A 230,686-nucleotide genomic window follows, 5' to 3' on the forward strand; every position below is an offset into this window, starting at 1 on the left:
CTCAAAGCTAAAGCCGAAGATACCCATCACCCGCACTTGGCCTTCCCTTTGCAACCCCGGCCAGCGCCGGGCAGGCCAAGCGCTGATCGTCTACAGGGGGGTGAATATTGGACGCCGATAAGGGGTCAACATTGCGAGCCGATTGACACCAGGGTCTCAACTGCACGTCCTCGCTGCCAAATCATGGGGCATGTTGGATATGCGGCGCTGTCAGCCAACACACGGGAGATTGTCGTCTTGCCGGAACCGTTAGTCCCGAAGATAAAATTGATCTGCTTGAGACCATGCAATCGCTGACCCGCTTCCGGATAAGTCGCGACTTTTGCTACAGCAAGCTCTTCGAGCATTCATACTCCCCCTGCCTAACTCATTTGCCTGCGACCCTATTTTCGCAAGTAGCTCTTTTTCCCGCTATCCGAAATGCAGTAGCGCCCTCCCCGCGGACCGGTGCAATAAGCACCATATCGACAGGAACATTCACCGCCGACCGTCGGCTCCATCTCGCGGTCGGCTGTCCCGAGGAGACCTACTGCTCCTCCCATATATGCCGAGCACGATTTCTTGCTGGCCGAGACGGACCCGTCATTACAGATGAAGGTCTCTCCTTGGCAGCCAGAGATCCCGCCCTTGGCTCCGCTGCACGGAGTATTCGCGGCCTCTAACGCTGTCGCTTGGACCAGCATCACCATTAGCGCCACAGCCAGGACGCCACTCGTCCGCCGCGACCTACGAACATTGCAGGACAATTCTCGAGACCACATTACTGCACCGACGCCGCCCCATTCCCGGATACGAGCATGCCCTCTCGCACCGACAGCTCCCCATCGGACTTCAACACTTCAATCCGGGCGACAATAACATCACGCAGCTGGCTGCTGGTCGCCTTGAAGCCCAACCCGCGAGCGACAGCGTTAACCGCCTCACCTTCGGTCGCACCCAAGCTGGTCGCGATGAGGGATGTCAGTCCCTGATCGATTTCCATTGGCGGGATCATCTCGATCCGGCGGAGACCTGGCGATACGACAGCGCTGCGGTCGCGAAGCCGGACTTCGGCACCGGGCCAAAGGAGAAAATCACCGGAACGGTAGACATCTGCGCCACTGACGGCGACATCGACCGCGTGGCCAACGTGGCTTCTGATACGGCTTCCCGTTTGCTGCAGTCCCCACGCTGCCCGGATACGGTTGATCACCTCGTCGCGATGGACCGGACCCTCAAGCTCAACGGTACGCTTTACCAGTTCGGTCAATATACTGATCGGCGCCTCGTGCAGCTCGGTAGCCGTCCGCGGGGTCAGTGATGCCTCCTCGTAAAAAGGCGTGGTACTTTCGAACGAAACAGGCTGAAGCCCTATTTCAGTCACATCCGCGCGCTCGATCGTGACGACTTCGACCGGAACAGCTCTCGCGGCAGCTTGACCGACCTGATCGCCGGACAGCGCGTTGGCCTTGGCCTGCTCGATTGCAGTCACCAGGCGGTCGAGCTCAGCCTTTGGTCGCTGGAACCAGTCAGTGCTCCAAACGCGATGAATGTTCCAACCATGATCCTCGAGGACGGCTTGGCGCAAACGGTCGCGGTCACGGGCTGAACGGGAGTCGTGATATGAAGCGCCATCACATTCGATGCCGAGGAGATAGCGCCCCGGAACCGTCTCGTCTGCAACGGCTAGGTCGATGAAGAAACCTGCAATGCCGACCTGCGGATGGAGTTGGTACCCTCTCTCTTGCAGAGCCGCCATGATCTGTTCTTCGAAGACACTGTCCATTTGGCGATCGGTCCGTTGGCTCATGGAGAGCCGTCCGGTCCGCGCGTAATGCAGGAACAGCTTGAACGCAAAGACGCCCTTCCCTTTGCCTCGTTCCAGGTCGATGTCGTCGTCGGTGATTGACGCGAAGACTTCGCAGAGGCGTTTGGCGCGGCTGATGAGCACGTTCAGGCGACGTTCCCCGCCCTCGGCGCCCAGAGGTCCAAAACGCATGCTCATTGGAGCGCCGCTCGGTCCCTTGGCGTAAGCGACAGAGATCAGGATAACGTCGCGCTCATCACCCTGAACGTTTTCGAGGTTCTTGATGAAGAACGGCTCGTGCGGGTGCGAATGGAAGAACTCTTCGGTCTGAGGGTTCAACCTTCGTAACAGCTCGAGTTGGTCTTGAATCTCACGTCTTTGCTTGACCGAAAATGCCGCCACCCCGAGAGACAGGCCGGGCGAATTGAGTGCATGCCGGATGATCGCCTCGGCGACAGCTTTTGCCTCGACTTTGTTTACGCCATCATCAAACGTGCCACCAGGGATGTGATGGAACCGCAGACCCATGCCTGCTTCCTGCGTGTACGGGCTTGGAACGATGTACAGCTTGCTCTCGTAGAATTGGGTGTTTGAGACCGCAATCAGGGACTGGTGTCTGCTGCGGTAGTGCCACCGAAGCATCTTCTCCGGGAGACCGCGAGCGGAGAAGAGGCCGAGAATGCTCTCGATATCGGACACCTGCGCGCCGCCGTCATCGTCGTCGTCCGACGTTCCTGATGTCATCTTCGAGAAGAATTTCGTGGGTGGCAGCTGTCTCTCGTCCCCCACGACCACAACCTGCTTTGCGCGGGCGACGGCGCCCAACGCATCAACGGGCTGAATCTGACTGGCTTCGTCCATCACAAGTAGGTCGAACTCAAGCACGCCCGGAGGGAGGAACTGGGCAATGGACAGCGGAGACATCATAAACACTGGCTTCAAAGCCTGAATAGCGAGCGAAGCCTTTTGCATGAGCTGTCGAATAGGCATGTGGTTGCGGCGACGCGCCATCTCGCCGCGAAGGATCCCTACCGGACCGAGGCCACTGACCGCGGGAATGTTCCGGTGATGGGCTTCTACCACCTCCAAACGGGATATGCGCATGCGGTTGCGATCCAGCGAAGCGAATTCGCCGACCAGCCTGCTATGCACCTCGCCGTCGAACCTGGCGAGATCTGGATCCCGTGAGTGCTGATGACGGAGAATTGCCTCGTAGAAGGCCATCTCGAAATATGGGATGACATCGGCTGTGGCGACACGTCCGTCCTGAAGCCTTTCGACGACTAGGCCGACCCCGAGGTTTCCGGCGTCGGCAGCACGACCATTGTATGCGGCGTACTTCGATAGCTGCTCGTCGTTCTCGATCCACCGCGCAAGCCTTTCACCGACAGACGTAAGTGGTGCATGGGTGACATCGACTGCGCCGAAGAGCAACGAAGTGTCGGCATCAAGGAAACTCAGGATGTCGTCGAATTCGGCGCCAAACCGATGGGCGTGCGATGCCACAGTTTGTGCATTGGTTGCTGTGTTCGACCTGTCGCTGACCCTCGACGCCAACATCCGGATATCGCCGTTCCGCGACAGCCAGTCGAAAACAGCCGCGAGCTTCATCCAGTCGGAGGCAGCACCTTGCCAAAGGCTTCCGAATGCAGCACGACCGAGTTCGCTCGAATTATCGACGGCGCGCTTGCGAGTCTGGGCCGTTGCAAGCAAGTCGAGCGCGGCTATCCGAGCCGCATTGGTCTCGGGATCTGATTTCGACAACGCCGAGATAGCCGCGTCGGCGGAGGCTATCTCTTTGAAAACCGCTGACGCCTGGGTCAAGACAGCCTCGTCCGGTCCGGCAGCGGCCTGGAAGACCTGTGGTGTGCCTTCACCGAGATCGCTCCAAAGAGAGAACATCAGCTTCCGAGTATCCTCAAGGAGCGTTCTCACCTGCTCGCAACGCGTTGCGACAGATGCCTTGTCGGTCAGCCTGCTGGCAATCTGTCTCGCTTCTGCGCCGACTCCGCGGAGGCTTCGCATCCAGAGGACAAGATTCTCGAGCGGCTGCGGATCCGACTTTTCTCCCCGCCAGTCAGCACCAAATGCGCCGCGGCCCAAGCTGTCACCATCCTTGATCGTGCCCCTTGCGGCCTTGCCCTTTTGCAGCAAGTCAAGCAGCCTGACCATCTCGCTCGGATTGGTCTCCGACATCACGGTGCGGAGGAGTGCCTTCGACTTACGCCAATCGCCACTCAGGAACTTGAAGGCACGATGGCCATGCATGGCGACGGCTGTCCGCGCAGCCATCAGGTCCATGTCCCAGGCTTGATCAGCCATCTTCCCAGATAGCTCAGACTTCACTTGACGATAGGTAGATACGGCTTCGGCCAGGTCACTGGCTTGATCGAGGCCGCGTTCCCAGATCGCCGCGACAAAAGCATCCGGGCTAGCGTCAGGAGCGTCGGCAACTCTCTCGCCGATGGTTACCAGTCTGCCGATCGATCCGAGGGTCGCGGACGCGTTTACGCCAAGCATCTGCTTGAGCGAGGCAGCTGCATTCAAGAACCTTGGCAGTATGGCATCGAGTTGCTGGATGGTTTGATGGCCAGCTTGTGTGAACGAAGCTGGCAGACGCCGAAGCGTGGTCACCAACGGAGAGGTGTCAGCACCCCACGCAGCATCATTGAACTGGGCGCGTACTTGCTCTGACAGGCGAAGGAAATCGGCTCCATCACGAATGATGGTTGCGATCTGTTGCGGCGACGCTTCCCAAGCCGCATTTGCCAACGCCTCGGAGGATATCTCGGGCGGGCATGTCGCTAGACGCTCAGCGAGCGCCCGGGCCTCCTCGAAAGATATGATGGAATCCGCAGGCTCGCGTTGGAGCGCATCTGTCACAGCTTTCATCGAACCCAGAAGATTGGCCAGGTCGCGCGATGCTTCGGTCAAGCGTGTTGTCAGTCGCTCAAGGTCGAGAGGGGTGATACCAGTCAGGCCGACACCGTACCACGCATGTTTCGAGGGCAAGCCGATGTCGTCGATCCGCTGCCCAAGTTCAGACAGGGTAGTGACAATTCGATCCTTTGCATCCGGGCTCCAACCTGCCGCCGCTGGCAGCTCGATATCTGACGGCTGCAGACCCATCCTACGCAGACGCGTCAGGTGGCCGATAACCTGGTAAGGCGTCAGATTGTAGGGACTGTAGATCTGATGCATCCGGGTTGGGTGCGCGTTCAGGCTATCCCTCGCCTCTAGCAAGCGACGGTCGTGCGCCTCGGCTGCCTCGCCTTTTGGGGCGCCCAGCTCCCATACGTGCTGCAGTTCTGCGAGAAGCGCACGCTTGTTCGCCTTGCTTGAGTGGAGTTCAAGACAAGCGTCCCCAACATTGGCCTGATCAAGGCGCCGCTTTACAACCTCGAGCGCGGCCATCTTCTCGGCCATGAACAGCACAGTTTTTCCGTCGGCCACCGCCGCGGCAATGATATTTGCGATGGTTTGCGACTTCCCGGTTCCGGGCGGCCCTTGGATGACAAGGTCACGCCCTTGGCGAACCTCGTGAATGGCAACTGCTTGCGAGCTGTCAGCGTCTACGATGTGCGTCATTTCCGATGGGGAGATGTGTGCATCGATTTTCGCATCGTCATCGAGAAGCTCGTCACTGCGTTCGAAGCCATTCGACACAAGCCCCGTGATTAGCGGCCGCTCGGTGAATTTCCCGTCAGCTGGCCACAATGTCGGATCAAGATCGCGGTACATTAGGAATTTAGCGAAGCTGAAGAATCCTAAGACGACGTCGTCCGGCTGGACCGACCAGTCAGGCTTCACGGAGACCGCGGCTGCCACTTGGTTCGCATACGTCTCGAAGGAGAACTCGTCGGTGGCTTCGAAGTCGGGCATCCGAATTTTATGGACGCGGTCAAGGAACGCTTCGAGAGAAAGATTTGACGCGAAGTCTTCGGGTCGGGCCTTGAGCTTGAAGCGTTCGGCGGCGCTACCGCGGACCAGCGAAACAGGGATCAAAACCAATGGAGCATAGCGGATGTTCTCCGCATTCTGCGGGTCAATCCACTTCAATGTGCCAAGCCCGAGAAACAGGATATTGACGCCCTGCTCTTCTTCCAGGGTTCGGGCGTCGAAATAGAGATCCAGCAAGCGCTTCTGTAGCGCGTTCGGAGTCATCTTGGTCTGCAGCTTGGTATCCGAGTGCCGCGTGAGACGGCCGCTTTCATCACGATCATCGTCATCAGGGAGTGCGAGCTCGATGAGGTCTTCGGCTTCCTCGCCATCTTTTGGATCTCTTCCCTTGGCCCCAGCCAGGAAGGTCATCGATTTGCCTTCGGAGACCAGCAGCCGGAAAATCTCTGCGGACTTTTCGTCTACGATGTCGATAGTCTTGGCGCTCTTTGAGAACCTAGGAACGTTTAGCAATCGGTTCCGGGCCGAAAGATCAAGCAGCTCGGTTCGTGCTCGCTCAATTTTCGCCTCTATTGAGAGGTTGCTATCAAAGATCGATTGCTCGGAATCTTCCGCTGCACTTGCATTTTCGGATTGCATGAACTCACCCCATTCCAATAGGGTAACTGATGCATAAAGTTGCCATTGGGGTCTAGTAGCAAGGAAGCAACTTGCGCGATTATTTTAGGACATACTACGAGGTCTATTCAACTTGCAACCGCGAGCTCACTCGTTGGTAATTATGCCGCTGCTCCCTGGATGCGGCGGAATATCTCATTCTGAACCAATGCTGCGCTACGCCGATCCCCGAGGTCGATGAGTGCGTCGAGTATCCGGAGGAGCCCCCCGCGCTCGGCTAGCCCCGAGCGGATAGTTCGCCTCGGCAAGACGCTGGAGAACCGATGCAAGACGGGAGGGCAATGTTGTGCCAACCCAACTGCCTTTATCTTACCCAGCGCCGCGTTGACTTGTGCGTCGAAATCGTCCACCGGATACGACTTCCCTGCCCGCTCGCATAGGTTCAAGAACTTTTCCATCACGAAGCTATGCCATCCCGTTTCAGAGATGAGCTGGGTGATCAATGGCATGACGTTTGCGATTTCGCTCCAGTTTCCATTTGCACCTCGCTGAGCCGGGACGATGGGCATGAACGTTGACAAACAATAGTGCCTCAATGAGCTACGGCATGTTGCTGCCATAAATCTCGCCCGTCCGGTAGCCGTCAGTCACGAACGCTTCATCATTGATGACGCGCTCCACACAATCGCCAAGAATGAGCATCGCATTCTCCGGTATCTCTGCGGCATCAAAAACGTGGCGCGTGACGACACTCCCGGCGAACTCAGCGAGCACTCGCAGAGCATTTTCGTGTGCCGAGGAAAAGGGCGTGAAACAGGTGTCTCGTACCCACTGGAAATCGAAGAATGGCAGTGCGCGAGCAAAGATCGCTCCCAGTGTGCGGATCCATTCGAAGAGGCGGGTCTCCGCGTCTCGCCTTGTCTCGTCGCCCCAAGGCGGCATCAGCCGTTCGGCGGTCCAGCGAGACATATCGGCGATCAAAGCCTGGATTTTCTACCTAGGTGTATTCGACTTGCACCATTCTTCTATCGGAAAAAAGGAAGATTTTCGCAGCATACTGTGCGTCGAACGCGAGCGGTTGGCCGTCCTCATGATCTGCTACGATCTCATCTAGGCGATTGACGACTTCAGCATGGAGCGCCCCCCCATCGTCGAGTCCGGGCATTTGGAACGCGAAGAAATTCCGTAAGAAGCGTACCTCTTGTTCCAACGTCACGGGCCCGAGCAGAGTTAGCACGGCGTCGCGAACCTTTCTGTCGCTAGCTCCCGCAGTACCCTTGGGCCCGAAATAATCCACATAGTCCTTGAGTTCTTCGCTGGACCTGGCCTTTTTCACAAGGCGCTGGAGACTGCGGAATGGGCCGTCCGTTACGTGTTCAACGACAAGCCCAGTTGCATCGGCGCCATGTTGGAATTTGTCCGACGCCTCTGTCTCAACCGCTGCGGCGACAACGGCGTCTGGACCGATGCAAATGGGTACGCCTTCTCGACGCGGTTAAGGAGGAACGATCATGGCAACCGCCATGTTGACGCCCGAGCGCGGTTTGCGTAACACGCCCGCCGACGCGCTTCTACCGTAAGGCGGCACTTGGGAAGGCCCGATCTGAAGAAGAGGTCGGGCCTTTGCTATACGGCTGAGGTCGAGCTCGGATCCAAAACCGTACAATCTTATCCATTTCTTATCGCTGTATTTAAGAGCTCGGCGCTATGTCCAGGGCGGGTAACATGAGAGATACTGAAGTGATGACATTAGAGCAGATCACAGCTGCGGAGGCTGACGAGCTTAGTAGGACCCGGGAGCGCATTGAAGAGTATCTCGCTCCACTTGCAGGGGTGACGATCATGGATAAGCACCATCGCGCGCTAATCGCCCACATTCGGACGGCAAGTCACACAATGAAACGGAGCCGTGATCTGCGAAGCGCTAAAAAGTGCGCGGAAGACCTTCACATCGCGTACACTCGCCCGCGAGGTCATAAGTTCGCGGTGCGGGCACTGGAAGCTCTCGCCGAACGTGCGGATGAGCCGTTCAAACCCACCGTTGATCTTGGCGGAGGTTTTGGCTCCATCTTTAGGCCGTAACGCCTTGCTTAACCGCGCCATCCGTTGCCCTGATCGTGCGACGGCGCGAAGGCGATGAATGATCGTCTAGTGACGCCCCCCTGCGGTAGCCATAGGCGACTTCTGCCGCGAAGTCGGCTGCCGTAACAGTTAGAGCCAAGCAGAGCCATCGCGTGGACAGCACATTGACGTTGACAGTAACGCCTATGCGTCCCTTCTGATGTCGACCGGGCTACTTTATAGTTAGCCCGCTTTGCAAATCCCACGAAACCGTCACACGTTCGATTGCGGTTGGCCCTGGTCGCGTCTTGGAAAAAACCGAGTGCCTCCTGTTGCCGAAGCCAGATATTACAATCCTGACCAGCCCACCGGCCACACAGTTGCCTTGTCAGCACAGTGCGAGGCACAACATGGATTCCTTCGACTATGATCGGCCAGATGGACAAGCTTCACTCGGCCTCGTCCTAATTGCCGACCCGTTCATCGAGCAAACAGCGCCGCTTACCTCGATGTTCCGCAAACTCGGCTACGATGTGGTCAGATCGTCCACTCTTGCCGACGCCATGTCAGCGTGCTCGCTAACACCGCCCAATTTCGTGTTGACGGAAATGCGGTTTCCCGATGGTTCCGGAATGAAGCTCGTGCACTGGATTGCGGAGCACCTTCCATCGACGAGGATCATTGCACACACGTGGTTCGCAGACATACCGACCGCGGTGGCCGTGACAAAAGCCGGAGCGGACGATCTCGTACCCAAGCCCACCGACCAAGAATTGCTGGTCAGCATCCTGCTACTCGGGCCTGACAAGGTACCGCGCGAATGCAGAATCGAAACACCGGACCGTCTACGGCGTGAACACGTCGAAGAAATCATGAGATCCAGTGCCTCGAACGTCTCGGAGGCTGCGCGCAAGCTGCACCTCCATCGCCGATCGCTTCAGCGAATGCTCAAGCGTTATGAGGATGAAGCGTCGCCCCGCACCTAGGCAGCTCTCATGGGCAGAGTGAATTCGAAACGGCATCCCGGCCCTCCGGGCTGCACCAGACGCATCTGTCCTCCGTGGCTCTCGACGATCGTCCGGCAGATCGACAGCCCCATCCCCATACCGTTGATCTTGGACGTCTCGAATGGCCGGAAAATGCTCTCGGCTTGATCCAACGACACACCTGGCCCGTTGTCGTTCAAACCGACAGTCATGAAGTCTCCGTCCGATCCCACGTCGATGGCCAACGCCCTATCTGTGTCCGCCGTTTCTCTCATTGCCTCAATGGCGTTGAGGATCAGATTCACGAACACCTGCTGCAACTGGACGCGGTCGACGGGAACCCGGGGCATGTCTTCGGGTATATCCAGCTTGAGGGCGATCTTGTTTTTCTGGAGTTCGCCCCGCGTCAAGGAAATTACATCGCCTATCAGCTCCGCCATCCCGATGGGTTCAACCGACGCCATCTCTTTCCTGAACATCTTACGAATTCTAGTGACAATCTCGCTGGCGCGTCTTCCGTCATCGATAACGTTCTTGAGACTATCTCTTGCTCGGACGACGTCTGGAGTCGCCTTGGAGAGCCAGCGCAGCGCGGCTCCGCCGCTTGCGACGATCCCGGTAAGCGGCTGGTTCACCTCGTGCGCGATCGAGGCAGCGAGTTCCCCCATCGTCGTCGCCCGGGCTACGTGTTCAAGCTCGGCCTGGACTTCCCTCAAATGCGCCGCGCTTCTCATCAGTTCAGATTCGACCCTCTTCCGATCAGTTATGTCCATTGTCGTTCCGACATAACCCGTCACCTCGCCGGATTGCCCGAACGAGGCTCTCCCGGTGCAGAGTAACTGGATGGTGTTGCCGCCGGGTAGTGTCGCTTGATACTCGAACTGAATATCGGTCTTCTCCAAGACCGCCTTCCGCATCTCATCCCTCACCAGGGTGGCCTCCTCGGGAAGCATTCTATCAAGCATGCTGCCGAGGGTTCCTCCTACGTCGGAGACGTTGTAGCCGAAGATATTGCCGTGCTCTTCAGACCATTCCAGCTTGTCGGTTGCGGCGTTCCACGCCCAGCTTCCGGTATGCGAGATCCGTTGCCCTTCCGCCAGCATCGCCTCGCTCTTCTTAAGCGCGTCCTCAGCGATCTTACGTTCAAGCACAAAGCTCGCGAGCTGGGTGAAACGGTCGATAGCCTGCCGCTCGCGCTCGCCCGCCGAGCGAGGCCTGTTGGAGTAGACGGCTATCGTTCCGAACACCGAACCACGACCGGACATGATCGGAGTGGACCAGCAGGACTTAAAGCCAAAGCGATCGACTACGCCACGCGCGCAGTCCCATCGGGGATCCGTGTCGACATCATCGATCCATACAGGTTCCTGCCTGAAGGCGGCTGTTCCACAAGAGCCGAACTCTGGACCCACTGGAATTCCGCATACCGCGTCGCTGAAGCCTTCAGGTAGTTTGTACCCTCCACCGGGTCGTAGGGTTCGGCCCTCTTCGTCTTGAAGCATGATAGTGACGAAGGCCGCGTCGGTAAGTACGTGGAGCGTCTGGCAGAGCGAATCCAGTATAGTCGTCAGCGGCTGATCGGTCGTCATCATCTCGAATGACCGCTTTTCTCCAGCCAAGAGGATTTCCGCCCGCTTGAGATCGTCGATATCGCTTTCCGCCCCGTAGCACCTCACAATACGTCCTGTGGCGTCACAGTGAGGCTTGGCTCTGACTATGAACCAGCGATACTCCCCGTCGTGGCGTCGCTTTCTTGCCTCCAATCCGCTCATCTCGCGCTTGGTGACGATGCGATGCCATGTCGCCGCGGATTCCGCCCTGTCATCCGGGTGAAAGACGTACTTCCAACCACCATTGCACGCCTGTTCGGGTGTAAGCCCGGTGTATTCGTACCATTCCTTGTTGAACCACTCGTTCGCGCCGTTTGCGTCGGCGCTCCAAGTCATGGACGGCATCGTGTCGTTCGCCATCCGGAACTCGTGCTCGCGCTCGGCGAGATCGGCCTTCTGGGCTTCTAGCTCGGCGAACAGTTTCGCGTTGTCCAGCGCTATGGCGGCATGAGGCGCGACGGCGAGCAGTGTCCGCAGACCATCACGACCCGGCTGCTGGTCGTCGGCAATGTTCGAAAGATACAAGGTGGCGATGAGCCGAGACTTCTTCACCAGCGGAATGAAGTACCCTTCGCACGGTTCTACGCCCTCGTCCGTGAGCCGCGCGTCTCCGCCCTTTTCCTCCAAGAAGGGCTCAAGGGTACGTGCTACCTGAAGGACGGCAGCTCGGGAAACTTCCCCTTCTCCGGCAGTCGTGCGCTCCGCGCTATAGGTCGTCGCTTCGCTCCCACGAGTTCCGGAGGCGGTGATCCATACCTGCGAGTTGTCCAGCTCGATCAGCATCGCCCTGTCCGCTCCAGACATGTCCAACGCTGTCCTGAGGATCGTTTCGGCGAGCGGTCCATAGCCGATGACAGAGGCGATGGTCTGCGAAACGTCGAGCACTGTTCCCAGCAAAGCGCTTTCGCCGATAGTGGGCAACTGTCGCAATTGCTGTTCAACCGCTTCCGCAAAAATGCTGGGACAGATGCTCTCGAGTTGCGCTACCTTCCCTGCCGCGCCCCAACGGCGAAAGCAGTCCCCTGCTCTGTAAAGATGGGACTTCGCCGATTGCTCCCTGTCGGATGCAGCGTAGAAACGCCCGGCAACTTCACAGGCGAGCGCCTCGTCGGCGAGAAGACCGAACCTCGCGGCCGCGTCGATCGACTGCTCGTACAGGCGCTCGGCCCGCTTCGAATCTCCGTCGATCCGTGCCAGTTCGGCAAGAGCGAGCAGCCGCTTGCTCTGGAATGTCTCTGGGCATGTGTCGGCCCATCGGGCAAGCCAGTCCACATGACCAACAATAGCGGCCCTTTCGGCGTCGGTGCCATCATTGAATTCCGCGGCAAGTGCCAGTGCGGCGATGAAGTGATACCCGGCGAGCTGGAGATGTCCGGTGCATGCCCAGATCAGGCCTGAGATGCGCCTGACGGCATCCGCAGCGGTGCCGAAATCGCCGTATACGAACGACGCGTGAGCCTTGAGAATCCAGTAGAAGCAGATGTAGGTCGGCGTCTGTTCTGGGATAAATCTGGCCTCGAAGGCGCGGGCGTCAAAGTCATCGCGATCGAAGATATCGCCGACGCCACGTCCCTCCACCATCGTGTGGACGAACGCTCTCTGCGAGTGCAGGGCCATCAGAGGAGCTGCGAAGCTCGCTTTTTCGACGAAGCCGACGGCATCGTCGAGTTCTGACGAAACATCGACTAGGCTGTCGCCTCGTGCGAGCAGATACGCCACGATGCGCACCCGGGCGTAACAGGAATAGGGAATGTCATTGCTGCCCTCCGCCGCCGCAATGCACGATCTGGTGAGCTCGATAACCGAATGCAGGGGACGTGCCCACACGGCGACCAGTTCGATGTAGCTGATCGCCTTGACTTCGTGCTCCCAGAACCCGTGCAGCTCGACAAGGTCACGTGCGGTTTCGCAGAATTTCAAACCATCCTGGTAGCGACCGAAGTGGTTGCTGAGAAAGAAACCGAAAAGGCCAAACGCGAGAACGGCTGCCTTGGTGATCCCGTGGTCCAGAGTCAGGACCACCATATGGCTGAGCGCAACACCCAGCAACCTCTCGTCCGTGAGTTGCGCGGAATTTGTCATGGCTGAAAGGACGCTGACAATCGCCTCCACCTCGGGATTGTCCATGATCGGGAGATTGACGAGCTCTTCGACCGGACGTCCGTAAAGTCGCTCCCACACGCCGATGGTGGCGGTCTCAAGATCAACCTGGTCGGGGCGCAGCGGTATGACCAGGCCGAATTCCTTCAGACATTTGAGGCCTGCGGCGACACTCTCAGGAACCTCCGACCGACGGAGATGCCAGTCTATCTTGAGGCAGCAGACTTCGGCTTTCTCGAGCTTTGTCGTCGCAAGTGCCGACGCGATTCCGATGTTCAGATCGGACGCGGCGAGATCGGCGGCGGCCAAGCTGGATTTCGCGGCTTCCAACGCCTCCTGGAAACCTCCGTGACGACCGAGTTCGACATTCACCGCTTTGAGGTCGTCCGATTGACTGGAAGTTTCGACTTGGGATGACATCCGTGCGCTCTGTGACCGATCTTTTCAAGCCGAAGCTGATATCTGTTTTGGCACCGATGATTGCCATTGGGAACCGCGCTTTTTCGCATTCGGAATGAAAATACTCCAAGCAAGTCGCTTTTTGGCGTTTCGCCTTGCGAAAGGGCGGATCACGGGGTCATTCCTGCGAGCGACATAAACCACCTGAAGGCGAGCGCGACGACACCGAGAGCACTGACGCTCGCGGACCAGATCGCCACTAGCCAGCCAAGGCGGCTCAAAAACGACAGCGGTCCGCAAACCCTTTTCGTCAATGGTATCCCTCCCCGGTCTTCACCTTCCCGCGGAAAACGTAATAGGACCATGTGGTGTAGGCGAAAATGAACGGGATGATGAACAGCGCTCCGACCAGGGCGAACCCGAGGCTCTGCGGCGGCGATGCGGCATCCCAGATCGAGATGCCCGGCGGCACGATGTTCGGCCACATGCTGATCGCCAATCCCGTGTAGCCGAGGAAAAGCAGCGTCAGGGTCAGCACGAACGGAAGGGCATGGCTCCCGCTTGCAAGGGTTCTGGAAAGCGCGATTGTCGAAAGCAGGACCAGGATGGGAACAGGGGCAAAGCAGACCAGGTTGGGCAGCGCGAACCAGCGCTCCGCGATCGCGTCGTGGGCCAGGGGCGTCCATAGGCTTACCACGACGATGACGAAAAAGAGGGCGAAAACGATCGGCTTGCCAATCCTCCTCATGTCGGCCTGCAGGTTCCCTTCCGTTTTCATGACCAGCCACGTCGCGCCAAGAAGTGCGTAGGCGGCGAGAAGACCCAGTCCGGTGAACACGCTGAACGGGGTAAGCCAGTCGAACAGGCCGCCGGAGTAAGCCCCGTTTTCAACTTCGAAGCCGTTGATGAACGCTCCGAGTGCGGTCCCCTGACAGAAGGTCGCGATATACGATCCCCAGGCAAAGGCCTTGTCCCAGAACGCCTTGTGGCCTTCGTCCGCCTTGAAGCGGAATTCGAATGCGACGCCGCGCCAAATCAAGCCGACAAGCATAAAGATCAGCGGCAGGTAGAGAGCGCTCAGGATGACCGAGTAGGCGACCGGAAACGCTGCCAGCATAGCCGCGCCACCCAGGACGAGCCAGGTCTCGTTGCCATCCCACACGGGGGCGACGCTGTTGACCATCGTATCGCGTTCCTCGCGGTCACGCACGAACGGGAAAAGTATGCCGATGCCGAGGTCGAAGCCGTCCATGACGACATACATCATGAGGCCGACGCCGATGATGACCGCCCAGATAAGCGGAAGATCGATACCCATGTTGATTTTCCTTTCAGCGAGGGATGGGGTCGACGTCGTCGGGCGCGGCGGAGAGCGGTCTAGCCGGGCGCATCGTTTTGCCTACGCGGGTCCCGTCGTGATGTTGCCCCTCCGCCGGGCCCTTGCCCACCAGCTTGAGCATGTAGCTGATCCCGAGGCCGAACACCGTGAAGTAGACGACCACAAACACGACAAGGGTCGCCGAAAGCGCCAGCGCCGAGTGGTTCGAGACAGCGTGCTCGGTACGCATCACCCCGTAGACGACCCATGGCTGCCGACCGATCTCGGTCGTGTACCAGCCCGCCAATAGCGCGATAAGCCCCGACGGGCCCATGAAGGTGGCAAAACAGAGGAACAGTCGCTGGGAGAACAAGCGTCGCTTCGACCTCAGAGCCAGGCCGACGACGCCCAAAAGAAGCATCAACATGCCGAGGCCGACCATAATGCGAAACGACCAGAAAAGTACCAGCGAGTTCGGTCTGTCTCTCGCGTCGAATTCAGACAGGCCCTTGAATTGGCCATCCAGACTGTGGGTGAGGACCAAGCTGCCGAGACGGGGAATTTCGACAGCATATTTCGTCTCCTCCTTCTCCATGTCCGGTATTCCGAAAAGGATGAGCGGCACCCCCGCCCCCGGTTCGTTGCGCCAGTGTCCTTCCATCGCGGCGATCTTCGCAGGCTGGTGTTCCAGGGTGTTCAGACCATGAGCGTCACCGACGACGATCTGGATCGGCGCGGCGATCAGCACCATCCACATCGCCATCGAGTACATCTTCCTTACGCGCGGATTGTCGTTCCCCCGTAGAAGATGCCACGCTCCGGCGGCTCCCACGAACAGGGCCGTGCTGAGAAAAGCGGCGATGGTCATGTGGGCAAGGCGATAGGGAAAAGACGGATTGAAGATAACTTTGAGCCAATCGACCGGAACCACTCGCCCATCGACGATCTCAAAGCCTTGCGTCTGCATCCAGCTGTTGGATGCCAAAATCCAGGTTGCGGAGATCAACGTGCCGAGAGCAACCATTGTCGTGGCAAAGTAGTGCAGACCAGGGCCGACCTTGTTCCATCCGAAAAGAGCAACCCCGAGGAAACCCGCCTCTAGGAAAAAGGCAGTAAGCACCTCATACGCAAGAAGCGGCCCGGTAATCGGTCCGGCGAAAGCCGAGAAAAAGCTCCAGTTCGTACCGAATTCATATGCCATCACCAGGCCGGACACGACGCCCATCGCGAAGTTGACAGCAAAGATCGTGGACCAGAAGCGATAGAGATCGCGGTAGACCTCTTCCTTCTTCAGCAGCCATAATCCCTCAAGCACAACAAGATAGCTGGCGAGACCGATGGTGATGGCCGGGAATACGATGTGGAAGGATACCGTGAACCCGAACTGTATTCTCGCCAGCTCGAGCGCCGTCAAACCGAACATATCCATTTCTCCAAATGCGGCCGGGATCGCAGCCACAGGCAGCGGCGGAATGCCTGCCGGGTGTCCAGGCAAGCCATGAGCCATCGCAATCGGATGGTCTTGTATGAAACAGTTCCGGACAGATGAAGTGGATGGCGACGTGGTGCCCATGATCGACGCCACAATCGTAAAAGACCGCTTTGCCGTCCTCATCTAACGATCTGGGATGTGATCTTCGTCAAAGCCCGGCATCGCTATTCCGTTTCGTTGTCGCGATGGCTTTGCGCGAGCGGACAAGCCAACGCCCCGAGGACAGCCATGACCGTCGTAGCCTCCTATCTTTACCGTGACGGCACTCGTGCGGAAGAAATGCCGCTCACCACTAAGCCCTTCGAGGCCGGGCAGAACGAATTCGCCTGGATCGGATTGTCATCACCGACAGAACGAGAACTGGAAACCCTCAAGGTTATGTTCGGCCTTCATCCCCTGGCCGTCGAGGACGCACTGGCCGGAAAGCAGGTCCCGAAGATCGATGTCTATGGCGACCAGCTGTTCGTCGTGGTCAAGACGGCCCACCTCGAGGGTGACCGGATCGCCTACGGCGAGATATTCGTTTTCGTCGGGAAGAGCCATCTTGTCTCGGTTCGCCACGGGACGTCGCGATCACATCGGTCGCTGAGAGAGCAACTTGAACGGTCTCCGCAGCTTCTCGCCCATGGCCCCGATTACGTTCTGCATGGGATCGTGGATTTCGTCGTCGACGGCTACCTCCCGATGGTCGAGACGATCGAGGATCGCGTCCTCGAACTCGAGAAGCACATACTTTCGTCATTTCTCGACCCCGAACAGATCAGGCGGATTTTCCGTATGAGACGGCAGGTGTTGAAATTCCAGCGAGTTCTTGGTCCGATGGGCGAGGTGGTCGGAAAGCTGACCCACCTGGACCTGCCATGCGTCAACGTCAACGCACGACCGTTCTTCGGCGATGTCCATGATCACGTTCGAAGGGTGGAGAGCCTAGTGGGCGGGCTACGACAGATTATGACCTCCGTTTTCGAGGCGTCGAGTCTCCTCGAACAGCAGCGGCAGCGCGCGATTACCCGCCAGTTGGCTGCCTGGGCGGCCATCCTAGCTGTGCCGACGGCAATCGCGGGTATCTACGGCATGAACTTCAGCAACATGCCGGAGCTGAAGACCGAATACGGCTACTACGTGGTGCTTGGCGTTATCGCGGCGATGTGCACCGTACTCTATGGACGCTTCAGGAAGAGCGGCTGGCTTTGAATCGGCCGTTCACGACTCGCGAAGTGACGAGATGTACAAGAACGCCCCGTTTTTCATCCTCCTAAACCATCCTTTAGCGCCGGATGCTCAGCCGATAGCTACGGTCATCCGGATCCTACAGCCCATTTTCGCAAGTCCTTGGAGAGAACCATGACAGAAAAAAGCCTGACGACCGCCGCCGGCGCTCCCGTAGTCGACAACTTCAACATCGAGACGGCAGGTCGTCGCGGCCCGGCCCTGATGCAGGACGTCTGGCTGATCGAGAAGCTCGCCCATTTCGACCGCGAGGTCATCCCGGAACGCCGGATGCATGCTAAGGGTGCCGGGGCCTACGGAACTTTCACCGTCACGCATGACATAAGCCGATATAGCAAGGCGGCAATTTTCGCCGAGATCGGCAAGCAGACGCCGATGTTCGTGAGGTTCTCGACGGTCGCTGGCGAACGCGGTGCGGCCGATGCAGAACGCGATATCCGCGGGTTCGCGATGAAGTTTTACACGGAACAGGGCAACTGGGACCTTGTCGGCAACAATACGCCCGTCTTCTTTTTCCGCGACCCTCTCCGTTTCCCCGACCTCAACCACGCGGTGAAGCGTGATCCTCGCACGGGGATGCGTAGCGCCGAGAACAACTGGGATTTCTGGACGCTCCTTCCGGAGGCGCTCCACCAGGTTACGATCGTCATGTCCGAGCGCGGCATCCCCAAGAGCTTCCGGCACATGCACGGCTTCGGCTCGCACACCTACAGCTTCATCAACGCGATGAACGAGCGCACATGGGTGAAGTTCACCTTCAAGACCCAGCAATCCATCGAGAATCTGTCGGACGAGCAAGCGACATCCTTGATCGGTGCCGATCGGGAAAGCCATCAGCGCGATCTTTTCGAGAGCATCGAGCGCGGTGAATTCCCGCGTTGGAAGATGTACATACAGGTTATGACGGAGGAAGCGGCCGCGACGCATCGGCACAACCCGTTTGACCTTACCAAAGTCTGGCCGCACGCGGACTACCCGCTGCACGAGGTTGGATATTTCGCGCTCAACCGCAATCCCGAAAACTTCTTTGCCGAGGTCGAGCAGGCTTCTTTCACCCCTGCCAACATCGTGCCGGGAATCGGGTTCTCGCCGGACAAGATGCTGCAGGCCCGCCTGTTCTCCTACGGTGATGCCGCCCGTTACCGTCTCGGCGTGAACCATCACCAGATTCCCGTCAATGCTCCTAAATGTCCGTTCCATTCTTATCATCGCGATGGCGCGATGCGGATCGACGGCAATCACGGCGCGACGACCTCCTACGTTCCCAACTCGGCGGGCCAATGGGCTGAACAGCCTGACTTCCGCGAGCCGCCGCTTGCCCTCGAAGGTGCCGCCACGCACTGGGATCACCGGATCGACGAAGACCATTACGAGCAGCCGGGCAACCTTTTCCGTTCAATGTCCGACGACCAGAAGCGTGTTCTGTTCGACAACACGGCGCGGGCGATGGCGGGCACTTCCGTGAAGGTTCGGGAACGCCATGTGGTCAACTGCACCAAAGCCGACCCGCAATATGGCGCAGGCATCGCGCGGGCTCTCGGATTCGCCGTAGATAGGGCCACGGAATAGGCGCCAGGGCTGGTAGGCTCTGAGGGTAAAAATCAATTCGTCATCGCAGTGGAAACGCCGTGATGACGAGTTTAAACGAGGTCGGCTCCGATTCCAGACGGTAACCGAATTTTCAAGCTAACAATAGTCACTAGCCCGGGCTTGCAGCGCGAGCCTTCAGCCCTTTCCGTCCATCTGCTTCCAGCGCGATAACGGAATTCCACGTATGAGGCGGTCCTTGACCTTGTCGGCGGTTATTCCGTGCCTGGCCGCGAGATCGACGCACGCCCGGTTCCTGCTTGGCCAGGTTTCGCCCTCAAACGTGAAAGCCTTCTTTGAAGTTGGCCCGATCGGTTTGGACAAGGCGTCCTCTACCGACATCCCAGCCTTGAGACGCAGATGATAGGCGCTGGAGCCAATGTTGAATTCCGCCAAGGCATCTTCCAGGGTAGGCCAGACCCTCTCAAACGCCTTAATCGGCTTCCCGCTACTCCGTCTCACTATCGCCTTTTGCTCCATCCAGGTCCAGTTGGTCGGCCCCCATGGCTGCCGCTCGTCGAGCCGCGTGAGCCGTCCGGCTCCAGGTTTGCCACTGACATCAGCCTTGAAGCGATCGTAGTCCTGCCATTCGACATCGACTGTGTCGCCGCGATCTCGTGCCCTTTTGAGAATTCCGAGGTACTGACGGAAAAGGGCCGACCCGGCGTCGGGGTGTTTGCTGTGCTTTCTGGCCTTAACGGGCAGCGGCTTGTCCTGCCTAAAACGGCTCTCGACGACGTGCTCCGGAAGCCCTGTCTCCCGAGCTATGACACGGCGCATCGACGCGATCGATCTGAACTTCCTCCCACCCCAATCGACCATTCTTCCGTCGTAGGAGCCGATCTGCCCCCCGGCCCTAGTGTTCAATCCCTTGGGGTACAGAGTGTCGAGATCATTCATCCATTCGATTTCTCGCTCAGCGAGCTTGCCTTCACCGCCCTCGACAACCTCGAGGGTGCCTATCGTGAAATTCTGGGAACCGTTGGTGCGAATGGCTTGGTGAAGTAAACTTCCTCCGCCCCTGGCGGCCATCATGAGATGCTGGCCCCAACGGATCTCGGGCTTGTTGACGGTCAAACCGACATAGATCTTACCCGTCGTGTTGTCCGTGATTTTGTAGATGTAGCCAGGTGCGCCGTCTGACATAGGCGGTTCGGACAGCATGTCGTCGATCGCCCATTGTGCCTTCCACCTTGCATGCATGATTTCTCGCTCACCGTAGCGCCCGATCGCTTTGAGGAAGGATGTCAGTGCCGAGTATTCGCCGCGCTGATCCGGGTAGAGGTCACCGTCATAAACGAATTTCCGTCGGCGGCCGCCGCCGTGATCGGTAATCCAGTCGGCCTGGCTGGCGGACACCGCTTTGGCGATCAGTACTCGCGTGATAGGAGTGGATCGCTTTTCGAGCGACCTCAGCCGCGTGCGGAAGACTGGGTAAGGAGAAACGTCGTCGCCAGAGGCATATTCGGCGTAGAGTTCCTCCGCCGACATCGTTCCCTCGTCGGTTTCTATCCAGGTGACGCGCTTGCCATACTTGTTCTGGAACTGCTTGGCGTTGAGGTACAGAAGCTCATTCAGCACGAGATCCGTAACGATGCCGCCGCCGTCGAAGAAGCGGCGCAGGCGACCTGCGAGGGTGACCGCTTTCACAGGTGTCGGAGGATCAATAGACCCCATGAGTTGGCGAAAACTCAGATATGTCACACCCCGGAAGGTCAAGGGGAAGGGAAGCTTGGAGTTATGCGAAGGACCACGCAATTGAAGCTCTTATCAAGTCGAAGGCGCTATCACTCACATAGGCGCACTCGGGAAATCGTTCAACCCTGACGTTTGTCTGTAAATCTTGCTGCGCTCGCCTCTATCGAATTTCACCTTTTTGAAGTCAGGTATGCCAAAGGTCGAAGCCTGAATGGGGAGCGCGGAAAAGCTGCGCGCGCAGATGAGGAGATTAAGAAGCACTACCTGTCAGACAGCGCGACTATCCCGGACAGACCGTCGACTCCACCAGACAAGGGCTAGCGTCGTAGCTGGCATGAAACAGCCGCCCGCCCGCGGGCTGATCCCGGCGACAAAAACTAAAGCGGCGGCAAGTGAACACCTGCCGCCGTCTGCTATCTCACCGCCTGGGAATGACCTCAGCTGGCAAGCGATACCGAGCGAGACGCCGCGGCCTGTACAAGCCTATCGGCGGCTTCCTCGGTGGTCCACAGCGCGTTGGCGAACCAGCGGAAGTTCACGAGAGCAGCGAGATAGGCGTCGCCTTCGGGCAGCTTGCTTCCGGCCGTCGCATCGCGAACCACGGCGACTTCGAAGCCCTTCTCCACAAAGTCACGGAGGTGAGATTCAACGCAGAAGTTCGCGGCCATTCCTGCCAGGATCACCTTGTCGATACGCTTCTTGCGCAGCTGAAAGACCACGTCGTTGGTCTGAGGACCTGCGATCTTGTGGGGCGAGCACACGATTGTCTTGCCGTCTTCGATGTACTGCTTGTACTCGGGCATCCAGTCCGCGCCCGAATTCTCGAAGCCTTCGAGCGACAGCGGGTCACGGCGGTCGAACATCCGGAGCTTGTGCATCAGGGTCTCGCCCGTGGCCGCGAAGTCCCAGCGATGATCGAACGGGTAGTAGTAGTGGGGCGAAATCACCACCTCGATGCCTGCCTTCTTCGACGCCTCGAAGAGCTTGCCGATGTTCTCGACCGTATTGTGTTCGGTGATGCTTTCGCCGAAAGCCCCCCAACCCGCGCCCTTGGGGCTGAGGAAGTCGATCTGCGGGTCGGTGATCACCAGCGCGGTTCGCGGGATATCGATCTCGACGTCGGTTTTGGGGAGTGCCGGGTTCTGCGGGTCGCGATATGCGAGCGGAATGACTTTGTCCGTCATGGAAATTTCCTTTAGGGCGGTTTGCCCGGCGGCGATCACTTTTCGATCGCGTGGGCGTGTTGACCAATTTCTGGAACCAGTACCCACCGATCGGCCAGCGATCCGATGCGACGTCGAGGGCTTACCGAGGATACAGGAACCAGAATGGTGTCGCAGGTCGCTCCGGGATTGTAACATCCTGTCACCCTGACATCCGACGAGCCCTTGATGAACAAGCAGTCAAGCATATTAACGAGCCTGCTCTTCGCCCCGACCTACTGTCACAGTCTAAGTTCAAGTTATGTATGCGAACTGTCTGCGGGGATCACTGGGAATTGGGATGCATCGAAGCTTTCAAGACATTTCCCACTGACGGTCCCAGCCGACGGCCGTCAGGCCCTCCGCCATGCTGCTCTTCGCCGCCGAGTTCCGCTCCGCTTCGAGCATGTAGTCACGGGCGAGCGGAAGGGCCGAGACGTTCTTTGTCAACTGGAGCTGCCAGTTCATATGCCCCATCCGGCGGAATGCCAGCTCGGACCCGATGAGGTAGAATTCGAACATCCGGCAGAAGCGCTCGTCGTAAAGCTTGGCGAGTTTACCCCTGTTGTCGGCAAAGCGATGATGCCACTGCTCAAGCGTCCTGGCGTAGTGAAGGCGGAGTACCTCGATGTCCGTGGCCCAGAGGCCTGATTTCTCAACGACGGACATGACCTCTGAGATGGCAGGAGAATATCCGCCCGGAAAAATGTACTTGGCGATCCACGGATTGGTGCTACCCGGTCCATCCGCGCGGCCGATGGCATGGATTAGCGCCACACCGTCGTCCCTCAGGATTGACTTGATCTTGTCGAAATAGGTCTGGAAGTGGTTGACACCCACATGCTCGAACATGCCAACGGACACAACGCGATCGACCTGCCGGGTCCAGTGACGGTAGTCTATGAGCTCGAAATTGACCATGTGTTCAAGCTGTGCCTCCTTGGCCCGGACCCGCGCCTCTTTGAGCTGCTCTTCGGATAGGGTCAGGCCAGTTACCCGCGCACCGAACTCGCTGGCGAGGTAAAGAGCCATCCCTCCCCAGCCGCATCCGATATCCAGAACCTCGAGTCCGGGGCGGTCGAGCCTAAGCTTGGAAGCGATATGCATCTTCTTCTTCAGCTGTGCCTCCTCGAGCGTTTCGTCGCCATCCGGAAAATAGGCGCAGGAATACTGGCGGTCATCGTCCAGCATGAGGGAATACAGCCGCCCATCGAGATCGTAGTGGTGAGCAACGTTTCTCTTCGAGCGCGCTGCGTAATTCAATTGGTCAAGTTTCCGCCGAAACCGCCGGATCTTTTCCATCAGCTTGTCCATGGGATGGCTGCCGCCCTCCATGGAATTCATAGCGAGGAAATCCAGAGTCTGGAAAAGCCCGCGCGGTCCGGGTTCAATCTCCCCATCCATGTAGAGCTCTCCGAGCGCGAGCGCAGGATTGAGAAGCAGCCGGCGCTTGGCGCGTTCGGTGCGGATTACCATTGCGGCATGAGGCTCCCGCCCGGTTCCGAAACTGCGAGAACCGCCGTCGGGGAACTTGACGGTGAGAGTACCAATCTTGATGAATTTCTGGAGGGTGGCTTCTAGCAACATCTGTACTACCCTTTCGGCCCTGCGGAACGATTTTGGCTTCCAGGCGAAGATAGACGGTAGGCTGCTGCGATAATTGCAAAATTCGGTTCGTATGAGACGGGGAGTGCGGCTGGAGGATACGACATCGATCGGCACACGCGCGGGGGGGCACCCGTGAAATTCACCGACGCGCCGATGATCAATCTATTTCGTCGAGGGGCTAGCTGCCGTCGCGGGTTCGAGTGTGGGCGTCGGCGACGCACCTCACCAGTTCGTCGGCATCGATAGGCTTGTTGAGGAAATGCACTGCACCGTTCTCAAGCGCCTTCATCCTTGTCACATCGTCGTCGTGCGAGGTGACAAAGACGATTGGGAGCGTGCTGCGTTTTCTGTGCAAAAGAGCCTGGAGCTCCAGGCCGCTCAATCCCGGTAGCCGCTGATCCAAAATCAGACACTGGACCTCGTCGTGACAATCCGAAGAAATGAAATCTTCGGCAGAGCCAAATGCCTTTACCTCGTACCCGTACGACGACATGAGGTCCGCGTATGCGAGCCTCACTCCATCATCGTCCTCAACTATTGCGATCGTCAGCAATTCACTTGGCTCCGATGGCCTCGTTGGAACGGTCGTAACGACTTGCGGTATTGAAAACGTTGCAAGGCATAACGGACTTCGTATTTCAACGCGGCTAACGACTTTACAGACGAACGCACTGGCTTGGACTTCGAGCTTCAAAGCCGTGGGCATCCAGTTCGCGAGACCGCGAACATGCGCGCAACCATATCAGACGGCAACCTCCAGTCCACCTAGCTCTAGGGATAGAGCCTGCGAGAAAAGTCGACCGTGCACGATGATACAATAACGACGAGCGGCATCATCGTAATTTCCTCCCACACGATGAGCGACGGGCGGCTGCAAGCCAACATAGGTCGCGACCTCGTTAAAAAAATCCGCCGAAAGGGAGCGCAAAATGGACAGCACCGAGACAACAGCAAGCTTTTCCGGGACCTTCAAGATCGGCAATTTCGTCGTAAACAGGCTCGGCTTCGGATCGATGCGTCTCACGGGACGCGGTATCTGGGGTCCTCCGACTGACCGCGCCGAAGCACTGGCGACGGTACGCCGCGCCGCGGAACTAGGAGTGAATTTCATTGACACCGCAGACTCCTACGGCCCGGACGTTGCCGAGGAGCTGATCGGCGAAGCCCTAGCGGGCCGCAGCGACATCCTCATTGCCACGAAGGCCGGACTGCGCCGACCCGGTCCGGACCAGTGGATGCCTCATGGTCGACCCGAGTACCTGATCGAGCGTGCAAAGGGCAGCCTCAAAAAGCTCGGCGTCTCCCAGATCGGACTCTGGCAGTTGCACCGGATCGACCCGCGCGTCCCCATGCAGGACCAGTTCGCCGCAGTTCGCCAGCTGCTTGACGAGGGTGTGATCGCCAATGCCGGACTGAGCGAGGTTTCCATCGATGAAATCGAGGTCGCGTCCCGATACTTCAAAGTCGCCACCGTCCAGAACCGCTACAACCTCGCTGACCGCGGGAGCGAGGACGTTCTCGAATATTGCGAACGCAACGGCATAGGCTTCATTCCCTGGTTCCCGTTGGCTGCTGGCGACCTCGCCCGTCCAGGTGGAGTTCTTGACTCTCTGGCCAAGCGCCACGCCGCAACAGCTGGCCAGATCGCGCTGGCATGGATGCTCAAGCGAAGCCCGGTCATGCTGCCGATCCCCGGCACTTCGAAGGTCAGCCATCTCGAGCAGAACGTCGCTGCCGCACTTATCCAGCTTTCCGATGACGAATTCCAGGAACTCGAGCGAAGCGTTCGCTGATGCTGCCGCGATCTATCGGCCACGAGGGCTGAGGCGGCGGTGGCTATCTTCCAAGTACTCAAGAGGTGTGAAATGGCAATCGATTCGACGGGTTTTCAACCCAGTCAAGAAGGGCTGAAGACGAGCTGGATAGCCAGTGTGGCCGCCAGAACGCCTGCCGCTTATTTCGGCATGGTTTTGGGGCTTGCGGGTCTTGGGAACGCTTGGCGCGCAGCTGAACAAAACTGGCATGTTGGCAACGGGATCTCGGAATGGATCCTGGCGCTCGCCGCCGCTGTCTGGGCGGTCCTGGTTATCCTGTTCGTAGCCAAGGCGCTATTTGCCATGGATAAGCTGGTCGTGGAGATCAATCACCCGGTCCAATGCTGCTTTGTCGGCTTGATCGGCGTCGCGACGATGCTGATCGCCGGGGCTGTGGAGCCGTATTCCTACACGGCCGGTGCCACACTCTTCCTCATCGGATTCGCCTTTACCGTCATTTTCGCAGTCTGGCGTACAGGCGGCCTTTGGCATGGCGAGCGGGATCCCGCGACCACGACGGCGGTGCTTTACCTGCCGACGGTCGCCGGAAGCTTCGTGACCGCGACTCTCGCCTCTGCGCTCGGGTATCAGGACTGGGGTCAACTTGCCTTCGGTGCTGGAATTTTCTCCTGGCTGGCAATCGAGTCAGTCCTTCTCCACCGCCTGCTAACCGGGCCCATGATGCCTCCCGCGCTTCGTCCAACGCTCGGCGTTCAGCTCGCTCCAGCCCCGGTCGGAGCCGTCGCATATATCTCGGTCACCGGAGGAGCTCCCGACATGTTCGTGCACGCCTTGATCGGTTACGGAATTCTCCAGCTCCTCGTGCTCTTGCGCCTTTCCTCTTGGCTGCGCGAAGCCGGAGCGGTCATGGGGTTCTGGGCCTTCAGCTTCGGAGCGACTTCCATTGCAACGGCCCCCGTCCGCCTTCTCGCCGTAGGCGATAACGCCGCGATCTCGCTCATCGCACCCGTCACTTTCGTTTTGGCGAATGTGTTCGTGCTCGGACTGGCGGTCATGACGGTTTTTCTTCTGCTGTCGGGCAAGTTGTACGGAAAACCCACGCCCGCCAAATAATCTGCTTCTTGCGAACAAGACGCTCTCTACTCCCCGCTGAAATAGCACCCAACGCTCCGGATCCTGCTGTCTTGGCAGGGTTCGAGGCTTCGATCTCGAAACTCCCAAAACAAAAGGATTTGTCATGAGCACCAACCTGGAAACCGCAACAACTGAATATGTGGATGTACTAGGAACAAAGCTTGCCTATCGCCGGATCGGACATCGCTTCGAACGGAAGCTGGTCCTTCTGCAGCACTTCACCGGGACCATGGACGCTTGGGATCCGGCAGTCGTGAACGCGCTGGCCGAAGTCGCCGAGGTCTTTGTGTTCGACAACGCTGGCGTCGGCGCCTCCGATGGCACTACGCCGGACAGCGTGGAGGAGATGGCGGACTACGCCGAAGGTTTCGTAACGGCACTGGGTCTCGGCGAGGTCGATCTTCTGGGCTTTTCTCTCGGAGGTTTCCTCGCTCAGGTGATGGCTGCTCGCAAGCGTGTGGCGATCGGACGGATGATCGTCGCAGGGAGTGCGCCAGCGGGTGGCGAGGAACACCTTCTCGAGGTGGTCGGCAAGGCATTCGAGCAGAATGCTGCTGACGTTCGCCTTCCTTTGTTCTTCACTCCGTCCCCAAAGAGCCAAGCAGCGGGGAAGGCGTTCGTCGACAGGACACTCGCCCGCTCCCATGATCGGGCTCCAGACAAGGGTGACTCCGTGAGCGATCCTCAGGCCAAGGCGATCATCGAATGGTGCGCCCGGACGGACACCGACCACGTTTCGCTCAAGTCCATACCGACCACCACGCTCATCGTACATGGCAGCGACGACACGATGTTCCCCTCCGACAACGCGTACACGATGTTCAAGAACATGCCGGACGCCACCCTGATTCTCTATCCGGACGCGGGACACGGCGCTCTCTTCCAGGAGCCCGAGACGTTCGTGGCGCACGTGAAGACCTTTCTCAAACTCTAATCCCCCCAACTCGAAGGATCATGAAATGAACGCTCTCGTCAGCAAGATCATAGACGCCCATGGCGGCCTCGAAAAATGGAAGAAGTTCTCTTTGCTCAAGGCGCGACTCAGCCAGGGTGGAGCTTTGTGGACCCTCAAGGGACAGCCCGCGACCCTATCAGAAACCAGCGTGACCGTTGATCTCGTTAGGGAATGGGCCTCGCACTCGCCGTTCGGCCCGGAGGCCAAGGTATCGAGCTTCGAACCCGGCAAGGTCACGCTGAGCAATGCCCAGGGCAAGGTCGTCGAGGAACTCAAGGACCCGCGGTCATCATTCGCAGGACATACGCTTGAGACGCCGTGGAACGAACTGCAGCTCGCCTACTTCGCTGGCTGCGCCATGTGGACCTACTTGAACATGCCGTTCCTGCTCGCCCGCGAAGGCGTCTTGACGGAGGAACTGCCGGACTGGTCCGAGAGCGGCGAAACATGGCACCGACTCAAGATCACCTTCCCTGCCGAGATCGTGAGCCACAGCGCGGAGCAGACCATCTACTTCGACGACGCGGGTCTGCTCAAGCGGCATGACTACGACGTCGAGATCGCCGGCGGCACTCCGGGAGCACACTACATCAGCGGATACACGGATGTTCAAGGGATCAAGATTCCGACGCACCGCCGTATCTACCCGAGGCAGCCGGACGGTCAGGCAATGGCGGAACCTCTCGTCGTCTCCATCGATCTCTCCGACATCACGCTGACATGAAGGATACGGCCGTTTCAGCGAGCTAGGGCGCCTGCTGGGACGGCCGCCAGGCGTCCGCGACACGATCTTACAAGAACCGGGGCGAGCAGCCTGCGACAAGTCGGGAAGCATTTCGCAACAAGGCAACGGAGAGCGCCATGACCGACACAACACAGACCTACCTTGCCGTACAGGCCGTCTCGCCTGGCAAGCTCGAACTTACCAGGAAGCCGATGCAGGCACCCGGCCCCGGTCACGTTCGGATCAAGATCGAAGCGTGTGGGGTCTGCCACTCCGATGCCGCGACCGTTGAAGGCGTCTTTCCGATCAGCTGGCCGCGCGTCCCGGGCCACGAGGTCGTCGGGAAAATCGAAAGTCTCGGTGAAGGCGTCGAGGGCTGGAGCGTCGGCCAGAGGGTCGGAGTAGGCTTCTTGGCGGGCAGCTGCGGACATTGCTCCGAATGCCGCTCCGGGCATCTCGTGAACTGCAAGAACCAGGAGTTCACGGGCGTCCACCACGACGGTGGTTATGCCGAATGGATGGTAGCGAAGGCATCGGGCTTGATGTCTGTACCTGACGATCTCACAGATGTTGAAGCGGCGCCGCTTCTGTGCGCGGGCCTGACGACGTTCAGCGCTCTGAGAAACTCTGGCGCTAAGGCTGGCGACATTGTCGCGGTTATCGGCATTGGTGGCCTTGGCCACCTTGCTATTCAATACGCACGTGGCATGGGATTCGAGGTCGTGGCCATCGGGCGCGGCCCGGCCATCGGTGAGCTGGCTACCAAGCTGGGCGCCCACCATTACATCGACAGCAGCGCTGAGTCAGTCGCGGAAGCGCTCCAGAGACTCGGTGGCGCGGACCTGGTGCTGGCGACCGCCTCCGGCGGGAAGGGTGTGGCGGATTCAGTGAAGGGCCTCAAAGCCCGTGGCAAGACAATCGTCATCGGAGCGACAGCAGAGCCCATCGAGCTCGCGTCTGGCGACCTCTTTCTCCAAGAGCGCTCGGTCGAGGGCGCGCTCACCGGGGATCCGGCGACGGGTGACACAACGCTTCGCTTCAGTTCGCTTTTTGGCATCTCTGCGATGATCGAAGAGTTCCCGTTGGAGCGGGCAGTCGAAGCTTACAACAAGATGATGCACGGCAAGCCTCGCTTCCGCGTTGTCCTGACAATGGGCTCCTGACCAAATCAGGAACCTAGTTGGGACCTGCCCATCCCGGTTCTCTCCCCGGGGTGGGCATCTTTTGGCAAGCCTCGAGCGTCGAAACGGTCGACAAGAAATGGAAGTCTGTGCGCTGATCGCATCGCAGCGTCGATAAGAAACCGGAGCCACTCATGAGTATGGACCTGACAATCCGCGAAGCGATCGCAGACGGTTTGATAGCGCTGGTCAATGCCGCAGACAATATGGATCAAAAATCCTTTGCGGACTTGCTGGAAACTGTTGCCTTTAGACTGGCGGCTACGGATGATGAGCATCGTGCTGACGCCTACGCCGCAATAGCGGTTCCGGCAACTTAGATGTGAGCCTTTCGTTTTGCGCGGCGACGAACTCGGTCGTGTAGCGGCCAAAGCGTGTGACCGAGGTGCCTCCACTCCGGTATGCCGATTGCTGCACCCGCCAGAGAAGCGTCGACAGATATCGGGTCGGAAGGCCTTCAGTGCCTTAGGCGTTCCCCTTTTCTTACTCTGTACCTCATCGTGACCTGTCTCTAGGGATAGGTGAGGCCACCACAGAGTCCAATTGTTCCCATCCACTGCTCGTATATCCATTGCATGGGGCAAGCTTACAGCAATTGCTCCGGGTTTATATCCTGGATCGATCCGACTGTTTTGCTTGGACCGACCGCAAAATAGAGCGCAGGTGGACTATGACGATACTGCGGTTTGGCGACTTCGAAATGGATATCCAAAGCCGGAGCCTCAAAAGGTCTGGCGAGGACGTCCGCCTCGGCTCACGCGCCTTTGATCTATTGGGCGCCCTGACATCGAGACCGGGAGACATCCTTTCCAAGGCGGAACTGATGGAGGCCGCCTGGCCTGCGACCCACGTGGAGGAAAGCTCCCTCCGAGTCAACATCGTGTCGCTCCGCAAGGCGCTCGATGGTGGGAATCCTTACAGCATGATCGAGAATGTCGCTGGTCGAGGCTACACCTTTACCGCCCCGGTCGCCAAAGTAGACACCTACCGACCATCACTTTCCATTGATCGCACCCTTCACGCAGAAACTCTGCCTAGCACGTGCGCGCGCCTTATAGGGCGGGCCGCACTTTCCACGAAATGGGCAGACGAAATCGGCGCTGGGATCACCACCATCGTAGGGCAGGGAGGGATCGGCAAAACATCTGTCGCGATACAAATCGCTGGTAGCTTAAAGCATGCCTATGACTCGGTGATTTTCGTCGACACATCCGATCAAGCTGGGAGTTCAACTCCGATCGCCCAAGCGTTTAAGGCAGTCAACCTGACATCGGACATCCTTCGGCAAGCCGTGGACAGTCTCGTTGGAGGGTCAGTTCTCCTCGTTCTCGACGGATGCGACTCTTCAATTGACCGGGCGGCAATTGTCGCAGAAACGGTCGCCGACATGCGGCCGGATCTAGTCATACTTGCAACAAGTCGCGAGCCTCTAGGGATTATCGGCGAAAATGTCCTTCATTTGCCTGGACTGGACGTGCCGCCGTCAACGCAACAAATCGACGATGTGACAATGTTCAGTGGCATCGAACTGTTTGCGGAGCGTGTATCCATGGTGGCGGAAGAATATTCGATCGAAAGTCCGCGGAGCATTGAGCTAGCCGCCGAAGTCGTCCGCAAGACAGATGGAAATCCTCTCGCAATAGAACTGGCTGCATCACGTGTCGCGGATCTGGGGCTCGAAAATCTGGTGATATCCTTGGATCGGCCTATTCGGACACTGCGCCGGGGAAATCGCACCTCCCATCCTCGCCAGCAAACTCTGCGAGCGAATTTTGACTGGAGCTACGACCTTCTGGACAGGAAAATGAAGTCCCTTCTTGGTCTGCTATCCGCTTTCGATACGGACTTTACGCGAGAGATTGCACGAGAGCGCTATAGGCTCGAGTTCACACCGCGAGACTTCGAAGAAGCGTTCGACGGCCTCGTCGTGAAGTCGCTGGTAGCTGGCCAGCAGCGCAATGGGAAATACTTCATGCCCAGGTTGATACGTGAGTACGCATTGGAGAAGCGCGCTTCGATCGGGTCGCACGATCCTGCAACCGCGTTCGTCACAACAGTCGCAGACCATCACAGTTCGCAATTAGCGGCTTCTTTATCCCTACGGACCGGTCTGCAGTCTCATGCCGCCGAAAACGTGGCTGCCTAGCCCTCCTCCTGAGAGAGCGATTGCGCCTGTGCGAGAACTTCTGCCTTCTTCACGAGGTCGGCAACGGATCGAGAGCGCATTTTCTTCATTACGTTCGATCGGTGAAGCTTTACCGTGACAGTGCTTATCCCTAACTGACCAGCGATCTGCTTGTTCATGTATCCGTTGACAATGGCTTGCATCACCTCGACTTCTCTCGGTGTGAGGCTCTCTCGAAGCTTCTCCACGTCAGAACGAGATTGAGATTGCGACCTGATAGCTTTGTCGCGCTTGATAGCACCCGTGACTGCGTCGATCAGATCCTGTTCTCTGAAGGGCTTTGTTAGGAAGTCCACTGCCCCCGCTTTCATCGCCCTCACAGTCATCGGAATGTCTCCGTGGCCCGTGACCACAATGATAGGCATTCGGTTGCCCGCCTTCTGCAGGTCGGATTGAAAATCGAGCCCGCTAGCGCCTGAGAAGCGCACGTCGAGCACTATGCATCCTGGCGTATCAAGGTTGTCAGCGTCCAGGAGAGCTCTGGGGGATTCGTACGCGATTGCGTTTAGATCGATCGACTGGAAAAGATCCAATAAAGCTGTGCGAACCGAATTGTCGTCATCGACGATACGAACTAGAGGTTGTGATGACGATTTTTCTTGCACTGAGCGATCCTTGGTCCGATGCGGCTCCCGCCGGATAGCCTCTGCCGATAACGGTGCCGCCTTTGATGGTTTTAGCTCGGGACAATAGACGTTGCAATTCAGCAATGCCCATAGATGTGTGGGAAAAAGACCGAAACCGTCCGTCAGCCGATCATTCGCTGACGGGGCTTTGGCGGATCGCCGAATGTACCAAGTCCAGAAAGCGCTCTGGAGAAAACGGCTTCTCAATAAAAGCGAACGCCCCTGAATCCGTCATCTCGGTCGAGGTTGTTCCCGCAGCCCTTGCCGACATCACAATAACCGGAGCGTCTATCCTGTTCGAGCGGAGAAATCGCAGCAGTTCGACACCGCTTATGCCCGGCATCTCGATATCACTGACAACGCAATCGCTTTCCCATAACGCCGACGAGCTCATAAATCCGTCAACTGTGCGAAAAACTCGCGTAGAGTAACCGCTGCTTTTGAGAAGGTCGTCGATCGCAACCCTTACACTAGGATGATCGTCGATTACCGATACCAGGGAGTATGTCGTCAAGCTTTATGCCTTTTCGCGAATTTCCTCGGCCCGCGGCATGGGCGCCGCAGATCATTCTTAAGCAACGTCGGTTGCTGGGAAGAAGTTCCCGCGCCATACGCTCGCAGAGAGCGATCCGGATCACGTTGATTGCCCAGAAAGGCCAAACTTAACAACATTTCACATGCGTTAACTCACTTTTTCGGTGAAGGTCGGACACGGCCTACCGTGCGAGTTCGAAAGCCTTTGCGTCCTAGGGCTCCCATTTTGAGAGAGGGAACGTTATGCACCCGCTTAGGTCGTCATTTTAGGAAGGCGTTTGGCTGTTGAGCCACGTCCATCGTACGAGGCGACGGGGAGACATGACGAGAACGAACCTGGCAGCCATTTTCCCGGACACTGGAATTGTGGGCTCGGTTATACAGAGCCGGGCCAGCTCGCCAATGGCCGACTTGCAAGAGCGAAGTGTGCCGATCGGGCAGCACGCCCCCGCGTTCGTCCTGCCCCGCAACGATAGGGGAATGTTTGGATCCGCCGATTTGATCGGCACGCCTTTCGTCCTCCACTTCTACTCCGGATCAGACGACAGCTGGATCGAACAGAGCGCGTGCCTCGACGCGATAGCACCTGCTCTCGGCATGTGCGGCGTTGCGATCGTGGGAATAGTTTGTGGTGAACCCGAACGCGTGCAGATCCATTTTGAAGCAGGACACGGAGCCTACCTTGTCTTGCTGGATTGGGAGCCGAAAGCCCTCGTCTCTCGCCTCTACGGTTTTAATCACAACGATGCCTCGCCCGAGCTATCTGCAACTTATCTCGTTGATCGCCGCGGTATCATCATTTGGGCCGCATTCGATGAGGCAAAAGGGCTCGCGGATTCGTTGATCATCGCGAACGCGGTGAGGCTACATCTCTCCCGCCCTTCAACTGTCGACCCGAGCGACTGATCCACGAGGTCATCTGGCATGTCGCTCCTTCAATTCGATGACTACGAAATGGATATCGAACAACGACGCCTCACTGAAAACGGCCTACCGTTGCGCCTAGGAGGCAGGGCGTTCGATATTCTTTCTGCCCTTGTAAGCAGAGCGGGAGTTGTTTTGACCAAGGACGAGCTGATCGCGCTCGTATGGCCTACGACCATCGTGGACGAGGGTGCGCTTCGAGTACATCTTGTAACTCTCAGGAAGGCACTCGGGGACCATGCGCGACACTTGATTGAGACGATACCCGGCCGAGGCTATTTATTTGCTGGAAGCGTTCGGCAGATATCGCGTGACGAAACGCCCCCGAACCAGAGGTCAACCTCAGCCTACCATCTCGTTGGCAGCCTGCCGCGTATGCCGAGAAGGCTGATAGGCAGAAGCGAGTATATCCAATCCACGCTCCATTTGCTCGAGGCTACAAGGCTCCTGACGTTGACCGGTCCCGGAGGCATCGGCAAAACGGCAATCGCCGTGTCGTGCGCGAACGCCGTCGCAGAAAGAAAGCGGGTCGTGTTCATCGACCTCACGACCCTTGCCGACGGCAAGGTTCTTTTGCCGACCCTCGCCACACAGCTTGGACTGAGTGCCTTCGGCGACGATGTCCTCCCTGGTATCATCGCCGAACTTTCGAAAAGGCACACTCTGCTGCTTCTCGATGGATGCGAACGCGTCGTAGACGCCGCTGCGAACGCCGCTGAACTCATCCTTCGGGAATCTCCGACAACCCAAATCCTTGCGACAACCCGGGAACCGTTGAGAACCTCGATGGAGAAGGTCAGGCAAGTTGCGCCGCTCGATGTTCCGGTCGACGCGAAGGAAAGCGTAGATTTCCGAAAATTTCCGTCGGTCGAGCTATTCGTCTCGCAGGCAGCTCTCGCCGGAGACAACGTAGATCTTTCCGGGAGCGACAATGTGCGACTCATTGCGGACATAGTTCGCAGCCTTGACGGCATACCGCTGGCGATCGAACTCGCTGCGGCCCGCCTCTTTGACATGGACTTGCAATCGCTTCACGCATCGGTCGCCGAGCCAGTCGCCTTTCTAAGGCGTGGCCGAAGGACCGCGCCGCCTCGCCAGCAGACGATGAGGGCGACCCTGGACTGGAGCTATTCCACCCTGTCCTACGAGGAGAAGGAACTACTGCTGCGACTCTCGGTCTTCGCAGGAACGTTTTCCACCGACGCAGCTTTTTCCGTTTCGGAGAAGACGGGGGATCCAGATGCCTTCCACGAAGCGTTTGACGGCCTTTTCCTCAAGTCACTTCTAGTTGTCACCCACCGCGGTGGAAGCTTCAGGCTGCTGTTGACGACGCGGGACTACGCGCGCGAAAAGCTTGCCGAAGCGGAGTTTTCCAGGTCGTGCAGGCTCGCGCACGCGCGACATTGCCTTGAGCGCCTTGCCGCGGCCACCGATGAATGGGATCGGCTCGATCCTGTGACGTGGCGCGCCAGCAATGGCGAGCTCGTCAATGAATTGCGATCCGCTCTTCTTTGGACATTCGGCGAGGGCGGGGACGAGGACCTTGGCCTTGCCCTCACGGCGAATTCAGACACGCTATGGGTCCAGTTCGGTCTGGTTGGAGAACAATACGCGGTATCCGAACGGGCCTTGAACTTATTCAAAGCGAGAGGTTTCGCTGATGCGGGCCTCGAAATGAAGCTTCGGATGCTTTACGGCGTAGGGCTTTACCATTCCAAGACCTTCGAACGAAATCGGGAGGTTATCGATCAGTATGACAGGGTGCTAGAGCTCGCCACCGGAGCTGGCGACATCGCCATTTTGATGCGAGCCATAGCGGGGGCAGCGGCTATACACACAGCCAACGGTCACTACCAGAAGGCGCTCGACCTCGTTCATCGCTTCGATAAAGAGTTCGATGAAATGCCGCCACAGGCAAGAAGCCATTTCCTGAACCACAACTATCACTACATCGGCGACTTCAACAATGCCATGGAGCACGCCCGCATTGCACTTGTGCCGCCGAAGGAAGCCCCGAAATCCCTGCCAAATGGCGCAAGCTATTTCGATACCCGCATCAGCGCCTTTTGTGTGATCGTCAAAACACTCTGGATACAGGGGCAATACTCCGCCGCACAAACCACCCTCCATGAGGCTCTGAACGAAGTACTGGAGAAAGATCACGCTATTTCGACATGCCTCTATCTGGCCGCCTCCGCCTGCCCGACCGCGCTTGGCATGCGCGACGCAGCTCTTGGGGCGAGACTGATGGGGATGCTTCGCGAAGCATCGACGAGGCATTCGCTTCTGAGATGGAAAGCCTGGGGACAGGCTTACGAAGAGGTCGTCGCTGCGACAGCGGAAAACGATCCCGCGGCATTCGAGCAGACGGTATCAAGATTGGGGGGAACGCCTTTCGAAAACTGTCTGGTCATCGGAGGCCGTCTTGCCAGCGCCGAACTCCTGGAGCGAATCGTACCGCAAGGCACCTGGTGCGGTGCCGAAATCTTGCGGCTGCGTGGAGAGTTGGTGATGCCGACTTCCCCGGCCGACGGGCGCGCACTCCTTCAAACCGCTCATGATCTAGCCGTGAAGCAGGCCGCGGGCACGTTTACCCTAAGATGCGCAGCCAGCCTTCTCCGTCATTCCCGACCAGACCGCAGAGGTGCCTTGAGAAGCATGCTTCTCAAGGCCTTGGACACGGTAGAGTACCGGGAAGACATCGCCGATGTGGCCGATGCCACATCGCTCCTTTAGCCATGACCCCAGAACGATTAGCTTTTGCGATTCGATTCGAACAGGAACCACACGCGGCCTTCGGCTTCATCCACCCAGCCTTCGAGAAGGCTCGTGGTTGCGACGTCGCCGTGCTCGGAGGTCAGTTCGTGGACCTGCCTCATTAGCCGGATCAGCTGCTCGTTGTCGCTCTTGAGTTCCGCGAGCATGTCCTCGGCGGTAACGAAGTCCGCGTCGTTGTCCAGCAGTCGCTGTACGCGCGCGATATGGCCGACAGACCGCAGTGTCGTGCCACCGACCTTCCGGACGCGCTCGGCGATCGCGTCTGTGATGCCGATCAACTGATCCGCATGATCGTCCAACATAAGGTGGAAGTCGCGGAAATGGGGCCCCGAGAGATGCCAGTGAAAATTCTTGGTCTTGATGTAGAGCGTGAAAACATCGGCGAGCAAGGCGGTAAGGGCGCCGGATATGTCGTTGCGTGCGTTCTGACCGAGATCGGTCGAAGTGTTCAGGGGCGCCTTTCGACGCATCGAGGCGGAAGTCTGGTCCACGGAAATCTCCTTCTGGTGCTGCCGGATGACGGTAGCGGTAGCGCCACCCATCCGGGATCACTGGAACCTGAAGGGCGTTGGAGGTGATTTATTGGATAATCGCGCCGTATTCTCCGAACCATGGCCTGTCCCGCTAGTTCTGTCGGCATCTCCGGAATGGGTACCGACCGAAACCGGTATCATGACAATGGACAGTCCCGGTGGGTGTCACACAATCGTTCTCAAGGCATGCACTTGGGTCAGCTGGCGCTAGACCAGGCCCTAGACGACTGGTCGCCAGTCGGCGTGGGCGAGACTTAATGCCTAGCGACAATGAAGGGATAAGGGGATATTCATGTTAATGGGGACGGTCAGTGGGACGGCCGACCGTACGAGGGCCTGGGCGGCATGAGTGAAGTAATACAACGACCTGTCTTCCTGACATTGGCAGCCACTTTGGCGGCATTGGTTTTTTGGATCGACAGCATCGCGGAATACGAATCCTCGGTCGCTATTCTATACCTTGCGGTACTGGTGCTCGTTTCTGCGGTCGGCAACGGCAGGGAGGTCAATCGCGCTGCCCAGGGCTGCGGAGCCCTGACTGTTTTGGCGTGGATTGTCGTCCATTTCCATACTCCAACGACGGCGAGCGTGTTGCGCTGCCTGTTCGCTTGCATTGCGATCGCTGTCACCGCAGCGTTGCTGGTCAGCCGGAAGCGGCTCGAGGAAACTCAGCAGGATCTCGAAAGAAGTCGGGCCGAAGTCGACCTTTTCGCGAATTCCGTCCCTTATGTGCTCTGGCGGTCGAATCCTCGCGGCGAGATCGAATATCTGAATGCGAGCTGGACGGCAGTCACGGGGTTGGATCGGCTGACGGTCCTGGAGGGGCAGCGCTATAACGACGTCGTCCATCCTGACGACATACCGATCCTCAACGAGACGGTCTCCGCCGCGGTTGCCAACAGGACCGTTACGAATCTCAAGGTGAGAATTCGTCAGGCGAATGGGTCATACCGATGGATGCAGATCTACGACAATCCGGCCTATTCCCCGCTGACCGATCAGGTGGAACGCTTCGGCGGACTATCCGATGTCCACGACGAGGTCGTCGCGAAGCAAGAGCTTCAGGTTGTCCGGGACGAACTCGAGACCAGCCGCGCGGAATTGGTGAACTTCACTGACTCTGTTCCGCAGATTTTGTGGCGTGCCGATGCCTCGGGCAAGATCGACTTCTTCAATCGTCGCTACACCGAAATCACCGGCAGGGATGTCCAAACGTCGATAGAACGCCAAGACTATGCGGACGACATTCATCAGGATGACCAAAAACGGTTCTCGGATGTTTGGAGTGAAGCCATCTCCGGCCGCACAGAGGTACGCGCGACCTACAGGCTGCGTCATGCAAGTGGAGAATATCGCTGGATGTCTTTGGTGGGGAGACCTGTTCGACTGGGAGAGGGTTCTGAGGATGTGAGGTATTACGGGGGTATTTCGGATATCCACGACGAGGTGACCTCGCACCAGAAGGTGCAGGAACTCAACGAGACACTGGAACAGCGCGTAGCGGAGCGGACATCTGAGCTCGTGCTTACTGAGCAAAGGTACGCCGGACTGTTTGACGTCAGCAACATGACGTTCGCGGAGATGGACTTCAGCGCCGCCGAGAAAATGCTCGACGCGCTCAAGGAGCGCGGCGTGACCGATTTGCCCGCGTATATGACGGCCAACCCGGACGAGCTGAAACGCACACTGGGGGCGATCCGGACGACGAGAGTAAACGAGGCACTCGCTCGCCTGATGGGATACGAGAGCGTCGCAGACCTTGTCGCCAACCCGCCAGCTCAGAATGCGGAGGACGGAACCGAAGTCCTTCTTCGCCAATTGGACATGTATTTCAAGGGCGTCCATCACATCGATGGCCGCACCGTGCTCGTTGGGAAGGGAGGCCGGAGAATCCCTGTCTACTTTACCGTGACAAGGCTCACGGACGGGCTGCATCTATCCAGCCATGTAGACCTGTCCGAACAGCAGCGCATTGAGGAGATGCGTCAGGCCGCGCAGGCCGAAATGGCCCGAGCGAACCGCATTGCGACCGTTGGGGCATTCTCGGCCTCGATTGCGCACGAGCTTAACCAGCCTATCACCTCCATGGTCTTCGACGCGCGAACCGGGATTCGAATGGTGAGCCGCGAAAACCCCGATATCGAAGGAGTGGACCGCATCCTGCAGCGCATGGAAAAGAATGCGCAGCGGGTGGCGGGCATCGTCCAGAGGACCCGGGAGAACCTTGTGGGAAGACGTCGTGCCGTGGGAGCTATCAACCTCCAGCGGCTCGCTTTGGAAACACGCGATCTTATCGATCATGACCTCAAGAGGGCAAATGTCGAATTGGAAATCGTCTGCGCAAAGCCCCTGCCGGAGATTATGGGTGATCCCGTCGAGCTTCAGCAAGTGTTCGTGAATCTGGTCAACAACGCTGTCGACGCCATGCGCGGCCAGAGTGCAGCAAGGCGTGTCGCGATCGAGCTAATCGCGAAAGACAGTTCCGTCGAAGTGCGTGTGAGCGATACGGGGCCAGGCATACCCGGCGAGTACATTCAGAAACTATTCGAGCCGTTTTTCACCACCAAGGCGACAGGTATTGGCATGGGGCTTGAGATCTGCCGCGCCGCCGTTGCGGCGATGGGTGGGCAACTGACCGTCGCCAATCTTCCTCAAGGAGGAGCGCGTTTCTCATTCGACCTTCCTTTTGCCGTCGAGCGGCACGCTTAGGGCGTCCGTGCCGTCAGTTGAACAGCGAGCGCGATCGGGGATGTTTTTTACAATACCCTGGCCCGGACACTGGCATTCTTTGACCGAGCAGCAAAGTATGCCGGACCAGTGGCAGTCGTATACATGCAGAGTGATAGAGAGGATCAGTCATGAAGGACGAACGCCCGCAAGGAATTGAGCCGTACGATGATCCGGCGGGCGGTTGGGGTGCGCTAAAGGCGGTCGCAAAGACCCTTGCCCATCAGCAGATTGTCGCCCAGGGAGCCGCGACGCTTCTCAAGGCGAACCAGCCGGACGGCTTCGATTGCCCCGGTTGCGCCTGGCCCGATCCCAAGCATACCTCGTCGTTCGAGTTCTGCGAAAACGGCGCGAAGGCCATCACCTGGGAATCCACCGCTCGCCGCGTCGGCCCGGACTTCTTCGAGAACAATACCGTCGATGAACTCTGGACTTGGACCGATCACAAGCTGGAAGACTCCGGACGACTGACGACGCCGCTTCTCTACAATCGGAACCGCGACCGCTATGAGGCCATCGATTGGGAAAGAGCGCTCGAAATCGTCGCGTCCGAACTCAATAAGCTTCCCGACCCGAACATGGCTGAGTTCTATACTTCCGGCCGCGCCTCGAACGAAGCGGCCTTCATGTATCAACTCTTCGTACGCGCCTTCGGGACCAACAACTTCCCTGACTGTTCGAGCATGTGCCACGAGGCTACGAGCGTTGGGCTACCCAAGTCGATCGGCGTCGGCAAGGGAACCGTAACACTCGAGGATTTCGATCACTGTGACGCGATCTTTTCATTTGGCCACAATCCAGGCACCAACCATCCGAGAATGATGACGACGCTACATGAGGCTTCCCGCCACGGTGTGCCGATCGTTGCTTTCAACCCTCTCAAGGAGCGCGCACTCGAGCGGTTCGCCGCTCCGCAGAACCCCGTCGAGATGCTGACTTTGTCGTCGACACCCATAGCCTCTTCCTACAACCAGCTTCGGGTCGGCGGCGACATTGCCACGCTCAAGGGACTGATGAAGATGGTCTTCGAGCGCGACGATGCGGACTCTCGCAGTGGGGGTCCGGGTGTGTTGGACCGCGAGTTCATTTCCGAGCATACGGTTGGGTTCGAAGAACTTAGAAAAGAAGTTGTGGCAACGACTTGGGAGAGCATCCTGGATGTGTCCGGGCTTTCTATGACGGCTTTCGGGAATGCGGCTGACGTCTATATCCGCGCCAACAGGGTCATCGTTTGCTATGGAATGGGGCTGACCCAGCACGAGAACGGTACCGCCAACGTTCAGCAGCTTGCGAATTTCATGATGCTGCGTGGAAACTTGGGTCGCAAGGGGGCAGGTATCTGCCCGGTTCGCGGTCACTCGAACGTCCAAGGTGACCGCACCGTCGGTATCACGGAAATTCCCAACGATGCTCTTCTGGATGGAATGGAGAAAGCATTCGGCTTCCGGCCGTCTGGTGAAAAGGGGCACAATGCGATCGAAACGATCGAGGCGATTGCCGATGGTCGCTCCAAGGCGCTGGTCTGCCTCGGCGGCAACCTCGCCGTCGCCATGGCCGATCCGGATGCAACGTTCGCGGCGATGCGCAAGCTCGATCTTGCCGTTCACATCGCCACGAAGCTGAACCGGTCGCATCTCCTCGTCGCCAAGACGTCGCTTGTCCTTCCGTGCCTCGGCAGGACCGATCTCGATACCCAGGCCTCGGGACCTCAGTCGGTAACCGTCGAGGACTCCATGTCCATGGTCCATGCGTCCCGGGGGTTTCTCAATCCTCCGAGCCCCCTGCTCCGCTCGGAACCCGCCATCATCGCCGGGATCGCCAAGGCGACGCTTGGCGACCGTCACGGCATTGACTGGGCCGGACTGGTGAGCAACTACGACCGCATTCGCGAGAAAATTGAAATCGTTTTTCCCGACTTTCACGACTTCAACAAGCGTGTGCGCGTCAAGGGTGGTTTCAGGCTGGACATTCCGGCTTCGTATCGCGTCTGGAAGACAGACACAGGGAAAGCGAATTTTCTGCTTTCTCCGAGCCTCGATGATGATCGCCTAGTCGAGAACCGACAGGCGCTGATGCTCACAACAATACGCAGCCACGACCAGTACAACACGACAGTCTATGGCCTCGATGACAGATACCGGGGCGTTTTCGGCCGAAGGGATGTCATCTTCATGAACAAGACCGACCTCGCCGATCGCGGGCTTCGGGACGGTGACCTTATAGACCTGACCGCAACGCTCTCAAGCGAGCCTCGGAAGGCCAGAAAGTTCACAGTGGTCGAGTATAACATCCCGAAGGGATCGGTGGCCGGGTATTATCCGGAGCTCAACGTCGTTGTCACACTCGAGCACTACGACCGCCTGTCCGGCACGCCATCCTACAAAAGCGTCCCCGTCATCGTTTCCGCAGCCGCCTGAGCGCTCTCGCCTATCCGCTGCATCCGGATTGCTACAGAGGACAATGCCATGCGAGTTATCGCAAACCTCGAATTCAGCGATCGTCTCGCGCTTGACGCGTACGTGCCGGACGCTCCCTCAGGCGCCATACTTGTCCTACACGGCGGATGGATCGAAGGCGACAAAAGCGGGGTGGCAGTACTCGCCGAGCGCCTCTGCAGATCAGGATTCGTAGTGTTCGCGGCGGATTTTAACCTCGATCGAAGTGGTCCCAGCGGCCAGGCCCTAGACGACGCGGTCGCTGCGCTCCGCTGGCTCGAGGCTTCTGATTTCGAGTTCGACCGGGGATGCGTGGGGGTGATGGGCATCGGTGTGGGCGGCACGGTCGCGATCGAGGTCGGCTTGAAGGAGAGCATCTCCGTCGCGGCATGGTCCGCTTTAATCGACTTCCGAGGCTTCATGGACAACACGGCCACTCTCGGTGACAGCGATCATCTGCGGGATCATTACGGTGTCAGCTGGGAAACGATAGTTGCTGCAGGCGAACAAATTCCGTTTCTGAGAGGGGTGGTATTGGCATTCGTCGCCAACAATCTCAGCCTTCTTACATCGACCAGCCCTCTGGCCCGCGTCACCCCACAGGCGGCGAAAATGATGCTTTTCAACTCGACAAATGAGATCATTCCCGCTCTTGGTATGGCCTTGATGCAAGAAAGAATGGCGCAGTTCGGGATACCTTGCCGTGCGAGTCTCCTGGAAGGATCGGAACACGGCGCCGAGTACCTTCTATCTGCGCTGCCTTGTACGATCCAGTTTTTTCGCGACGCGTTTTCTCCAGACGAGTCCGCAGCGTTCGCCAAGCTTCCCGGGACACTTGATCATCAGCTGAACGGCGTCGCATCGAACCTGTCGAGTGAGACGTATCACCTGGTGCCCGACGTGCGCGTCTAACGACAACCCGCGATGAGCGGTCACTTTCGGCCGATAAAGGTGATTTAAGACAATCCCGCTTTCGACATGCGGTGCACTCTTCTTGGGCAACTCAACTTAGCCGATGAAGAACGACATGATCGAACAGCTCATTTGGAACCCGGTCCTCCAATTTTCCGTGTTGGTCTTAGCGACGATCGCAGTCCGCATCGCCCTCGGCCGGAATCCCACGATAAGGTTCATCGTCAGCGTCTGCTTCTTCGCGCTGTTGACCGCCACCCTGTTGTCCCACGACATAGCTCCCTATTCTCCCGATCTTGGTGACGAAGTTCTGTCAAGGCGGATAACCACTGGGCTTCTCAAGGCTGTTTGGTGGATCGGTGGAGCTGTGGTCCTCGTCAGCGCTGTCAGGCTATTCCTCATTTTTGAGAACAAGCCGAGGGAGGGTCGACTCGCGCAGGATCTCGTTATTGGAATCATCTATCTTGGAGCTGGTCTGGCGTTGATAGCCAATGTCTTCAGTCTGCCTGTCGGCACTTTGATCGCGACATCCGGTGCGTTCGCGATCGTGTTGGGTCTGGCGCTGCAGAGCACTCTCAACGACGTCTTCTCTGGGATAGCGCTCAATCTTGGCCGCCCATACGCAGTGGGCGACTGGATTGTTCTGGAGGGAGGCTTCCAAGGGCGCGTCGTGGAAACTAATTGGCGCTCGACGCACCTCGTGAACGGCACTGACGACCTGGTCGTCTTACCGAACAGCACCTTGGCAAAGGCACGCCTCGTCAATTTGACACGCCCGGATGAGACGCACGGGGTCTCGATAACCGCTAGGTTCCTTCCCACCCGCACCCCCGCCGCAATCGAGGAGACGATGCGGACAGTCCTGCTGAGCAGCTTTGCCATCCTCAAGTCGCCGCCACCTACAGCGCTGGTTGTCGGGATCGACAGTCAGGCCATCGAAATCGAGCTCGCCTTCCGCATATCTGGGTTCGCCGCTGCCAGCGCGGTAAAAAGCGAAGTCTACGACCTCATATATCGTCACGCGAAGGCAAGCGGGCTGAAACTAGCCGGGCCAAGGGATGTCGCCGTTTTGCATTCCGAGGCGTCCGCCGAAGTGCAGTCGACCAAGCATCCGGGCACCCCATGGAGACTGCTTGAGTCGATCCGGCTTTTCGCCACCCTGACTGACGACGAGAAAGACGCCCTCGCGTCGGCCATGACGCGCCGCACCTACCAGAAAGGATCGATCATCGCCTCTAAGGGGAGCAAGCTGACGTCCCTGATGATCATGCGAACAGGCGTCGCGGCATTGCAGCGTGTGGAAGGAGGCCATTCGGTCGAGCTGGCGCGTCTGTCCCCGGGGGACCTATTCGGCGAGCGAGGGGTGCTGGTCGATGCCGCGGAGTCGGGAGATACGACGGCGCTGACCTTCGTGGTCATCTACGAGATAACCAAGGACGATCTAGCCGCCGTCATGCGCGATCGTCCGGCTCTAGCGGAGGAACTCGGGATTCTTCTGTCGCGTCGGATGGAAGAGGAGGAGCATCTTTCGAACGCGAGCACGCTCTCGCATGGCACGCACCCCGAGACCCTTGCCACGCGTATAAGGCGACTGCTCGAGATACCTGCTGGAACCTGAAGTGTTGCGGCGGCTGCCGGCTCTCCGGCCGCCGCCGATCACGCGACTACTTCACGTTCGCAAACAGCATGTTCAGGCCTTCCGAGATCGTCGGATGGGCGAAGATTCCGTCTCTGAGAGCGGTGAATGGCAGATCGCCAAGCATCGCCATCTGCACAACGCTCATAACCTCGCCCGCGTTGACACCCAGCATTCCGAAGCCGAGGATACGGTCGCTATCCTTTGCTACCAGCGCCTTCATGAAGCCCTTTCTCTGCGAAAGGGTGCGCGCCCGCGGAATGACGTCCATCGGCAGTCGGGCCACCCGATATCCGACGTTCCTTGAACACGCTTCGCTTTCGTTAAGGCCTACCCGCGCGAATTCGGGATCGATGAACACGCAGTAGGGAATCATCCGCCCGTCCGTGGTTCTGTCGCCGCCCTTGAGCTGCCCGGATACCACTCGGTAGTCGTCGAGGGAGGCATGGGTGAACATCGGCGTTCCCGCCACCTCGCCCATCGCCCAGACGTCTTGCGCCGAGGTCCTGAGAAGATTGTCCACCTTCACGAATCCGCGCCCATCTAGCTGCACTCCCGCCAGATCGAGGCCTATACCGTCTGTGCGCGGACGGCGGCCCGCAGCAACGAGGAGGTGGGAGCCGTCGAAAGAGCGGCCGTCCGCAGTTGCGATGCTTACCGCCTGTCCGGACTTTCCGGCCACTGTTGTTCCCACGCAGTTAAGAGCCACTTTGACGCCCTCGTCCTGCAGGACACCCAGCAAGGCGGCGCTTACGTCTTCGTCCTCTCTCGGGGCGAGGCGAGCGCCGTTCTCGATGATGGTCACCTCCGCACCGAGCCGACGGAACGCCTGGCCGAGTTCCATGCCGATGTACCCGCCTCCGAGAACGAGCAAGTGCGTGGGCATGTTGCCGAGCTGGAGGGCTTCGACGTGTGTGATCGGGTCGGCGTCCGCCAGCCCAGGGACGTCCGGTACCGCGGCCGTGGTGCCGAGGTTTATGAAAACCTTGTCGCCTGTAAGTGTTCTGACGCCATTTTCGGTGTCCACGGCGATTGTCTTGGGCGAGACGAACCGTCCCCAGCCAATTACAAGTTCGAAGCCGCTGGCGTCGAACCCGGTCTGATTGAGGGCAACCATTTCAGCCACCACGCTGGCGGTTCGGTTTCGGACGAGATCGAGGCTGGTCCGGATATTGTCGGCATGCGTGCCGAGCTCGGAAGCTCTACGGGTAGCGTGCGCGACTTCCGCGCTCCGTATCAAGGTCTTGCTGGGGATGCAGGCAATATTGATGCAGGATCCGCCGATGAGGCCAGCCTCGATCACGGCTACACGCTTGCCTGTTTTTGCCTGTTCTATTGCCAGAGTCTTGCCCGCTTTGCCGCCTCCGAAAACGAGGATGTCGAAGGTTTCCACCTGAGCCATTGTTGTTTCTCCTTGGGGATTGGTATCCACGTGAAGAGAAGCAGCAGAGCGTGGCGGGCGATTGTAAAATCGAGCTTCCAGCCTACGGGCACACCGGAAACAGCAGGGAGAAACGCAGCCCTGACCGCGTCAACCTATGCTCCATCTTCCCGCGGAGCTGGCTCTCTACGATCTTACGCAGCAGCATAGAACCCTGGTTTGGGGATGCCCTGCAGTCGACTTGAGGTCCGCTGGTCTCTCTCCACCAGAGGCCGATCTCACCGTCACAGCAGGTCCACTGAATAAGTATCTGGCCGGATTCGACGGAAAGCGAGCCGTGCTTGAGCGCGTTCGTAGCAAGCTCGTTCGCAAGAAGGCCCAACGCCACTGCAACAGTGGAGCTGACCTCCAAGTCGGGACCTTCCGCGAGTATCCGCGGCTTGTCGGGGTCATGATAGGGAGAAAGGACACACGCAAGGAGTTCCCGCAGGAGAAGACCGGGGCTTTCACTGCATTCGTTGTCTAGGAAATGATGCACGTCGGCGAGTGTCCGAAGGCGCTGCGCGAATTCCTTCGAATGCTCCTTAGGAAGGGAGAGGTTCGCAAGCCCGATCGCCGAGGCGTAGACGTTCTTGAGCCGATGCTGCGCCTCGTCGCGTTCCAGCCTCACATGTGCGCTCGCGTCCATCAACTCGCTTAGATCGACGCATCGGGAGATCGCCGCCGACGCCGCCCGCGCCAGTGTCTGGGCCGCAGCGATCTCGCCGATTGCATCCGGCACCGCTTCCTTGGAAACGAACGCGGAAATGTCTTCGATCGGTGGCCGAAGCACTTTCGATGGCACTTGGACACGACCGACAGGGCCGGAAAGGGCGCAGCCCTCCGTAAGTTGCCTATCCCCCGTCGCGCTCACGGCAATCACCGGAGAGCCCGGATCGCTCAGCAACGAGAAAGCTGGCATCGGGGTCGGYGACGCTTGCACGTCCACATTCATCCCTGCTCTTGCCTGGATCAATTCGATAGCCTCGGCCGACAGGATCCGTCGTGCGGCGTCGCGGGCGATCCCCGCAATCTGATCGCTGTCGTTGGAAGCGGCGATCTCCGCAAGCGCTTCTACGAGTATGGGATATGGCTGAGGCATGTTCGACACCAGTTTCGCGGGTCGCCGCAAGGGCTATTGATACCACCATGGCTATGCCCTCGTTCCCACGCGGAATAGGACGATTCAGCCTTCGGGGTCGTGCGACTACCTGCGCGAGGCCTATCCGCACGGCCTCGATGCCATCACAACAAGACATCCCTCATTTCGCGCGACCGGATCCTTCAATATGGCGGGGGGCCTTTACGCGTATCCGGGTGCATGCACAGCCAGTAAAGAGGACACGATATGACCATCGCCACATCCCGAACCCTAAGAACACTCGGCGCGCTCGAGCACCTCTTCGCCGCCTATGGCGAAGACGGCACCATGAACTTTACGATCGGAGTTCGCGTTTCCGGCACGTTGTCGGAAGCGGCCGTCGTTGCCGCGCTCGCAAAGGTGCAGGAACGGCATGTCCTGCTCGGTGCTTCGCTGGGGTGGAGCGAGGACGGCACGCATTGCTTCATGATTTCGGAGCGCCCGATCTCCCTTACGTCAATTTCGGCGTCTACAAGCAGTTGGGAGCGGATCGCCGAAAGCGAGATGAACAGGCCACTTGTTTCGGCCGACGCACCACTTGTCCGCGCCGCGATGGTTGCCGGATCCGGTTCCACGACACTCTTCCTCACGTTCAATCATGCAATCGCTGACGGCATGGCCGCCGTTTTCGTGATGCGCCAACTGCTAACCGTACTGAGCGGAGCGGAGCTTTCGGCTGCGGCTACTTGTGCAAGGCTCGAGGACCGGATCGGATTGGAGGTGCCGCACTTCTTCAGGAAAAGCTCGCCCACTTCAGGTTCGAGCGCCGACACCAATGCTGGCTCACTCCATCCTTCTACGCTTGGAACAACCGTCAATGCCGTGGAAATCGACGCGGATCGACTGGCAATGCTTCACCAGACCGCGAAATCCCATGGCACGACGATTAACTCCATGATCACGGCTGCACTCGGGCGGTCAGTCGTGTCTCTGAATGAAGGCTGGTCGGAAAAGCCCCTGCGTGTCATGTCCCCGATCGACCTCCGATCGGGATTCGATATTCCCGAGCATGTCGGCCTGGCGCTGTCGATCGCGATTACCTCGTTCGAGAGGGGCCATACAGCGTTCTGGGACGAGGTTGGCAGAGTGCACCAGCAGATCGCCAAATTCCGAGAGAGGAAGATGGCCCTTTGGATGGTCGGGGATATCGCGAAGCGATGCATCGACGATCCGAGCTACGAAGCGACAAGGCGGCGCGTGCTCGAACACGGTCCATTTGACAGCGTAATGACGAATTTCGGGGTCTTGCGGATGCCGACCAGCTTTGGCAACCTTGTAGTCGAGAAGATTTGGGCCCCGGCGCTTCGGTCGATTCCGGGCCAGGACGTAGTGGCGGCGGCGACGTTTGACGGTGGCCTCAGCCTCGTACACACCTGTGTAGGAGGAACCGACGGACTGCTCGCGAGAATGGTAGAAATCCTAGAAACCGCTTAAAACGCTGGTCTCACCGCCCGGCGTAATTCTGGACGGCTTCGCTATGTAGGGGATTTGCCCGAGCTCGGCGGTGCAAAGAATGGTGATCAGCCCCCTGTCACGCTCATATGACGGCGTACGGTGGGCTTTTCTCCCCTGCCAATGACAAAGTCATGCCCCCGCGGCTTACGTGCGATTCCGCCGTCGATCGCCCGCCCAAGCTCGACGTCGCTGGCACCCGATCTCAGCACCGCACGGAGATCGACCGCATCTTCCTGGCCGAGACACATGTAGAGCGTCCCGGTGCAGGTTAGGCGGACTCGATTGCAGCTCTCGCAAAAGTTATGGCTCATGGGCGTGATGAAGCCGAGCCTACCACCTGTTTCCGCAACCTCTACATATCTTGCCGGACCTGAAGTCCGATAGTCCAGAGGCCTCATCGTGAAATGGTCGGCGAGCGTCGGGCGCACTTCCGAAAGCGGCAGGTAGACATCAGTTCTGTCCTCGCCGACATCTCCCATTGGCATCGTTTCGATAACCGTGACGTCCATGCCATAGAAATGAGCGAAGCGGATGATGTCCGGGATTTCGTGGTCGTTCAGTCCGCGCATTGCCACGACGTTGAGCTTGATTTTCAGCCCGGCGGCAAGCGCTGCCTGGATCCCGTCCAATACTCTCGAGAGCTCCCCCCGCCTGGTTATCTTGCGGAACTGGTGGGCTTGTAGCGAGTCGAGCGACACGTTCAGCCTTCGAACACCAGCGTCTGCCAGCTGCACCGCGTGCTGCGCGAGTTGAGAGCCGTTCGTCGTCAAAGTCAACTCGTCGAGGCCCGATCCGATCCTACGGCCGAGCGACCGAACGAGGTCGATCATTCCCTTGCGCACCAGAGGTTCGCCACCAGTCAGCCGCAGCTTTCGCACGCCTTTGGCTATAAAGATCGAGCAAAGCCTCTCAAGTTCCCCAAGGGTGAGTAGGTCTTCCCTCGGTAGGAACGACATACTCTCCGACATGCAGTATGTGCATCGGAAATCGCAGCGGTCGGTCACCGACACACGTAAATAGCTAACGCAGCGGCCGAAGCCGTCCATCATCCGGTCCATCGTCGGTTTTTCCATGCGTTGTTCCAGCCCCCACCCAGCGCCTGTCTACACAGGCGGTCCCAATCCAAGGAGCCGATTTCATACCGCTGCCTGCGAAAGGGGAAGCGATCTGATGCGCTTTCCTGTCGCCGAAAATATCGCGTTTGCTAGAGCGCCAGCTGCCGCCGCGGTACCCGCTTCCCCAACGCCGCCAGGCTTTTCGAGACTCTTGACCTGGTAAACCTCGACTTTTGGAGCTTCATTGATGCGAAGGATCCGGTAGTTGTCGAAATTGCTCTGGTCCACCGCTCCGTTGGTGAAAGTCACCTCGTTGAACATCGCGGTACCAAGCCCGAAAAGCACGCCGCCTTCCATCTGCGCCCTGACTGTGTCCGGGTTGATGACGATCCCGCAGTCCACCGCCAATACGGAGCGCAGAAGCTTTACCTGCTTACCGGGCACAACTTCGATCTCGAGGATGTGCGCGAGGTAGGTATTGAAGGCGAATTGCAGATTGACTCCGCGGCCGTGGCCTTCGGGGAGCTTGTCCTTCCATCCAGCCTTTTCGGCAGCCAATTCGAGTACGGCCAATGCCCGCGGATTCCTTGTCAGCATCTTTCTTCTGAAATCTACCGGATCCTGCCCGGTAGCGTGCGCCATCTCGTCGACAAAGCTCTCCAAAACGAAGAGATTGTGGGTAGCGCCGACACCCCGCCACCAAGCTGTGGTAAGTCCCTCCGGCTCGTGACGGACATAGTCCGCGAAGACGGACGTCTCGTCATAGGGTGTCTCAGCCGCGCAATCGAGCGAGTCAGGATCGATGCCATTCTTGAAGGCCGGGGGTGCCCATCGCGCCATGACAGACGATCCCGTCACCCGGTGCGTGCGCCCTACAAGGCGGCCTGCCTCATCCAATCCCGCCGACACGCGGTCGTAGTAGTACGGTCGGAAGAAATCGTGAGTAAGATCCTGTTCGCGTGTCCACACCAGTTTGACAGGATACCGTATGTTCCGCAGGAGCTTTGCCGCCTGCTCAATCGTATCGATATCGAGACGCCGACCGAAAGCGCCGCCCATGAGCTGGTTGTGCACGGTCACCTTCTCGGGAGCCAATCCGGTCGCTTCGGCGACCGCCTTCTGCGCCCGGACAGGAACCTGAGTTCCTACCCACAACTCCGCACGATCATCCTCGATATGCAGTGTGCAGTTCATCGGTTCGAGCGGAGAATGCGACAGGAATGGCGAACGGTAGATCGCATCGAGCTTCGTCTTTGCATTCCGTATCGCTTCGGCCGCCCTGTTGTCGTCGCGCACCACAACGCCCGGCTTGAGGGAGGCCTCATGCATGTCGTTTATGATCGCTTGGGTCGAGACAGTCGCATTCGGCCCGCTTTCCCAACTCAGGTCGAGCGCCTCGACGCCAGTCTTGGCGGCCCACATGTGGTCGCCGATGACCGCCACGGAGTCTTCTGTTCGGACGACGTCGCGGACGCCCTTGACCGCACGCGCGGCTGCTTCGTTCATGCTGGCGATCCTGCCGCCTTTGACGGGGGCGATCGCGAGGGTCGCATATGCCATCCCAGGCAGCCTAGTGTCGATCCCGTAGACCATCGAGCCGTTGACTTTGGCCGGGGTGTCCAGCCGCTTTGCCCTGGTGCCAATCAACTTGAACTGCGACGGGTCCTTGAGCGGGACCTGTTTAGGTAACTCTCGGGTAGCGGCGTCCGGAGCGACTTCGAGATAGCTCAGCGAACGGCCGGATAGGGCATGATGGATGACGCCTTTTTCGACCTTGCAGTCGTCCGGAGAAACTCCCCACCGTGCTGCGGCGGCTCCGACGAGCATGATCCGTGCGGACGCGCCCGCTTCCCGCAGGCGCACCCAGTCCGACTGCGTGGACGTTGAGCCACCCGTCGCCTGGTCGAAGAGAATGGGGTCCATGTACTTCTTGAGATCCGGAGGCGCCGCCTCCACCCTCACCTGCACGAGATCGACCTCGAGTTCCTCGGCCATGAGCATGGCGCTCGAGGTATAGATACCCTGGCCAACTTCCGTATGCGGCATGATAAGCGTAATGCCTTCTTCGTCTATTTTGACAAAGGCATTGGGTATGAATTGCGACTGCTCACCGACCGCAGCTGAGGCGCGGCGTGTATTTCCTGGAAGCTGGACGGCCAGTACAAGCCCAGCGGTCGCTAGTGCGGTTCCCCGGAGGAAGTTTCTGCGCGATACGAGGTTCTCGATCATTGCGTGGCCCTCACACGTTGACCGAATGGATTGCTTCGCGGATTCGGACATATGTGCCGCAACGACAGATATTTCCGGCCATCGCGTCGTCGATGTCGGCATCCGTGGGCTTGGGGTTATCGGTAAGGAGAGCGGCAGCCGACATGATCTGTCCGGACTGGCAGTAGCCGCATTGTACGACTTCCTTCTCCAGCCATGCGGCCTGGACCTTGGCTCCGATCGGCGTGTCGCCGACACCTTCGATGGTGGTGATCGGCATATCCTCGATCATGTCCATCGTCGTTTGGCAGGAACGAACCGCCACGCCTCCGAGATGCACTGTGCATGCCCCGCATTGGGCGATGCCGCAACCGTATTTCGTCCCCGTCAGGCCGAGCACGTCGCGCAACACCCAAAGGAGCGGCATGTCGTCCGGCACATCGACATCGTGAACTTGGCCGTTGATGGTCAGCTTTATCATTGTCGCCTCTTCTCTATGACATCCGGTTGGTACGCCGCGTTTCGGCTGGCCGGGTTGTCAAACCGTCATCGCGCACGGTGACGGAATTTGAGGCTGGATAATTGGACGATCCTGCACCGACGAACCCGGACGCTACCGATCGTGGCGGCGCGCCAGCGAGGCGCACGCCGCGTGATCCTAGTATCCGACTGAAACCTGAGGGCCGATATCGGACTCCGCCCGGCTACCCGCAGTGAGATAATCCCATTGCCTGGTCTTAGACACCGAGGCGTTCTTGCGCCACTTGAGAGGAGTTGTTCCGACAAGGCGCTTGAAGACCTTGGAAAGATGCGCCTGATCGCTGAGACCGCAGGCGTGGGCGATCTGGCTAAGCGGCTCCTGGGTCGACGCGATCAGGTATTTCGCCGCTTCAATGCGCCGGGACAGGACGTAATCATATGGCGGGCGACCGAAGGTCACGTTGAAGCCCTTCGAAAACCTGCTTACGCTGAGGCGAACCTGCTCGCTGAGATCGCTGACCCGGAGCCGAGTGTCTACGTTTTCGTCGACGTAGCGAACGATTTTTTTTCGCTGCCATTCGCTGAGTCCAGAGGTAACCTTCTCCTTGAAGGCCACTGCCACGGGAGGCTGTCGATCTGAAAGGTTCTTTCGGTCGAACCATCCTTCGAACGCCTGAAAGTCTATCTCGGCCTGCCAGACCTGGGGCGCACTGCCGCCGTCCAGGACGGTACTGAAGGAAAGGGAGGTGTCCATCGCGATGTCCTCGCTGCTTCGATGCATTGAGGTTGCCGTGTTGGGACGTGTGAAACGAGTTATAGGATGTAAAAAGAAGTTATGCCGTTAAGGCGGGAACCATAACAACGCCGGAACCGGATTTTACAATACCCGCCACCACGAGGACGATAGCAGCAAGACAAGGACCTTGCCGCTAGTCCGGCTCGGATTCTCCCAGATCAATGCAGCTCTATGAGGCATTCCGTGGGCATGGTGGAACTTAACTCGGACAGGGGCGCCAGTCCCCGGGTGGCCCTCGTAACGCAGGCGAGCAGCGACATTGGGGTAGCGACCGTTCAAGCGCTCGCTCGAACTGGAACGGACTTGGCGCTTGCCCTTGAGGCAGAGCCGACTCCACACTTCATGGAGTCATTGCGATCTTACGGTAGCCGTGTTGTATGGTTTCCGATCTCGGGATCACCGAACGGTATGCAGGCTGCGCAGCTTGTGCGCGCGGTGCTCGCGTCGTTCGGACGGATCGACGTGCTCGTCACCAACACCCTCCGGCGCGTGGAAGGCCAGATCGATGACGAGGACGTAGACGAGGACGCGCTCGACGAACAGATGGCCACGGACGTCAGAAGCGTCATTTCCCTGATCAAGGCCGCATCCAAGTCCATGACAGACGGCGGCCGGGTGGTTGCCCTTGGCTCCTGTCTTGCCGACCGCGTTGGAACACCGGGACTTGCCGATTTTTCAGCGACGCGGGCAGCGATCGCCGCTTTCTGTCGGGGCGCCGCTCATGACCTCGGGCCGCGTGGGATAACGGTGAACGTTGTTCAGATCGGCGCGATTGAATCCCATGCTGGCCAAGGGCTGTCCAGAGAGATGCTTGCGGCCGAGAGAGATGCCAATGCTTTACGAAGACTGGGAAAGCCGTCTGAAGTGGCCGATGCTATTATGTTTCTCGCTGGTCCCGGAGCGGCATTCATCACGGGAAGCGTCCTGAACGTGGATGGTGGATACAGCGCGTAGTGCAAACGTCGTTACTTCCGCAGTTTCGGCTTCGAACGTGCTGCCACTAGCTTCTCGTAGCCAACGGGCGTCAAGTCGCCCAGGTACTTGTATGTGGCAAAAAGGCTTTTGGGGTTTAGGTGCCGTCTGATGGGATTGAGCGCCGATGACCTGGATGGCGGCGGCCTTGTCCTCTACTGTTTTATATATCAGGTGATAGACCGTCCCAGAGGCGATTTTTCCGCCGATTTTAGTTTTTCAGTTCGTGCTCATCACCGACCAGTCGCTTGTAACAGCCGCAGCAACGGCGCCTAGGAGAACAGAGCGTACGGAAGCGGGCTTCTTTCCGTCAGCGTCACCTACGCCGTGCCCCGATTTGTGAGAGTCGACAAATTCGTTCCAATCCACTTTTGCCATAGCCTCACTCCTTAATCCAAATATCAAAACCGTGGACATCTAACGACTGAAATCAACCGGGCGTCAGAGGCTGATTATGCCGCGCTTGAGTCCAATCGCGACGGCATGTGCCCGGTCGTTCGCAGTCAGCTTGCTCAGTATGCTCTTGATGTGGCCTTTCACTGTTTCCTCGGCGATCGCCAGTACCAGACCAATCTCCCGGTTCGAGTTGCCCTCCGCGACCAGCGCGAGGACTGATATCTCACGAGCGGTGAGAGACTCGCCGTCCGCATATGTCGCCAGGGTGTTCGCTACCTCTGCGTCGACGTGGCGTCGCCCAATCGCCACCGATCTGATCGTGTTTATCAGGTCCTTCCTGACGGATGACTTGAGAAGATAGGCTTGAGCCCCCGCGGCTATCGCTTTGCTTGCCAGTTGTTCAAGGTCGTAGGTCGTCAAGATGATAACGCGGGCGTTGGGATATGCCTTGCGAATTTCGGTCAGGACATCGATGCCATGGACCTTAGGAAGCTGCAGGTCGAGAAGCATCACATCGGGCTTGAGTTCGCCGTAACGTCGGATAGCCTGTTCACCATCGGCCGCCTCTCCCACAAGCTCTATATCGGAGTGCGCGGCAATGAGCGCCGCCAATCCTTCTCGGATTAGCAGATGATCGTCGGCGGTCATGACACGTATGGGGCGCGATGCCATGTCTGTCAGCTAACCTCGTAATCGATCTGTGACTTAAACTGTAAGGTTTCTGATTGGCTCATCCAGTGAGCGACAAGCCCAGTTTCAGTCCGTAACACCATTATTGCCACTCCCGTGATCCACTGCTTCGCTTTCGACCTGATCCGCCTCCGTCGGAGCTGATCAGTTTGGCCTCCTAGAAACCAGGCGATCGTAGATCGCAAGCCGAAGTTGTCCACCCTCGAAAGAGGGGCAACCTTTTCTGAAGCCTCCTGAGCAGGATGGATGTTGAATATCTTCAACACGTTTACCTACCACAATGGATAGGTATCGGATCGGGAAACATCGGTGTTAGCTCAAGTTTGCAACGGAGGATTGGGTGGGGAGCCCTGGTTTTCGGCGGAGAAGGAAGCGCTGCCCGGAAGGTCGATCTCGCAGATTACTGGGTCACCTGAGCCCTGGCTGTTATGAAGCTGATCCCGGAATCCATGCGGTCGGCTCAGGCTCTCGACTTCCCAAAGCAAATCATCCGAAGAACGCGAGCCGTCTACCTTGAGGCGGGTCCACACGGTAGAGTTTGAGAGGAAGCGATGTCGAGCATCCGCAGTACGTTCGCCGCTAGCCGTCGCTTTGGCCTGCCAAACCGGATCGTTTCCTCAATGGATCATGTGACCGAGCAGTTGCACTTGATAGGTGCCACGCGGCAGTTTGCTTTCGTGGCCATAATCGCTGTTTCCTTGTTCTTGATCGCACGGCTAGACTCGTTTTCTCCCGCTCGCATTTACGCTTGGTTCCAAGCATCGTATCTCGTAGAAATCGCGGGAATAACGGCAATCGCGATGACCGCATCCATCCTCTTTTTGATGCGTAAACGTCGTCGCGGTCCGCTTGGTCCCCCAGTCCCTCCCGTTGACAATCGACAGGAACTTGCCGACGCGTTACCACATATCTTGTGGGGAACCGGCGCTGATGGGCGGTGCGAGTTTCTCAACGAAAGATACACGGAGACATTCGGCATCCCGCGTATTGAGGCGATAAGGGATCAAAGCTGGGCTGACCCGATACATCCGGTGGATCGGCCCAAGATGTATCAGGCTTGGCGTGGGGCTGTCGAAAACGGTAGCTCGAACTATTCGGCCTATGCACGTGTACGCATGAACGACGGCTCATACCGATGGATGGAATCGCTCGGCCGATCGGTGCGATCGCCCGAATCCGGCGAGGTCGTCAAATGGTTCGGGAGTCTAGTTGACGTCCAAAGCCAGGTGGAAGACCGCGAGATGATTTCGAGGCTGCAGTTCGACCTTCAGACTGTCGCCGACGAGTGCGAGAAAGCGGTCGCCCGCTGCGACGAGCGCCTGAGCACGCTCTTCAACACAAGGGAGATTGCCTGGCTCGAATATGACATAGCGTCCGCGAAACCAATCTCCGACATGCTGAGAGAGAATGGTGCGCTCGATATATCCGGGAAGGTCATCTTAAATCCCGTGCTGACTGACAAGATCAGGGAGACGATCCGAATCCGTCGGGCCAGCGAGGGTGGCTCAAGAGCGCTTGGCCACAAGGGTACTCTCGATACGGTTACGGAGTGGGCAAGAACCGACAACTTTCGCAAACTCGATGTTGAAATCGCTATCCTTGCCGCCATGATCAATGGTCTATCGTCGACATGTGGAATTGCGGAGTTGATAGATGCCGACGGCGAGGCAAGTTCTTATCCCTTTTCGCTCTGGATTACTGACGACGGCGCTGCCAGGGTTTCGCTATTCGATACCCGAGGCTCAGATGAGCGAATTGGGGAAGCCGGAGCAGCCCGGAAGGAACTATCCAAGGCAAACAGAATCGCCTGTGCGTCTGCGCTGTCTACATCGCTAGTTCACGAGATGAGCCAACCCATCACAGCAATATCACTCGATTTGGCTACGGCGGACAGGCTTGTCGCCATGGGACCGCGCGGCGCGGAAGCTGTCGCGAAAGTGATGGATAGGCTTCGATGGAACGCCCAGCGCCTGACCGACATCGGAACGCGGACCAGGGACAGTCTCAAGCCGAACCGTCTGAACAGGCAGCCCGTAGACATTTTTGAGTTGGCTGTGCGATCGCGCAATTTCGTTCTCGGCCCATTCGATCCGAAGCACGCCACCGTAACGGTAACCGCCGATGACGATCTTCCCCTGATCGAGGCCGACCCGGTCGCTTTACAGCAGGTACTGTGCGCTCTCTTGTTGAACGCGCTGGAGGCGGGAGACGCCATAGGAAAGCCCGCAAGTGTCACGGTAGCGATATCGCGACCACCTCAAGCGACGGAACTGAGGATCTCAGTGTCTGACCGCGGGTCTGGCGTGCAGGAGGAACACCTGTCGCTCGTCTTCGATCCGTTCTTTTCCACCAGACCTAACCGGTTGGGGTTCGGCTTGACGGTGTGTCAGAGCGTTGTCGAGGGCTTCGGCGGAACGCTGACCCTCCACAACAGAAAGGGCGGAGGGGCAGTCGCGGCGTTTTCGATTCCTTTGAACGACGCGGCCGCTGCCTGGTCAGCGTCAATTTGAACGTGACAACCGATAAAAGAGGCCACCGGAAAACGTCACGTTCTCAGTCGATGTGGTAACCTGCTAGATGCAGGACGCTGGCGATAATGTCGTCAACGTCGCTTCCCTTGCTAAAGAACGCTGCGGCCCCAGCCTCCATAGCCTTGGTTCTCGTGGTGTCGTCATCCTGCGACGTTATGAAAACAGTCTTGAAGGCTACATCTCGTTCTTGCAGCAAGCTTTGAAGCTCGAGGCCACTCATCCCCGGCAGCCGTTGGTCCAAGATAAGGCAAGCCACAGTCTCGTCCACGATGTGTTCGAGAAACTCCTCCGCCGTCGGGAAGGCGACGGTTTCACAGTCATAAGAACAGAATAGATCGGCGTATGCCCGCCTTACGGCAAGGTCATCTTCAACTATAGCGATCGGCGACCGAGACAGTTTGTGCATTCCTCAGACTTGAACGATGGGCCCTTGTACAGGCCGGAGGCGCTAGCGTACATGGTGAGCGACAAGGTTGCGAGAAATCGATCGAAGTTTTGACTCGGTCGTGTTCATTTTCAGGGTCACCTTCGTTCCTCTTCCTTGCTGGCTCGAGATCGACAGCTGCGCCTCGATATTTGCCGCACGCTCCAAGATCCCGGATATGCCGTAGTGTCCCGAATTTTGCATCTCTCCGGGTTCGGAGGGCATTCCTTTTCCGTTGTCACTAACGGTGATTTCCATTCGCGCGCCCTCAAACCTGAGCAGGCACTCGATGCCTTTGCCTCCCGAATGGAAATACGCGTTTCTAAGCGCCTCGCGGCAAATCTGGCGAAGTTCATCTCGTACTTCGACGGGGAGGCGCGGCAGCTTGCCTTCTACCTTCAGCGAGAAGCTTGCGCGCGCTCCGTCGGGTTGAAGGGACGACAGCTCGGCAGCATCTTCCTCGATCAATTTGATTATGTCGGCCGTGGCCTTGGCGGGATCGCGAAGAGACTGAATGGTTTCCCTGCCCTCTACTATCGCGTCGTCACTCTTGAGAAGAATTACGTTAAGCATTTCGGACGCCTTCCCCGGCTCTTCCGGAAGCAGGTTCCTCACCCCCTCGAGGCGATAGATCAAGCCTTGGAAGCTCTGCAGGAGCGTGTCGTGAAGGTCGCGCGCGACGCGTGTCCTCTCGCCAAGCCGCTCCTCAAGTCGGGCGTTGTAAAGCGTTTCCACTTGCATCATGCGAGCCTTGTAGGCAGCGAAGATCGCCGCCATCGCCAGGATGCAGAACAGCGTTATGAACCACCAAGTATACCACCATGGCGGAGAAACTTGGATCGCCAACGAGCCGGATCCTCCCCATTCTCCCCTCTCGGTGGCAGCCTCCACCACGAGTGTGAAGGTCCCGGTCGGCAAAGTCGCAAAGTTGATTGTCCTCAGCGCCGCTGGCAGGAGGTGCCACTCGGTCTCGAGCGGGGCGATCCGGTACCTGTATCTCACGGCTGCCGGATTCGAGAAATCGAATGCCGAAAAGCTCACTGCAAAATTCTGGTCGTAGCGAATTCGATACCCGGTATCCGGATCACCGAGCGGATAGAGAACCGATTTGTCCGCTACCCTAACGTCGGTGAACAATACCTTGGCCGACGGCGCAGGGGATCGGATTTTTGAAGGATCAACGACCGCAGCACCCGGGAAACCCGCAAAATACATACGCCCAGCCTGTCCGCTGCTGCAGGCATGCCATCCCCCCATGTCGTTACCCGGCAAGCCGTCCGCGCTGGTGAAATTCTCGAAGCTGGCAGTCTCCGGGTCCATCTTGGAAACACCCCGGTTGGTACTGATCCAGAGATTTCCGTCGGAATCCTGCCGTGTGCAGCTAACCGCATTTCCGGCGAGGCCGTCTTTCTCGAAATACGCAGTGAATTTTCGAGTCTGTGGATCGAACATATTCAGGCCGTTATGAGTGGCAATCCACAGTCGCCCGTCGCGGGCGCGGAATACGTTGTTGGTGGTATTATTGCTGATCGTCGTCGGGTCGGACGGATCGTGCCGAAATTCCTCGAACTCCTCCGTTTTCTTGGAAAACTTTACGAGCCCGACACGTGAGCCGATCCAGAGGTTATCCCGGTCGTCCTCGTCGATCGAAAAGAGTTCTTTGTTCAAGGACGTGTCAGCTCTGTACGTCTTGAATGTCAGCGTCTTTGTATCCAAACGGTTTAGACCATTCCAGGTCGCGAGCCATAATACCCTTTGTCGATCAAGGAAAACCCGCGTCACCACATCGCTACTGATCCAGTCGCGCCGTCCCGGTTGATATCTGAACGCCTGTGTACGGCCTGTCTCCGGATCGAAGGAAATGAGGCCTGTTCCGATAGTCCCGATCCAGAGGGTCCCGTCATCGCCCTCCACCATTGAGAGGATCTCTACCGAAGCACCGTTTCCGGCAATGTCGAATATTCGTAATTGGCCTGCCGAATCGACGCGCGTCAGCGCGCCACCTGTGCCCATCCAGACATTGCCCTTCCGATCTTCTAGGATCGCGTTGACAAACGTCTCCCCAAGCTTGTTCACGTGGCCGGAATACGGCCAAATTTTCCGGAACGGCAAGGGTTCCGGAGTGAAAACATTGGGCGGGCTCGCGTGCAGTCCTGTCCAGATGTTGCCCTGGCGATCTTCGAAGATTTCGATCACCCTGTTCTCGGACAGGCTTTGAGGATCCGTGGGATCGTTAACGTACTGATCGAAAGTAAAATCAGCCCGATTGAACCGCAACAGGCCAGCGCCCATGCTCACCAGCCACAGATCGCCGTTGCGGGTTTCTATCATCTTGTAGATGCCTGACATCAGGCCGTCGGCGGTGTTACTGAACGAGATTTTCTTCACCGTATCCGACGCGCGATCGTAGAGCGCGAGCCCGCTGCCCGAGCCCCAGAGAATCCAGAAAAGACCCTTCGAGTCCTCGAAAAACTGAAACTCTCTGGCTTCAATTCGCAGCGGAATACGGTGGCTGACCTTGCCGCTTTCCGGATCAAATGCCTCGAGGCCGTTCCCTGTCGCCACCCAGAACACGCCTTCGCGGTCAGTCCCGGTCGACTTGATATCGTCAGTACTTAGCCCATTTTCCTGACTGGGCTCCTGCCCAAAACGCTTGACCTTGCCCGTTGAGGTATCGAGCCTGTACAGGCCCTGCGACGTGGCCAACCAAAGAAAGCCGCTCGGGTCTTGGCTGATCTGAAGCACCGTCGGCGTTGACGCATCAAGTGCAAAGTGTCTGAACTTCCCCGTCTTTCGGTCGAAGGCATCGAGAAGTTGGTCCGTTCCGATCCATATCGTGCCGTCGCGGTCCTTGAAAGTCGAATAGATGTAAACACCGCTCAAGCTATCGGGATCGTCTCGATCGTGCTTGAAGACCTGGAAGGTATATCCGTCGAACCTGTTTATCCCGTGCTGAGCACCAAGCCACATGAAACCGTCGTCATCCTGGATGATCTGTCCGACTCGGGTCTGGGAGAGGCCTTGGGACAACGACAGCTTTGTGAACTGGATATCGCTCTTCGGGATCAGTCGGCTGCTAAGGATTTCTTGAAGGACAGTTGCCGTGGGAACGGATTCGCTTGCTCTGGCGGGAATGCTCACGAGCGTCGAGATGAAAAGTTGTACCGCCATGACCCAAAACAAGGTCCGCGGCAGAACTCTCCATGACATAACAGTACGCAAGACCCGCCCCCGCAATGCGCAAAATCGACTGTCGGATTATGCCGAAAGGCACAGCTGACACAAGCGGCAGGCACACAAATCCAGGCTTTCGCCAAGGCCGCTGTGGCCGTTGAATGTATTGTTACAGACTGGCGCAAGTGGTTTTTACACAGAGCTTGATGCGCCATTTGCTCGGAACTGTCAGGAGATCATCGAAATCCACCCCCTCTTTCGAGGGTGGGCTATCGGTAATCGTTGCGACATTGTCGTGGTTCGAGAGAAGCAAAAGGCAATGATCGAGATCGGGAAACGTATCTTTCCGGATACCGCGGAGATGGCGAAGTTGAACGCGATGTCAGACGATCACTCTGGTTCCGGCAGGAAAATGAGTCCAGATGACTGCATTGCAGAGGTTGGTCCGACCGACAAGGCGGCTCGCTCGACTGAGCTCGCCGAGCTACTCTACCTTCTGAAGCTGGGCGTTAAGACGAACCTTCGCTGGCTTGGTCGAGAAATTCCCGACATCGACGCTGCCCAGAAAACTTCGGCGCGACTGTGTGAATACGTGGAACGTCTCGAAGCCCTGATTGGACCTGCCAACCAGAAGTGTTCGGAACGCTCATAGCGCTTGAGTTGCAAGACTGTCGACCGCTGCTATCCCGGATGCGAGTTGGAGTCCGCCCCGTTTCCGCATGATTGCCAGAATCCTTGTAGCCGTTGCTTGAAATCCATGCAGATGTGATATCCGTCATTGAACTGAGTTCTGGCAGGATCTGCGTTTCTACGATGACTGTTATTAAGTTCGGCACTTTTGAACTCGACCTGGTCAACAAGAAGCTGACGGAATCCGGTCGGCCCTACCAGCTTGGCAAGAAAGCGCTGGACCTACTCGTCGCTCTCGCTGGCAAGGCAGGCGAAATCGTCTCCAAGGAAGAGCTGCTCCGAGCCGCCTGGCCCACGACAACCGTCGATGAGGGCGCGTTGCGGGTCCACATGATGACGCTGCGAAAGGCGCTCGGGGAATACAGCGAGCAACGGTATATCGAGAACATCGCGGGTCGGGGCTATGTCTTTGTCGCTCCGATAGAACTCTCAAAATTTGCCGCTCAAGGCGCCTTGGCGGAAGGACCCGAAACCAGTCTACCCCGTTCCGCAGGTCGCCTAATTGGGCGAGAGGAATTCATAGCGACTAGCGTGAAAGCCCTTTTGTCGACCAGATTGCTGACGATCTCGGGATCGGGTGGAATAGGCAAAACTGCTGTCGCACTGGAGATAGCAACTCGTGTTCAGTCATCGAGGCGGGTGGTCTTTGTCGATCTTGCGGTATTGCAGGACGGCCGCTTGCTCATGCCAACGCTGGCCTCCTTGCTTGGTTTGGTTCTCTATACGGATAACTACAGGCAAGCGGTCCTCAATTCCCTTCACAAGAGCGACATCCTTTTTCTGTTCGACAACTGCGAGCACTTGATCGAGACCGTCGCAGTCGAGGTGGATCAAATTCTCAAAGCAACCACGCGGGTGTCGATACTAGCAACCAGCCGAGAGCCGCTAAGGGTGGCAGGCGAGCGTGTCAGGCAGCTACCTTCCCTGCCCGTCCCAGACTTTGACACGTTGACGCAGGAGCTTCTGTCTATTCCCTCCATCGAATTGTTCGTGGAGTCCGTCAGGGTTGCCTCAGACCTCGATAATTTTCGAGACGAAGCGAGCCTGCAGGCGGCTGCAGCGATCGTCCGAAGCCTAGACGGCATCCCGCTTGCGATCGAACTGGCGGCGTCTCGCGTAAGTAGCCTTGGCCTCAAGAGTGTTCTCGGCTCCCTGGACAATCCGCTGTCGATCCTGCGAAGGGGACGGCGCACCGCTCCCCCGCGTCAGCAAACTCTCAGGGCGACATTGGACTGGAGCTACGACAGCCTCAATACCGACGAAAAAGAGCTTTTCGCGGCCATCGCGGTCTTTCCCGGCACCTTCTCAGAGCAAGCCGCGGAGTTCTTGGTGCAGGAAAGACTGTCCGGCGAGAAATTTGACAATGCCCTCGACGGCCTGCTTCTCAAATCCCTTATAACGGTTTCGAGCGGCGATGGTCGATATCGCCTTCTGGATACTACCAAGGGCTATGCGTTGGAGAAGCTCGCCGCGGGTGCTTTCGAGGCGACCAGTCGCCTTTCCCACGCCGAATACTGCCGCGAGGAGTTGTCGAGGGCGGAGCACCATTGGAGCAAGCTTCCCACAGGCGACTGGCTGAGGCGCTACGCAACACTGATCAACGATCTACGATCAGCTATCGAATGGGCGAGCGCGCCTCATGGTGACCTCAATCTCGCGGTGGAGCTTGTTGCGATCTCCAACACCCTCTGGGTACAACTCGGCGCCATGAACGAGCAACTCATCGCGACCGAAGGCGCTATCGGTCATCTCTCTTCAACCCTGCATCCGAGAACCGACGTGGAGCTCCAGTTGAGGCTCTCGAGGGCCAGCGCCCTGTATCATATCGGTGGCTTCCGGAGCGACGAGGAATCGAGCGCCGAGTTCGAACGCGCTGCCGCAATCGCTGAAGAGCTTGGCAACCCGGGGCTCATTATGCGCGCGTACGGCGGAATGGCCTCCGTCGCAAGCTCGAAAGGCAGATATCTCCAATCGATCGCCGTCGCTACCGATCTGCAGAAACGGTTTCCCGGGGCTCTGAGCTATAGCAGGCTGCTTGAACACAATTATCTGTTTCACGGAGATCTCAAGTCCTCCCGCGATCAGGCCACGCTATCGCTGTTTGAAGCCAGCCGCGCGGTTCGCACGACGCAGAACTACGGCACGGGATATGATCAGGGAACGATAGCGAGGTCGGTCATCACGATGATTGATTTCCTCGAGGGGAGAGTCGATCGAAGCCTCTCCGGTATCGATGAACTCATTGCCGACTGCGAGCAGCTCGGCCATTCGATATCCACCTGCCTGATGCTGTGCTTGAGCGCTATACCAATCGCCTATCTCGCAGGCCAAACTGACAAGGCGAGATCGAGGTTGGATGCGGTGAAGCGCATCGCCGGAAAGGACATGCTGGTAAGATGGCAGGAGTGGGTCGATGGCTACAATCTCGTCGTGCCCGAGGACACTCAGACTGAAGAGACACAGACGGCCCTGCAGCAGGCGCTGCTGGACGGCGTCGGCATGCGGCTCGAATACATGACGGTGCTTGCCGGATGCAGGGCTTCTCAAGGCGCGATAGACCACGCGTTATCGGGGGATGCCGGATGGTGCAGACCGGAACTACTCCGACTTAAGGCGGTGTCCTTGATAAAGCGGGACCGCGCACAAGCTCGAACGATCCTTGCGGAGGCGATCGGCTTGGCCCGCTCGATGGGGGCGGTGATATGGGAACTTCGCTGCGCGATCTGCCTAGTCCACTTGGCAGTTCCAGCCGAAGCCGCCTCTGCAATGCAGGAACTTGCCTCTGCTTTGGAGAAATTCGACTCCAGCACCGCAATCCCTGACATGGAGGTCGCGCGTGCGCTTTTGGCAGAGCGACGCGCGTAGCACCTCAACCTGCCCCAGCTCACAGGTGTCCAATCTTACAATGAAGTCGGGCCTGATCCTCGTAGAGAAAAGGAGCGTTGAAGCTTTCAAACTCTAGCCAAGGAGCAGTTGCATGAAGGACCTGTTAGACATCGCCGTCGAGGCGCACGGGGGAATGGAGCAGTTTCAGAAATTTTCTTACCTGACGGCCAAGCTGCACCAGGGCGGCGTCCTCTGGGGCCTCAAGGGCAAGGCCGAAGTCTTGGTGGACTGCCACGTCAAGGTGGACCTCAAGAAGGAATGGGTATCACATTGGCCCTTTGCCCCGACCGATAACAAATCGGCGTTCACTCCCGGTCGCGTGACGATCGAGACACCTGAGGGCGCTGTCGTCGAGGAACTTCTGGATCCCCGCAAGTCCTTCGAGGGCTATGAGATGGAGACCCCGTGGAGCAATCCGCAGGTCGCGTACTTCTCGGGTTACACGATGTGGACCTACCTGACGTCACCTTTCATTCTGAAGCGGCCGGGCGTGGTTTGCAACGAGATCGAGCCGTGGCAGGAAAACGGGAAGACCCTGCGTCGCCTTCACGTTCGCTTCCCCGACGAGATCGCCACGCACAGCACCGAGCAGACCTTCTACTTCGACGAGGAAGGCATCCTTTATCGCCACGACTACGAAGTGGACATTCAGGGCAAGAACGCGGCAGCGCGCTACCTCACCGATCCGGTCAAGGTCGATGGCATCGTGCTCCCCTCGAAGATGCGTATCTATCCGCGCAAGCCGGACAACACACCGCTTCCCGAGCCGCTCATCGTCTCGGTGGATCTGTCGGAATTCCGCTTCGATTGAGGCTGGCCGCCCGAGGATTGTCGGGCGTCAATAATGAGGGCCTCAGCTTTAGCGCTGAGGCCTTTTTTTTGCGCCAACGATTCCAGTACGTTCGCCTACGACGGTTGATCAGACCGGGATCGGTTCAGCCACAAGCGCCTCGTTGAACTTGTTGACGAAGTCATGCTCCTTCGAACCGGGGTTGTCGCGGAGCATCTGGATCGCGTCGACGTAGATATCTTCGTTGTCGGTCGCGAGCTTCTCCATCGTCTCCTTCACGAAGGCGTCGAGTGGCATCGCGCGCGGATCGCCACTCTTCTTGATGAGGTCCGTGTCGACCCACGGCGGAGCGATTTCCTGGACCTTAACCGAGGTGTCGCGCAATGTGAACCGCTGCGACATCGTGAAGGAATGGAGCGCCGCCTTGGTTGCAGAATAGACGGCATTATAAGCTAACGGGACGAAGGCAAGCACGGAGGTGTTATTGATGATCACCGCAGAAGGCTGCTTCTTGAGATGTTCAATCAACGCGGACGTCATCCGGATGGGTCCGAAGAAGTTCGTGGTAACGATATTCTGCATCGTCTTTTCATCGATTGGCTTGGCCGCGTCGTCGAACGGCATGATACCAGCGTTATTGAACAGCACGTTCAGCGCCGGATAATCGGCAATAACCTTGGCCGCGACCTCCTCGATGCTCGAAGGGTCGGTGATGTCCATTTCGTAGGCGGCCATGCCGGGGTTCGCCTTAACAGTCTCATCAAGGTTTGCCTTGCGGCGTCCCGAGATAATTACCTGGTTGCCGAGCTTGTGGAAGGCCTCGGCCAGACCGCGGCCGATACCAGATCCGCCGCCAGTGATGAAGATAGTGTTGCCAGTCAGTTTCATGGTCATTCTCCTTGAGTTAAAAGGGTTTGGGTTGCTTTCAGGTGGATAGGCCGTCCGCGAGTCATCGCGACTAGCGGGCAGGCAGCGACCTCGGTGAAGCGGCTCTTGCCGCAAATCCGAAGAGCAGTATGAGGCCGACCACTTCCGCCATTGCGGCGGCGAGGCCAAGGTCGGCCACTTGGCCTTGGGAGACGACAACCGAGCCGATCGCGCTGCCGAGGGCAAAACCGCCGTACATGGATGATGTGTTGAGAGACAGCACGATGGGAGCTGAGCCTTGCCCGCCGACATGGATCAGGTGGGACATCTGAGCAGGGAAGAAACCGAACACAGTAACGCCCCAGACGGCGACTGAAATCACGATCGGGATGACCGCCTGGGTCGGGGAAAGCCAAAAGGCCGTAAAGGAAAGCAGCAGAAACGCACCGGTCAGAAGAAGGAGGCTCCCTCCCATCACGACTTTCGCGCCGAGCTTGTCGCTAAGTGCTCCGCCGCTAAAAATTCCGACGGCCGCGCTTACTCCCCAAAGGCACACGATGAAGCTGATGCCGTCAGGCCCGAAGTTCGCAACGGACTGGAGGTAAGGCGCGATGTAGGTCCATACAGTATAGGCACCTATCGCCCAGAACAGTGTGATGGCCAGGCCGACCAAGATCGGTGGGCGTTTGGCGACCGCGATCCTGGCCGAGAGGCTCGGAACCGCGATGCCCGATCCCGCCGACCTGTCGAGACCAGCGACCAGCCCCACCACCGCAATCAGGGACAGAATACCGACACCGAGGAACGTCACGCGCCATCCAAGCGCGTTACCCACCAGCGATCCAATCGGCAATCCCAAGGCGATAGCGATGGTCATGCCGCCGTTGACGATGGCAAGCGCCCTGCCTCGCTTCTCAGGCGCGACCAGCGCGCTGATCAACGCGTTGGCGTTGGGCGTATATAGACCAGCCGCGAGAGCGAGTAGCACGCGGGCGGTGAAAATGCCCCAGTATCCGCTCGACTGCCACGCGACGAGATTGGCCAAGGCGAAAAATCCCATCGTCGCGATCAACAGGCGACGCCGATCGACCCTTCCGAACATGGTCGTCAATATCGGTGAACTGAATGCAAGTGTAAGGGTAAAGACGGTGACAAGCGTACCAAGCGCTGCGATCGATAGCTGCAGGTCCTCGGCCATTTTGGGCAGAAGGGGAACGATCATGAACCCTTCCGTGCCGATCGCAAAAGTGCCGAGCGCCATCACCCAGGCTGGCGTTAGATCTTGACTTCCTATTTCCGCCGACATGGCGCGTCTCCAATTGAGTGTTGCGCAATAATACGACTGGTCGTATTATGAATCAACACAGTTTATTTTCCGCCTTTGTGCCGCAGCGGCCTTGAAACCAGCACGGCTCGTTCATAAGCAGGGGCTACGGGAGATCACCATGGTCACGACCATCAGACAGAAAATCGTAGATGCCGCCCAGGACCGCTTCAACGCCCTCGGCTACAGCGGTTGCGGCATACAGGAAATTGCCGACAGCGCTGGAGTGCCAAAGAGTAATTTCTACAATTACTTCAAGAGTAAGGAGCGTCTTGCTCTTGAAGTTCTGGACGAATACATCGCATCGTCCAAGCGAGAGATATTGTCCGATCCTGCTCTTTCTCCGTTGACCCGGATTAAGGAGCACTTTGGTTTTTTCATCTCAAGATATGAAAAGAAAGGGTTCGACAGAGGCTGCCTAATTGGGAACCTGTCGGCTGAGAGTTCAGACAGCGTTCCGCTACTTCGGACAGCGCTCAAAGACGCGTTGTCGTCCTGGACGGACTTGCTCGCGAAGGCAATCGAAGAAGGACAAGCGCGTGGTGAGATCAAACGCGGCCTTGAACCCGTGGAAATGGCTCGGTTCCTGATCAACAGCTGGGAAGGGACGGTTCTTCGCATGAAGCTCACGCGCGACCGAAGACCACTCGATGATTTCTTGTCCATTGCCATGGGACTCCTGGACAGCAGGGGCGCATCGTAGCGTTCGACGTGTTGTCTCTCGTCGAAGCTCGCGATCCTTGAAGCTGGGCAGGCGGCTATAAGTTCGCGAAGACTGCGGCGGAAGGCGGCCTCTCGACGGCTCGGCCAACGCTCATTTTAAAAGGACTTCACTAGGTGCCGTCCGCTGCGAGAGCAGCGATGTCTGCCACCACCGACAAGGCGAGCGATTGCGCATCTCTTGCCTTGTCGAAAATGCCGATGGGCGCTTTGATCCGGGCTATGTCCGAGTGGCCGTAACCCAACTCGAGGAGGCGGCTCCGTCGCCTGTCGTGCGTACGACGGCTTCCCAGCGCGCCAATGTAAAACGCTGGCGATCTCAAAGCAGCTTCGAGCGCAGGAAGTTCGGTATCCAAGTCGTGATTCAAAAGAACCATTGCTGTGAACCTGTCAAAAGAGATGTCAGCAACATTCCGTCCAGTGGATTTTTCCGAAATACAAACTTCATATCCGGCGGCTCGCGCCACGCGCGCTACGGCACCAGCTTCAAGTTCGTTGCCCGACACCACGACCCTGGTGCGTGGGCGGTACGCGCTTATGAATTCGTTCGAACGCCAACCAGTTCTCGTTTCGGATTGACAGGCCAGAGTCTCTGCCTCTGGCCTGTATACAAGACCCGCTTCCCGCCGCATCCCCACGGCATCCAGGACACGGTCGATCGGCGCGGCGTTCCTGAGTACATGGATGGAAAGCCGGATGCCGCCGCCGCAGGGCAGAACGATGTCGACGAATGGGGAGCCTTCTCCAAGCAGAAGGAATCGATCGTGCCCTGCGTTGAGCGCGTCGATTGCCTCTGCCGCGACGGCGGCCTCGGTGCACCCGCCGGATACGAAACCGCAGTAAAAGCCGTCGATGCGAACACTCATTTGCGCGCCAAGCGGCCGGGCGGCTCCTCCCCTTATGTCTACGAGAGTCACAAGTGCAACTTGGATACCGTCCTCGAACGCATCACGCGCATGACGCAAAATCTCGATCGGATCGTCCGTGACGAACTGGCTGCGTGGCGTGATATGGCCAACAATCTTAGTAAGATGGTCCATCGCGGTTGTCCGGTTAGAAGGCAGGATTGGGAGAGCGGCCCACACGCTCCCTGGATGGGCCATCCCCGATCTCTTTTAGGTCAGCGTGCCGCTGAGACCTGTTTGGCTGTGACCGTTCCCGTCCGCCCGCTGAAATGCTCGACGACAAAGTTCGCCAATGCTGCCACGTCTTCATCCGAGTATATTTTCGCGAAAGACGGCATCGTCTTTCCCGGAGCCGCCTCGTGGTCGGAGGAACCCTGCAGGACGACCCTCACGACGTTGCTGGCAGTCGGATCGCTGAGAGCGTGCCCGCCGAGGACAGCTGCCCGCGGATTGAACTGTCCTTCGCCGTTCCATCCGTGACAGCTCGCGCAGGCTCCGGCGTAGATCTGCTTGCCGGGTTGTACGGCGGAGGAGATCTGCGTCGACACCGCGGTCAGTTCCTGACTGTCACTCCGCACCGCCTTGAGATCGGGATCTCCCGCTACCGCTGGGACCGTCCGGAGGTACGCCACGATAGCATCGATGTCGGATTTAGGCAGCTTGCTGAGACTGAGGTCGATGGCCTCCCGCATCGGACCCGCGGCCACGCCGTGGCCTTCGGTATGTCCGGTAGCCAGCATTTCCGCGATCTGGCCATCGCTCCAGGTTCCAAGGCCGTACTCTTTGTCGGACGTGATGTTCCAGGCCTTCCAGCCATCTACGTCTCCGCCGGACAGGGCGACACCCTGCTTTCTCTGGAACATAATGCCACGCGGGGTGTGGCATTCGCCGCAGTGGGCCAGGGCCTCAACGAGATAAGCGCCGTCATTCCATTCCTTTCCCTTGCTTGGATCGGGCTTGAACGGGCCCGACGGCACAAAGAGAAGTTTCCACGCCCGCATCAGCGGTCGCTGGTTGAACGGGAACGCCAATGCGTTCTCCGGTGCGGGATCTGAGACCGGGGCGAGCGTCGTCAGGTAAGCCTTGATGGCCAGAATGTCATCCGTTGAGAGAAGCGCGTATGACGTATACGGGAAAGCCGGGTAGAGATCCTCGCCATGCTTGCCGACGCCGGACCGCATTGCGCGAACGAACTCGGCATCGCTCCAATCGCCAATACCAACCGTATTGTCGGGCGTGATATTGGGCGAGTATATCGTTCCGAAAGGGAGCTTGAATGCTAGGCCGCCAGCAAAGGGCTTCCCGCCTTTGGTGGTGTGACAGGCGGCACAGTCCGCTGCAACAGTCAAATACTCGCCGCGCGCGATGAGTTCGGCTCCCGTCGGCTGAGCCTTGCTCGCTTGGATATTCGGAAGACCATGGGGCCAGAAGAAGAAACAGGCCGCGGCGAAAATGCCGAAGACCAAGATGATACAGATCCCGATAATATACTTCCGCCAGCGTGCCATTGCCTTGCCCTTTCCATTTTAAACCCGGCATTGCACTCGCACTCTGGATGCGCACGCCGCTCTGTTGCGTCAGGGCCGGGCGAAGCCATGGTTGCTTCGACCACACGTTCACCCAGCGCGTAGTAATCAAAAGGACGCGATTTCCGGGCCGCTGGATTGCACAATCCTGCACTTTTGCCGCCGGAACCCCTATTTCTTTACAGGCTTGAATAGCGTTCGCCTTGAGCTAGAAAGAGGCGATCCCCGCTCCTTTTGGGAGGGGCGGCAAAGAGCAGGGATCGCAAAGTCGCAGCCATGGCGGATGGACTACGACTGGAAGGCGTCAACAGCACCTTCGCAGAGAGGCAGGTCGATGGGAGGGGAAGTCGACCGTGTTGCCTCACCTGGATGTATAAAGCCTGAAATCGGGCATATATTCTTGCAAGATTCGATTTCCTGAGGAGTCGTTTTTGTACCATCTCGTCCTGTATTGGCCGTTGCGAAGAAAAACGCCGACCCAGAGGATCGGCGTTCTTTTGCGAGGAGGCAGCCTGAACTAGGCGGCTATCTTCACTTCGGCTTCGATCGCCGGACTTGGCTTGTAGCGAGAACGCAGCAGGACATAGAACACGGGCGTTAGAAACAGGCCGAAGAACGTCACGCCCAGCATACCGGAAAACACGGCGGTCCCCAGCGATTGCCTCAGCTCGGCACCGGGACCCTCGGCGATCATCAGAGGCACAACACCCAAGATAAACGCAAAGGCCGTCATCAGGATAGGTCGCAGCCGCAGCCTGCTCGCGGTTATCGCTGCCTCGACAGCCGTCGCCCCCTCGTCCTGTGCCTGCCTCGCAAACTCGACGATCAGGATTGCGTTCTTGGCGGCGAGGCCGATCAGCACGATCAGCCCGATCTGAACCAGGATGTTATTGTCCAGTCCGCGCAAATACACGCCGATAAGCGCAGCGAGGATCGCCAACGGCACGATGAGGATAATTGCCAACGGCAAAGTCCAGCTTTCATATTGTGCGGCCAAAGCCAGGAAGACAAAGACCACCGACAGGATAAAGATGTATGTCGCCGTGTTCCCGGTGTTCCGTTCCTGATAGGATAGTTCGGTCCAATCGAAGCTCGTTCCCGGCGGCAGTATTTTGGCCGCTACCTGCTCCATCGCGTCGAGCGCGCTTCCCGTGGAGACGCCTGGCGCTGCCCGTCCTTGGATCGGAACTGACACGTACATGTTGTACCTCTGTACGAGTGAAGGGCCAGTCGTGTCCTTGATTTCCACCAGGGTGCCCATGGGGACGAGCGCTCCGGTCGCCGATCGCACCTTGAGAGCCAGTATATCGTCTCTCTCCATACGGTGGCTTTGCTCGGCCTGCGCCCGAACCTGATACACGCGGCCGTAGGCGTTGAAATCATTGACGTATGAGGTTCCGAGATTGATGGACAGTGCTTCGAAGATATTGGGGATGGGAACGTTAAGCGCGCGTGCCTTGTCCCGGTCGATGTCCAGGAAATACTGAGGGCTCGACGCGCTGAATGTCGTGAAGACGCCAGCCAGTCCTTTCGTCTTGTTGGCCGCTCCCATGATTTCGTAGGCGAGCGGCAGTACGCGCTTCATGTCCGAGTTGTCGAGGTCCTTGATCTGCATCTTGAAGCCGCCCGAGTTTCCGACCCCACGTACGGGAGCCGGGGGAATGGCGATGATGAATGCCTCTTCGATCGACTGGAGGTTGGCATAGAGTTGGCCGATCAGCTTTTCGGCGGTCTGTCCCTTCTCCAGCCGCTCCTCGAACGGGTCGAATGTGGCAAAGATCAACCCTTGGTTCGACGCGTTGGTGAAAGTCGCCCCGCTGAAGCCCGCAAACGCCGCAGTATGGGCGATGCCCGGCATCTTGTTGATCAATGCCGAAGCGCGCTTGACGACGTCGTCAGTGCGGCTAAGGGAGGCGCCGTCCGGAAGCTGGACGACCACAAGTGCGTATTCCTGGTCGATTGTTGGGATGAACCCGCGCGGCACGACCTGCGTCATGTAATAAGTGCCGCCGAGAAGCGCGACGAATGCCGCTATGGAGATGGTCAGCGCGCGCCAGCTCTGTACCATTCTACGGACGATCCAGGAATACCCTGCGCTGAGCCGATCGAAGCCGCCGTTGAATCTATCAGCCGCCCACTGACCGGAACGGGCGACAATGCCCGCGGATTTTCCATGCTCGTGGGGGCGCAGTACGATAGCCGCCAAGGCTGGGGAAAGCGTGAGCGAGTTCAGGGCAGAGATCGCCGTCGCGACGGAAATAGTCACGGCAAACTGTCTGTAGAACTGTCCGGTGATGCCGGGGATGAAAGCGGTCGGGGCAAAGACTGCGATGAGGACCAACGAAATGGCGACGACGGCGGTACCGACCTCGTCCATCGTCACATGGGCAGCTTCGCTTGGAGAGAGACCGTTCCTAAGGTTTCGCTCGACATTCTCGACGACCACGATGGCATCGTCCACGACGATGCCGATGGCCAGGACAAGCCCGAAAAGCGACAGCATGTTCAGCGAAATGCCGAACGCCAGCAGGAACGCGAGCGTGCCGATCAGCGATACGGGGATCGCGACGATCGGGATCAGCGCGGTGCGCCAGGATTGCAGAAACACCAAGACAACGATGGCGACGAGCACCGCGGCTTCGAAGATCGTCTTGTAGACTTCGTCGATCGACTCCGAAATGAACTTGGTGGGATCGTAGACGATCTTGTACTCGAGGCCAGGAGGGAAGTTTTTGGCTTCGCTTTCCATGATCTTCCTGACCGCCGCCGCCGCCTCAAGGGCGTTTGTACCCGGACGGGCGAAGATACCCAGACCGACGGCTGGGATGCCGTCGAGATAGCTGTTCGTGACGTAGTTCTTCGCACCGAGTTCGACGCGGGCAACGTCCTGGAGTTGGACCAGTCGACCGCTATCAGTCGACTTCACGATGACATACCGAAATTGGCGCGCATCGCTGAAGCGGCCTTCGGTTCTTACCGTGTATTCGAACGCGTTCGTTCCTGCAGCCGGGGGGCTACCAATCAAGCCACCGGACACTTGGACGTTTTGGTCACGCAAAGCCTGCACCACGTCGCCTGACGTCATCCCGTACGCGGAGAGCTTTTCGGGGTCGAGCCAGATACGGAGCGAGTATTCGCGTTCGCCAAACAGCGTCACGTCCCCTACCCCTTCAAGCCTGACAAGCTGGTCGCGGATGCGGTTGCGGCCATAGTTCGAGATATAGAGCTGGTCATAGCGGCTATCCGGCGAAAGCAGATGGACCACCATCATGATGTCCGGCGAGCTCTTCACGGTTGTCACGCCAAGGCGGCGGACATCCTCGGGAAGTCGTGGTTCCGCGATTGCGACGCGGTTCTGGACGAGCACCTGCGCCTTGTCGAGGTCCGTGCCGAGCTTGAAGGTCACGGTGATCGACATGGCGCCGTCCGCGCTCGAATAGGACGACATGTATAGCATGTCCTCGACGCCGTTGATCTCCTGCTCGATCGGGGTCGCAACGGTATCCGCGATGGTTTGGGAATCCGCGCCGGGGTAGGATGTGCGCACCACGATCGTCGGTGGTGCGATCTCGGGATACTGGGCGGTCGGCAGATTGAAATAGGCGATCCCACCGACGATCAGCAGGACGATGGATAGAACGGACGCGAAAATCGGCCGCCTGATGAAGAAGTGTGAAAACCTCATTGGATCGCTCCCAGTGCCACGGCTTCCCGCGGAAGCTCCGTCATCTTGGGTGTGACCTTCTGGCCAGGGCGTGCCCGCATGAGGCCATTGACGACGATCGTTTCGTTCCCTTTGAGGCCCTCGCGGATCACGCGGTACCCATAGAGCTTGGGCCCTGTCCGGACCGCCTTGCTGGTGACGGTTCCGTCTTCGCCGACGATATAGACGACCCGCTGGTTCTGGTCGGCCGAAAGCGCTTCGTCCGGCACGAGAACTGCAGTGTAGGCCTTCGACGCTCCCACCTCGATCCTGCCGAAAAGGCCAGGCTGAAGCACCAGGTCGGGGTTCGGGAACCGAGCGCGGACGCGCATAGTGCCAGACTGGCCGTCGACCTTGTTCTCGGAAAAATTCAGCTTTCCGCGGAAGGGCTTCGACACCCCATCCGCGATTGTCACCGTCACGTCGAGACCGCCGCCGCCCTCCTGCAGGGATTTCCCGTTTTCACGGGCGAGTGCGGCATAGGAGAGAAGCCTGCGCTCGTCGACATCGAAGTAGAAGTCGATCGGATCCAGGGATACTATCGTCGTAAGCTCTGTCTGATCGGCCTGGACGAGATTTCCGGGGGAGATCATGTGCCTGTCGATACGACCGCTTAGGGGCGCGGTGATCTGAGTGTAGCCGAGGTCCAGTTGGGCGCGGTCGACGGTCGCCTTAGCGCCTCGAACGTTGGCCTGTGCCGAAATCCACTCGCGCCGTCGGTCGTCCAGTATCGAAATCGACTGGCTTCCGCTGGTGGAAAGCGCTTCGGCGCGATGGAACTGCGCCTCCGAATAGGTCAAAGTCGATTTCGCGACTTCGAGTGCCGAGGTCGCTTCTTCGAGAGCCGTCTCAAAAGGCCTCTGGTCGATAACGAAGAGCGGGTCTCCGCTCTTGACGAGAGCACCATCGGTGAACTGCACCTTGTCAAGGTACCCCCCGACCCGCGCCCGGATAACGACTTCTTCTACAGGCTGGAACCTGCCAATGAAATCGTCTTGATCCGTGACCATTCGGACCACAGGCTTCGCTACGGTGACCGGAGGCGGTGCGGACATTTCCTGTCCGAACGTCTCGGACGCCGAATAGAGTGTGGCCAACGTCGCGAAGATGGCTGACTGCACATGCTTCCGCGATAGGCCTGGTTGGTTGGGTTTCATGGTGGGAACCTTGTCTCTCGAGCTATTACTGGAGAGACAGTCTGTCCGCGGGCACGGTTGAGCGATTGTATCTTACGGCTTTCGTCCCGCCGCGCTCCAACGGTTTTGGACAATCCTGCACTTGCGATCAGGCATCGGCTCCGCGCCGTGATTTCTTACAATAGCAGTCCAGTGGTACGGCCTAGCGTCCGCTCGTCAAAGCCTCCAGAAAGGAGACAGTCGATGAGAGACAGTTACGAGCGCGCCAAGGACAGCTATGGCGCGGGTCCGATTATCCTTTTCATCCTCTGCCTGATGGTCGGCATGCTCGGATATCTCGTCGCCTTCGGCGAGACGCTCCGGGCGAGTCCGACAGCTAGGGTCTATATAGCAGACATGCCCGAACTCTACGGGAAGCCCGTCGCCAAGCGCTGACGCCACGCGTTGCGGTCAATCAAAGCGAAGGAGAGGTCGGGAGACAGCGCCCCGCAACGTAATCTGTTTCAAGATAGACGTGCGATTACTTCTCTCACCACGGTGACCCGATGCTCAAGTGATCCCGTCAAACTGCGCTCGAGATCGACATATCCAGCCACACTTTTGGATCGGTGCGTACCCCAATCTACAAAACCTTGAAGGGCCGTCGCCCGAGCATCTCGCTGCCGCTCAGAAACCGTAGCATAATTTTCGAGCCATTTGACATCGATATCAGGAGCGGTGGCAAAGGACTCGGCGAGGAGTTTCGCTTGCTCCAAACCGTCAGCTGCCACTATCTCGTCCATGAGTTCTTTAAGCTCCCCGGTCGCGATCAACGCAGCTGCCGCGTGGTCCAGATCGGTAACGGCACCAAGAAGACGCTGTTTCTCGTCAGCTGGAAACTCATCTGCCAAGTCCATGACGTTCATGATGAATTGAATCGTCCCGTAAAATCCTCCGGGTAACTCCACTTCAAGCTCAGGATGCGCGTCGATTATCGCTTTCACAGCGAAGGACAAATCTTTGGCGTAGCGCCCCGTAATAGCAGTCTGTCGGGATGAAATCGTTGGCGATCTATCGCCATCCAAGGCTGACATCGTCTCTATATTTCGTGGTGCAAGCCGGGGCCTGAACAACTCGTCAGTAACATCCGATAACCCTTCAAGGCTATCGATCGTCGCTGGTGTTGTCTTTGCGACTGATAAATTTTCGAATTCAACCGCGCATGCGAGCTGATAGACTTGGGCGACGAGAGCGGAGCAAAAAATACCATTGTCGGCAACTGAGGCAAGAGTGGCTTTTGGAAAGATCGCCGACACCGCTTTCCTCTTCGAGTAGCTTTGACCAACATCAAGCTGTGCCAAGCTGGCGGCTTTAGCAGCGATTTCAGGTCTTGGGTGTCGAAGTACCCGAATATTTCCGCGCGAGTGCGCAAAACAACGTGCGAGAGACAAAGTACTTACGCCCGCATCAACAGCTTCGATGAGCGTCGGTGGCGATGAGCAGATAAGCACGTGACTGAAACGACCCGACGTAAACTTCGTGATCGCGTTCGATATCGCCGACCCCTTCATGCTCGTGCCCGCGGCATTGAAGGTCAACAAAATATCCCCCTCCCGGAACTTCGAAAGCTCCGGAAGCAACACCTCCACACCGTCGTACTTGGAAATCATCCTATCGGTCCGGATTCTGAAAGCAACAACTCCGAATTTGGGCATTGATCAGAAGCCTCGCAACGAGGTCAACACGAAATTTTCACCAATTCAACTGGCGCGCTGGTCGCTTCCTACGGATGCCTTGAAATGCGCTTCGTGACCAAAGCCCGGTTCCTGCGCCCAGTAGCCGACACCGAGCATGACGAAGCCACCGACTATATTGCCTATCGTCACGTAGAACAGGTTGTGTGCCGCTCCCGTCAACGTCACCTCGGCCGGATGGTCACCCATGAGTGCCATCGAGAACGCGAACATGTTCGCCACCGAGTGCTCGAACCCGGACGCAATGAAAATGACGATCGGCCAGAATATCAGGAAAATCTTGGCGGCGTCGTCTTCGGTCCTTCCGCACATCCAGATCGCAAGGCATACGAGCCAATTGCAAAGAAGCCCTTTTGCAATCAGTGCAATAGGAGCGGCGTTCATTTTAGCTTCGACAATCGAATAGAACGTGGCGCTCCCATCCCCCAGAAGAACCCCTCCGCCCGCGGCGTGCATGATCGCTGCCAGGAGCGCAGCGCCCGCAAGGTTGCCGAGCCAGCAAACTACCCACACCTTTAGCACGTCCCTCGCCGAGGCTGTCCGCTTGAATAGAGCGAACGCCATGTACATCGCCGTTCCCGTGAAGAGCTCCGATCCAGCAAAGATGACGATCGTCAACGCCGAGGCAAAGACGATGCCCATCACAAGGTGGCTCCATGAAGGATCGGCGTGTGCGCCGACCGTGAACATGATAATGTCGCCAAAGCCAATATAGGCCCCGGCCATCATCGCGCCGATGAAGAAAGCTGGCAGATGGTTCGTGATCATGTGAACCTTGTGCTGGCCCACGGCGGCGAATTTTTCGACCGTTTCGATGTACATGGCGTCGTCACTCTCCAAGCTCGATAAACAGATGCTTTGTCGCCCGATTCATACGGACGTGTTGGACGTCGACGTTCGGTGAGCTTGGCGAGGATGTATTGGACAATCCGACAGCGCAGCGGTCGCTAAAGTGAGGGTCCACCGGGCAGCGCGCATATACGATGCTCATGTTTACAAGCCTAGCCGCGCCAAGAGATGGCGCTTTTCCTGGAGAACCATCAATGAAGATTACCTATCACGTCGGACAACACGACGGCGGCTACGCATATCGTCTCGACAACGTCTGGTCCGAGCCATTCGCGACCCATCAACAGGCGCTCAAGGCGGCCGAAGCTGCGGCACAGCGGCAGCATATCGAGGGTAGAGACGCCGAGATCACCTACCAGATCGCGGACGGCACCTGGCGGAGCGAACACGCACTTGGGGGCGATAGGCCCGAAACCGCGGTGGTGGATGATGGCTGAGAAAAGCTATCCTAAACAAACAGCCCGTCACGTTATTCTCGACGGGCTGTTTGGTATTCGGCGGCGCTATGCACCCACCGCTGCCGCACGAATACCGGTTATTTCCTCTTCAGCCGCCAAAGGAAGTATAATCTCGAAAATCGCGCCACCTTCCGCGTGGTTACGGGCGGTTAGCGATCCGCCATGCGCTTCCACGATCGTCTTGCAAATCGCGAGACCTATGCCCATGCCTTCATTCTTCGTCGTGAAGAACGGACTAAAGAGCTTTGCGAGATTCTCCGGAGCGATGCCCGTACCATGATCTCGGACTTCCAGCTGGACCATATTCATCTCCACTTTGGTCAGAGAGATGTTCAGGTCACGCTCCTCCGAGGGGACATTGACCATTGCGTGTAGGCCATTCGTGACCAAGTTTGCGATCACCTGTTGCATCTCGACCCGATCTGCCAAGACCAACGCATCGTCAATCGAAAAATCGGTCGTCACCCTCGTCGATGCAGATATCAGTTCACGATCAAGCAGCCCGAGGACGTCCGTAACGATCTTCTTAAGGTCAACGCTCTCTAGTTTTCTTTTAGTGCCTCGAACCTGCTCTCGCGTGCGCTGGATGATCTCGCTCGCCCGGATGCTGTGCTTGATCGCGCGCTCCGCCGCCGTCGAGGCCGCCTTGATGTCGGGCGGGTTCGCCTGGAGCCAGCGCATGCAAGCTTGGGCGCTCATGACAACAGCACCGATCGGCTGGTTAACTTCATGGGCGATCGACGCAGAAATCGCGCCCACGGTCGCGACGCGGCCAACCCTCGCGAGTTCACTTTGCGCCGCCATTAGAGCTTCTTTGGCTTGCTCGCGTTGAGTGACGTCTATCATCGCGCAGGCCACTCGGTCGAACGCGTCCTTGTCTTCCGGAAACGCGATGACAAAAATTACGATCACTTCGGTGCCCGCGCTTCTAAGAAGTCGCGCTTCCATTTCGACCCTATCGTCGCCCGAGCACATGCCGAGGATAATCGCCTCCACCAGCTCACTTCGAGGCGGCAGAAAACGGTCTATCGAGCCGAGCACCTCCCGCTCGTTCGTGCGGCCTAGCAGCAGCACTGTGGCATCATTGACGTCCACGAACCTCACGAGCTTGGAACATTGATCGACGAACTCCGGCGTCGAGTCGAGGTATGCCCGCAGCTTGGCCGGAGGATAAGCGCGGACGGCCTCCAGCCGCTTCCACAGGAGAGATAGGTCGACTTCGCACAGCGAGACATGGTTCTGAGCGAAAATGGAACGGTATCTCGTCTCACTCTGTGCGAGCGCCCCCAACGCCTTGCGTCTAGCGCTAGCGTCGAACGCGATGAGGCTCAGGCCACCCGTGATCGCAAGATAGAAACCGACCGCTACCAGCCCGCTATACTGAGCAAGAGCTTGGGACACCACAGGCGTCAACGCTCCCCCGATTATGCCACCGACATTGAAGGCGACCGAAGTTCCGGAATAGCGGACCCGGGTCGGGAAGAGGCCCGGCAACCATGCGCCAAGAGGCCCATTTACGAAGCCCATTACCCAGAGCGAGAAAGCAAGATAGATGAAAATAACGAGCAGCGATCCACTTCCCAGCATAGGCGCGAGCACGACGCCCGAGATGATGGTACCGACGCATCCAAAGATCAGTATGCGCTCTGGATCGATCCTGTCGGAAAGCCAGCTGGCCACTACGATGCCAGCTGCCATAAAGAGGATCGCGCCAAGCTCCACCATCAGGAACGATGATCGGGTGTAGCCAAGTTCCGACGTGCCGTATCCCAGTGCAAACGCCGTAACGACGTAGTAGAGCGAGAAGCAGGCGACTACGCCAAACGCGCCGGATATCACTTGGTCCATATGCAGCCGGAATATGTCGAACAGCGGCACGCGGGACGGCTTGGACTTGCTGATCGCTGCGTGAAAATCCCGGGTTTCAACGAGGTTGAACCGGATCCAGATGCCCATCCACACCAGGGGCGCACTTAGAAGGAACGGAACACGCCATCCCCAGTCGGCAAATTGCTCCGGCGAAAGCGTCAGTGTCAGTGCCAGGAACAGGCTGTTGGCCAAAACGAACCCAATAGGCGCGCCGAGAGGCGCAAACATCGCGTAACGCGCCCGCCATCCTTTCGGAGCGTTTTCGAGAGCGAGAAGCGCTGCCCCAGTCCATTCCCCGCCGAGAGCCAATCCTTGACCAAACCTAAGGAGACATAAGAGGGCCGGAGCGAGCCAGCCCGCGACCGCATAGGTCGGGAGCAGTCCGATTGCCGCTGTCGATGCTCCCATCAATACCAGCGAAGCGACCAAGGTCGCCTTGCGACCGACCCTGTCGCCGAAGTGACCGAAAACCGCTCCGCCGAGAGGCCGGGCTATGAACGCTATACCGAAGCTGGCGTACGCTCCGATCAACTCCATCGACGAGATGCTCGCCGGAAAGAAAAGCGGCCCGAACACAAGACTAGCGGCGGTGGCATAGATATAGAAATCGTAGAATTCGACGGAGGTTCCGACCAGGCTCGACATCAGGATTCGAAAAGTCATTCCGCTCGGCATCGGTTCGTCGCCGACGTAAGCGATATCAGACTGGGCTCTGGAATTCATAAGTGTCTATCCCGGGAGTGATTGGTGCTTTCGGCCCTCCCAAGCCGGACGGACCTTACAACAATGACCCGCCGCCTGAACCTATCCTCATGGCTAGGTCGAGATTTACCTAAAGGCGTTGTAGTTATTCGGAGATAAGAGCGCGCAGTGTCAGTTAGAAGATCAATGGACACGCAGCGAGTTTGAACGGCTACTTTGAGGTATTCACCGATGTCAGCTGCACTGGGTAATCGGGCTCCTGGCGCCTCGGCCGCCCAATCCGATGCGCCGCTCGTCGTTGTCGTTGACGATGACGATGGAATGCGCGACGGCGTGAGGGACGTACTGCGCTCGGTCGGTATCGATTCACTCGGGTTTGCTTCGACAACGGAACTTCTCGCGGAGCCACTGCCCGATCGTCCAGGTTGCCTGATCCTCGACGTCCGTTTGCCGGGTTTGAGCGGACTTGACCTCCAAGCCAAATTGAACGGCATGGGCAACAAACTCCCCATTGTTTTCATGACTGGATATGCCGACGTCCCAATGAGCGTCCGCGCGATGAAGGCCGGAGCGACGGACTTTTTGACAAAACCGTTCCGGGATCAGGAGATGCTCGACGCGGTCTCCGTAGCGATTGAACGTGACAGGTCTCGACGCCTGGAACTCAGCGCCGCCAACGAGGTGGTAAAATCTGCTTCATCTCTCACTCCACGTGAACAAGAGGTGATGGACGCAGTTGTAAAAGGTCTGCTCAACAAGCAAGTGGCCCATCTTCTCGATATTTCGGAAGTCACTGTGAAAATCCATCGAGGCAATGTCATGCGAAAGATGAACGTGACATCACTTGCGGATCTGGTTCGCAAGGTTGAGATCCTCAAATCGCTGGCCTGAGATGGTCGCGCTTGCGTTTTTGGCGAGTGTGAAACGACCGATCGGGCACCAAAACCCAGCCAACCATACAATCGTATTATTACAAATTCCCGCCAACCGATCTAACTAGATGTCACGACCCGTAAGTCGGGAAAAAGGAACGTCTAGTGTCTGCTGCTAAAAAATCCGTAGCCATTGTCGATGACGACGAGGCGCTTCTCGAAGCCACTTCTGGTTTTCTGGAGTCGATGGGCTACGATGCGCTCCCCTTCAGCTCCGGCCCTTCGTTTCTCGCCTATGACAACATAGACCTCGTCACGCTCCTGTTGACCGACATCAATATGCCTGAGATGAACGGGCTTCAGCTTTTGGAGATCGTCAAGCAACGGTGGCCGGAAATGCCGATTATCATGATGACGGCACTCAAGGACGAGGTCATCAAAAGACGAGCGATCGCGGGCGGAGCAAGGGAGCTTCTTCAGAAACCGGTATTAGCCGACGATCTGATCAGATGCATCGAAGAAGCCTGAACGCGCATTCAACACAGCTCGAAGCCGTCTTCCAACCCTATGACGACTGTCATCTCAGGAAAGTGATCCTGGAACCTCGCAACCACTGGCTTGGGTGACTGAAGCAGGATCCGGCGAGAGCATCCCGCCTCCCCCGACAAGACCACGGAACGGTACGCCGCTTCGTCCGGTTAGCGACTCGCGTCGCCATCCGTTACTGGATTTCCCCGACAGCCTCCATCGGACAAACGGGCAGTCTCTCGGAGACGCACATGGATCATCGGGCATTGGTGCCGAAACCTGCAGCTCGTAAACTCAAGCCGTAGGGGCAAGCCAACTTCCCGCGACCGATGGTCGAAGAGTAGGCAGGAATGATGGGATCCGACACGCTGTTTCCGCAGCAGGCTGATGCAGGAGCAACGTCGAAGCCTAAGTAAGCCAATGACGAGAGCACACGGCACAACGCGGATTGCCTGAACTCGTTAGCGATGCCTTCGTCTTGGAAAAGTCGAGCAGGCACGCCAAAAAGAACTGCAAACTCTGCGACGCGCGCTACCGCCCCAAGGATCGACCCGCTGGCCTTATCCGTGAACCTGCCAAAAAAAGGCCAACAGGTTCTTCCTGTTGGCCTCGCGAAGCTTCGAAAATGGATCGCGCTTACATTGCCGCTTTCAGATGAAGCTGCGTAACGGCCACCGAGATGTCGAGGCCCTCTTGCCCATTGACTGCGACGGGCTGGAGGGAAAGCGTCCCGTTGCTACCACCTGTCAAGACGACAGCGCCACCACCGACGCCGACAGCCGCCGCTGCTTCGATACCACGGTATGTTCCCTCAAGATCGTAGGACGGCAGCCTGCTAACGGCATCTACCGCCCAGATAAGCTTCGCTTTCTCGACCTCGCCGACGTCCAATCCGAAGTTATCGATCGATCCCAAGTACCGGACGGGAGTGCCCTGATTGGAAGGAAGAAAGATGCAGTCAACATTCTGCTTCGAACCGAGGATTGCTCCTTCGGAGCGCGAAACGTCGCACTCCAGACGCCCTGCTACAAAATGCTCGGAAGCCGAATATGCAGGCTGAACAAGAAGCGTTGAAAGTGAGACTATAATTGTTGCAAAGCGCACGGGTTGTCCTTTCGAGTTAAAGAAGTTGCGTTCAGCTTGGTGATCTGCGGTCACATTTGCGGTTGAGGACCGAAGAGGAATGGCTTCAAGGTGCACAACGGTCGTCACCGACAGTGGAACACTGTCATTCCTGCAGGCAGTCAGCTTGTCGAATTCGGTCCCGTCAGCTTGTCGGTCAATTGAAACGCGCCGCGTTCGACTCCCGGTTCGCGGTAGCGTTACGTCGTGTTTCAGACGAACGGCTGACTGCCTGGGAAGAACGACGCCAGTAGTTCGGCGTCGTACCAAAGACCTTGCGGAAGGTCTTGCAGAGGTGTGCCTGGTCGGCCATTCCGCAATCCAGAGCGATTTCGCTGAGCGCCGCATTGGTTTCGGTAATCAGCTCCTTTGCGAGCTCCATGCGGCGGCGCAGGACATAGTTGTAAGGGCTTTCGTTGTAGGCCGATTTGAATACCCTTGAGAAATAGGTCTTGCTCAGTTTCGTGAGGGCAGCGAGGTCCTCGACCTTGATCGTTTCCGTCAGATGTTCCTCAATGAATTGCATGATCTTGCGGCGCTGCCACGGCAGGAGAAGATCACGCTGGACAACATCTGAGGAGAGATCCGGAAGAGAGATCGGAGCCTGTGCCGCGGCATTAACGGCGGCCGACAGGTTGATGTCAGAGACGATCGCGAGCGATGCTGCTTCAATGATCTTGCGATCCTTGGTGGGGGCGTAGGCGTTCATCGGTGCTCTCCGTGATTTGAATTTCGATGAGCAGATGTTGCCTTTCCGATGATGCGAAATCTGTTCGGACCACCGTGTGTTGAGACCATACCTTCTGGTTATATGCAGCAGGCCAAAGCGTGATCCTTCCCTCCGATCCGCTGAGAAGGCTCTTCAAAAAGCGGGAACAGCGGCCACCGCATCTAATGGCGAATGAACGTGACACCACACCAGCTCTGTGATTGAGCCCAAGACCAAAATGTCCAATCGGGCGGATGCCTGAGATGATATGTCGGAGCGATACCATTACTCAGAAGATGGAGTTCGAGACGAATGCGAGAGCGGCCATTTACTTTAATTACCGCGAGGCGTTCGACGGCAAATGGTTCCGTCATTGTGCGAGAGAACTCTGGTCGGCATTGAAATGGATATGCTGCGGCATGCGACCCAAATGCCGTTGAAAGGCTAGCGATAAGCGACTGTCAGCTATGGTAGTTTGGGGACGAGATCGCCAATTTCCGCAATTGCACAGCTGCTATGCAGAACTGATGCAGAAGACACCGTTGCCGTTGAGAAGGTCACTCCCCACGTCGACCTTAGAGCAACAGGAGAATCAAGGAGAACCAAAATGAACATCAAAGGCGAGCTTCTGATCGGCAACGAGTCTTATCGAGGGCGGGGTCAGCCCATTTTCGCGATAGAGCAGGCGACCGGGCAAAGGCTCGGCGACGCATTTCACGGCGCCACCCCGGACGATACCGAAAAGGCTCTGGCCCTCGCGTGGGAAGCGTTTCTAACCTACCGTGAAACCTCCTTTGAACAGCGGGCCACGTTCCTCGAACGCATCGCTGACAACATTTCTGAAATCGGAGACGTGCTGGTGACTACCGCCAGCGCCGAAACCGGGCTTTTGAGAGGCCGCATTGAAGGCGAACGCGCTCGGACCGTGGGTCAGCTTCGGTTGTTCGCGACCGAGGTCCGCGGAGGTCGTTTCCAGGAGTTGCGCTTTGATCCGGCAGACGCTGATCGCAAACCAGTCGCGAAGCCTGACCTGAAGCTTAGGAACGTCCCGCTGGGTCCGGTCGCAGTGTTCGGGTCTTCCAATTTCCCTCTGGCGTTCTCGGTGGCAGGCGGCGATACCGCCTCCGCGCTCGCAGCAGGGTGCCCCGTCGTGGTAAAAGCTCATTCAGCCCACCCCGGCACTTCGGAGCTGGTCGGAAGGGCTGTGCAAAAAGCTGTTGCAGATTCTGGTCTTGCGCCGGGTGTTTTCAGCCTCCTGTTCGACGCCGGGTTCGAGGTGGGCCAAGCGTTGGTTGCCGACGATCGCATCCGAGCCGTTGGATTTACGGGCTCGCGCCGCGGAGGCTTGGCACTGGTCGACATCGCCGCGCGTCGAAAGCGACCGATACCTGTTTACGCGGAGATGAGCAGCATAAATCCGGTGATTATTTTTCCTGCGGCTCTGGAGCATCGCGGGACAGAGATAGCCAAGAGCTTCATTAGCTCCCTCACTCTCGGCGCTGGACAGTTTTGTACCAATCCGGGCCTTGTTCTCGTGATTGAAGGGAGCGGGTTGGACGAGTTTCTCAGCGCGGCTGCATCCCATATAGCTGATGCGGCAGCGCAAACCATGTTGACCGCCGGAATTTGTGATGCGTTCCGACACGGTACCGTCAAGCTTGAAACTAACCCGAGCGTTCAGGTGGTCGGCAGAGGGAAGCCCGGAACGTCACTTGAGGGTCAGGCCGTCCTGTTCGCGACCACAGGTTCTGCGCTTATTGAAGACCTCCAGCTTCAGGAAGAGGTTTTCGGAGCGGCTAGCCTTGTTGTCCGCTGCGCTGATCGCAGCGAACTCGAGCGAGTTCTCGCGTCCTTGGAGGGTCAGCTGACTGTTGCCCTGCACCTTGACGCACCGGACATTGACCTCGCCAAACCACTTATCCCGACTTTGGAAATGCTGGCGGGGCGCTTGCTCGTCAACGGCTTCGGTACTGGCGTCGAAGTGTCGCCAGCAATGGTGCACGGCGGGCCTTATCCGGCGACATCCGACGGCAGGTCCAGCTCAGTTGGCACAATGGCCATTTATCGCTTTCTGCGACCCGTTTCTTATCAGGACTTTCCTGCTGCGCTGGCGCCATCTGCATTCGACAACCGAAAATGAGCGCGCAGGAAAACAGGGCAGACAGACTATCAACGCTTAACCAACCAATGAAAGGGATAAAATGACACTCAAACTCAACGTCATTATTGGTAGCACTCGCCCCGGCCGCGGAGGTCCCTCGGTGGCAAACTGGGTTTTCGAGACAGCCAAATCGGACGGGAACTTCGATGTGGAGCTTGTCGATCTTGCGGATTTCGGGCTTCCGATCCTGGACGAACCCGCTCACCCCGCAATGCAGAAATACGAGCACGAGCACACGAAGCGCTGGAGTGCGAGCGTCGCATCGGCGGACGCGTTTCTGTTCGTTACGCCGGAATACGACTATTTCGTCCCCGCATCGCTAGTGAACGCAATCCAATACCTTTTCCACGAATGGAAATACAAGCCTGCCGCGATTGTCAGCTACGGAGGCGTCTCGGGCGGACTGAGGAGTTCGCAGGAGCTACGGCAGTTGCTTGGCAACAAAAACGTGATGGCAATCAATCAACCAGTGCCAGTGCCGTTCTACAACAAGCAGATCGGTGATGACGGTTTGTTCGTTCCGAACGAGGCCATCGAAACTGGTACGACTACGCTTCTGAGCGAACTGCATAAATGGGCGGTTGCACTGAAAACAATGCGCGAGTCGAATTGAACAAGCGATCAGATGCGCATCGCTGACATGCGCATCTGATCGGTGGCTTTCAGCCCGATGTTTCAAATGCCTTCGGTTTTCGTAAAAGGACCAAGGGTTGTCTGCCTGCGAGTAAGCAAATTCAGCCTTCCAACCGCCGAAGGCTGTAACGTACAAGACCTTTTCCCCAACCGCACCGTATTCATCGGTCCGATCTATGATGCTCGGAGAAAGCGCCATCGGCGCTCTGTATTGAGGGGAAAAATGTTACATCAGCGGTTTTCGGTCGAAGTTGGGCGGTCGAGAGGCGATGCGCGCCTGCTGGAGTTTTCGCTGCAAATTGAGGGAGTGCTTAGGAGACATGGCCTGTCTTTCTATATGGTTTGCGACTTCCCGACTGTGAACCGCCCAAACTTCAACGAAAATATTACAGCGACAAACTGGCCGCATTCGCTTCTCAAGCAGAACGAGACCGGGGGGTTGCTACTCGATGAAGGCCTCATCGCAAACTTGAGAGCAAGCATCATGCCAGTACTCTCCAATCACCCTCCATTCCCGTCCGCGCAAACGAGGTGCGAGCTCGTGGGATTGTACGTTTGCGAGCGCTTCAAAGACACCATCGCGATATCGCTTCACGACGCCAATCGTCAGCATCATGCAATCATTCTCTCCGGTCCTGAACCTGTAAATCAAAGCAATGTCGCGTCGCTCGTTCTACAACTAATGGAAGCGCTGGACCAATATGCACAAAAGGCGGAACGTCAAAAACTGCTGACCATGCGAGAGGTGGAATGCCTCGCGTGGTCGGCCGCGGGCAAGAGCAGCGATGAAACAGCTATCATTCTCGACCTGTCCAGTCACACCGTAACCGGTTACCTGAAGACAGCGATGCAAAAATTGGAAGCCGTCACCAGAACGCAAGCGGTCGCCGCAGCTGTAAAAATGGGTCTCATCTAGGCGTTGAAGCTATCTGGATTTCAATTAGCGGCTTCTCTGCTCTCTGTCTTCCTGTCCCGAGGCGCAAATCTGCCGTTGCCGCGAACGTGTTCGCGTGAAGTGATTGACTAAAGTTTGGCGGCCAGCGCTTAGTTAGGAAAATCTTCGTTGATCTTCGAACTCGCTTTCAACCATTCGTGACGAATACCCCAGCTACTGATCTCGGCCCAACGAATTGGTTCTCGGCACATGGATGGTGGCTTCACTCGAAGCGTTCCATCCCCGCGATACAATATCGTCGTACTCCGCTCGATATCCCATCATGGCATTCTCGATAACCTTCCCGATATCGTTGAAGCCTGCAATGAATTCCGGGTTGTTGATCGCGGGTGTGTCGTCGTTAACGACCGACGCCATGCGGTTAAGGCCTGCCAGGTCCTGTTCGACAAAAACCGCTTTCCGCTTCTCAACCTCATATGGATGCATCCCAAGAGACTGCAGGGCCATGCCCGCTGCCTGCACCGAGCCTTCGAAAAGCTCGCGCACGATATGGTCCGCACCTGCGTCAAGCAGCTTATAGTGATGGAGGCGGTCATATGCCCGGACAATGATCTGGATGCCGGGATTAGCAAGGCGCGCGTGAGTGACAATTTCCGTAGCGCGATCCGGATCGTCGATCGCCACCACAAGCACAGCTGCCTTGGCTAGCCCTGCTGATTCCAAGAGATCTGGACGTCCGGCGTCGCCGAAGAACGACTTCACGCCGAACTTGCGCACGTTGTCGACCACGTCCGCCCGATAGTCGAGCACGACAGGCTTGTATCCATTGGCAAGTAGCATGCGGTTTATGATCTGCCCAAAGCGCCCTACCCCGGCCAGGATTATCGTTCCCTGCTCCGGTTGATCGGCGTCTCGTCCGTCTTTCCCGTTGTTCGCGAGCATGATCGCGACGCGATCGCTGAGCATGAAAAGGAGTGGAGTGAGGACCATTCCGAAGGTGATGACCAATACGGATACCGAGGCCGTTTCCGTCGATAGAAGACCTCGATCTCCGCCAATGGATAGCAGGACGAAGCCGAACTCTCCGGCCTGGGCAAGCCCAAGCGCGAACAGCCATTTGGCCGCGCCCCGCAACCGGAAGAACCAGGCCAGCGGAATAAGGACGAGAATCTTGATAACGATCAGCCCAAGCGTGGCGACGACGACCGTAGCCCAGTTTGCCAGCAACACCCCCGGATCGATCTTCGCGCCAATAGTCATGAAAAAGAGGCCTAGCAGCAGCCCCTTGAAGGGTTCGATATCGTTCTGGAGCTCGTGCTTGAATTCGCTGTTTGCTAGGACGACGCCACCTAGAAACGCCCCGAGAGCTGGAGAAAGTCCAACAGCGGACATGAGGACGGTAATACCGACAACTACCAGAAGTGCGGCGGCGGTGAAAACCTCTCGATGGCCGAGGAGTGCGATCGTCCTGAAGATGGGCCTCGAGAGGAAATGGGCAGCGGCAACCACTGATCCGACAGCTGCCAAGGTGACGATCGCCGATGCCCAACCAGGCAGGTTCTCCATTAGCGCGGCGCCGCCGTGTCCGGACGACACACCATGACCGCTTCCCGCGATCAACGGAAGACAGGCGAGCATTGGGATAACCGCAAGGTCCTGAAAAAGGAGCACAGCGAAACTCGCCTGACCTCCGTCGGATTTGAGCAAGCCCTTTTCCTCAAGTGTCTGCAGTACGATTGCCGTGGAGGAGAGAGACGCGACAAAACCGAAAAGCAGGCCCTGCTGCCAGCTAAAACCGAGGATAATCCCGACTGCTGTCGCTGCAGCGACTGTCGCGAGAACCTGCAGACCGCCGAGGCCCAATAGTTTCCCCCTGAGACGCCATACCATCTGGGGGTCGATCTCGAGGCCGATGAGAAACAACATCATGACGATGCCGAATTCGGAAAACTGTTCGAGATAGTTCGACCCCGCCATAGAAACCTGGAAAACAGGGCCAACAAGAACGCCTGCGGCGATGTAACCCACAACCGACCCGAGGCCAACGCGTTGCGAGACAATGACCGCAACGACGGCGGCGGCGAGATAGCACAGTGCATAGAAAGCCAAGCCGTCCACTTTTCAGCTCCTTACCAGGTCAGAGAGATCGAAGCTGTTGAAGGTCTTCAGCTGACGTACACCTGCAAGATCGAAACGGTCATCGCGCAGCGCGACAAGAAGCTGGGGGTATGCCCCGATGTGATGCTGCGCACTGATGTTATCGATATGATTGGCTGAATGGAGGACAAACGGCGGAAGGTGGTCCATGCCGCAAAGCGTAGCCGTCTGTTCCAATGGATACAGAAAGTGCCAGATTTCTCGACGATTGCCTCCATCTTCGGAGTAGTCAGCACGGCTGCCGCCTGTAGTGACACAAGGCAGTGTGAGCTTTCCAGCCAGTCTTTTTCCCTGCGGCCCATATGCGAAGTTGTACTCGAGGACGAGGTCCTGCCACTGTTTGAGCAGAGCGGGTGTCGAATACCAGAACACGGGAAACTGAAAAACAATGACGTCATGTTCGATGAGGCGGCGTTGCTCCCGATCGACGTCGATCGAGAAACGTGGATACTCCGCGTACAGATCGACGAAGGTCACCCCTTCCAAGTGCCTTGCGCCATCTGCCATGGCCACGTTGATGCTGGATTTCCGCTGCGCCGGATGCGCGAACAGAACTAAGACTCTCATTGCGTTTGTTTCCCCTCGAAACGGTCGATTGAGCCGCTTGGCGCGGCAGCCTAGCGTGTTTAAGGCGTCGTTTTCTCATAGAGAGACGATGGGTTATTGCAGGATCGCGTTTCCATCGATCAGCATCGCCAGTTCCGTGCAAAGCGCCTGTCGCCCGTCTGCCGCGATAGATGCAGAATTTAGCTCTGGCTAAGATCCTTGTATGCACCCTCGATCCAGTTCCGGACTTCCAAACCATACGCTGTTGCCGCGTCCTCCCATATCAAATGACCTCCATCCAGAAGCACTTCGCGGCAGCGCGGAATGTTGTCTACGAGAAGCCGGCCGTTGGCAGGCGGTACAAGCGGGTCGCGGAGACCCGCGAGGACGAGAACCGGTGCTTCTATTGTCGGCAGCAATCCTCCGAGAAGTGGCAGTTCCCCCGGATAGGCGCGAACGAAGTTTGTCGCTTGTTCAAAGCGCCCGGCAGCCGACGAATGCCAGTAGTCTTCCATCACGGACGGCGGAACGGGCTTTCTCGCCGATTGCGATACAAAGCCAATGGCAAGTTCGCCGCCCTCGAAATCCGAGAACGCTCCAGCAGGGGACGCGATCAGGTCGACAAGTGAGCCCGAAGCCAGATCGACCCTCGTTGCTCCACTGCCTACGATCAGGCTCTCGAATAGATCCGGGCGCTCCGCACTCGCGAAAAGCATCGCAGGGGTTCCTACGTCAGGGCCCACACCATGCATTCTCTCGATTCCGAGCTGCTCGGCGGCGCTCACGATGAAACGCGCCATCCCGCTCGGCGACATCAAGTCCGAACGCCCTTGTGACATTCCAAAACCGGGCAGGTCGATAGCTACGTAAGGTGCAACATCTCCGATGAGAGGGAGCACATCTCTGAAAGAGTAGATGCTCTCGGGCCAAGGGCTAGACAGCAAAACGGGGATACCATTGGAACGTCCGCCCGTCGCCAAGCGCACGTTGACGCCATCGATCTCAAGGTAAGAAATTTCTCCGATATCGGGTAGCACGCTCGGCATGTCACTATCTCCAGTCGCTGGGGTGGGATGCGGAGTGCGCCCGTTGCCCCAGCAATGCGGTAATGTCGCGAGTTCTCCGCTATTTGGATTGTTTGATCGTGCGATCGCCGATGCGGTTTGCCAGGCTGCTATCCTACAATAAGCAAGGAGCCTCCGCGGTCCATATTCGCCTCGTGCAGGAAAGGTGTGATGACACATTCAATCCGAAAAGATCGAGGAAACCGCCATGTCGAGTAACCAGAAGAAGACAATCAAGACCTACCTTCGACCGATTGACCGCGATGGTTTGCTTGCCTTTGCAGAGCGCGGTCGAGCGAATCCGGACCGTCGAGGAACGAATCTGGTTCATACCGTTTGCGAGGGACAATATCGCACTCTCAGCTACGTAGCCGATCATGATCCTGTCGTCGTGGACGAGCCGCTACATCTCTTCGGTCAGGATACTGCACCCGCACCGGGAGAGATCGCCTTGTCCGGCCTCGGCGGCTGCCTTGCCGTCGGCATCACGGCGGTCGCGACCTTCAGGCACGTCAGGCTTTCGCGCCTAGAGCTGCATATCGAAGGCGATGTAGGAAATTCCGCCGCATGGGGTGCTGGTGGAGCTGCGCGCGCCCCCCTCCAGATGGGGTTTCAGGCTATCCGCGTGAAGGTGGATATCGAGGGCGACGCACCCCGCGAAGAGCTTGATGAGATCGTGCGTCAGGCGAACTACTTTTCGCCAGTAGCCAATTCGATGCGCAACCCGATCCCGCTTGACGTTTCGCTCTCCTAGAACTGTCAAATGGCCGCACTTCCGTCACTCCAGGAAGGATGCTGAACTGTCCGTCGCCACAGGCATGGCGTCAGCTATCACTCCCCTCTGGACACGTTGTGCGATCGACCAGAGCCAACAGGTGAAAAAATGGCACTCAAGTTCTCTCGGACGTCGTGCGTGTTCAAGCAAGTTCCAGTCGGACCACTGAGAGTGGTCTCCGGCAAACGCGAAATGCAGGCTGCGAACGACAATGTTTTCGTAAGCTCTCCCAGTGTCGCGGCTCACGACAGCCCCTCGCTGGCCGATGTCGGCCCGATTTTCGCGCTCATGGCGATTTCAGGCGGAACTTTCTACCTGATCTCCAGTGTTCTCATCGGATATCTCAAGTCGTTCCCAATAATTTACCCGTAACGTGCGTCAAAGAGACCGGGGACTTCTTGCATCTCTGGCGCGGATGAAACTGCCGCAGGCAACAGCATTTCCTGCGACGATACCCCAACTGGAATTTGGTTTGCTCGATCGACGTCTCCGCGAATTCCCGAGCGTGGGGACGCCCATCGGACTTGTGGATAATCAATGATTTACACAACGGGAGCGCGTCTTGCATGTCGCCATTTTACCCGCTTTGATATATCCAAATTGTCTTACGATTGCATGTCTTTGAGGGGCGGCCTGGTAGATGTCTGACAATGCTTTTAAGTTTCTTCTTCAGGAAGATAGCCAGCCTTACTTTCCCTCCCGATGTTACATCGTCGCGGACCCGGCTGCAGCAGAAAAGGATCAGTGGTCAGTAGAACTCGAGGAGCCTGTAGGCCAACGGTGGGTCCATCGCATCGACGACATAAAGGATTGGATGCTGCACGGGGAAAAAGACACCCGTCAAATGATCTTTGATCGAAGCGACCGCTTTACGCCCTTTCGAACACTTAATCGCGACGAGGTGTTCAGGGCTTACCTCAGGAAGATTCTGGATCGCCTGCCGCCTGAGTACCAGTCGCACCGCAGGCACGCGCTCATGCCTTCGATCGCGGATGAAAAGACTCGCACCCGATATAAAGAAGCAGTCGAAGCGGCAATACCGGGCATCACCCTGCTGCCCGAGCCGGAGATGGTGGCGGAATACTTTCGCTTGGTGAAAGGCACGCTCGAACTGGAAGAGCGTAGAAACAACGTCATCCTGGTGGTCGATGTCGGCGCTTCGACTGCCAACATGACACTTATCGTAAGTCGACGTGACCAGAAGATCGTTTCGGTTGGAAAGAAGGGCAGCCAACGCGACCTCCGGCTGCGAGCGCTTAGGGGGGACAGCGTCGGAAATGCGGGGCGTTGGGTAGATGTCCGTCTCGCGGAGATGCTTGGGATGCCCGAGACCGCGGAGGCGTTGCGCGCGGTCGAGAGTGCCAAGATAAAGGTTAGCCTCAGCGGAAAGTCGACCACGTTTGAAGGCGGCACCACTACTAAGCCCTCCTCGTTGACCAAGAAGGCGTTGTCGTCCGTTTCGAAGGAATTGTGGTTTCATCTTCGGCCGCTTTTCGAGAAGCTATGCGAAAGGCTGTACGAAAACCAGACCTCTTCTATCGAAGCAAAGCGGCTGAGCGCGGATCGAATGGAGGAGTTGGGCGTCAAGTCACCTCAGGAGGCCTATCGCCTGATCGATACGGTTCTCCTCGCAGGCGGCACAAGCCTTTTGCCGGGTTTCGACGAGGCGATGATGGAAACGCTCTTCCCCGAGGGCGAGCAACCCAAGGTCCTCAAGGTGGGTAGTTCCTTTGCGATTGCCGCGGCAGCCGGAGGGCTCGCCCACATCCTTCAGAACTACGACCCTCCCAGGCTTCGTAGCCGCCGAGCAGACAACACTGAGGTTCGATCCGCCCCCCTTGAGTCCACGCTTCCAGACTCCCTCCTTCTCGGCATCAAACAGCCTGGCGAACGGGAGCAGCGTATAGTGGTGCTGGATGCGAACGATCCGTTCGTGGACGACGGCGGTGTTAGGGCCATCGAAGGACTGCCAGCCCTTGCAGCGGGCTCTCACCCGAAAATGCGCTTGGTTCCTGGTTTGGGTGCCGGGTTGTCGGCGCGCCAAGGACGTCCGTTCAAAGCCATGGACGTGAGACAGTCACCCGGGAAAATGTCCTTGAAGTGGGACCCCGACGAGGAAAAGGCCTTTGTCGTTTCAGACCAGATCGACGGTGTCGCGTACCTCTGGATCGAGGGAAAGGATTTCCGCAAACGCTCGGAACCCGCGCTGGAACCGTTTGAAGGCGAACTAGAGACAGGTGACCTCGCCATTGATGGCGCGGACGATGTTATCCTAGATCTCGGGATGTCCAAGATCGTCGTGATGACCGCCCAGCGCGGCAGGACCTCAGCCAACGAACTCGAACGTCTGATGCGCGATGGCATCGGAACGGTTTCGGGCGACGATGCGGCCCCGGGGGCCGTCACCGTGTCCACATCGGAACTTGTGGATTCAATTGACGATCAACCACTCGCGGCACCCCGGGAGGAAGCGGCTGAGCGACATGAAGAGCACGTCGAGGTAGCTACAGACCACGATATTGCTCGGCGGCAAGATGCCGCCTCTCCTCTGTTCCCCCAAGCCGCTCCCAAGAAAGCGGTCGCCCCAATAAGCGGGGTGAGTCGCGCCGAAAACGTTTATCACGACTGGGGAAACCGGGTCCCGGAGACCGTTTTTTCCAACTCCCTGCTGGCCCTCAAGGAAGCAGTGATCCGAAATACGCCGACGTTTCACTTCGACGACGTCGTCGTAACGTTGCTCGCGATGTCCGTTCGACCAGTCGTCCTGCTCGCCGGTCCTCCCGGTTGCGGGAAGTCATCTTTGGTGCGGATGATCGCTCGCATGCTAGGCACGACGCGCGGCCAGACTTTCCACGAGATCGCTGTCCAGGCGCACTGGGAAGACGACAGCGTCTTGTTCGGCGAATCCGGCCTACTTCGCCCTATGCTCGGAAAGACGTCGAACCAGCACCTGGTCCTCTTCGACGAGTTCAACCTGACCCGGCCCGAATACTACCTTTCACGCTTCTTCCACGCTTTGGACGGGGGGCATGGGCATATCGATAACGGACTGAGCATCGCACCGTGCCGAATACTCGGGACGATGAACGTCGATGACTTTTCCCGACCTCCGTCGCCTAAGGTCATTGACCGCTGCTTTCTCCTGGAGCTTTCCCAAATTCCGTGGGACACAGAGTCGGACGGGATGGTGGACTTGGAAGATATCGATCCGCTGCCCGGTCTCCCGGTCGTGAGCCATGGCGGAGCTGGCAAAGATGAGCGCGTCGAGAACATCCTCAACGCACTTCATGTCGCGGTTCATGAGCATGGTCTTCGCCATGATCTGCTTCCTTCCCGCCGAGTGCTAGGCGACATCAGGGCTATGCTCAATCTACATCATCAACTGGATCTGCAGGCCAAAGGCTTGCTGGACCGCGGTGAGCTAGTGGACCGGATCGTCGCAAGCCGCATTCTCGTGAAGCTGTCCGGCGCCATTGATCAGGTGCTGCCCGCTCTGGACGCGCTGGAAAGGGCGTCCACCGGACTGGACGAATTGGTGAGAACAAAGGCTCGTTTGAAGCTTGCTCGACATCAGGCGCGTCTCGGGTTCGTGTCACCTTGGCAGTAGAGGCTTCATCAATTATCGCAGTTCGGGTTGCGGACGCCGATGGAGCGTACAAGGAGCTTCCGTGGAATCCAGCGACCAGATATCTGATCCGCGACGACAAGCCCTTCCTTGATGTCCTCGTTCGGGGGCCGCTCCTCAATGCCAAAGTTGACCTCAAAGACGAATCGAAACTCCGAGACTTGAAGGAGAGCCGGGAAGGAGGGGCACGGTGGCAGAGATGGGACCTCGAAACCTACCTCGCGAGATTCCGCCGTTTCGGAGAGATCAACCTTGACCTCAAGGTTCCGAAAAACTCGGCTCTACGCTGCTACATAATACCGACCGCATTGCTCGACCTCCGGGATGTCATAGCCATGGTCGAGGACATCGAAAGCGAACTTGGAATAGTTGCGGCATGGGATGTCGACAATCCAAAGCCTGAGAGATCATGGAGCCGGGGAACCGATCGGAGAGGTTCGATCACTGCCCTCGAACTCATCCGGGAAGCGACCGAAGAGCTTGCTACGGCTAAGTTACTCCGACGAGAACCTTTTATGGAGCTTGGGCCTCGCTCCAGACGAAACTTGCCTCTTCCGGAAAACGCGGTCGTGTCGCACTGGGCAGCGAGGAGATGCGCCCAGCTGAGGGATTGCGCGGCTGTGTGCATGGCAGAGATCCGGTCGCTGGAAGAAAGGGCGACACGTGGACACGCTGAAAGGCGGAGAGAGCGTATCGAGGACAGGCTCTCAACGCTGATCTCGGTAAAGACAGAGCTAGAAGATCTCTCCAGTATCATCGCGCGGTTCGGCAACGACTCCTCGGAGCTCAACACCCTCGTTTACCCTACGCCCCTGTTTCACCGTGACCATCGCCTCCGGCTGCTTTTGCGCGCGTTTTCTCCACTGATGTCGGAGGCCATCGCTGAATCCGAGGCACTGCGATCACGCTATCCCCCGATCCTCCTTACGAAGCTGTGGGAATTCTGGGGAGCAGTCTGGCTTGTGAAGGTGTTCCGCGAGCTTGGGTTCACCGGACATTGCGTTACGGAGCCCCAAAAAGCCCCGGACGCATGTTCCTGGCGTCTCCGGAAAGGGAACGTCCAAATCGAACTCGATTTTGAGGCAGAACCGAACTACGTAGATTACTCTAGGATCCCACCTCCGCACGAGCGAGCTGTGCCCGTCCTGGAATGGGCGGCGCTGAACCAGGAAATGGATCTGGAACGTCCGTTCTTGGGCCTGGAAGAGAAGTGCTCTCCAGACTACCTGCTCCGGATAACAGTCGGGGACGAGCGTATCTTCGTTGTGGGCGACGCCACCCTCGCTAGCGCAGAGCATCATAGCAAGGACCCCAAGCCAAAAACGGTCGAAAAGTATCGCCGTACACTCGGTTGGTCGGTCGATGGCCGGATAGTAAGGTGCCACCCGATGGGAGGATTTGTCATTTTCCCTCCCCCAACAGAATCATGGAAAGAGTTCGAAGTCCTTCCCGGAGCGGCCGACTGCGTGATCCTTGCGCCCGGACCGAGAGATGCAGAGATGGCGAGGCAACGGCTGCTCGGTTTACTGGATGCTGTATCGCCAAACTTCAAGGCCAATTCGGCCACTTAGCAGCCGAGCCCGGGGGGGGCCGTAGTGCGCCCGCCGATGAGGATCGCCCGGAGCGGGATTCTTCGTGCTCAGCCCCCAGTCGTAGACCGCGATTTCAGTGGCTCTCCGCCTTCCTCGAACTCTGGCGGTTCGTATCGACGTGCGCTTCAACCGACATTCCCGGCCCGAGCCTATCGAGATCGGGTTGGCCGGGATCGATTTTGATGCGCACCGCAATGCGCTGCGGGATCTTAGTGAAATTGCCGATCGCATTGTCGGTGCGAAGGACTGAAAACTCGGAACCCGCCGCCGGCGAAATGTCCTCGACAGTACCCTCGAAACGCACCCCATCGAGTGCGTCGACAAAAAACAATGCGCGCTGCCCGGGACGGATCGCACCCAATTGCGCTTCCTTGAAATTGGCGACCACCCAGCGGGTCTTTGGGACGAGGAACATCAGCTGGGCACCGCTTGTGACAAATTGCCCTCGCCGCACCGTTACGTCGCTCAGCTTCCCGTCTTCTGGAGCCGTGACGACAGTATATCCTAGATTGATTTCTGCGAGCTGGAGCTTTGCCTGGGCGCTTTCCACATCGGCTTTGAGCGAGCCCTCGTTGACAGTCGCCGCCTTGAGAGCCTGTTCAGCGTTGCCGCGACCCGCACTTGCTTCCTGAACTTCTGCCGAAGCGACGTCCCGCGCCGCCCGCGTGGCGTCTTCCGCGCTGACTGGACCTGAACCCCGAGCCGCCAGATTGGCGGCCCTCCTAAAATCAGCCTCTGCCTTCACGAGCTGCGCTTTGGCGCTGGCGGTTTTGGCGTCCGCGGTCAGGATGTCCAACTTCCGTTGCGCGATGGCCTGCTGGTTGTTCGCCAGGTTCGATTCCGCGATGTCCAGATCGGCACGGGCGGCCGCGACCTGCGCTCGGTAGATGCGATCGTCGATGCGCAGCAGCACATCGCCCTGCCTGATGTCAGCGTAGTCCTTTACTCCGATCGCCTCAATGTATCCCGTCACTTGAGGACTTATGACCGTGGTCCAGCCTCGGACGTAGGCATTGTCTGTCTTGACGACAGCCGTCGAGAACGGAGGCAGTTGCCAGGTAGCCAGTATGACCGCCATGCCTGCGGCCACGAGGCACGCAGCGAAGGCCTTTGTCAGTACGCTGCTTGTCTTGGGTTGCCACGGCAAAGTCGCCGTCGGGACTTGATCGACCACGGCTGAGGTTGCGGCGGTGGGAATCGGGGAAACCGCATTCATGGTTGCTTGCTCCGATATTGCTTGAGGAGATTGATGGAGATGATCGCGCCTAGCGCGGCGGCTCCGGCCGATGAGGCCAACGAAATCGCGGTGAAAACGTCGATGTATCCCGCCACGCGAGCGTAAAGCGATATCTGTTGAGATAGCGCGGCTACGCCTTCGGCTGACCTTGCGACGGGATCCGCGATGACAGGAGAGTACCGCGCGGAAAGGGATGCTATCAGCGCGGCGACGTCGGGGGCTGACCTTTCCACCTGCGCGGCATAAGTCCTGAGGTGATATTGCTGGGCGTGGAATAGATAGGTCTGCGTGAACGCGTTCCCGGCCAAGGTTCCTACCGATTGGGTGGCGTTGAAAAGTGCGATGAAGCTAGTCATCCGCACGCCACCCTCGGCGAGAACTCTTCCAAGTCCGAAGATGAAAAGCGGACCGATGAAGAGCGTCCCAGCGAACGCCACAAGCGGTTGGCTGACAAGCAGTTCCGGAACGCGGGTGGAGACGCTCGCCCCGGCATCTATGTATGACGCGACGGCGACAAGCATCAGTGAAGCCAGGACCATGTAAGGGAGCCGCGTAGGCGACACGGTAAGCGCGGCCATTCCGAGCCCGAGCATGGACCCGACAAGAATGGCGCCTGTGAGCGGCCGGATATCGTCGTTCGTGAGGCCGAAATCACGCAGCATCGTCATTACGCCAACGGTCTGCTCGGACTGGAGGAACCTGCAGAGCACTGCGAACGCCGCCAACCGGAGGAATGCCCCGGCCGAGAGCCACTTCACGTCGATGAGAGGACGCTTCCGGTTGGTTTCAATCCAGGCAAAGAGCGCGAAGCACGGGATACTGGCTGCCAAAGCCCATCCAATCCACGAGACGTTGGTCCACCAAAGATAACTCCCGAGCCCCATTGCCGATCCGAACATGACGAAACCGACGGCGTAGAGCGAGAAACTGACAGCGTCGAGCGGCTCGAAGGTCTTCGACCTGACGCTCGGAGGCAGCCGGACGATCGATACGATACCGAGAATGACGAGGGACAGTCCAAGCTCCAGTAGATAGAGCCCGTTCCAGTTCCCCAAAGCCAAAAGGTCCTTCGGTATGAGCCAGGCTATCGGGAGGGAGAGTTGCGGTGTCCCCAGCCCGAGGCATACCGCCCTGAGCCTGTGTTTCGCGGGGAATGCCTGGATCATGTAGAATACGCCGAGTGTCGTCAGCGCCGACGCCGATATCCCGCTTGCTGCTCGGACCAGGATAGCCCCAGTGAGACCCTGCACGAAAAGGTGGGACGTTATGAGCAGCGCCTGCAATGTCAGGAATATCATGCAAAAGGATCGCACGCCGAATTCCTGACGATACTTCACCAACACGCAGCCTGTGACGGCGTTGGTCACGAGGTATGCTGCCGGAAGCCATGCGACCTCGCTGATATCCACTCCCAGAGAACCTTGGAGGAATGGCAGGTTCGCCGCGACGATGGCGTTACCCAACGCTCCGGTAATTCCAACGAGAACCGAGGTGATGGCGTAGATGATACGACGTCCGGTAGGATGGTCTGGAAACCCCGGAGCGCCTGGTAGCGCCGGACGCTGCCCTTCAGGGTACTCGAAGTGCTCGTCGTCCTGGTAGAAGTGCTGTCTGGTGGCGACGACATCTGTCCTAGCGCTTCCTCTGTTCAGCTTCCAGTGGACGATTCCCACGACGACCCGCCTTTCCGGTCTCTTTACGTCCCGCAGGAAAACCGCGGGACCGAAGAACATCGGCCGTGGCTCCAAGCCGAAGGCCATTATCGGTAGGCGTAGCGGCTATATTGAACGATCCCACCTCAGCAGTGCGTCGCTTGGTCCATCTGACGGGACGTCGAGCTCAATGTTCCGGGTGAAGACGCGGAGCTCCGGGATTGCCGCGGGAGGCTTTCAATCTCGCTGCCAGGTCAGCAACACCATCCTGAGATGGAGTTTTCCTGCGCCTCGAACGGGTAGTGCGCGATCCTACAATAATCACCGCAAGGTCGCCCATAAGTTCCTGGTGCATGCCGAGACCGGCACGAATAAATGGAGCGACTCGTGACCTACGAACTTTCCCGCCGACAGACACTCATTGCAGGGGCAGCCGTCTCTTTTTCCATGTTTGTGCCGGGCGCAGACGCAGCCGACAAAAAGAGCAACGCATCAATCGAAGGAGAATTCGAAATGACCGAAGCATTCGTAAAGACCAAAGAAGGCGTCGAGCTGTACTACAAGGACTGGGGTCCCAAGGACGCCCAGCCGATCGTCTTCCATCACGGCTGGCCGCTGTCCTCGGACGACTGGGACACTCAGATGCTGTTCTTCCTTGCCAACGGCTATCGCGTTATCGCCCATGACCGTCGCGGCCATGGCCGCTCCTCTCAGGTCGCCGACGGCCACACGATCGAGCAGTATGCCGCGGACGCCAACGCCGTTTACGAACACCTGAACCTCAAGAACGCGGTGCACATCGGTCATTCCACGGGCGGCGGCGAAGTCGCTCGCTACGTGGCGAAATACGGCGAACCGCAGAAGCGCGTGGCCAAGGCAGTACTCGTCAGCGCGATCCCGCCGCTGATGCTCAAGACCGAGTCCAATCCCGGTGGCCTACCGATCGAAGTCTTCGACGGCCTCCGCAACGCCCTCGCCGCCAACCGCGCCCAGTTCTTCCTCGACCTGCCGACTGGCCCGTTCTACGGCTTCAACCGTCCGGGTGCCACGATTTCCCAGGGCACTATCCAGAATTGGTGGCGTCAGGGCATGACGGGCGGCGCAAAAGCCCACTATGACGGCATCAAGGCGTTCTCCGAGACCGACCAGACCGAAGATCTCAAGAAGATCACCGTGCCGACGCTGGTCATGCACGGCGACGACGACCAGATCGTCCCGATCGACGACGCGGCACGTCTGTCCGTCAAGCTCCTCAAGAACGGCACCCTCAAGGTATATCCAGGCTATCCGCACGGTATGCTGACGACCCACGCGGACGTCATCAACCCGGATCTTCTGGCGTTCATTAGAAGCTGACACTCGACCGTGACCAGAACTTGGCCACGCGGGGTAGACCCGCGTGGCCAAGCGCCAGGTACACTCCGACTTACTGATACTTTCCGGGATCGATCTCTGCGCCCTGGTATCCGATCTCGATTAGAGCCATCGAAATCAAGTATTGGACTATGAGGGAGTTCGACGACTTGGCAGACTGGTAAGCGGCGATGCAATGCTCGACGAGATCTGCGTCCGCGTCTCGGTGTGCCGCGTCCATGCGATACACCAGTCCGGTGCAAATGCAGGGAACTTGCCCTGAGGCCTGAAAGCATTTCCCTATCGCGCGCAACTGCTTCTGAGGGTCTTCCATCGTAAGCGACCGGAAATCGTGTGAGAATGCCGTTCCAGATCGAGCGGAAGCTTCAATCGAATTGCAAAAACCAAATCGGTCTTCGGGATGTATCGCGGCGGCGAGATCGCGGATTGAAATCCCCTTCACGCCGATGGATGTGTCAAATCCAAGATATCGACACAGGGTGGCGTCCATCCGAAACAAATCGGCCGATACGTCCCAGGCGTATGCACCAAATTCCAAGGCACTTCCCCGAAAAAAATCCGGCTGTATCGTGTCAGGTCCTCCCATGAGATCCTTCGTCCCTGCTCGTTTCCCGGCAAGTCAGCACGTATTTCCTGAATTGATAACCCTCGAACGAGGGGCGTCGGCGACAAACATGTCGGCTCTCATTGAGCCGCCATGGATCCGCGGGAGTTCCAGGCGGTCAACCCATTTCGCAGACGAACCCTGTATCCCGTCGCTCTCCGACCCGGCAGCAGAACGGTCGTGCGAAATGAACAGGCATCAGCCATGTCCCGGTCTCGCTGAGATTTTCGAGGACCGCGAGACGCGTTGCGACTGCCTTCTCCGGCGCTTCGCAAGCAGCCGAGTTCCAACTCGGAATATAGACCTGTATCGGGTGGTGAATGATGTCGCCCGAGAACACCGCCTTTTCATTGCCTGAAGTCAGCGTCACGTGGCAATGAGCCGACGTGTGGCCGGGACTCGCTTCGATGTAGAGTTCGTCGCAAAGCTGGAACGGGGCGTCGATAAGCAACCACTGGCCGCTCTCGATTATAGGGACGATCGTGTCGGCGATCAGGTTGATATGGTCGGCCGATGGAACCTTCTCTTCGAGAAGGCGCTCGAACTCGGTTCGCGAAACCACGTATTTGGCGTTTCGAAAAGTCGGCACCCAGCTCCCATCAAGAAGGCGAGTATTCCAACCCGCGTGATCGATGTGCAAGTGGGTGCAGAATACGAAATCCACCTCGTCCGGATCGACCCCGGCAGCAGCGAGGTTCTGCAGATAGCCCGAGTTCATCATCGAGAAGAAAGGGCTGTCCGGGCGGTGCTTGTGATTGCCGCTGCAGGTATCCACAAGGACGGTCATATGGGGCAGCTTGATCATCCAGCTGTGTATGGACCCGAGCAGTCTACCCTCTTCCGGCGCATAATGGTCCGGCACCAACCAGTGAAGGTGCTTGTCCACCAGTCGGTCATCCCAATCCGGCAAGAATGCTTTCGGGGGAAAGCCGAGACCGTGATACTCCTCGATCCTGAGGACCTCCGCGTTACCGATCCGCATGCATAGTCCCCTTTTTCCGTCGAACCAGTTAGTCCGGGCGACGTGGGTCCATCAACCTACCTCTATGGCTAGGTATTTCCGCAAAATCCCAGAGCGTAAGGACTAAGTGCAGACCGATTGGTTTTCGCTTGCCCGTCGCTTGCTGGTTGTTCGAGGAGGTTCCGAGACATCCTGATGTCTACGATGCGATTTGTTGATTTCGAACTGGATGTTTCCCGCCGACTCCTGACGCACCGCGGCCAACCCGTGAAGGTCGGTTCGCGCGCGCTCGATATTCTTGCGGTGCTGGCATCTCGCGCTGGCGAAGTCATTTCCGCAAGCGAGATACTGCAAGCCGTATGGCCGGGGAGTGTTTCTGCTGAGAATTCCCTCCGTGTACACTTGGTCGCGTTGAGAAAGGCCCTTTCGATCGGCGACGCCGACAGTCTCGTTCAAAGCGTCGCGGGCCGTGGATACATTTTGTCCGCCACGGTCAGGGAAGATTTTCCTGTCGCCGAGACGGCGCAGCCTCTGCCCCATTGCAATGGCAACCTGCCGGGCAGACATGGAGGCGTCATCGGTAGAGAGAACTTCATCAGGCGGTGCCTCGATCTTCGGCAGTCGAGGGTGATAACGATCGTCGGGAGCGGAGGAATCGGAAAGACAACCGTGGCTGTGGAAATCGCTCATCTGCTGAGTGACCAGTACGAAGCCGTATACTTCCTCGACCTCGCGGCGCTCGGTGTGGGTAGCAGCATTGGGCCAACCCTCGCGTCCCTGCTCGGTCATTCTGTGTACGGGGAAGATCCAATGCCCGGGATCACGGCGGCGTTATCGCACCGTCGGATGATGATTGTCTTCGATAATTGCGAGCACGTAATCTCCGATGCCGCCAGGATCGTCGAAACCATCACCAGGGCATGCCCGCAGGTCACTGTGCTTGCCACAAGCCGCGAGCCTCTTTCCATTTACGCTGAAACGGTCAGGCGCATCGGATCACTGGATGTCCCCGAAGAGGGCGAAGTTACTGCGGACGCTTCCCGGCGATCCGCGGTGACCCTTTTCATGGATAGGATGGAGCGTTCGTTAGAGATTGGCGCTCCGCTCGACGACGAGCAGATGGCGATCGTCGCGGCTATCGTCCGAAAACTGGAAGGTATCCCGCTCGCCATCGAGTTCGCCGCGACCCGTGTGATTGACCTCGGTCTGAAAGAGCTTCTTGTCTCGCTAGACCGTCCATTCACCGTTCTGCGACGCGGTCGGCGTACCGCGCCTCGCCGCCAGCAGACCCTTCAGGCGACGCTGGACTGGAGTTACGGCTTCCTCACCGACAATGAGAAGTTCGCGCTACAGGCGCTATCTGTGTTCGCCTATTCGTTCTCGCGTGAGGGCGCCTATGTGGTGTGCGGCACATCTCTCGGAAAGGAGGAGACTGAAGACGCGATTTGGGGGTTGCAATCGAAATCCCTTCTTGCGAGGTCAGAGTCTGGAACGACGTTGCGGCTGCTCGAGACAACTAGGGAATACGCGGCCGTCAAGCTCGCAGCCTCCGGACGGCAGGCAAAAGCTCGTCTCGCACACGCCTCTCTCCTCCTTGTGCGGATGAGAGAGGCCGAATCGCAATGGGACCGACTCCCGACATCGCAATGGATGAACGGGTATGGGGTACTCATTCACGATCTGCGCCTCGCTCTCGCGTTCTGCGAGGAGACAGAAAATTCCGAACTGCTCCATCAGCTTCTTGCTGCATCCGGGTTGCTCTGGACGCAGTTGGGACTGATGAACGAACAGTTCAGGCATATCGAAAGAGCCGTGAAAGCGTTCGAGGTAGCCCCGGCAACCGATCGCTCGGTGGAAACCCAGTTGCGTTCGGCTTACGGCTCGATCGCCTACAACGTCCACAGCGTCGCGGGCGACCTCGAAGCGCGACGCCAGTTCGAACTTGCCGCCACTTTGGCGCGGTCGTTGGGCGACGCGACCAAATTGCTGCGGGCAGGCAGCGGAATTTGCGCGCTTCTCACCACTCAGGGCAGCTACCACGAAGCCAATAACGTCGCGCTGGACTTGGTTCGAGACCTCGGACCTGTCGCAGAGCCTGCCGTCGACCGGATCCTTGCCCACAACAACCACTATCTTGGACGCCATGACGAAGCTTACGCCCGAGCGCGTCGCGCCTTGGAGGCGAATGGTCTCGCGGTCCGAGGGACACTCACGAGCGGCGCGAGTTTCGGTCAGAAGACGTTGTCGTTGATGGTCATGGCGAAAACCGCCTACCTGAGGGGGCGTATCGACGAATCTCTTGAGTATCTGGACGAATTGACGGCCGACGCACTCGCCGTGGAACATCCAATATCGACTTGCCTCGGCCTCGCAGTCGGGGCCTGCCCGATATTCTTTGGTCTGGGCAAGAATGACCAAGGCCACCGATTTCTGGAAATTCTGAGGGACATCTCTACAAGGAACTCTTTGGTTCGCTGGCAGGAGTGGGTCGATGGCTTCGATTTTGCCCTGAGAGCGGCCCACGCCGAAGACGCGAACGTCATCCTGGGTCTGCGGCATGGTGGAAGCGGGCCGCGCCTTGAGAACATCGTTACAGTCGCCGGGCAAAAGGCAGGATCCCGCCTAGTTGAACTTGCACTCGCGGGAGAAGCGGGCTGGTGCCGAGCGGAGCTTCTGCGGCTCAAGGGGGAAATGCTGCTCGACCATGGAGAAGCGGGCGGAAGAGAGATGCTGCTCAAGGGCTACGAAATCGCTAGGCTTCAAACCGCCCTGATCTGGCAGCTGAAATGCGCAAACAGCCTCGCAAAGTACGGTGCGTTAGAGACACTTTCGGCAGATCGCGAGAGAATTGTGCGCACCTTGGCACTATTTCCCGGGTTACCTCCCGCGAACGACCTGGCAGATGCGGAAGTGTATCTCGAGTCCGAGGCTTACGCGCAGAAGGGGATGAAGTCCTGAAGAGATCGGCACGGGGCGACAAGGCCGATGCAAGCCACTCTTGGGATACGCATCACAAGAGCGAACGTTGCCAAAATCTACGATTTCGCCGTTCTGACCGATCGTACAATATTTAGGCTCCGTCCTCGGGCTTCCTGTCACGGTCGAAACAATCAGAGGAAATCCCATGTTGAAGAAATTGCTTTCATTTGCAGTGCTGGCTGCGTCCTTGACGGGGGCGTCCGCCTACGCAGCCGACAAGAAGCCGACAATTGTCCTGGTCCATGGCGCGTTCGCTGACGCATCCAGTTGGACTGGCGTCATCGGAAAACTCGAGGCCGACGGCTATCGGGTAGTTGCCGTTGCCAACCCGCTGCGTAGCGTCAAGGGTGACAGCGCATATCTCAAGCGGATCATCGCAAACCTCGATACGCCAGTTGTTCTCGTCGGCCACTCCTACGGCGGCGCGGTTATCTCCGAAGCCGCGACCAAGGGCGAGAAGATTAAGTCGCTCGTCTACGTATCCGCCTTCGCTCCCGAGATCGGCGAGTCGGCCCTCGAGCTGAGTGGCAAGTTTCCGGGAAGCACCCTCTCCCCGACGCTCGACAAGCCTGTCGAGCTGGAGAACGGCGCAAAGGATCTCTACATCCAGCAGGACAAGTTCCACAAGCAGTTCGCTGCAGATGTTTCCGAGAAGGCCGCAGCCGCCATGGCCGCCTCGCAACGCCCTGTAACGGACGTAGCCCTTGGCGAAGCAGCCACCAATGCCGGGTGGAAAGAAATCCCCTCATGGTCGATTTTCGGCTCGGCCGACAAGAACATCCCGCCGGAGGCGATGAAATGGATGGCCAAGCGGGCGAACGCCAAGGAAACCGTTGAGGTCAAGGGCGCGTCGCACGTCGTCATGGTGTCCCATCCCGACCGGGTCGCCAAAGTGATCGAAGACGCCGCCGAGGCTCGTTGATGCCGATTGCCGGGCCTTGCCGCTTAAGGCGAGACCCGGCACCACGATCGAGGTGCTCATGTCCCGGAAAGTGCGCAGCGGCGCCGCGGGGAGCGGACACAAATTGCGGTCCGCCATTACCCCCGACTTAGTTCGCCTTGCTGCGACCACAATGCCTGAATATACAACTGATATCGGCATTGCTGATGAGCGCTGAGACAAATTCGCCGCTCCCAACTGCCGCGTCGCATTGAGCTCTTGACCACGGATGTACTGGCACGGGTAATCAAGCGATGATCAGGAAGGTCGGTGCGGTCTCGCCCCGGCCTTTTTTGTTTCTAGTCCGGTTTTGAACGATTGCGACAACGTTTGCAACGCTAGGCGCTATTTACGAATTTCCCGCCTGTAGTCCCGATCGATCTGACCCTGCTCGGCCTTGTAGAAAAACTGGCTATTAACGAGCCACCCTTTCAGAGGGCGCAGTGGCAGAATGCATGCCAACAGCACGACCGGAAGCGACAAGACTGCGTGGACCCAGATTGGCGGGTTAAATTCGACTTCGAGCCAGCAAGCGAACGCTACGGCAGGTACGCACGTGAAGCAAATGACAAAGAAAGCTGGGCCATCAGCCGGGTCTGCGAACGAATAATCCAGGTCGCAGACCTCGCATTTGTTCTTAAGCGTCAGAAAGCCATCAAACAAATGCCCCTGTCCGCAACGGGGGCAGCGGCCTTTTAGACCAGTTCTGATCGGGGGCAAAGTCGGGTAGTCGCTCATCGATCGCTCCGTAGTGGACGCTGGAAGGCTGCGATATTCTCTCTGATCCATGTTGAAAACGGGCGAGGAGGCTTTCCTGTCAGTTCGGCCACTGTCGCTGTCGTTTCCGCCTGGGCGGACTGTTCGATAAGACGCTCGATACCGAGGAGGAGATCCGCGACCATTTCAGACAGGCCCGAGCCGATCAGAAGTTCGCGCTGCGTGTTTGCATGACGATGCTGATAGACGACCTCGCGGCCGAGCTGTTTCGAGAGTTCGGTCGCCACCTCATCCATCGTCACAGCCGTCGGCCCTGACAGATGATGGGCGCGTTGTGCGTTAACGTCATCGTTGTCCAACAGTGCCACTCGCGCCACGTCAGCGACATCGCGCGTATCGATCAGGTTGACGCGACCGTGGCCCGCCGCCCCGCCCCAAGAACCCTGCGCCACAGGAGCGGAGGCACGCGCCAGGGTGTCAACGAAGGTCGTCGGGCGCAGCAAGGTATAGCCTATGTTACGTGTGGCGAGGTGGGCTTCGATTTCTTGGTGCCAGTCCCACGGATGCAGCCGCAGCGGCGGTCCCATCACCGAGACCTTTACGATGTGGGACACCCCAGATGCGACGGCGGCATCGATGAGGGCAATCTCGTTTTCGACTTGCCGCGCGCTGGTTCCGTGCGCGATAAACAACTTGTCCGCACCCTCTAGCGCATTTGACAGGGTACGCGGTTTCTCGAAATCGACAACCGTCGCTGCCACGCCCCCAAGAGCGGGTTCGCGAGATGTGCTGCGGGACAGCGCCACGAGATCGACGTCGTCATCAACAAGTCCCGAGATAAGTGCCGAGCCAATGCGCCCGGTAGCGCCTGCCACGGCAATACGTTTTCCATGACCTTTTCGGATTTGGTGAGACATCTGAAAGCCTTTCAAGCGAGACCCCGCTCCCCACTGAGGGAAGCAACATGAAGGGTCTAGCGTCACGCAAAGTCGGGTCGAAGCGTCAGCGAAGATTGTAAGATACCGCCTCGGAAGAGGGATCGAACTCCTCGTTTGGATCCCGGCGCATCACGCTTCGTCGTTTTGAGAGCTTTTTTGTACAATACGCTCCCCGTGCCATTACCTACCGATCGTCTGGCAGTGTGAGCTGCATCCCAGTTGAGCAACATAGAGAGAGCTTCATGAAGGCCATCGGATACAAACAGGCAGGCGCGTTGGATCGCGCAGACTCCCTAGTCGATATCGAGTTGGACAAGCCCGTGCCGACAGGACGAGACCTCCTCGTCAAGGTCAAAGCAGTTTCCGCAAATCCCGTGGACTGCAAGATCAGGAAAAGCATGTCGCCCCCGGAAGGCTCCTGGAAGGTGCTGGGCTGGGACGCCGCCGGAACGATTGAGGCGGTCGGTGAGGGCGTGAAGGATTTCAAGATCGGCGACGCCGTATTCTATGCCGGATCGCTCGTCAGGCAGGGCGCGAACGTCGAATACCACCTGGTCGACGAACGCATCGTCGGTAGGAAGCCAGCAAAAGTCTCGGACGTCGAGGCGGCCGCGTTGCCGCTTACAGCAATCACCGCGTGGGAGATGATGTTCGATCGGCTCGACGTCCAGAAGACGGTGCCGGGGGCGGCCAACGCTATTCTCGTCATCGGTGGGGCGGGCGGCGTCGGCTCCATTACCATCCAGCTTGCACGTGCTCTCACGGACTTGACTGTGATCGCAACCGCATCGCGGCCCGAAACAGTCGAATGGGTCAAAGGGCTGGGTGCTCAACACGTGATTGACCACAGAAAGCCATTGGCCGAACAGGTGAAGGCACTGGGTATCGGTGCGCCTGCGTTCGTGTTCTCCACCAATGAGACCAAGTCGCAGCTTTCCGAAATCATTGAACTTATCGCTCCGCAGGGTAGACTCGGCCTCATAGACGACCCGGATAGCCTGGACATCATGGGCTTCAAGCGGAAATCGGCGTCCGTGCACCAGGAATTCATGTTCACGCGTTCAATGTACGGCACAGCCGACATGGGAGAACAGGGAAAGCTCCTGACCAAGGTAGCCGAACTGATCGACAGCGGTTCGATAAAGACCACCGTCACGGAAGTTCTGCGACCTATCAACGCCGAGAACCTCAAGAAGGCGCACGCGACTCTGGAAAGCGGCAGGGCCAAGGGCAAGATCGTGCTGGAAGGCTTCTAAGTCGCAAGGTATTTCGAATGAGACGCCGCCGGGACAGATACGTGCCCCGGCGGCGTCTCTCGTCAGCGGACGTTCTTGACGAAGGACGTGATGGTCTCCGCGCAGAATTCCGGTTCCTGGTGGTGAGGCCCATGTCCGGCCTGCGGAACTGTCATGAGGTGAAGGGACTTCCACTTCTTCGTGAGCGGGAGCCAGTTTTCAATCGGGCAGGCGATGTCATGATCGCCACTGACGACGAGGACCGGATTAGGGCCAGCTGCCAGCGCTGCAATCTCCAAACCTTCGGGATCGGGATAGATCGTGGAGCGGTCTTTGGCCTCGCTGAGAAGCTTCATGAAAACCGCCTCTGCGATCTGCGGGGAACGGTCGACATTCCGGCTTTCGATACGCTCAAGCGAACGCTTTGCCGCTTCCCGACTACCTTCCGATGTCGGCTCGAAGAAAAGGATGATCTGGTCGTCCAAACCGTTGGTGGGATGCATCGCGGTTTCCATGAACAACCGCTCGCCGCTCACCTCAGGTTTCCCCGGAGGGGCCGTGCCAATGAGCACGGTGTGGGACACGAGTTCCGGATGGGTTGCGGTGAATTTCTGGGCGACGACGCCGCCGAGCGACCACCCGCCGATCACAACCTTCTTGAAGCCCAGGAAATCGATGAGGTCCCTTGCGTCCTTAACCAGAGAGGCCCGATCATAGCTCGGGTTTCCGGTCGAGGCTCCGAGGCCCGTATAGTCGTAAATGACTACATCGAAATTCTTCGCCAGTTCATCAAGAAAAAGCGGGTCCCAGGAATCCATTGTTCCGCGGAAACGAATATTCAGCACGAGCGGCGTGCCGCTACCGAAACGTCTGTAGGCGATCTTCCGGTCTTCGAGTTCGGCAAATTTCGTTGGTGTCTTCGATGCTGCTTCGGTCATGTCGGCTCTCCTTTGCTGGTGAGACGAAACACCGACTAGCGGCTCGATTATTGTAGAATGCTGTCGTTTGGTAAGTGTCCGTGGGAGCAGGCCGATTACGGGGGCCGCAGCAGAAGGAGCGATCATTTGGCTCGGCCCGCAAAGACGGCGTTACGGCCCCTGCCCCGCCGGGCTGGAGGAAAACGAAAAAGAATGTTGCGCGCGATAGATGCCCTCCGGCCCCGAAGACCTACCCGCTTCACCAGCGAATGTTAGAGCTCGCAAGATCAAGCACGGTGTCTCCTCTGCCGCTCAAGACAGCCTTCGCCATCCACAGGCTGAACCCTCCGATCTGCTCAAGCGTGACCTTGGGAGGCATGGCGAGTTCGTCGCTGTTCGTCACCACATCGACAACCGCCGGACCCGGATGTGCAAAGGCCTCCTTTAGAGCGTGATCGAGATCCGCAGCGTGTTCGACCCTAACACCCATGATACCGCCTGCCTGGGCCATCGCGGCAAAGTTCGGGTTCTTGAGCTTTACGTTCGAAGGCAGTAATCCAGCAGCCTTCATCTCCATATCGACGAAGCCGAGCACACCGTTATTGATGATGACGATCTTCACCGGAAGGTCGAGCTGGCGGAGCGTGAGTAGGTCACCCATTAGCATAGCGAAACCGCCATCGCCGGACAGGCTAATGGTCTGACGTCCGGGAAACGCCGCTTGCGCCCCGATGGCCTGCACCATCGCGTTTGCCATCGAACCGTGGACAAAGGATCCGAGCAGGCGTCGCTTGCCATTCATCTTGAGATAACGCGCAGCCCATACGGTCGGCGTGCCGACGTCGCAGGTGAAGACCGCGTCATCCGCAGCGATTTCACTAACAAGCTTGGCGACGTATTGGGGATGGATTGGCTCCCCCTGTTTCCCAGCGGACGCAAGATCGTCGAGCCCTTCGCGAGCCTCAGCGTAGTTGTCCAGCGCGTTCTGCAGGTGGTCATCGTCCTCCTTGAGCCGGAGCTTTGGAATCAGCGCTTCGATGGTCGCGCCGACGTCCCCGGTCAAGCCGATATCCAGCGTGGTCCTTCGCCCTAGCCTCGTGCCATCAATATCGATCTGGACGATTTTGGCATCGCTCGGATAGAACTGCCGATATGGAAAATCCGTACCCAGCATGAGAAGCGTGTCACACTGCTTCATGGCGTGGTAGCCGGAAGCGAAACCGATCAGCCCGGTCATGCCTACGTCATATGGGTTTTCCCATTCGACATGCTCCTTCCCCCGAAGCGCGTGGACCACAGGCGCTTTCAGAATTTCGGCCAACTTGACGACATGGTCGTGAGCGCCGGAGCAGCCCGCCCCTGCCAGAATAGTAACCCGATCCGAGGCATCGAGAATGGAAACGGCCCGATCTATGTCGTCTCCCCGCGGCACAATCACCGGATCAGACGGCACAACCCAGCGGCCCGGTGCGACTGCGTCCACCTTCTCCATCGCGATGTCGCCAGGGATTACGATCACCGAGACGCCACGCTTTGAAAAGGCCTGTCTTATCGCAATATCGAGCACCCGCGGCATCACCTGCGGTGTCGAGACAAGCTCTGTGTAATGGCTGCACTCGGCGAATATTTTGTCGGGGTGCGTCTCTTGAAAATAACCACTGCCGATCTCGACGCTCGGAATCTGGGCGGCGATCGCGAGCACCCTCGCCCCGCTGCGATGGCAATCGTAGAGTCCGTTGATGAGATGGAGATTGCCAGGACCGCAACTGCCTGCGCAGACCGCCAGTTCTCCGGTGAGCTGGGCTTCGGCACCAGCCGCGAAGGCGGCCGCCTCCTCGTGCCGCATGTGAACCCATTCGATCGTACCCTTGCGACGAAGGGCGTCGCTCAAACCGTTCAAGGAATCTCCGGTAACGCCATAGACGCGTTTCACGCCTGCGGCATCGAGCGTGTCCACGATCAACTCCGCTATAGTCTGTTTTGCCATGAGAGATCTCGTTCCTGGTAAGAGGTCGCCTTTGAATTCGGACGGGCCGCATGGCCAGCCCCGGGAATGCATCGTCGCGGCCAGCGGCACGGTCGGTTCGGCTTACGCTAGGATCGCGTTCCGGTTCCCGTCCTAAAAAGGACTTGCCGCAAAGCTGGACATTAATTCGACGTAGAAGAGCTTCGCGGACCTTCAAGGCCGGACCCCTTCTGTGTCAGCTATGCGTCCGGTTTAGTCGGAGCGTGATGGCCTACTCCATCCGGCCTGACGCCATAGGATCGCTGGCAGGAAAAGATTCCATCAGCGCCTCATCGAGCAGTTCGTCCTCGTTCGATCTCGGCGTCGGCGGAATCTCAAGTGACACGTCGGCGATCTCGAGCATTGTTTCGATCCCGTCTCTGACTTTCTCGGCCAGGTTTTCGAGTTTGCTGTGCATGGTCATTCGCTCCGTTGTTCTTGCGCGAATAGAGGGTGCACGGTGCGACATTTATTGAACGATCCCGTCTTGACACGAGCGGTCTACGCGCGTGCACTCGCTGGTCATTCGTGCGTTTTGTCACAGCGTGGAAGACGCGTTTGCGCTGTTGATGGTGCAGTTGGCGTTCTGGAGATCGGCGACCGCCAAAGACCAGATTTTCCGTCGGCGCGACGCGATTTGCCTCGCACCGACGTTAGTCTTCAGGCGCCTTTGGCGTAGGTGAACCGCGCGTCCTGCAGCTCCGCGAGATATGCCACGACACTGGGAACGAGGATGACCCCGGGGATGAGGTTGTTTGTCAGATCGGCGGCGACCGCGTCCGCTGGCAGGCCCGAATTGCTCTCCTTCGAAGCGATCGCGCGCGCAATAGCATGAATGGAGTCGTGGCAGGCCACGAAAACCGCGCCACGCTTCTGCAGCGATCCAATGTTGTTGTTCGCCGGACCGTAGAACCCGTTGACGTCCTGGCGATCGTCCGCCTCGGTCGCACCGGATTTCCCGACAATGAAGTCGTTGCGCTTGCTTTTGGAACCCGCGATCTCGGCAAGATCGTATTTGTCCCACATGGCCTGGCTGAAAAGAGTGTGATGGGCGCTGCCATGCACCGCAGCTACCGCGAGGAAGTCCTTGTTTCCGTGGGCGAACACCTGGCCGTTCATAGACTCCCGCATGAGGTTCAGCCAGGCGGCGGAAATCTCCGATGCCTCCCAGGCCTGCCGCGGTCCGCCATCATAGGCGAGAAGAATGGCGGAGGCCTCGTGATCCCAGAGATCCTTGCGGTCAGCCATGAAAGGCACCGAGGTGAAATCACGATGACGTGGCGCTTTTGCCAGCTTCGCTGAGAGGCTGCGGAGCTTCCGGCCGCCTTGTGAGGCGGCCGGAGAGGAAGTCTGTTCTTTCGCGGATACCGGGGAGGCACCCACAGTTACGGCAGCCATCGCTGATGCGCCGAGCGCACCGAGTGCGAACCGACGGGAGGTCGGCTTATCGAGTCCAAACATCTGATGTCTCCTGTCAGTAGCTGTAGACGTTCGCAGCGCGGCCAACGACGCCGTCGAGGAACTTGGTCATCGTGCCTACCGTCGCCTGGTCTTTGATGCCGTAGCCGTCGACGAGGTTGGCCACGTTCGGATAGCCGACCCACGTGCGGCCGTATTCGTCTTCCCAGACCAGGACGCGAAGCGGTAGGTCGATACCGATGGACTGGTCCGCCTGCATCAGCTTGGTTCCGATCTTGGGATTGCCGAAAACGAGAACGGTCGTCGGGCGCAGTTTTTCGCCGACAGATGTCGCGTTTTCGGCATGGTCGAACGTCGCGAACACCGGAACCTTCTTGGATGCCAGGTCCTCCTTGATGCGTGCTACGGTCTCGGCAGCGCCGAACTTGCTTTCCTGCGCGACGATATTCTGCGGATCCACCGCCGGGCCGAGATCCGCCCGGTATGCCGCCGCGATATTGCGAGCCAGAACGGTAAGGTCTACGCCTTCCTTGTCGGTGAGCAGCGTTACGCAGACCAATTCATAGGAAGCGGTGAAGCGGCTGAGGTACGAGCTGAAGCCCGGGGAATTGCCCTTAACTTCCATGAAGCCCGGGTGATTGGTGAACTCCCATCCGGCCATCGCCGGAACGACGGTGCCGTTTGCGAGCTTGGTCGGCATGTAGATGACATCGCGATCGGCGATGTCCTTGATCAGCACGGAACCCGCCAACGCGATGTCCCATTTGCTGATGTCCTCCGCCGAGGACCAGATATTGCCGAAGCCGAAGAGGTTCTCGGAAAGGTCCGCATCGACAGGGATCATGTGTCCATCGACCTCGCGGTATCCCGTGGCAGGCTCTACCGGGTTGATGAAGTCCACCTGAGACTTGAAGTGCGAGTGCTGGTTGTCGTGCTCGGGCATCTTGTCGGGCCTGTCGGTCCGGGCTTTGGTCTTCATGTCCTCGACGAACATCGTGCTCGGCAGACCGGATGCGTCGATCTGGTATTGCCAGACGAAGTCGTGATAGCTCATGCCGCTGGCGCGCTCGATCGCCATCGCGAGCAGCGTAAAATTCGTAGCGCTCTGGACAGTCTTGGTACCGCGATCGAAAAGCAGAGGCTTGTCGCCGACCAGAGCAATCAGCTCCTTGGGCGTGAAGCGCTTGCTGTCATCGAGCTTCTGCCTGTAGTCCGGAATACCCGAGGAGTGCTGGAGCAACTCCATGAGCGTGACGTCCTTCCATGCCGCAGGAAGCTCATCGACGTACTTGGAGATGGTGTCGTCGAGCTTGAGTTTGCCCTGCTCCTTGAGCTGCATAACGGCGACGGCGGTGAAAGCCTGCGTGATCGGCCCCACATTCCACATCGTCTTCGTCGAGGCCAGCTCGTCCCGGTCGATGCTCGTCTTGCCGTAGCCGCTTGAGCGCGGGATGTAGGGGGCCTGGACGATGGCCAGCGTCAATCCGGGGAGCTGGTTCTTTTCGATGAAGTCGGCGATCATCTGATCGATATAGACGCCATAGCTTTTCTGCACGGGGTTACCTCTGACGATCGGTTCGTTTGCTCCGGGGATGGTCTCGGCGAAAGCGGTCCCGCTCATCAGTGCAGCGATGCCGAGAGCCAACAAAAATCTGGCCTTCATGGATGTTTCCTTTCGTTTCGGATGTCGTTTGACGCGCCACTGCTAGCCTGCTGTCGAAGCGGGTGATCGACGCATCAGGTTCGGTGGCTTGGCGAAGGAAAATTCGCTCGGGGGTGGCATTTTGGATTGTATTATTCCGCCCTGCTGCCTTCGCGCGGAAAATTTAACTCGCCCGCCCGCTGTGTAGCCGCTCGACGGACGTGTCACACAGAAGATTGCCACGGCGAGACGGCGAGACGGCGCGATCAGAGCGCCGATTATTACAAGAAACCCGTCACCGTTTCCGTCACGATCTCTTCCAGACCTTTCGAGAAGACCCAACAGCCGTCTGCTGTTTCGAAGGCGTTTCAGGAAAGAAAGATGAGCGACACCGATATACAGCTTTTGGCCGTAGCCACCGGAGGCGTTGTCCTTCTGGTCGCACTGATCATGTCGCGTGTCAGAATGCACCCACTGTTGGCACTGATGCTAACGTCGCTTCTCGTCGGCCTGCTAGCCGGAATGCCTGTCGACAAGGTCGTCAAGTCGATTGAACTTGGCGCGGGCAACACCCTTGGCGCCGTAGGGCTCGTCGTGGCACTCGGCGCGATGCTTGGCAAGATCATGGCGGAGAACGGAGTCACTGACGGCATCGCGGACACGATCATCAAGCGGACATCTGTTGCTATGCTGCCATGGGCCATGTCGGGTGTCGCGTTCGTCGTAGGCATCCCGATGTTCTTCGAAGTCGGTCTCGTCGTGCTGCTGCCGCTCGTGTTCAACGTTGCGAGGAAACTTGAGCAGAGCTCCGCAATACGGGGCTCCGCCTATGTCTATGTCGGCGTCCCGGTAATCGCCGCTCTTGCTTCGATGCACGGAATGGTACCGCCGCATCCAGGCCCGCTGACTGCAATCGCATCGCTCAAGACGAACGTTGGGGCAACCATGCTATACGGTTTCGTCGCGGCGATCCCGGCGATCGTAATTGGTGGTCCGGTTTACGGCGCGTTCATCGCCCCGCGGCTGGCGGTCAAGCCGGACACATCTCTTGTCGGTCAATTCTCGCGCGGTGACGCGGCTGCACCGATCGTTTGTCAGTGGCGGCCGGGCCTGGCGGTGAGTGTTCTTGTCGCTCTCTTACCTGCCATCCTCATGCTGCTCAACGCGGTCGCAGAGCTCCGCCTTCCTTCGTCCTCCACTATGGGCCGCCTCGCAGCCTTCGTCGGCGACCCTTTAATCGCAATGCTCGCCGGCGTAGTCTTCGCGGCGTCGGTACTCGTCTATGCCAGGTCGGGGGACGCGGAAAACCTGCGAAACGCCATGTCCGCCAGCCTCAAGCCGATCGCGAACGTGCTTGTCATCATAGCGGGCGGCGGCGCGTTCCAGCACGTGCTCACCGACGCGAAAGTCGGTGACGCTATCGTCCACCTCAGCCAGGAGTTCGCACTCTCACCGCTAATCCTCGGCTGGCTGATCTCGATGCTGCTTTCGGTTTCCACCGGATCGGCGACGGTCGGCATCGTCGGTGCGGCGGGGCTCCTGGCCCCTCTTGCGATGGCCGAACCCGTCAACACTCCCCTCCTCGCACTGGCGATTGGGTGCGGTTCGCTCTTCTTCAACTATGCAAACCATGCGGGGTTCTGGCTGGTGAAGGAGTCCTTCGGCATGACGATGGGCGAAGCCACCAAGACGATATCCGTTATCCAGTCGATCGTTTCGATGATCGGCCTCGTAATGGTGTTGCTGATGAACATGCTCCCTCCGCTGGTTCAGCCCCCGGTCATCCACGCGAGAGCAAGCACAAGCGCATGCCCGCCTGTCGATGACGGTCACGAATGGTGCAAGGCCGTGACGTCCGGCACCCGGACGACGCGGTGCCAACCAGATTAACCAGACCATACCAAGGAGTTACCCGGACGAGACCTGTATAGAATACCGCGCAATCGCTCGGGCCACTATCCTTCCTTCATGACGAATTCTCTCCCCGTCGTCACAACAATGAGGAAATGCGAATGCCCCAGAAAAGCAAGCAGAACAGATGCCTCCTCGCAATTTCCGCACTAGCGGCTCTCATCGCGGCGACCGCACCCGCGACCGAAGCATCGGCCACGTGGATGATTGATCTCGTGTTCCCGCCGACGGCTCCCGTGCCGAAGCCGAAACCCGACCGTACGGTGACCGGGTCAATCCCGCAGGAGAACAAGACACCTGGCGCACGCCAGACCGGGCGCGAGACCGCTCCCAAGGCGAGCAGGAAGGGAATGCCCCGCTCCTCCGTTTCCAATGTGAAGGATGCCCAACGATGAAAACGCCTTATTCTTATCCGCGACGCCGCCGGGCGGTCGCCCGGGTGGCAGTGAAGGCCGCGCCCAGCTTTCCTATGATCGTCGGGCTGTAGTTCTTGAGCATGGGCATGCTCGCCCTGATCCTTGCGCTTCATCGAGTATGATGCTCGCACTGCTCCCGCGGGCTTTTTGTCTTGGAGCCCGCGGTCATCCTTTTCTGGCGTCCAGACGCTGCGTCGGAAGATGCAACGAACACTATCACTAGAGTGCGTGCGCATTTGTGCGAGTTGCGCTCGATGGCTTCCAAGCGTTTGCAAAGGAGAGGCACCGCCGTGCGAGGCGGCGGCGCAGTTTTGCTGACGGTTGGTGTCGTCCTGCGCAGAGGCCGCTCCAGAAAGCGACCCGAAAGCTTATTGCCCCAGCCACTTGTATTCTGCAATCGAAGCCTTGCCTGACTTCTTGTCGTACAGGCAGATGACGTTGACCATCTTCTTCGACCGCGGATTCTTCTCGCGAAGAAGGATGGCGATTTTGCCTGTGGCATCATCGAAAACAACTGGCGCGGTGGCTTCGGGAGAGACCATGCGAGACTGGCCGATGCAGGTGCCGTTCGCCTTGGCGAAGAGCGCGTTCCAAGCTCCGTCACTCGAGGCGTTGGCCAGCGGTGCGAGGGAGAGCACGGCAATAGCTGTGGCGAACGTAGTCTTCAGCATCGGATAATCCTCATGGCAATTCGAATCGGAGCCGGATGTCGGCTGCCGGGTGTTCGCCGCAAACAATGGCAGCATGACGGCTACACGCCGGAGGAGCGCCGTCTATTTGCCTTCCAGCCGCCGCCGCAATCCATCAAATGACCTGGGATCGGACCTTCGCGGCTAGGTGTAAAGTCCAAAGCGTCTTCAGCAAGCTCTATGATCCGCAAAAGGGGCACACTCCGGACGAGAGAACACGAGGCTGCGCTACCAGTTCGATCATTCGAAAATGGCTCGCATGACAGTTTATAATATTAGAATCGAAACGGCCGGAGGTGCAGTATCTCATGCATGTCCGGCCGCCCTAGCGCTGTCGCGGCCGTCCGGCTTAGGGCCGACCCGGTGATCGCGATTTCGTGGGGCTTTTGTAGCCCGGGTACGACGCGAGCGCAAGCTGACATGAGACGCCGCCCGACGTGCAGGTGATAAAGCCCCTGACCCTGACCATTGAAGCCGCAAATTGTGTCAATCGATCAGGCAGAACTCGTTCCACATGGGCGACAACCCGCTTCAGTTCTCGCAGCATGCGGCATCTCAGGATTTGATAGCAGTGCGTTCATACGATCTCGAGCTCTCTACCTACGTAGCCGCCCTTGGTGCGGTTTTTCTCGTATGCCACGGACACTCTCATTCCCTCCTTCAGCATGCGTTGAGTTTCGACAGGAACTTGTCCTAGAGGAACATATGCATCGATCGGAAGGCCGTCGATCGAGACAAACGCAAAAGCCCTTTCAAGCGAGAGTTTTGTCAAAACCCCTTTAGCCCGTTGCGTATGCTCTTTCTCTACCGACAACACTCGCTCGACTGATAAGCCCTTTTCTCCTTCCACTAGCTCGCAGACCAAGACATCGCCTTCGAAGATATCGCTTGAACTGCCGTGAAACGCATTTCTGTGCAGCATCGCGCTCAACCCCTGGTCAACGAGCTTAACGAAACCGTATCCGAGTGACTTGTCGAACCAGTCAACAACGCATCTGAGGTGCTGAGCATTGACTCCAGACGCGCCAAAACTCACCGGACGCTTTCCAGCCGAGAGCATCGTAAGAGCTTGGATGAGCGCATTCTGATCGCCGCGATCCTCTAAACCCACCGGACCAAGCAACTGGGCATCTCTATTCAACGCATGCGTGAGAAACTTCTCAGCCCCGCGATATTTTTTCCCATCACCAGATTGCGCCAAAGCCTTGAGTTCATCCGCGAGAGATCGATCTGACAGGCCCGTCGACAGACTGAGCTGTTCGACAAAAACGGGGTATCGAGTAATGAGACTCAAGTGGGCCCCGCCTCGATGAGATATCGCAACCGACTGATCTTGGGACAACTGCCCCAACGAGGTGTCGAAGGTTTCAATGAGCCCTGCATCAAGCAATGTCCTCAATGCAGCTGAAGTGCCCGCCTCTGACGATCCGAGCGCGTCGAAAAAATCGATGATCGATTGAACCGGAATATGTCGCTCGTCAACTGTCCCTCCCTGCATCAACCGAGCCTCGAGCAATTTTAGGATTCGAAGCTTTAGTAGCGGACTTTGGTTCAGGCGGCGGTCGGTTTCGAATATTGCGCATAACTGCTTGCAGTCGCCTGGCTTGAAGGCGACGTAGTCGCCCTTCAGAAGAGCCTCCAAGAATTCGTTGAAAGGGATGACAGTGGCCTCCCCAACTACATATGCCGCGACCAGGGCGTCGATACGCAAGGCAGCCGACGTAATCACGCGGCGCGCGAGGTTGAGTGTCACCCGGATATTGTAATTGCTAAACTCTCCGAGCGTCTGTGCCGTGTATTCCTGCCGAACGAAAATGTCGTTGATGATGTACGAGAATTTTCGGATGTCGTCGATCTGCAGGCGAATTCCCTTCGAAAGGTAAAATTCTTTCGTCCGAGGCTTCTTAGTCCGAAGATCGTCACCGGCAAGATAGTCAATCCTTTTCCGAAAAATCTCACGAGGTGATGGCGTGGGAAGAAAGAAAGATCGGCTTGAATAAACATTGATGATATCAAGCTTCGATATTGCCCATGCTGTTTTGTCGGTAATGGGAAAGATCAACAAACAGTGGGTAACATGCCGCCTCAAAGATTGGGCGAGTTGAAAAACCAAGATCTTTGTCTGCTCGTCGTGGTCATCGATATTGTCAAAGACAATAACGGGCAACATCTTGCGATTATTGACAATGTCTTTCAGGAGTCTTTTGAGATAGTCCTCGCGGTTCTGCTCAACAATTTTTTCGACATACTCGTCAAAATTGATCTGAAACTGCGGCTTGTCAGAATTGTAAAGGTTCCTCTGTGTCACCTTTCGACGGCGCTCATATTCGCTAAAATATAGACCGCGCATCTGGTCGTAGCTGGGGCCGTCGGCCTCGGGGTAGATTCCTTTGTGGATAATGTCGATCAGAATTTCAATGCTCTCACGACTACTGCTATCGGCCGCGCCAGTTATGTCCAGAAGGTCGACATGTATTGCCATGCACCTTACACGGAGGTCCTCCCGCAGAATTTTTTTGAAGAAGCGCTCAACGAAAGTACTCTTACCGGCCCCGTTTGGCCCAACAATAAAAACCGTTTCTCCGCTACTGGCGTCATTGGCCGCAACTTCTATGACATCGGCTAGCTTGTCTTCAATGTCACCTGTCTTGATGTTTCCAAGAATTCTATCGGTCAGTTTTTCAAGACTGAAATCTGCGTAACGGCTCTCACGACTCTCGACGAAACAGTTGACCAGCAAGTCTGGATCGCTGTCTCCTCTAAGTTTATCGAAGAATGTCCCAAGGATCTTTTCGACCTCGAAGGAAAAATCCGTCTTTGATGTTAAGTGGATGTCCGAGTCGCTGAGTGCAGAATATCGAGCCCCTTCAATATTTGCAGACGTGTTGTGGATTTCATCAAATCGCATCGCGTAAAGCCGACCTTCGCAAGCATTTACGGACAACAACTCGTAGAACACGTGAAAATCGTTCTTTACCGCCAGTAGTGAGGGAAACACAAACGATGGGACACTTCTGAATGGGCGGCTTGGTATGAAAGTTTTAAAGATAAGCCAGATTTCGCCATCAGTCAGGACCGAGAATGGAAGTCCTTCGTCCGACGCGTAGCCGTGGGCCTGCGAAACGCCATCCCTGCAGTCGTTCAGTGCCGTGTTAGTGAGCGCCAAGTGCCGTAACCTGTCACGACGAGCAAGATCAACATCAAGAATTCCCTGCCGCTTCGCCTCGACGACAAAGGTAGGCTCACTTGGTCCACCGACGATATAGTCGGAATAGCCGGTAGCGTGTTGCCTCTCGGCACTTATTTGCTTCGTACTCCATCCAAGAACGTCAATGAGCACTCTATTAATAATTTTTATCTTTGCATCTTCCTCAGTTACCGCGTCCGAGGCCTTCTCACCGACATCGGCGAGCAAGATCTCAAGGTTCCTCCGAGCCTGATCCATAGGGGACACGGCCGAAGAAGAAGCCTCAGACTGCACTTCATGCATAGACTCACCCGTGCTCAACCTATTGATTGTGAGAAGCGTACGTTATGTCGGACCCGCCAGGGTAGTCAAAGTCTAAATAGCGCGAGGCAGCCGCCCCGCTGACAACTTGCAGCAACATGCCATGCTATCCGCTAGCGAGATGTTCGGAGGCAAGCCTCTCGCATCCCAGAGCACAAGCGCGGTGTGCCGAGCGTCTTTGCGGTTTCAGTGCCTTCAAATATTCGACCCCAAGATCCACAAACACTGGAAACGAACAAGCATTCGAGTAAGATCTGCGGCCGGGTCAGAGCCGAATTCGCGTAGACTTCCGCACCAAGCTGCTGGAATTCGAGCTCCACGCGGTAGCGTTCTTTAGCACCTGATAATGATCGCGCCTTCGAACGGCATAGAGCTTTTCACCTTCCATTTTAAAAGCCGGCAAGCGCCATGCAGCCTTAACGAGCCGTCGCGGCTTGATGGCTCAGAGGTGTTCCTGCTAACTTATCCTTGAGCGGCGTGTGCCCCCGAGTATACATTGGTGCTACAGTCCCATAGACGACTTCGCCTCCCCGGCTTCGTGCCTGAAGAGTCGACTGTCTTGAATCACACGAAGCCGTCCTGAACTACGATAGCCCGAACTTCATAGCCGGGAACGACCTCGTGTTTTTCCAGAATCGATACCAACCGTTCGATCTTGGTTCGGTTCCGATCAACCATGGCGCACGCTCTGGCGAACTGTTCGCACAGCACGCGATCGACCTGCTGCCGGATATCGACATCATTCTCGCGGAGCCTCTGTAGGAGATCGGGTGTCGGTGCGTGGGTGTACGTAAGCGCGTCGCCCATGCCAAAGACGGCAATCATGAGAGTGGCAAGATCAGTCGCTAGCTGGAGGTCGGATCCGACGAACCCGCCCGCTCCGTCGAAGTGGTCACCGTAGAATACCTTCTCGGCCGCGATGCCGCCCAACAGCATAGCAATTTTGTTCAAATACGACTGGCGGTTTCCAAACGATGACGGCGGGACATTCCATTGGACATATCCTTGTGTTGGCTGACCCGCGATCTTCTGTTTCATGACGACCACGAAATTGATTTCGGCAACCGACAACTCCAATCCGACAACGGCGTGACCGGATTCATGGATGCTGGCGATCCGGCGCTCATCGCCTTCCAGCGGCCGCATGGGTGGCACGACGCTTAGAATGTCGGCGGCTTCAACTGGCCTTGCCTGTCGCCTCGCCTTCCGCTTGGCGTCTACGACATATTGCTTCAGATCGGCTCCCGAACGACCGACCGTCGCAGTAGCGATCGTCCGGATGTCGTCGGTCGCGATCTGCTCGGGCGCCAGGTGAAGCTGAACGATTTGTGCTCTGGTGTCGTGGTCGGGAAGCTCCAGAGCAAAGTGCCGGTCCAATCGTCCGGGTCGCCGAAGGCCGGGGTCAACTTTCTCTGGAAAGTTCGTAGCGCCGATGACGATAACGCCATTCCTCCCCGCGGCGCCGTCGAGCAGCTCAAGCAAAGCGTTTACGACCTCGATGTTGTAGTCGACGTTCTGACCAACGAACGAACCTCGATCTCCAATTGAGTCAATTTCGTCAAGCAGCAGAATGGTGGGACCGTCCAGCTCTGCTTGGAGGAAAGAGCCTCTCATTGCTTTGAGCATGTCGCCTAGGTGGCCGCGGCTCTGCCACTGGGCTGACGAAGTCGCGATGAAGTTTGCTCCGCATGAACGCGCGAGAGCCGCAGCAAACATGGTCTTCCCGGTGCCGGGCGGACCACTGAGCAGCAACCCCGATGACACGTCGTCCCAACGGATGCGATCCTGGCGCCAGTCGTTCAAGTCGACGATTAGATCCAGCGCCCATTGCTTGGCGTCCCCATATCCTTCAAGGTCTTCAATCCGAGGCTCCCAGGGCTGAGGCTTCACAAACCGCACAGGTTCGTTCGTTGTCGCCAATTTCTTGAGCACGACATCCAGGGGACGTCCCGGCCGGAGTGCCAAGAACAGCGTCTTGGCCGGATAGGTTGCGAGCGTCCGAGCGACCTCCAGTGGCATGTTCAACGCGACCGAAGACTTGGCCGCCGCAACGAGATGCCTGGGATTGATCGGCTGGACGTCAACGATGTCGTCGAGACCAACCTCCAGTTCAATGGGGATCGTCGCGCCATCTTGGATAAGGATCACGACCGCGGGCTTAAATCTCGTGAAATAGATGGCATCAGTCGCATCCGCATCGCCCGGCTTGGCTGAAGCCAGCAGGCTGGTGATGACATATCTCTCCAACCCGCACGATTTCAGGGTCGTCTCCGCCGCATCCCGGTACGCGTCGATCCATGCGCCGGGAGGCAACCGCAACCCGACCAGTCGATCGGGTCCAGCAAAAACCCTACCGCGCCGCAGCGCTGTTCGCACCGCGCAGGCATAGGTGTGCACTTCGAGCGTGGAAGCACGCTCGCTCAAGGGAACACTTCTCATTGGAGACCTCAAATACTGGCGCGGCGGACGATAGTGTCTGGCCCGAGGGCCTCGTCGAGATCGACTTTAACGACGCCTTTGAGGATCATCGAAGCAATCGACTGCATCGGTTTTCCATCCCTGACGGCTGACAAGCATTCCGCGAGCGTCAGGGAGCCGTACTCTTCCAGTGCCATCTGTATCCGGATCCTGTCGCCGAGCGCCGCCTCCCAATCCGCGTACCGAAGGAGATCCCGGGCGTTCTGCAATCGAGGCAGCGCCGCGAATTCTGTGGGCTGCACGAGTTGATATAGGCATCCTTTTCGGCGCACGGCGTCGCCAATCCATGCCGGGGCTTCCGTACCCGACGACACATCGACCAGCACGCTCGATGTTCCGAGGTTAACTTCGAAGTCCACGTTGTGCTGCTCGGCGGCGTCTTCGCAGCAATCGTCCTCGAGCACGGGATCGACGACACAGCGCCACTCAACGACGTCGGGTTCGATATCCAGAAGGCACGCGTAGTCTCGCGCAGCACGTGACCGAAAAAGCGGTCGGCCGATGCACTTCAAAGTACCTGCGGGGAAATAGGGTCTGTAGATCGGAAAGTCGCAAGCATCATTGCTTGCTGCATGAGCATTCAAGGTCCTCATGACCTCAACTCCGTCGGAACACAAATCTTGACGAGACCGGGATCCGTCCCGGGATCGGTCAACCTATTCGTAGTGCGAAGGAGTGGCTGGTGCTCATGGCGGAACAGATAGTGAACAACTCCCGAGCCGTCAACCGAAAATTTATTTCTCCTTAACGATTGCACGCCTCCCGGGAAATCGAAATGACCGCGGGATTGGCTGGACAGTGTATTGTAACGGGTCATTTCATTAACGATCGTTACGAAATTGCGCTGCGAAAACAGAGGGCTAGGCGGAGGTTGATCGAAACCTCTCCGGGCAATCTTGTTGAGACTGCGATCGCCGGTTACGCTCCGTTACCGAAATGCAAGGACAAGATCAGGGATCGAAGTTGTCATCGGCAAAGGGACCCGGTTTCGCAAACAGCTCCTCGAGCGTTTGCTTCACAGGTTCGAAGGTGATCACAAATCTGCCGTCGGTATCGACGACTCTCTGAGCGCCCCGCGCCTTCGCCGCATCCAAAACCTCTCGGATGCGATCCTCGGCTTCGTGTCTTTGCCAGTCAGAACTTTGCGACATCGGGCGGCCTCTTCCGGGACGACTAGAGCGAGCGCACTGTAACACCGAATTGGGAAGTGCCTACGATTTTTCAATAATCCGCCATCTGCCCGCACAGGAATTATCGTGTGAGAGAGTCGATGCTTCTGATGGACACGGACATTGTGAGTTTGATGGGCAATCCGAATGCCCCGCCCGGACTCCGGCCATGGCTGCTTGAAGTCGGCGTCCATCGTCTCGCGCTTTGCTATCCGGTGATTGCCGAACTCATGCGCGGCGCCAACCTCAAGATCCGAGACAACCCCGGCAAGGCCATCGCCATAGCGAACTGGGCCAAGGAGCTGATAGCAACGTCTTTCCACTTTCCGGAAATGTCCGTCGATGTCGCGATGAAATATGCCGAGATGACAGCGGTTCCCGGCCTGAAGCATATGTGGACCGTTCCCAGCAGTCAGAAGAGCAACAGGCTCGGCCACGACCTGTCAATTGCCGCCGTATCGATTGCTCATCGGCTACCGATCATGAGCGGCAATGTTCACGACTACCTTCTGATCCACCAGCTCTTCCCTCTCCCCGGTCTTTATCATCCTTTGGAGGCGCGCTGGTATATCGAACCGCCCTTCGAGGTGTCGTTGCCGGAGTTTGACCGTGATGCCTCGGATGATCGGATCGCGCTGCCGCGACTGCAGGCACGTACGAGAGCCGAAGAAATGGTCCCACGCTCCGCATGTTGACGATCCGTAGAAACGAATACTCACATTGAATTGCTTCAACCCATCAAGTGTTGAGCAGCACGAAAAGCTTTCCGCGACGACGTCGATAACCCGAAGACGGAAAAGCAGCTCCATTAAAATTGGACGTATTCCCTTTCCGGGACAGTAGGGTTCGGCCGGTAAGACAGCTCGGAATTATGGGGCTGATGATGACAGAGACCAATACTGCGATCGACACCGAAGCCGAGATCGATACTGAGGCTGAAGGGAGAGCCGCCACAGCGCTCAGAAAGCGAATCCTTCGGAATCGACGTCTGATGGCCAAGGCCCAGTTGGACATGATCGCCGACATCCATAAGATGCGTGGATCAATGAGCGAAGGTGATCTTCGCAGTTTTCTGTTAGTCGAATGCGGCGTGCCCCAGTCGGACGTCAAGGCGATCCTTTCCTTTGAAGAAGTCCTTGGAAGAGACGCAGGTCTTCTTCGCGAGCAGGCAACGCCGTTCGCGGTGATCAAGTCGATGATCAACTCGGACAAAGTCACTCGGGAGGCTGCGCTCCAGAGCATTGCTGCTGGGGACATCGTCGACGTCCGGACCATTGCGTTTCTCAAGCGGATGGCCTTGCGGTCCAAGATCGGGAACTACGCATATTCAGAGCGAAGCCGCCAGCGCGCGCTGAAGGCTGCGGCCAACGCGAAGACAGCCTCACTTGTAAAGAAGCTCGCAGAGAGTTCAGAAGCGCTGCTGATGCAGATCGACCGTCTTGTGCGATCCTACGAGCCTGACGAGATGACTGTCCACCTTCAACGAGTTGTCGAGTACGACGATTATTTGGCAGACGCAGTCGCCATCCGTGAAAGCGCCAAGATGGTTCTTCGGCAATTCCATGCGTTGTACGGTGAAATCGAAATACCCGAAGGCGGCCTAGCTTCATTGAAGGCGGGTCCCCGTAAACAACTGGCGGCAGCTCAGTTTGCTCTCACGCGCTTCGCCAAGGGGCTTTTCGGATACGGCCCGAACCAGAACGGTTTCGGATTCGAGCTGGGCTACATCTACAAGTACGAACTCCAGGAAGCGCTGGCGTACCTGTTACCCTGCATGACGCAGGCTGAGCCGGAGAGCCAGGAGCCGCCAATGGACCGGGAGCGTCTGCGCTTCGTCGAGATATGTGCTGGAGCCGGTGGGCAGGCAATCGGCCTCATGCAGGCCGGATTCGAGCCTGTCGCGCTCTACGATAAAGACGCGAACGCCACCAACACGCTGAACAAAAACTGGAACTGGATTGTCCGGAAAGCAGCTATTCAGGATGTGAAGGACATCGAGCTTCGCCAGTACCATGACATCGACCTTCTTGCGGGCGGCGTGGAGTGCAGAGCGTTCTCGGTTGCCGGGAAGCAGAAGGGCCAGAGGGACAAGCGGAACTTGTTCGACGAGGCCATCCGATATGTTGACATCATCCGACCACGAGCGTTCTTTTTCGAAAATGTTGACGGCTTCCGGAACGAGAAGTTCACCCACTACAGAGCGTCCGTCTTCAGACGGCTGAGGGCGCTCGGGTATCACATCCGCCTCCGCGTAATGCATGGTGAGAATTTTGGTCTTGCTCAAGCACGCAAGAGGGTAGTCCTTGTGGGGATTCGTCACGACCAGCAAGGTGTGTTCTCGATGCCTGCAGGCGACAGCCGCAAGATCGGCATGGCCGATGTCGTTGGGGATATGTTGTTCCCGCACAGAGGCAAGGGAGACACATCATACGATGAATGGTCCAGCAGATGGCTGGAGACCTATGGTCGCGAGCCCTCGTACACCGTGGTCTCGAGTCTCTTTAAGGCGAAACCAGAGATCATAGAGCGGTGGAGAGTCGAGAGTGGTTTCGAGATCGACATCGAGAAACTTGGCAAAAAGCCGCTCATGCCCGCCGAGATCCTCAGCCCATCGCAACTTCCCCATCTGACTGTAGCGGTTGCGAAAGCATTGCAGGGCTTTCCAGACGCATGGGAATTCGACGGAGCGCCCCATAAGCAATTCTATCAAATCGGAAACGCCTTTCCGCCGCAGATGTCCTGCGCGGTCGGGGTTGCCATCTCACACGCCTTGGAGACCCGCTTGCCAAACTCGGTGGTTCCGCCACCGCTCGTCCCCTTCGATGAGACCCTGATCGGCGTGAAGCCAACGACGGCTCAATCGTCGCTCCCCAAGTTGAATGCCGTGACAAGTGACTGGCTCGAGGCCATCGACGAGGAACTCGATATGCAAAGCGTAGACGCTTAAATGGCAATCTGAGCCGCCGCCTGCTGTGGCGGCGGCTCGCCTTGCGTTCCCGGCGTCGAACGCATGTTCGGTAGAATAGGCCTGGCCCGTCCGCGGCTATAGGCATCCATGCCGATACCCGGAACCAGCTTGCTATCGCTCTGGCATCATCAGACGATGCATCACCTCGACCGTCTGCGTGTCCTCTGCTCGAAGTGCTCCGATATCGTGTTCGCAATGTCCGTGTAGTCGAAGGCATTGGTCTGTTCGACGCATATGCCGTCCACCAGCACCTTGCCGTAACGGCTACCCCGTGACCAGACAAAACTGACCGCCTGCCCCGCAGCGTCATGTGCAGTCACAGTTTGCACGCCATCACCAACCGTAAATTCGATGTCTTCGCTGCTGACGCCAAATCCTTCGGCAAACTCGAAATAGGCGGCAGCGATCTCCGGAGCAACCTCCCTTTCGAGAAGAACATTCGGTATGATGACGCAGTCCTTCAGATAGGTGCCAATAGCTGAAGTGAACTGTGACGCGCTCTTGCAGTCGGAACGCTCCAGCGTCTCATTCTGCCTCTCGACGAATCCTACCCAGCCATCCTTGCCGATCTTCACCTCGGAGTGGATCAGGGCCGAAACTTTCAAGTCCTCCCATTCGGCCCTTGGCTTGCCGGTGTCATCGCTACCCGGTATCTCGATCTCTACCGGAAGCCTCCAGGCGCCGTCCTCACTCTTGAACACAAGATTCAATTCGCCGCCGATGCGCTCTCCACGCATCACGAGCCCGCGTTCTTTGAGTATGTGCCCGAACCGCTCTTTCAGCTCGATCATTATCTGCGCGTAATAGCCCATGGATTCATTACCTCGGTTTGTCCTGAGGGAATGATCTGCATCGCCGACGCAAGTCACAAATGACGAAGGATTCGCATCAAATTGTTGACAACAGAACTTAACGGGAACGCGCAAGCAACTGATAATGTTGGAAGAAACCGCTGGACTCGGCATGGTTAATATGCGTTAATTATGCCAGCCCTGAACGGAGGCTTTTTGATGAAGCGGATATCTTTCTTCATATTCGGTGCCTGACGCTCTTTCAGCGCTGGGCTGCAGCGGAGCGTCAGAATATGCGCCTGACACTCCAATTTCCGTGTCAAGAATCCAGAAACTATCATGCGAAAATAGCTGCTTCGACGAATTCCTCGCGATTCAGCCCTAGGTACGCTCCCTGACACGAAAATGAAATAGTTTGGGAATTGCAACTGGTTATCTGACTGGGGTTCCAAATGTACGCAGTAGACCGCCTCACACCACCCTGCACCGACGCAGCGTTTTTCGCCGTCATAGCCTGATCCCCTCCTGACATCTCCCCGATTTTATCTGGCTCCAAACCGATGCCGGAAACGACCACCCGTGTCTTGAGGAAATCTCCGCCGATGCTCGAACCGACCCGATCCGCACGCGATCCGCCGTGAAGTGAAACCGCCGCCGCGAGGCGGACCCTTGAACGTCCCACATCCCTTCGCCACTTTCCGGCACTCCCGGAAGAACGGCGACGCACGTCCACATGTCACCAATGGAGCCGACATGAACTCTGCAGCACTCCTCGCAACCCGCCTCTCTTCCACACGCTACACCCCGCAGGAAAGCAGCATCCACGTGATGTATGCCGAAAAGTGTGCACGCGCCATGCGCTTCGAAGATTACTCGTCGCGCTTCATGGCGATGAAGATGGAATGCCAGCTCGCCGGACTTCGCTGGTGCACGTCGCAGGAGTTTCGCAACCTTGCGCGCCTCTGCCGCGTGGGCGGTGATCGCTCTGCTCGCAACGGAGAATCTGCACACGAATACTTCTCCAACGAAGCGCCCGGCGAGGATCTCATCTTCCAGGACGACCACCTGTTCCGCTTTGCTCGCCGCCGCGGCCGCTAATCGCACTCCGCGTCGGCCGCCATCACGGCCGCCGACGTCTTCCCATGCACTACAGAAAAGGACAACGCGATGACCACCAGCGAATTCGACCGCCTGCTTCTTTACGCCCGTGCACTCACTTGGAACCAGTCGGACCTCAAGCAGATCATCGAGACCGACTACTTCCGCCACTTGGCCAACGCACTCACCAAGGCCGCGATGGATGCGGCCGAGCATCTCAGCGGCGACGAGAACGATCTCTGGCAGGACATGGCAAACGCCATCGACGCAATGAACCTGCGCTTGCGAGCCCGCGGGCGGGCTGAACTGCCGATCATGCCGTTCGAGGACTTCGAGAAGATAGTGAAATCGGGAGCGCGGCCCCGCCCCGCCTTCGCCGAACCTCTCGACGAGGTTCCGCCTGCCTCCGCGTAGTAGCCACCGCTCCCGCCAACGAACAGCAAACCGACGTGCGAACACGGCGGCGTCGACGCCTCCGATGCCGCCGCCATTCCGTTCAATAGGAGAAGCTCAATGAACTCTGCAACGCATGACCAGCGTGCCACCAAGAAGTCCAACGCCGTGGAACTGCCGATCGACGTCCGCCCCGCCAAATACGCGCAGTGGGAAGGAGAGACGCTCGCCAATGCAATGGCCGCTGCAGTCAGCTATCCGACGCACGCCTGGCGAATTTGGGCCGCGATGGCCGCCTGCATCCGCGAAATGAACGTCCACTTCAGGTCTCAGGGCGAACCGGAGCTCGAGCTTATCCCCTTCGGGACGTTCCGCGATCTCGTCCGGTTCTCACTAAACGTGAAAGGAGGGAAAAATGTCGCGGGATAGGTCCCCTGAACGCATCACGCAACACCGCGTTTCAAGCGATCCAGTGCGATGCGCGACTGTCGACAGGATGACTGGCCGGACCCACGTGTTCGGCAGCCTTGCTGAAATGCGTGCGTTCCGGAAATCGGAAAAGACCCGCTGCTCCAATTGGTCTCGCGACCGCTGCCGCTGCCGCGCGACCTAGTGACTTTACCAGAGCCATCGATCCAGCTCCGGTAGCCGACCCCCCAAAATCAATCAAACCGACCTGGTCGCCTACGCCGCCGGGATCGGCAACTGCGTCCCAAGGAGTTCCAATGAAGCACAACAGACAAGCCATCCGATCCCTCCAGGACCTTAAGGCCGCCCTCGACGACATAGGTCGTCACCGTCCGGTCGCGCGAAAGCGCACTGCTCACAACGATCTCAGCGAACGCATTGAGCTGGACGAGTACAAGACCGACCTCGAACGCTTCCTATTCGAAGCAGGCGCACTGAATACAAACCGGAACGAATAGCGCTGGACGTCCCGGCCTCCCAGCTTTGCCAATCACACTTCCCGCCTACGCCCACTTCGCCGTTCCGCGGCGAGGGCGATATTCCTTTTTTATCCACGGAGTATGCAATGACACGCATCCGACAAGTGATCCGGTACATGCACGAGCTCGAGGCCGGTTACGACCGAACCTTGCTTCCGCTGCCGACCGAGACCGTCTTTCTGAAGCCTGACGGCCCGCTGTCCGGCAGATACCTTCCGTTCGAGATCGAAGACGACGGTGAGGAGAATTTTGACCATCTCGCGGACTATCCGTGGGTCTGGCAGCCAACTCTCGAAGCTACGCCCTCACGCTGGTACCCGGCGAGGACAAAGGGGCACTCGAGAGGCACCATCGTCAACCCGCGCACCCGTAAGGCAGTCACCCACTCGAGCACGCATGAAATGAATCTCGCCTACATGCTTTGTGCTTCGCGCCAGATATCCCATGTCGAAGACCAGCCATCGGCAATCCCGATCATTCAGGAAGACGGGACAGAGAAGCACACCATCGACTACCGCACGACCATGGCCGGGACTGGTACGCGCGTCGTCGTCGCAGTGCGACCCACCCGACTGCTCGACAAGGACGGTCTGCCCTACACCGTCGACAGCATCAACACGCACTCGCTGGATGGCTTCGCCGACGAGGCAATCATTTTCACCGAGCGCGAGATCACGGATGCCCGCGGATGGAATGGTCGCAGCGTGCTGCGCGCCATCACCCAACCGTGCGTCGACGACAACGACAGGCTCAGGGACCACGCCGCTCGCTTCCAAGGCACAGTGGCGCTCCGCGATCTCATGTCGATTTTCGACAGCGAAGCCCACGCTTGGAATGCGGTCTGGTGCCTGGTCTTCCAGGAGGCACTGGCCCCTGTTCGTCCCGATCTGCGGCTGATCGATGCGCCCTTCGTCCGCTTCAACTTCAACCAGTGAGAGGAAACCGAATGCAGGATCAGCTCCGTGCAGCGCTTGCGCTGCAGCACGCGCCCGCCACGCTTCCGTTCATCCGCCTGCCAAAGGGTGCCAAGGTCACCGATCTCGGCATCGAGTACAACGTGCTCTACTGCGATCGCAACGGCGCCACGCTAAAGCGAATGGACGAGACGAACGCGACCATCAGCTTCACCCAGGCCGATCTCAACGAACGCCTGAACCGCAAGTCGAACCCCATGACCGTTGAGTTTGGCTTCTATTCGCATAGGAAGGCAAAGGCCCGGCTCAGCGGAGCTTCCAGTCTCAGCACACTGGCTCCGCAGCACCAAGACGAGATCCTTGAGAAGGAGTTTTTCGTCCGTGGTTTCTTTCGTCTCCGCGACGAGTACGAGGAGCAGAAGAGACGCTGCCGAATTGACGGCCTCGATCTTCCGCCTCCGGTCAGTACCTCGGCCGACGCCCTGGAACGCGTGATTCCTATTATTGCTGCCGAGTGGCGCAAGATCCAGCTCAAGGTCGGAAATAGGACGCGCGTCACCTACAGGACAAAAAAGAAAGTCGCCTGGACCGAGCCAAGGCCCTCCACGCTCAAGGGCTGGATCTCGGCGATGGTCGCGAACGACTTCGATCCTCTTTGTCTGAAAACGAACTACAGGCACGAGCGCGAAGAGTACTTCAACGCCGACGAGCTGGTCTTTCTCAACGAGGCCATTCGCGAAGCGTGCTCGCGAACGCAGCCAAACCTCGCCGCCATCCATAAGACGATGGAGGACAAGATCATCGCGGCGAACAAGCTTCGCGGCCCCGATGACCAGCTTCGCGTGCCGGTCCCGGAGACACTCCGAAACCGATACAATGACCTGCCGGACATGTGGCGGGAGCTTGGTCGTGAAGGCAAGGAAGAAGCCCGCCGAAACTGGCAGCCGGAGCACGGCGGTCTCGATGTCGTCCGCGCGCTCGAAAGGGTTGAGCTCGACGACCACGAGACGGATCTTCACTCCCTGCTCGTAAAGACGGGCGTCTGGCCAACCCTTTCAAAGGCGGAGAAGAAGCGCGTCAAGCGGATCCGGCTCTACATCACCGCAATGATCTGCGTGGCGTCGCGGAGCATCATCGCCCTGCACGTCAGCGCCGAACCGCCGTCGAAGAAGTCTGCAATGACCGCGCTTGAGATGGCGACGCGGGACAAGACCGACATCGCCCGGCGGCTGGGCTGCGTGTCGCCGTGGCGACAGGGCGGGACGATGGAGATGCTCGCGGTCGACAGCGCCGTGTACTTCGTTCACCGTCCATTCCGCGTGGCGGCAAACGATGCCGGTATCGATCTTTTCCTGCCTCCTGCGGGTGAAGCATCCATGCGTGGCTTCATCGAGCGGTGGTTTCTGACGTTCGCCAAGCAGATGTTCAACTACTTTCACGGCAGAACTTGGGGCTCGCCAGGCGCGAAGGGTGACTACGATTCCGAGGCGTTCGCGTCTGCTATGGCCGATCAGGTCGCGGAGTGCATGATCCGGTGGCTCGTCGATGGCTATCACAACGCCGAGCACTCGGAGATCAACGACTCCACGCCAAACAATCGCTGGCTTGAACTCGCCCGCGACTACGGTGTTCAACCTGGCCCGACCGGGGCACTGCGAACGCACCTGTTCGGAACATACGTCGAGCGCGTCATCAGCAAGAAAGGCTACCGCGTCGCTGGTCTCTATTTCCAGAGCAAGCAGTTGCAGCAGCTCCGCCGCAAAGCGAAGAAAGCCAAGGTGGTAGGCCGCGTGAACAACCACAGTCTCTTCAGCATTTCCGTGCTGACCGAGAACGGCTGGATCGAGGTTCCTTGCGTCCATAAGGAACTGGCCGGTGTCAGCATCTGGCAGTGGCTCGCGGCAACTGAGCGTCTGAAGCTTTTCAACCGCGAGAACGCCAAGGTTTCTCGCCAAACGCTTCTCGATACGTTCACCTGGCTGAAGCAGCAGGCAGAGATGGCGCGGCTCGAAGCCGGGCTCGTCAACCCCGTGCTCACGGATGACGATTTCCTGCGTTTCGAAAAAAAGATGGATCATGTCTTCGATCTCGTAGACGGCCCGGTCAAGGGCGAGCCTGTGCCCGAGGGCGAATGGCGGCCATCGAACGAGCTCTTCGCCGCCCTGCGTATCGAGCCCATCGTCTACGCCAAGAAGAAGGCGAGCGCACAGGCGGTCCGCGAGCAGGAGGACCAGTACGGCCGTCCTGAACTCGGGAAGGTGAGCAGGCCTGAAAAGCAAGATCACCAGGCAGCCGACAACAGGGAAGAGCAGACGCCGGAGACCGAAACCTCCGTTGTTCGCCGCATCAGCAACAATCTCTTCAACGACGAGTAAGGAGTGACTGCATGACACAGTTTGAAAAGGAATTTGACGCGAGACGCAGCCGTGCAGCCATCGACCATGTACGCGGACAAATGGGAGATAACCGTCTTGTTGTCGCCGATCGCATTGCGGAACTGTACGATCACTATATTGCAGTCGATCGGGACAAGCAGTTGCGCGCCGCGCTCCTAGCCTCGGTGGCCAGCGTTACAACGCCAATCACAGGCAAGCCTGACAAGCGCCGCATCGTGGCTGTTTCCGGTCGGTCTGGCGCCGGAAAGACCACCGCACTCATGAAGCACATCGGAACGATCAAGGCGATGGCGTCCTACACCGACGAGGATGGCGTACTCATTCACCCTGTTATCGTTCTGGATGCGCCCTCCCCGTGCACCCCACGTCTTCTCGCAATCACGGGCCTTGAAGCTCTCGGCCACGTGCCGCGGGACACCATCCGCGAGAGCGCAGCATGGCTGCTTTTCCGGCGGCTGCTCAAGGTCCACAAGGTCATGTGGGTCGTCATCGATGAAGCGCAAAATGCCATCGAGACCGCTACTCTACGCGAAGCCACCGTCATTGGCGATGCATTCAAATCCCTGACCCAGATGCCCGAGTGGCCCGTCCGCCTGATCCTCGCTGGCGTGGCACCGCTCGCGAGCTTCCTGGCCCGCAAGCAGCTTTACAATCGTCGGACAGTGATCCCTTTCGACACTATCGATGCTGACGGCAGCACCGAGGCAATCAAGGGAATCCTGGAAACGATTGTCGTTGACCATGCCCGCATGGAGATCCGCATCGATCTTTCGGAAAAGCCTGCCGAAGAAGACGATTCCGACGACGCCGAACGTATTCGGAAGGGCAGCTTCCTCCGTCGGCTCGTGCATGCGTGCGATGCAGAGTTCGGATCAACCGTACAGATGATCCGCGCCGCGGTCGAAATGGCCATCCTCGATGCGCGCGAGTTCGTCACGCAGGAAGACTTCGTCAGGACTTACGCGTCGTTCTCCGGATGCAGGCCGAACAAGAACGTTTTCAAGGCGGCCAACTGGGAGGAACTCGATCCTGCTACAGCTTTCCTTCGCGACGACGACCGTGCCTGGGAGGAGGCCAAGCTGAAGTCCAAAGGAAAGAACGCGACAAAGCACGGAGTGCGCCCTCAATGAACAGGCTTGCCGAGCTACTTCCCTTCAACGCTGGCGAAACCGTCGCCAGCCACTGCTCGCGGCTTGCTGCCGCGAGCGGTTACGAGCGCGCTTATTCCTTCGGCACCGATCACGGCTTTCGCTTTTTCAGTCTTGCGGTCGGCAATCAGAAAGCGATCGAGGCTTACGCCGATGTACTGCAGGTTCACGCGTCAGATCTGACTCCGGGAGTGATGAAGCCGAGCGGGAACTTCCTCCTAATCGGCGGCGAGCAAGAAATTGAGATGTCGATGTTGGAACGCTCCCGGCTTAGGTATTGCCCGCGTTGTCTCGAGGATGATGAGAGATTTGGCGAAGGACGCCGCGGGCATCGAGCGTTCGGTCGGCTGACATGGCAGATTAAGTCTGTCAGGTCTTGCCGCCGCCACGGCATCAGACTGTTCACATCACCATTGCGGCCCGACCCGATGTTCCTCCACGATTTCGCGGCCGAGCTGCAAGCGGAACTTGTCCGCACCAAGTCTGCACCTCCGGCGGCGGAAAAAATGAAGACAGATAACCTGCAACTCTATACGGAGGCGCGCCTTGCGGGAGACAAGACGATGTCTCCATGGCTGGACACCTTCCCTTTGTACGTCGCGTTGAAAATCTGCGAAACGATCGGAGCATGCGAGCGTCATGGCATTGATTTTCGGGCAGCTGCTCTTGATGAGCGCGAGTGGTCGACATGCGCGGGTATGGGCTTCGATCTGGTCCATGGCGGTCCCGCATCACTTGAAGAGTCCCTACGGTCTCAAATGGTTCGATTTCAGGACGCTTACCCAAGATCGCTCGGGCGGAGTGGCCTTGGGTCTCTCTATAGACAGTTGACCTTCCATTCGCTCGAGCAGGAATATCGTCCCATTCGGGAAATAATCCGGAACGTAGGACTTGAGACGCTGCCTCTTGCGCCAGGCGACTATTTTCTTGGACCCRTCACTGAGCGTCGCGTACATTCTGTCTCCTCCGCGGCACAGCAGTTCAAAGTCAATACTCGGATGCTGTTGAACCAACTGATCAACGCAGGCGCTGTGCCAGTGTCTGCGAGATCAACGACACCGGAGCGGGTTCTCCTTGACGCCAAGCTCATGGAGTCGCACGCGAGGGAACTCAAGCGGAAGCTCAATGTGCGTTCCGCGAGTGCATACCTCGGCATCGATGAGACCTCTTTTCGAGCCTTGGTCAAGCATGGACACATCATCTCAGCTAGCTCGATGGGATCACTCGACACTGCCAGGCTCGACTGGACATTCGATCAGAGGGTCCTCGACGAAGTGGTGGCGAAGGTTGCCTCGGCCGCTTCCTGTTCTCACACCAATGGACTCTGCAGTATCCAGGAAGCAGCGCGCGCCGGGGCGACCAATTTGGTGGTCGTGATCGAGAAGATACTTGACGGCGCGATCAAGACGGTAGGCATCGACACCAATGAGAACGGATTTGGCCGGATCAAGGTCGATCCCAACGAAGTGAAGCGTTGTACAGCCGTGCAACCGCATGGCTGTTATACCTTCGCAGAGGTGAGCAGGCTTATTCCCATTGATGGCCGCGTTGTCAGCGCGCTCGTGGCTGAAGGCCGCTTGCCGACTGTTCAGCGGCCGGTCCTACGCCGGGGATCCAACCATACCGTGATCGAACCTGAGGCCCTTCACGAATTCACCCGGCAGTACGTAGCGCTACCGCGGCTCAGTGAAGATGCGGGGATTGCTAGACCTACCTTGATGGGAAAACTCGATCACGCAGGAGTGGCTCCCGCCTTCATCGCGGCGGGAACGCGGTTTTACCGACGATCAGACGTCGATCCCGTGCGTTTCCGATAGCTGCTTTCAAAAACCGATTGCCAACAAAGCCGGGCTTGATCCCGGCTTTTCTTTTTGCTTATTGCTGTTGGCCAGTTTTAGCTTTCTTTTTGGCTAATCCTCGTTGCTTTCTTCGCGAGCCGGTGCCAAATTTCAATAGGTTACAGGTGCGATGGTCAAAACATCGATGGGTTTATCAGATACAAAAGCAAGTCAGTGCTCAAGAAAGACGGTCATGCGGTATCTTCGATCAGGGCCGCGGCGTCAGACCCAGGAACCGGGCGTTGCGCGCGGCAAAACGGTTGGTTTGCGATCCGGGGAGATCGCCGACCGGAATATCCGCGTCATCCTGGAGGCGATCCGCCGACATGGGCCGCTGACGCGGATGGAGCTAGGCCAGCACTCCGGACTGACCGGCCCAGGGATCACCAACATCCTTCGCCGCCTCGGCGAAGAAGGCCTTGTGACCTCGAACCGGCGCAATGGCGCGGGCGGCGGGGCGGCCGCTGCCGAATTCGCATTGCGCCCGGGTGGGGCCTTTTCGATCGGCATCAGGATCCGTGAACGCCGCTGCGAAGCCGTGCTGATCGATCTCAGCGGCCAGGTGCATGACCGCGCCTATTTCCAGCCAGATCCAGCTGCCATGGTGACGTCCGTCCACAGCGCCATCAAGGAAATGATGGACCGCCACGCGGCCTTGCCGATCATCGGTGCAGGCATCGGCTCGAATATCTGGACGGACGAGCAGAACGAGGCGCTTGCTGCGCTCTCCGGACTTCCGAAGCCCGAGGTCGAAAACGAATGTACCGCCAGCCTGCTGGCCGAGCGCACGATCGGCAGCCCGGCAACGGTGGGCGGCCTTGCGATGATCATTCTCGACGAGGACGTCCAGGCCGGCTTCCTCGTCCGCGGCGCGCCCTATTCCGGCGTTCATGGCAGGGCGGGCGGCATTGGCGAAATGCTGACCGGTCCCGACAATGTCAGGCTGAACAGCGTGGCCGGGTTCGGAGCACTGCGCGCGGCTGTCGGCAGCGAGACCTTTGCACGCGTTCTCGAAGATGGTGAGGCCTCGCCGCACGAACTCGGGCAGTGGATCCGCGACGCCGCAAGCCATCTGCTCGACCCGATCATCGCGATCGCCGGCTTCGTCGCCCCGAGCGTCATCATGATCGGCAGCGATCTGCCGCGGGCTACCATCGAGGCGCTGATCCATCAGTTGTCGGTGGAGCGCCGCGATACCTCGAAGCGCCCGTTCCTGACGCCGTGGATCTCGCCGATGAAACCGGCCAGCTTCAGCGGCGGCGGCATTGCGCTCGGGGCGGCATTGCTGCCGTTCCTCAACACCCTGCTGCCGCCGGTTTCGGCCTGATCTATGCCAGCGCTTCGTCCGTACGGCTGAGATCGGAAGCGAGCGCCTTGTCCAGAACCTTCTGGATATTGGCCGCCCGCCGGAACGACGGCTCCTGCGTCTTCCCGGCACGCACCGCCTGGACGAAACGCTGGTAGTTGGTCTCGACGGGATCGAAGCCGATATCGCGCCAGGTCGCGGTGTGCACGTCCTCGCCAAGGCAGGCGCGCAGCGTCGATTTTCCGGTGTCGTAGATCATTTCGATCGAACCGGTCTCGCCATAGACGCGAAGGCGCAGCTGGTCCATCTGCCCCGCTGCCGTTCGTGTCGCCTGGATGGTGCCGATCGCCCCTGAGGTGAAATCGACATTCATCGTGAAGCTGTCATTGGCGTCGAGATCATACTCACCGATCTTGTCGCCCGGCGCCTTGTTGAAAGTCTTCAACCTCGCAAAGACATGGGCGACGTCGAGCCCCGAACCATAAGAGGCGAAATCGACGATGTGGATGCCAATATCGCCGAGCGCGCCGTTCGAGCCGTGCTTCTTGCTAAGCCGCCACAGCCATTTGCTCTCGCTCTTCCAGTCGCCCCAGTGGCGGCCGACCAGCCAGCTCTGCAGATGCGAAGCCTCGACATGCCTGACAGCGCCGATCTCGCCAGCCAGCACCATCTGCCTTCCCTTCTGGAGAGCCGGCGAATTGCGGTAGGTGAAATTCACCATACCGACCTTGCCCGATTTCTCGATCGCTTCGGTCATTTCCATCGCCTTGGTGGCATCCGTTGCGAGCGGTTTTTCGCAGAACACATGCTTGCCAGCGGCGATCGCCTGCAGCGTCGTCGGATGATGGATTCGATCGGGGGTGACATTGGCGACAGCATCGAATTCGCCCCAAGCCAGCGCCTCCTCAAGCGTGCTGAACTGCTTGGCTATGCCGTGTTCGGCGCAAAAAGCCGCCAGCCGCTCGGGCACGACATCGACGCCGCCGACAACGCTGACCCCTTCGATCTCCTTGAACCGCGCAGCGTGCTGGTTCGCCATTCCGCCAGTGCCGAGAATGAGTAATCGCATCTTATCCTCCATAGATATCACGTTCGGCCACCACGTCGGCAGCCGGGCAAAACACATCCTGTGCGTGTTGCGACGGTCGCAAGACGCCTGTTCGATCCGTGGGAAACCGGGTTTTAACCCGCCTAACTTGTGTTGAATGTCGCCAGCATCTCATTCCTCCCAAGTGCGGCTTGACATCAAATCAAAGTAACTTAATCTAATTAATGCAGCATGGAATTGAGGAGAGGTCAACTGACCACCAGGCTGTATCCGTTGAAAATGGGGAGGAGACCCATCATGAAGAGAGCGTTCGTCGGCGCATTGGCGCTGAGCACAATGTTATTTTCAGTGCCTGCCGCATTTGCCCAAGAACTGGCGACGAAGGACAGGATCGGCCTTGCCGATGCACCGAAGTCCCTCGTCGTTCGCCTGACAAACGACAGTCCCAACAATGCCGACGCAAAGATCGCCGAAGGCTACCAGAAACTCTTCGTCGATTTCATCAAGAAGCATCCCGACTGGAAGCTGCAGATGCAGTTCATGTCGGCCGATATCGGCACCGAACAGGCCAAGATGCTCGAGCAGGCCAAGGCCGGCAACGCGCCGGATTGCGCCGCGGTCGATTCCTTCGTGCTCTCGCAGTTCATGGTCAATCACGTGCTGGCGGATTTCACGCCATACTTCTCGAAGGAAGAAGTGGACGACCTCTTCCCCTTCATCCGCGAGGGCATCACCGACAAGGACAAGAGCGTCCGCGCCTGGTGGTGGGATACCGACTTGCGCGTGCTCTATCGCAACAAGTCGATCGTCGCCGACGCGCCCCAGACCTGGGACGACCTGAAGAAGGCCGGCATCGCATCTGTCGGCGAAGGCATGGAGGGAATCCTCTTCAACGCCGGCCGTTATGAGGGCTCGACCTTCGACTGGCTCGCCAACTATTGGGCACTCGGCGGCAAACTGGTCGACGACACAGGCAAGCCGATCTTTGGCGAAGGTGAAAACAAGGAGAAGTTCCTCAAGGCGCTCAACTATTACAAGGACCTCGTCGATTCAGGTGCCGCACCGAAGCGCGTGACGACGATCGGTAACTATGACGACCTGAACGCGGCGGCTGCGGCCGGAACCACCGCCCTCTTCATCGGCGGCAACTGGCAATATGCACAGCTGAAGGCCACGCTCGACGACGAAGAGTTCAAGAACTGGACCTTCTCGCCGATCCCCGGTCCGACCGCCGACCAGCGCTCAACGGGAACCGGCGGCTGGACGATCGCATCCTTCGCCAAGGACAAGGACAAGGTCGAGATGTGCGCCAACCTCGCCCGCGAGGTCTATATGGGACCGGCAAACGCTCTGCAGCAGCAGCTTCCGACGCGCAAGTCGCTGTTCACGAAATATGATGTCTTCTCGACCGAAGCCAACAAGACCTTCGCCGACGCCCTGGTGAACGGTCAGGCGCGGCCGGGTGCACCGATCTATCCTGAGATCTCCAACCAGATCCAGATCATGATGGGTGACGTCCTCTCCGGCACCAAGAAGCCGGAAGAAGCACTGGACGGCGCGTTCAATGCGACGATGGAGGCTTACAAGCGTCTCTAGAGATTGTGATCGTGGCGGCGCCCGGAAATGGGCGCCGCCGGCATTCCCAAACCCGGACAGAGAAGCCCAATGAGCCCTATCGCCATCGAGGCCGTCAGCCCGCCTCACAGCAGATCGTTCATGCGCCGTTTCGCCGGGGCACCCTTGCCCTGGATCATGCCCGTGATCATCGTCATAGGCATCTTCTATCTCTACCCCGTCATCGACGTGTTCCGCCTGTCGTTCACCAATGCCACGCTGATCGGCGACAATCAGGATTATACACTCGGCTCGATCTCCAATGCGCTGAGCTCGCCGCAGCTGCCTGATATCCTGTGGGCAACGCTGATCTTCGTCGGCGGGAGCGTTATCGGCCAGCAGATCCTCGGACTTGCCGTCGCGGTCGTCGTCGTTCGAGGCGAAAAGCGCGGCCTGTTCGGCACGACGATCCTGCGCACCACGGCGCTTGTCGCCTGGGTAGTCCCGGGTATCGCCGGCGGCATCATCTGGCAGATGCTGTTTTCCGAAGCGCCTTATGGCGCGCTGAACAGCATCCTCAGAATGATGCACCTGCCCGCCGTCGCCTGGCTCTCGGATCCGTCGATCGCGCCCTGGTCGGCGCTGATATCCAACATCTGGCGCGGTGCGGCTTTCTCGATGGTCGTCATGTATGCGGCACTGAAGGCGATCGACCCCTCGCTCTACGAGGCGGCGGAAGTGGATGGCGCAACCGGATCGCAGCAGTTCTTCTTCGTTACCATTCCTCAGCTGCGCGCCGCGATCCTGGTCAACATGATCCTGATCACCATCATGACGCTGAACACCTTCGACGCGATCATCACGCTGACAGGTGGCGGTCCCGGCCGTGCGACGGAAGTGATCTCGCTTTACGTCTTCAACATCGTCTTCAGAAATTACGACCTGTCGGGCGGCAGCGTTCTCTCCGTGCTGATGCTGATCATCAGTCTCGGGCTCGCCTTCGTCTATGCGTCGTTCCTGCCCAAGGAGGAAGAGCAATGAGCGGGCGCACCGGCACGCGGTTTGGCGATTTTCTGAGCTATCTGTTCATGCTGGCGATGTTCGTTTTCTTCGCCGGCCCCCTCTCCTATCTGCTGTCGATGGCGATGCGCGACCGGCGCGAGATCTATCGCGGCGTCGCCCGCTACATCCCACACAATCCGACGATGGAAAACTTCGTCGCCGTTCTCAACAACAGCTATTTCCCGCTTTATCTGTGGAACGGGCTGAAGCTTGCGGCGCTCAGCGGTCTCGGCGTTCTCATCGTGGCGCTGCCTGCAGCCTATGCCTTCTCGCGCTTCCACTTTCGCGGCAAGGGCCTGTCGATGATGGGGTTGCTGCTCTTCCAGATGATCTCGCCGCTTGTGATCATGGTGCCGCTCTATCGCTACATGAACAAGCTAGGCCTGCTCGACACGCATTTTGCCGTCGTCATGGTCTATATCGCGCTCGGGGTGCCGCTGGCGACCTGGCTGTTGAAGAGCACAGTCGATAGCATCCCGCGCAGTCTTGACGAGGCCGCGATGATCGATGGCTGCAATCGCTTCTCGGTGTTCTGGCGTATCGTCCTGCCGCTCTCGGCGCCGGGCATCGCCTCGGTCTTTATTATCACCGTCATTGCCGGATGGTCGCAATTCCTCGTGCCTTTTCTGCTGCTGACCCAAAACAATCTGATGCCGATCGGCGTCGGTATCTTTAACTTCCGCGGCATGCAGACCGACTCGTCGATCCAGCTGCTTGCCGCCGCCTGCCTGATCTCCGTCGTACCGGCGATCGTGGCCTTCCTGTCGCTCCAGAGACTGATTCTCGGCGCGATGACCAGCGGCGCAGTCAAGGGATGAGACCGGTCTGATGCCGATGGAAGATGAAGGATCGCGACCATGAACCAGACCGCGGGCGTCAAGCTCTCCCCCGATCTATCGGGGGCAAATGTCGAAGATGCAGGCGAGCATAACCGCGCCGTCGTGCTGCGCTGCATCCACCGGCAGGCCCCGATTTCGCGGGCGGAGATTGCAAGACAGACCGGCTTCACCAAGCCGGCCATCGCCCGCATCGTCGACCGGCTGCTGGACGAGGGCCTGATCATCGAGGCTCGGCGCCGCCACGGTTTGCGCGGACAGCCCGCCATCGAGCTCGAGATCAATCCGGACGCGTTCTTCGCCATCGGCATCAATATCGACCGCGATCACCTGACCATCCTTGCCGTCGACGCGGTCGGCAATGTGCGTGCCCGCGTGCATCACGAAAAGCGCTACATTCTGCCTGCCGAATTCATGCAGCTGTCGGCCGACGCGATATCACATTTTCAGCGCAGCCGCCTGATCGACGACGCTCATCTGGCCGGTATCGGTCTCGCCATGCCGGACTGGCTGGGCGAAATATCCTTTCCAGGCAAGCCGGCCGACTATTCCGAATGGCTGGAATTCGACGTGCGCACCGCGATCGAAGGCCTGACGCAGCACCCCGTCTTCATCGAGAACGAAACCAATGCCGCGGCACTGGCCGAACTCGACTATGGGCTCGGCGCCGAAAGCCGCAGCTTCCTCTACATCGCCATAAATGCCTGCCCCGGCGGCGGACTGGTGCTGGATGGCAATGGCCACCGCGGCGCCATGGGCCTTAGCGGCGAAATCGGCTGGCTGCCGATTGCCGACGGTAAGGACGAGCGGGCGCAGAAGGTGCGGCTGCTCGGCGAGATCTTTTCCCTGTTCTGCCTTTACGAGTTCCTCGCGGAACACGGCATCAAGGTCAGCGTACCGCAGGATCTACTGACGCTCGATACGCGCGGAAAGCGGCTGGTCTCGCAATGGCTGCGGGAGATGAGCGCCCATTTGGCCGTCGCTGTCCGGCATATCGGCATGATCATCGATCCCGACGCCATCCTGGTCGGCGGGCGGCTGCCGATCCGCATGATCGACGAGCTGCTGCGCTATGTACATGAGCATCTCGATGCCGCCGACGCCGCTTTGCCGTCGCTTCACCGCGCCTCGCTTGGCGACGATGCTTCGGCGATCGGTGCTGCGGCCATGCCAATGGCGGCAGCGCTGATGCTAGCGTCGTCAGATGAGGTTCAACGCACGCGTTCACCCCTGAAATACATGGATCGCCTGAACAACTAGAACAGCCGCCGCGGCGGCGCCTGGGAGGATTTTGATGAAGATCGGTTTCTATACGTCGACGTTCAACGACCGGCCGCTGGAAGAAGTGGTCGATTTCGCGGCCTCCGCCGGTTTCGATGCCATCGAGATCGATGTCGGCGGGCATATCAAGACGCCCGACAAGGTCCGCTCTGCCGTGGCACTCGCTCGCGAGCGCAATCTCTACGTCTCCTCCATCACCTATTTCGGCAACCAGCTCGACGCCGACAATGCCAAGCGCAAGGATCTGCGCTCGCGCACCTCGGAATTCGCCCAGGCGATCGGCGAGGCTGGTGTGCCGATCTTTGTGATCTTCCCGGGACGCAACGATGAAGCCAGCGACGAGGCCAATTATGACGACTTCGCCGCCTACACCAACGGCCTGATTGCCGAGACGGCATCGAGCGGCCTGATCTTCGCGATCGAAAACTGGCCAGGGCCGAAGGACAATTTCGTCGGCACGACGCCGAGGGGCTACGACGAGCTGTTCAAGCGCATTCCAGACCGCCGCTTCGGGCTGGAATTCGACCCCTCGCACTTCCTGCGCATCGGCGTCGATCCCTATAAGGCGCTCGAGGACGTCAAGGACCGCATTGCCATCCTCCATGCCAAGGACACCGCGATCGATCCCGCCGTACAGCAGGCCGTCGGCTATCACGGCAAGGGCTGGTGGCAATACAAGCTGCCCGGCCTCGGCCTTCTTGACTGGACGAAATTCCTGCGCCAGGCCGTGAGCTACGGTTTCGACGGCACGATCTCGATCGAGCATGAGGATGCCGCCTACGGCTGGCCGGGCAAGGACCTGGAGGCCCGCAAGGAGGGCGAGCGCGTCGGCCTCGGCTTTCTCAGAAACACCTTGAACACGCTCTGATCGCGGCCTGGGGAGGACGACAATGGCTCATGTTTCCGTGAATAATGCCCGCAAGGACTATGGCGCGTTCAAGGCCATCAAGGGCGTATCGGTCGATATCCGCGACGGCGAGTTCGTGGTTCTCGTCGGACCGTCCGGCTGCGGAAAATCGACGCTGCTCAGGATGATCGCCGGCCTCGAGGGCATTACCCGCGGTGAGATCCAGATCGGCAAGCACATCGTCAACGAGCTGGCACCGAAGGACCGGGACATCGCCATGGTGTTCCAGAACTATGCGCTCTATCCGCATATGACGGTTGCCAAGAACATGGGCTTCTCGCTGCGGCTGAAGCGTATGCCGCGAGAGGAGATAGACAAGCGCGTCGGCAATGCCGCCAAGATTCTCGGCCTCGAAAGCCTGCTCGAACGCTATCCGAAACAGCTCTCCGGCGGCCAGCGCCAGCGTGTTGCCATGGGCCGGGCAATCGTGCGCGACCCGGCCGTCTTCCTCTTCGACGAACCGCTCTCCAATCTCGATGCCAAGCTGCGCGTCCAGATGCGCTCGGAGATCAAGGAACTGCACCAGCGGCTGCAGACGACGACGATCTACGTCACCCACGACCAGATCGAGGCCATGACCATGGCCGACAAGATCGTCGTCATGAAGGACGGCCGCATCGAGCAGTCCGGTTCTCCGCTCGATCTCTACGACCGGCCCAACAACCTGTTCGTCGCGGGCTTCATCGGCTCGCCCGCCATGAACTTCATCAAGGGCAGCATGACGGATGTGGGTTTCCGCACCGAAGACGGCATCATCCTCCCAAGCGACCGCCGTCCGGGCGATGCCGTAACCTACGGCATCCGCCCCGAACATCTCCGGCTCGACCCCGGTGGCATCGAGATCACCACTGTCGTCGTTGAGCCGACGGGATCGGAAACCCTCGTCATCGCCAGACTCGGTACGCAGACCATCAGCTGCGTCTTCCGCGAGCGGATCAGAGCAGCGCCCGGCGATGTCCTGAAGGTTGCGCCCATTCATGATGCCGTTCATCTCTTCGATGAAGGCGAGCAGCGTATCGTCAGCGGCGAGGCCCGGCTGAACTGATAGGGCGTGACAAGCCGCCGATAATTTGCGATGACGAAGGCGTTGAGAGACAGGGGCGTTCGCCGGAAGGCGGGCTGAGAAGTACCCTTTGAACCTGAACCAGATAATGCTGGCGGAGGGAGTCGCTCGAGGCCCTTCGCTTTCGTTCGTCCGGCCTCCGGCGTCTTGCCCCGCCCCACAAGGGACGCAAGATGACGACTTCGAGATCACCCGGACAATTGCTGACCGCGCTGCGCGCCGCGCCGCCGCTCGTTCACTGCATCACCAACTATGTCGCGATGAACATCGCCGCCAATGTCGTGTTGGCCGCGGGCGCCTCGCCCGCCATGGTGCATGCCGAAGAGGAAGCCGGTGAATTCGCGGCGATATCCGGGGCATTGACGATCAATATCGGCACGCTGTCGCCCGCCTGGGTGAGCGGCATGAAACAGGCGGCGAAGGCCGCTGCCCGCAACGGCAAGCCCTGGGTGCTGGATCCGGTCGCCCATTACGCGACGGGCTACCGCCGGGAGAGCGTTGCGGCGCTGCTCGATCTCAATCCGGCAATCATCCGCGGTAATGCTTCCGAGATCATCGCGCTTGCCGGCAGCGAAAGCCGCGGCCAGGGCGTCGACAGCCGCGATCCCGTCGAGCAGGCGGAAGGTGCCGCCCGCAGCATTGCCGCCCAGTATGGTGCTGCCGTTGCGGTCACCGGTCCGATCGATTTCGTCACCGATGGCGCGCGTGCTGTCAGGATCGCCGGCGGCTCGGCCCTCATGCCGCAGATCACCGCGCTCGGCTGCTCGCTGACCTGCCTGACCGGCGCCTTTGCCGCGATTGCGCCCGAGGAGACTTTCGATGCGACAGTCGCAGCGCTGGCAATGTTTGCCGTCGCCGGCGAACAGGCAGCGCTGGAAGCGAAAGGCCCCGGCTCCTTCTCCTGGCGTTTCCTTGATGCGCTCGCGGCACTCGACGGTCCGGGCCTCGACCAGGCGGCAAGGATCAGCCCGGCGTGAAGACCTTCGATCTTTCCCTCTATCTCGTCCTCGATCCGCATCTCTGTGCCGGATACGGGCTTGTCGAAACCGCGCGTGCCGCCGTTGCCGGCGGGGCGACCATCGTGCAACTGCGCGACAAGACGGCGGACACCCGGCAAATGATCGAAACCGGCCGGGCTTTGCAGCATGTGCTCACGGGCAGCAACGCGCTGCTCATCGTCAACGACGATGTCGAGGCGGCGATCGCGCTCGGTGCCGACGGATTGCATATCGGCCAAGATGATCTCGGCGCGATTGAAGCTCGCCGGAAGATCGGGCCGGACATGATCCTCGGCCTGTCGGTCGAGACGGCGGCGCTTGCCGCCGCGGTGGATCCCGCCATCGTCGATTATGCCGGAATCGGCCCGGTCTTTGCCACCGCGACGAAGCCTGACCATAAGCAACCGATCGGCCTGACAGGTCTGGCCGATCTCGTTCGTGCCTGCCCGGTTCGCTCCGTAGCGATCGGCGGGCTGAAGGCCGAGCATGTCGGCCCGGTGCTTGCCACCGGCGCCGAGGGCCTTGCGGTCGTCTCGGCGATCTGCGGCCAGCCCGATCCGCAGGCGGCGACCGCAGCCATCGCAGCCAGCATCAGAAAGGCACGCTCATGATCCGTAACGTCCTCTCGATTGCCGGGTCCGACCCCTCGGGCGGCGCCGGCATCCAGACCGATCTCAAGGCTTTCTCGGCGCGTGGCACCTATGGCATGGCCGTGCTGACGGCGCTGACCGCACAGAACACGACGGGCGTTTCTGCCGTGCAGACGGTCTCTCCGGCGTTTGTCGCTGAGCAAATCCGCATGGTTTTCGCCGATGTGCGCGTCGATGCCGTCAAGATCGGCATGATCGCCAATGCCGCGATTGCCGAGGCGGTCGCCGATGCCCTGCAGCCGCATCGCGGTATTCCCATCGTGCTCGATCCCGTCATGATCGCCAAGGGCGGCGCCACCCTCCTCGACATTGCTGCGATCGGCGCGCTAACCACGCGTCTCCTGCCGCTCGCAACGATGCTGACCCCGAACTTGCCGGAGGCGGCAGCGCTGCTCGGTGAAGGCCATGCCGAAAGCCGCGAGCAGATGCAGGATCAGGCGCGCAAGCTGCTGACGCTCGGCCCTGGAATGGTTCTCCTCAAGGGCGGCCATCTCGGCGGCAACGACAGTCCCGATGTGCTGGCGAGCGCCGATCACATCACCTGGTTCGAGGCACCGCGGGTTCCGACGAAGAACACCCATGGTACCGGATGCACTCTTTCCAGCGCTCTTGCCGCAGAGCTCGCCAAGGGCAAATCGCCGGAAGCCGCCGTTGCCATCGCCAAGCGATACCTCGCCGATGCGGTGGCGGCGGCAGGTCAACTCGGCGTCGGCTCAGGTCACGGCCCCGTCCATCACTTTCACGCCTTGTGGAACGAGCCGGACCTGTGAGACACCGGGACCGGCGAAAAAGCCGCCGGTCTCAACCCTTCTGCTTTTTTCCCTGCGGATAGATCGTCTCGCCCTTTTTGAGCATGGCGACGAAGCTCTCGATATTCCGCCTCCGGCCGGCTTCGGTCTTGATCTTGTGCATGCGGAATGCCAGCGCGAAACGGTTCTGCTCGCTGAGCTTTGCCAGCATGTCCCTCGCCTCCGGCTCGGCATCGATCGCCGCCTGCAGATCGTCGGGGATCTTCATGTTCTTGCCGCTGCCATAGGCACGGTCCCAGCGGCCGTCGGCCTTGGCGGCCTCGACCTCGCGCAGACCGTGACCGGTCATCCGGCCTTCACTGATCAGTCGTGCGACATTGTCGACGTTGATCTGGCTCCATGTTCCGTTCTTCGTGCGCCGGGTGTAGCGCTGCAAATAGCTCTTCTCATCGAGGCTCTTGCGCACCGCATCGATCCAGCCCCAGCAGAGCACGGCATCGATCGCCTCGACGGGCGTGATCGATGGCAGGCCCGAGGCCACCTTGAAGATGCGGATCCAGACCTCGTTTTCTTTATCGTGATACTTCGAAAGCCAGTCGTAGAATTCCCCGGCATTGCTGAATTCATGCACCTTGTCCGGATCGACGACGATCGGAGCCATTCGCTTTATCCCCCGTGAAGCCTGCGCCCGGCCATGGTAGCGGCCACGGCGCAAACTTCAACTCGCTCAGGACTTGACCGCTCCGGCCGTCAGACCGGCAATGATGTGTTTCTGGGCAAGGAAGAAGACGATGATGGTCGGCATGATCGTCAACGTGATGAAGGCCAGCACCAGCTGCCATTCGGTGCCGAATTCGCCGCGATAGACCATGATGCCGAGAGGCCAGGGATATTTCGATTCCGAATTGAGCATGATGAGCGGCAGGATATAGCTGTTCCAGCTGCCGACGAAGGAGATGATGCTAACCGTGGCGATGATCGGCCGCGATAGCGGTAGAGAGATGTACCAGAAGAAGCGCAGATAGCCGCAGCCATCGACGAAGGCCGCCTGGAACAATTCTTCCGGAAGGTTGCGAAAATAATTCCTAAACAAGAGAATGCTCATACCAAGGCCGAAGGCCACCTGCGGCAGCACCACGCCCCAATAGGTATCCAGCAATCCGAGATCGCGGATGCGGATGAAGAGCGGCAGAATGGCGGTGGCGGCCGGGAACATCAGCCCGAGCAGGAAATAGTTCAGCAGGAACGACGAGCCGAAGAAGCGCACATGCGCGAAGGTGAAGGCTGCCATCGACGAGACGATCAGCGTCAGCGACACTGTCAGCACCGCAATGACCAGCGAATTGAAGATCTGCAGCCAGTAGCGCTCGCCGAAAAGGATGTCAGTATAGTTCGACCATTGCCATGCGGCCGGCAGGCCGAACGGATTGACGCGCAAATCCCCCAGCGTCTTGAAGCCGCCAAGCGCCGTTGTCAGCAGCGGAATGAGCACGAGGGCGGCGATCAGCGTCAGCGAGACGTAGAGATAGACTTTCGTCCCCGTTTGCATGCGAATGGTGTCGGTCGTGTCAGTCATTGCGCATGAATATCCTTTTGTAGCCGAAGGCGAGCGTCACGCAGATGATGAACAGCACGACGCCGACGGCGCTGCCGAGGCCCACCTGCATGCGCATGACGCCGTAGGTGTAGAGGAAGGTGACCATCGTCTGCGTCGAGTTCGATGGGCCGCCGCCGGTCAGCGGCATGATCATGTCGAAAAGCTGCAGGGAGCCGATGACCGCAAAGAAGATCGACAGGCGCAGCGTCGAGCCGAGCAATGGCAGCGTGATGTAGCGGAATTTCTGCCAGCCGGAAGCGCCGTCGATATCGGCTGCTTCGAGCACGTTCTTGTCCACGGATTGAAGGCCGGCGATGAACAGCATCATGTGGAAGCCGAAGTACTTCCAGACGACGACGCCGAGCACCGCATAGATCGCCACGTCCTTGTCGGCCAGCACATAGGGGTTGGCAAAGCCGAAGAAATTGGCCGTTGCGGCAAACAGGCCATAGTCGCCGTCATAGACGAAGCGCCAGATGAGACCGGCCGCGACATCTGCCAGGACGTAGGGCAGGAAGAAGATCAGCCTGTAAGTGACGACACCCGGAATGCGGTGCGCCAGCATGGTCGAAAGCCAGATTGCCAGCGGCACCTGGATGGCGATCGAGATGATGATGATCAGGCCGTTGTTGATGAGCGCCTGGCTGAAGGCGGCATTGCGGAACAGCACCTGGAAGTTCTTGAAGGCGATGAATTCGGTTGGCGTGCCGTAGCCGTTCCACTTGTAGAAACTGTACCAGGCCGCCTCGCCCATCGGCATGATGACGAAGAGCGTGAAAAGGATCAGCGCCGGCGGCAGGAAGAGCAGCAGGATGGCCCAGCGGTCATGCGCGATCGAACTGCGGTTCTTTCGCGCGCTCTTGGAAAGGCCTTTCGCGCCGATGCCAGTTGAAACGGAAATGTCAGCCATGTGTCCTGCTTTCGCATGCGCCTGATCAGGTCCCGGCGCCTTGCGGCGCCGGGAAGAGAATGCGGAGTGGATCACTGCTCCAGTTCGAACGCGTCCTGGATCTGCTGGGCGCCATCCTTCGAACTCATCTGGCCCGAGACGATTTCGACCGAGACGTCATTGACGACGCGGCCGACGGCGGCGCCGAGATCCTGGTCGAAGAAGTTCTGGTGCCAGGTGGAACCGGCGAGCTGCTTGGCGGATTCGGCGAGCAGCGGGTTGACGACACCGTCATCGGCGCCGACAGCGACCGGCAGCAACATGGCGTTCTTCGCCATTTCCCGCTCGTTATCGGCATTCGTCAGATAGGCGAGAAAGTCGATCGCCTCCTTGGACGCCTTCTTGGTGACCACCCAGCCGTTCAGACCGCCGAGCGTATCAGTGGCTTTGCCCGCGCCGCCATCGACTGTCGGGAAGGCAAAACGGCCGATATTCTCAGGCGCCAGACCCTTGCCGTCGCCGGCATTCTTGCGCTGGTTGGCTTCGGTGTTCTCGAAGCCGAGGATCATCGCCGCCTTGCCGTCGCCGAAGACGCCGAGCGCCTGCGGCCATGTCACGCCAAGGTAGCCAGGCTGGAAGGGTTCAAGCTTGCCGAGCGCGGCGAGGTCGTCACCGGCCTTGATGATCGCCGGATCGAGGAAGCCTTCGCCCTCACCCTTCTTGGCAGCGTCGAACACCTTCTGGCCGCCTTCGCGCATGACGAGGTAGCTCCAGTAGAAGTGGATCGGCCACTTCTCACCGCCGCCACCGGCGATCGGCACGACGCCGCCATCCTTCAGCTTCTTCACGGCATCGAGGAAATTGGCCCAGCTCTTGATGTCTTCGGCTTTCACGCCGGCCTTGGCAAACAGCTCCTTGTTGTAGAAGAAGCTGACGAGGCCGACCTTGTAGGGCACGGCCCAGACCTTGCCGTCGAAGGACATGCCGTTAACGGAAGCGGGCGTGAACTGCTTGCGCAGCTTGCCGCCATCAGCGTCGAGCGCGGCCGTGACCTCCTGCAGCGCGCCGGTTTCGGACTGCTGCTTCAGGACGCCCCCGCCCCAGCTGTAGAAGAAATCGGGCACGTCGTCGGATTGCAGAAGCGTCGGCAGCTTGGCCTTGAAGGCCTCGTTTTCCAGGAACTGCATTTGGATATCGACGTCGGGATGCAGCTCTTCGTATTTCTTGACGATCTCTTCCCACTTCGCCACGAATTTCGGATCAAGCTCCAGATGTAGCCATTTGACGACAGTCTTCGCCGAAGCCGCACTGGCGCCGAGTATCAGCGAAACCCCTGCAGCGGCTGCCAGAAATGCAATGCGCTTGCCGCGAAGGGCCAGGCCCTTGTGCATATACGTCATGATTTTTCCTCCCAGGGGCTCCATCCTCACAATTTTTCCCCTATGCGGATTAATTCAACGGAGCTTGCGCACAATGTCAACCCAACTGCCCAAATTTTTGCCGTTCCGGCTTGACAGAGGCCTGTTACTGCCTGTTATTTAATTTGTAACCCGTCGAAAATGTTTGGGCCACGGCCCCATTCAAGCGATTGCCCGGCTAGATTTCATGAAGACCGCAGATCCCGAATTGATGCGCGCGATCAATCGCTTGAACGTGCTGGATACGATCCGCCGCCACGGGCCGATCTCGCGTGTGGAGATCAGCGAACGCACCCAGCTGTCGACGACGACCGTTTCCGCGATCACCGCTTCGCTGCTCGACGACGGCCTCATCCTGCCGCGGCATGAAGGCGACATCCGCAACGAAGCGGCGCGCGGCAGACCGCGGGTGATGCTGGAGCTGAACCCGGATGCCGCCCGCGTCGTCGGCGCGAAGATCGCCGCCAACCGCATGATCTTCGTCGTCACCGATTTTCGTGGCGACGTGTTGTCAAAGCTGACGCTTCCGATCCGCATCGACCGGCAGCCGATCGCCGTCATCGCCGATCTCGTGGAAGACGGCGTGCGCCGCTGCGTGGTCGATGCCGGGCTCTCGCTCGAGGATGTCGATACCGTCTGCCTCGGCCTTCCCGGCGTCATCGAACATCGCACCGGTCATGTGCGCAGCAGCCCGATCTTCCGCGAGGTGAATGTCGATTTCGCCGCCGAGATGACGGCGCGACTCGGCACATCGACGATCGTCGAGAGTGACGCGCACGCCATCACGCTTGCCCATCACTGGTTCGGCAAGGCGCGCGATCTGGAAGACATGGTGCTGATTTCGCTCGAACAAACGCTGGGCCTTGGGGTGCTGCACGGCAACCAGCTGTTCCGCGGCGCGGGCGGCCTCAGCCATAATCTCGGCGACCTCGTGCTCGGCATGGGGCCGCAGGGCACGGTACGCCTCTCCACTCAGGCGGGCGAAAGCGCCATCCTCGGCGATCAACAGGCCGACGGCCGTTTTGCCGAAGCGATCCGGCTTGGCCGGGGCATGACCCACGCCCAGGCGCTGATCAAGGCCGAGGACAATACGCTGATCGCCTCGGCCATTCGCGCCGGTGAGGCAGTCGGCCTGACGGTCGCCAATATAGTAACCCTTTTCGCTCCACCGCGCGTCATCCTCGTTGGATCCAGCCTGGCGCTCGGCGAGCCGTTCCTGAACAGCCTTCGCGATGCCTATGCGGTGGCGATCCCGCCATCGCTGAAGGGCGTCACCGAACTCGTCTTCGACGATTCCAGCGACGATTTCTGGGCGCAGGGTGCTGCCGCCGTCGCGCTCTACGAACTCTATGAATCGCCCTGGAGCACCACGGGGCCAGCGCTATAGCGCTGAAACAGATACATATCCTGGGAGGAACTTATGGAAAAAGTCGGTATCGGCATCATCGGATGCGGCAATATTTCGGGCGCCTACCTGAAGGCGATGGCTTCCTTCCCGATCCTCGACATCCGGGGCGTGGCCGATCTCAACCGCGCACTGGCCGATGCGAAAGCGGCGGAATTCAATGTCCCGGCAAAGAATATCGACGAGCTTTTCGCCGATCCCAAGATCGAGATCATCGTCAATCTGACGGTGCCGAAGGCCCATGTCGCCGTTGGCCTGCAGGCGCTGGACGCAGGCAAGCACACCTATTCCGAAAAGCCGCTCGGCATTAATTTCGCGGAAGGGAAAAAATTGGCGGAAGCCGCCAAGGCGAAGAATCTTCGCATTGGCGCAGCGCCCGATACATTCCTCGGTGGCGGCCATCAGACGGCGCGGACTCTCGTCGATAGCGGCGTCATCGGCCAGCCGGTTGGCGGCACCGCGACCTTCATGTGCCCGGGCCATGAGCGCTGGCACCCGAATCCGGCCTTCTATTATGAAGTCGGCGGCGGACCGATGCTCGACATGGGGCCTTATTACATCACCGATCTCGTCAATCTCTTCGGCCCGGTCGCGCAGGTTGCCGGTTTCGCCGTGGCACCGCGCAAGGAGCGCGTCATCACCAGCGAACCGCGCAACGGCGAGAAGATCCCGGTTCACGTGCCGACCCATGTGGCCGGTGTCATGGCCTTTGCCAATGGCGCGGTCGTGCAGATCGGCATGAGCTTCGATGTTGCGGGCCACAAGCATGTGCCACTTGAAGTCTACGGTACCGAGGGCACGCTGATCGTCCCCGATCCGAACCATTTCGGCGGCGAAGTGCAGTTTTTCAAGAAGGGCGGCAGCTTCGAGACGCAGGAACTGACCTCGCCTTATGCCGATGGCAACTACCGCTCGATCGGTGTCGCCGACCTTGCCCATGCGATCCGCTCGAACCGGCCGCATCGCGCCAATGGCAGTCTGGCGCTGCATGTGCTCGAGGTCATGGAAGCGTTCCACACGGCCTCGGAAAGCGGCCGCACGGTCACCATCACCACGGCCACCGAGCGGCCCGCGCCGCTCTCGGAATCGCTCGTCGACGGGCGGCTCGCCAAATAATTTTCAGGAGGAATATGCATGCGTGAAGCACTGATCGTCTGGGGCGGATGGAGCGGCCACGAGCCGCAGGAATGCGCCGTCATCATCAAGGACATGCTCGAGGAGGACGGCTTCAAGGTCTATGTCGAGCATAGTACCGAAGCCTTCGCCGACCCTTCCGTGCACGATCTCAGCCTCGTCGTACCGATCGTCACCATGTCGAAGATCGAAAAGGAAGAGATCAAGAACCTGGCCGCGGCTGTGGAAAACGGCGTCGGCATTGCCGGTTACCACGGCGGCGCCGGCGACAGCTTTCGCGAATGCGTCGAATACCAGTTCATGATCGGCGGCCAGTGGGTCGCCCACCCCGGCAATATCATCGACTATAAAGTCAACATCACCAGGCACGATGACCCTGTCATGGAGGGGATCGTCGATTTCCCCTACACGTCGGAGCAATATTACATGCATGTCGATCCGTCGAACGAAGTGCTGGCGACGACGACCTTCACCGGCGACCATGCCTATTGGATCGACGGCGTGGTCATGCCCGTCGTCTGGAAGCGCAAATATGGCAAGGGCCGCGTCTTCTATTCCTCGCTCGGCCATCAGGCCAAGGAATTCGGCGTGCCTGAAATGAAGACCATCTTCCGCCGCGGAGCCAACTGGGCAGCGCGCTAAATCACTGATCTTGCAAGAGCCTTGGATAGCCCGGCGCAGAGCCGGGCTATTTGCGTTTTGCCGCCCCCTGCGCGGCGTTCTGTCCTCCCCCAGATTCCCTGTTGACATCCAGGATCGAAACGACGAAGTCTATGTCATTAAAAGGGGATACATTCCGTAATAACGGAATATTGGAGGACGACAGGTGCCCGACCTGCTGGTAAACCTATATTCGAAGACGCTCGACGGACTGAGATTAAAGGCCGATGAAACCGGTGTCACCATCCGTCCGGCCCTGCCGCCGGAAATGCATGTCGTTACCGCCTGGGTTCGCGAGCATTTCAGCGAGAACTGGGCGAGCGAAGTCACCGTCGCGTTTTCCCGCCAGCCCAATGCGTGCCTGATCGCCGTCGATGGCGGCAAGCTTCTCGGCTTTGCCTGTTACGACACCACGGCACGCGGCTTCTTCGGCCCGACTGGCGTGGCACCTGAAGCCCGCGGCAAGGGCATCGGCCTCGCCCTCTTTTCCGCCTGCCTACAGACGATGAAGACGCTTGGCCACGCCTATGCCTTCATCGGCGACGCAGGCCCGGTCGATTTCTACGCCAAGACCGCTGGCGCCGTACCCATCCCCGCGCCCGACAAGGGCACCTACGAAGGCATGCTCAGAAGCAAGCCGAAGACCTAAACTGATACCGGAGCATAAAGAGTGTCCAAGACCCCCCTCGCCCTTTTCGTCGGCATGCCCAATCCGACCCTGTCGGACGACGAGTTCGCGCTGTTTCGCGAAACCAATCCGCTTGGTCTCTTCGTCGGCCGCCGCAACCTGAAGACCCCCGGCGACGTCAAGGTGCTGATCGAACGCTTCCGCGAGGCTGTTGGCCGTGAGGATGCGCCTGTATTCACCGACCAAGAAGGCGGACGCGTCCAGCATCTGGATGCCGGTCCATGGCCGCTCTTCCGCAGCTTCGGCGCCTTTGCCGAGCTCGCTCAGCGTGATCTCGAACTCGCCAAGCGTGCACTTCGCCTTTCCTCCCAGGCCATGGGCGCGATGATGACCGAGCTCGGCTTGACGAGCGGCTGCTCGCCGGTTCTCGACCTGGTCTTCCCGACCACGAGCGCCGTCATCGGCGCCCGCTCGTTCGGTGCCGATCCTGACATCATCGCCGCCCTCGGCCGCGAGGTCGTCGATGGCCTGCTCGAAACCGGTAACATGCCCGTCATGAAGCACATTCCGGGCCACGGCCGCGCAACGCTCGATTCCCACAAGGAGCGCCCAGTCGTCGATGCATCGCGCGAGACACTCGAAGCCACCGATTTCAAGCCCTTCGTGGCGCTGAAGGACACGCCTTGGGCGATGGTTGCCCACGTCGTCTATACCGCCTACGACAAGGAACTGCCCGCCTCCATCTCGCCGGTCATGCATAACGTGATCCGCAAGGACATGGGCTACGAGGGCGTGCTGATCTCGGACTGCATCTTCATGGAATCGCTGCAGGGCACCATGCCGGAACGCGTCAAGCAGGTGCTCGACGCCGGTTTCGACATCGCGCTTCACAGCCATGGCGACATTCCGGAAAGCGAAGCAGCCGCCAAGGCCGCCCGCCCGCTCACAGCTGCAGCACTTGCCCGTATCGAGGCCGGCAAAGCCCGCCTCGGCAATCTCAAGATCGACGTCCGCGCTGCACATGCGGAAGTCGAGGACATGTTCAAGACCGTGCTGGCCGCCTGACCAGCCCGGTTCGCGAAGCAACCAACCAAGGGGAATAAAGTGAAAAAATACATATTCGCCGCCGCAACAGCTCTGTCACTGCTGTCCGGCACCGCCATGGCGCAAACCGTTTTGACCGCCAACATCGAACCGGCGACGACCTGGGTTCGCAACTTCAACCCGTTCAACCAGACGTCGTCGCGCCAGTCGACGCTCGACTTCATCTATGAGCCGCTGGTGATCTTCAACCGCTTCGACAGCAACAAGCCGGTCTTCCGCCTGGCCGAAAGCTTCAAGCAGTCCGACGATCTGAAGACGATCGAGTTCAAGCTGCGCTCGGGCCTCAAGTGGTCGGACGGCAAGCCGCTGACGGCTGCCGACGTCAAGTTCACCTACGAATATCTCAAGAAGTTCCCGGCTCTCGACTTCGTCAGCATCTGGAGCTTCATCACCGGCGTCGAAGCCGTCGATGGCCAGACCGTCCGCTTCACGCTGAAGGACCCGAGCTCGCTCGCCGCCGAACAGCTGTCGCAGCTGCCGATCGTTCCCGAGCACGTCTGGAAGGACGTTGCCGATCCGGTCACCTTCGCCAACGAAACCCCTGTCGGCAGCGGCCCGCTGACCGAAGTTCCGCGCTTCACCGGCCAGACCTATGACCAGTGCCGCAACCCGAACTATTGGGATGCCGAGCACCTTAAGGTCGACTGCATGCGCTTCCCGCAGCTCGCCGACAACAACCAGATCCTGACGGCGACCGCTGACGGCACGCTCGACTGGGGCGTTTCCTTCATTCCCGATATCGACAATGTCTATGTCTCGAAGGACCCTGATCACTATCACTACTGGTATTCGCCGAGTAGCATGGTGGCCTTCCTGTTCAACCAGGAAACCGCCAACGAGAGCAACAAGAAGGCCTTCAACGACGTCAAGTTCCGCCGCGCGGTCTCCATGTCGCTGGACCGCAAGACGATGATCGACGTCGCAGGCTACGGCTATCCGACGCTGAACGAAGATCCCGGCCTGATGGGCGAGCTCTACAAGAGCTGGGCGGACCCGTCCGTGAAGGCCGATTTCGGCAAGTCGGCAGCCTATGACGCCGACGCCGCCAAGGCGCTTCTCGACGAAGCCGGCTACAAGGACAAGGATGGCGACGGTTTCCGCGACAATCCTGACGGTTCGAAGATTTCCTTCACGATCATCGTGCCGAATTCCTGGACCGACTGGATCGACACCGTCAACATCGCCATCGAAGGCATGCAGGCCGTAGGCATCGACGCCAAGATCGAGACCCCGGAAGAAGCCGTCTGGACCTCTGACTTGATCGAAGGCAAGTTCGACGCCGCGATCAACAGCCTGCCGGCCTCGTCGTCGCCCTACTATCCCTACAAGCGCGCCTTCAGCGCTTCGGACAAGGGCAAGACACGCTTCACGGCGCAGCGCTGGTTCAATCCCGAGGTCGAGGCTCTCGTCACCCAGTTCACGCAGACCGCCGATCTCGGCAAGCAGAAGGAAGCGATGAACAAGGCTCAGCGTATCGTTGCCGAAAATCTGCCGATGATCCCGGTCTTCAACAACCCGAACTGGTATCAGTACAACACCAAGCGCTTCACCGGCTGGTCGACCAAGGAGAACCCCTTCGTCAATCCGTCCATCTCGCGCACCAACCCCGCTCGCCTTCTGAACCTGCTCGCTCTCGAGCCGGTAAAGTAAGCACGGACCCTCGGGAGCGGCTCCCCTCAGCCGCTCCCGGTTTCACGGAGTTTCCATGGCTTTCCTGCTACGCCGCCTGGCTTTCTACTTGGCAGCCTTCATCGCGGCGGCAACGATCAATTTCTTCCTGCCGCGCCTGATGCCGGGTGACCCGGTGCAGATCATGTTCTCGAGCGCCGGCGCCGAACTGCCGCCGGAGAGCCTGCAGGCATTGAAGCTGACTTTCGGTTTCGTGGACGGGCCGCTGTGGCAGCAATATCTGACCTATCTCGGCAGTATCTTCACCGGTGATCTCGGCCGCTCGGTCAAGTATTTCCCGTTGCCGGTCACCTCGGTTCTCGGTCATGCCCTCGTCTGGACCGTCGGCCTGATGGGCACCGCGACGGTCATCAGCTTCACCATCGGCAGCTTCCTCGGCATCCTCGCCGCCTGGCGCCGTGGCAGTGCTTTCGACGTCATCGTCTCGGTCGTGGCGATCTTCGCGACCTCGGTTCCGGCCGTCGTCACCTCGCTGATCGTCGTCTTCATCTTTGGTTTCACGCTCGGCTGGTTTCCGAACGGCTATGCCGCCGATCCGTCGCTCGATCCGGCCTTCACGCTGCAATATATCGGCAGCGTGCTCTATCACGCCGTCTTGCCGATGATCACGCTCTGCGCCGTCATGACCGGCGGCTTTGCCGTCACCATGCGCAACAACATGATCAACCTGCTCGGCGAGGACTATATCGTCATGGCGCGCGCCAAGGGTCTCTCCGACCGGCACGTGATGATCTGGTATGCCGCGCGCAACGCGCTGCTGCCGACCGTCTCGTCGCTGGCGATCGCCATCGGCACCATCCTCGGCGGGTCGCTGGTCACAGAGGTGGTCTATAATTATCCCGGCCTCGGCAACATCCTCTACCAGGCAATCCTAGCCCGCGATTACCCCGTTATCCAGGGACAGCTCCTGATCATGACCACCACCATGCTGGTCGCTAATTTCATCGTCGATGTCAGCTACGTGCTGCTTGATCCGCGATTGAAGGGAGCGTGACATGAAGACCCTCATTTCCGGCCTGCTGCGCAACCGCAAGGCACTCGTCGGCGTTGCCATCATTCTCTTCATCATCATCGTGGCGATCGCCGCGCCTTTGATCACGCAATATGATCCGACGGCGCGCACCGGCCGTCCGCATCAGGCGCCGTCGCTCGATCATCTGCTCGGCACGACGCGCATCGGCCAGGACGTGTTTTCGCGGCTGATCTACGGCGCCCGAACCTCGCTCGCCGTCGGCTTCGGCGCCGGCCTGCTGATCACCATCGTCGGCACGGCGCTGGGGATCATCTCAGGCTACCGCGGCGGCAAGACCGACGAGGTCATCAGCTTCTTCACCAACATGGTGCTCGTCGTTCCGAACCTGCCGCTGCTGCTCGTGCTCGCCGCCTTCATCGGCCAGGCGAGCCCCCTCGTCATCGCCCTGATCCTTGGCGGAACCTCCTGGGCCTGGGGCGCACGCGTCACCCGCGCCGAGACGCTTTCGGTCAAGCAGAAGGACTTCGTCAAATCGGCAGAAACGATGGGCGAGCCGCAATGGCGCATCATGCTGTTCGAGATCTTCCCGAACGTCATCTCGATCGTCGGCATCAATTTCATCGGCAGCGTCATCTTTGCGATCATCACCGAAGCGACGCTGGAATTCCTCGGTCTCGGCGATCCCCGGGCCGTTTCATGGGGAGCCATGCTCTATAACGCACAGAAGGCATCCGCGCTCTCGGTCGGCGCCTGGTGGGATATCCTGACACCCTGCTTCGCACTGGCGCTGCTCGGCATCGGCATGTCGCTGCTGAATTTCGCCGTCGACGAGGTTGCCAATCCGCGGCTTCGCACCGGCGGACAGCTCGGCCGCTGGAAGACATTGATCCGCACCGGGGAGGGCCGCCTGTGAGCCAGCCACTGCTGTCGGTCAAAAACCTGACCATCGACTATATCGGCGAGGAAAAGGATTTCCGCGCTGTCGACAATGTGAGCTTCGATGTAGCGCCCGGCGAAGTCTTCGGCCTTGCCGGTGAATCCGGCTGCGGCAAGAGCACGATCGCCTTTGCCATCAGCCGCCTGCACAAGCCGCCGGCGCTGATCCGCAAGGGCAGCGAAATCCTGCTTGCCGGCCGCGAAGTCCTCGACCTCGACCCGCAAGCCCTTGCAGCCTTCCGCTGGCGCGAAGTCGCCATGGTCTTTCAGAGTGCCATGAATTCGCTGAACCCGGTTCTGCGCATCGAGGACCAGTTCTATGACGTGCTGAAGAAGCACAAGGGAATGACCAAGGCGCAGGCGCGCGAACGGGCGGCCGAGATGCTGAAGCTCGTCGATATCGCCCCGGACCGGATGCGCAACTACCCGCATCAGTTTTCCGGCGGCATGCGCCAGCGCATCGTCATTGCCATCTGCATGGCGCTCGATCCGAAGCTCGTCGTCATGGACGAGCCAACGACGGCACTCGACGTCGTCGTCCAGCGCGAAATCCTGCAGCGCATCAACGAGCTGCGCCGCCAGTTCGGCTTCTCGGTGCTGTTCATCACCCATGATCTCGGACTGATGGTGCAGTTCTGCGACCGCATCGGCATCATGCTGGCGGGCAAGCTCGTCGAGCAGAACAGCGCCGAAGACATCTACAAGAACCCGCAGCACGACTATACGAAGAAGCTCTGGGCCTCCTTCCCCTCACTGCATGGAGGCGTGCTCGCATGAGCGAAGCGATCCTCTCTCTCGACAAGGTCGATAAGACGTTCGGACACGGCAGCTCGACAGTGCATGCCGCGCGGTCGATCTCGTTTGCGCTCCACCCCGGCCGCGCCCTGGCGCTGGTCGGCGAATCCGGTAGCGGCAAAACGACCTGCGCCCGCATGGCCATGCGCGAATATGCGCCGACCTCGGGCCAGATCCTCTACAAGGGCAGGCCGGTCGAAGCTGCGGGCCGCGCTGAAATCGCCGACTACCGGCGTTCGGTGCAGATGATCTTTCAGGATCCCTTCGCTTCGCTGAACCCGGCGCATACGATTGCCTATCATCTGACACGGCCGCTCAAGCTGCACCGCCCCGATATCAAGGCGTCGGCGATCGAGGCAACAGTGCGCGAGCTGCTCGAGCGCGTGCGCCTTGACCCCGATCTCGTCGCCCCGAAATATCCGCACGAGCTCTCCGGCGGCCAGCGCCAGCGCGTCAACATTGCGCGTGCGCTTGCTGCAAAGCCCGAGATCATCGTGGCGGACGAGCCGACCTCGATGCTCGACGTCTCGGTACGCCTCGGCGTCCTCAATCTGCTGAACGAGATGAAGCAACAGATGAATCTCGGCCTTTTCTACATCACCCACGATATCGCGACCGCCCGCTACGTCGCTGAGGATATCGCCGTCACGTATTCCGGCCAGATCGTCGAATGGGGACCGACTTCAGAGGTGATCGACAACCCGATCCATCCCTATACCCGGCTGCTGCTGTCGGCGGTACCGGATCCGGACGTCCGCTTCGATGATCCGAAGACGCGGCTGAAGCCGGAAGAGGTCGATGGCATCCGCAAGGCGGCTGCCGCCACCCAGGACACCATCATCGAGGCATCGCCGGGACATTTTGCCCGCAGCCTGTGACTTCATTTATCGCTTGTGCTAGGGGAGCGGCCGAACGGAAGGCGAAACGGCATGCTCCCCTGGATCGAACTCGACAAGGCAACCATCCCCGGCGACGGCGGCGACCTGCGGCTCAAGCAGCGCGGCTCGGAATTTTCCATCATGCTCGGCGCCAACGAGCTGATGAACAGCCGTCTCAGCGGCTCGGAAGAAGCCCTCGCCACCCTCTCCTACGAGCGCATCAAGAGCCACAAGCGGCCGAAGGTGCTGATCGGCGGTCTCGGCATGGGTTTCACACTGCGGGCGGCGCTCGCCGTTCTCCCCGGTGATGCCGAAGTCGTCGTCGCCGAGCTGGTTCCGGCAGTCGTTGCCTGGGCACGCGGGCCTATGGCCGAGGTGTTCAAGGGATGCCTGGATGATCCGCGCGTGACGATCTTCGAGGGTGATGTCGGCGAAGCGATCCGCGCCGCAAAGGCTGGGTTCGATGCGATCCTGCTCGACGTCGACAATGGCCCGGACGGGCTGACCCGCAAGTCCAACGACAGGCTCTACGATTTCGGCGGCATAAGCGCGAGCAAGGCCGCACTGCGCGCCGGCGGCGTGCTGGCCGTCTGGTCGTCGGGACCGGACACCAGCTTTACCCGCCGGCTCAAGGATGGCGGCTTTGCCACCGAAGCGGTGAGTACGCGCGCCGGGAAGGGCCGCGGCGCGCGTCACGTTATCTGGCTGGCGGTCAAGCCTAACCGTTAAGCCTTGAAGCCCTTCCGGGCGGCCGCAATCTCGCGGGCGGCGCCATTGCGCAACTGCGTGGAATCGCCTGCCGCGATCACCAGATCGCAGCCGAGCGTCAGCATTTCGCCGGCCCGCGCGCCGTCGCTGCCAAAGGCACAGACGAACTTCTTGTGCGCCCGGCAGCGGGCGATCACATGCGACAGCTCCTTGTCGATCTCGGGCGTATCCGGCGCAACCTTCGCACCGTTGGACAGCGCGATCGAGAGATCCGAAGGGCCAACGAAAATGCCGTCGATACCATCAACGCCAAGAATATCGTCGACTGCAGCGAGTGCTGCCCGGGTCTCGACCATGGCGATCGTCACGGTCAGGTCGTTTGCGGTCTTCAGATAATCGCCGGCCGAAATGCCCGTGTGATTCAGGGCCAGTGTCGGTCCCCAGCTGCGCTCACCGAGCGGCGGATATTTGGTGAAGCTAACCAGTGCTTCGGCATCCGCCTTGGAGTTCACCATCGGCGCGATGATACCGGAGAAACCGGCATCGAGCAGGCGCGAGGCAGCCGCGAAATCGCCGACCGGAATGCGCGCCAGCGCCGGCTTTCCAGCCGCCCTGATCTGCGAGACGGTCGCCGCCGCAGTGCCGAGGTCCCACATGCCGTGCTGCATATCGAGGACCAGCGTGTCGAAATCCTCCTGCGCCAGATGATTGACCATCAGCGGCGAGGGAATGCCGATCCAGGCTGAAACCAGACCGCCGTGGCCGCCCTTTTTGATCCTCGCCGCGAAGCCGTCGATAGCCGATGGGGCGCTCATGTCATGTCTCCTTGCATTTCAAGCGATTGCGCGTTGGCGCGTGTCCAAGAAGTCCTCGATGAAGGCCTTCTGCAAAAGGATGCCATCCCACTCGTCCGCGAAGAAGGGCGAGTCATAGATCAGCGTGAACGGCCCGGTGTAACCCGCCGATCGGCTGGCCTCCAGGCATTTGCGATAGTCGTCCGAGTCGAGCCCGGAGGCATTGTAATCGGCCTTGGCGTGGCAAAGCTCGGCGCGGCCCATGATATCGGCGAGACCGGCATATTTCGCAGGCGCCGCCCAGTTGCCGAGGTCGCCGTTGAGCCCGATCTTGCCGTCGAGACCGTCGAGCAGCCAGTTCATCTCTTTGGGTGCCGGCAGCAGGTCGAACCAATTCTCGACAACGATGCGAACACCGCTTCCGTCAGCCTGCGCGGCCAGCCATTTCAGTTTCGTCAGCGCCCGCTGCAGGTTTTCTTCCGACGGCTTCTGCTTGCCGGCGATGACGCGCATATTTTCGGCGCCGAGCGCCTTGGCGATTTCGATCCAGCCGGCCATCCAGCGGATATCGCGCTCGCTGTTTTCAGGATGGCTCGGATCGCCGTCTTCGACGAGCAGCGTCTGGAACAGGATACCCGACGCCTTCATCGCCGCGCGAAACTCGGCCAGGTAGGCCGGATCGAGGCTCGGCAGATGGAAGGAGCAGACTTCGATGCAATGGATGCCGCGCTCGGCAAGCTGCTTCGGCAGTTCTATCAGCGATGCCCCGCCTGCCCCGTACGGCTCCTGGCGCGCAGCGCTCTTTGCCGGATCCGGGCTGTAGGGATAGGTCGGCCCCAAAAGGCGGTGCAGTGACCAGGTGGAGACCGCGAAGCGGCCGTTCGGCAGTGACGTCATTATCTTACTCCTCCGATTTCAGATAATTTTCGGGCCCGCTCAGAACCCCTCCTGCACCGCCGGCTCGATCGCGAGCGCCGCCGAAAGCAGCGCTTCGTCGCAGTTGGCAGGCGCTGACAGCAGGAAGCCGACCGGCATATCCGCATCGCCGCGGCCGCAGGGCATCGAGACGCCGCACCAGTCGAGGAAATTGCCGATGAGCGTGTTGCGCAAGGTCTTGCCGTTGACGGCGATGAAGAGCTCGTCATCCGCTTCCAGCGGCGCGATCGGCGGCGCGACGTGGGCGACTGCCGGGAAGGCGAGCAACCGGCCAGCGATCAGCGCCTCGCTCTCGGCGATCATCCGGCGGCGTTCAGCCAGAATGGCGATATAATCGGCAGTGGTCGTGCGCTCGCCGAGCCGGGTGCGCATGACGACGCGATGGTCCATCCGCGCCGCTTCCGGCCCCGCCAGACGCTCGCGGTGCAGGGCAAAGGCTTCTGCGGTGACAAGCGCACCGTATCTTGCCATCAACGCGAAAATCTCGTCGAAGACTGGCATCTTGATGCGCGTAAAGCGGACGCCCTTGCGGCTCAGCCGCTCGACTGTGGCTTCGAAGGTGGCGACAACACCGGGCTCGGCACCGTCGAATACAACATTCTCGGGAATGACGACTTCAAGACCTTCGATCGGGCGCCGGGTGATCTCGGACGAAGTCCGGCCGCGCATTGCTGCGTCCACCCACACGGCATCCTGCACTGTGCGACAGAGCGGACCAAGCGAATCCAGATTTCCGGACAATGGGAAGACCCCGCCCATGGCGTGACGGCCGTGGGTTGCCTTGTAGCCGGTGATGCCGTTCAACGCCGCCGGAATACGCACCGATCCACCGGTATCGGTGCCCATGGCAACCGGCACGAGGCCCGCGGCGACGGCAGCGCCCGCACCCGAAGACGAGCCGCCCGGAATGCGCGGCTGGTCCTTGCCGTGCGGGTTGTGCGGCGTGCCGTAGTGCGGATTGATGCCGAGGCCAGAGAAAGCGAATTCGCTCATATTGGTGCGGCCGACGGCGATCATCCCGGCCTGCTTCAGCGCCGTGACGATAGCCGCATCACTCTTTGCCGCCGGCGCATCGGACAGAACGGTCGAGCCCGCCGTCGTCGGGATGCCCTCGATATCGAAGAGATCCTTCCAGGCAATCGGTATGCCATCGAGCACGCCGAGCGACCGGCCCTGCCTCAGGCGCTCGGCCGATGCCTTGGCTTCCGAAAGGGCGCGATCCTCGGTCAGTTCGAGGAAAATCGTCTGATCCGGATAGGATGTGATACCGGCAAGGATCGATTCCGTCACTGCGACAGGATCCGCTTCACCGCTTTGAATAAGGACAGAAAGCTGCGCAATGGACATCGCGCCATATGATTTGGTCATGGAAAAAATCCGCAATCTCTGCTGGGTCAAAGAACTATCGCGGATCGCCGATCATCGCCAGTACCGGATTGGGCAATAACGTCTATTGATACCATTTTCTGAACACAGCGTTTGCTGAGCGACGGCTTAAATTCAATGAGGCGGCTACATAAATGTGTGGCGCACGCGGGCTCCCACCCGCTGTGAGCGGTTAGCTCATGGCAGGTCTCGCGGCGATACTCGGAGTTTCATGCCATGACCAATTTTGACAGTTTTAGCGCCGGCGACGGCGAGCAGGATTATGCCGAACATGTGAAGGCCCAGAGGCTTTCAGGCATTGAGCGGCTCGTAGTCGTATCAGCGATCGCGCTTCTTGCGATCGTCGGCCTCACCGGCCACTTCACCACGCCTGTCGCAACCGATCCCGTGACGACCTCGGCAATTGCCGCGCCCGTCACCGCTGTTCCGCACCCCCACCACCATCTGGATGCGTGCCGCGAATATAGCCCCTACGCCGAAAGGGGCTGCTGACGGCAGCATGATGGAAATCCACGCAGCCTCCCATATGTTCCCCGCAAGGGAGGCGCCCCATGTCCAGTGACCTGAACTACGATCTCGATCGTTTCATCGACGCACAAAACGGCATTTATGGCCAGGCTCTGTCCGAGCTGAAGGCAGGCCGCAAGCGATCGCACTGGATGTGGTTCATCTTTCCGCAGATCGCAGGACTTGGAACTTCATCGATGGCGGAGAAATACGCCATCCGCTCTGCCGAGGAAGCTGCCGCCTATCTCGCCGATCCGATCCTTGGAACCAGGTTGCTTCGCTGCGTCGATGCGATGCTGGCGGTGGATGGCCGGAGCGCTCATGACATTCTCGGGTCGCCGGATGATCTGAAGTTCCGCTCGTCGCTCACGCTGTTTGCCGCGATCAGCGACCACGGCTCGCCCTTTCACCGGGCGATCGACAAATATTACGAGGGAGAATTCGACAGGCGGACTGTCGAGCTTCTGGACGCTGCAAGTTAGCCGCCCGGCGAATGTTCCAGATTGTCGATTTCCTGGGTGACTTCGCTGAGGCGCTGCCGCAGATCTGCTTCGGTACCGTCTTCTATCTCCTCGTCGCCGAAGCAGTCGCGTGCCTCGTGCAACTCAAGCTTGGCTTCAAGCTCGGCGCGCTTGGCATAGAGACGATGGAGATAGGTGTAGTTCATATCACTGCCACGGGTTCTTCCTGACCAGGAAGGTAACGCCTCGCCGCCGCGGAGGTTCCACGGCGGTGTGCTTCAGCAATAGGAGGCGACGGCAGCACTTGCCGCTTTGGCGAAATGGCTGCAGCAGCCATCGCTGCCCATCGACTGACGCGTCACGCGCGCACCTTCGAGAAGCAGAGTGAGCGTATCGGCCAAAAGCTGCGGCTCGCTGGCGCCGGCTGCGGCGCAAAGCGCGACGAGGCGCTGACGCTGATCGGCCTTGTGGCGCTCAATGACGCCATAGGCCGGATGGCCCTCGCCCTTGAGCTCGATCGCCGCATTGGCAAGATCGCAGCCCGCCGGCTCGCCGTTCAGACAGTGCGCGCGGCCTTCGACCCAGGCATCGAGCTGGGCACGCGGATTACCCGGGTGAGCGGTTTCCAGATCACGCCAGATCTGCTCCGCCTTTTCAGAGGCGCGCCGCAGCGTTTCGCAGATCAGCTCATCCTTGGAGCCGAAATGCCTGTAGAGCGTCATCTTGTTCGTAAGAGCCGCATCGGCAATGGCATCGACGCCGATGCCGCGGATGCCATGCTCGCGGAAAAGCTCCGAGGCCGTCGAGACGATACGCTCCCGCGGAGGGATCTTTTCGTCCGTGATGCCTTGGGCGATTTCAGTCGAAGTTTCTGATTTTTTTGAGGACGAAGTCCTTGACATCGATGTGACCGATCGGTAACAAATGCATTGTTACTTACCGGTAACACCGCCGATCGCGAGAGTCAATGCCGAGAGGGCAGACTGCGGCTGCGGAACACGGGCGACCGCCCACGAAAGGAGGACTACCATGACAAAGGCCATAGATTTGACCATTTCCGAAGCTCTTCGCGACCCGCTGATCGCCATGGTGATGCGCGCCGACGGCGTGAAGCTTGAAGACTTCAAGCAACTCCTGGAGACGGCCGCACGTAAACGCGAGCCGAACACCTCCAAGGTCGGCAATTTCATCAACGCCATCGCCAACCGGGCCTCCGCAAATCCGTCTACGGTTTGCTGCTTCGGTTGACATCCGGGGACCTTCCCTGCCCCCGTGCGAAAGCCGCCGCGATCCCCCACGCGGCGGCTTTCGCTGTTTTATGCGCTTGCCCCTCACCTCTCTCCGGTAATATGACCCTCTCGAGACCCATGAAGGTGCGGCGATGACGCAGGTTAATCTTGAAGACGTGAAGGCGCATTTCAGCGAACTCGTCGAACGCGTCGAGGCAGGCGAAACCGTGCAAATTCTGAAACACGGCAAGCCGGTGGCCGAAATCGTGCCGATCAGGAAACCCAAGACACCGATCGACCTCGAAGCGTTGCGGGCATTGCGCCAAGCGCAGCCGAAGCAGAGCGTCGATTCCGGCACTTTCATCCGCAGCATGCGCAACAGCGAACGGTACTGAATGTTCTATCTCGACACGTCCGTCATTATCGCCGCGCTGGTCAACGACGATTCAAGCGAGCGGGCCAGCGCTTTTTTGTGGGACGCGGTGAACACGAGCCGCGTGGTTGTCAGCGATTGGACGCTGACCGAGTTTTCGTCGGCAATCGCGTTGAAAATCCGCGCCGGGCAGCTGAACAGCCAATATCAGGCCGAGATCCAGCAGGTCTTCGAGGGATTGGTCCACGAGACCTTCGAGCTGGTTTGCCGTCGAAAGACGCCACTTTGCCCTTGCGGCGAAACTTACCGCCCAGCGAAACGTCGACCTGGGGGCCGGCGACGCACTGCACCTGGCTTTGGCCGAGGAAACGCGCGCGCAACTCGTAACGCTGGACCGCCGCCTGGCGGATGCAGGCGCAGCACTCGAAATCCCTGCGCGGCTGATCTAGACCGCCACTAGATGCCCGGGTGACACTTCCCGGTATTCCAGCGGCTTGATCGCGTAATCGACGGGCCGAATGGGGCTCTTGATCTCGTCGTTTGCCACCGCCCGTTTCTCGCTCCTTCTGTCGGGATCGGGCACGGGGACTGCCGCCATCAGCTTTCTCGTGTAGTCGTGCTGCGGATTTCCGAAGACCGCCGCGCGCGGGCCGATCTCGACAATTTCACCGAGATACATGACCGCGACGCGATGGCTGACGCGCTCGACGACGGCCATGTCGTGGGAGATGAACAGGAAGGCGAGGTTCAGGCTCTGCTGCAGATCGAGCATCAGGTTGATGACCTGCGCCTTGATCGAGACGTCGAGAGCCGACACGCTTTCGTCGGCGACGATCACCTTTGGCTCCAGCGCAAGCGCCCGGGCAATGCAGATGCGCTGGCGCTGGCCGCCGGAGAATTCATGCGGGAACCGCGAGGCCATGTCGGGCGTCAACCCGACCTTGGTCAGGAGATCGGCGACGCGCTCCTTTGCCTGCTTTGCCGTTCCCATCTTGTGTTCGAGATAAGGTTCGGCAATCGCATCGCCGACACGGATGCGCGGGTTGAGGCTGGCGAAGGGGTCCTGGAAGATCATCTGCACGATCTTTCGCATCTCGCGCATACCCGACTTGTCGAGCGCCAGCACATCCTTGCCGTCGGCGATGACGGAACCACTCTGCGCTTCGATCAACCGCATGATCGCGCGGCCGGTGGTCGATTTTCCGCAACCGGATTCGCCAACCAGCGACAGCGTCTCGCCGGCATGAAGATCGAAGGAGACGTTTTCAACGGCGTGAACGCGGCCGGTCAGCTTGCCGAAAAGACCGGAGTGAATGTCGAAGCGCTTGGTGAGGTTCTTGACCTCCAGAACCGGACGCGCCGTGGCAGCGACCGTATCTGCGGTCTGCACCGGAATATCGGACTCGCCGGTCGCCGTGTTGACGACCGGAAAGCGCAGCGGCCGCTCATAGTTCTGCATCGAGCCAAGCACCGGCACAGCCGATAGGAGCGCCCGCGTATAGGGATGCTTGCCGCGGTGGAAAATATCGGCGGTCTCGCCGGTTTCCACCTGCTCGCCCCGATACATGACGACGGTACGGTCGGCGATTTCGGCGACGACGCCCATGTCGTGGGTGATGAAGAGGACCGACGTCCCCTGCTCTTCCTGCAGCATCTTGATCAGGTCGAGGATCTGGCCCTGGATTGTCACGTCGAGTGCTGTCGTCGGCTCGTCGGCGATCAAGAGCTTCGGCCGCGAGGCGAGCGCCATGGCGATCATCACGCGCTGGCGCATGCCGCCGGAGAACCGGTGCGGATATTCGTCGAAACGCGAGGCCGCGGAGGGAATGCGCACTTTCTCCAGAAGACGTATCGTCTCGGCGCGGGCATCCGCCTTCGACATCGACCTGTGGCAGAGCAGCGCCTCGGAAATCTGGTCGCCGATGGTGAAGAGCGGGTTGAGGCTCGTCATCGGCTCTTGGAAGATCATCGCGACGTCATTGCCGCGAACCTTGCGCATATCCTCTTCGGGAAGAGCAAGGAGATCACGCCCGCCAAGCATGATCTTGCCTTCGATACGGCTCGAATCCGCCTGCAGCAACCGCATGATCGACAGCGAGGTAACGCTCTTGCCGGAACCGCTTTCGCCGACGATAGCCACCGTCTCGCCGGGCGCGACATCGAAGGAAACCTCGCGAACCACGGGCTTCCAGGCGCCATCGACCAGAAACGATGTCGTCAGGTTACGGACGGAGAGGACCGGATCAATGGCCTGTCTTTTCTGAGCTTCCGCGATCATGGTCGTCCCCTTCGTTTCAGTTGCGTCCGGCAGTGCTCGGCGCTGCGGCAGCCGTAACCCTCCCCCTTGTGGGGAGGGTTACGGCAGGCGGGAGGGGTTTGTGTAAGATCCCCTCCCCAACCCCTCCCCACAAGGGGGAGGGCTTCACGCACTGCTTCATTCTCTGGGCAATCGGCCCTTAGTCAGGCCAGCGAAGCGCGCCGTCGAAGCGGTGCTTGCTGCGGTTTTCGATCGGCGTCGCGATGATCTCGTTGGAGCCACGCGCCTTGTCGAGTTCCTCGCCCAGACGGCTGGCGACGATCTTTTCCTGGCCCGGATGCAGGTTGCACGGATCGAGATAGAAATAGTGATGCTCGACTTCGTGATCGCGCACGATGATCGGCGGCGTGCCGCGGGCGAGCGCGTCAGCCAGATCCCAGGCGGTGATGTGCGCCTCGTCGGCCTTGACGATCACGCGCATGCGGTCGAGCGGATTGTTGGTCGGATCAGGCTCGATCAGCGCGGTCACGCCCGGACGTCCCTCCAGCTTCTCCTTCCAGAGATTGAGATAGCTGGTTTCCCGCTCGCGAATGCCGGCGTGATCGCGCTTTTCCCAGGCTTCCAAGGCCGCCATGACGCCGAAGATGCTTTCCTTGCCGACCTTCATGCCGCGGCCGATGCCCATGTTCTGCAGGAAGGCGTTGCGGACCAGCTCCTTCTTTCCGGCGACGATGCCCGAGGTCGGGCCGCCCAGGAACTTGTGGCCGGAATAGAGCGCAATATCTGCCCCCTGCTCAAGGAAGATCTTCAGGTCATATTCCGAGGCCGCGTCGACGATGACGGGCACGCCCTTGGCGTGAGCGATCTCGACGAATTCCTTTAGGTTCAGCAGACCGTAATCGACGACGTGGTGCGAGACGACATAGACGGCGGCGGCTGTCTTTTCGGTGATCGCATTTTCCATATGGAAGCGATGCGTCGAGGTCGCCTGTCCCACGAACACGACCTTGCCGCCGGCAAGACGGATCGCCTGATCGACAGGCGCGCCATAGCTGACGACGTGGCCCATCTGCACGAGCACTTCGTTCTTTTCCGTCGTCACCTCAGGCAGCTTCTCGATCGCCAGCAGATTGTTTCCGGTGATGGTGCCTGCGACAGCCAGCGAGATACCTGCCGAGCAGGATGCAGTGACGAAGCCCGCCTCGCCGCCCGTCAGCCGGGCGATGACGGCGCTTGCCTTGCGCTGCAGGTCGTTGACCTCGACGAACTGCGGCAGGATCGCCGACATGGCGGCAATTGCCTCGGGAACGACGATCGACGCGCCGAGGCTGGTCATGGTGCCGGAAACATTGATGACCGGGCGAAGGCCGATCGACGTGCGGATGTCATCAGACATTTGTATCTCCAATTTCGGTGGCCGCTGCGTGAGGGGTGTTGCGATTTGCCTCAGTGACGGCTATGCCATAGTAATGTAATAAACTCGCATATTCAGACGAGGAGCGTGCAATTGGACGGCAAGACATCATCGGCAGTTTACTCCGAAGACGGCGTCTCTGTGGAAGAGGCGGACGGCGGCAAGACTGCGCGCCGTTCGCGCGTAAGCGGTATCGACCGTGCTCTGCAGGTCATTGATTATCTTTACGAAACCGCGTCTCCAGCCGGTGTCTACGCGATCGCGAAGGCCGTCAAGGCGCCGCTCTCCACCGTCTATGTGATCGTCGATGATCTGGTCGAGAAGAACATGCTGTCGCGCAATACGGACGGCTCGGTCTGGCTCGGCTCCCGGCTTTACCACTATGGTCTTGCCTATGCCCGCTCGTTGGATTTCATGAGCGTCGCCACCCATGAAATGCACGACCTCTGCCGCGAGGCGGACGAGACCGTTCAGGTCTGCGGCCGCGACGGCGACTATATGCTGGTGCTTGCCATGGCCGATGGTCCGAGCCATTTCCAGGTCGCGTCCCGCGTCGGAACCCGCGTGCCATTGAACTGGACGGCCTCCGGCCGCCTGCTCGTCGGGCACCTGCCGGAGCCGGAACGCGTCGATCTGTTCAAACGATGCGCCAAGACCTCGCCGACCGGCCGGGCGGAAATGGACGCCGAGGTGCTGTCGAGTTCGGCAGGCGCAGCTTTCCAGTCGCGCCTTTCGATCCAGGCTGGCGAATCCGACTATGCGGTCGCCTGCATCGCCTCGCCGATCTGCGATCGCGACGGCCAGTGCGTTGCCACCATCTCCATCGTCCTTCCCGAGCAGAAGGCCTTTTCGGACGAGAACCGCTACACGGCGCATGTGCGCGCGTCGGCGGAACGCATCGAAAAGATTATGGGCTGGCGCAACCACTGACATTCTCCTCTAGTCGCGCAAGGCGACGATCGCTTCGATCTCGACGGTGATGTTTCCCGGCAACGAGCCGAAACCCACCGCCGAGCGGGCGTGCTGTCCGCGCTCTTCGCCGAAGACATCGATGAAGAGATCGGAGCAGCCGTTGATGACACTCGGATGATCAAGGAAATCAGGCACCGCATTGACCATGCCGAGCAGCTTGACGACGCGCTTGACGCGCGACAGATCGCCGAGTGCATCCTGCATGACGGACAGCAGGTTGATGCCGGTCAGCCGTGCATGCTTGTAGGCATCCTCGACGCTGACGGAGGCGCCGACCTTGCCGGAATGCAGGAAGCCATCGGCCTCCCGCGGCCCCTGGCCGGACAGGTAGAGAATATTGCCTTCGATGACATGCGTCACGAAATTGGCGATCGGCGGCGGCGCCGGCGGCAGGGTGATGCCAAGCGCCGCCAGCCTCTCCTGAGGCGAACCGGATAGTTTGGCGGTGGTTGGAGACGTGTTCACGTAAGCTCCTGTCATGCGATTTCTATCTTCTTTCTTACCGGTAGGAATAGCCGTGGCTGTGACGCACGAGCTTGCGGGCACGCGGGATATAGCGGCTCGCCGTGATCGCCTCGCTGCCGATGACGGCGTAGCGAGGCTCGAAAAGTTTGTTGAGTACCGATACGTCGCCGTTGGAATCGGTCGCTTCGATATCGGAATCGATCAGGTCGAAGATGGTGAAGTCGGCGCGCTGGCCGACAGCCAGGCGATCTTCCATCGACAGCTTGATGACCGAGGCCGGGGCATGGGTGACGGCTTCCACGACCTTGTCGAACGGCATGCCGACCGACAGCAGCTTCGACATCGTCGTCGCCAGATCCCAGACCGGGAAGTTCATCGAATGGCCATGCAGGTCGGTCGAGATCGAAAACGGCAGCAGCCCGCGATTGATCGCCGCTTCCGCCACCTTGAAGGAGAAGGAGGCGCCACCATGGCCGATGTCGAGGCGGATGCCCTCGCCTGCGCAACGTTCCGCGAGATTGAAGAGATCCTCGTCTTCCATGATGCTGGAGCCCGCCTTGCCGTTGAAGCAGTGGGTGACGACGTCGCCAGGACCGAGGATTTCTAGCACTTCGTCATAGAGTGCCGGCGGCTCGCCGACATGCACCATCATCGGGATCTTCAGGATTTTGGAGATCTTCTTGCCGAGCTTGACCGGGGTCACACCCCAGGAGCCGGTGATGACGTGGCTGGCACGCACCTTAAGGCCGACGATGTGTTCGCTGTTTTCGGCATAGCACTCGAGAATGCGATCGAGATCGATATCCCTGATATCACGCAGCTCCGCAACGCGGTTACAGGCGACGAGACCGATCGAGCCGAGATTCAGGAAGGCCTTGATCCGCTCTTTCGACGGCTCGATGATATATTCGCGGAAGCCGTGGAAGTTGGCTTCACCGGCGGATCCTGCATCGACAAGCGTCGTGACGCCACGCTCGGCGCCGCATTCGGATGGGCGGATCGAGATATCGGTGCCGCCGTGCCAGATATGGACGTGCAGGTCCACCCAGCCGGGAGAGATCCAGGCGCCCTTGCCATCGACGCGCGTCACGTCCTCGGAGACAGCGAGCTGAGGGCCGATCTTGGCAATCTTGCCGTCGGCATCGACGAGGATATCGACGGCGCCTGCAGGCGTTCCGGCACCGAAAGCCATCGGCTTCACATTGGTGAGGAGGAGCGGCTTGCCCGCTTTTTCACCGGTCATTTACAGGTCCTTTCGAAGTTTTGGATCAAGCATGTCGCGCAGACCGTCACCGACCATCTGGAGCGAGAGCACGGAGAGAATGATGGCGACACCCGGAAACAGCGTCATCCAGTCGGCCTGGCCAATATACTGGCGGCCAGCGGCGATCATCGTGCCCCAGGTCGGAATTTCAGGGCTGACGCCGAGGCCGAGGAAGGAGAGACCGGCTTCGGCCAGCATGGCGCTGGCAAACAGGAAGGTCGCCTGTACCATGATCGGCGACAGCAGGTTGCGCAGCACATGGCGGGTCATGATGTGGAAGGTCGAAATGCCGAGCGCTTGCGCCGCCTCGACATAAGGCAGCTCGCGGATGACAAGCGTCGAGGCGCGAACGATACGGGCAAGACGCGGTGCATAGACGATCGACAACGCGATGATCACTGTCGTCAGAGACGGACCGAGCGCGGCGACGAGCGCGATCGCCAGCAGGATATCCGGAAAGGCCATCATCGCGTCGATCAGGCGGGCAATCGGCGTGTCGAGCTTCTTGAAGAAGCCGGCAAGCAGGCCCAGCGTCACGCCGATCACCGATGACAGCGCCACGACCGCGACACCGACCAGCAGCGACAGCCTGCCGGCATAGATCGTGCGCGACAGCACATCACGGCCGAACTCGTCGGTGCCGAAGAAGTAGGTTCCGCTCGGCGGCTTCAGCCGGTTGACGATCGACAGCTTCGACGGCGAGTAAGGCGCGACCCAAGGGGCCAGGACTGCCAGCAGCACGAAGATGACGAGGATGACGAGGCCGAAGGCAACCGTCTTGCGTCTCAGCAGACGGCGGATGAACTTGCGGTTTTCGCTTTCCGCGGGCTTGATTGCGATATCCGTCATCAGTAGCGCACCCTCGGATCGACGAGCAGATAGAGCATGTCGATCGCAAAATTGATCAGGACGTAGAGTGCCGCGATCACCAGCAGCGCTCCCTGGATAACCGGATAATCACGGCGGAGAACGGCCGAGACGACGAGATTGCCGACACCGGGAAGGCCAAAGACTGTCTCGGTAACAACGGCGCCGGAGATCAGCACAGCCGCGGTCAGGCCGAGAACCGTCAGGATCGGAATCAGCGCATTCTTCAGCGCATGCTTGAGGATCACCTTGCGCTCGACCAACCCCTTGGCGCGGGCCGTGCGGATATAGTCGTCACCCAGCACGTCGAGCATCGAGGCACGGGTGAAGCGAAGGATCAGCGCCGACGAGACGATGCCGAGCGCGAAAGCGGGCAGGGTCAGGTGATACATGCGGTCGAGAAATGTCGAGCCGGGCCCGCCATAGCCCGACACCGGGAACATCCCGAAGCGGACAGCGAAAACCTGCATCAGAATGAGGCCCAGCCAGAAGCTCGGAATGCTGGCGGCGAACATCGCCAGTGTCGTTGCCGCCTGGTCGACGAACGAGCCGCGCCGGTAGGCGGCGTAGATGCCGATCGGCAGCGCGATCAGGCTGGCGATCGCGAGCGAGAAGATCGTCAGGAAGAAGGTCGGTTCGGCACGGTCGAGCAGCGCCGATGTGACCGGCATGTTGAGGAAGATCGACTGGCCGAGATCGCCCTTCAACAGCTGGCCGATATAATAGATGTATTGCACCACGAGAGACCGGTCGAGGCCGAGGCTGGCGCGCAGATCGGCAATGTCCTGCGGCGTCGCATCGGGGCCGAGCATCACGGCCGCCGGATCACCCGGCGTGACGCGCACGATGACGAAGACGATCGTGACGACGAGAAACATCACGACGATCATGCCCGCAAGGCGCTGGAGAATGTAGCGTATCATTGAGGCATGCACCCCGCACACGGTTGGAAGTAGACGGCGGCAACAATCACTCCCTCATTCCTGTGCTCGTCAAAGGAATCCAGCGCGCCCAAGTCCTTGGGCGCAGAAGACCCTGTGACGCAATTCAGGTCATTCACGGCGCAGACGCGCCGTGGCTGGATCCCTGTGACGAGCACAGGGATGAGGGGGTGGGGAGCAGCAGCCGCCATCATCAGAGGCCCGCGATTACTTCTTGACGGACGCGTTCCAGAAGTAGGGCCACGGAGCCGGATCGACGCCTTCGAGTTTGGTCGACTTCGCCGAGACGGCGTTGAAGTCGCCGATCTTCATGTAGGGAAGCTCGTCATACATCGCCTTCTGGACATCGGCCCAGAGCGCGATGCGCTTCTGCGGATCGACTTCCGAGGTGAAGGCATCGACGGTCGTCTTGCGCGCCGGCGTATCCCACCAGCCGGGCGAGCTCGGCGACAGCGAACCGATCAGCGCGGGTTCCGGCAAGAACGGGCTATGGGTGATGTAGATGTCCCAAAGCTTGGAGTCCGTGCGGCGCTGCGTCAGCGTTGCCCAATCGACGACCTGCAGGTCGACGGTGAAGCCGGCAAGCTTCAGATACTCGGCGGCGACCTGCGCCATCTTGTAGTGGAATTCGTACTGGCGGCTGGTGAGGATGCGGATCGGCTCACCATTGTAGCCAGCCTTTTTCGCAGCCGTTGCAGCGCCTTCGGGATCCGCGACGTTATAATTGCCCTCGACGCCGGCATCGGTGTTCCAGGCAAACGGCTTCGGGTAGATATCGCCGTCGAGCGTGTAGAAATCCGTGCTGCCGAAGGCTGCCGCCAGCATGTCTTCCATGCTGAGCGCCTGACGGATCGCCTTGCGGACCTCGACATTCTTGGCAACGCCCTCCTTGGTGTTGAAGACGAAGACCGGATAGCCGAAGGGCTTCAGGATGACCGGCTGCGAGGCGCTCGATGCCTTCAGCTTGTCGAAGGATTCGACCGGGATGGAATCGACATAATCATACTGGCCGGAGACCGCAGCCTCGACGCGGGTATTGGCATCGGGAACCGGCACGAAGCGGATTTCGTCGAGATACTGGTGGCGCGCACCACCATAACCGTCGCTCTCGCCATCGCGCGACTTGTAGCCGTCGAAGCGCACGAGCTGGATATACTGGTCGGCCTTGCGCTCCTTGAGCATGTAGGGGCCGGTACCGATGAATTCCTTCATCGGCTCGTCCTGCTTTTCGGACGGAATGATGATCGCGGCGGAATTGTTGAAGGCGAGCAGCGAGGTCAGCGGCGCATAGGGCTGCTTGAGCACGATCTTCACGGTCGCCGGATCGACGGCAGTGATCGAATCGATGAAGCCGACGACCTGCTTGCCGCGCGAAGCGATCTTCGTCCAGCGATTGAGCGAGGCGACGACGTCGTCGGACGTCATGTCGGTATTGTCGTGGAACTTGATGCCGGTGCGCAGCTTGATCGTGTAGGTCTTACCGTCGGCGCTGATCTCCGGCAGGCTTTCGGCCAGAAGCGGCGTAACGTTCCACTTCTTGTCGAAGGTGTAGAGCGTCTCGAAAATGTGTTGCGTGACGATGCCGACGAGATCGGCGGTGGAGGACATCGGATCAAGCGTCGGCGGTTCGCCGATCGTGGCGACGTTGATGACGCCACCCTTTTCCTGAGCCATCAATGTCGTCGGCAGTGCGACCAGCGCGGTGCCAAGAAGGAATGCGACTAGAGTCTTCATTTGCATGCTCCCGGTGAATTGTTCCACTATTATGTTATGTCAGGCTTAATAATAGAATATCGGCGGAAGTGGTCCTGTCAACCGGTAAAGTGGCTCTATGAGCAGAAATGAAAAGGCATGCGCAGAGACTGCGCACGCCATCGCCTGCGGAAGACCATATGCCTAATGATGGAACGGCGTGTATTCGAGGCGCTGAAGATGATCTGCATCGGCAATGGCCTCGATGCGCGAGATTCGGTCTCCATCGAAGGCGATGAGTGCCGCAATGCGCAGCTCGCCCTGGATATGAACGATGAAGCCAAACCCATCGTCGATGAAGGCACCCTGGGCGCCGCGCGCGCGCCCGTTGAAGGTGGTTGCCACGGCATGCGCGCCGTGTAGCTCACCCGTATCGCCGAGCCGCAAGGCCGCAGCATCCGGCACGAAGGCAACGTCGGGATGCAGAAGCGACAGCAGCGCCTGGAAGTCACCGTTGCGTGATGCCGCCAGGAATGCCGTCACCAGCGTCTTTCGCCGCTCGATATCCGCAGCAGGTATCTCCGGCTTCCCCTGAATCCGCCGCCGCGCCCGGCTCGCAAGCTGCCGCGCCGCCTCGGATGTCCGGCCGATGATTGGCGCGATATCGTCGAAGGGAATGTCGAACATATCGTGCAGCACGAAAGCGACGCGTTCTGCCGGGCCGAGCTGATCGAGGACAACCAGCATGGCAACGCCGACCGAATCGGCAACCAGTGCCTCGCGCTCCGGATCCGCGGATGCCTTGGTGTCTGCTATCGTTTCGTGGACCGGAAGATCGAGCGGCTCTTCACGCCGCGTCTTCTTCGAGCGCAGCATGTCCAGGCAGATGCGGGCAACCACGGTGCGAAGCCAGCCGCCGATATTCGCCACCTCCCCGGCATCCGAGCGGGAAAGCCTCAGCCACGCCTCCTGGACGGCGTCATCCGCCTCGGTGCTCGAGCCGAGCATACGGTAGGCCACTGCCTTCAGATGCGTCCGGTTGGTCTCGAACTGGTCTGCCAGAAATTTCTTCTCGTCCATCTGTCACATCCTCCTCGCGTGTTCCGTCAACACCATGACGAACGGCTGCCGGCCGATGTGACAACGGATGGCAGCGTAATCGTTCAAACCACGAAATCGACAAGGAGACATAACATGCAATCAAGAATGGGAAATCCGGCCGTTGTTCTTCCTGAAGCCATGCAGGCGCTGATGGCGCTGAGCAGCGTCCCGCAAAAAGTCGGGCTGTCGCCGAAGCTGCTGGAACTGGTCAATCTGCGCGCCAGCCAGATCAATGGTTGCGGCGTCTGCGTAGACGGCCATCCGCGCATCGCCCGAAAGCTCGGAGAAACGGACGAGAGGCTCTTCGCCGTCGCGGCCTGGCGCGAAGCGCCGTATTTCTCCCATCAGGAACGCGCAGCTCTGGCACTTACCGAAGCCGTCACACGGCTCAGCGACCGGGCAGACCCTGTGCCGGACGAAATCTGGGACGAGGCCACCCGTCATTTCGACGGCAAGAGCATTGCAGCTCTCGTCATCGCCATTGCCAATATCAATGTCTGGAACCGGCTGAACGTCGCCACCCGGCAGATCGCCGGTGAATGGAAGCCCTGAACGCAAAGGGCCGCTGTTGAGGACAACGGCGGCCCGAAGCCTTGCAAAGCTTAAATTATCCCGCCGCCACCGGCAGCTGAGGCCGGACGCTCGGCCGAGACCTTGTTGCGGTAGCCGCTGGCGCGATAGGTCGCGACCGGATCGATGGCGCCGCCGGCGCGGCGCCGGGCTTCGGCGAGGATCGGCTCGACATCGGCACGGTAGGCGCGCTTCAGCGTTTCGGTCGCCATCAGTGCATCGTTTCCATCCTGGTAACCAGCCAGCGCCTTGCGATCGACGAGCAGCGCCTGCGCATAGGCGCGGCGGATTTCGTTGGCGCTGTTGATCAGGCTTTCGATCGGGTCCGTCACGTTATGCGACTGATCGATCATGTGTGCCGGGTTGAAGTCATTGACGCCACGCTGCTCGGCATCGACAAGCTCGTTGAAGACGAGGAACAGGCGGTAAGGCTCGATCGAGCCGGCGTCGAGATCGTCGTCGCCATATTTCGAGTCGTTGAAATGGAAGCCGCCGAGCTTTCCGAACTGCACCAGACGGGCGACGATCATCTCGATATTGGTGTTCGGCGCGTGGTGGCCAAGGTCGACGAGGCACTGTGCCTTGGGGCCGAGCGTCTGGGCTATCAGGTAGTTTGTGCCCCAGTCCTGCACGATGGTCGAATAGAAGGCCGGCTCGTACATCTTGTGCTCGGAGAACAGCTTCCAGTCGTCAGGCAGAGCCTTGTAGATGTCGGCCATGGAGGCGAGATAGCGCTCGAAGGCCCGGGTGAAATTGCTCTGGCCCGGGAAGTTCGAACCGTCGCCGATCCAGACCGTCAGCGCCTTGGAGCCGATCGCCTTGCCGATTTCGATGCATTCGAGATTGTGCTCGACGGCCTGCGCCCGCGTTGCCGCATCGGTGTGGCTCAGCGAGCCATATTTATAGGAATGCTTCTGGCCGGGCGCATCGGAAAAGGTGTTGGAATTCATCGCGTCGAAGCCGAGGCCGAGTGAATCACCCTTTGCCTTCAGCTCCTTGGCATCCATCTTGTCCCACGGAATGTGCAGAGAAACATTGGGCGTCGCCCGCGTCAATTCGTTGATCACGGAGCAATCTTCGAGCTTGTCGAAGATGCCGCGCGGCTCGCCGGTTCCCGGAAAGCGGGCAAAGCGCGTGCCGCCGGTGCCGACGCCCCAGGAAGGGACGGCGACGAAGAATTCCGAAACGCGGCGCGTGACTGTTTCAATGTCGATGCCGCGGCGGGACAGCGTCGCGCCCAGCGCGTCATAGTCTTCCTTGAGCGCCGCTGCACGCTTGTCGTTTTCCTGCGCGATCACATCCTGCGCGATCTTGAACTCGGCCATGATTTCCTCCCGATCTGCATCGCGGCCTGGAGAGGTCCGCGGCTCTATCCCTCATTCCTGTGCTTGTCACAGGAATCCAGCCACGGCGCGTCTGCGCCGTGAATAACTGACCAATCGCTGAAGCCTCTAGTCTCCCGCGCCCAAGGACTTGGGCGCACTGGATTCCTGTGACAAGCACAGGAATGAGGGAGGAGAGCAAGGCCCCCGCATCATTCCGAAACTACGCCCCTCAGCGCGGGAAGCTCTGGGCGTTACCGGCATCGACATTGATGATGTTGCCGGTGGACTTCGCCGAGAGATCCGACGCCAGGAAGTAGATTGCCTCGGCGATATCCTCAGGGAAGACATTGAGCTTCAGCATCGAACGCTTGCGGTAATGTTCCTCGAGATCATCCACCTCGATCTTCGAGGACGCCGCGCGCTGTTCTCGCCATTCGCCGTTCCAGATCTTCGAGCCGCGCAGAACTGCATCCGGGTTGACCGTGTTGACGCGGATACCGGCTTCTGCCCCTTCGAGCGCCAGGCAGCGGGCCAGATGGATTTCGGCAGCCTTGGCGGTGCAATAGGCAGCCGCGTTCGGCGACGACGCCAAACCGTTCTTCGAAGCGACGAAGACCACGTTACCGCCAAGGTTCTGCTTGCGGAACAGCCGGAAGGCTTCGCGCGACACCAGAAAGTAGCCGGTCGCCAGAATGTCGATATTCTTGTTCCACATCGAAAGCTCGGTGCTTTCGATCGGTGCAGACGAAGCGATACCGGCATTCGAAACCAGGATGTCGACACCGCCGAACTCGACGCAGGATTCGGCGAAGGTCGAGATGACGGCATCTTCCTTGGTCACGTCGAGCTTGACGCTGCGAACGGCGTCAGCACCGAACTTGGCCTTGAAATCGGCTTCCGTCGCTTCGAGCGCGGCCTGATCGATATCGGCAAGCACGACGCAGGCGCCCTCGCCCACCAGACGTGCCGCCGTCGCGCGGCCGATACCGCCGGCGCCGCCGGTGACGAAGGCGACCTTGCCGGCTAGGCTCTTCGGCTTCGGCATGCGCTGCAGCTTGGCTTCCTCGAGCAGCCAGTATTCGATGTCGAAGGCTTCCTGTTCCGGAAGCCCCTGATATTCCGAGACCGTCGAGGCGCCACGCATGACGTTGATGGCGTTGACGTAGAACTCGCTGGCGATACGGGCGGTTGCCTTGTCGCGAGCAAAGGACAGCATGCCGACGCCGGGCACCAGGAAGATCACCGGGTTCGCATCGCGCATGGCGGGCGAATTGTCATGCTTGCAGTCATTGTAATAGCGTGCGTAGTCGGCGCGATATGCTTCCAGCGCCGCGTCCAGACCAGCAATGATCGCATCGACATCAGGCTTTGCCGGATCGAAATCGACGATCAGCGGGCGAATCTTGGTGCGCAGGAAATGATCCGGGCAGCTGGTGCCGAGCGCGCCGAGCGGGCGAAGGCTCTTCGAATTGACAAACTCGAGCACGGCATCCTGATCGTCGAAATGGCCGAGCTTGCGCTCCTGCTTGCCGATGCGGCCGCGAATTTCCGGCATCAGGCGCGCTGCAATCGCGCGGCGTTCGGCGACCGGCAGGCTCTGCGCCGCAGCGCCGCTGAAGATCGTCTTTCCCTCGGTCTTTTCGGCAAACCAGACGATCGCCTTGTTGATGATGTCGAGTGTCAGCTCGTAGCAGGCCTTGGCGTCGTTCGCCCAGGTGAAGAGGCCGTGGCTTTCGAGCACGACGCCCTTGGAATTCGGGTTGGCCTTGACGAAGGCTTCGAGATCAAGACCGAGCTGGAAGCCCGGGCGGCGCCAGGGCAGCCAGCCGATATCGGCGCCGAAGATCTGCTGCGTCAATTCCCTGGAATTCTTGGAAGCGGCAATGGCAATGATCGCGTCGGGATGCATGTGGTCGACATGCGTGAACGGCACGAAGCCATGCAGCGGCGTATCGATCGAGGCGGCACGCGAGTTCAGGTTGAAGGTGCAATGCGGCAGGAAGCTGACCATGCGGTCTTCGTCCGCTGTGCCCTTGTAGATGCCCTTCAGCGAATCCAGCTTGTCCTGGTAAAGCGTGGCGAAGCCATCGAGCTTGATGGTTCCGACGTCGCCGCCGGAGCCCTTGACCCAGAGAACCTTGACCTTTTCGCCGTTCAGCGGATCGGTTTCCATCACCTTCGCGGAGGTGTTGCCACCGCCGTAATTGGTGATGCGCTTGTCGGCGCCGAGGAGGTTGGAGCGGTAGAGCAGCTTGCCGGGCTCATCGAGCTTTGCCGCGTAGCTGTCATCCCAACGGTTATCAAGAAGCCGGACGTTGGCCGCCATGTCATCCTCCCATATGAGTTCTTTTGCGCGGAGCAATCCACGCCCTTGTCGTGACCGATATCGCTCATGAAAATGCGCGTTGTCAATCGAAAACGATCAAAAACAATTATTGTGCAGCGCAATATGAAAATTCTTGATCGTTTTTGATTGACAGCTTTTAACCGATACGAAATAAATGTGACACGGAGGAACCAATGCACGAACGCGAACGCCATCGCATCATCATGAGCGCGGTACAGGAAAAGTCGGTCGTCACGATACAGGATATCGCTGAACTGACCGAGGCTTCCGAGGCCACGATCCGTCGTGACATTGCGGCTCTTCACGTACAGGGCAAGATCCGCCGCGTCCGCGGCGGCGCCGAGGCCGTTCATCCGCCGCAGCTCGGCAATCTGGCAGGCCGCCCGTTCCGGGTTTCAGAATCAGTCAATATCGACAAGAAGCGCGCAATCGCCCGCGCCGCCGTCGATCTCTGCGATCCCGGCGATGCCATCATCATCAATGGCGGCACCACGACATTCCAGATGGTCCACTTCATGTCCGGCCACCGGATGCAGGTGATGACCAATTCCTTCGCCATTGCCGAGCATCTGGTGAAGCATTCGAAGAACACCGTCACCGTGCCCGGTGGCGTCATCTATCGCGAGCAGAGCCTCATTCTCTCGCCGTTCGATAATGACGCGATACGCCATTTCTATGCGCGCCGGTTCTTCTTCGGCGCCCAGGGCGTCGGCCCGCACGGCATCATGGAAGCCGATGCGCAGATCATTCAGAGCGAACAGAAGCTGATGCACCAGGCCGACGAGCTCGTCGTCATGGTCGATTCCAGCAAGTTCCGCCGCCGCTCGAGCCTCATTCTGTGCCCGCTCGAGCGCGTTTCGACGATCATTACCGACGATGGAATTCCGGAGGAATCCGTCCGGATGATCGAAGATGCAGGTATCAAGCTCGTTATTGCGAGCGCCGCGGCGCAGGCCGCAAGGGAGGATTCCTCGTCGGTCGCCTGAGGGGCGCCGGCCGGATGTCGTTAGACTTAATCAACGTGGGAGGATGAAAGCATGAAACTCGCAAAGAAACTTGCAATTGGAGTGGCATTTGCCGTCGCCATGATGGCCGGTTCGGCCAGCGCCAAGGACATCAAGATCGGTCTCGTCGTCAAGTCGCTGGGCAACGGCTTCTTCGATGCCGCCAACAAGGGCGCGCAGGAAGCAGCCAAGGAACTCGGCGGCGTAGAAGTGATCTATACCGGCCCGACCTCGACGACGGCTGAAGGCCAGATCGAAGTCATCAACTCGCTGATCGCACAGGGCGTCGATGCCATCGCGATTTCGGCGAACGACCCGGACGCCGTCGTTCCGGCACTCAAGAAGGCTGCTCAGCGCGGCATCAAGGTCATCTCCTGGGATTCGGGTGTTGCGCCTGAAGGCCGCATCCTGCAGCTCAACCCGTCCTCCAACGAGCTGATCGGCAAGATGTGCCTGACGCTCGTCAAGGATCACCTCGAAGGCGGCAAGGGCGACTTCGCCATCCTGTCGGCAACGACGACCTCGACGAACCAGAACATCTGGATCGACCAGATGAAGAAGCAGCTCAAGGACTTCGCCGGCCTGAACCTCGTCACCACCGTTTACGGCGACGACCTCTCGGACAAGTCCTACCGCGAAGCTGAAGGCCTTCTGAAGTCCAACCCGAACGTCAAGGTCATCGTCGCTCCGACGACGGTTGGTGTTCTGGCCGCTTCGAAGGTTGTCGAAGACAAGGGTCTGGTCGGCAAGGTCTACGTAACCGGTCTCGGCCTGCCTTCCGAAATGGCCGGCGCGATCAAGTCGGGTGCGACGAAGGAATTCGCCATCTGGAACCCGATCGACCTCGGCTACTCGGCAACGCAGATCGCCTATCACCTCGTCAAGGGTGATGCCGATGGCAAGCCGGGCACGGAAATCGAAGCCGGCCGCATGGGCAAGATCAAGATCGACGACAAGGGCGAAGCCGCCATGTCCGATCCGTTCGTCTACAACGCTTCGAACATCGACCAGTTCTCCAAGGTCTTCTGATCTTCGAAACACGCATGAACACCCGGCGGCTTCGTGCCGCCGGGCTTCTCTTTCTTCATGGTTTTGCTGATGACCACTGCCCTTCAAGAACCCGTCGCGGCTGCCGAGCCCAAGGACGCGCCCGCCATTCTGGAAATGCGCGGCATCTCGCAGATCTTTCCGGGTGTCAAAGCGCTCGATAACGTCAGCATCGCGCTCTATCCCGGCAAGGTCACAGCCCTGATCGGCGAAAACGGCGCGGGCAAGTCGACGCTGGTCAAGATCCTCACCGGCATCTACCGTCCCAACGAGGGCGAAATCATCGTCGATGGGCAGGCCGTCAGCTTTACGAGCGCGCAGGCCGCGATCGACGCGGGCGTCACCGCCATTCATCAGGAGACTGTGCTCTTCGACGAGCTGACGGTCGCCGAAAACATTTTTCTCGGCCATGCGCCGAAGACCCGCTTCCGCACCATCGACTGGAAGGCGATGAACGAGCGCTCGCGCGAGCTGCTCATTTCGCTGGAAAGCAATATCGATCCGACGATCCGCCTGAAGGACCTCTCGATCGCGCAGCGCCATCTCGTGGCGATCGCCCGCGCATTGTCGATCGAGGCCCGCATCGTCATCATGGACGAGCCGACGGCCGCGCTTTCCCGCAAGGAAATCGACGACCTCTTCCGTATCGTCCAGGGCCTGAAGGCCAAGGGCAAGGCGATCCTCTTCATCAGCCACAAGTTCGACGAGGTCTATGAGATCGCCGACAATTTCGTGGTCTTCCGCGACGGCAAGGCCGTCGGCGCCGGGCGCCTGAAGGAAACGCCGCAGGATGCGATCGTCAAGCTGATGGTCGGCCGCGATGTCGAGAACGCCTTTCCGAAGATCGACGTGGCGATCGGCGCTCCGGTTCTCGCTGTGGAGAGATACTGTCACCGCACGGAATTCCGCGATATCACCTTCACGCTCCGCAAAGGCGAAATCCTAGGGATCTACGGCCTGATCGGCGCCGGGCGCTCCGAACTCTGCCAGTCCCTCTTCGGCATCACCAAGCCTCTGTCGGGCAAGCTGACGCTGGAGGGGCAGGAGATTTCGATCAGCTCGCCGCTCGATGCGATCCGCGCCGGTATCGTCTACGTGCCGGAGGAGCGCGGCCGCCATGGCCTGGCCCTGCCGATGCCGATCTACCAGAACATGACGCTGCCATCGTTGACGCGCACCTCGCGCAAGGGCTTCCTGAAGGCCGCCAACGAATTCGCGCTCGCCCGCAAATATGCCGAGCGGCTGGATCTGCGCGCCGCGGCGCTCTCCGTTCCCGTCGGCACGCTGTCGGGCGGCAATCAGCAGAAGGTCGTCATCGGCAAGTGGCTCGCCACCATGCCGAAGGTCATCATCCTCGACGAGCCGACCAAGGGCATCGACATCGGCTCCAAGGCCGCCGTCCACGGCTTCATCAGCGAGCTCGCCGCCGAGGGCCTGTCGATCATCATGATCTCGTCCGAACTGCCTGAAATCATCGGGATGTCAGACCGTGTTCTGGTCATGAAGGAAGGCCTTTCGGCCGGCCTCTACGACCGCGACAAGCTTTCGCCAGAGGCGCTGGTGCGCGCGGCGACCGGAAATGCGTGAGGGAAAAGCATGGCAAGACTGATCAGAAAACGGGAAACCCTGCTTTTCCTCATCATCGTCGTGATGATTGGCGTCTTCTCGACGCGTGCCGCCGATTTCGCAACGCCCGACAATCTCGCCGGCATCTTCAACGACACCTCGATCCTCATCATCCTGGCGCTGGCGCAGATGACGGTGATCCTGACGAAGTCGATCGACCTGTCGGTGGCCGCCAATCTGGCCTTCACCGGCATGGCGATCGCAATGATGAACGCCGCCTATCCCGATCTGCCGCTGGCAGTGCTGATCATTGCAGCCATCGCCATCGGCGCCTGCCTGGGCGCGATCAACGGCTTTCTGGTCTGGGCGCTGGAGATACCGCCGATCGTCGTGACCTTGGGCACGCTCACCATCTATCGCGGCATGGCTTTCGTGCTCTCGGGCGGCGCCTGGGTCAACGCCCACCAAATGACGCCGACCTTCCTTTCCGTTCCGCGCACGCCGATCCTCGGGCTTCCGGTTCTCGGCTGGGTCGGGATCGTCATCGTGCTGATCATGTATGTCGTCCTGAAATACACCCAGTTCGGCCGCTCCGCCTATGCGACCGGCGGCAATCCGACGGCGGCCGTCTATGCCGGCATCGACACCGGCTGGACGAAGTTCCTGGCTTTCGTGCTCTCTGGTGCGCTGGCCGGTCTGGCCAGCTATCTCTGGGTGTCGCGTTATGCTGTCGCCTATGTAGATATCGCCAACGGCTTCGAGCTCGACAGCGTCGCGGCCTGCGTTATCGGCGGCATCTCGATTGCCGGCGGCGTCGGATCGGTGGTCGGCACGGTGCTTGGCGCGCTTTTCCTCGGCGTCATCAAGAACGCCCTGCCCGTCATCGGCATCTCGCCCTTCACGCAGATGGCGATCTCAGGGACCGTCATCATCCTCGCCGTCGTCTTCAACGCCAGACGCGAGCGCAACCGCGGCCGCATCATCCTGCGTGACAAGGCCGCAGCCGAAACGCCAATCGAGGTGGCAGCATGAGCACCGTTTCCGCCGCACCTGAAAAACGCGTCATTCCCGACCGTCTGGGCACGCCGTTCCGCCGCATTATGTCGAGCTGGGAAGTGCTGCTGTTCGGCGTCGCGGTGCTGATCTTCATCTTTAATTCCGTGGCCTCGCCCTATTTTCTCGATGCCTGGAACCTCTCGGACGCCACGTTCAACTTCACCGAAAAGGCGATGATTGCCTTTGCTATGGCGCTGCTGGTCATCGCCGGCGAAATCGATCTGTCCGTGGCTGCCATCATCGCGCTTGCCTCGACGGCCATGGGCGCCGCAGCCCAGGCAGGCGTCGGAACGCCCGGTCTCGTTGCCATCGGCATCGGCACGGGCCTCGCCTGCGGTCTCTTCAATGGCTTCCTCGTCTCGGCGCTGAAACTGCCGTCGATCGTCGTCACCATCGGCACGATGAGCCTCTTCCGCGGCATTTCCTATATCGTGCTTGGCGACCAGGCCTATGGAAAATACCCCGCCGATTTCGCCTATTTCGGCCAGGGCTATGTCTTCTGGGTCTTTTCCTTCGAATTCGTGCTGTTCATCGTGCTGGCCATCCTCTTTGCCATCCTGCTGCACGCCACGAATTTCGGCCGTCAGGTCTATACGATCGGCAACAACGATTTTGCCGCCCGCTTCTCCGGCATTCCGGTCGAGCGCGTCAAATTCATCCTCTTCATGCTGACCGGCGTGATGAGCGGTATTGCCGCCGTCTGCCTGACCTCGCGTCTCGGCTCCACCCGTCCCTCGATCGCGCAGGGCTGGGAACTCGAAGTGGTGACCATGGTCGTGCTCGGCGGCGTGTCGATCCTCGGCGGCTCCGGCACGATCGGCGGCGTCGTCATTGCCGCCTTCGTGATGGGTCTCGTGACTTTCGGACTCGGCCTTCTCAACGTGCCCGGCATCGTCATGTCGATCTTCATCGGCCTGCTGCTGATCATCACCATCGCCATCCCGATCATTGTCCGCCGCCTCAAGCTGATGAGTTCCAAATGACCCTCCAGAAACACGCCTTCAAGATGAAGCTCAACCCGGGCATGGAAGCCGAATACATCAAGCGCCATGACGAGATCTGGCCGGAACTTGTTGATCTACTGAGAAAATCCGGTGCCAGCGACTACTGGATCTATCTCGATCGGGAAACCAGTACGCTGTTTGCCGTGCTGACGCGGCCGGCCGATCACACGATGGCAAGCCTGCCGGAACACCCGGTCATGAAGAAATGGTGGGCGCACATGGCCGATATCATGGCCACCAATCCCGACAATTCCCCCGTCCAGAGCGATCTCGTCAGCGTCTTCCATATGCCATGAGCGACTACCGCCGCATCGCCGTTCTCGATATCGGCAAGACCAACGCCAAGGTCGTCGTGCTCGACGCGGCGACCGGCGAGGAAATCGCCGTCGCCAAAATGGCGAATACCGTCCTGAAGGACGGCCTCTATCCACATTACGATATCGAGGCCCTCTGGTCCTTTATGCTCGACGCCTTCAAGCGCTTCGCCAAGGCGCCGGGTTTCGAGGCGATCTCGATCACAACGCACGGCGCATCGGCCGCACTTCTTGATGCCGCTGGTAATCTCGCCATGCCGGTGCTCGATTACGAACACGAATATCCGCAACCGATCCGCGACGCCTATGCTGCGCTCCGTCCGCCCTTCAGCGAGACCTACTCCCCGCACCAGACGATGGGCCTGAACATCGGCGCCCAGCTGCATTATCAGAAGACGGCTTTCCCGGATGACTTCGCGAAGGTCGCCACCATCGTCACCTATCCGCAATATTGGGCCGCGCGGCTGACCGGTGTTGCCGCCAACGAGGCGACATCGCTCGGCTGCCACACCGACCTCTGGAACCCTGGAAACGGCGAATACTCCTCTCTGGTCGATACGCTCGGTATCCGCAGCCTCATGGCGCCGATCCGCTCCGCCTTCGACGCGCTCGGCCCGGTCCGGCCGGAGATAGCCATGGAGATCGGCGTATCGGTGCCCGTTTATTGCGGCATTCACGATTCCAATGCATCCCTGCTGCCGCATCTGGTTTCGCGGGAAGCCCCCTTCGCCGTCGTCTCGACCGGCACCTGGGTGATCAATTTCGGCGTCGGTGGCGATCTCGAACATCTCGATCCGCGGCGCGATGCGCTCGCCAATGTCGATGCCTATGGCCGCGCCGTGCCCTCCTCGCGTTTCATGGGCGGCCGCGAATTCGAAATTCTCTCTGCCGAGATCGGTACAGTGCCTGCGAACGAGGCGCTTGCCGCGCTACCTGCCGTGATCGCCCGCAAGATCATGCTGTTGCCGAATGTCGCGCCGGGCTCCGGCCCCTTCCCCGGACGCGAAAAGCAATGGCTGAACGCCGGCGATGCCAGCACGGCTGAACGCTATACTGCTGCCTGCCTCTATCTGGCGCTGATGAGCGAGGCGTGCCTCGGCCTGATCGGCGCCAAGGGGCCAGTGATCGTCGAGGGACCGTTTGCCGCAAACAGCACCTATCTCATCCTTCTTGCGGCGCTGGCGCAGCGGACAGTGATCGCCCTTCCCGGCTCCACCGGCACCAGCCAGGGTGCCTCGCTTCTAACCGGCGTCAAGCCGGCGGCAACACAGGAAACACGCTTCGAGCCCTTTGCTGTCGACGGTTTGGAGGCCTATCGCGCCGCCTGGTATGCGCTGACGGAATAACAGTCTTTCCAAGCTCGCCCTTTACCCCATCTAACCCGAGCGGCTAGTTTGCGCGCACACATCAGGTGGAGGATAAACCATGACAGATTCGACCTTCGATCCGCGCGCCCTCGCGGCCAAGCTTGCAGGCCTTCGCCACGCGGGCAAGCAGGCTTCCACCGCGGAATTCCCGTTGCCCGGCGACCACCGCCAGGCCATGGACGCGCAGAACTTCCTCGCGGCTGAAGAAGGCATTCGCAGCAACGCCTGGAAGGTCTCGATGCCGGCCGACAATCAGCCGGTCACCGCGCCGCTGCATCCCTATTTCGAAGCCGTTTCCGGCGCGAAGCTGCCCTGGGTCGCCGGTACGAAGTTCGAAGCCGAGATCGCCGTGCGCCTCGGCAAGGATCTGCCGATCCGCTCCAGCGGCAAGTACACGCGCGCCGAAGTCGCCGATGCCATTGCGGACGCCTATCTCGGTGTCGAGATGTCCTGGACGGCCGTTGCCGAAGGCAGCAAGATTTCCCCGCTACTGTTCCTCGCCGACCGCCTTGCCAATCTCGGCTACGTGCTCGGCCCGGTGATGCCGCGATCGATCCTTGATACCTGCACCGGTACGCCCTTAAAGGTGATGTTGAACGGCCAGCCGATCTACGATGCGGCCGCCAAGCATGTGAAGGTCGACGTTCTCACCTGGCTGGTCGATTATGCCAATGACACGTTCCGTCCGGACAGCTCGCTGCGCGCAGGCGCAGTGATCACGACAGGCTCGCTCTGCGGTGCGATCGAGGTCGCAACAGCCGGCGAACTCGATGTGACGCTCGGCGATGCGAGGATGCAGCTGGCGCTGGTGCGGTAATCACTCCCTGTTGCGAAACATCTCGATGATGGCGGAAAAGTCCTTTCCGCCATTGCCGAGCTTTTCGAACAGAGCGTAGAGCTGTGCAGCTTCGGCACCCAGCGGTGTCGAGGCGCCGCTGGCAAGCGCCGCCTCCTGCGACAGCCGCAGATCTTTCAGCATCAATGCCGCCGCAAAGCCTGGCTTGTAGTCGTTGTTGGCGGGCGACGCGGGAACCGGCCCCGGAACCGGGCAATAGCTGTTGATCGACCAGCATTGGCCCGACGATGTCGAGGCGACGTCGAACAGTGCTTGATGTTCGAGACCAAGCTTCTCCGCAAGCACGAAGGCCTCGCAGACACCGATCATCGAAATGCCCAGGATCATGTTGTTGCAGATCTTCGCCGCCTGCCCGGCGCCCGCCTCGCCGCAATGGACGATCTTCTTGCCCATCGCCTCGAGGATGGGCTTTGCCTTGGCAAAGCTCTCGTCCGATCCGCCTGCGATGAAGGTCAGCGTTCCCGCCGTCGCCCCGCCCGTCCCGCCAGAGACCGGCGCGTCGAGCGACAGGCAACCGGCGCCACGCGCCAGCTCATGCGCCTTGCGTGAACTCTCGACATCGATCGTTGAGCAGTCGATGACAAGCGTGCCCTTGTCTGCCGACTGCAAGATGTCGGCCCAGGCGGTCAGCACATGCTTGCCCTGCGGCAGCATAGTGAGGATGATCTCGGCGCCCTTGACCGCCTGGCTCGCATGGCTGGCAGGTTTCACGCCACTCTCCGCCGCCGCCTTCAACACCGTCGAAGCGAGATCGAACCCGGTCACATCGTGACCCGCCTTCACCAGATTAGCGGCCATCGGACCACCCATGTTGCCGAGGCCGATAAACGCGATCCGTGCCATTGACGTCTCCTATCTGTTGTCTTCGAGGATCATGCTGGCTGCCTTCTCGGCAATCATGATGACAGGCGAATTGGTGTTGCCCGAGGTGATCGACGGCATGACCGAGGCGTCCGCGATCCTGAGCCTGGCGAGCGCCCGAAACCTCAACCGCGGATCGACGACACTGTCGCGGTCACCGCCCATCCGGCAGGTGCCGACGGGATGAAAGATCGTCGTGCCGATATCGCCCGCCGCCTGCGCCAGCTCCTCATCATTTCGATAGGCAGGACCGGGCTTGAACTCCTCGGGATTGAAACGGGCGAAGGACGGCTGGGCGACGATCCGCCGTGTCAGCTTTATCGATCTGACAGCTATGTCGCGATCGCGTTCCGTCGAGAGGTATCTTGGCGCAATGATGGGCTGCGCGGCAAAATCCGGGCTCGAGACATGCACCGAACCACGGCTCTCGGGCCTCAGATTGCAGACGCTGGCCGTGATCGCCGGAAAGGCATGCACGGGGTCGCCGAACTTGTCGAGCGATACCGGCTGGACGTGATATTGCAGATCGGGCGTTTCCTTGTCCGGCCCCGAGCGGGTGAAGATGCCGAGCTGGCTCGGCGCCATCGCCATCGGTCCCGAGCGGCGCAGCAGATATTCCAGCCCGATCGCCGCCTTGCCGATCAGCTTCGTCGCCTTCTCGTTCAGCGTCGGAACACCGGTCACCTTGTAGGCGAGGCGCAGCTGCAGATGGTCCTGCAGGTTCTCGCCGACGCCCCTGACCTCGCTGACCACATCGATCCCGGCATTCTGCAGCACGTCTCCGCGGCCGATCCCCGAGAGCTCCAGAATATGCGGCGAGCCGATCGAACCGGCCGAAAGGATCGTTTCCTTCGAGGCATAGGCGCGTTTCGCCATGCCGCCATGCTGGAATTCGACGCCGGTGACAGCGCCCTCCTCGATCAGCAACCGTCGCACCTGCGCCTTGGTCAGAACCTTGAGATTGCCGCGCTTCATTGCCGGGCGGAGAAAAGCTTTGGTGGCATTCCAGCGAATGCCGGATCGCTGGTTCACGTCGAAATAGCCGGAGCCTTCATTGGTGCCGCGGTTGAAATCCTCGGTGACGGGGATGCCCGCTTCCTTGGCTGCCTGCTGGAAGGCGTCGAGCACCGCCCATTTGACGCGCGCCTTCTCCACCCGCCACTCGCCGCCGGCGCCATGCATCTCGTCCGTGCCGCGATAGTGATCTTCCGACTTGCGGAAGAACGGCAGAATGTCGTCCCAGCTCCAGCCGGTGCAGCCCATCTGCCGCCAGAGATCGTAGTCGCGGGCCTGGCCGCGCATATAGATCATGCCATTGATCGACGAGCAGCCGCCGAGCACTTTTCCGCGCGGGTAATTCAACGCACGGCCGTTCAGGCCATCCTCCGGCGCCGTCGTGAAGCACCAGTCGGTGCGCGGGTTGTTGATGCAGTAGAGATAACCGACAGGAATGTGGATCCAGTGGTAGTTGTCGTTGCCACCGGCTTCCAGCAGAAGCACCCGGTTGTTGCGGTCTTCGGACAGCCTGTTGGCCAGCACGCAGCCTGCGCTGCCTGCGCCGATGATGATATAGTCGTAGCGATCCATCTTCAGCACCAGCCGCTCAACGGCGATAGACAAAGCCCAACATGCGGCCGATCCGCGACGCATAGAACTCGCCGACGATACCACGGCGGAAGATCAGGACGCAGACCATGAAAACGATGCCTGTGATGATCGTCACCGGAAATTCCGAGGTCGCCAGATAGTTCTGCAGGGTGACGACAAGCCCGGCGCCGAAGATTGGCCCGATCAGCGTACCGATACCGCCGAGCAGCGTCATCAGGATCACCTCGCCCGACATCTGCCAGGCAACATCGGTCAGCGTCGCGAACTGGAAAACCAGCGATTTGACGGCGCCCGCGAGCCCGGCCAGCGCTGCCGACATCACAAAGGCGCCGAGCTTGTATCGGGCAACGGAATAGCCGAGCGAGATCGCCCGCTGCTCGTTTTCGCGGATCGACTTCAGGATCATGCCGAAAGGCGAATTGATGAAGCGCCATATCAGCAGCATGCCGATCAAGAACACCGCCAGCACGAAGAAATACATGTTGGTGGAATCGTTCAGATCGATGAAGCCGAAGAGATGGCCGCGCGGAACCGACTGGATACCGTCCTCGCCCTCGGTGAACTTTGCCTGCAGGCAGAAGAAGAAGAACATCTGCGACAGCGCCAGCGTCACCATCGCGAAATAGATCCCCTGCCGCCGGATCGCCAGATAGCCCATCACCAGCCCGAGAAGCGCTGCGCCGGCGACACCGGTGAGGATGCCGAGTTCGGGTGGGAAGCCCCAGGACTTCACGGTATAGGCGGTGAAATAGGCGGCGCCACCGAAGAAGGTCGAATGGCCGAATGACAGCAGCCCGGTATAGCCGAGCAGCAGATTGAAGGCGCAGGCAAAGAGCGCGAAGCAGAGCAGCTTCATCAGGAAGATCGGGTAGAAGAAGAACGGCGCGAGCACCAGCAGCAGCAGGCCGATGACGAGAAATGCCGCCTGGACCGACAGCGCGGTACGGCTCTTTTCCGGGCGGATGGTTTCGGTGATCTCTGTCATGTCACGCATCCCGGCCGAAGAGGCCCGCGGGCCTGATGAGAAGCACGATCGCCATGATCACGAAGATCACGATGTTCGAGGCCTCAGGATAGAAAACCTTCGTCAGGCCTTCGGCGATACCGAGCACATAGCCAGTGACGATGGCACCCATGATCGAGCCCATGCCGCCGACGACCACGACGGCGAAGACGACGATGATGATGTTCGAGCCCATCAGCGGCGAGACCTGATAGATCGGCGCGGCCAGCACTCCGGCGAAAGCAGCAAGTCCGGCTCCCAACGCGTAGGTCAGCGTCAGCAGCAGCGGAACGTTGACGCCGAAAACCTGCACCAGCGTGGTGTTTTCGGTCGCGGCGCGCAGATAGGCGCCGAGCTTGGTCTTCTCGATCAGCAGCCATGTCCCGATGCAGACGACCAGCGAGACGATGACCACCCAGCCGCGATAGATCGGCAGGAACATGAAGCCGAGATTAGTGCCGCCGGCAAGTGCTGCGGGCGTCGCATAGGGCTGGCCGGAGGAGCCGTAGAGGTAGCGAAACGTCCCCTCGATCGCCAGCGCCATCCCGAAGGTGAAGAGCAGGCCGTAGAGCGGATCGAGATCATAGAGCCGCCGCAGAAACAGCCGCTCAACGACTGCGCCGAACAGACCGACGACCACGGGCGCCAGAATCAGCGCCGGCCAATAGCCGATGCCGCCATAGTCGAGCATCAGGTAGGCGACGAAAGCGCCGAGCATATATTGCGCGCCGTGGGCGAAGTTGATGACGCGCAGCAGGCCGAAGATGATCGCGAGGCCGAGGCTCAGCAGGGCGTAGAAGGAGCCGTTGATCAGGCCGATCAAGAGCTGGCCGAGAAGCGCCTGGACGGGAATGCCGAAGATCATGGTCATAGGGCGCCCCGCTCGAGGTAGGCGAAAGGCGTCACGGCGCCCTCCCTGCATCCCTCATTCCTGTGCTTGTCACAGGAATCCAGCCACGCGAAGTCTTTCGCGTGAAAAGAGTCCTCCGCGCCGCAGACGCGGCGCTGCTGGATCCCTGTGACAAGCACAGGGATGAGGGATGTATTGCTGGCGGATATGGAGGTTTCATTCAGGTTGGCGACCATACCCTAAACCCCCAAAACCTTGTGCAGCGTATCCATCCGCTGCGGCAGTTCCCCAACCGGGAATTCCGACACGACTTGCCCGTGATCCATCAAGTAAAACCGATCGGCAATGCGGCTCGCAAAGCGGAAGTTCTGCTCCACCAGCAGGATCGTCATGCCGCGCTCTTTGAGCTTTTTCAGCACCTCACCGATGCGTTGGACAATAACAGGCGCAAGCCCTTCCGTCGGCTCATCGAGCAGCAGCATCTTCACGCCAGTGCGCAGCACCCGGGCAATCGCCAGCATCTGCTGCTCGCCGCCCGAGAGTTTGGTGCCGGAGCTGGCGCGCCGTTCGTAGAGATTCGGGAAGAGTTCGTAGATTTCATCGATGGTCATGCCGCCCGGCGCCACAACGGGTGGCAGCAGCAGGTTTTCCGAAACCGTCAGCGTCGAGAAGATGCCGCGTTCCTCGGGCACGAAGCCGATGCCCTTATGCGCCGTCTTGTGCAGCGGCACCTGCATCATGTCGGTTCCGGCAAAGCTGATCCTGCCCTTCCGCGCCCGCACGATGCCGGTGATGGTGCGCAGCGTCGTCGTCTTACCGACCCCGTTGCGGCCGAGGATGGTGATCGTCTCGCCCTCGCCGACGGTCATGTCGATGCCGTGCAGGATATGGCTTTCGCCGTACCAGGCATTGAGGCCCTGGATTTCGAGCAGTGCCGCCATCAGTCCTCCTCTACGCCCATATAGGCTTGGCGCACACGCGGATCCTGGCTGACGGTGGCGTAATCGCCCTCGGCCAGGATTTCGCCGCGCTGGAGCACGGTCACCTGCTGGCAGATATTGGCGACGACGGAGAGATTGTGCTCGACCATCAGCACCGCGCGATCGCGGGCGACGTCGCGGATGATGGCGGAGACGACACTGACATCCTCCTGCCCCATGCCGGCCATCGGCTCGTCGAGCAGCAATACCTTGGGATCGAGCGCCAGTGTCGTGGCGATCTCCAGCACCCGCTTGCGGCCGTAGGAAAGATCGGCGGCCATCGCATCGCGTTCCTTGGATAGGCCGACGCTGGCGAGCAGCTGCTCGGCTCTGCCCGTCAGCTGGTCGAGCGCCGAAAGCGGCCGCCAGAACTGCGTCGAGAGATTGTTGGGCCGCTGCAGAGCGACGCGGACATTGTCGAGCACGGTGAGGTGCGGAAAGACCGCCGAAATCTGGAAGGAGCGGACGAGACCCATGCGCGCCACCCGGTCGGGCGGCGTCCTGGTGATATCGGTGCCCATCAGCATGATCGTGCCCGCCGTCGGCTGTAGGAACTTGGTCAGCAGGTTGAAGACCGTGGTCTTGCCTGCCCCGTTCGGGCCGATCAGCGCATGGACGCTGGCATCATGGACATCGAGATCGACGTTCTTCACCGCGGTGAAGCCGCCGAAATCCCGCCTGAGACCGCGGGCGGAGAGAACCACCCGCGGCTTCGTATCATTGACTGGTGCGGAAACCGCCATCGATCACTTCACCAGATCGCAGCCGCTCTTGGCGGGGTCGATATAGGCTTCCTTGCCGGGGATTGTGGCGAGCACGTTGAAGTAGTCCCACGGCTCCTTGCTTTCATCGGGCTTCTTCACCTGCAGCAGGTACATGTCATGGATCATCCGGCCGTTGGCGCCAACAGTGCCGCCGCGGCCGAAGACGTCATCGACGGGCATTTCATGCAGTTGCTTGGCCACCGCTTCCGTCTCATCCGTGCCGGCCTTCTGGACGGCTTTCAGATACTGGAGAACGGCGGAATAGGTGCCCGTGTGAATCATGTTCGGCATCTTGCCGGTGCGGTCGAAAAACTTCTTGCCGAACGCACGGCTTTCATCGTCGCGGTTCCAATAGAAGCCTTCGGTCAGCGTCAGGCCCTGGGCCGCTTCGAGGCCGAGGCCGTGCACTTCGGCGAGCGTGAAGAGCAGCGCGGCCAAACGTTGGCCACCCTGGACGATGCCGAATTCGGCGGCCTGCTTGATGGCATTCGCGGTGTCGAGACCGGCATTCGCCAGGCCGATAACCTTGGCGCCTGAGGACTGCGCCTGCAGCAGGAAGGACGAGAAGTCCTGGCTGGACAGGGGATGACGGACTGAGCCGACGATCGTGCCGCCGTTTGCCTTGACGAAGTCGCCGGTCTGCTGCTCCAGCGAGTAGCCGAAGGCATAGTCGGCCGTCAGGAAGAACCAGCTGTCGCCGCCCTGCTTGACGAGGGCGCCACCGGTGCCGACCGCGAGTGCATGCGTATCGTAGGCCCAGTGGAAGCCGTAGGGGCTGCAGGCCTTGCCGGTCAGATCGGTGGTCGCCGCACCGGTGACGATATCGATCTTCTTCTTTTCCTTGGCGACGGCCTGGACGGCGAGCGCCACCGAGGATGTCGTCAGCTCCATGATCGCATCCACCTGCTCGGTGTCATACCACTGGCGGGCAATGTTGGAGGCGACGTCGGGCTTGTTCTGGTGGTCGGCATCGACAATCTCGATCGGCATATCGAGCACCTTGCCACCGAAATCCTCGACCGCCATCTTGGCGGCCTCGACCGAAGACTTGCCGCCGAAATCGGCATAGACGCCGGACTGATCGTTCAGAATGCCGATCTTGACCTTACCGTCGGACACCGCGCCGCTTTGGGCGAAAACGGCCGTGCTGCTTGCCAGAAGAAATGCAAGTGACGCAATGAAGCTCTTTCGCATAAGTCTCTCCTCCCAGAGATTGGCAGATCGCGATCTGTTCAAATTTGATGAGCCACCCTCCTCAAGGCGACCACTCAACGCCCACGATCACGGAATTTCCACCGTGAGGCAACCAGACGTTTACAATTAATTCCAAACAGTATCTGTTCATTTTTGCACAGATCCGTACCGAAAGCGCCATTTCCGGCCTCTCTGCTGCGCATCACGCGAAGCTGCATTAGACCAAAGACTAAGATAAGCACGGACCTTCGATGACCAACTCCTCGCAGTTTACTTGGGACGATCTGCAGTTTTTTCTAGCCGTGGCCAGAACCGGGCAGCTGTCGACTGCGGCGCGGCAGCTCCGGAGCAGTCATGCCACCGTTTCGCGGCGGATCGACCGGCTGGAATTCGCGCTGAAGGTCAAGCTCTTCGAGCGGAATCCGCGCGGCTATGTGCTGACGGCGATGGGCAACCGCTTCGTTGATACGGCCGAGAAGATGGAGCAGGAGACGGAGCGGTTGCGGGCCGATCTTGCGACAGGTGCCATGGCGCAGCGCGGCGTGGTGCGGCTGAGTGCTCCCGAAGGGTTCGCGAATTTCTTCTTTGCGACGGTGCTGCCGCAATTTGCCGAACGCCACCCGCATCTGTCGCTGGAGCTGGTGACGATCCAGCAGATCATGTCACTGTCGCGCAAGGAGGCGGATATCAGCGTTGTCCTCGACGAGCCGAAGGGCGGCCCCTATTATGCCGAGAAACTCACCGACTATCATCTGCAGGTCTATGGCTCGCGAGACTATCTGGCCGCCAACGCCCCGGTCGTCAGCCGCGAGGATCTGCTCTCGCATCCCTTCATCAGCTATATCGAGGAGATGATCTTTGCGCCGGGGCTGGATTATCTCGGTGACGTTCATCCGCGCATCAAGCCGCAGTTCCAGAGCTCCAGCATCTTCGCGCAGTTGACGGCGACGCGAAACGGGCTTGGGCTCTGCGTGCTCCCCTATTTCTTCGCCAGCCGCTATCCCGAGCTCGAACGCGTATTGCCTGACGAGGTGGATCTGAACCGCAGCTACTGGATCACCTGCCACCAGGACCAGAAGCAGGCGCCGCGCGTGCGGGCCGTCATCGATTTCTTGCGCGAAGCCGTTACCTGGCCGGATGCACGCTTCATTCCGCCCTTCGCAATATCGGCCGTCCGCAGAGGCGGCTGAGCGCCTCGGCAGCCCTGCGAAAGCCTGGCGTACCGGCGGGGCCGCGAAGCGGCTTGCGTGCGGCCTGAGGCAGGGTCCATGATGCGCCGTCTTTTCGAGTCCATTTGCCCCATGAATTCAGAACCTGACATTGCCATCATCGGAGCGGGCGCCGCAGGCGTCGGCGCAGCGCGTCGGCTTGCAAAGAGCGGCCTTTCCGTTTCGGTCTTCGAAGCTCTGCCCCGGATCGGCGGCCGCGCCTGGACATTGAACACGCCTGTTGCCGCGATCGATCTCGGTTGTGGCTGGCTGCATTCGGGCGACCGCAATCCGTGGACCCGAATTGCCGAAGAAGCGGGCGTAACGGTCGACCGAAAACCGAGCGCCTGGCATCGGCAGGATCGCGATTTCGGTTTTCCGCGCGCCGAGCGCGATGCCGCCCGCGCTGCCTTTGGCCGCTGGGCCGAGCGCGTTGCCGAGGCGCCACCGCCAAGCGACTGTGCCATCGACGCTGTCGAGCCGGGCGAGCCCTGGCTTGCCTATCTTCAGGCGCTGAGCGGCTATATCAGCGGCGACGAGCTGGAGCGCATCTCCGCGGAGGATTATGCCGCCTATGACGAGGCCTCGACGGAAAACAACTGGCGTCTCGAGACAGGCTACGGTGCGCTTGTCGCAGCCACCATGCCGGCCTCGGCCGAACTGCATATCGCAACGCCCATCCAGTCGATTTCTGTCGATGGCAGTCGCGTGATGCTGCAGACGGAGCGCGGCACCGTCAGACCGCGAGTAGTGATCGTCACCATCTCCACCAATGTGCTCGCCGGCGGCGTCATCCGCATGCCGTCATCGCTCGACCCATGGTGCGAGGCCGCAGCCAAGCTGCCGCTCGGCAACAACGAAAAGCTCTATTTCGAAATCACCGGCGGCCACAGTTTCGATGACGAAAGCCACGTGATCGGCAATCCCCGCGATCCGAAGACGGCAAGCTATTATATCCGTCCGTTCGGCAAGCCCGTCATCGAGGTCTTCCTCGGCGGAAGCGGCGCCCGCGCCGTGGCCGAAAACCCGCAAGCGGCTTTCCCGCGTGCGATGGAGGAGCTTTCGGCCCTGTTCGGCTCCTGCATTCACAGGGAACTTCGCCCGCTTGCGGCGTCCGAGTGGACCAACACCCCCTCGATCCGCGGTGGCTACAGTCATGCCCTGCCCGGCCATGCGGCGGCGCGTCAGGCTCTGGCAAGGCCGTTCGACAACCGGATCTTCTTCGCCGGCGAAGCGACCAACCGCACAGATTTTTCGACCGCGCATGGAGCCTACGAAAGCGGGCTTCGGGCCGCCGAAGAAGCGCTGCAGGCGCTCGGCCGGTAGAGCCGCACCCCCAATTGCAACCGGTAGAGCTTTGTGCCACGCTGGCCGTGCCGTTTCGGCATTCGCAGAGGAAGGGGACCCCTCGCATGCTTCTATTTCTTGCATTTTTGATCGGGATCATTGCCGGCCTTCGGGCCATGACCGCACCGGCCGCAGTCGCCTGGGGGGCAGCCCTCGGCTGGTTCGACGTGTCGCAGACGCCGCTTGCCTTCATGGGTTACAAATGGACGCCGTGGATCTTCACGGTGCTGGCCGCCGTTGAGCTGATCACTGACCAGCTGCCGACAACGCCCAGCCGCAAGGTGCCGATGCAGTTCGGCGCCCGCATCATCATGGGTGCGTTGACAGGCGCCACGATCGGCGCATCCGGCGGCTCGCTGGTGGCTGGCCTGATCGCCGGTGTGGTTGGCGCCATCGTTGGGACGCTCGGCGGGGCTGCCGTCCGCGGCAAGCTCGCAGCCGCTTTCGGCAAGGATACGCCCGCCGCCCTCATCGAGGACGCGATCGCCATCGTCGGCGCGCTCCTGATCGTATCGGCTGTCGCATGAAGACCTATGACGCCATCTTCATCGGGGCCGGTCAGGCAGGCCCCTTTCTCGCCGCCCGCATGGCCGAGAAGGGCATGAAGGTGGCGCTGATCGAGCGCAAGTATCTCGGCGGCACTTGCGTCAATGCCGGCTGCATGCCGACGAAAACGCTGGTCGCCAGCGCTCGCGCCGCCCATGTGGCCCGGACCGGCGGCGACTACGGTGTCAGGATTTCGGGCGCGATCGAGATCGACATGAAGACGGTGCGCAAACGCGCCGAGACGGTGACCATGAACGCCCGCAACGGCCTGATCGGCTGGTTCTCGGGCATGAAGACCATGGAGGTCATCTACGGCCATGCGAAATTCGCCGGCCAGAAGACCGTTGAGGTGAACGGCGAGACGCTGACCGCACCGTTGATCTTCCTGAATGTCGGCGCCCGCCCGGCCATTCCTGATTTTCCCGGCCTTGCCGATATCGATTACCTCACCAGCACCTCGATCATCCAGCTCGACACCCTGCCCCGCCATCTCGTGGTGATCGGCGGCAGCTATATCGGCCTTGAATTCGCGCAGATGTACCGCCGCTTCGGCGCCGAGGTGACGGTTATCGAACGCGGCCCGAAGCTCGCCTCCCGCGAGGACGAGGATGTTTCGGATGCGATCGAGGAGATCATCGTTTCCGAAGGCATCACGGTTCACACCGGCGCGGAGAACATCGCTTTCGCGAACGCGGCTGACGGTGTCGCTGTCTCGATTTCCGGCAAGCCGGATATCCAGGCAAGCCATGTGCTCGTCGCCACCGGCCGCACGCCGAATACCGGCGATCTCAGCCTCGAAGCGGCTGGCGTCGCGACCGACAAGCGCGGCTTCATCACCGTCGATGACCGGCTGATGACCAATGTCGACGGCATCTATGCGCTCGGTGACTGCAACGGCCATGGCGCGTTCACGCATACATCCTATAACGACTTCGAGATCGCCGCCGCCAACCTGCTGGATGGCGGCGACCGCAAGGTCTCCAGCCGCATTCCGGCCTACGCGCTCTATATCGACCCGCCGCTCGGCCGCGCCGGCATCACCGAGAAGCAGGCCCGCGCCTCGGGCCGCAAGGTCATGGTCTCCAAACGGCCGATGAGCCGGGTCGGCCGCGCTAACGAACGCGGCGAGACCAAGGGCTTCATGAAGATCGTCGCCGATGCGGAGACCAAGGAAATCCTCGGCGCCGCCTTCCTGGGCATCGAGGGCGACGAGGCGATCCACGGTATCATCGATGCGATGAATGCCGGAACCCGCTATCCGGTGCTGCAATGGTCGGTGCCAATCCATCCGACGGTCTCGGAACTCATTCCGACCATCATCGGCGATCTCAAGCCGGTTTGATCAGACAGGCCATCTGACGCCGCTTCCGGACTTGCATTCTTTCCGATTTTGGATTTACCTCGCACTGTTCTCAGGGCGGGGTGCAATTCCCCACCGGCGGTATCGGGTTTACGCCCGGAGCCCGCGAGCGCTTCCAGCAATGGAAGGTCAGCAGATCCGGTGAGATGCCGGAGCCGACGGTATAGTCCGGATGGAAGAGAGCATGCAGGCAGAACCTCTCCAGGGAGAGGTGACTGATGCTGTTCGCCCAAGGGAGAATTGGGCCGCCGCGGCGGCTCGAAGCAACAGCCAGAGATGGCACCCTTGAAAGGCAGAGACATGACAATCGCAACCAAACCACAGGGTCACCGGATCGCCATCGTGCGTGCCCGCTGGCACGCCGGTATCGTCGATCAATGCGTGAATTCCTTTATCTCGACATGGAAGGCGCAGGGCGCCAACGCGGCAGAGGTCGAGATTTTCGACGTGCCGGGCGCGCTTGAAATCCCGCTCCATGCGCAGACACTGGCCCGGACGGGCAAATATGCGGCAATCCTCGGCTGCGCCTTCGTCGTCGACGGCGGCATCTACCGGCACGACTTCGTCGCCGGAACGGTTCTCGATGGCCTGATGCGCGTACAGCTCGATACCAATGTGCCGGTGCTGTCTGCGGTGCTGACGCCGCACCACTTCCAGGAAAGCGAAGCGCATATCGAGTTCTTCATGAACCACTTCGTCATCAAGGGCCAGGAAGCGGCCAATGCCTGCCGCGCCATCCTTGAGGCCCGCAGCAATCTCGCCGTCGCTGCACTCTGATCGGTAGGACAGGACAATGCGCCGGGAAATCAGCCCGGCGCATTGATCACTTCGCCGTAAAACGGTGCGCCTTGCCGCGTTCCGCAGCCGGTGCAGTGCTTGTCAGCACCTGGCCGTGAAAACGGCTGAGCTGACCGGTGACGTCGGCGATTTCGCGCTCGGCACGCGCCGCGTCCCAGCCCAAAGCTGCGGCGGCGATGCCGGCGATTTCCCGCAACCCCTCGATCGTCAGGCGCCCCTCGATCGCCAGCGTCGTGCGGCGTAGCACGATATCGGCGAGATGAACGACGAGTTCGTTGCGAGTGATCCAGTCGATTTCCTTGAAGCTGTGCTGCGGCGCGCCGGTCAGTCTCGTATCGTCGGAATGTACCGAAGCGGATGCGAGGATCGCCGCGGCCGTCGTGCCGTACCGGCCCAGCAATTCGTCGGCCCGCTCGATCGTTATGCTTGCCTTCGCTGCCAGATCCTTGATCCAGTGACCGCGCTTCTCGCCATCGGCGGGAAAGCCCTTGCCGCCGCCGATTGCAAGGTAGCGGGTCGATTCATTGCGGTTCCGCTGTAGGCGCGAGAGAACGGTATCGGCAACCTCCTCGGCGAACCCGCGGAATGTCGTCCACTTGCCGCCGACCAGTGAGACGATCGGGAACGGGCGGTTGCCCTTGGGTTCCTTTACCGGCGCGGAATGGTCCCGGCTGATGAGCCCGGGTGCCGTCGCATCCGATGCCGGGAGCGGACGGATGCCGCTATAGCTGTAAACGATCTGATCGCGGTCGAAGCGCAGCGTCGGCAGCAGCGAACGGACGCTCTCGAGGAAATAGTCGGTTTCCGGTTCCTCGCAGCGAACGTCATCTGGATTATCGGCTGGAATATCGGTCGAGCCGACCAGCGCCAGGCCGAGATAGCTGTAGACCAGGCAGATGCGGCCATCGTCGGCTTCGAAATAGATCATGTGGCCGTTCAGGCTGCGTACCAGTTCAGGATGATCGAGCAGGATATGCGATCCCTTGGTGCCGCCGATCATCTTCGAGGGGGCGCCGAGTGCGGCGTTGACATGATCGATCCAGGGACCGGCGGCGTTGACGACCAGCTTCGGCTTCACCGCGAACTCGCGGCCATCGGCCTGCCGGAATGTCAGCGATCCGCCTGAGACCGTTTCCATCGTGGTGAAATTGGCAGCCAGACTTTTCGGATTGGCATCGAGGCCATCGCGCACGAGTTCATAGACCAGCCGCTCCGGCCGGCTGATCTTGGCGTCATAATAGATGCCGCCGGCGACGATCGCTGGGGTCACATGCGGCATTTCCTTGCGGGCCTGCTTCTTCAGGATCAGCCGGTGTTTCGGCATCACCCGATCGCGCGAGCCGAAGAAGTCGTAGAGCCGCAGGCCGATCTTGATCAGCACCGCACCGCGGCTGCGCGGTGCCGTCTTGGAGCCGAAGAGTGTGCGGATCGCCGCCCAGATGCCGCGCGTCCAGGAAAAGACCGGGATAAAGGTCGGCAGCGGCTCGACGCAATGCGGGGCGTTCTTGAGCAGGAGATTGCGCTCCAGCGTCGATTGCGCCACGAGGCCGAATTCGCCGGTCTCGAGATATTTCAGCCCGCCATGGATGAGCCGCGAGGGCGCAGCGCTCGTACCGGAACCGAAATCCGCCTTGTCGACGATCAAGCAATTGACGCCCTGCACCGAGAGATCGCGAAACAACCCGGCGCCGTTAATGCCCGCGCCGATGATGAGGACGTCGATGTCGCCCCCGCCGAGATCGGAGAAGCGCTGCTGCAGATCGGCTGTCATGATGTCATCGTCCTAAATCGCCCGCCGCAGCAGGCATCATTCATTTCAGTTCACGGCCTGATCGGGCGCCAGCGCCGCGATCTTCGGCCAGAGCGGCGTCATGGCATCGGCGATTTCGCGAAACAGCTGGTAGCGCGTCTCATAGTCGGCGCTGCGTGCCGGGTCCGGCTGGCAGGTTTTCTCGATGCTTTCGGTATCGCGTGGATCGCTCTGCGGATCGGCATAGATCCCGGCACCAGACCCGGCGCAGAGCGCCGCGCCCCAGGCCGCTGCTTCGTCGGTTTCGGTCACGGTGACCGGCATGCCGAGGATATCGGCAAACATCTGCACGACAGCGGGATTGCGCGAGATGCCGCCCGCCAGACGCGCCCGGTCGAATGAGAACCCGTCGCGCAGAGCATCGACATGGATACGGTGATTGAAGGCAATACCCTCAAGCACGGCCCGCAGCATGTCGCCGCGATCATGCCAGCCGCCGAGCCCAAAGAACCCGGCGCTCGCCTCCGCGCCATAGGGCGAGCCGAAGAGATAGGGATGGAACAGCGCGGTCGAGGGCCGCTTGAATGCCGCATCGATCTCCGGGCCAAGCAGGGCATGAACAGAGCGGCCGCTCGTCTCGCCCTCAGCCCGCTCGGCGGCGCAGAGCTTGTCGAGAAACCAGTCGTAATTCGCCGTCGATGCCGGCGAGATCGACATGCTGTTCCAGATGCCGGGCGCAATGCCGTTGCGGCAGAACCAGCGCCTGTCGACGCGCGGTTCGGACGATAGCGTCTCGTTGATCGAGTAGGTGCCGGCGATGATGGCGACGACGCCTTTGCCATATCCCCCGGCTCCGAGCGCCGAGGCGGTGACATCATGCAGACCCGCCATGACGGGCGTGCCTTCGGTGAGGCCGGTCAGATTTGCGGCCTCGCGCGTCACCCGGCCGACGATCTGGTCGGAACGTGAAGCCGGCGGCAAGGCGTGAACGAGCTTCTGCAAACCGAAGAGCCGCAGCGCATCCTGGCTGTAATCCTGTGTCTTCACGTCGGTGAAAGAGGTGCTGGCCTCGGTGCGATCGGTGCCGATGATGCCTGTCAGGCAGAAACGCAGCCAGTCCTTGCAGCTGATGAAATGGCCGATGCGCTTGTAGCGCTCGGGCTCCATTTCGCGGATCCAGGCGAGCAGCGCCGAGGGTGCGGAGACGTGCGGGATCTGGCCGGTCAGTTCGATGGCGCGCTCGGCGACATCACTGTCCGTCCATTCGTTGACGATTGGGCCTGCCCGGCTGTCGAGCGACAGGATGGCGCGGCCGAGCGGCTGCTGATCCCCGTCGAGCAGATAGATACCGTCGCCATGCGCGGTGGCGGCTATACCCTGGATATCGCTTGCGGGGCGCTTGCTGAGCGCGATCGCCTCGCGGATAGCATCGGCCGTCGCGCTCCACAATTCGCCCATGTCGCGCTCGATATGGCGCGCCTTGGGAATGAACTGCGTGACGCGGCGCCTGCTGACTGCGAGCGGCGTGCCGTCAATGTCGAAAATGACGGCCTTGGTGACCGTCAGGCCACTATCGATCCCGAGCAGACTCGGCATTCGCCTTCCTCACTATCAGCAACCGGTGGCCGGGTTACAAGCGCCCTCCGGCGCTCTTGGCGACCACCACGTTGATATCCTTGGACCGCATGCGGTCGATGTGCACGGCGTCGGTCTTGTCGTCGACGATGACGACGTCGAACTCGTCCAGTGCTGCGAAACTATGGAGTGCCCGCCGTTCGAACTTGGTGTGATCGGCAAGCAGGATGCGTTTGACGGAACAGTCGAACATGGCGCGCTTGGTATCGACGGTCTCCGGCGACTGGTGCAGGACCGTGCCGTCGCTGATCGCCGACATGGAGATGAAGGCGATATCCGCCCGCAGCCCCTTGATCTCGCTGATCGTCATCCGGCCCATGAAGGCGTTGCACCAGTTGTAATACTGGCCGCCGAGTGCCAGCAGCGTCACGTCATGCATGCCAGTCAGCGCGTTCATCAGCGTCAGCGAATTGGTGATCGCGGTGACAGGCACCTTCGACGGCAGGTGCGCCGCCATCTGCAGAACCGTCGTCGAATCGTCGAAGAAGATCGCCTGCCCGGGCTCGACGAATTGCATCGCTGCCTCGGCAATCAGCTTCTTCTCCGTTGCCTGCCGGTTCGAGCGATAGACGTCGCTCGATTCGATCAGGTTCGTCGCCGCGGCGGTCACGATGCCGCGCGTCTTGCGGAAAAGCCCGCGGCTGACGAGTTCATCGACATCGCGATGGGCCGTCATCAGGCTGATCCCGAAACGATCCGTCAGGTCTTCGATCCGCATCGAGCCTTCATTCATCACGGCCTCCGCGATCATGCGGCGGCGCGCGATCTGGCGCGTCTGCCGGCTGTCGCTTGTCAGCTCTTCCAACAGATCTTCGCCCTGGCTCGTCTTCTGTGTCACGGGGTCACCCTTGTCGCTGAATTCTGGATCCCAGCTTCGTACAGTGATTGCCACGCCAAGGCAAAAAGGTGAAACGGAACGGGCGGTTGCTGCCGCGGGCACCATTTCAGGCATTGCGGAAGCCGGGCGGGTGGATGCCGCCCGGCTCTAAGGCGCGCTCTCACGAGCGCTCCTTCGATGTTACTGCGAAAGGACGAACGGGCCGGTGTACTTGTCGACATTGTCCTTGGTGATCAGCAGGCAATCGAAGAGCTGCTTTTCGCTCTTGGCGCCGGTGCTGCCATTCTTGATGACATTATCGGCCTGCTTGACGGCTTCTTCAGAGAAGACGGCAACGGGCTGGAGAACGGTGTACTGCAGTTCGCCGGCCTTGATCGCCGCAACAGCGTCCGGAGAACCGTCGAAGCCGCCGACCTTGATGTTGGCGAGCTTGCCGGCTTCCTTGAGCGCTGCGATCGCGCCGAGGGCCATTTCGTCATTGCCGGAGATCACGCCGACGATGTCAGGATTTGCCTGCAGCATGGACTGCATCTTGTTGTGACCCTTGGTGCGGTCCCAATCGGCAACTTCCTTGGCAACCTTCTTCAGGTCCGGGTACTGCGACAGCACGGTTTCGTAGCCGTTGGAGCGGGTTGCAGCGTTGTTATCGGAAGGAGCGCCGAAGAGTTCGGCATAGTTGCCCTTGTCGCCGACAGCTTCGACCCACTGCTGCGCACCGAGGGCGGCACCCTGGGCGTTGTTGGAAACGAGCTGCGCCTTCGCCAGGCCTTCCTGGTTGATTTCAGCGTTGACGAGGATGACCGGGATACCGGCGGCGACAGCCTTCTTCACCGCACCGACCGAACCGTCAGCATTGGCCGGGTCGAGAATGATCGCGACCGACTTGTTGGTGATCGCCGTGTCGATCAGGTTGCTCTCGGTGTTGGTGTCACCCTTGTGGGCGCTGACCGAAGCCGTGTAGCCGAGCTTTTCAGCGGTTGCCTTGGCAACATTGCCTTCCGTCAGCCAGTAGGGGTTCGACGGATCGTTGACGATGATCGTCATCGCGCCAGCTGCCCAGGCGGACGTTGCGAGGAGCGGTGCGACAGCCGCGGCGGCGAGAAGAATGCGCATGCCTTTTTTAAACATAGTCTCTCTCCCATTAGTGAGCTCAGTTGTGCCGGGAACCGGCGTTGCTTTCCCCAATCGGCCTTCTTGGAACCCCAGCCTGCCGTCGTGGATAAGTTTCAGTCGCAGCCGTCAGGACGATTTAACCCGGCGGCCGTATTGGATGCTGTTCATCAAGACGGCGAGGACGATGACCGCACCGGTAAAGACCGTCTGCCAGTAGGCGGAGACGCCGATGATCACGAGACCATCGGACAGAAAGCCGATGACGAAGGCGCCGAGCATGGTGCCGCGCACCGTGCCGCGGCCACCCGTGAGGGCTGCGCCGCCGATGACGACGGCTGCGATCGCGGTCAGTTCGTAGGTGGTACCCGCTGTCGGGCCTGCCGAGGTCAGCTGCGAGGAAAGCACCAGGCCGGCGATGGCCGCGCAGACACCTGAGAGCACATAGACGATGATCTTGACGCGCTTGACCGGAACGCCGGAGAGGTCGGCCGCACGCTCGTTGCCGCCCGACGCATAGAGCCAGCGGCCGAAGGCCGTGCGGCTGAGAACGATGCCGCAGACGACGGCGAGCACGGCAAGGACGATGACGCCGATCGGAACGCCGCCGAGGCGGTTGAAGCCGAGCCAGTCGAAGCCGGTATTGCCAAGCTCCGGACGGCCGCCGAGATTATTGTAGGTGAGACCGTTGGTCATCAGCAGCGCGATGCCGCGGGCCACATAGAGAACGCCGAGCGAGGCGACGAAGGCCGGCACCTTAAGATACGCGACCAGCACGCCGTTGACCGCACCGACCAGGGCGCCGAGCGCGCAAGTCAGCACCACGACCGCCCAGACTGGCGGATAGAGGATGACGCCGAAATAGCTGAGCGTCACGCCCTGCATCAGGAAGCCGGCGATGCAGCCCGCGAGCCCCAGCGTCGAGCCGACCGAGAGATCGATGCCGCCGTTCAGGATGACCAGCAGCATGCCGATCGCCAGAATGCCGAAGATGGCGACATGCGAGGCCATGATCAGGAAGTTGTTGAGGCTGAAATAATAGGGCGACAGGAACGAGAAGACTGCGATGATGACGATCAGCGCGAAGAACGCCCTGCCCTCAAGGATCAGACGCACGATATTGGTGTTGCGCTTCTGCCCGTTCGGAACTGTCTTCTTCTGGGTGATATTTGTGACTGACATAATCAGTGCTCCATAATTCCGGGCTAGTGCGCGACCATGGCTTCGCCGGAGGCGGCCATGATCTTTTCCTTGGTGACGTCAGAGCTGAACTCGGCCGAGATCCGGCCGCGATGCATGACGATGATGCGATGCGCGATGCTCAGGCATTCGTTGACTTCGGAGGTCGAATAGACGACCGCGAGCCCCTGCTTGGCGCGCTCGGCAAGCAGCTTGAAAACCTCAGCCTTGGCGCCGATATCGATGCCGCGGCTCGGTTCGTCGAGCAGGATGACCTTCGGCTGCGTGGCCAGCATCTTGCCGATAACGACCTTCTGCTGGTTGCCGCCGGAGAGCGAGCCGATCGACGCCTCGCCGCCATCTGTCTTGACGTGGACACGGCGGATCGCATCGTTGACCAGCTCCCGTTCGCGCCGGCCCGAGGTGAAGAGACCCTTGGTGAAGGCGCCGATGCTGGCAAGCGATAGATTGGTGCCGACAGTCATCGTCTGCACCAGGCCATCGCGCTGGCGATCTTCAGGAACGAGAACGAGGCCGCTTTCGATACGCCCTGCAATGCTGAGGCCGCCGACATCGCGGCCCTCAAGCAGGACTTGGCCGCCGCTCGAGCGCAAACGCCCGGCGACGCATTCCAGAAGCTCGGTACGCCCGGCGCCCATCAGGCCGTAGATGCAGACGACTTCGCCGGCACGAACCTTCAGCGACAACCGGTCGACGGCGTTATAGGCAGCGCCCGACGGACCGGGCACGCTGAGATTGTCGATCGACAGCGCCACTTGGCCGAACTGATGGCCGTCCGGCGGGCTGCCGAGATCGAAATTGTCGCCGACCATGTTGCGGACGATCCACTCGAGATCGATGTCCTTGCGCTCGGCATAGGCAGTCATTGTGCCGTCGCGCAGGACGACGGCGTGATTGGTGATCTGCAGCGCCTCTTCGAGATGATGCGAGATATAGACGATCGAAACGCCGCGGCTCGTCAGGTCGTGGATGACCTTGAACAGAACTTCGACTTCGGTGGCGCTCAGCGCCGAGGTCGGTTCGTCCATGATCAGGATGCGCGAATTGACCGAGAGCGCGCGGGCGATCTCGACGATCTGCTGCTGGCCGAGGCGCAGGTCCTCGACGCGCGTCAGCGGATCGATGTCTTCCTCGAGCTCCTCCAGAAGCTCGCGTGTCTGGCGCTCTTCCTCGGCGAAATCGACCATGCCGCCGGTGATGATCTCGCGGCCCATGAAGATGTTGTCGCGGACGCTGAGATTGGGCGCTAGGCTGAGTTCCTGGTGAATGATCGAGATGCCGTGTTCACGTGCATGGGTCGACGAGGTGAAGCTGATCGGCGAGCCATCGAGGATGATCTCACCCGAGCTTGGCTGCACGACACCGGAAAGGATCTTCATCAAGGTCGATTTGCCAGCGCCGTTCTCTCCGAACAGCGTGGTCACCTGACCGCGATGGATGTCGAAATTCACGCCCTTGAGGGCATGAACATTGCCATAGGACTTGGCGATGTTGCGGGCGGCGAGAACGACCTCGCCCTGCACTCCGTTACTGCGCAGCGGCTGGCTCATTTGACTTCGACCTTGACGGGCGTGACCAGCCAGTTTTTCGGATTGATCAGCTTGAACACGCCGACCACGGTCGCGGATTTCCCATCCAGCGTTTCCGGATCGAGGCCGGTAAAGACCGACTTTTTCATCTCGTTGTTGATGGCCGATCCGGCGTCCTGATACTGGATCTGGTTGGTGAACTGGCCGAATTCGATGGTGCCGGTGGCATCGCGGAGGTCCGTGCCGTTGACCGCAGGACCGGTCTGGACACGGACCACCGTCTCGGGAGGCAATCCATCGACTTTGAGTTCGTTGGTGTTCGATTTGCGGGCGCCGAACGTGCCTGTCAGCGTGACGGGAATGACCGGTCCGGTGCTCGTCGCGGTGCCGTATTTCTCGGCGGCGGCCTTCTTGTCGGCGGCGATGGCGGCGGCAAGATCGGCAGCCGGTACGGCGCGCTCCTGCACATTCGCCAATATCTTCGGGAACTGCTCGGCGCCAAAGGTTTCAGGCGAGAAGACCTGCTGCCTGACGTCGTTTTCGGAACCGATCTTGACCACCGTCGTGTCAAGCGCGATGGCGCCGACGACGGCAACAACGAACGCCACGCCCACGATGAGCTTCAGATTGCCGCTGCTCGGCTTCGGTGCTGCGTAATCGGACTGTGTGCTCATGTCGGGACGGCCTTTGACTGGGAGACGATAAAGCGAAGGGGCTGGCTGCGATTACGATCGCAGACGCGCCACGGCATGGCATCGCGCCGGATCAGAACCCGGCAGGCAGCCCGCGAAAGCGCAACTCTGGACGAAAATCCACATTGGAAGCCTCCTCCTCAGGACCCGGCGCCAGTCTCCTCCGACCGCCTGATCCTGCAATCACCCATCCGGAAGCAGGCTTCCGTGATAGAACTGTGTTACTTATGCCGGAAACAATGTTATAATTTCATAATGCTGTCAACGGCACTTTTATGAGAACCTGCGTATCAATGCGGCGCTTCACAGCTTGTTTATCGCGTTGCGGCGCAACATAGGAAGGCAGCAAATGCACAAATAAATACCTGTCAAAGAATTTGGAAAACTCAGACAACGCATTGATATTTAATATTAATTAAAGATATGAGATATTCGCGGCAAAAGCGGCGACTGCAGTCTTGCGCAAATAGAGGCGGCCGCCACTCATCAAGCTGACGCCTGTTATTTTAGCTGAAAAAATTTTCATGACTAGAAAAATCTTGCTGGCCTTGTGATATCTTTGTGTTATGTTTATCGGTGAGGCCTATGGGAGGTTTCGGCAGATATTCGATTCATTTCCGGCGGCAGGCACACGCTTGCGGCCCGTCACCATGGAATCGATCATGCGGCCGAAGCAGAGCGATGGAATTCGGCCGATCGGGAGGACTGCATGATGAATTGGACGCGCGTATTGCCCGCCGCAGCGTTCCCGGCATTGGCGGGATAACCCTGCGATGACATCGACACAGAATATCGTCATCGGCATCGACGCCGGCACATCCGTGATCAAGGCGGTCGCCTTCGATCTTTCCGGACGCCAGATCGCCGCCGCATCCGTACGCAACAGATACACTACCGGCGACGACGGCTCGGCGACGCAGCCGCTTGCGCAGACATGGGCAGATTGCGCCAGCGCGTTATGCGGCCTCGGTGAAAAAGTGCCCGGTCTTGCGGCGCGCACCGCCACCGTTTCCGTCACCGGACAAGGTGACGGCACGTGGCTCGTCGGCCGCGAGAATGCACCGGTCGGCGATGCCTGGCTGTGGCTCGATGCGCGCGCCGCATCGACGGTGGTCTCGCTTGCATCCAAGCCGAACAACCGCGCCCGCTTCGAGGCGACCGGCACCGGCCTCAACACCTGCCAGCAGGGCACCCAGCTCGCGCATATGGACCGTTTCGCGACCGATCTCCTTGATCGCGCCGAAACGGCGCTGCACTGCAAGGATTGGCTCTATCTCAACCTCACAGGCATTCGCGCGACCGATCCGTCGGAGGCGAGTTTCACCTTCGGCAATTTCCGCACCCGGCAATATGACGACGCCGTCATCGATGCGCTTGGCCTCGAACACCGGCGCAATCTGTTGCCTGACATCATCGACGGGACCGAAGTCAGCCATCCGCTGACATCGGATGCTGCCAAGGCCTGCGGGCTGCTGGCGGGAACGCCCGTCTGCCTCGGCTATGTCGATATGGTGATGACCGCGCTCGGCGCAGGCGTCCGCAGCGGCGGGCGCAACGCCGCCTGCTCGACGATCGGCTCGACCGGCGTCCACCTTCGCGCCAAGGCCGTCGGCGATGTCCACCTTAACAGCGAGGGCACCGGCTATGTGATCGCCCTGCCGATCCCCGGCATCGTCACCCAGGTCCAGACGAATATGGGATCGACGATCAATATCGACTGGATCCTCGATATCGCCGCCTCGCTGATGGCAGACGCCGGCAAGACGGTTTCGCATGCGGAACTGATCGCGCGCATCGATGGCTGGTTTGCCGATAGCAAGCCGGGCTCCGTGCTCTATCACCCCTATATTTCCGAAGCCGGCGAGCGCGGCCCGTTCGTCAACGCCAATGCGCGTGCCGGCTTTGCCGGACTGTCCACGCGCCACCGTTTCCCCGATCTGGTGAGAGGCGTCGTCGAAGGTCTGGGCCTCGCGACCCGCGATTGCTATGCGGCAATGGGGGCGATGCCGGAAGAGCTGCGCATCACTGGCGGCGCCACGCGTTCGCCAAGCCTGCGCCGCTCGCTGTCAGCAGCCGTCAACGCCCCGATCCGCCAGTCGCAGCGCGAGGAGACCGGGGCTGCCGGTGCCGCGATGATGGCTGCGGTCGCGGTCGGCGTTTATCCGACGATGGATGATTGCATTGCCGACTGGGTCTCGCCGCTGCTTGGCGAACCCGAGGTTCCCGATGCCGCCGAGGCGGCGCGGTTCGAAACGCTTTTCGCAGCCTATACCGACATCCGCCAGGCAATGGCGCCCGCCTGGGACAAGCTCGCCTCGACCGCGACGGCGACACCAGGCGCATAACTCAAGTTCTGATGCGCTGGCATCGAAGGAGCATGACATGACCGAACCCGAAACCCTGGACCTCTTCGTCATCGGCGGCGGCATCAACGGCGCCGGTATCGCACGCGATGCCGCTGGCCGTGGGCTCAAGGTGGCGCTGTGCGAAAAGGATGATCTGGCGCAGGGAACCTCGTCGCGGTCGGGCAAACTGGTGCATGGCGGGCTGCGTTATCTCGAATATTACGAATTCCGCCTGGTGCGCGAAGCGCTGATCGAACGCGAAGTGCTGCTCAATGCCGCCCCGCACATTATCTGGCCGATGCGCTTCGTGCTGCCGCACAGCCCTGAGGACCGTCCGGCCTGGCTGGTCCGCCTCGGCCTCTTCCTCTACGACCATCTCGGCGGCCGCAAGAAGCTTCCCGGCACCCGCACGCTCAACCTGCTGCGCGACCCCGAGGGCACGCCGATCCTCGATCAATACAAGCGCGGCTTCGAATATTCCGACTGCTGGGTCGATGATGCCCGCCTCGTCGTTCTGAACGCCGTCAGCGCCGCCGAAAAAGGCGCGATCGTCCTGACCCGTTCGCCTGCCGTCTCCGCCCGGCGCGAGAATGGCGCATGGACCGTCGTCACCAAGAACAGCACGACAGGCGAGACCCGCACTTTCAGGGCCAAATGTCTGGTGAATTGCGCCGGCCCCTGGGTGACCGACATCATCAACCGCGTGGCCGGATCGAACTCGGCCCGCAATGTGCGCCTGGTCAAGGGCAGCCACATCATCGTCCCGAAATTCTGGGCGGGCTCGAATGCCTATCTCGTCCAGAACCACGACAAGCGCGTCATCTTCATCAACCCTTATGAGGGCGACAAGGCGCTGATCGGCACCACCGATATCGCCTATGAAGGCCGCGCCGAGGATGTCTCTGCCGACGAGAGCGAAATCGATTACCTGCTGAAGGCCGTGAACCGCTATTTCAAGGAAAAGCTCCGCCGCCAGGATGTGCTGCACAGCTTCTCCGGCGTGCGCCCGCTCTTCGACGACGGCAAGGGCAATCCGTCCGCCGTGACCCGCGACTATGTCTTCGATCTCGACGAAACCGGCGGCGCGCCGCTGCTCAATGTCTTCGGCGGCAAGATCACCACCTTCCGCGAGCTTGCCGAGCGCGGCCTGCACCGCCTCAAGCACATCTTCCCCGGCATGGGCGATGACTGGACGCAGACGGCGCCCCTGCCCGGCGGCGAAATCCCCAATGCCGACTATGAGACCTTCGCCAACAGTCTGCGCGATACCTATCCCTGGATGCCGCGCAAGCTCGTGCATCACTATGGCCGCCTCTATGGCGCCCGCACCAAGAATATCGTTTCAGGAGCAACCAGCATCGAGGCGCTCGGCCGCCATTTCGGCGGGCAGTTCTACGAGGCGGAGGCGCGCTATCTCGTCGCCACCGAATGGGCGGAAACGGCAGAGGACATCCTCTACCGCCGCACCAAGCACTACCTGCACATGAGCGAGGCCGAGCGTGCTGCCTTTGCCGACTGGTTGGCCTCCTCCCGCCTTGCCGCCTGAAGGAGGTTTCGATGACGCTGACGCTTTCGTTGAACACCAATCCGCTGGTAAACCGCTTCGCGGAGCCCGACGATCTGATCGACACGGTGGCGAGCGACCTGAAGATCCGAGACCTGCAGTTGACCCATGAATTCATCAATCCGAGCTGGCAGGCGCCCGTGATCCGCCGCCTGACGCGGAGCATGAACACGGCGCTGCGGCGCACCGGCGTTCGCGTCACCTCGGGCATGACCGGCCCCTACGGCCGTCTCAACCATTTCGGCCATCCGGATGCCGAGGTCAGGCGCTACTATATCGACTGGTTCAAGACCTTTGCCGATATCACCGCCGATCTCGGCGGCGATTCCGTCGGCACGCAGTTTGCGATCTTCACCTACAAGGATTTCGACGACCCCGTTCGCCGTGAGGAACTGATCAAGATCGCCATCGACAGCTGGGCCGAGGTCGCCGAGCACGGCCGTGCCGCCGGTCTTTCCTATGTTTTCTGGGAGCCGATGAGCGTCGGCCGCGAGTTCGGCGAGACGATCGCCGCCTGCCTCTCGCTGCAGGAGCGGCTGACGGCGGCGAAAATGGCGATCCCGATGTGGATGATGGCCGATATTGACCATGGTGACGTCACCTCCGCCAACCCCGACGATTTCGATCCCTATGCCTGGGCGCGCGCCGTGCCGCCGGTGTCGCCGATCATCCACATCAAGCAGAGCCTGATGGACAAGGGTGGCCACCGTCCCTTCACCGCTGATTTCAACGCCAGGGGCCGCATTCAGCCGGCGCCGCTGCTGAAGGCCTTTGCCGATGGCGGTGCTGTCAACAACGAGATCTGCCTCGAACTCTCTTTCAAGGAGCGTGAGCCGAACGATCGCGAGGTCATCCCGCAGATCGCCGAAAGCATCGCGTTCTGGTCGCCGTATATCGACACCGGCATCGACGACTTGAACATCTGAGATGGAGAATTTTAAAAGGCAGCACCACGACGCGGCGGAATCGCCACGCAGGACATTCGAAAGGAAGCGGCTGTGACGGATGCCGATGATACGCTTGCCGTACGTGCCGCATGGCTGCATTACGCCGGTGGATTGACCCAGTCGGAGGTCGCCCGGCGCCTCGGTGTGCCCTCGGTCAAGGCGCACCGGCTGATCGCGCGCGCCGTCGCCGATGGCGTGGTGAAAGTCACGATCGACGGCGATATCGTCGAATGCGTCGAGCTCGAATCCCGCCTTTCGGAGCGTTTCGGGCTGCAATATTGCGAAGTGGCACCCGATCTCGGCGAGGAAGGCCTGCCGCTGCGCGCGCTCGGCCATGCCGGCGCCGGATATCTGAAGCGCGAGATCGAGCGGGGCGACAACAAGGTGATCGGCCTCGGTCATGGGCGCACACTGTCGGCGGCCGTCCAGTACATGCCGCGCATCAACGCCAAGGACCTGCGTTTCGTCTCGCTGCTTGGCGGTTTGACGCGGAACTACGGCGCCAATCCTTACGACGTGATGCACCGGATCGCCGAAAAGACCGGGACGCATGCCTATGTGATGCCCGTCCCCTTCTTCGCCAATACCGGCGAGGACCGTAAGGTGCTGAAGGCGCAACGCGCCGTGAAGGAAGTCTTCGACCTCGCCAACAATGCGGATCTCAAGCTCGTCGGCCTTGGAACCGTCGATGCCGAAGCGCAGCTGGTGCTCTCGGGCATGGTCGAGCCCAGCGAAATCCAGGATATCGCCGCGGCCGGTGGCGTCGGCGAAATTCTCGGCCATTTCTTCGATGCCGATGGCCAGGTGCTGGACACGGCGCTGACCGCCCGCACGCTTTCGGCCTCCTTCCCGAAGTCGAAGACCGAACGTCTCGTCGCGCTCGCCGGCGGCCAGTCGAAGGTCGCGGCGATCCGCGCCATCCTCAACAGCCGCCGCCTTTTCGGCCTCATCACCGATGAGAAGACCGCACAGACGCTGTTGCAATAGCCACCAAAGCAACATTATTTGATCGCAAAATCACATCATATATGTTGCTTATCACGAAATATCCGTTACCTTAACACCATAGACTTGGGTGGAGACCGGAATGAAGCGGGAAGAGCGGCAGCAGCTGATCGTCAATCTGCTCGTCGAAAACAAGACCGTCGATCTCGACGACCTTGCCGATCGCTTCACCGTGTCGAAGATGACTGTTCACCGCGATCTCGACGACCTTGAGCAGGCCGGCGTGCTGCGCAAGGTCCGCGGCGGCGCGACGATCGACGCCGGAACCCAGTTCGAAAGCGATTTCCGCATCCGCGAGCGCCAGGGCGGCGAAGCCAAGATCGCCATGGCGCAGAAGGCATTGGAGCTGGTCGAGCCCGGGATGACCGTGATGGTCAATGACGGGTCGATGGCGGCGGTGCTTGGCGAAATGCTGCTGCAGAAGCGGCCACTGACCGTGATCACCAACAACGCCGCGATCATGGAGCGGCTGAAGAGCGAAAACGGCATCACGCTGATCGCGCTCGGCGGCATCTATTCCGCCAAATTCAACGCCTATCTCGGCGTCGTCACCGAGGAAGCGCTGTCGAAGCTCAGGGCCGATATCGCCTTCATCTCGACTCCCGCCGTCAGCGGCAGGCTCGCCTATCACATGGACGACAATGCGGTCCGTACCAAGCGGGCGATGATCGCTTCGGCATCGAGGAGCTGCCTCCTGGTCAACCACGAGCGCATCGGCCACACCGCCCTGCACGTGATGGCCGATCTGGCCGGCTTCGACGCCGTCATCACCGACAAGGCGCCCGAAAAGCCCGCCCTCGACGAATTCGAACAGGCGGGCATCGCGCTCACCATCGCATCAGAACAGGATCCGACATGACCGAAAAGCCGCGCTTCTGGATCGGCACCAGCTGGAAGATGAACAAGACACTTGCCGAAGCGCAAGCTTTCGCCCGCGGCCTCGAAGCTGCCGATGCGGCGCGCGATCCGCGTATCCAGCGCTTCGTCATCCCGCCCTTCACCGCCGTGCGCGAAGTCAAGGCGATGCTGGCCAAGACATCCGTCAAGGTCGGCGCGCAGAACATGCACTGGGCCGATCAGGGCGCCTGGACCGGCGAGGTCTCGCCGGTGATGCTGAAGGACTGCAATCTGGATATCGTCGAGCTCGGCCATTCCGAGCGCCGCGAGCATTTCGGCGAAACCGACGAGACGGTCGGCCTGAAGACCGAAGCGGCCGTCCGCCACGGCCTGATCCCGCTGATCTGCATTGGCGAGACGCTTGCCGACCGCGAAAGCGGCAGGGCCGCGGAGATTCTGGCCACGCAGGTGCGCGGCGCCCTTTCGAAGCTCTCGGCAGCACAGAAATCGGCCGAGATCCTGCTCGCCTATGAGCCCGTCTGGGCAATTGGCGAAAACGGCATTCCGGCGAGCGCCGATTATGCCGACGCCCGCCAGGCCGAAATCATTGCGGTTGCCGAAGAGGTGCTCGGCCGCAAGATCCCTTGCCTCTACGGCGGCTCGGTCAACCCTGGAAACTGCGAAGAACTGATCTCGAGCCCCCATATCGACGGGCTCTTCATCGGCCGTTCGGCCTGGAACGTCGAGGGCTACCTCGACATTCTCGCCAAATGCGCCGCCAAACTCTAAGGAGAACGACAATGAAGCTTGCCATTGCAGGAGACAGCGCCGGCGAAGGTCTCGCCAAGGTTCTGGCCGATCATCTGAAGGATCGTTTCGAGGTGCACGAAGTCTCGCGCACCAACGAAGGCGCCGATCCCTTCTACGCCAACCTCTCCGACCGCGTCGCCTCCGGCGTCATCGACGGCACCTACGACAAGGCGATCCTCGTCTGCGGCACCGGCATCGGCGTCTGCATCTCGGCCAACAAGGTCCCCGGCATCCGCGCCGCGCTGACCCACGACACCTATTCGGCCGAACGCGCAGCGCTCTCCAACAACGCCCAAATCATCACCATGGGCGCCCGCGTTATCGGCACCGAACTGGCGAAGTCGATCGCCGATGCGTTTCTGGCGCAGACGTTCGACGAGAACGGCCGGTCTGCTGGGAATGTGAAGGCGATGGACGAGCTGGACGCGAAGTATAACGTTCGGTGAGTTGGGTGGGTGCCTTCATCATGAGGCGCTCCTCGTGTTTGTACGCACGTGATACCATGCCCGCTCCGTCGCCTGCTTCCATGCGGGATTTGAAACGCTCTGGCGTGCCTGGAGCCCCCTCACCCTACCCTCTCCCCGAGGGGAGAGGGGGGAAGTCAGAGCGAGAGGCCGCCGCAGCTTTCCCTTCTCACCAGCGGGGAGAAGGTGGCCCAAAGGGCCGGATGAGGGGGCTACACCCGTAGTTCTCCCTCATCCCTGTGCTTGTCACAGGGCTCCAGCAGCCGCGCGTCCGCGCGGCGGGAGATTTTTACGTTTACTCAAGAATCATTCACGGCGCAGACGCGCCGTGGCTGGATTCCTGTGACAAGCACAGGAATGAGGGCAGCGAGTAGGCAACATCGCAGGACACCGAGACTGCCATTTCACAGGGTCTCGCTAGCGAAGATCACCTCACCCGAAACTCGCCGCCATCGTCCCGATAATCAACGCCGCCGAAACCGCCCCCGGATCGGCATGGCCAAGCACACGCTCGCCCAACCGTGATGCCCGGCCCTTGGTCGCGAGCATCGCCTTGGTCGCTTCCGCCCCGGCATTTGCCGCATCCACAGCCGCCTTCAGGCAGACGGCAAGCGAAGAGCCGTTGGCAAACGCTGCCTCAGCCGCATCGGCGGCCGGGCGCCAGGCATCGACCATCGTCTTTTCGCCCGGTACTGCCTTGCCGCGGTCCTCGATCCCCTTGGCCATGGCGGCAAACGCCCTCACCATGTCCTCGTCGCCGGCGGATGCCTTGCCCTTCAGCGCCGCACCGGCGCGCATGAAGGCCGTCGCATAGAGCGGTCCCGATGAGGCGCCGACGGCGTTCAGGAATGACTTGGCGGCGAGGTTGAAGATGGCGCCGAGATCACTCTCTGCCGCATTGGCCGCGAGGCTTGTCTTCACCGTCGAAAAACCGAGCTCCATGGTGATACCATGGTCGGCATCGCCGATGACGCCGTCGAGTTCACTGAGGCGGTCGCGGTTTTCCGTAATGGTCGCGGCGATCGCCGAGAACAGGGCGCGCAGGTCCTGTGCAGTGATCTCAGCCATCAGTGGCCGCTCCTGAACATGGCGCAATCGCAGGGGTGGTCGAGCAGCGATTGCAGCTCATCGTCGAGATGCATGAGGGTCACCGAGGCGCCCATCATGTCGAGCGAGCTGCAATAATTGCCGACGAGCGTCGAGTGGATGACAAGGCCCTCGCCATCAAGCCGCTGCTTGACGCGGGCCATCATGATGTAGAGCTCCATTAGCGGCGTGGCACCGAGGCCGTTGACCAGAACGGCAACGCGGTCACCGCGGTCGGCTTTCATCTCGGGCAGGATCTTGTCGAGCAGATCGTCGGTAATCGCATTGGCGCTTTTCAGCGGGCCGCGCTCGACGCCCGGTTCGCCATGGATGCCCATGCCGATTTCCATCTCGTCGGGGCCGAGCTCGAAATTCGGCTTGCGCGTCTGCGGCAGGGAACAAGGGCCGAGCGCCACGCCCATGGTGAAGGTCCGGTCATTGGCCTTGCGGGCGACGGCCTCGCAGGCATCGAGATCCATCATCCGGTCGCTGGCAGCACCGGCGATCTTGAAGACGAAGACATTGCCGGCCACGCCGCGGCGATCCGTACGCCGGTCGCGCGGTGCCGAGGCGACGTCGTCGGTGGTCAGCACCGTGCGCACCTCGATGTCTTCCATCGCCGCCATTTCGGCCGCCATGTCGAAATTCATCACGTCGCCGGCATAGTTGCCATACATGAAAAGCACGCCCGCGCCGCCATCGACGGCCTTGGCACATTCGAGGATCGGGTCCGGCGGCGGCGAGGCGAAGACATTGCCGATCGCCGCAGCGTCTGCCAAACCGCGCCCGACGAAACCGACGAAGCTCGGCTCATGACCGGAGCCGCCGCCGATCACCAGGCCGACCTTGCCCTTGCGCGGACCATCGACCGCGACCACCGAGCGGGTGGTGCCCTCGATCAGTTTCAGGTGATTGGGATGGGCGGCCAGCATACCCGCCAGCATTTCGTCGACGGCATCGGCGCCGTTGTTGATGATTTTCTTGACCGTCATCGATCCTCCTTCGATGCATGCAGCCGCCCCTCTTCCCAGGCGGCAGGCCTGCCTATTTCGTGTAGAGCGCCCGTGAGCGCTCGAGATGCTTCAGCACCGCCGATTCTGCACCATCGGCATCGCGTGCCGCAAGGCGCTCGACGATCTCTTCGTGCTCGACCAGCGTGAATTTTTCCTTGCCGGTCCAGATCAGCATCTCCGTGTGATATTCGCGCAGCCACGCCAGCATTGCCTCGCTGACCGCGGCAAAGATCGGGTTGCCGGAAATCTGCGCGATGCGGGTGTGAAACTGCATGTCGGCGGAGATGAAATCTTCAGCGTTTCCAAGCGACTCGCGCTGGCGGCTGATGATCGTCTTCAGCGCCTCGATATCGGCTGACGTCGCGCGCTGCGCCGCTTCGCGCGCCATGCCGCGCTCGAAGAAGATACGGGCGCTCTTCAGGTTTTCGAGACTGTCATTGGACTGCGACAGCATGATCTTCGCCGTCAGGTCCACCTGCCGGAAGATCGACTGCGCCGTCAGCTTCAGCACCTTGGCGCGCTCGCCATGGGAAATGTTGACGAGGCCCATACCAGCCAGCGACTGCATCGCCTCGCGGATCGCCGGACGGCCGACCCCGAAACGTTCCATCAGCACGCGCTCGGAGGGCATTTCATCACCGGGCTTCAGTTCGCCCGAGGTGATCATGCGTTCGAGCCTGTCGAAAACCTCGTCGGAGAGCTTCCGGCGAACGATCTGCTCGATTGGTTGGGTCATGATGTCTCGCTGGCTCAGAATTCCCTCCCCATTAGCATTTTGCGCGGCGGCGACAAAGGCCGCGATACAATCATTCGGCAGCGCTCAGGAAATTTTCCATTTGCGAAATTGGAATACTCATTATACCAGTTAGGCAATGATTGCCAAGATGCTGGGCTTGGCCTGAGGAGCATTAAAGACGTGAGTATGATCACCCTTACCTACCGCATTGAAACTGCGGGCAGCGTCGAAGCCATGGCCGACAAGATCGCATCGGATCAGTCGACGGGCACCTTCGTTCCGGTTCCCGGCGAAACCGAAGAGCTGAAGGCGCGTGTCGCTGCCCGCGTGCTGGCGATCCGCCCTCTCGAGGATGCGAAGACGCCCGGCTGGCCGGAAGTTGCCGAAGGTCACGGACCGCTCAAGCGCGCCGATGTCGATATCGCCTTCCCGCTCGATGCCATCGGCACGGATCTTTCGGCGCTGATGACGATTGCAATCGGCGGCGTCTATTCGATCAAGGGCATGACCGGCATTCGCATCGTCGATCTGAAGCTGCCGCCGGAATTCAAGGGCGCCCATCCCGGGCCGCAGTTCGGCGTTGCTGGCAGCCGCAAGCTGACCGGCGTCGAGGGTCGCCCGATCATCGGCACCATCGTCAAACCGGCGCTGGGCCTGCGTCCGCATGAAACGGCGGAACTCGTCGGCGAACTGATCGCATCCGGCGTCGATTTCATCAAGGACGACGAGAAACTGATGAGCCCGGCCTATTCGCCGCTCAAGGACCGCGTCGCCGCGATCATGCCGCTGATCCTCGATCACGAGCAGAAGACCGGCAAGAAGGTGATGTATGCCTTCGGCATCTCGCATGCAGATCCGGACGAGATGATGCGTAACCATGATCTGGTCCTCAAGGCGGGCGGCAATTGCGCCGTCGTCAATATCAATTCGATCGGCTTCGGCGGCATGAGCTTTTTGCGCAAGCGCTCCGGACTGGTGCTCCACGCCCACCGCAACGGCTGGGATATCCTGACCCGCAACCCGGCGACCGGCCTCGATTTCAAGGTCTATCAGCAATTCTGGCGCCTGCTCGGCGTCGACCAGTTCCAGATCAACGGCATCCGCGTCAAATACTGGGAGCCGGATGAAAGCTTCGTCGAATCCTTCAAGGCGGTCAGCACACCGCTGTTCGACAAGGCGGATTGCCCGCTTCCAGTAGCCGGTTCCGGCCAGTGGGGCGGCCAGGCACCGGAAACCTATCAGCGCACCGGCCGGACCACCGACCTCCTCTATCTCTGCGGCGGCGGCATCGTCAGCCATCCGGGCGGCCCGGCGGCAGGCGTGCGCGCGGTGCAGCAGGCATGGCAGGCGGCGGTTGCCGATATCCCGCTTGAGACCTATGCCAAGGATCATCCTGAACTGGCGGCCTCTATCGCCAAGTTCGCCGACGGCAAGGGTGCGTGATTGCCATGAGCAAGCTGCTGCTCAGCTACTATGGCGATGACTTCACCGGCTCGACCGATGTGATGGAGGCGCTCGCTTCCAACGGCGTGAAGACCGCTCTGTTCCTCGGCATTCCCAGCGCCGAAACGCTTGCCAAGTTCGCGGATTGCCAGGCGATCGGCATTGCCGGTACCAGCCGCAGTCAGACACCGGAATGGATGACGGCAAACCTGTCGCCTGCTTTTGCCTGGCTGAAAGCGCTCGACGCCGCGGTCTGCCACTACAAGGTCTGCTCGACCTTCGATTCCAGCCCTGCGATCGGCAATATCGGCAAAGCGATCGAGATCGGCCGCGAGGTTTTCGCGCAGGATTGCGTGCCCGTGATCGTCGGCGCGCCGCAGCTGAAGCGCTACACCGCCTTCGGCAATCTCTTCGCCGCCTATCAGGGCACGGTCTACCGCATCGACCGTCACCCGGTCATGAGCCGCCATCCGGTGACGCCGATGGCCGAGGCTGACCTGACCGTACATCTTGCCGCCCAGACCAGCCTGCCGATCCGCCTTGCCGATCTGGCGATGACGGCGGCCGATGCCTCAGCGGGTATCGATACACTGCTTGCCGGGAAGCCCGGCATCCTGCTCGTCGATGTCGATGGTCCGGCGTCGCAGGCGATTGCGGGCGAACAGGTCTGGCGCCTGCGCGGCAATGGCGGCCTGTTCGTTGCAGGCTCCTCCGGCATTCAATATGCGCTGCTGCATGCCTGGCAGCACGAGGGGCTAACCTCCGGCAAGGTTGAGTTCGCGCTACCCGGCGCGGTGGAGCGCCTTGCCGTTGTCTCCGGCAGCGTCTCGCCGACGACGGAGCGGCAGATCCGCACCGCGGCCGAGAGTGGCTTCGATACCATTCCCGTCGATCCGCTGGCGCTGGTCGGCGAAAGCGGCGACGCCGCAATCGACGGCGCCGTCACCGCAGGTCTTTCAGCCTTGAAATCCGGCCGCAGTGTCATCCTGCACACGGCGCTCGGCCCCTCCGCAGACCGCGGCACGGAGATCGACCGCATTCCAGAAGCGCGCCACCAGCTCGGCATCCGCCTCGGTGTCATCCTGCGGCGGCTGGTCGAAGCGGAGAAGCTGCCCCGCGCCGTCATCGCCGGTGGCGATACGTCCAGTCATGCATTGAGCGAGCTGCGCGTCGAGGCGCTGACAACGTTGCTGCCTCTGCCTCAGACGCCGGGCTCGCCGCTTTGCACCGCCCACGGTTCATACGCGCCGACGAACGGACTGCAGATCGCGCTGAAGGGCGGTCAGGTCGGATCCGACGGCTATTTCGCGCAAATACGCGATGGACGTCGATCCTGACGGATCAAATTGTTGATAGCAACTGATGTAGTGATTGACTCATCATACCAGTTGCGATACCTGATTGAAAAAATCGAAAGGCGAGGAAACATGACTGCAATTGCCCTCTTCGGCGCTGGTGGCAAAATGGGCTACCGGCTTGCCAAAAACCTCAAAGGCTCGCGCTTCGATGTCCGTCATGTCGAGGTCAGCGATGCCGGCAAGGCGCGCCTCAAGAACGATCTCGGCATCGATTGCGTCGGTGCGGATGAAGGTCTTGCCGGTGCTGACGTCGTCATTCTCGCTGTTCCCGATACGGCGATCGGCAAGGTCGCAACCGGTATCGTCGGCAAGCTGAAGCCGGGCACGATGGTCGTCGCGCTCGACGCCGCTGCACCCTTCGCCGGACATCTGCCTGAGCGCGCCGATCTCACCTATTTCGTAACGCACCCCTGCCATCCGCCGATCTTCAACGACGAGACCGACATGCAGGCGAAGAAGGATCACTTCGGCGGCCTCTTCGCCAAGCAGCATATCGTCTCTGCTCTGATGCAGGGTCCGGAAGCCGCCTACGATCTCGGCGAAGAAATCGCCAAGGTTATCTGGGCGCCGGTCATGCGCTCGCACCGCGTCACCGTCGATCAGATGGCGATGCTGGAGCCGGGTCTGTCTGAAACCGTTTGCGCCTCGCTGCTCGTCGTCATGCGCCAGGCCATGGACGAATGCGTTGCCCGCGGCGTGCCTGCGGAAGCCGCCCGCGACTTCCTGCTCGGCCATATGAACGTGCTCGGCGCCGTCATCTTCAAGGAAGTCGACGGCGTGTTCTCGGATGCCTGCAACAAGGCGATCGAGTTCGGCATCCCCGCGCTGATGCGCGACGACTGGAAGAAGGTCTTCGAACCTCAGGAGATCGCCGAAAGCATCCGGCGCATCACCTGACAATGCCG

Annotated in this window: 193 protein-coding genes, 1 pseudogene and 2 riboswitches; of the genes and pseudogenes, 103 read left to right on the forward strand and 91 right to left on the reverse strand. The window is 59.6% G+C overall.

What is annotated here, in order from left to right; translation table 11 throughout:
* Window positions 1-125 precede the first annotated feature (125 nt).
* The 3 genes from AC1DIJ_RS00005 to AC1DIJ_RS00015 form a co-directional block, all read right to left on the reverse strand.
* On the reverse strand, window positions 126-347 hold the full coding sequence (locus tag AC1DIJ_RS00005; protein WP_477831145.1) for an AAA family ATPase: 222 nt from the start codon (window positions 345-347) through the stop codon (window positions 126-128).
* A 413-nt stretch (window positions 348-760) separates the two neighbouring features.
* Window positions 761-6,325 (reverse strand): DUF3320 domain-containing protein, encoded by a 5,565-nt coding sequence (locus tag AC1DIJ_RS00010; RefSeq protein ID WP_112388293.1) that lies wholly within the window; start codon window positions 6,323-6,325, stop codon window positions 761-763.
* Between the two features lie 579 nt (window positions 6,326-6,904).
* On the reverse strand, window positions 6,905-7,285 hold the full coding sequence (locus AC1DIJ_RS00015) for a hypothetical protein (protein ID WP_112388295.1): 381 nt from the start codon (window positions 7,283-7,285) through the stop codon (window positions 6,905-6,907).
* 1,490 nt (window positions 7,286-8,775) lie between these two features.
* On the opposite strand from AC1DIJ_RS00015, the gene AC1DIJ_RS00020 reads away from it, so the two are divergent.
* Window positions 8,776-9,351, forward strand: coding sequence for a response regulator (locus AC1DIJ_RS00020; RefSeq protein ID WP_112388298.1), 576 nt, complete (start codon window positions 8,776-8,778; stop codon window positions 9,349-9,351).
* Here the strand turns inward: AC1DIJ_RS00020 and AC1DIJ_RS00025 are convergent.
* From AC1DIJ_RS00025 to AC1DIJ_RS00040, 4 genes are all read right to left on the reverse strand, one after another.
* Window positions 9,348-13,481, reverse strand: coding sequence for a PAS domain-containing protein (locus AC1DIJ_RS00025; protein WP_112388299.1), 4,134 nt, complete (start codon window positions 13,479-13,481; stop codon window positions 9,348-9,350). The genes AC1DIJ_RS00020 and AC1DIJ_RS00025 overlap by 4 nt on opposite strands.
* Window positions 13,482-13,630: 149 nt before the next feature.
* Window positions 13,631-13,825 carry a DUF2474 domain-containing protein gene (locus tag AC1DIJ_RS00030; RefSeq protein ID WP_112388300.1) on the reverse strand — a complete coding sequence of 65 codons (195 nt, stop codon included), beginning with the start codon at window positions 13,823-13,825 and terminating at the stop codon, window positions 13,631-13,633.
* Window positions 13,771-14,778, reverse strand: coding sequence for a cytochrome d ubiquinol oxidase subunit II (cydB, locus tag AC1DIJ_RS00035; protein ID WP_112388301.1), 1,008 nt, complete (start codon window positions 14,776-14,778; stop codon window positions 13,771-13,773). Before cydB ends, AC1DIJ_RS00030 begins: the two co-directional genes overlap by 55 nt.
* Before the next feature lie 13 nt (window positions 14,779-14,791).
* Entirely contained in the window at window positions 14,792-16,201 is a 1,410-nt protein-coding gene (locus tag AC1DIJ_RS00040) for a cytochrome ubiquinol oxidase subunit I (protein WP_112388302.1), read from the reverse strand.
* 297 nt (window positions 16,202-16,498) lie between these two features.
* Here AC1DIJ_RS00040 and AC1DIJ_RS00045 point away from each other — a divergent pair, with 297 nt between their 5' ends.
* Both AC1DIJ_RS00045 and AC1DIJ_RS00050 read left to right on the forward strand, forming a co-directional pair.
* Window positions 16,499-17,464, forward strand: coding sequence for a magnesium and cobalt transport protein CorA (locus AC1DIJ_RS00045; protein ID WP_112388303.1), 966 nt, complete (start codon window positions 16,499-16,501; stop codon window positions 17,462-17,464).
* A 150-nt stretch (window positions 17,465-17,614) separates the two neighbouring features.
* Window positions 17,615-19,069, forward strand: a complete 1,455-nt coding sequence (locus AC1DIJ_RS00050; RefSeq protein ID WP_112388304.1) for a catalase — start codon at window positions 17,615-17,617, stop codon at window positions 19,067-19,069.
* A 156-nt stretch (window positions 19,070-19,225) separates the two neighbouring features.
* On the opposite strand, the gene AC1DIJ_RS00055 is transcribed toward AC1DIJ_RS00050, so the two are convergent.
* The 4 genes from AC1DIJ_RS00055 to AC1DIJ_RS00070 form a co-directional block, all read right to left on the reverse strand.
* Window positions 19,226-20,845, reverse strand: coding sequence for a GIY-YIG nuclease family protein (locus AC1DIJ_RS00055; protein WP_162705986.1), 1,620 nt, complete (start codon window positions 20,843-20,845; stop codon window positions 19,226-19,228).
* A gap of 377 nt (window positions 20,846-21,222) precedes the next feature.
* On the reverse strand, window positions 21,223-21,969 hold the full coding sequence (locus AC1DIJ_RS00060; RefSeq protein ID WP_112388306.1) for a cysteine hydrolase family protein: 747 nt from the start codon (window positions 21,967-21,969) through the stop codon (window positions 21,223-21,225).
* Window positions 21,970-22,302: 333 nt separating this feature from the next.
* Window positions 22,303-23,709: a class I SAM-dependent methyltransferase gene (locus AC1DIJ_RS00065; RefSeq protein WP_477831146.1), complete on the reverse strand. Its 1,407-nt coding sequence runs from the start codon at window positions 23,707-23,709 to the stop codon at window positions 22,303-22,305.
* Between the two features lie 64 nt (window positions 23,710-23,773).
* Window positions 23,774-24,148: a response regulator transcription factor gene (locus tag AC1DIJ_RS00070; RefSeq protein ID WP_477831147.1), complete on the reverse strand. Its 375-nt coding sequence runs from the start codon at window positions 24,146-24,148 to the stop codon at window positions 23,774-23,776.
* 376 nt (window positions 24,149-24,524) lie between these two features.
* Here AC1DIJ_RS00070 and AC1DIJ_RS00075 point away from each other — a divergent pair, with 376 nt between their 5' ends.
* The 7 genes from AC1DIJ_RS00075 (at window position 24,525) to AC1DIJ_RS00105 (ending at window position 31,510) form a co-directional block, all read left to right on the forward strand.
* Window positions 24,525-25,388 carry an aldo/keto reductase gene (locus AC1DIJ_RS00075; protein ID WP_112388309.1) on the forward strand — a complete coding sequence of 288 codons (864 nt, stop codon included), beginning with the start codon at window positions 24,525-24,527 and terminating at the stop codon, window positions 25,386-25,388.
* Window positions 25,389-25,460: 72 nt separating this feature from the next.
* Entirely contained in the window at window positions 25,461-26,483 is a 1,023-nt protein-coding gene (gene tehA, locus AC1DIJ_RS00080) for a dicarboxylate transporter/tellurite-resistance protein TehA (RefSeq protein WP_112388310.1), read from the forward strand.
* A gap of 124 nt (window positions 26,484-26,607) precedes the next feature.
* Complete coding sequence (locus tag AC1DIJ_RS00085; RefSeq protein ID WP_112388311.1) at window positions 26,608-27,438, forward strand: alpha/beta fold hydrolase; 831 nt, start codon at window positions 26,608-26,610, stop codon at window positions 27,436-27,438.
* A gap of 25 nt (window positions 27,439-27,463) precedes the next feature.
* On the forward strand, window positions 27,464-28,183 hold the full coding sequence (locus AC1DIJ_RS00090; protein WP_112388312.1) for a hypothetical protein: 720 nt from the start codon (window positions 27,464-27,466) through the stop codon (window positions 28,181-28,183).
* Window positions 28,184-28,320: 137 nt separating this feature from the next.
* On the forward strand, window positions 28,321-29,346 hold the full coding sequence (locus AC1DIJ_RS00095; protein ID WP_112388313.1) for an alcohol dehydrogenase catalytic domain-containing protein: 1,026 nt from the start codon (window positions 28,321-28,323) through the stop codon (window positions 29,344-29,346).
* A 152-nt stretch (window positions 29,347-29,498) separates the two neighbouring features.
* Entirely contained in the window at window positions 29,499-29,684 is a 186-nt protein-coding gene (locus tag AC1DIJ_RS00100) for a hypothetical protein (RefSeq protein WP_112388314.1), read from the forward strand.
* A gap of 350 nt (window positions 29,685-30,034) precedes the next feature.
* Window positions 30,035-31,510, forward strand: a complete 1,476-nt coding sequence (locus AC1DIJ_RS00105; RefSeq protein ID WP_112388315.1) for a helix-turn-helix transcriptional regulator — start codon at window positions 30,035-30,037, stop codon at window positions 31,508-31,510.
* Here AC1DIJ_RS00105 and AC1DIJ_RS00110 read toward each other — a convergent pair.
* Window positions 31,507-32,154 carry a response regulator transcription factor gene (locus AC1DIJ_RS00110; protein WP_112388316.1) on the reverse strand — a complete coding sequence of 216 codons (648 nt, stop codon included), beginning with the start codon at window positions 32,152-32,154 and terminating at the stop codon, window positions 31,507-31,509. The two genes, AC1DIJ_RS00105 and AC1DIJ_RS00110, sit on opposite strands and share 4 nt — an antisense overlap.
* Before the next feature lie 151 nt (window positions 32,155-32,305).
* On the reverse strand, window positions 32,306-32,689 hold the full coding sequence (locus AC1DIJ_RS00115) for a response regulator (protein WP_112388317.1): 384 nt from the start codon (window positions 32,687-32,689) through the stop codon (window positions 32,306-32,308).
* Window positions 32,690-33,030: 341 nt separating this feature from the next.
* Here AC1DIJ_RS00115 and AC1DIJ_RS00120 point away from each other — a divergent pair, with 341 nt between their 5' ends.
* Window positions 33,031-33,615 carry a redoxin domain-containing protein gene (locus tag AC1DIJ_RS00120; RefSeq protein ID WP_112388318.1) on the forward strand — a complete coding sequence of 195 codons (585 nt, stop codon included), beginning with the start codon at window positions 33,031-33,033 and terminating at the stop codon, window positions 33,613-33,615.
* 48 nt (window positions 33,616-33,663) lie between these two features.
* Window positions 33,664-36,369, forward strand: a complete 2,706-nt coding sequence (locus tag AC1DIJ_RS00125) for an ATP-binding protein (RefSeq protein ID WP_477831181.1) — start codon at window positions 33,664-33,666, stop codon at window positions 36,367-36,369.
* Window positions 36,370-36,386: 17 nt separating this feature from the next.
* Here the strand turns inward: AC1DIJ_RS00125 and AC1DIJ_RS00130 are convergent, their stop codons facing one another.
* On the reverse strand, window positions 36,387-36,902 hold the full coding sequence (locus AC1DIJ_RS00130; protein ID WP_112388993.1) for a Dps family protein: 516 nt from the start codon (window positions 36,900-36,902) through the stop codon (window positions 36,387-36,389).
* Between the two features lie 387 nt (window positions 36,903-37,289).
* Here AC1DIJ_RS00130 and AC1DIJ_RS00135 point away from each other — a divergent pair, with 387 nt between their 5' ends.
* From AC1DIJ_RS00135 to AC1DIJ_RS00150, 4 genes are all read left to right on the forward strand, one after another.
* Window positions 37,290-39,653, forward strand: coding sequence for an ATP-binding protein (locus tag AC1DIJ_RS00135; protein ID WP_112388320.1), 2,364 nt, complete (start codon window positions 37,290-37,292; stop codon window positions 39,651-39,653).
* 149 nt (window positions 39,654-39,802) lie between these two features.
* Complete coding sequence (locus AC1DIJ_RS00140; protein WP_112388321.1) at window positions 39,803-42,088, forward strand: FdhF/YdeP family oxidoreductase; 2,286 nt, start codon at window positions 39,803-39,805, stop codon at window positions 42,086-42,088.
* Between the two features lie 48 nt (window positions 42,089-42,136).
* On the forward strand, window positions 42,137-43,018 hold the full coding sequence (locus AC1DIJ_RS00145; protein ID WP_112388322.1) for an alpha/beta hydrolase fold domain-containing protein: 882 nt from the start codon (window positions 42,137-42,139) through the stop codon (window positions 43,016-43,018).
* A 115-nt stretch (window positions 43,019-43,133) separates the two neighbouring features.
* Window positions 43,134-44,636, forward strand: coding sequence for a mechanosensitive ion channel family protein (locus tag AC1DIJ_RS00150; protein WP_112388323.1), 1,503 nt, complete (start codon window positions 43,134-43,136; stop codon window positions 44,634-44,636).
* Window positions 44,637-44,682: 46 nt separating this feature from the next.
* Here AC1DIJ_RS00150 and AC1DIJ_RS00155 read toward each other — a convergent pair whose 3' ends face one another.
* Both AC1DIJ_RS00155 and AC1DIJ_RS00160 read right to left on the reverse strand, forming a co-directional pair.
* Entirely contained in the window at window positions 44,683-46,056 is a 1,374-nt protein-coding gene (locus tag AC1DIJ_RS00155; protein WP_112388324.1) for an FAD-dependent oxidoreductase, read from the reverse strand.
* An 82-nt stretch (window positions 46,057-46,138) separates the two neighbouring features.
* A complete protein-coding gene (locus tag AC1DIJ_RS00160) occupies window positions 46,139-47,176 on the reverse strand; it encodes a sensor histidine kinase (RefSeq protein WP_112388325.1) in 1,038 nt (345 codons plus the stop codon).
* Window positions 47,177-47,422: 246 nt separating this feature from the next.
* Between AC1DIJ_RS00160 and AC1DIJ_RS00165 the strand changes: the two genes are divergently transcribed.
* Window positions 47,423-48,649, forward strand: a complete 1,227-nt coding sequence (locus AC1DIJ_RS00165; protein WP_112388326.1) for a hypothetical protein — start codon at window positions 47,423-47,425, stop codon at window positions 48,647-48,649.
* Window positions 48,650-48,735: 86 nt separating this feature from the next.
* Here the strand turns inward: AC1DIJ_RS00165 and moaA are convergent, their stop codons facing one another.
* From moaA to AC1DIJ_RS00185, 4 genes are all read right to left on the reverse strand, one after another.
* Entirely contained in the window at window positions 48,736-49,743 is a 1,008-nt protein-coding gene (moaA, locus tag AC1DIJ_RS00170; RefSeq protein WP_112388327.1) for a GTP 3',8-cyclase MoaA, read from the reverse strand.
* Window positions 49,744-49,806: 63 nt separating this feature from the next.
* The gene (locus AC1DIJ_RS00175; protein ID WP_112388328.1) at window positions 49,807-51,954 is read right to left on the reverse strand and encodes a xanthine dehydrogenase family protein molybdopterin-binding subunit; all 2,148 of its coding nucleotides are present in this window, start codon (window positions 51,952-51,954) and stop codon (window positions 49,807-49,809) included.
* 10 nt (window positions 51,955-51,964) lie between these two features.
* Entirely contained in the window at window positions 51,965-52,414 is a 450-nt protein-coding gene (locus AC1DIJ_RS00180; RefSeq protein WP_112388329.1) for a (2Fe-2S)-binding protein, read from the reverse strand.
* Window positions 52,415-52,591: 177 nt separating this feature from the next.
* Window positions 52,592-53,167, reverse strand: a complete 576-nt coding sequence (locus AC1DIJ_RS00185) for a helix-turn-helix domain-containing protein (protein ID WP_112388994.1) — start codon at window positions 53,165-53,167, stop codon at window positions 52,592-52,594.
* Between the two features lie 231 nt (window positions 53,168-53,398).
* Between AC1DIJ_RS00185 and AC1DIJ_RS00190 the strand changes: the two genes are divergently transcribed.
* Window positions 53,399-54,163, forward strand: a complete 765-nt coding sequence (locus tag AC1DIJ_RS00190) for an SDR family NAD(P)-dependent oxidoreductase (RefSeq protein WP_112388330.1) — start codon at window positions 53,399-53,401, stop codon at window positions 54,161-54,163.
* A gap of 459 nt (window positions 54,164-54,622) precedes the next feature.
* On the opposite strand, the gene AC1DIJ_RS00195 is transcribed toward AC1DIJ_RS00190, so the two are convergent.
* Complete coding sequence (locus AC1DIJ_RS00195) at window positions 54,623-55,225, reverse strand: response regulator (protein WP_477831148.1); 603 nt, start codon at window positions 55,223-55,225, stop codon at window positions 54,623-54,625.
* A 593-nt stretch (window positions 55,226-55,818) separates the two neighbouring features.
* Between AC1DIJ_RS00195 and AC1DIJ_RS00200 the strand changes: the two genes are divergently transcribed.
* Entirely contained in the window at window positions 55,819-57,777 is a 1,959-nt protein-coding gene (locus AC1DIJ_RS00200; RefSeq protein ID WP_112388333.1) for a sensor histidine kinase, read from the forward strand.
* Between the two features lie 43 nt (window positions 57,778-57,820).
* On the opposite strand, the gene AC1DIJ_RS00205 is transcribed toward AC1DIJ_RS00200, so the two are convergent.
* Together AC1DIJ_RS00205 and AC1DIJ_RS00210 are read right to left on the reverse strand one after the other, a co-directional pair.
* Complete coding sequence (locus tag AC1DIJ_RS00205) at window positions 57,821-58,204, reverse strand: response regulator (protein WP_112388334.1); 384 nt, start codon at window positions 58,202-58,204, stop codon at window positions 57,821-57,823.
* Window positions 58,205-58,246: 42 nt separating this feature from the next.
* Complete coding sequence (locus tag AC1DIJ_RS00210; protein WP_162705987.1) at window positions 58,247-61,393, reverse strand: sensor histidine kinase; 3,147 nt, start codon at window positions 61,391-61,393, stop codon at window positions 58,247-58,249.
* Window positions 61,394-61,715: 322 nt separating this feature from the next.
* Here AC1DIJ_RS00210 and AC1DIJ_RS00215 point away from each other — a divergent pair, with 322 nt between their 5' ends.
* The 3 genes from AC1DIJ_RS00215 to AC1DIJ_RS00225 all read left to right on the forward strand — a co-directional run bounded on the left by AC1DIJ_RS00215 (window position 61,716) and on the right by AC1DIJ_RS00225 (window position 65,783).
* Window positions 61,716-62,048 carry a hypothetical protein gene (locus tag AC1DIJ_RS00215; protein WP_112388336.1) on the forward strand — a complete coding sequence of 111 codons (333 nt, stop codon included), beginning with the start codon at window positions 61,716-61,718 and terminating at the stop codon, window positions 62,046-62,048.
* A gap of 161 nt (window positions 62,049-62,209) precedes the next feature.
* A complete protein-coding gene (locus tag AC1DIJ_RS00220; RefSeq protein ID WP_112388337.1) occupies window positions 62,210-64,951 on the forward strand; it encodes a helix-turn-helix transcriptional regulator in 2,742 nt (913 codons plus the stop codon).
* Window positions 64,952-65,063: 112 nt separating this feature from the next.
* The gene (locus AC1DIJ_RS00225; protein ID WP_112388338.1) at window positions 65,064-65,783 is read left to right on the forward strand and encodes a hypothetical protein; all 720 of its coding nucleotides are present in this window, start codon (window positions 65,064-65,066) and stop codon (window positions 65,781-65,783) included.
* Between the two features lie 108 nt (window positions 65,784-65,891).
* Here AC1DIJ_RS00225 and AC1DIJ_RS00230 read toward each other — a convergent pair whose 3' ends face one another.
* Window positions 65,892-66,650 (reverse strand): SDR family NAD(P)-dependent oxidoreductase, encoded by a 759-nt coding sequence (locus tag AC1DIJ_RS00230; protein WP_112388339.1) that lies wholly within the window; start codon window positions 66,648-66,650, stop codon window positions 65,892-65,894.
* A 70-nt stretch (window positions 66,651-66,720) separates the two neighbouring features.
* Window positions 66,721-67,935 carry an MFS transporter gene (locus tag AC1DIJ_RS00235; RefSeq protein WP_112388340.1) on the reverse strand — a complete coding sequence of 405 codons (1,215 nt, stop codon included), beginning with the start codon at window positions 67,933-67,935 and terminating at the stop codon, window positions 66,721-66,723.
* Window positions 67,936-68,074: 139 nt separating this feature from the next.
* On the opposite strand from AC1DIJ_RS00235, the gene AC1DIJ_RS00240 reads away from it, so the two are divergent.
* Complete coding sequence (locus tag AC1DIJ_RS00240) at window positions 68,075-68,656, forward strand: TetR/AcrR family transcriptional regulator (protein ID WP_112388341.1); 582 nt, start codon at window positions 68,075-68,077, stop codon at window positions 68,654-68,656.
* A gap of 130 nt (window positions 68,657-68,786) precedes the next feature.
* Here the strand turns inward: AC1DIJ_RS00240 and AC1DIJ_RS00245 are convergent, their stop codons facing one another.
* The 4 genes from AC1DIJ_RS00245 to AC1DIJ_RS00260 form a co-directional block, all read right to left on the reverse strand.
* Entirely contained in the window at window positions 68,787-69,713 is a 927-nt protein-coding gene (locus tag AC1DIJ_RS00245) for an XdhC family protein (RefSeq protein ID WP_112388342.1), read from the reverse strand.
* Window positions 69,714-69,793: 80 nt separating this feature from the next.
* Window positions 69,794-71,086, reverse strand: a complete 1,293-nt coding sequence (locus AC1DIJ_RS00250; RefSeq protein WP_112388343.1) for a cytochrome c — start codon at window positions 71,084-71,086, stop codon at window positions 69,794-69,796.
* Between the two features lie 535 nt (window positions 71,087-71,621).
* Window positions 71,622-74,789, reverse strand: coding sequence for an efflux RND transporter permease subunit (locus AC1DIJ_RS00255; protein WP_112388344.1), 3,168 nt, complete (start codon window positions 74,787-74,789; stop codon window positions 71,622-71,624).
* Window positions 74,786-75,964, reverse strand: coding sequence for an efflux RND transporter periplasmic adaptor subunit (locus AC1DIJ_RS00260; protein ID WP_112388345.1), 1,179 nt, complete (start codon window positions 75,962-75,964; stop codon window positions 74,786-74,788). The genes AC1DIJ_RS00255 and AC1DIJ_RS00260 overlap by 4 nt, the downstream gene beginning before the upstream one ends.
* 222 nt (window positions 75,965-76,186) lie before the next feature.
* On the opposite strand from AC1DIJ_RS00260, the gene AC1DIJ_RS00265 reads away from it, so the two are divergent.
* Window positions 76,187-76,378, forward strand: coding sequence for a hypothetical protein (locus tag AC1DIJ_RS00265; protein ID WP_112388346.1), 192 nt, complete (start codon window positions 76,187-76,189; stop codon window positions 76,376-76,378).
* Between the two features lie 68 nt (window positions 76,379-76,446).
* On the opposite strand, the gene AC1DIJ_RS00270 is transcribed toward AC1DIJ_RS00265, so the two are convergent.
* Window positions 76,447-77,592 carry a C40 family peptidase gene (locus AC1DIJ_RS00270; RefSeq protein ID WP_162705988.1) on the reverse strand — a complete coding sequence of 382 codons (1,146 nt, stop codon included), beginning with the start codon at window positions 77,590-77,592 and terminating at the stop codon, window positions 76,447-76,449.
* A gap of 90 nt (window positions 77,593-77,682) precedes the next feature.
* Entirely contained in the window at window positions 77,683-78,498 is an 816-nt protein-coding gene (locus AC1DIJ_RS00275) for a formate/nitrite transporter family protein (RefSeq protein WP_112388348.1), read from the reverse strand.
* A gap of 221 nt (window positions 78,499-78,719) precedes the next feature.
* On the opposite strand from AC1DIJ_RS00275, the gene AC1DIJ_RS00280 reads away from it, so the two are divergent.
* Window positions 78,720-78,962, forward strand: a complete 243-nt coding sequence (locus AC1DIJ_RS00280) for a DUF2188 domain-containing protein (protein WP_112388349.1) — start codon at window positions 78,720-78,722, stop codon at window positions 78,960-78,962.
* A 66-nt stretch (window positions 78,963-79,028) separates the two neighbouring features.
* On the opposite strand, the gene AC1DIJ_RS00285 is transcribed toward AC1DIJ_RS00280, so the two are convergent.
* A complete protein-coding gene (locus AC1DIJ_RS00285; protein ID WP_477831149.1) occupies window positions 79,029-81,575 on the reverse strand; it encodes an MFS transporter in 2,547 nt (848 codons plus the stop codon).
* Between the two features lie 210 nt (window positions 81,576-81,785).
* Here AC1DIJ_RS00285 and AC1DIJ_RS00290 point away from each other — a divergent pair, with 210 nt between their 5' ends.
* Together AC1DIJ_RS00290 and AC1DIJ_RS00295 are read left to right on the forward strand one after the other, a co-directional pair.
* Complete coding sequence (locus AC1DIJ_RS00290) at window positions 81,786-82,445, forward strand: response regulator transcription factor (RefSeq protein WP_112388350.1); 660 nt, start codon at window positions 81,786-81,788, stop codon at window positions 82,443-82,445.
* Between the two features lie 146 nt (window positions 82,446-82,591).
* Window positions 82,592-82,954, forward strand: coding sequence for a response regulator (locus tag AC1DIJ_RS00295; protein WP_112388351.1), 363 nt, complete (start codon window positions 82,592-82,594; stop codon window positions 82,952-82,954).
* Window positions 82,955-83,590: 636 nt separating this feature from the next.
* Here the strand turns inward: AC1DIJ_RS00295 and AC1DIJ_RS00300 are convergent.
* Together AC1DIJ_RS00300 and AC1DIJ_RS00305 are read right to left on the reverse strand one after the other, a co-directional pair.
* The gene (locus AC1DIJ_RS00300) at window positions 83,591-84,058 is read right to left on the reverse strand and encodes a DUF992 domain-containing protein (RefSeq protein WP_162705989.1); all 468 of its coding nucleotides are present in this window, start codon (window positions 84,056-84,058) and stop codon (window positions 83,591-83,593) included.
* A 175-nt stretch (window positions 84,059-84,233) separates the two neighbouring features.
* Complete coding sequence (locus tag AC1DIJ_RS00305; RefSeq protein WP_112388353.1) at window positions 84,234-84,785, reverse strand: helix-turn-helix domain-containing protein; 552 nt, start codon at window positions 84,783-84,785, stop codon at window positions 84,234-84,236.
* A gap of 607 nt (window positions 84,786-85,392) precedes the next feature.
* On the opposite strand from AC1DIJ_RS00305, the gene AC1DIJ_RS00310 reads away from it, so the two are divergent.
* The 3 genes from AC1DIJ_RS00310 to AC1DIJ_RS00320 all read left to right on the forward strand — a co-directional run bounded on the left by AC1DIJ_RS00310 (window position 85,393) and on the right by AC1DIJ_RS00320 (window position 88,495).
* Window positions 85,393-86,925: an aldehyde dehydrogenase (NADP(+)) gene (locus tag AC1DIJ_RS00310; RefSeq protein WP_112388354.1), complete on the forward strand. Its 1,533-nt coding sequence runs from the start codon at window positions 85,393-85,395 to the stop codon at window positions 86,923-86,925.
* A 61-nt stretch (window positions 86,926-86,986) separates the two neighbouring features.
* Window positions 86,987-87,559, forward strand: coding sequence for an NADPH-dependent FMN reductase (locus AC1DIJ_RS00315; protein ID WP_477831150.1), 573 nt, complete (start codon window positions 86,987-86,989; stop codon window positions 87,557-87,559).
* Between the two features lie 42 nt (window positions 87,560-87,601).
* Window positions 87,602-88,495 (forward strand): helix-turn-helix transcriptional regulator, encoded by an 894-nt coding sequence (locus tag AC1DIJ_RS00320; protein ID WP_162705990.1) that lies wholly within the window; start codon window positions 87,602-87,604, stop codon window positions 88,493-88,495.
* Window positions 88,496-88,687: 192 nt separating this feature from the next.
* On the opposite strand, the gene AC1DIJ_RS00325 is transcribed toward AC1DIJ_RS00320, so the two are convergent.
* The 3 genes from AC1DIJ_RS00325 to AC1DIJ_RS00335 all read right to left on the reverse strand — a co-directional run bounded on the left by AC1DIJ_RS00325 (window position 88,688) and on the right by AC1DIJ_RS00335 (window position 92,223).
* Window positions 88,688-90,592: a cation:proton antiporter domain-containing protein gene (locus AC1DIJ_RS00325; RefSeq protein ID WP_112388357.1), complete on the reverse strand. Its 1,905-nt coding sequence runs from the start codon at window positions 90,590-90,592 to the stop codon at window positions 88,688-88,690.
* A gap of 3 nt (window positions 90,593-90,595) precedes the next feature.
* Window positions 90,596-91,198: an NAD(P)H-dependent oxidoreductase gene (locus AC1DIJ_RS00330; protein ID WP_112388358.1), complete on the reverse strand. Its 603-nt coding sequence runs from the start codon at window positions 91,196-91,198 to the stop codon at window positions 90,596-90,598.
* 179 nt (window positions 91,199-91,377) lie between these two features.
* Window positions 91,378-92,223, reverse strand: coding sequence for an alpha/beta fold hydrolase (locus AC1DIJ_RS00335; protein ID WP_112388359.1), 846 nt, complete (start codon window positions 92,221-92,223; stop codon window positions 91,378-91,380).
* Window positions 92,224-92,449: 226 nt separating this feature from the next.
* Here AC1DIJ_RS00335 and AC1DIJ_RS00340 point away from each other — a divergent pair, with 226 nt between their 5' ends.
* From AC1DIJ_RS00340 to AC1DIJ_RS00355, 4 genes are all read left to right on the forward strand, one after another.
* A complete protein-coding gene (locus AC1DIJ_RS00340) occupies window positions 92,450-92,995 on the forward strand; it encodes an OsmC family protein (RefSeq protein ID WP_112388360.1) in 546 nt (181 codons plus the stop codon).
* Between the two features lie 129 nt (window positions 92,996-93,124).
* On the forward strand, window positions 93,125-93,388 hold the full coding sequence (locus AC1DIJ_RS00345) for a hypothetical protein (RefSeq protein ID WP_112388361.1): 264 nt from the start codon (window positions 93,125-93,127) through the stop codon (window positions 93,386-93,388).
* Between the two features lie 268 nt (window positions 93,389-93,656).
* Window positions 93,657-96,623, forward strand: a complete 2,967-nt coding sequence (locus AC1DIJ_RS00350; protein ID WP_112388362.1) for an AAA family ATPase — start codon at window positions 93,657-93,659, stop codon at window positions 96,621-96,623.
* Window positions 96,614-98,212: a hypothetical protein gene (locus AC1DIJ_RS00355; protein WP_112388363.1), complete on the forward strand. Its 1,599-nt coding sequence runs from the start codon at window positions 96,614-96,616 to the stop codon at window positions 98,210-98,212. The genes AC1DIJ_RS00350 and AC1DIJ_RS00355 overlap by 10 nt, the downstream gene beginning before the upstream one ends.
* A 94-nt stretch (window positions 98,213-98,306) precedes the next feature.
* Here AC1DIJ_RS00355 and AC1DIJ_RS00360 read toward each other — a convergent pair whose 3' ends face one another.
* Window positions 98,307-99,449 (reverse strand): HlyD family secretion protein, encoded by a 1,143-nt coding sequence (locus AC1DIJ_RS00360; protein ID WP_112388364.1) that lies wholly within the window; start codon window positions 99,447-99,449, stop codon window positions 98,307-98,309.
* The gene (locus tag AC1DIJ_RS00365) at window positions 99,446-101,203 is read right to left on the reverse strand and encodes an MFS transporter (protein WP_162705991.1); all 1,758 of its coding nucleotides are present in this window, start codon (window positions 101,201-101,203) and stop codon (window positions 99,446-99,448) included. The genes AC1DIJ_RS00360 and AC1DIJ_RS00365 overlap by 4 nt, the downstream gene beginning before the upstream one ends.
* Before the next feature lie 432 nt (window positions 101,204-101,635).
* On the opposite strand from AC1DIJ_RS00365, the gene AC1DIJ_RS00370 reads away from it, so the two are divergent.
* Window positions 101,636-102,478 (forward strand): alpha/beta fold hydrolase, encoded by an 843-nt coding sequence (locus tag AC1DIJ_RS00370; RefSeq protein WP_477831151.1) that lies wholly within the window; start codon window positions 101,636-101,638, stop codon window positions 102,476-102,478.
* A 70-nt stretch (window positions 102,479-102,548) separates the two neighbouring features.
* Here AC1DIJ_RS00370 and AC1DIJ_RS00375 read toward each other — a convergent pair whose 3' ends face one another.
* The gene (locus AC1DIJ_RS00375; RefSeq protein ID WP_162705992.1) at window positions 102,549-103,034 is read right to left on the reverse strand and encodes a PAS domain-containing protein; all 486 of its coding nucleotides are present in this window, start codon (window positions 103,032-103,034) and stop codon (window positions 102,549-102,551) included.
* A 184-nt stretch (window positions 103,035-103,218) separates the two neighbouring features.
* On the reverse strand, window positions 103,219-104,082 hold the full coding sequence (locus AC1DIJ_RS00380; protein WP_112388368.1) for an MBL fold metallo-hydrolase: 864 nt from the start codon (window positions 104,080-104,082) through the stop codon (window positions 103,219-103,221).
* Between the two features lie 174 nt (window positions 104,083-104,256).
* Between AC1DIJ_RS00380 and AC1DIJ_RS00385 the strand changes: the two genes are divergently transcribed.
* Entirely contained in the window at window positions 104,257-107,019 is a 2,763-nt protein-coding gene (locus AC1DIJ_RS00385; RefSeq protein ID WP_112388369.1) for a helix-turn-helix transcriptional regulator, read from the forward strand.
* Window positions 107,020-107,185: 166 nt separating this feature from the next.
* A complete protein-coding gene (locus tag AC1DIJ_RS00390; RefSeq protein ID WP_112388370.1) occupies window positions 107,186-107,962 on the forward strand; it encodes an alpha/beta fold hydrolase in 777 nt (258 codons plus the stop codon).
* A gap of 363 nt (window positions 107,963-108,325) precedes the next feature.
* On the opposite strand, the gene AC1DIJ_RS00395 is transcribed toward AC1DIJ_RS00390, so the two are convergent.
* A complete protein-coding gene (locus tag AC1DIJ_RS00395) occupies window positions 108,326-108,718 on the reverse strand; it encodes a DUF983 domain-containing protein (RefSeq protein WP_112388371.1) in 393 nt (130 codons plus the stop codon).
* Window positions 108,715-109,629: an NAD(P)H-binding protein gene (locus AC1DIJ_RS00400; RefSeq protein WP_477831152.1), complete on the reverse strand. Its 915-nt coding sequence runs from the start codon at window positions 109,627-109,629 to the stop codon at window positions 108,715-108,717. Before AC1DIJ_RS00400 ends, AC1DIJ_RS00395 begins: the two co-directional genes overlap by 4 nt.
* Before the next feature lie 248 nt (window positions 109,630-109,877).
* Here AC1DIJ_RS00400 and AC1DIJ_RS00405 point away from each other — a divergent pair, with 248 nt between their 5' ends.
* Entirely contained in the window at window positions 109,878-110,891 is a 1,014-nt protein-coding gene (locus AC1DIJ_RS00405; RefSeq protein WP_112388373.1) for a zinc-binding alcohol dehydrogenase family protein, read from the forward strand.
* A 62-nt stretch (window positions 110,892-110,953) separates the two neighbouring features.
* On the opposite strand, the gene AC1DIJ_RS00410 is transcribed toward AC1DIJ_RS00405, so the two are convergent.
* The 5 genes from AC1DIJ_RS00410 to AC1DIJ_RS00430 all read right to left on the reverse strand — a co-directional run bounded on the left by AC1DIJ_RS00410 (window position 110,954) and on the right by AC1DIJ_RS00430 (window position 116,874).
* Complete coding sequence (locus AC1DIJ_RS00410; protein ID WP_112388374.1) at window positions 110,954-111,808, reverse strand: alpha/beta fold hydrolase; 855 nt, start codon at window positions 111,806-111,808, stop codon at window positions 110,954-110,956.
* A gap of 238 nt (window positions 111,809-112,046) precedes the next feature.
* On the reverse strand, window positions 112,047-113,774 hold the full coding sequence (gene poxB, locus AC1DIJ_RS00415) for a ubiquinone-dependent pyruvate dehydrogenase (protein ID WP_112388375.1): 1,728 nt from the start codon (window positions 113,772-113,774) through the stop codon (window positions 112,047-112,049).
* 250 nt (window positions 113,775-114,024) lie between these two features.
* On the reverse strand, window positions 114,025-114,210 hold the full coding sequence (locus AC1DIJ_RS00420; protein WP_112388996.1) for a hypothetical protein: 186 nt from the start codon (window positions 114,208-114,210) through the stop codon (window positions 114,025-114,027).
* Between the two features lie 242 nt (window positions 114,211-114,452).
* Window positions 114,453-115,298: a thiosulfate dehydrogenase gene (gene tetH / locus AC1DIJ_RS00425; RefSeq protein WP_477831153.1), complete on the reverse strand. Its 846-nt coding sequence runs from the start codon at window positions 115,296-115,298 to the stop codon at window positions 114,453-114,455.
* A complete protein-coding gene (locus AC1DIJ_RS00430; protein ID WP_477831154.1) occupies window positions 115,267-116,874 on the reverse strand; it encodes a serine hydrolase in 1,608 nt (535 codons plus the stop codon). Before AC1DIJ_RS00430 ends, tetH begins: the two co-directional genes overlap by 32 nt.
* A gap of 360 nt (window positions 116,875-117,234) precedes the next feature.
* Here AC1DIJ_RS00430 and AC1DIJ_RS00435 point away from each other — a divergent pair, with 360 nt between their 5' ends.
* A complete protein-coding gene (locus tag AC1DIJ_RS00435; protein ID WP_112388377.1) occupies window positions 117,235-118,743 on the forward strand; it encodes a GntT/GntP/DsdX family permease in 1,509 nt (502 codons plus the stop codon).
* Window positions 118,744-118,865: 122 nt separating this feature from the next.
* Window positions 118,866-119,159 (forward strand): hypothetical protein, encoded by a 294-nt coding sequence (locus AC1DIJ_RS00440; protein ID WP_112388378.1) that lies wholly within the window; start codon window positions 118,866-118,868, stop codon window positions 119,157-119,159.
* A 389-nt stretch (window positions 119,160-119,548) separates the two neighbouring features.
* Here the strand turns inward: AC1DIJ_RS00440 and AC1DIJ_RS00445 are convergent, their stop codons facing one another.
* Window positions 119,549-119,851, reverse strand: coding sequence for a hypothetical protein (locus tag AC1DIJ_RS00445; RefSeq protein ID WP_112388998.1), 303 nt, complete (start codon window positions 119,849-119,851; stop codon window positions 119,549-119,551).
* A 12-nt stretch (window positions 119,852-119,863) separates the two neighbouring features.
* On the opposite strand from AC1DIJ_RS00445, the gene AC1DIJ_RS00450 reads away from it, so the two are divergent.
* Window positions 119,864-119,992 (forward strand): hypothetical protein, encoded by a 129-nt coding sequence (locus AC1DIJ_RS00450; RefSeq protein ID WP_477831155.1) that lies wholly within the window; start codon window positions 119,864-119,866, stop codon window positions 119,990-119,992.
* Window positions 119,993-120,446: 454 nt separating this feature from the next.
* Here the strand turns inward: AC1DIJ_RS00450 and AC1DIJ_RS00455 are convergent, their stop codons facing one another.
* The 4 genes from AC1DIJ_RS00455 to AC1DIJ_RS00470 all read right to left on the reverse strand — a co-directional run bounded on the left by AC1DIJ_RS00455 (window position 120,447) and on the right by AC1DIJ_RS00470 (window position 127,006).
* The gene (locus AC1DIJ_RS00455) at window positions 120,447-123,284 is read right to left on the reverse strand and encodes an AAA family ATPase (protein ID WP_162705993.1); all 2,838 of its coding nucleotides are present in this window, start codon (window positions 123,282-123,284) and stop codon (window positions 120,447-120,449) included.
* Window positions 123,285-123,941: 657 nt separating this feature from the next.
* Window positions 123,942-125,801: an AAA family ATPase gene (locus tag AC1DIJ_RS00460; RefSeq protein ID WP_162705994.1), complete on the reverse strand. Its 1,860-nt coding sequence runs from the start codon at window positions 125,799-125,801 to the stop codon at window positions 123,942-123,944.
* Window positions 125,802-125,824: 23 nt separating this feature from the next.
* Window positions 125,825-126,448 carry a hypothetical protein gene (locus AC1DIJ_RS00465; RefSeq protein WP_112388381.1) on the reverse strand — a complete coding sequence of 208 codons (624 nt, stop codon included), beginning with the start codon at window positions 126,446-126,448 and terminating at the stop codon, window positions 125,825-125,827.
* A gap of 357 nt (window positions 126,449-126,805) precedes the next feature.
* Window positions 126,806-127,006 carry a Rossmann-fold NAD(P)-binding domain-containing protein gene (locus AC1DIJ_RS00470; protein WP_112388382.1) on the reverse strand — a complete coding sequence of 67 codons (201 nt, stop codon included), beginning with the start codon at window positions 127,004-127,006 and terminating at the stop codon, window positions 126,806-126,808.
* Window positions 127,007-127,134: 128 nt separating this feature from the next.
* Between AC1DIJ_RS00470 and AC1DIJ_RS00475 the strand changes: the two genes are divergently transcribed.
* Together AC1DIJ_RS00475 and AC1DIJ_RS00480 are read left to right on the forward strand one after the other, a co-directional pair.
* Entirely contained in the window at window positions 127,135-127,719 is a 585-nt protein-coding gene (locus AC1DIJ_RS00475) for a type II toxin-antitoxin system VapC family toxin (RefSeq protein WP_477831156.1), read from the forward strand.
* A gap of 188 nt (window positions 127,720-127,907) precedes the next feature.
* Entirely contained in the window at window positions 127,908-129,971 is a 2,064-nt protein-coding gene (locus AC1DIJ_RS00480) for a DNA cytosine methyltransferase (protein WP_477831157.1), read from the forward strand.
* Between the two features lie 161 nt (window positions 129,972-130,132).
* On the opposite strand, the gene AC1DIJ_RS00485 is transcribed toward AC1DIJ_RS00480, so the two are convergent.
* Entirely contained in the window at window positions 130,133-130,804 is a 672-nt protein-coding gene (locus tag AC1DIJ_RS00485) for a hypothetical protein (RefSeq protein ID WP_112388385.1), read from the reverse strand.
* Between the two features lie 732 nt (window positions 130,805-131,536).
* Between AC1DIJ_RS00485 and AC1DIJ_RS00490 the strand changes: the two genes are divergently transcribed.
* The 9 genes from AC1DIJ_RS00490 to AC1DIJ_RS00530 all read left to right on the forward strand — a co-directional run bounded on the left by AC1DIJ_RS00490 (window position 131,537) and on the right by AC1DIJ_RS00530 (window position 140,844).
* On the forward strand, window positions 131,537-131,881 hold the full coding sequence (locus AC1DIJ_RS00490) for a hypothetical protein (RefSeq protein ID WP_162705996.1): 345 nt from the start codon (window positions 131,537-131,539) through the stop codon (window positions 131,879-131,881).
* 69 nt (window positions 131,882-131,950) lie between these two features.
* On the forward strand, window positions 131,951-132,295 hold the full coding sequence (locus AC1DIJ_RS00495; RefSeq protein ID WP_112388387.1) for a hypothetical protein: 345 nt from the start codon (window positions 131,951-131,953) through the stop codon (window positions 132,293-132,295).
* A gap of 99 nt (window positions 132,296-132,394) precedes the next feature.
* Complete coding sequence (locus AC1DIJ_RS00500) at window positions 132,395-132,703, forward strand: hypothetical protein (RefSeq protein ID WP_112388388.1); 309 nt, start codon at window positions 132,395-132,397, stop codon at window positions 132,701-132,703.
* A 296-nt stretch (window positions 132,704-132,999) separates the two neighbouring features.
* On the forward strand, window positions 133,000-133,200 hold the full coding sequence (locus AC1DIJ_RS00505; RefSeq protein ID WP_112388389.1) for a hypothetical protein: 201 nt from the start codon (window positions 133,000-133,002) through the stop codon (window positions 133,198-133,200).
* Between the two features lie 107 nt (window positions 133,201-133,307).
* On the forward strand, window positions 133,308-134,156 hold the full coding sequence (locus tag AC1DIJ_RS00510) for a VOC family protein (RefSeq protein WP_162705997.1): 849 nt from the start codon (window positions 133,308-133,310) through the stop codon (window positions 134,154-134,156).
* 11 nt (window positions 134,157-134,167) lie between these two features.
* The gene (locus AC1DIJ_RS00515; protein WP_477831158.1) at window positions 134,168-136,510 is read left to right on the forward strand and encodes a hypothetical protein; all 2,343 of its coding nucleotides are present in this window, start codon (window positions 134,168-134,170) and stop codon (window positions 136,508-136,510) included.
* 11 nt (window positions 136,511-136,521) lie between these two features.
* A complete protein-coding gene (locus AC1DIJ_RS00520; protein WP_112388392.1) occupies window positions 136,522-137,661 on the forward strand; it encodes an ATP-binding protein in 1,140 nt (379 codons plus the stop codon).
* Complete coding sequence (locus tag AC1DIJ_RS00525; RefSeq protein WP_477831159.1) at window positions 137,658-139,496, forward strand: TniQ family protein; 1,839 nt, start codon at window positions 137,658-137,660, stop codon at window positions 139,494-139,496. Before AC1DIJ_RS00520 ends, AC1DIJ_RS00525 begins: the two co-directional genes overlap by 4 nt.
* A gap of 214 nt (window positions 139,497-139,710) precedes the next feature.
* The gene (locus tag AC1DIJ_RS00530) at window positions 139,711-140,844 is read left to right on the forward strand and encodes an ROK family transcriptional regulator (RefSeq protein WP_112388393.1); all 1,134 of its coding nucleotides are present in this window, start codon (window positions 139,711-139,713) and stop codon (window positions 140,842-140,844) included.
* Between the two features lies 1 nt (window position 140,845).
* On the opposite strand, the gene AC1DIJ_RS00535 is transcribed toward AC1DIJ_RS00530, so the two are convergent.
* Window positions 140,846-141,892, reverse strand: coding sequence for a Gfo/Idh/MocA family protein (locus AC1DIJ_RS00535; protein WP_112388394.1), 1,047 nt, complete (start codon window positions 141,890-141,892; stop codon window positions 140,846-140,848).
* Between the two features lie 276 nt (window positions 141,893-142,168).
* Here AC1DIJ_RS00535 and AC1DIJ_RS00540 point away from each other — a divergent pair, with 276 nt between their 5' ends.
* From AC1DIJ_RS00540 to thiD, 9 genes are all read left to right on the forward strand, one after another.
* Entirely contained in the window at window positions 142,169-143,467 is a 1,299-nt protein-coding gene (locus tag AC1DIJ_RS00540; RefSeq protein WP_112388395.1) for an extracellular solute-binding protein, read from the forward strand.
* A 69-nt stretch (window positions 143,468-143,536) separates the two neighbouring features.
* Entirely contained in the window at window positions 143,537-144,466 is a 930-nt protein-coding gene (locus AC1DIJ_RS00545) for a carbohydrate ABC transporter permease (RefSeq protein ID WP_112388396.1), read from the forward strand.
* Window positions 144,463-145,305, forward strand: a complete 843-nt coding sequence (locus AC1DIJ_RS00550; protein ID WP_112388397.1) for a carbohydrate ABC transporter permease — start codon at window positions 144,463-144,465, stop codon at window positions 145,303-145,305. The genes AC1DIJ_RS00545 and AC1DIJ_RS00550 overlap by 4 nt, the downstream gene beginning before the upstream one ends.
* 39 nt (window positions 145,306-145,344) lie before the next feature.
* Window positions 145,345-146,583 carry an ROK family transcriptional regulator gene (locus AC1DIJ_RS00555; RefSeq protein WP_112388398.1) on the forward strand — a complete coding sequence of 413 codons (1,239 nt, stop codon included), beginning with the start codon at window positions 145,345-145,347 and terminating at the stop codon, window positions 146,581-146,583.
* Between the two features lie 34 nt (window positions 146,584-146,617).
* Window positions 146,618-147,472, forward strand: a complete 855-nt coding sequence (locus AC1DIJ_RS00560) for a sugar phosphate isomerase/epimerase family protein (protein WP_112388399.1) — start codon at window positions 146,618-146,620, stop codon at window positions 147,470-147,472.
* Window positions 147,473-147,494: 22 nt separating this feature from the next.
* Window positions 147,495-148,556, forward strand: coding sequence for a sn-glycerol-3-phosphate ABC transporter ATP-binding protein UgpC (locus AC1DIJ_RS00565; protein ID WP_112388400.1), 1,062 nt, complete (start codon window positions 147,495-147,497; stop codon window positions 148,554-148,556).
* Window positions 148,557-148,597: 41 nt separating this feature from the next.
* Window positions 148,598-148,694: riboswitch (TPP riboswitch) on the forward strand.
* Window positions 148,695-148,747: 53 nt separating this feature from the next.
* Window positions 148,748-149,551 (forward strand): hydroxyethylthiazole kinase, encoded by an 804-nt coding sequence (thiM, locus tag AC1DIJ_RS00570; RefSeq protein WP_112389000.1) that lies wholly within the window; start codon window positions 148,748-148,750, stop codon window positions 149,549-149,551.
* Window positions 149,548-150,183 (forward strand): thiamine phosphate synthase, encoded by a 636-nt coding sequence (thiE, locus tag AC1DIJ_RS00575; RefSeq protein WP_112388401.1) that lies wholly within the window; start codon window positions 149,548-149,550, stop codon window positions 150,181-150,183. The genes thiM and thiE overlap by 4 nt, the downstream gene beginning before the upstream one ends.
* Window positions 150,180-150,992 (forward strand): bifunctional hydroxymethylpyrimidine kinase/phosphomethylpyrimidine kinase, encoded by an 813-nt coding sequence (gene thiD / locus AC1DIJ_RS00580; protein WP_112388402.1) that lies wholly within the window; start codon window positions 150,180-150,182, stop codon window positions 150,990-150,992. Before thiE ends, thiD begins: the two co-directional genes overlap by 4 nt.
* 31 nt (window positions 150,993-151,023) lie before the next feature.
* Here thiD and AC1DIJ_RS00585 read toward each other — a convergent pair whose 3' ends face one another.
* From AC1DIJ_RS00585 to AC1DIJ_RS00600, 4 genes are all read right to left on the reverse strand, one after another.
* Window positions 151,024-151,632 (reverse strand): YdeI/OmpD-associated family protein, encoded by a 609-nt coding sequence (locus AC1DIJ_RS00585; RefSeq protein WP_112388403.1) that lies wholly within the window; start codon window positions 151,630-151,632, stop codon window positions 151,024-151,026.
* A 66-nt stretch (window positions 151,633-151,698) separates the two neighbouring features.
* The gene (locus AC1DIJ_RS00590) at window positions 151,699-152,547 is read right to left on the reverse strand and encodes a carbohydrate ABC transporter permease (protein ID WP_112388404.1); all 849 of its coding nucleotides are present in this window, start codon (window positions 152,545-152,547) and stop codon (window positions 151,699-151,701) included.
* Complete coding sequence (locus AC1DIJ_RS00595) at window positions 152,540-153,478, reverse strand: carbohydrate ABC transporter permease (RefSeq protein ID WP_112388405.1); 939 nt, start codon at window positions 153,476-153,478, stop codon at window positions 152,540-152,542. Before AC1DIJ_RS00595 ends, AC1DIJ_RS00590 begins: the two co-directional genes overlap by 8 nt.
* Window positions 153,479-153,549: 71 nt before the next feature.
* Window positions 153,550-154,857 (reverse strand): ABC transporter substrate-binding protein, encoded by a 1,308-nt coding sequence (locus AC1DIJ_RS00600; RefSeq protein WP_112388406.1) that lies wholly within the window; start codon window positions 154,855-154,857, stop codon window positions 153,550-153,552.
* A 205-nt stretch (window positions 154,858-155,062) separates the two neighbouring features.
* On the opposite strand from AC1DIJ_RS00600, the gene AC1DIJ_RS00605 reads away from it, so the two are divergent.
* The 11 genes from AC1DIJ_RS00605 (at window position 155,063) to AC1DIJ_RS00655 (ending at window position 165,806) form a co-directional block, all read left to right on the forward strand.
* On the forward strand, window positions 155,063-156,262 hold the full coding sequence (locus AC1DIJ_RS00605) for an ROK family transcriptional regulator (protein WP_112388407.1): 1,200 nt from the start codon (window positions 155,063-155,065) through the stop codon (window positions 156,260-156,262).
* A gap of 33 nt (window positions 156,263-156,295) precedes the next feature.
* On the forward strand, window positions 156,296-157,396 hold the full coding sequence (locus AC1DIJ_RS00610; protein ID WP_112388408.1) for a Gfo/Idh/MocA family protein: 1,101 nt from the start codon (window positions 156,296-156,298) through the stop codon (window positions 157,394-157,396).
* Between the two features lie 18 nt (window positions 157,397-157,414).
* Entirely contained in the window at window positions 157,415-158,056 is a 642-nt protein-coding gene (locus AC1DIJ_RS00615; RefSeq protein ID WP_112388409.1) for a ThuA domain-containing protein, read from the forward strand.
* Window positions 158,057-158,240: 184 nt separating this feature from the next.
* A complete protein-coding gene (locus AC1DIJ_RS00620; RefSeq protein WP_112388410.1) occupies window positions 158,241-158,723 on the forward strand; it encodes a GNAT family N-acetyltransferase in 483 nt (160 codons plus the stop codon).
* 21 nt (window positions 158,724-158,744) lie between these two features.
* Window positions 158,745-159,767, forward strand: a complete 1,023-nt coding sequence (locus AC1DIJ_RS00625) for a glycoside hydrolase family 3 N-terminal domain-containing protein (protein WP_112388411.1) — start codon at window positions 158,745-158,747, stop codon at window positions 159,765-159,767.
* Window positions 159,768-159,806: 39 nt separating this feature from the next.
* Window positions 159,807-161,456, forward strand: a complete 1,650-nt coding sequence (locus AC1DIJ_RS00630) for an ABC transporter substrate-binding protein (RefSeq protein ID WP_112388412.1) — start codon at window positions 159,807-159,809, stop codon at window positions 161,454-161,456.
* A 55-nt stretch (window positions 161,457-161,511) separates the two neighbouring features.
* Window positions 161,512-162,489, forward strand: a complete 978-nt coding sequence (locus AC1DIJ_RS00635; protein ID WP_112388413.1) for an ABC transporter permease — start codon at window positions 161,512-161,514, stop codon at window positions 162,487-162,489.
* Between the two features lie 13 nt (window positions 162,490-162,502).
* Window positions 162,503-163,381: an ABC transporter permease gene (locus AC1DIJ_RS00640; RefSeq protein ID WP_405049567.1), complete on the forward strand. Its 879-nt coding sequence runs from the start codon at window positions 162,503-162,505 to the stop codon at window positions 163,379-163,381.
* Window positions 163,378-164,181, forward strand: a complete 804-nt coding sequence (locus AC1DIJ_RS00645; protein ID WP_112388415.1) for an ABC transporter ATP-binding protein — start codon at window positions 163,378-163,380, stop codon at window positions 164,179-164,181. Before AC1DIJ_RS00640 ends, AC1DIJ_RS00645 begins: the two co-directional genes overlap by 4 nt.
* On the forward strand, window positions 164,178-165,077 hold the full coding sequence (locus AC1DIJ_RS00650; RefSeq protein WP_112388416.1) for an ABC transporter ATP-binding protein: 900 nt from the start codon (window positions 164,178-164,180) through the stop codon (window positions 165,075-165,077). Before AC1DIJ_RS00645 ends, AC1DIJ_RS00650 begins: the two co-directional genes overlap by 4 nt.
* 51 nt (window positions 165,078-165,128) lie before the next feature.
* Window positions 165,129-165,806, forward strand: coding sequence for a spermine/spermidine synthase domain-containing protein (locus AC1DIJ_RS00655; RefSeq protein WP_112388417.1), 678 nt, complete (start codon window positions 165,129-165,131; stop codon window positions 165,804-165,806).
* On the opposite strand, the gene AC1DIJ_RS00660 is transcribed toward AC1DIJ_RS00655, so the two are convergent.
* Genes AC1DIJ_RS00660 through AC1DIJ_RS00670 form a run of 3 tightly spaced genes read right to left on the reverse strand, consistent with a single transcriptional unit; the run spans window position 165,803 to window position 168,883 of the window.
* A complete protein-coding gene (locus AC1DIJ_RS00660; RefSeq protein ID WP_112388418.1) occupies window positions 165,803-166,600 on the reverse strand; it encodes an HpcH/HpaI aldolase family protein in 798 nt (265 codons plus the stop codon). The genes AC1DIJ_RS00655 and AC1DIJ_RS00660 overlap by 4 nt on opposite strands.
* An 18-nt stretch (window positions 166,601-166,618) precedes the next feature.
* The gene (locus AC1DIJ_RS00665) at window positions 166,619-167,476 is read right to left on the reverse strand and encodes a sugar phosphate isomerase/epimerase family protein (protein ID WP_112388419.1); all 858 of its coding nucleotides are present in this window, start codon (window positions 167,474-167,476) and stop codon (window positions 166,619-166,621) included.
* 39 nt (window positions 167,477-167,515) lie between these two features.
* Window positions 167,516-168,883 (reverse strand): amidase, encoded by a 1,368-nt coding sequence (locus AC1DIJ_RS00670; RefSeq protein ID WP_112388420.1) that lies wholly within the window; start codon window positions 168,881-168,883, stop codon window positions 167,516-167,518.
* 234 nt (window positions 168,884-169,117) lie between these two features.
* On the opposite strand from AC1DIJ_RS00670, the gene AC1DIJ_RS00675 reads away from it, so the two are divergent.
* Window positions 169,118-169,393 (forward strand): hypothetical protein, encoded by a 276-nt coding sequence (locus AC1DIJ_RS00675; RefSeq protein WP_112388421.1) that lies wholly within the window; start codon window positions 169,118-169,120, stop codon window positions 169,391-169,393.
* 59 nt (window positions 169,394-169,452) lie between these two features.
* Entirely contained in the window at window positions 169,453-169,890 is a 438-nt protein-coding gene (locus AC1DIJ_RS00680) for a DUF1810 domain-containing protein (protein ID WP_112388422.1), read from the forward strand.
* Here AC1DIJ_RS00680 and AC1DIJ_RS00685 read toward each other — a convergent pair.
* Window positions 169,887-170,075, reverse strand: a complete 189-nt coding sequence (locus AC1DIJ_RS00685; protein WP_112388423.1) for a hypothetical protein — start codon at window positions 170,073-170,075, stop codon at window positions 169,887-169,889. The two genes, AC1DIJ_RS00680 and AC1DIJ_RS00685, sit on opposite strands and share 4 nt — an antisense overlap.
* A gap of 72 nt (window positions 170,076-170,147) precedes the next feature.
* A complete protein-coding gene (locus tag AC1DIJ_RS00690) occupies window positions 170,148-170,771 on the reverse strand; it encodes a TetR/AcrR family transcriptional regulator (RefSeq protein ID WP_112388424.1) in 624 nt (207 codons plus the stop codon).
* Window positions 170,772-170,898: 127 nt separating this feature from the next.
* On the opposite strand from AC1DIJ_RS00690, the gene AC1DIJ_RS00695 reads away from it, so the two are divergent.
* The 4 genes and pseudogenes from AC1DIJ_RS00695 to AC1DIJ_RS00710 all read left to right on the forward strand — a co-directional run bounded on the left by AC1DIJ_RS00695 (window position 170,899) and on the right by AC1DIJ_RS00710 (window position 171,920).
* A complete protein-coding gene (locus AC1DIJ_RS00695) occupies window positions 170,899-171,117 on the forward strand; it encodes a hypothetical protein (RefSeq protein ID WP_112388425.1) in 219 nt (72 codons plus the stop codon).
* 133 nt (window positions 171,118-171,250) lie between these two features.
* On the forward strand, window positions 171,251-171,493 hold the full coding sequence (locus tag AC1DIJ_RS00700; RefSeq protein WP_112388426.1) for a type II toxin-antitoxin system Phd/YefM family antitoxin: 243 nt from the start codon (window positions 171,251-171,253) through the stop codon (window positions 171,491-171,493).
* A pseudogene (locus AC1DIJ_RS00705) lies at window positions 171,494-171,679 on the forward strand (PIN domain-containing protein); the annotation flags it as partial.
* A gap of 118 nt (window positions 171,680-171,797) precedes the next feature.
* Window positions 171,798-171,920 carry a PIN domain-containing protein gene (locus AC1DIJ_RS00710; RefSeq protein ID WP_477831182.1) on the forward strand — a complete coding sequence of 41 codons (123 nt, stop codon included), beginning with the start codon at window positions 171,798-171,800 and terminating at the stop codon, window positions 171,918-171,920.
* Here the strand turns inward: AC1DIJ_RS00710 and AC1DIJ_RS00715 are convergent.
* Both AC1DIJ_RS00715 and AC1DIJ_RS00720 read right to left on the reverse strand, forming a co-directional pair.
* On the reverse strand, window positions 171,917-173,749 hold the full coding sequence (locus AC1DIJ_RS00715) for an ABC transporter ATP-binding protein (RefSeq protein WP_112388428.1): 1,833 nt from the start codon (window positions 173,747-173,749) through the stop codon (window positions 171,917-171,919). The two genes, AC1DIJ_RS00710 and AC1DIJ_RS00715, sit on opposite strands and share 4 nt — an antisense overlap.
* 178 nt (window positions 173,750-173,927) lie before the next feature.
* The gene (locus AC1DIJ_RS00720; RefSeq protein ID WP_112388429.1) at window positions 173,928-175,124 is read right to left on the reverse strand and encodes an aminotransferase class V-fold PLP-dependent enzyme; all 1,197 of its coding nucleotides are present in this window, start codon (window positions 175,122-175,124) and stop codon (window positions 173,928-173,930) included.
* A gap of 105 nt (window positions 175,125-175,229) precedes the next feature.
* Here AC1DIJ_RS00720 and AC1DIJ_RS00725 point away from each other — a divergent pair, with 105 nt between their 5' ends.
* Window positions 175,230-176,072, forward strand: coding sequence for an IclR family transcriptional regulator (locus tag AC1DIJ_RS00725; protein WP_112388430.1), 843 nt, complete (start codon window positions 175,230-175,232; stop codon window positions 176,070-176,072).
* Window positions 176,073-176,081: 9 nt separating this feature from the next.
* On the opposite strand, the gene AC1DIJ_RS00730 is transcribed toward AC1DIJ_RS00725, so the two are convergent.
* The 6 genes from AC1DIJ_RS00730 to AC1DIJ_RS00755 all read right to left on the reverse strand — a co-directional run bounded on the left by AC1DIJ_RS00730 (window position 176,082) and on the right by AC1DIJ_RS00755 (window position 182,423).
* Complete coding sequence (locus AC1DIJ_RS00730) at window positions 176,082-176,594, reverse strand: RidA family protein (RefSeq protein WP_112388431.1); 513 nt, start codon at window positions 176,592-176,594, stop codon at window positions 176,082-176,084.
* Window positions 176,595-176,613: 19 nt separating this feature from the next.
* The gene (locus tag AC1DIJ_RS00735) at window positions 176,614-177,822 is read right to left on the reverse strand and encodes an amidohydrolase/deacetylase family metallohydrolase (protein WP_112388432.1); all 1,209 of its coding nucleotides are present in this window, start codon (window positions 177,820-177,822) and stop codon (window positions 176,614-176,616) included.
* A complete protein-coding gene (locus AC1DIJ_RS00740) occupies window positions 177,823-178,692 on the reverse strand; it encodes an ABC transporter permease (RefSeq protein WP_112388433.1) in 870 nt (289 codons plus the stop codon). It lies immediately after the preceding gene.
* Entirely contained in the window at window positions 178,692-179,633 is a 942-nt protein-coding gene (locus AC1DIJ_RS00745) for an ABC transporter permease (protein ID WP_162698694.1), read from the reverse strand. Before AC1DIJ_RS00745 ends, AC1DIJ_RS00740 begins: the two co-directional genes overlap by 1 nt.
* A 225-nt stretch (window positions 179,634-179,858) precedes the next feature.
* Window positions 179,859-181,385 carry an ABC transporter substrate-binding protein gene (locus tag AC1DIJ_RS00750; RefSeq protein ID WP_112388435.1) on the reverse strand — a complete coding sequence of 509 codons (1,527 nt, stop codon included), beginning with the start codon at window positions 181,383-181,385 and terminating at the stop codon, window positions 179,859-179,861.
* Window positions 181,386-181,547: 162 nt separating this feature from the next.
* Window positions 181,548-182,423 carry a sigma-70 family RNA polymerase sigma factor gene (locus AC1DIJ_RS00755; protein ID WP_112388436.1) on the reverse strand — a complete coding sequence of 292 codons (876 nt, stop codon included), beginning with the start codon at window positions 182,421-182,423 and terminating at the stop codon, window positions 181,548-181,550.
* A 114-nt stretch (window positions 182,424-182,537) separates the two neighbouring features.
* Here AC1DIJ_RS00755 and AC1DIJ_RS00760 point away from each other — a divergent pair, with 114 nt between their 5' ends.
* Window positions 182,538-182,996 (forward strand): carboxymuconolactone decarboxylase family protein, encoded by a 459-nt coding sequence (locus AC1DIJ_RS00760; protein ID WP_112388437.1) that lies wholly within the window; start codon window positions 182,538-182,540, stop codon window positions 182,994-182,996.
* 50 nt (window positions 182,997-183,046) lie between these two features.
* Here the strand turns inward: AC1DIJ_RS00760 and rhaI are convergent, their stop codons facing one another.
* On the reverse strand, window positions 183,047-184,339 hold the full coding sequence (gene rhaI, locus AC1DIJ_RS00765) for an L-rhamnose catabolism isomerase (RefSeq protein ID WP_112388438.1): 1,293 nt from the start codon (window positions 184,337-184,339) through the stop codon (window positions 183,047-183,049).
* Between the two features lie 229 nt (window positions 184,340-184,568).
* Entirely contained in the window at window positions 184,569-186,665 is a 2,097-nt protein-coding gene (locus AC1DIJ_RS00770; protein ID WP_112388439.1) for a bifunctional rhamnulose-1-phosphate aldolase/short-chain dehydrogenase, read from the reverse strand.
* Between the two features lie 194 nt (window positions 186,666-186,859).
* Here AC1DIJ_RS00770 and AC1DIJ_RS00775 point away from each other — a divergent pair, with 194 nt between their 5' ends.
* The 8 genes from AC1DIJ_RS00775 to AC1DIJ_RS00810 all read left to right on the forward strand — a co-directional run bounded on the left by AC1DIJ_RS00775 (window position 186,860) and on the right by AC1DIJ_RS00810 (window position 194,861).
* Entirely contained in the window at window positions 186,860-187,672 is an 813-nt protein-coding gene (locus AC1DIJ_RS00775; protein WP_112388440.1) for a DeoR/GlpR family DNA-binding transcription regulator, read from the forward strand.
* A 51-nt stretch (window positions 187,673-187,723) separates the two neighbouring features.
* Window positions 187,724-188,719, forward strand: a complete 996-nt coding sequence (gene rhaS / locus AC1DIJ_RS00780; protein ID WP_112388441.1) for a rhamnose ABC transporter substrate-binding protein — start codon at window positions 187,724-187,726, stop codon at window positions 188,717-188,719.
* A 69-nt stretch (window positions 188,720-188,788) separates the two neighbouring features.
* Window positions 188,789-190,324 (forward strand): sugar ABC transporter ATP-binding protein, encoded by a 1,536-nt coding sequence (locus AC1DIJ_RS00785; protein ID WP_112389002.1) that lies wholly within the window; start codon window positions 188,789-188,791, stop codon window positions 190,322-190,324.
* A gap of 9 nt (window positions 190,325-190,333) precedes the next feature.
* Window positions 190,334-191,335: an ABC transporter permease gene (locus tag AC1DIJ_RS00790; protein ID WP_112388442.1), complete on the forward strand. Its 1,002-nt coding sequence runs from the start codon at window positions 190,334-190,336 to the stop codon at window positions 191,333-191,335.
* Window positions 191,332-192,342, forward strand: coding sequence for an ABC transporter permease (locus tag AC1DIJ_RS00795; protein ID WP_112388443.1), 1,011 nt, complete (start codon window positions 191,332-191,334; stop codon window positions 192,340-192,342). Before AC1DIJ_RS00790 ends, AC1DIJ_RS00795 begins: the two co-directional genes overlap by 4 nt.
* On the forward strand, window positions 192,339-192,659 hold the full coding sequence (gene rhaM / locus AC1DIJ_RS00800) for an L-rhamnose mutarotase (RefSeq protein ID WP_112388444.1): 321 nt from the start codon (window positions 192,339-192,341) through the stop codon (window positions 192,657-192,659). The genes AC1DIJ_RS00795 and rhaM overlap by 4 nt, the downstream gene beginning before the upstream one ends.
* Complete coding sequence (locus tag AC1DIJ_RS00805) at window positions 192,656-194,023, forward strand: FGGY-family carbohydrate kinase (protein WP_112388445.1); 1,368 nt, start codon at window positions 192,656-192,658, stop codon at window positions 194,021-194,023. The genes rhaM and AC1DIJ_RS00805 overlap by 4 nt, the downstream gene beginning before the upstream one ends.
* Before the next feature lie 79 nt (window positions 194,024-194,102).
* Window positions 194,103-194,861 (forward strand): fumarylacetoacetate hydrolase family protein, encoded by a 759-nt coding sequence (locus AC1DIJ_RS00810; protein ID WP_112388446.1) that lies wholly within the window; start codon window positions 194,103-194,105, stop codon window positions 194,859-194,861.
* Here the strand turns inward: AC1DIJ_RS00810 and mmsB are convergent, their stop codons facing one another.
* From mmsB to AC1DIJ_RS00845, 7 genes are all read right to left on the reverse strand, one after another.
* A complete protein-coding gene (gene mmsB, locus AC1DIJ_RS00815; RefSeq protein WP_112388447.1) occupies window positions 194,862-195,743 on the reverse strand; it encodes a 3-hydroxyisobutyrate dehydrogenase in 882 nt (293 codons plus the stop codon). It lies immediately after the preceding gene.
* Between the two features lie 9 nt (window positions 195,744-195,752).
* Window positions 195,753-197,348: a GMC family oxidoreductase gene (locus tag AC1DIJ_RS00820; protein WP_112389003.1), complete on the reverse strand. Its 1,596-nt coding sequence runs from the start codon at window positions 197,346-197,348 to the stop codon at window positions 195,753-195,755.
* A gap of 16 nt (window positions 197,349-197,364) precedes the next feature.
* The gene (locus AC1DIJ_RS00825; RefSeq protein WP_112388448.1) at window positions 197,365-198,354 is read right to left on the reverse strand and encodes a branched-chain amino acid ABC transporter permease; all 990 of its coding nucleotides are present in this window, start codon (window positions 198,352-198,354) and stop codon (window positions 197,365-197,367) included.
* 1 nt (window position 198,355) lies between these two features.
* Window positions 198,356-199,243, reverse strand: a complete 888-nt coding sequence (locus AC1DIJ_RS00830; RefSeq protein ID WP_112388449.1) for a branched-chain amino acid ABC transporter permease — start codon at window positions 199,241-199,243, stop codon at window positions 198,356-198,358.
* Between the two features lie 218 nt (window positions 199,244-199,461).
* Window positions 199,462-200,163: an ABC transporter ATP-binding protein gene (locus AC1DIJ_RS00835; RefSeq protein WP_112388451.1), complete on the reverse strand. Its 702-nt coding sequence runs from the start codon at window positions 200,161-200,163 to the stop codon at window positions 199,462-199,464.
* Window positions 200,163-200,945: an ABC transporter ATP-binding protein gene (locus AC1DIJ_RS00840; RefSeq protein ID WP_112388452.1), complete on the reverse strand. Its 783-nt coding sequence runs from the start codon at window positions 200,943-200,945 to the stop codon at window positions 200,163-200,165. Before AC1DIJ_RS00840 ends, AC1DIJ_RS00835 begins: the two co-directional genes overlap by 1 nt.
* Before the next feature lie 3 nt (window positions 200,946-200,948).
* The gene (locus AC1DIJ_RS00845) at window positions 200,949-202,160 is read right to left on the reverse strand and encodes an ABC transporter substrate-binding protein (protein WP_112388453.1); all 1,212 of its coding nucleotides are present in this window, start codon (window positions 202,158-202,160) and stop codon (window positions 200,949-200,951) included.
* Between the two features lie 251 nt (window positions 202,161-202,411).
* Here AC1DIJ_RS00845 and AC1DIJ_RS00850 point away from each other — a divergent pair, with 251 nt between their 5' ends.
* The 5 genes from AC1DIJ_RS00850 (at window position 202,412) to AC1DIJ_RS00870 (ending at window position 207,398) form a co-directional block, all read left to right on the forward strand.
* A complete protein-coding gene (locus AC1DIJ_RS00850) occupies window positions 202,412-203,350 on the forward strand; it encodes a LysR family transcriptional regulator (RefSeq protein ID WP_112388454.1) in 939 nt (312 codons plus the stop codon).
* An 81-nt stretch (window positions 203,351-203,431) separates the two neighbouring features.
* Window positions 203,432-204,694: a flavin monoamine oxidase family protein gene (locus tag AC1DIJ_RS00855; protein ID WP_112389004.1), complete on the forward strand. Its 1,263-nt coding sequence runs from the start codon at window positions 203,432-203,434 to the stop codon at window positions 204,692-204,694.
* Window positions 204,695-204,780: 86 nt separating this feature from the next.
* Window positions 204,781-205,242: a DUF4126 family protein gene (locus tag AC1DIJ_RS00860; RefSeq protein ID WP_112388455.1), complete on the forward strand. Its 462-nt coding sequence runs from the start codon at window positions 204,781-204,783 to the stop codon at window positions 205,240-205,242.
* Window positions 205,239-206,603, forward strand: a complete 1,365-nt coding sequence (locus tag AC1DIJ_RS00865; RefSeq protein ID WP_112444104.1) for an FAD-containing oxidoreductase — start codon at window positions 205,239-205,241, stop codon at window positions 206,601-206,603. Before AC1DIJ_RS00860 ends, AC1DIJ_RS00865 begins: the two co-directional genes overlap by 4 nt.
* A gap of 62 nt (window positions 206,604-206,665) precedes the next feature.
* Window positions 206,666-206,809: riboswitch (FMN riboswitch) on the forward strand.
* Window positions 206,810-206,921: 112 nt separating this feature from the next.
* Entirely contained in the window at window positions 206,922-207,398 is a 477-nt protein-coding gene (locus AC1DIJ_RS00870; protein WP_112388457.1) for a 6,7-dimethyl-8-ribityllumazine synthase, read from the forward strand.
* 46 nt (window positions 207,399-207,444) lie between these two features.
* On the opposite strand, the gene AC1DIJ_RS00875 is transcribed toward AC1DIJ_RS00870, so the two are convergent.
* From AC1DIJ_RS00875 to AC1DIJ_RS00905, 7 genes are all read right to left on the reverse strand, one after another.
* Window positions 207,445-209,190, reverse strand: coding sequence for a glycerol-3-phosphate dehydrogenase/oxidase (locus tag AC1DIJ_RS00875; RefSeq protein ID WP_112388458.1), 1,746 nt, complete (start codon window positions 209,188-209,190; stop codon window positions 207,445-207,447).
* A 45-nt stretch (window positions 209,191-209,235) separates the two neighbouring features.
* Complete coding sequence (locus tag AC1DIJ_RS00880) at window positions 209,236-210,765, reverse strand: FGGY-family carbohydrate kinase (protein WP_112388459.1); 1,530 nt, start codon at window positions 210,763-210,765, stop codon at window positions 209,236-209,238.
* Between the two features lie 34 nt (window positions 210,766-210,799).
* Entirely contained in the window at window positions 210,800-211,642 is an 843-nt protein-coding gene (locus AC1DIJ_RS00885) for a DeoR/GlpR family DNA-binding transcription regulator (RefSeq protein ID WP_112388460.1), read from the reverse strand.
* Between the two features lie 180 nt (window positions 211,643-211,822).
* Window positions 211,823-212,770 carry a D-ribose ABC transporter substrate-binding protein gene (locus AC1DIJ_RS00890; RefSeq protein ID WP_112388461.1) on the reverse strand — a complete coding sequence of 316 codons (948 nt, stop codon included), beginning with the start codon at window positions 212,768-212,770 and terminating at the stop codon, window positions 211,823-211,825.
* Between the two features lie 111 nt (window positions 212,771-212,881).
* On the reverse strand, window positions 212,882-213,934 hold the full coding sequence (locus AC1DIJ_RS00895) for an ABC transporter permease (protein ID WP_112388462.1): 1,053 nt from the start codon (window positions 213,932-213,934) through the stop codon (window positions 212,882-212,884).
* 23 nt (window positions 213,935-213,957) lie between these two features.
* Entirely contained in the window at window positions 213,958-215,502 is a 1,545-nt protein-coding gene (locus AC1DIJ_RS00900) for a sugar ABC transporter ATP-binding protein (RefSeq protein ID WP_112388463.1), read from the reverse strand.
* Window positions 215,499-216,155 carry a DUF2291 domain-containing protein gene (locus AC1DIJ_RS00905; protein WP_112388464.1) on the reverse strand — a complete coding sequence of 219 codons (657 nt, stop codon included), beginning with the start codon at window positions 216,153-216,155 and terminating at the stop codon, window positions 215,499-215,501. The genes AC1DIJ_RS00900 and AC1DIJ_RS00905 overlap by 4 nt, the downstream gene beginning before the upstream one ends.
* Before the next feature lie 791 nt (window positions 216,156-216,946).
* On the opposite strand from AC1DIJ_RS00905, the gene AC1DIJ_RS00910 reads away from it, so the two are divergent.
* The 7 genes from AC1DIJ_RS00910 to derI all read left to right on the forward strand — a co-directional run bounded on the left by AC1DIJ_RS00910 (window position 216,947) and on the right by derI (window position 224,127).
* Window positions 216,947-218,518, forward strand: a complete 1,572-nt coding sequence (locus AC1DIJ_RS00910) for an FGGY-family carbohydrate kinase (protein ID WP_112388466.1) — start codon at window positions 216,947-216,949, stop codon at window positions 218,516-218,518.
* Between the two features lie 37 nt (window positions 218,519-218,555).
* Window positions 218,556-220,064: a glycerol-3-phosphate dehydrogenase gene (locus AC1DIJ_RS00915; protein ID WP_112388467.1), complete on the forward strand. Its 1,509-nt coding sequence runs from the start codon at window positions 218,556-218,558 to the stop codon at window positions 220,062-220,064.
* A gap of 11 nt (window positions 220,065-220,075) precedes the next feature.
* Window positions 220,076-221,008, forward strand: a complete 933-nt coding sequence (locus AC1DIJ_RS00920; protein ID WP_112388468.1) for a sugar phosphate isomerase/epimerase family protein — start codon at window positions 220,076-220,078, stop codon at window positions 221,006-221,008.
* A gap of 72 nt (window positions 221,009-221,080) precedes the next feature.
* Window positions 221,081-222,016 carry a sugar-binding transcriptional regulator gene (locus AC1DIJ_RS00925; RefSeq protein ID WP_112388469.1) on the forward strand — a complete coding sequence of 312 codons (936 nt, stop codon included), beginning with the start codon at window positions 221,081-221,083 and terminating at the stop codon, window positions 222,014-222,016.
* Window positions 222,017-222,116: 100 nt separating this feature from the next.
* Window positions 222,117-222,893: a DeoR/GlpR family DNA-binding transcription regulator gene (locus AC1DIJ_RS00930; protein WP_112388470.1), complete on the forward strand. Its 777-nt coding sequence runs from the start codon at window positions 222,117-222,119 to the stop codon at window positions 222,891-222,893.
* Complete coding sequence (locus tag AC1DIJ_RS00935) at window positions 222,890-223,660, forward strand: triose-phosphate isomerase (RefSeq protein ID WP_112388471.1); 771 nt, start codon at window positions 222,890-222,892, stop codon at window positions 223,658-223,660. The genes AC1DIJ_RS00930 and AC1DIJ_RS00935 overlap by 4 nt, the downstream gene beginning before the upstream one ends.
* A gap of 11 nt (window positions 223,661-223,671) precedes the next feature.
* Window positions 223,672-224,127 carry a D-erythrulose-4-phosphate isomerase gene (derI, locus tag AC1DIJ_RS00940; RefSeq protein ID WP_112388472.1) on the forward strand — a complete coding sequence of 152 codons (456 nt, stop codon included), beginning with the start codon at window positions 223,672-223,674 and terminating at the stop codon, window positions 224,125-224,127.
* 450 nt (window positions 224,128-224,577) lie between these two features.
* Here derI and dhaL read toward each other — a convergent pair whose 3' ends face one another.
* Genes dhaL through AC1DIJ_RS00955 form a run of 3 tightly spaced genes read right to left on the reverse strand, consistent with a single transcriptional unit; the run spans window position 224,578 to window position 226,980 of the window.
* Entirely contained in the window at window positions 224,578-225,213 is a 636-nt protein-coding gene (gene dhaL / locus AC1DIJ_RS00945; RefSeq protein ID WP_112388474.1) for a dihydroxyacetone kinase subunit DhaL, read from the reverse strand.
* Entirely contained in the window at window positions 225,213-226,223 is a 1,011-nt protein-coding gene (dhaK, locus tag AC1DIJ_RS00950) for a dihydroxyacetone kinase subunit DhaK (protein WP_112388475.1), read from the reverse strand. Before dhaK ends, dhaL begins: the two co-directional genes overlap by 1 nt.
* Before the next feature lie 52 nt (window positions 226,224-226,275).
* The gene (locus tag AC1DIJ_RS00955) at window positions 226,276-226,980 is read right to left on the reverse strand and encodes a transcriptional regulator NanR (RefSeq protein ID WP_112388476.1); all 705 of its coding nucleotides are present in this window, start codon (window positions 226,978-226,980) and stop codon (window positions 226,276-226,278) included.
* Window positions 226,981-227,166: 186 nt separating this feature from the next.
* Between AC1DIJ_RS00955 and oiaX the strand changes: the two genes are divergently transcribed.
* The 3 genes from oiaX (at window position 227,167) to AC1DIJ_RS00970 (ending at window position 230,678) form a co-directional block, all read left to right on the forward strand.
* Entirely contained in the window at window positions 227,167-228,423 is a 1,257-nt protein-coding gene (gene oiaX / locus AC1DIJ_RS00960) for a 3-oxo-isoapionate-4-phosphate decarboxylase OiaX (RefSeq protein WP_112388477.1), read from the forward strand.
* Window positions 228,424-228,428: 5 nt separating this feature from the next.
* Complete coding sequence (locus tag AC1DIJ_RS00965) at window positions 228,429-229,760, forward strand: four-carbon acid sugar kinase family protein (protein ID WP_112389005.1); 1,332 nt, start codon at window positions 228,429-228,431, stop codon at window positions 229,758-229,760.
* Between the two features lie 90 nt (window positions 229,761-229,850).
* Window positions 229,851-230,678: a phosphogluconate dehydrogenase C-terminal domain-containing protein gene (locus AC1DIJ_RS00970; RefSeq protein WP_112388478.1), complete on the forward strand. Its 828-nt coding sequence runs from the start codon at window positions 229,851-229,853 to the stop codon at window positions 230,676-230,678.
* Window positions 230,679-230,686: the final 8 nt, after the last annotated feature.

Source organism: Rhizobium sp. 10N427 (assembly GCF_056394605.1).

Bases quoted from the DNA above. Each gene is read 5' to 3' on its own strand.
- AC1DIJ_RS00420 (WP_112388996.1), bottom strand. From the start codon at position 114,210: ATGCACAGCAAACTCGAAAACCTGGCCGAGAAAGTCAGAGACGGGATC.
- AC1DIJ_RS00190 (WP_112388330.1), top strand. From the start codon at position 53,399: ATGGTGGAACTTAACTCGGACAGGGGCGCCAGTCCCCGGGTGGCCCTC.
- AC1DIJ_RS00085 (WP_112388311.1), top strand. From the start codon at position 26,608: ATGAGCACCAACCTGGAAACCGCAACAACTGAATATGTGGATGTACTA.
- AC1DIJ_RS00260 (WP_112388345.1), bottom strand. From the start codon at position 75,964: ATGAAACCCAACCAACCAGGCCTATCGCGGAAGCATGTGCAGTCAGCC.
- AC1DIJ_RS00350 (WP_112388362.1), top strand. From the start codon at position 93,657: ATGTCTGACAATGCTTTTAAGTTTCTTCTTCAGGAAGATAGCCAGCCT.
- AC1DIJ_RS00500 (WP_112388388.1), top strand. From the start codon at position 132,395: ATGAACTCTGCAACGCATGACCAGCGTGCCACCAAGAAGTCCAACGCC.
- AC1DIJ_RS00740 (WP_112388433.1), bottom strand. From the start codon at position 178,692: ATGACGGATATCGCAATCAAGCCCGCGGAAAGCGAAAACCGCAAGTTC.
- AC1DIJ_RS00900 (WP_112388463.1), bottom strand. From the start codon at position 215,502: ATGAGCCAGCCGCTGCGCAGTAACGGAGTGCAGGGCGAGGTCGTTCTC.
- AC1DIJ_RS00505 (WP_112388389.1), top strand. From the start codon at position 133,000: ATGAAGCACAACAGACAAGCCATCCGATCCCTCCAGGACCTTAAGGCC.
- rhaI (WP_112388438.1), bottom strand. From the start codon at position 184,339: ATGGCCGAGTTCAAGATCGCGCAGGATGTGATCGCGCAGGAAAACGAC.
- rhaS (WP_112388441.1), top strand. From the start codon at position 187,724: ATGAAACTCGCAAAGAAACTTGCAATTGGAGTGGCATTTGCCGTCGCC.
- thiD (WP_112388402.1), top strand. From the start codon at position 150,180: ATGATCCGTAACGTCCTCTCGATTGCCGGGTCCGACCCCTCGGGCGGC.
- AC1DIJ_RS00830 (WP_112388449.1), bottom strand. From the start codon at position 199,243: ATGACCATGATCTTCGGCATTCCCGTCCAGGCGCTTCTCGGCCAGCTC.
- AC1DIJ_RS00540 (WP_112388395.1), top strand. From the start codon at position 142,169: ATGAAGAGAGCGTTCGTCGGCGCATTGGCGCTGAGCACAATGTTATTT.
- AC1DIJ_RS00790 (WP_112388442.1), top strand. From the start codon at position 190,334: ATGGCAAGACTGATCAGAAAACGGGAAACCCTGCTTTTCCTCATCATC.
- rhaM (WP_112388444.1), top strand. From the start codon at position 192,339: ATGACCCTCCAGAAACACGCCTTCAAGATGAAGCTCAACCCGGGCATG.
- AC1DIJ_RS00105 (WP_112388315.1), top strand. From the start codon at position 30,035: ATGACGATACTGCGGTTTGGCGACTTCGAAATGGATATCCAAAGCCGG.
- AC1DIJ_RS00510 (WP_162705997.1), top strand. From the start codon at position 133,308: ATGACACGCATCCGACAAGTGATCCGGTACATGCACGAGCTCGAGGCC.
- AC1DIJ_RS00220 (WP_112388337.1), top strand. From the start codon at position 62,210: ATGACTGTTATTAAGTTCGGCACTTTTGAACTCGACCTGGTCAACAAG.
- AC1DIJ_RS00480 (WP_477831157.1), top strand. From the start codon at position 127,908: ATGACAGAGACCAATACTGCGATCGACACCGAAGCCGAGATCGATACT.
- AC1DIJ_RS00250 (WP_112388343.1), bottom strand. From the start codon at position 71,086: ATGGCACGCTGGCGGAAGTATATTATCGGGATCTGTATCATCTTGGTC.
- AC1DIJ_RS00020 (WP_112388298.1), top strand. From the start codon at position 8,776: ATGGATTCCTTCGACTATGATCGGCCAGATGGACAAGCTTCACTCGGC.
- AC1DIJ_RS00180 (WP_112388329.1), bottom strand. From the start codon at position 52,414: ATGATAAAGCTGACCATCAACGGCCAAGTTCACGATGTCGATGTGCCG.
- AC1DIJ_RS00245 (WP_112388342.1), bottom strand. From the start codon at position 69,713: ATGGACCATCTTACTAAGATTGTTGGCCATATCACGCCACGCAGCCAG.
- AC1DIJ_RS00810 (WP_112388446.1), top strand. From the start codon at position 194,103: ATGACAGATTCGACCTTCGATCCGCGCGCCCTCGCGGCCAAGCTTGCA.
- AC1DIJ_RS00335 (WP_112388359.1), bottom strand. From the start codon at position 92,223: ATGCCGAGCGTGCTACCCGATATCGGAGAAATTTCTTACCTTGAGATC.
- AC1DIJ_RS00920 (WP_112388468.1), top strand. From the start codon at position 220,076: ATGACGCTGACGCTTTCGTTGAACACCAATCCGCTGGTAAACCGCTTC.
- AC1DIJ_RS00345 (WP_112388361.1), top strand. From the start codon at position 93,125: ATGGCACTCAAGTTCTCTCGGACGTCGTGCGTGTTCAAGCAAGTTCCA.
- AC1DIJ_RS00785 (WP_112389002.1), top strand. From the start codon at position 188,789: ATGACCACTGCCCTTCAAGAACCCGTCGCGGCTGCCGAGCCCAAGGAC.
- AC1DIJ_RS00230 (WP_112388339.1), bottom strand. From the start codon at position 66,650: ATGAAACTGACTGGCAACACTATCTTCATCACTGGCGGCGGATCTGGT.
- AC1DIJ_RS00120 (WP_112388318.1), top strand. From the start codon at position 33,031: ATGACGAGAACGAACCTGGCAGCCATTTTCCCGGACACTGGAATTGTG.
- thiM (WP_112389000.1), top strand. From the start codon at position 148,748: ATGACGACTTCGAGATCACCCGGACAATTGCTGACCGCGCTGCGCGCC.
- AC1DIJ_RS00915 (WP_112388467.1), top strand. From the start codon at position 218,556: ATGACCGAACCCGAAACCCTGGACCTCTTCGTCATCGGCGGCGGCATC.
- AC1DIJ_RS00685 (WP_112388423.1), bottom strand. From the start codon at position 170,075: ATGAACTACACCTATCTCCATCGTCTCTATGCCAAGCGCGCCGAGCTT.
- AC1DIJ_RS00305 (WP_112388353.1), bottom strand. From the start codon at position 84,785: ATGAACGCCTACGCCCCCACCAAGGATCGCAAGATCATTGAAGCAGCA.
- AC1DIJ_RS00690 (WP_112388424.1), bottom strand. From the start codon at position 170,771: ATGTCAAGGACTTCGTCCTCAAAAAAATCAGAAACTTCGACTGAAATC.
- AC1DIJ_RS00370 (WP_477831151.1), top strand. From the start codon at position 101,636: ATGACCGAAGCATTCGTAAAGACCAAAGAAGGCGTCGAGCTGTACTAC.
- AC1DIJ_RS00555 (WP_112388398.1), top strand. From the start codon at position 145,345: ATGAACCAGACCGCGGGCGTCAAGCTCTCCCCCGATCTATCGGGGGCA.
- AC1DIJ_RS00125 (WP_477831181.1), top strand. From the start codon at position 33,664: ATGGATATCGAACAACGACGCCTCACTGAAAACGGCCTACCGTTGCGC.
- AC1DIJ_RS00910 (WP_112388466.1), top strand. From the start codon at position 216,947: ATGACATCGACACAGAATATCGTCATCGGCATCGACGCCGGCACATCC.
- AC1DIJ_RS00835 (WP_112388451.1), bottom strand. From the start codon at position 200,163: ATGGCGGCACTGCTCGAAATCCAGGGCCTCAATGCCTGGTACGGCGAA.
- AC1DIJ_RS00635 (WP_112388413.1), top strand. From the start codon at position 161,512: ATGGCTTTCCTGCTACGCCGCCTGGCTTTCTACTTGGCAGCCTTCATC.
- AC1DIJ_RS00895 (WP_112388462.1), bottom strand. From the start codon at position 213,934: ATGTCAGTCACAAATATCACCCAGAAGAAGACAGTTCCGAACGGGCAG.
- AC1DIJ_RS00720 (WP_112388429.1), bottom strand. From the start codon at position 175,124: ATGTCTGATGACATCCGCACGTCGATCGGCCTTCGCCCGGTCATCAAT.
- AC1DIJ_RS00660 (WP_112388418.1), bottom strand. From the start codon at position 166,600: ATGAGCGCCCCATCGGCTATCGACGGCTTCGCGGCGAGGATCAAAAAG.
- AC1DIJ_RS00880 (WP_112388459.1), bottom strand. From the start codon at position 210,765: ATGCCGAGTCTGCTCGGGATCGATAGTGGCCTGACGGTCACCAAGGCC.
- AC1DIJ_RS00775 (WP_112388440.1), top strand. From the start codon at position 186,860: ATGCACGAACGCGAACGCCATCGCATCATCATGAGCGCGGTACAGGAA.
- AC1DIJ_RS00760 (WP_112388437.1), top strand. From the start codon at position 182,538: ATGCAATCAAGAATGGGAAATCCGGCCGTTGTTCTTCCTGAAGCCATG.
- AC1DIJ_RS00965 (WP_112389005.1), top strand. From the start codon at position 228,429: ATGAGCAAGCTGCTGCTCAGCTACTATGGCGATGACTTCACCGGCTCG.
- AC1DIJ_RS00865 (WP_112444104.1), top strand. From the start codon at position 205,239: ATGAAGACCTATGACGCCATCTTCATCGGGGCCGGTCAGGCAGGCCCC.
- AC1DIJ_RS00005 (WP_477831145.1), bottom strand. From the start codon at position 347: ATGCTCGAAGAGCTTGCTGTAGCAAAAGTCGCGACTTATCCGGAAGCG.
- poxB (WP_112388375.1), bottom strand. From the start codon at position 113,774: ATGGCAAAACAGACTATAGCGGAGTTGATCGTGGACACGCTCGATGCC.
- AC1DIJ_RS00285 (WP_477831149.1), bottom strand. From the start codon at position 81,575: ATGAATTCCAGAGCCCAGTCTGATATCGCTTACGTCGGCGACGAACCG.
- AC1DIJ_RS00025 (WP_112388299.1), bottom strand. From the start codon at position 13,481: ATGTCATCCCAAGTCGAAACTTCCAGTCAATCGGACGACCTCAAAGCG.
- AC1DIJ_RS00090 (WP_112388312.1), top strand. From the start codon at position 27,464: ATGAACGCTCTCGTCAGCAAGATCATAGACGCCCATGGCGGCCTCGAA.
- AC1DIJ_RS00845 (WP_112388453.1), bottom strand. From the start codon at position 202,160: ATGCGAAAGAGCTTCATTGCGTCACTTGCATTTCTTCTGGCAAGCAGC.
- AC1DIJ_RS00155 (WP_112388324.1), bottom strand. From the start codon at position 46,056: ATGGCTCAGGTGGAAACCTTCGACATCCTCGTTTTCGGAGGCGGCAAA.
- AC1DIJ_RS00870 (WP_112388457.1), top strand. From the start codon at position 206,922: ATGACAATCGCAACCAAACCACAGGGTCACCGGATCGCCATCGTGCGT.
- AC1DIJ_RS00225 (WP_112388338.1), top strand. From the start codon at position 65,064: ATGAAGGACCTGTTAGACATCGCCGTCGAGGCGCACGGGGGAATGGAG.
- AC1DIJ_RS00665 (WP_112388419.1), bottom strand. From the start codon at position 167,476: ATGACGTCACTGCCGAACGGCCGCTTCGCGGTCTCCACCTGGTCACTG.
- AC1DIJ_RS00270 (WP_162705988.1), bottom strand. From the start codon at position 77,592: ATGATTTCCAAGTACGACGGTGTGGAGGTGTTGCTTCCGGAGCTTTCG.
- AC1DIJ_RS00275 (WP_112388348.1), bottom strand. From the start codon at position 78,498: ATGTACATCGAAACGGTCGAAAAATTCGCCGCCGTGGGCCAGCACAAG.
- AC1DIJ_RS00750 (WP_112388435.1), bottom strand. From the start codon at position 181,385: ATGAAGACTCTAGTCGCATTCCTTCTTGGCACCGCGCTGGTCGCACTG.
- AC1DIJ_RS00605 (WP_112388407.1), top strand. From the start codon at position 155,063: ATGAAGACCGCAGATCCCGAATTGATGCGCGCGATCAATCGCTTGAAC.
- AC1DIJ_RS00820 (WP_112389003.1), bottom strand. From the start codon at position 197,348: ATGGATCGCTACGACTATATCATCATCGGCGCAGGCAGCGCAGGCTGC.
- AC1DIJ_RS00030 (WP_112388300.1), bottom strand. From the start codon at position 13,825: ATGGTCCTATTACGTTTTCCGCGGGAAGGTGAAGACCGGGGAGGGATA.
- AC1DIJ_RS00550 (WP_112388397.1), top strand. From the start codon at position 144,463: ATGAGCGGGCGCACCGGCACGCGGTTTGGCGATTTTCTGAGCTATCTG.
- AC1DIJ_RS00395 (WP_112388371.1), bottom strand. From the start codon at position 108,718: ATGAGCGACTACCCGACTTTGCCCCCGATCAGAACTGGTCTAAAAGGC.
- AC1DIJ_RS00850 (WP_112388454.1), top strand. From the start codon at position 202,412: ATGACCAACTCCTCGCAGTTTACTTGGGACGATCTGCAGTTTTTTCTA.
- AC1DIJ_RS00755 (WP_112388436.1), bottom strand. From the start codon at position 182,423: ATGGACGAGAAGAAATTTCTGGCAGACCAGTTCGAGACCAACCGGACG.
- AC1DIJ_RS00045 (WP_112388303.1), top strand. From the start codon at position 16,499: ATGACCGTCGTAGCCTCCTATCTTTACCGTGACGGCACTCGTGCGGAA.
- AC1DIJ_RS00770 (WP_112388439.1), bottom strand. From the start codon at position 186,665: ATGGCGGCCAACGTCCGGCTTCTTGATAACCGTTGGGATGACAGCTAC.
- AC1DIJ_RS00360 (WP_112388364.1), bottom strand. From the start codon at position 99,449: ATGAATGCGGTTTCCCCGATTCCCACCGCCGCAACCTCAGCCGTGGTC.
- AC1DIJ_RS00730 (WP_112388431.1), bottom strand. From the start codon at position 176,594: ATGACAGGAGCTTACGTGAACACGTCTCCAACCACCGCCAAACTATCC.
- AC1DIJ_RS00805 (WP_112388445.1), top strand. From the start codon at position 192,656: ATGAGCGACTACCGCCGCATCGCCGTTCTCGATATCGGCAAGACCAAC.
- AC1DIJ_RS00860 (WP_112388455.1), top strand. From the start codon at position 204,781: ATGCTTCTATTTCTTGCATTTTTGATCGGGATCATTGCCGGCCTTCGG.
- AC1DIJ_RS00100 (WP_112388314.1), top strand. From the start codon at position 29,499: ATGAGTATGGACCTGACAATCCGCGAAGCGATCGCAGACGGTTTGATA.
- AC1DIJ_RS00450 (WP_477831155.1), top strand. From the start codon at position 119,864: ATGGCAATTCGAATCGGAGCCGGATGTCGGCTGCCGGGTGTTCGCCGC.
- AC1DIJ_RS00435 (WP_112388377.1), top strand. From the start codon at position 117,235: ATGAGCGACACCGATATACAGCTTTTGGCCGTAGCCACCGGAGGCGTT.
- dhaL (WP_112388474.1), bottom strand. From the start codon at position 225,213: ATGGCTGAGATCACTGCACAGGACCTGCGCGCCCTGTTCTCGGCGATC.
- AC1DIJ_RS00935 (WP_112388471.1), top strand. From the start codon at position 222,890: ATGACCGAAAAGCCGCGCTTCTGGATCGGCACCAGCTGGAAGATGAAC.
- AC1DIJ_RS00890 (WP_112388461.1), bottom strand. From the start codon at position 212,770: ATGTTTAAAAAAGGCATGCGCATTCTTCTCGCCGCCGCGGCTGTCGCA.
- AC1DIJ_RS00745 (WP_162698694.1), bottom strand. From the start codon at position 179,633: ATGATACGCTACATTCTCCAGCGCCTTGCGGGCATGATCGTCGTGATG.
- AC1DIJ_RS00700 (WP_112388426.1), top strand. From the start codon at position 171,251: ATGACGCAGGTTAATCTTGAAGACGTGAAGGCGCATTTCAGCGAACTC.
- AC1DIJ_RS00825 (WP_112388448.1), bottom strand. From the start codon at position 198,354: ATGACAGAGATCACCGAAACCATCCGCCCGGAAAAGAGCCGTACCGCG.
- AC1DIJ_RS00195 (WP_477831148.1), bottom strand. From the start codon at position 55,225: ATGACCGCCGACGATCATCTGCTAATCCGAGAAGGATTGGCGGCGCTC.
- AC1DIJ_RS00590 (WP_112388404.1), bottom strand. From the start codon at position 152,547: ATGACTGACACGACCGACACCATTCGCATGCAAACGGGGACGAAAGTC.
- dhaK (WP_112388475.1), bottom strand. From the start codon at position 226,223: ATGACGGTCAAGAAAATCATCAACAACGGCGCCGATGCCGTCGACGAA.
- AC1DIJ_RS00265 (WP_112388346.1), top strand. From the start codon at position 76,187: ATGAGAGACAGTTACGAGCGCGCCAAGGACAGCTATGGCGCGGGTCCG.
- AC1DIJ_RS00955 (WP_112388476.1), bottom strand. From the start codon at position 226,980: ATGACCCAACCAATCGAGCAGATCGTTCGCCGGAAGCTCTCCGACGAG.
- AC1DIJ_RS00565 (WP_112388400.1), top strand. From the start codon at position 147,495: ATGGCTCATGTTTCCGTGAATAATGCCCGCAAGGACTATGGCGCGTTC.
- AC1DIJ_RS00600 (WP_112388406.1), bottom strand. From the start codon at position 154,857: ATGACGTATATGCACAAGGGCCTGGCCCTTCGCGGCAAGCGCATTGCA.
- AC1DIJ_RS00410 (WP_112388374.1), bottom strand. From the start codon at position 111,808: ATGACCGAAGCAGCATCGAAGACACCAACGAAATTTGCCGAACTCGAA.
- AC1DIJ_RS00140 (WP_112388321.1), top strand. From the start codon at position 39,803: ATGAAGGACGAACGCCCGCAAGGAATTGAGCCGTACGATGATCCGGCG.
- AC1DIJ_RS00855 (WP_112389004.1), top strand. From the start codon at position 203,432: ATGCGCCGTCTTTTCGAGTCCATTTGCCCCATGAATTCAGAACCTGAC.
- AC1DIJ_RS00615 (WP_112388409.1), top strand. From the start codon at position 157,415: ATGCGTGAAGCACTGATCGTCTGGGGCGGATGGAGCGGCCACGAGCCG.
- mmsB (WP_112388447.1), bottom strand. From the start codon at position 195,743: ATGGCACGGATCGCGTTTATCGGCCTCGGCAACATGGGTGGTCCGATG.
- moaA (WP_112388327.1), bottom strand. From the start codon at position 49,743: ATGGAAAAACCGACGATGGACCGGATGATGGACGGCTTCGGCCGCTGC.
- AC1DIJ_RS00795 (WP_112388443.1), top strand. From the start codon at position 191,332: ATGAGCACCGTTTCCGCCGCACCTGAAAAACGCGTCATTCCCGACCGT.
- AC1DIJ_RS00520 (WP_112388392.1), top strand. From the start codon at position 136,522: ATGACACAGTTTGAAAAGGAATTTGACGCGAGACGCAGCCGTGCAGCC.
- AC1DIJ_RS00060 (WP_112388306.1), bottom strand. From the start codon at position 21,969: ATGACGGACAAAGTCATTCCGCTCGCATATCGCGACCCGCAGAACCCG.
- AC1DIJ_RS00385 (WP_112388369.1), top strand. From the start codon at position 104,257: ATGTCTACGATGCGATTTGTTGATTTCGAACTGGATGTTTCCCGCCGA.
- AC1DIJ_RS00380 (WP_112388368.1), bottom strand. From the start codon at position 104,082: ATGCGGATCGGTAACGCGGAGGTCCTCAGGATCGAGGAGTATCACGGT.
- AC1DIJ_RS00465 (WP_112388381.1), bottom strand. From the start codon at position 126,448: ATGAGGACCTTGAATGCTCATGCAGCAAGCAATGATGCTTGCGACTTT.
- AC1DIJ_RS00905 (WP_112388464.1), bottom strand. From the start codon at position 216,155: ATGAGCACACAGTCCGATTACGCAGCACCGAAGCCGAGCAGCGGCAAT.
- AC1DIJ_RS00715 (WP_112388428.1), bottom strand. From the start codon at position 173,749: ATGATCGCGGAAGCTCAGAAAAGACAGGCCATTGATCCGGTCCTCTCC.
- AC1DIJ_RS00050 (WP_112388304.1), top strand. From the start codon at position 17,615: ATGACAGAAAAAAGCCTGACGACCGCCGCCGGCGCTCCCGTAGTCGAC.
- AC1DIJ_RS00655 (WP_112388417.1), top strand. From the start codon at position 165,129: ATGCTCCCCTGGATCGAACTCGACAAGGCAACCATCCCCGGCGACGGC.
- AC1DIJ_RS00515 (WP_477831158.1), top strand. From the start codon at position 134,168: ATGCAGGATCAGCTCCGTGCAGCGCTTGCGCTGCAGCACGCGCCCGCC.
- tehA (WP_112388310.1), top strand. From the start codon at position 25,461: ATGGCAATCGATTCGACGGGTTTTCAACCCAGTCAAGAAGGGCTGAAG.
- AC1DIJ_RS00670 (WP_112388420.1), bottom strand. From the start codon at position 168,883: ATGACCAAATCATATGGCGCGATGTCCATTGCGCAGCTTTCTGTCCTT.
- AC1DIJ_RS00695 (WP_112388425.1), top strand. From the start codon at position 170,899: ATGACAAAGGCCATAGATTTGACCATTTCCGAAGCTCTTCGCGACCCG.
- AC1DIJ_RS00470 (WP_112388382.1), bottom strand. From the start codon at position 127,006: ATGTCGCAAAGTTCTGACTGGCAAAGACACGAAGCCGAGGATCGCATC.
- AC1DIJ_RS00585 (WP_112388403.1), bottom strand. From the start codon at position 151,632: ATGGCTCCGATCGTCGTCGATCCGGACAAGGTGCATGAATTCAGCAAT.
- AC1DIJ_RS00930 (WP_112388470.1), top strand. From the start codon at position 222,117: ATGAAGCGGGAAGAGCGGCAGCAGCTGATCGTCAATCTGCTCGTCGAA.
- AC1DIJ_RS00315 (WP_477831150.1), top strand. From the start codon at position 86,987: ATGACACTCAAACTCAACGTCATTATTGGTAGCACTCGCCCCGGCCGC.
- AC1DIJ_RS00040 (WP_112388302.1), bottom strand. From the start codon at position 16,201: ATGTTCGGTTTGACGGCGCTCGAGCTGGCGAGAATACAGTTCGGGTTC.
- AC1DIJ_RS00405 (WP_112388373.1), top strand. From the start codon at position 109,878: ATGAAGGCCATCGGATACAAACAGGCAGGCGCGTTGGATCGCGCAGAC.
- AC1DIJ_RS00205 (WP_112388334.1), bottom strand. From the start codon at position 58,204: ATGCACAAACTGTCTCGGTCGCCGATCGCTATAGTTGAAGATGACCTT.
- AC1DIJ_RS00445 (WP_112388998.1), bottom strand. From the start codon at position 119,851: ATGCTGAAGACTACGTTCGCCACAGCTATTGCCGTGCTCTCCCTCGCA.
- AC1DIJ_RS00475 (WP_477831156.1), top strand. From the start codon at position 127,135: ATGGACACGGACATTGTGAGTTTGATGGGCAATCCGAATGCCCCGCCC.
- AC1DIJ_RS00330 (WP_112388358.1), bottom strand. From the start codon at position 91,198: ATGAGAGTCTTAGTTCTGTTCGCGCATCCGGCGCAGCGGAAATCCAGC.
- AC1DIJ_RS00970 (WP_112388478.1), top strand. From the start codon at position 229,851: ATGACTGCAATTGCCCTCTTCGGCGCTGGTGGCAAAATGGGCTACCGG.
- AC1DIJ_RS00340 (WP_112388360.1), top strand. From the start codon at position 92,450: ATGTCGAGTAACCAGAAGAAGACAATCAAGACCTACCTTCGACCGATT.
- AC1DIJ_RS00595 (WP_112388405.1), bottom strand. From the start codon at position 153,478: ATGGCTGACATTTCCGTTTCAACTGGCATCGGCGCGAAAGGCCTTTCC.
- AC1DIJ_RS00485 (WP_112388385.1), bottom strand. From the start codon at position 130,804: ATGGGCTATTACGCGCAGATAATGATCGAGCTGAAAGAGCGGTTCGGG.
- AC1DIJ_RS00530 (WP_112388393.1), top strand. From the start codon at position 139,711: ATGCGGTATCTTCGATCAGGGCCGCGGCGTCAGACCCAGGAACCGGGC.
- AC1DIJ_RS00680 (WP_112388422.1), top strand. From the start codon at position 169,453: ATGTCCAGTGACCTGAACTACGATCTCGATCGTTTCATCGACGCACAA.
- AC1DIJ_RS00135 (WP_112388320.1), top strand. From the start codon at position 37,290: ATGAGTGAAGTAATACAACGACCTGTCTTCCTGACATTGGCAGCCACT.
- AC1DIJ_RS00185 (WP_112388994.1), bottom strand. From the start codon at position 53,167: ATGGACACCTCCCTTTCCTTCAGTACCGTCCTGGACGGCGGCAGTGCG.
- AC1DIJ_RS00610 (WP_112388408.1), top strand. From the start codon at position 156,296: ATGGAAAAAGTCGGTATCGGCATCATCGGATGCGGCAATATTTCGGGC.
- AC1DIJ_RS00495 (WP_112388387.1), top strand. From the start codon at position 131,951: ATGACCACCAGCGAATTCGACCGCCTGCTTCTTTACGCCCGTGCACTC.
- cydB (WP_112388301.1), bottom strand. From the start codon at position 14,778: ATGGGTATCGATCTTCCGCTTATCTGGGCGGTCATCATCGGCGTCGGC.
- AC1DIJ_RS00145 (WP_112388322.1), top strand. From the start codon at position 42,137: ATGCGAGTTATCGCAAACCTCGAATTCAGCGATCGTCTCGCGCTTGAC.
- AC1DIJ_RS00490 (WP_162705996.1), top strand. From the start codon at position 131,537: ATGAACTCTGCAGCACTCCTCGCAACCCGCCTCTCTTCCACACGCTAC.
- AC1DIJ_RS00840 (WP_112388452.1), bottom strand. From the start codon at position 200,945: ATGGCGGTTTCCGCACCAGTCAATGATACGAAGCCGCGGGTGGTTCTC.
- AC1DIJ_RS00095 (WP_112388313.1), top strand. From the start codon at position 28,321: ATGACCGACACAACACAGACCTACCTTGCCGTACAGGCCGTCTCGCCT.
- AC1DIJ_RS00240 (WP_112388341.1), top strand. From the start codon at position 68,075: ATGGTCACGACCATCAGACAGAAAATCGTAGATGCCGCCCAGGACCGC.
- AC1DIJ_RS00310 (WP_112388354.1), top strand. From the start codon at position 85,393: ATGAACATCAAAGGCGAGCTTCTGATCGGCAACGAGTCTTATCGAGGG.
- AC1DIJ_RS00290 (WP_112388350.1), top strand. From the start codon at position 81,786: ATGTCAGCTGCACTGGGTAATCGGGCTCCTGGCGCCTCGGCCGCCCAA.
- AC1DIJ_RS00215 (WP_112388336.1), top strand. From the start codon at position 61,716: ATGATCGAGATCGGGAAACGTATCTTTCCGGATACCGCGGAGATGGCG.
- AC1DIJ_RS00545 (WP_112388396.1), top strand. From the start codon at position 143,537: ATGAGCCCTATCGCCATCGAGGCCGTCAGCCCGCCTCACAGCAGATCG.
- AC1DIJ_RS00200 (WP_112388333.1), top strand. From the start codon at position 55,819: ATGTCGAGCATCCGCAGTACGTTCGCCGCTAGCCGTCGCTTTGGCCTG.
- AC1DIJ_RS00430 (WP_477831154.1), bottom strand. From the start codon at position 116,874: ATGAAGGCCAGATTTTTGTTGGCTCTCGGCATCGCTGCACTGATGAGC.
- AC1DIJ_RS00560 (WP_112388399.1), top strand. From the start codon at position 146,618: ATGAAGATCGGTTTCTATACGTCGACGTTCAACGACCGGCCGCTGGAA.
- derI (WP_112388472.1), top strand. From the start codon at position 223,672: ATGAAGCTTGCCATTGCAGGAGACAGCGCCGGCGAAGGTCTCGCCAAG.
- AC1DIJ_RS00675 (WP_112388421.1), top strand. From the start codon at position 169,118: ATGACCAATTTTGACAGTTTTAGCGCCGGCGACGGCGAGCAGGATTAT.
- AC1DIJ_RS00010 (WP_112388293.1), bottom strand. From the start codon at position 6,325: ATGCAATCCGAAAATGCAAGTGCAGCGGAAGATTCCGAGCAATCGATC.
- AC1DIJ_RS00165 (WP_112388326.1), top strand. From the start codon at position 47,423: ATGACCATCGCCACATCCCGAACCCTAAGAACACTCGGCGCGCTCGAG.
- AC1DIJ_RS00390 (WP_112388370.1), top strand. From the start codon at position 107,186: ATGTTGAAGAAATTGCTTTCATTTGCAGTGCTGGCTGCGTCCTTGACG.
- AC1DIJ_RS00875 (WP_112388458.1), bottom strand. From the start codon at position 209,190: ATGACAGCCGATCTGCAGCAGCGCTTCTCCGATCTCGGCGGGGGCGAC.
- AC1DIJ_RS00175 (WP_112388328.1), bottom strand. From the start codon at position 51,954: ATGATCGAGAACCTCGTATCGCGCAGAAACTTCCTCCGGGGAACCGCA.
- AC1DIJ_RS00440 (WP_112388378.1), top strand. From the start codon at position 118,866: ATGCCCCAGAAAAGCAAGCAGAACAGATGCCTCCTCGCAATTTCCGCA.
- AC1DIJ_RS00535 (WP_112388394.1), bottom strand. From the start codon at position 141,892: ATGCGATTACTCATTCTCGGCACTGGCGGAATGGCGAACCAGCACGCT.
- AC1DIJ_RS00280 (WP_112388349.1), top strand. From the start codon at position 78,720: ATGAAGATTACCTATCACGTCGGACAACACGACGGCGGCTACGCATAT.
- AC1DIJ_RS00650 (WP_112388416.1), top strand. From the start codon at position 164,178: ATGAGCGAAGCGATCCTCTCTCTCGACAAGGTCGATAAGACGTTCGGA.
- AC1DIJ_RS00255 (WP_112388344.1), bottom strand. From the start codon at position 74,789: ATGAGGTTTTCACACTTCTTCATCAGGCGGCCGATTTTCGCGTCCGTT.
- AC1DIJ_RS00150 (WP_112388323.1), top strand. From the start codon at position 43,134: ATGATCGAACAGCTCATTTGGAACCCGGTCCTCCAATTTTCCGTGTTG.
- AC1DIJ_RS00210 (WP_162705987.1), bottom strand. From the start codon at position 61,393: ATGGCGGTACAACTTTTCATCTCGACGCTCGTGAGCATTCCCGCCAGA.
- oiaX (WP_112388477.1), top strand. From the start codon at position 227,167: ATGATCACCCTTACCTACCGCATTGAAACTGCGGGCAGCGTCGAAGCC.
- AC1DIJ_RS00365 (WP_162705991.1), bottom strand. From the start codon at position 101,203: ATGTTCTTCGGTCCCGCGGTTTTCCTGCGGGACGTAAAGAGACCGGAA.
- AC1DIJ_RS00075 (WP_112388309.1), top strand. From the start codon at position 24,525: ATGGACAGCACCGAGACAACAGCAAGCTTTTCCGGGACCTTCAAGATC.
- AC1DIJ_RS00235 (WP_112388340.1), bottom strand. From the start codon at position 67,935: ATGTCGGCGGAAATAGGAAGTCAAGATCTAACGCCAGCCTGGGTGATG.
- AC1DIJ_RS00735 (WP_112388432.1), bottom strand. From the start codon at position 177,822: ATGACCGGTGAAAAAGCGGGCAAGCCGCTCCTCCTCACCAATGTGAAG.